Source organism: Achromobacter sp. Marseille-Q4954, from assembly GCF_943737025.1.
In the GTDB taxonomy this organism is placed as follows: Bacteria; Pseudomonadota; Gammaproteobacteria; order Burkholderiales; family Burkholderiaceae_B; genus Achromobacter; species Achromobacter bronchisepticus_A.
Map to the genome: position 1 here is coordinate 114,983 of NZ_CALSFQ010000001.1, position 229,252 is coordinate 344,234.

General features: G+C 65.5%; 199 protein-coding genes, 6 tRNA genes and 3 rRNA genes (2 of these 208 cut by a window edge). 77 read left to right on the plus strand and 131 right to left on the minus strand.

What is annotated here, in order from left to right; genetic code table 11:
* Nucleotides 1-1,024: the 5' portion of a DNA topoisomerase IV subunit B gene (locus NGK62_RS00530; RefSeq protein ID WP_054458719.1), read on the minus strand. 938 nt of this gene lie to the left of the window's left edge; the window shows 1,024 of its 1,962 coding nt (coding positions 1-1,024); the start codon lies at nucleotides 1,022-1,024; the stop codon falls past the left edge of the window.
* 326 nt (nucleotides 1,025-1,350) lie between these two features.
* Here NGK62_RS00530 and trxA point away from each other — a divergent pair, with 326 nt between their 5' ends.
* The gene (trxA, locus tag NGK62_RS00535; protein WP_006218534.1) at nucleotides 1,351-1,677 is read left to right on the plus strand and encodes a thioredoxin TrxA; all 327 of its coding nucleotides are present in this window, start codon (nucleotides 1,351-1,353) and stop codon (nucleotides 1,675-1,677) included.
* 117 nt (nucleotides 1,678-1,794) lie between these two features.
* On the plus strand, nucleotides 1,795-3,054 hold the full coding sequence (rho, locus tag NGK62_RS00540; RefSeq protein ID WP_054458721.1) for a transcription termination factor Rho: 1,260 nt from the start codon (nucleotides 1,795-1,797) through the stop codon (nucleotides 3,052-3,054).
* A 113-nt stretch (nucleotides 3,055-3,167) separates the two neighbouring features.
* Here the strand turns inward: rho and NGK62_RS00545 are convergent, their stop codons facing one another.
* Nucleotides 3,168-6,803, minus strand: coding sequence for a YhdP family protein (locus NGK62_RS00545; RefSeq protein WP_502802948.1), 3,636 nt, complete (start codon nucleotides 6,801-6,803; stop codon nucleotides 3,168-3,170).
* Between the two features lie 112 nt (nucleotides 6,804-6,915).
* Here NGK62_RS00545 and glnE point away from each other — a divergent pair, with 112 nt between their 5' ends.
* Nucleotides 6,916-9,696, plus strand: coding sequence for a bifunctional [glutamate--ammonia ligase]-adenylyl-L-tyrosine phosphorylase/[glutamate--ammonia-ligase] adenylyltransferase (gene glnE, locus NGK62_RS00550; protein ID WP_251879504.1), 2,781 nt, complete (start codon nucleotides 6,916-6,918; stop codon nucleotides 9,694-9,696).
* A gap of 84 nt (nucleotides 9,697-9,780) precedes the next feature.
* Complete coding sequence (locus NGK62_RS00555) at nucleotides 9,781-10,455, plus strand: epoxyqueuosine reductase QueH (RefSeq protein ID WP_054458727.1); 675 nt, start codon at nucleotides 9,781-9,783, stop codon at nucleotides 10,453-10,455.
* Here the strand turns inward: NGK62_RS00555 and NGK62_RS00560 are convergent, their stop codons facing one another.
* The 10 genes from NGK62_RS00560 to NGK62_RS00605 form a co-directional block, all read right to left on the minus strand.
* A complete protein-coding gene (locus NGK62_RS00560; protein WP_251877070.1) occupies nucleotides 10,456-11,415 on the minus strand; it encodes an AraC-like ligand-binding domain-containing protein in 960 nt (319 codons plus the stop codon). It abuts the gene before it with no gap.
* A 148-nt stretch (nucleotides 11,416-11,563) separates the two neighbouring features.
* The gene (locus tag NGK62_RS00565) at nucleotides 11,564-12,046 is read right to left on the minus strand and encodes a c-type cytochrome (RefSeq protein ID WP_223283447.1); all 483 of its coding nucleotides are present in this window, start codon (nucleotides 12,044-12,046) and stop codon (nucleotides 11,564-11,566) included.
* 38 nt (nucleotides 12,047-12,084) lie between these two features.
* Nucleotides 12,085-12,606: a methylamine dehydrogenase light chain gene (locus NGK62_RS00570; RefSeq protein WP_054458730.1), complete on the minus strand. Its 522-nt coding sequence runs from the start codon at nucleotides 12,604-12,606 to the stop codon at nucleotides 12,085-12,087.
* Nucleotides 12,590-13,228, minus strand: a complete 639-nt coding sequence (mauD, locus tag NGK62_RS00575) for a methylamine dehydrogenase accessory protein MauD (protein WP_251877072.1) — start codon at nucleotides 13,226-13,228, stop codon at nucleotides 12,590-12,592. The genes NGK62_RS00570 and mauD overlap by 17 nt, the downstream gene beginning before the upstream one ends.
* An 11-nt stretch (nucleotides 13,229-13,239) precedes the next feature.
* The gene (locus tag NGK62_RS00580) at nucleotides 13,240-13,797 is read right to left on the minus strand and encodes a MauE/DoxX family redox-associated membrane protein (RefSeq protein WP_251877074.1); all 558 of its coding nucleotides are present in this window, start codon (nucleotides 13,795-13,797) and stop codon (nucleotides 13,240-13,242) included.
* Nucleotides 13,794-14,984: an amine dehydrogenase large subunit gene (locus NGK62_RS00585; protein WP_251877076.1), complete on the minus strand. Its 1,191-nt coding sequence runs from the start codon at nucleotides 14,982-14,984 to the stop codon at nucleotides 13,794-13,796. The genes NGK62_RS00580 and NGK62_RS00585 overlap by 4 nt, the downstream gene beginning before the upstream one ends.
* 32 nt (nucleotides 14,985-15,016) lie before the next feature.
* A complete protein-coding gene (locus tag NGK62_RS00590) occupies nucleotides 15,017-15,895 on the minus strand; it encodes a transporter (protein WP_059378892.1) in 879 nt (292 codons plus the stop codon).
* A gap of 68 nt (nucleotides 15,896-15,963) precedes the next feature.
* Nucleotides 15,964-17,475 carry a phenylacetaldehyde dehydrogenase StyD gene (styD, locus tag NGK62_RS00595; RefSeq protein WP_251877078.1) on the minus strand — a complete coding sequence of 504 codons (1,512 nt, stop codon included), beginning with the start codon at nucleotides 17,473-17,475 and terminating at the stop codon, nucleotides 15,964-15,966.
* Between the two features lie 182 nt (nucleotides 17,476-17,657).
* On the minus strand, nucleotides 17,658-18,647 hold the full coding sequence (locus NGK62_RS00600) for a quinone oxidoreductase family protein (RefSeq protein ID WP_251877080.1): 990 nt from the start codon (nucleotides 18,645-18,647) through the stop codon (nucleotides 17,658-17,660).
* Between the two features lie 71 nt (nucleotides 18,648-18,718).
* Nucleotides 18,719-19,696: a DMT family transporter gene (locus NGK62_RS00605; RefSeq protein WP_251877082.1), complete on the minus strand. Its 978-nt coding sequence runs from the start codon at nucleotides 19,694-19,696 to the stop codon at nucleotides 18,719-18,721.
* Nucleotides 19,697-19,772: 76 nt separating this feature from the next.
* On the opposite strand from NGK62_RS00605, the gene NGK62_RS00610 reads away from it, so the two are divergent.
* The 5 genes from NGK62_RS00610 to NGK62_RS00630 all read left to right on the plus strand — a co-directional run bounded on the left by NGK62_RS00610 (nucleotide 19,773) and on the right by NGK62_RS00630 (nucleotide 25,535).
* A complete protein-coding gene (locus NGK62_RS00610; RefSeq protein WP_251877084.1) occupies nucleotides 19,773-20,666 on the plus strand; it encodes a DMT family transporter in 894 nt (297 codons plus the stop codon).
* Between the two features lie 33 nt (nucleotides 20,667-20,699).
* Nucleotides 20,700-21,206, plus strand: a complete 507-nt coding sequence (locus NGK62_RS00615; protein WP_054458746.1) for a MarR family winged helix-turn-helix transcriptional regulator — start codon at nucleotides 20,700-20,702, stop codon at nucleotides 21,204-21,206.
* 96 nt (nucleotides 21,207-21,302) lie between these two features.
* Complete coding sequence (locus NGK62_RS00620; RefSeq protein ID WP_251877086.1) at nucleotides 21,303-22,724, plus strand: efflux transporter outer membrane subunit; 1,422 nt, start codon at nucleotides 21,303-21,305, stop codon at nucleotides 22,722-22,724.
* A gap of 22 nt (nucleotides 22,725-22,746) precedes the next feature.
* Nucleotides 22,747-23,940: an HlyD family secretion protein gene (locus NGK62_RS00625; protein ID WP_251877088.1), complete on the plus strand. Its 1,194-nt coding sequence runs from the start codon at nucleotides 22,747-22,749 to the stop codon at nucleotides 23,938-23,940.
* Nucleotides 23,937-25,535 (plus strand): DHA2 family efflux MFS transporter permease subunit, encoded by a 1,599-nt coding sequence (locus NGK62_RS00630; protein WP_118933613.1) that lies wholly within the window; start codon nucleotides 23,937-23,939, stop codon nucleotides 25,533-25,535. Before NGK62_RS00625 ends, NGK62_RS00630 begins: the two co-directional genes overlap by 4 nt.
* 55 nt (nucleotides 25,536-25,590) lie before the next feature.
* On the opposite strand, the gene NGK62_RS00635 is transcribed toward NGK62_RS00630, so the two are convergent.
* The 3 genes from NGK62_RS00635 to NGK62_RS00645 form a co-directional block, all read right to left on the minus strand.
* Complete coding sequence (locus NGK62_RS00635) at nucleotides 25,591-26,550, minus strand: WaaZ-like lipopolysaccharide core biosynthesis protein (RefSeq protein ID WP_059378873.1); 960 nt, start codon at nucleotides 26,548-26,550, stop codon at nucleotides 25,591-25,593.
* A 33-nt stretch (nucleotides 26,551-26,583) separates the two neighbouring features.
* Nucleotides 26,584-27,651, minus strand: a complete 1,068-nt coding sequence (locus tag NGK62_RS00640) for a tartrate dehydrogenase (RefSeq protein ID WP_059379033.1) — start codon at nucleotides 27,649-27,651, stop codon at nucleotides 26,584-26,586.
* 152 nt (nucleotides 27,652-27,803) lie between these two features.
* Entirely contained in the window at nucleotides 27,804-29,330 is a 1,527-nt protein-coding gene (locus NGK62_RS00645) for a helicase HerA-like C-terminal domain-containing protein (RefSeq protein ID WP_251877090.1), read from the minus strand.
* A 161-nt stretch (nucleotides 29,331-29,491) separates the two neighbouring features.
* Here NGK62_RS00645 and NGK62_RS00650 point away from each other — a divergent pair, with 161 nt between their 5' ends.
* From NGK62_RS00650 to NGK62_RS00680, 7 genes are all read left to right on the plus strand, one after another.
* Nucleotides 29,492-30,223 carry a YebC/PmpR family DNA-binding transcriptional regulator gene (locus tag NGK62_RS00650; RefSeq protein ID WP_059378872.1) on the plus strand — a complete coding sequence of 244 codons (732 nt, stop codon included), beginning with the start codon at nucleotides 29,492-29,494 and terminating at the stop codon, nucleotides 30,221-30,223.
* Nucleotides 30,224-30,361: 138 nt separating this feature from the next.
* On the plus strand, nucleotides 30,362-31,669 hold the full coding sequence (gene purD / locus NGK62_RS00655) for a phosphoribosylamine--glycine ligase (RefSeq protein WP_054458757.1): 1,308 nt from the start codon (nucleotides 30,362-30,364) through the stop codon (nucleotides 31,667-31,669).
* A gap of 12 nt (nucleotides 31,670-31,681) precedes the next feature.
* Nucleotides 31,682-32,593 (plus strand): oxygen-dependent coproporphyrinogen oxidase, encoded by a 912-nt coding sequence (gene hemF / locus NGK62_RS00660; RefSeq protein WP_059378870.1) that lies wholly within the window; start codon nucleotides 31,682-31,684, stop codon nucleotides 32,591-32,593.
* Entirely contained in the window at nucleotides 32,590-33,177 is a 588-nt protein-coding gene (gene nadD, locus NGK62_RS00665) for a nicotinate (nicotinamide) nucleotide adenylyltransferase (protein ID WP_118933615.1), read from the plus strand. Before hemF ends, nadD begins: the two co-directional genes overlap by 4 nt.
* Nucleotides 33,178-33,252: 75 nt before the next feature.
* Nucleotides 33,253-33,654: a ribosome silencing factor gene (rsfS, locus tag NGK62_RS00670; RefSeq protein ID WP_013392761.1), complete on the plus strand. Its 402-nt coding sequence runs from the start codon at nucleotides 33,253-33,255 to the stop codon at nucleotides 33,652-33,654.
* Nucleotides 33,655-33,661: 7 nt separating this feature from the next.
* Entirely contained in the window at nucleotides 33,662-34,132 is a 471-nt protein-coding gene (gene rlmH, locus NGK62_RS00675; RefSeq protein WP_059378867.1) for a 23S rRNA (pseudouridine(1915)-N(3))-methyltransferase RlmH, read from the plus strand.
* A 35-nt stretch (nucleotides 34,133-34,167) separates the two neighbouring features.
* Nucleotides 34,168-34,782, plus strand: a complete 615-nt coding sequence (locus NGK62_RS00680; RefSeq protein ID WP_251877092.1) for a Maf family protein — start codon at nucleotides 34,168-34,170, stop codon at nucleotides 34,780-34,782.
* A 131-nt stretch (nucleotides 34,783-34,913) separates the two neighbouring features.
* Here the strand turns inward: NGK62_RS00680 and NGK62_RS00685 are convergent, their stop codons facing one another.
* A complete protein-coding gene (locus tag NGK62_RS00685; protein WP_251877094.1) occupies nucleotides 34,914-36,287 on the minus strand; it encodes a dicarboxylate/amino acid:cation symporter in 1,374 nt (457 codons plus the stop codon).
* Between the two features lie 292 nt (nucleotides 36,288-36,579).
* Between NGK62_RS00685 and NGK62_RS00690 the strand changes: the two genes are divergently transcribed.
* Both NGK62_RS00690 and NGK62_RS00695 read left to right on the plus strand, forming a co-directional pair.
* Nucleotides 36,580-38,559: a sensor histidine kinase gene (locus NGK62_RS00690; protein WP_251877096.1), complete on the plus strand. Its 1,980-nt coding sequence runs from the start codon at nucleotides 36,580-36,582 to the stop codon at nucleotides 38,557-38,559.
* Nucleotides 38,543-39,952: a sigma-54-dependent transcriptional regulator gene (locus NGK62_RS00695; protein ID WP_251877098.1), complete on the plus strand. Its 1,410-nt coding sequence runs from the start codon at nucleotides 38,543-38,545 to the stop codon at nucleotides 39,950-39,952. The genes NGK62_RS00690 and NGK62_RS00695 overlap by 17 nt, the downstream gene beginning before the upstream one ends.
* A gap of 147 nt (nucleotides 39,953-40,099) precedes the next feature.
* On the opposite strand, the gene rrf is transcribed toward NGK62_RS00695, so the two are convergent.
* From rrf to NGK62_RS00720, 5 genes are all read right to left on the minus strand, one after another.
* Nucleotides 40,100-40,212: ribosomal RNA gene (gene rrf / locus NGK62_RS00700) — 5S ribosomal RNA — on the minus strand.
* A 198-nt stretch (nucleotides 40,213-40,410) separates the two neighbouring features.
* Nucleotides 40,411-43,293, minus strand: a 23S ribosomal RNA gene (locus tag NGK62_RS00705).
* Between the two features lie 287 nt (nucleotides 43,294-43,580).
* Nucleotides 43,581-43,656 (minus strand) — tRNA-Ala (locus tag NGK62_RS00710).
* 23 nt (nucleotides 43,657-43,679) lie between these two features.
* Nucleotides 43,680-43,756, minus strand: a tRNA-Ile gene (locus NGK62_RS00715).
* Nucleotides 43,757-43,889: 133 nt separating this feature from the next.
* Nucleotides 43,890-45,420: ribosomal RNA gene (locus NGK62_RS00720) — 16S ribosomal RNA — on the minus strand.
* The 16S, 23S and 5S rRNA genes sit together here with 2 tRNA genes alongside, the layout of an rRNA operon.
* A gap of 832 nt (nucleotides 45,421-46,252) precedes the next feature.
* On the opposite strand from NGK62_RS00720, the gene rng reads away from it, so the two are divergent.
* Nucleotides 46,253-47,716, plus strand: coding sequence for a ribonuclease G (rng, locus tag NGK62_RS00725; RefSeq protein ID WP_118932264.1), 1,464 nt, complete (start codon nucleotides 46,253-46,255; stop codon nucleotides 47,714-47,716).
* Between the two features lie 2 nt (nucleotides 47,717-47,718).
* On the opposite strand, the gene NGK62_RS00730 is transcribed toward rng, so the two are convergent.
* Genes NGK62_RS00730 through NGK62_RS00745 form a run of 4 tightly spaced genes read right to left on the minus strand, consistent with a single transcriptional unit; the run spans nucleotide 47,719 to nucleotide 51,467 of the window.
* Nucleotides 47,719-48,552, minus strand: a complete 834-nt coding sequence (locus tag NGK62_RS00730; protein ID WP_059380406.1) for an NAD-dependent epimerase/dehydratase family protein — start codon at nucleotides 48,550-48,552, stop codon at nucleotides 47,719-47,721.
* A gap of 58 nt (nucleotides 48,553-48,610) precedes the next feature.
* Nucleotides 48,611-49,603, minus strand: coding sequence for a TRAP transporter substrate-binding protein (locus NGK62_RS00735; RefSeq protein WP_059380407.1), 993 nt, complete (start codon nucleotides 49,601-49,603; stop codon nucleotides 48,611-48,613).
* A 56-nt stretch (nucleotides 49,604-49,659) separates the two neighbouring features.
* Nucleotides 49,660-50,931, minus strand: a complete 1,272-nt coding sequence (locus NGK62_RS00740) for a TRAP transporter large permease (protein WP_118932257.1) — start codon at nucleotides 50,929-50,931, stop codon at nucleotides 49,660-49,662.
* Nucleotides 50,928-51,467: a TRAP transporter small permease gene (locus NGK62_RS00745; RefSeq protein ID WP_251877101.1), complete on the minus strand. Its 540-nt coding sequence runs from the start codon at nucleotides 51,465-51,467 to the stop codon at nucleotides 50,928-50,930. Before NGK62_RS00745 ends, NGK62_RS00740 begins: the two co-directional genes overlap by 4 nt.
* A 219-nt stretch (nucleotides 51,468-51,686) precedes the next feature.
* Between NGK62_RS00745 and NGK62_RS00750 the strand changes: the two genes are divergently transcribed.
* Both NGK62_RS00750 and NGK62_RS00755 read left to right on the plus strand, forming a co-directional pair.
* Entirely contained in the window at nucleotides 51,687-52,580 is an 894-nt protein-coding gene (locus NGK62_RS00750) for a LysR family transcriptional regulator (RefSeq protein ID WP_251877103.1), read from the plus strand.
* Nucleotides 52,581-52,773: 193 nt separating this feature from the next.
* A complete protein-coding gene (locus tag NGK62_RS00755) occupies nucleotides 52,774-53,475 on the plus strand; it encodes a DUF3053 domain-containing protein (protein WP_013392682.1) in 702 nt (233 codons plus the stop codon).
* A gap of 67 nt (nucleotides 53,476-53,542) precedes the next feature.
* Here NGK62_RS00755 and NGK62_RS00760 read toward each other — a convergent pair whose 3' ends face one another.
* The 4 genes from NGK62_RS00760 to msbA all read right to left on the minus strand — a co-directional run bounded on the left by NGK62_RS00760 (nucleotide 53,543) and on the right by msbA (nucleotide 59,251).
* Nucleotides 53,543-55,015, minus strand: coding sequence for a GGDEF domain-containing protein (locus NGK62_RS00760; RefSeq protein ID WP_165867816.1), 1,473 nt, complete (start codon nucleotides 55,013-55,015; stop codon nucleotides 53,543-53,545).
* A gap of 131 nt (nucleotides 55,016-55,146) precedes the next feature.
* Nucleotides 55,147-55,275, minus strand: a complete 129-nt coding sequence (locus tag NGK62_RS32335) for a hypothetical protein (protein WP_262422092.1) — start codon at nucleotides 55,273-55,275, stop codon at nucleotides 55,147-55,149.
* A gap of 223 nt (nucleotides 55,276-55,498) precedes the next feature.
* Nucleotides 55,499-57,304, minus strand: a complete 1,806-nt coding sequence (locus NGK62_RS00765; protein ID WP_118932252.1) for a monovalent cation:proton antiporter-2 (CPA2) family protein — start codon at nucleotides 57,302-57,304, stop codon at nucleotides 55,499-55,501.
* 171 nt (nucleotides 57,305-57,475) lie between these two features.
* Complete coding sequence (gene msbA / locus NGK62_RS00770) at nucleotides 57,476-59,251, minus strand: lipid A export permease/ATP-binding protein MsbA (RefSeq protein WP_059380411.1); 1,776 nt, start codon at nucleotides 59,249-59,251, stop codon at nucleotides 57,476-57,478.
* Between the two features lie 107 nt (nucleotides 59,252-59,358).
* Here msbA and NGK62_RS00775 point away from each other — a divergent pair, with 107 nt between their 5' ends.
* Genes NGK62_RS00775 through NGK62_RS00785 form a run of 3 tightly spaced genes read left to right on the plus strand, consistent with a single transcriptional unit; the run spans nucleotide 59,359 to nucleotide 61,393 of the window.
* Entirely contained in the window at nucleotides 59,359-60,327 is a 969-nt protein-coding gene (locus tag NGK62_RS00775) for a glycosyltransferase family 9 protein (protein WP_118932251.1), read from the plus strand.
* 20 nt (nucleotides 60,328-60,347) lie between these two features.
* Nucleotides 60,348-61,112 (plus strand): YdcF family protein, encoded by a 765-nt coding sequence (locus tag NGK62_RS00780; RefSeq protein ID WP_059380413.1) that lies wholly within the window; start codon nucleotides 60,348-60,350, stop codon nucleotides 61,110-61,112.
* Nucleotides 61,103-61,393 (plus strand): YkgJ family cysteine cluster protein, encoded by a 291-nt coding sequence (locus tag NGK62_RS00785; RefSeq protein WP_059380414.1) that lies wholly within the window; start codon nucleotides 61,103-61,105, stop codon nucleotides 61,391-61,393. The genes NGK62_RS00780 and NGK62_RS00785 overlap by 10 nt, the downstream gene beginning before the upstream one ends.
* 30 nt (nucleotides 61,394-61,423) lie before the next feature.
* Here NGK62_RS00785 and NGK62_RS00790 read toward each other — a convergent pair whose 3' ends face one another.
* The 7 genes from NGK62_RS00790 to dnaE are packed head-to-tail and all read right to left on the minus strand — an operon-like array spanning nucleotide 61,424 to nucleotide 70,591.
* Complete coding sequence (locus NGK62_RS00790) at nucleotides 61,424-62,572, minus strand: glycosyltransferase family 4 protein (RefSeq protein WP_251877105.1); 1,149 nt, start codon at nucleotides 62,570-62,572, stop codon at nucleotides 61,424-61,426.
* Entirely contained in the window at nucleotides 62,547-63,272 is a 726-nt protein-coding gene (locus NGK62_RS00795) for a polysaccharide deacetylase family protein (protein WP_251877107.1), read from the minus strand. Before NGK62_RS00795 ends, NGK62_RS00790 begins: the two co-directional genes overlap by 26 nt.
* Nucleotides 63,273-63,296: 24 nt before the next feature.
* Nucleotides 63,297-64,406 (minus strand): glycosyltransferase family 4 protein, encoded by a 1,110-nt coding sequence (locus NGK62_RS00800; RefSeq protein ID WP_059380416.1) that lies wholly within the window; start codon nucleotides 64,404-64,406, stop codon nucleotides 63,297-63,299.
* Nucleotides 64,403-65,155: a glycosyltransferase family 2 protein gene (locus NGK62_RS00805; protein ID WP_059380417.1), complete on the minus strand. Its 753-nt coding sequence runs from the start codon at nucleotides 65,153-65,155 to the stop codon at nucleotides 64,403-64,405. Before NGK62_RS00805 ends, NGK62_RS00800 begins: the two co-directional genes overlap by 4 nt.
* Nucleotides 65,152-66,000 (minus strand): polysaccharide deacetylase family protein, encoded by an 849-nt coding sequence (locus tag NGK62_RS00810; RefSeq protein WP_118932248.1) that lies wholly within the window; start codon nucleotides 65,998-66,000, stop codon nucleotides 65,152-65,154. Before NGK62_RS00810 ends, NGK62_RS00805 begins: the two co-directional genes overlap by 4 nt.
* Nucleotides 65,997-67,097 carry a glycosyltransferase family 4 protein gene (locus NGK62_RS00815; RefSeq protein ID WP_059380419.1) on the minus strand — a complete coding sequence of 367 codons (1,101 nt, stop codon included), beginning with the start codon at nucleotides 67,095-67,097 and terminating at the stop codon, nucleotides 65,997-65,999. The genes NGK62_RS00810 and NGK62_RS00815 overlap by 4 nt, the downstream gene beginning before the upstream one ends.
* Entirely contained in the window at nucleotides 67,097-70,591 is a 3,495-nt protein-coding gene (dnaE, locus tag NGK62_RS00820) for a DNA polymerase III subunit alpha (protein WP_059380420.1), read from the minus strand. The genes NGK62_RS00815 and dnaE overlap by 1 nt, the downstream gene beginning before the upstream one ends.
* Before the next feature lie 140 nt (nucleotides 70,592-70,731).
* On the opposite strand from dnaE, the gene lpxO reads away from it, so the two are divergent.
* Entirely contained in the window at nucleotides 70,732-71,631 is a 900-nt protein-coding gene (lpxO, locus tag NGK62_RS00825) for a lipid A hydroxylase LpxO (RefSeq protein ID WP_059380421.1), read from the plus strand.
* A gap of 51 nt (nucleotides 71,632-71,682) precedes the next feature.
* Here lpxO and NGK62_RS00830 read toward each other — a convergent pair whose 3' ends face one another.
* The 3 genes from NGK62_RS00830 to hrpA form a co-directional block, all read right to left on the minus strand.
* Entirely contained in the window at nucleotides 71,683-72,978 is a 1,296-nt protein-coding gene (locus NGK62_RS00830; protein WP_251877109.1) for an ABC transporter ATP-binding protein, read from the minus strand.
* A gap of 12 nt (nucleotides 72,979-72,990) precedes the next feature.
* On the minus strand, nucleotides 72,991-74,724 hold the full coding sequence (locus tag NGK62_RS00835) for an ABC transporter permease (RefSeq protein ID WP_059380423.1): 1,734 nt from the start codon (nucleotides 74,722-74,724) through the stop codon (nucleotides 72,991-72,993).
* Between the two features lie 130 nt (nucleotides 74,725-74,854).
* Complete coding sequence (hrpA, locus tag NGK62_RS00840; protein WP_118932246.1) at nucleotides 74,855-78,784, minus strand: ATP-dependent RNA helicase HrpA; 3,930 nt, start codon at nucleotides 78,782-78,784, stop codon at nucleotides 74,855-74,857.
* 216 nt (nucleotides 78,785-79,000) lie between these two features.
* On the opposite strand from hrpA, the gene argA reads away from it, so the two are divergent.
* From argA to NGK62_RS00855, 3 genes are all read left to right on the plus strand, one after another.
* Nucleotides 79,001-80,359, plus strand: coding sequence for an amino-acid N-acetyltransferase (gene argA / locus NGK62_RS00845; RefSeq protein WP_054451170.1), 1,359 nt, complete (start codon nucleotides 79,001-79,003; stop codon nucleotides 80,357-80,359).
* A gap of 96 nt (nucleotides 80,360-80,455) precedes the next feature.
* Complete coding sequence (locus tag NGK62_RS00850; protein ID WP_059380425.1) at nucleotides 80,456-80,728, plus strand: oxidative damage protection protein; 273 nt, start codon at nucleotides 80,456-80,458, stop codon at nucleotides 80,726-80,728.
* A gap of 146 nt (nucleotides 80,729-80,874) precedes the next feature.
* The gene (locus tag NGK62_RS00855; protein WP_251877111.1) at nucleotides 80,875-82,815 is read left to right on the plus strand and encodes a phosphocholine-specific phospholipase C; all 1,941 of its coding nucleotides are present in this window, start codon (nucleotides 80,875-80,877) and stop codon (nucleotides 82,813-82,815) included.
* Between the two features lie 37 nt (nucleotides 82,816-82,852).
* On the opposite strand, the gene phoU is transcribed toward NGK62_RS00855, so the two are convergent.
* From phoU to NGK62_RS00880, 5 genes are all read right to left on the minus strand, one after another.
* Nucleotides 82,853-83,572, minus strand: a complete 720-nt coding sequence (gene phoU, locus NGK62_RS00860) for a phosphate signaling complex protein PhoU (RefSeq protein WP_054451167.1) — start codon at nucleotides 83,570-83,572, stop codon at nucleotides 82,853-82,855.
* Nucleotides 83,573-83,745: 173 nt separating this feature from the next.
* Nucleotides 83,746-84,426, minus strand: coding sequence for a ribose-5-phosphate isomerase RpiA (gene rpiA, locus NGK62_RS00865; RefSeq protein ID WP_059380427.1), 681 nt, complete (start codon nucleotides 84,424-84,426; stop codon nucleotides 83,746-83,748).
* 37 nt (nucleotides 84,427-84,463) lie between these two features.
* Entirely contained in the window at nucleotides 84,464-86,125 is a 1,662-nt protein-coding gene (locus NGK62_RS00870) for an isovaleryl-CoA dehydrogenase (protein WP_251877113.1), read from the minus strand.
* Between the two features lie 64 nt (nucleotides 86,126-86,189).
* On the minus strand, nucleotides 86,190-87,719 hold the full coding sequence (locus NGK62_RS00875) for an amidase (protein WP_118932243.1): 1,530 nt from the start codon (nucleotides 87,717-87,719) through the stop codon (nucleotides 86,190-86,192).
* A gap of 106 nt (nucleotides 87,720-87,825) precedes the next feature.
* Nucleotides 87,826-89,205 carry a DNA recombination protein RmuC gene (locus NGK62_RS00880; protein WP_059380430.1) on the minus strand — a complete coding sequence of 460 codons (1,380 nt, stop codon included), beginning with the start codon at nucleotides 89,203-89,205 and terminating at the stop codon, nucleotides 87,826-87,828.
* Between the two features lie 131 nt (nucleotides 89,206-89,336).
* On the opposite strand from NGK62_RS00880, the gene NGK62_RS00885 reads away from it, so the two are divergent.
* Nucleotides 89,337-90,035, plus strand: a complete 699-nt coding sequence (locus tag NGK62_RS00885) for a PhoP regulatory network YrbL family protein (RefSeq protein WP_118932242.1) — start codon at nucleotides 89,337-89,339, stop codon at nucleotides 90,033-90,035.
* A 40-nt stretch (nucleotides 90,036-90,075) separates the two neighbouring features.
* Here the strand turns inward: NGK62_RS00885 and NGK62_RS00890 are convergent, their stop codons facing one another.
* The 9 genes from NGK62_RS00890 to NGK62_RS00930 all read right to left on the minus strand — a co-directional run bounded on the left by NGK62_RS00890 (nucleotide 90,076) and on the right by NGK62_RS00930 (nucleotide 98,941).
* A complete protein-coding gene (locus NGK62_RS00890; protein ID WP_118932262.1) occupies nucleotides 90,076-90,789 on the minus strand; it encodes a DNA-3-methyladenine glycosylase in 714 nt (237 codons plus the stop codon).
* 13 nt (nucleotides 90,790-90,802) lie between these two features.
* Nucleotides 90,803-91,159: an arsenate reductase gene (locus NGK62_RS00895; RefSeq protein WP_059380432.1), complete on the minus strand. Its 357-nt coding sequence runs from the start codon at nucleotides 91,157-91,159 to the stop codon at nucleotides 90,803-90,805.
* Nucleotides 91,156-91,965 (minus strand): ABC transporter permease subunit, encoded by an 810-nt coding sequence (locus tag NGK62_RS00900; RefSeq protein WP_042792726.1) that lies wholly within the window; start codon nucleotides 91,963-91,965, stop codon nucleotides 91,156-91,158. Before NGK62_RS00900 ends, NGK62_RS00895 begins: the two co-directional genes overlap by 4 nt.
* On the minus strand, nucleotides 91,962-92,882 hold the full coding sequence (locus NGK62_RS00905) for an ABC transporter permease subunit (RefSeq protein ID WP_059380433.1): 921 nt from the start codon (nucleotides 92,880-92,882) through the stop codon (nucleotides 91,962-91,964). Before NGK62_RS00905 ends, NGK62_RS00900 begins: the two co-directional genes overlap by 4 nt.
* On the minus strand, nucleotides 92,879-94,006 hold the full coding sequence (locus NGK62_RS00910) for an ABC transporter ATP-binding protein (RefSeq protein ID WP_059380434.1): 1,128 nt from the start codon (nucleotides 94,004-94,006) through the stop codon (nucleotides 92,879-92,881). The genes NGK62_RS00905 and NGK62_RS00910 overlap by 4 nt, the downstream gene beginning before the upstream one ends.
* A gap of 6 nt (nucleotides 94,007-94,012) precedes the next feature.
* Nucleotides 94,013-95,116 (minus strand): polyamine ABC transporter substrate-binding protein, encoded by a 1,104-nt coding sequence (locus NGK62_RS00915; RefSeq protein ID WP_059380435.1) that lies wholly within the window; start codon nucleotides 95,114-95,116, stop codon nucleotides 94,013-94,015.
* Between the two features lie 144 nt (nucleotides 95,117-95,260).
* Nucleotides 95,261-95,998 (minus strand): 3-deoxy-D-manno-octulosonic acid kinase, encoded by a 738-nt coding sequence (locus NGK62_RS00920; RefSeq protein ID WP_251877115.1) that lies wholly within the window; start codon nucleotides 95,996-95,998, stop codon nucleotides 95,261-95,263.
* Nucleotides 95,988-96,410, minus strand: a complete 423-nt coding sequence (locus NGK62_RS00925; protein ID WP_059380436.1) for a group II truncated hemoglobin — start codon at nucleotides 96,408-96,410, stop codon at nucleotides 95,988-95,990. Before NGK62_RS00925 ends, NGK62_RS00920 begins: the two co-directional genes overlap by 11 nt.
* Nucleotides 96,410-98,941, minus strand: a complete 2,532-nt coding sequence (locus NGK62_RS00930) for an ABC transporter permease (RefSeq protein WP_118932240.1) — start codon at nucleotides 98,939-98,941, stop codon at nucleotides 96,410-96,412. Before NGK62_RS00930 ends, NGK62_RS00925 begins: the two co-directional genes overlap by 1 nt.
* Nucleotides 98,942-99,044: 103 nt before the next feature.
* Here NGK62_RS00930 and NGK62_RS00935 point away from each other — a divergent pair, with 103 nt between their 5' ends.
* The 4 genes from NGK62_RS00935 (at nucleotide 99,045) to NGK62_RS00950 (ending at nucleotide 103,440) form a co-directional block, all read left to right on the plus strand.
* Nucleotides 99,045-100,019 carry a TRAP transporter substrate-binding protein gene (locus NGK62_RS00935; protein ID WP_059380438.1) on the plus strand — a complete coding sequence of 325 codons (975 nt, stop codon included), beginning with the start codon at nucleotides 99,045-99,047 and terminating at the stop codon, nucleotides 100,017-100,019.
* Between the two features lie 103 nt (nucleotides 100,020-100,122).
* Nucleotides 100,123-100,623, plus strand: a complete 501-nt coding sequence (locus tag NGK62_RS00940) for a TRAP transporter small permease (protein ID WP_059380439.1) — start codon at nucleotides 100,123-100,125, stop codon at nucleotides 100,621-100,623.
* 34 nt (nucleotides 100,624-100,657) lie between these two features.
* On the plus strand, nucleotides 100,658-101,935 hold the full coding sequence (locus NGK62_RS00945) for a TRAP transporter large permease (RefSeq protein WP_118932239.1): 1,278 nt from the start codon (nucleotides 100,658-100,660) through the stop codon (nucleotides 101,933-101,935).
* Between the two features lie 1,064 nt (nucleotides 101,936-102,999).
* Nucleotides 103,000-103,440, plus strand: a complete 441-nt coding sequence (locus tag NGK62_RS00950; protein ID WP_251877117.1) for a flagellar protein FlhE — start codon at nucleotides 103,000-103,002, stop codon at nucleotides 103,438-103,440.
* Between the two features lie 63 nt (nucleotides 103,441-103,503).
* Here NGK62_RS00950 and NGK62_RS00955 read toward each other — a convergent pair whose 3' ends face one another.
* A complete protein-coding gene (locus NGK62_RS00955; RefSeq protein WP_118932237.1) occupies nucleotides 103,504-104,094 on the minus strand; it encodes a hypothetical protein in 591 nt (196 codons plus the stop codon).
* Between the two features lie 124 nt (nucleotides 104,095-104,218).
* On the opposite strand from NGK62_RS00955, the gene NGK62_RS00960 reads away from it, so the two are divergent.
* From NGK62_RS00960 to NGK62_RS00975, 4 genes are read left to right on the plus strand one after another with little or no spacing between them, the layout of a single operon-like run.
* Nucleotides 104,219-105,793 carry a TolC family protein gene (locus tag NGK62_RS00960; RefSeq protein ID WP_124260357.1) on the plus strand — a complete coding sequence of 525 codons (1,575 nt, stop codon included), beginning with the start codon at nucleotides 104,219-104,221 and terminating at the stop codon, nucleotides 105,791-105,793.
* Nucleotides 105,794-105,833: 40 nt separating this feature from the next.
* Nucleotides 105,834-107,300: an efflux RND transporter periplasmic adaptor subunit gene (locus NGK62_RS00965; protein WP_188084793.1), complete on the plus strand. Its 1,467-nt coding sequence runs from the start codon at nucleotides 105,834-105,836 to the stop codon at nucleotides 107,298-107,300.
* Nucleotide 107,301: 1 nt separating this feature from the next.
* Complete coding sequence (locus NGK62_RS00970; protein WP_118932234.1) at nucleotides 107,302-107,991, plus strand: ABC transporter ATP-binding protein; 690 nt, start codon at nucleotides 107,302-107,304, stop codon at nucleotides 107,989-107,991.
* Nucleotides 107,979-109,193: an ABC transporter permease gene (locus tag NGK62_RS00975; protein ID WP_118932233.1), complete on the plus strand. Its 1,215-nt coding sequence runs from the start codon at nucleotides 107,979-107,981 to the stop codon at nucleotides 109,191-109,193. Before NGK62_RS00970 ends, NGK62_RS00975 begins: the two co-directional genes overlap by 13 nt.
* Before the next feature lie 53 nt (nucleotides 109,194-109,246).
* Here the strand turns inward: NGK62_RS00975 and NGK62_RS00980 are convergent, their stop codons facing one another.
* The 8 genes from NGK62_RS00980 to NGK62_RS01015 form a co-directional block, all read right to left on the minus strand.
* Entirely contained in the window at nucleotides 109,247-110,230 is a 984-nt protein-coding gene (locus tag NGK62_RS00980) for an ABC transporter ATP-binding protein (RefSeq protein WP_251877119.1), read from the minus strand.
* Complete coding sequence (locus NGK62_RS00985; RefSeq protein ID WP_251877121.1) at nucleotides 110,220-111,254, minus strand: ABC transporter ATP-binding protein; 1,035 nt, start codon at nucleotides 111,252-111,254, stop codon at nucleotides 110,220-110,222. The genes NGK62_RS00980 and NGK62_RS00985 overlap by 11 nt, the downstream gene beginning before the upstream one ends.
* The gene (locus NGK62_RS00990) at nucleotides 111,251-112,738 is read right to left on the minus strand and encodes an amidohydrolase family protein (protein ID WP_251877123.1); all 1,488 of its coding nucleotides are present in this window, start codon (nucleotides 112,736-112,738) and stop codon (nucleotides 111,251-111,253) included. The genes NGK62_RS00985 and NGK62_RS00990 overlap by 4 nt, the downstream gene beginning before the upstream one ends.
* Entirely contained in the window at nucleotides 112,738-113,931 is a 1,194-nt protein-coding gene (locus NGK62_RS00995; RefSeq protein ID WP_118932230.1) for an amidohydrolase family protein, read from the minus strand. The genes NGK62_RS00990 and NGK62_RS00995 overlap by 1 nt, the downstream gene beginning before the upstream one ends.
* A 24-nt stretch (nucleotides 113,932-113,955) precedes the next feature.
* Nucleotides 113,956-114,897 carry an ABC transporter permease gene (locus tag NGK62_RS01000; RefSeq protein ID WP_059380446.1) on the minus strand — a complete coding sequence of 314 codons (942 nt, stop codon included), beginning with the start codon at nucleotides 114,895-114,897 and terminating at the stop codon, nucleotides 113,956-113,958.
* Entirely contained in the window at nucleotides 114,887-115,879 is a 993-nt protein-coding gene (locus tag NGK62_RS01005; protein WP_054451141.1) for an ABC transporter permease, read from the minus strand. The genes NGK62_RS01000 and NGK62_RS01005 overlap by 11 nt, the downstream gene beginning before the upstream one ends.
* 62 nt (nucleotides 115,880-115,941) lie before the next feature.
* On the minus strand, nucleotides 115,942-117,519 hold the full coding sequence (locus NGK62_RS01010) for an ABC transporter substrate-binding protein (RefSeq protein ID WP_118932229.1): 1,578 nt from the start codon (nucleotides 117,517-117,519) through the stop codon (nucleotides 115,942-115,944).
* Nucleotides 117,520-117,593: 74 nt separating this feature from the next.
* Nucleotides 117,594-118,349 carry an aspartate/glutamate racemase family protein gene (locus NGK62_RS01015; RefSeq protein ID WP_251877125.1) on the minus strand — a complete coding sequence of 252 codons (756 nt, stop codon included), beginning with the start codon at nucleotides 118,347-118,349 and terminating at the stop codon, nucleotides 117,594-117,596.
* A 249-nt stretch (nucleotides 118,350-118,598) separates the two neighbouring features.
* Here NGK62_RS01015 and NGK62_RS01020 point away from each other — a divergent pair, with 249 nt between their 5' ends.
* On the plus strand, nucleotides 118,599-119,318 hold the full coding sequence (locus NGK62_RS01020; protein ID WP_059380449.1) for a GntR family transcriptional regulator: 720 nt from the start codon (nucleotides 118,599-118,601) through the stop codon (nucleotides 119,316-119,318).
* A gap of 61 nt (nucleotides 119,319-119,379) precedes the next feature.
* Here the strand turns inward: NGK62_RS01020 and NGK62_RS01025 are convergent, their stop codons facing one another.
* Entirely contained in the window at nucleotides 119,380-119,670 is a 291-nt protein-coding gene (locus tag NGK62_RS01025; RefSeq protein ID WP_013392635.1) for a DUF3579 domain-containing protein, read from the minus strand.
* Between the two features lie 219 nt (nucleotides 119,671-119,889).
* On the opposite strand from NGK62_RS01025, the gene NGK62_RS01030 reads away from it, so the two are divergent.
* Nucleotides 119,890-121,071: an aspartate aminotransferase family protein gene (locus NGK62_RS01030; protein ID WP_251877127.1), complete on the plus strand. Its 1,182-nt coding sequence runs from the start codon at nucleotides 119,890-119,892 to the stop codon at nucleotides 121,069-121,071.
* 58 nt (nucleotides 121,072-121,129) lie between these two features.
* On the plus strand, nucleotides 121,130-122,071 hold the full coding sequence (gene argF / locus NGK62_RS01035; RefSeq protein WP_059380465.1) for an ornithine carbamoyltransferase: 942 nt from the start codon (nucleotides 121,130-121,132) through the stop codon (nucleotides 122,069-122,071).
* Between the two features lie 103 nt (nucleotides 122,072-122,174).
* Here argF and NGK62_RS01040 read toward each other — a convergent pair whose 3' ends face one another.
* From NGK62_RS01040 to NGK62_RS01055, 4 genes are all read right to left on the minus strand, one after another.
* On the minus strand, nucleotides 122,175-122,738 hold the full coding sequence (locus NGK62_RS01040; protein ID WP_118932227.1) for a DUF4286 family protein: 564 nt from the start codon (nucleotides 122,736-122,738) through the stop codon (nucleotides 122,175-122,177).
* Nucleotides 122,739-122,749: 11 nt separating this feature from the next.
* The gene (locus NGK62_RS01045; protein WP_251877129.1) at nucleotides 122,750-123,280 is read right to left on the minus strand and encodes a carboxymuconolactone decarboxylase family protein; all 531 of its coding nucleotides are present in this window, start codon (nucleotides 123,278-123,280) and stop codon (nucleotides 122,750-122,752) included.
* A gap of 2 nt (nucleotides 123,281-123,282) precedes the next feature.
* Nucleotides 123,283-124,248, minus strand: coding sequence for a Bug family tripartite tricarboxylate transporter substrate binding protein (locus tag NGK62_RS01050; protein WP_251877131.1), 966 nt, complete (start codon nucleotides 124,246-124,248; stop codon nucleotides 123,283-123,285).
* Between the two features lie 70 nt (nucleotides 124,249-124,318).
* Nucleotides 124,319-125,185: an amidohydrolase family protein gene (locus NGK62_RS01055; RefSeq protein ID WP_251877133.1), complete on the minus strand. Its 867-nt coding sequence runs from the start codon at nucleotides 125,183-125,185 to the stop codon at nucleotides 124,319-124,321.
* Nucleotides 125,186-125,282: 97 nt separating this feature from the next.
* Between NGK62_RS01055 and NGK62_RS01060 the strand changes: the two genes are divergently transcribed.
* A complete protein-coding gene (locus NGK62_RS01060; protein ID WP_251877135.1) occupies nucleotides 125,283-126,209 on the plus strand; it encodes a LysR substrate-binding domain-containing protein in 927 nt (308 codons plus the stop codon).
* 82 nt (nucleotides 126,210-126,291) lie between these two features.
* Complete coding sequence (argG, locus tag NGK62_RS01065; protein ID WP_013392627.1) at nucleotides 126,292-127,632, plus strand: argininosuccinate synthase; 1,341 nt, start codon at nucleotides 126,292-126,294, stop codon at nucleotides 127,630-127,632.
* Between the two features lie 470 nt (nucleotides 127,633-128,102).
* Here argG and NGK62_RS01070 read toward each other — a convergent pair whose 3' ends face one another.
* The 12 genes from NGK62_RS01070 to rnr all read right to left on the minus strand — a co-directional run bounded on the left by NGK62_RS01070 (nucleotide 128,103) and on the right by rnr (nucleotide 140,680).
* Nucleotides 128,103-130,031 (minus strand): potassium transporter Kup, encoded by a 1,929-nt coding sequence (locus NGK62_RS01070; protein ID WP_118932223.1) that lies wholly within the window; start codon nucleotides 130,029-130,031, stop codon nucleotides 128,103-128,105.
* Nucleotides 130,028-131,143 carry a sensor histidine kinase gene (locus NGK62_RS01075; RefSeq protein WP_223283347.1) on the minus strand — a complete coding sequence of 372 codons (1,116 nt, stop codon included), beginning with the start codon at nucleotides 131,141-131,143 and terminating at the stop codon, nucleotides 130,028-130,030. Before NGK62_RS01075 ends, NGK62_RS01070 begins: the two co-directional genes overlap by 4 nt.
* A 66-nt stretch (nucleotides 131,144-131,209) precedes the next feature.
* A complete protein-coding gene (locus tag NGK62_RS01080) occupies nucleotides 131,210-131,881 on the minus strand; it encodes a response regulator transcription factor (protein WP_006218435.1) in 672 nt (223 codons plus the stop codon).
* A gap of 65 nt (nucleotides 131,882-131,946) precedes the next feature.
* Nucleotides 131,947-132,429 carry an ExbD/TolR family protein gene (locus NGK62_RS01085; RefSeq protein WP_059380456.1) on the minus strand — a complete coding sequence of 161 codons (483 nt, stop codon included), beginning with the start codon at nucleotides 132,427-132,429 and terminating at the stop codon, nucleotides 131,947-131,949.
* A complete protein-coding gene (locus tag NGK62_RS01090) occupies nucleotides 132,429-133,391 on the minus strand; it encodes a MotA/TolQ/ExbB proton channel family protein (RefSeq protein WP_251877137.1) in 963 nt (320 codons plus the stop codon). Before NGK62_RS01090 ends, NGK62_RS01085 begins: the two co-directional genes overlap by 1 nt.
* A gap of 1 nt (nucleotide 133,392) precedes the next feature.
* Nucleotides 133,393-134,199, minus strand: a complete 807-nt coding sequence (locus NGK62_RS01095) for an energy transducer TonB (protein ID WP_251877140.1) — start codon at nucleotides 134,197-134,199, stop codon at nucleotides 133,393-133,395.
* 248 nt (nucleotides 134,200-134,447) lie between these two features.
* Nucleotides 134,448-134,523: transfer RNA gene (locus NGK62_RS01100), tRNA-Val, on the minus strand.
* A 155-nt stretch (nucleotides 134,524-134,678) separates the two neighbouring features.
* Complete coding sequence (locus NGK62_RS01105) at nucleotides 134,679-134,951, minus strand: HU family DNA-binding protein (protein WP_003812968.1); 273 nt, start codon at nucleotides 134,949-134,951, stop codon at nucleotides 134,679-134,681.
* Between the two features lie 350 nt (nucleotides 134,952-135,301).
* Entirely contained in the window at nucleotides 135,302-135,982 is a 681-nt protein-coding gene (locus NGK62_RS01110) for a Fe2+-dependent dioxygenase (RefSeq protein ID WP_118932220.1), read from the minus strand.
* 58 nt (nucleotides 135,983-136,040) lie between these two features.
* Nucleotides 136,041-137,285, minus strand: coding sequence for a cystathionine gamma-synthase family protein (locus NGK62_RS01115; RefSeq protein WP_251877142.1), 1,245 nt, complete (start codon nucleotides 137,283-137,285; stop codon nucleotides 136,041-136,043).
* 52 nt (nucleotides 137,286-137,337) lie between these two features.
* Complete coding sequence (gene rlmB, locus NGK62_RS01120; RefSeq protein WP_251877144.1) at nucleotides 137,338-138,075, minus strand: 23S rRNA (guanosine(2251)-2'-O)-methyltransferase RlmB; 738 nt, start codon at nucleotides 138,073-138,075, stop codon at nucleotides 137,338-137,340.
* Nucleotides 138,076-138,205: 130 nt separating this feature from the next.
* Complete coding sequence (rnr, locus tag NGK62_RS01125) at nucleotides 138,206-140,680, minus strand: ribonuclease R (RefSeq protein WP_059378517.1); 2,475 nt, start codon at nucleotides 140,678-140,680, stop codon at nucleotides 138,206-138,208.
* Nucleotides 140,681-140,923: 243 nt separating this feature from the next.
* Between rnr and NGK62_RS01130 the strand changes: the two genes are divergently transcribed.
* Nucleotides 140,924-141,008: transfer RNA gene (locus NGK62_RS01130), tRNA-Leu, on the plus strand.
* A gap of 111 nt (nucleotides 141,009-141,119) precedes the next feature.
* Here the strand turns inward: NGK62_RS01130 and NGK62_RS01135 are convergent.
* Nucleotides 141,120-141,731 carry a tRNA-uridine aminocarboxypropyltransferase gene (locus tag NGK62_RS01135; RefSeq protein WP_251877146.1) on the minus strand — a complete coding sequence of 204 codons (612 nt, stop codon included), beginning with the start codon at nucleotides 141,729-141,731 and terminating at the stop codon, nucleotides 141,120-141,122.
* A gap of 161 nt (nucleotides 141,732-141,892) precedes the next feature.
* On the opposite strand from NGK62_RS01135, the gene NGK62_RS01140 reads away from it, so the two are divergent.
* Nucleotides 141,893-141,977 (plus strand) — tRNA-Leu (locus NGK62_RS01140).
* A 154-nt stretch (nucleotides 141,978-142,131) separates the two neighbouring features.
* On the opposite strand, the gene NGK62_RS01145 is transcribed toward NGK62_RS01140, so the two are convergent.
* The gene (locus NGK62_RS01145; RefSeq protein ID WP_373428999.1) at nucleotides 142,132-142,581 is read right to left on the minus strand and encodes a GNAT family N-acetyltransferase; all 450 of its coding nucleotides are present in this window, start codon (nucleotides 142,579-142,581) and stop codon (nucleotides 142,132-142,134) included.
* A 113-nt stretch (nucleotides 142,582-142,694) separates the two neighbouring features.
* Here NGK62_RS01145 and NGK62_RS01150 point away from each other — a divergent pair, with 113 nt between their 5' ends.
* The 5 genes from NGK62_RS01150 to NGK62_RS01170 all read left to right on the plus strand — a co-directional run bounded on the left by NGK62_RS01150 (nucleotide 142,695) and on the right by NGK62_RS01170 (nucleotide 148,978).
* Nucleotides 142,695-143,588, plus strand: a complete 894-nt coding sequence (locus NGK62_RS01150; RefSeq protein WP_251879506.1) for a DMT family transporter — start codon at nucleotides 142,695-142,697, stop codon at nucleotides 143,586-143,588.
* 27 nt (nucleotides 143,589-143,615) lie between these two features.
* The gene (locus NGK62_RS01155; protein ID WP_251877148.1) at nucleotides 143,616-144,560 is read left to right on the plus strand and encodes an AEC family transporter; all 945 of its coding nucleotides are present in this window, start codon (nucleotides 143,616-143,618) and stop codon (nucleotides 144,558-144,560) included.
* A gap of 12 nt (nucleotides 144,561-144,572) precedes the next feature.
* Nucleotides 144,573-145,853: an arsenic transporter gene (locus tag NGK62_RS01160; protein WP_251877150.1), complete on the plus strand. Its 1,281-nt coding sequence runs from the start codon at nucleotides 144,573-144,575 to the stop codon at nucleotides 145,851-145,853.
* A 143-nt stretch (nucleotides 145,854-145,996) separates the two neighbouring features.
* Entirely contained in the window at nucleotides 145,997-147,223 is a 1,227-nt protein-coding gene (locus NGK62_RS01165) for a YeeE/YedE family protein (RefSeq protein ID WP_059378521.1), read from the plus strand.
* An 84-nt stretch (nucleotides 147,224-147,307) separates the two neighbouring features.
* On the plus strand, nucleotides 147,308-148,978 hold the full coding sequence (locus NGK62_RS01170) for an FMN-binding glutamate synthase family protein (RefSeq protein ID WP_118932218.1): 1,671 nt from the start codon (nucleotides 147,308-147,310) through the stop codon (nucleotides 148,976-148,978).
* A gap of 18 nt (nucleotides 148,979-148,996) precedes the next feature.
* On the opposite strand, the gene NGK62_RS01175 is transcribed toward NGK62_RS01170, so the two are convergent.
* Both NGK62_RS01175 and NGK62_RS01180 read right to left on the minus strand, forming a co-directional pair.
* On the minus strand, nucleotides 148,997-150,400 hold the full coding sequence (locus NGK62_RS01175; protein ID WP_251877152.1) for a phospholipase D-like domain-containing protein: 1,404 nt from the start codon (nucleotides 150,398-150,400) through the stop codon (nucleotides 148,997-148,999).
* 68 nt (nucleotides 150,401-150,468) lie between these two features.
* On the minus strand, nucleotides 150,469-150,804 hold the full coding sequence (locus tag NGK62_RS01180; protein ID WP_059378525.1) for an ElaB/YgaM/YqjD family protein: 336 nt from the start codon (nucleotides 150,802-150,804) through the stop codon (nucleotides 150,469-150,471).
* Nucleotides 150,805-151,226: 422 nt separating this feature from the next.
* Between NGK62_RS01180 and egtD the strand changes: the two genes are divergently transcribed.
* From egtD to NGK62_RS01200, 4 genes are all read left to right on the plus strand, one after another.
* Nucleotides 151,227-152,204 (plus strand): L-histidine N(alpha)-methyltransferase, encoded by a 978-nt coding sequence (egtD, locus tag NGK62_RS01185; RefSeq protein ID WP_251877154.1) that lies wholly within the window; start codon nucleotides 151,227-151,229, stop codon nucleotides 152,202-152,204.
* Between the two features lie 35 nt (nucleotides 152,205-152,239).
* Nucleotides 152,240-153,556 carry an ergothioneine biosynthesis protein EgtB gene (gene egtB / locus NGK62_RS01190; protein ID WP_251877156.1) on the plus strand — a complete coding sequence of 439 codons (1,317 nt, stop codon included), beginning with the start codon at nucleotides 152,240-152,242 and terminating at the stop codon, nucleotides 153,554-153,556.
* A gap of 125 nt (nucleotides 153,557-153,681) precedes the next feature.
* A tRNA-Met gene (locus NGK62_RS01195) sits at nucleotides 153,682-153,758 on the plus strand.
* Nucleotides 153,759-154,097: 339 nt separating this feature from the next.
* Entirely contained in the window at nucleotides 154,098-154,568 is a 471-nt protein-coding gene (locus NGK62_RS01200) for a class I SAM-dependent methyltransferase (protein WP_251877158.1), read from the plus strand.
* A 28-nt stretch (nucleotides 154,569-154,596) separates the two neighbouring features.
* Here the strand turns inward: NGK62_RS01200 and NGK62_RS01205 are convergent, their stop codons facing one another.
* The 3 genes from NGK62_RS01205 to NGK62_RS01215 form a co-directional block, all read right to left on the minus strand.
* Complete coding sequence (locus NGK62_RS01205) at nucleotides 154,597-155,508, minus strand: hypothetical protein (RefSeq protein ID WP_251877160.1); 912 nt, start codon at nucleotides 155,506-155,508, stop codon at nucleotides 154,597-154,599.
* 187 nt (nucleotides 155,509-155,695) lie between these two features.
* Nucleotides 155,696-155,887 (minus strand): hypothetical protein, encoded by a 192-nt coding sequence (locus NGK62_RS01210; RefSeq protein ID WP_118932212.1) that lies wholly within the window; start codon nucleotides 155,885-155,887, stop codon nucleotides 155,696-155,698.
* Between the two features lie 127 nt (nucleotides 155,888-156,014).
* On the minus strand, nucleotides 156,015-156,263 hold the full coding sequence (locus NGK62_RS01215; RefSeq protein ID WP_059378534.1) for a hypothetical protein: 249 nt from the start codon (nucleotides 156,261-156,263) through the stop codon (nucleotides 156,015-156,017).
* 262 nt (nucleotides 156,264-156,525) lie between these two features.
* Here NGK62_RS01215 and NGK62_RS01220 point away from each other — a divergent pair, with 262 nt between their 5' ends.
* Nucleotides 156,526-156,717 carry a hypothetical protein gene (locus NGK62_RS01220; protein WP_251877162.1) on the plus strand — a complete coding sequence of 64 codons (192 nt, stop codon included), beginning with the start codon at nucleotides 156,526-156,528 and terminating at the stop codon, nucleotides 156,715-156,717.
* Nucleotides 156,718-156,746: 29 nt separating this feature from the next.
* On the opposite strand, the gene yddG is transcribed toward NGK62_RS01220, so the two are convergent.
* Complete coding sequence (yddG, locus tag NGK62_RS01225; RefSeq protein WP_280014723.1) at nucleotides 156,747-157,655, minus strand: aromatic amino acid DMT transporter YddG; 909 nt, start codon at nucleotides 157,653-157,655, stop codon at nucleotides 156,747-156,749.
* A gap of 151 nt (nucleotides 157,656-157,806) precedes the next feature.
* Between yddG and NGK62_RS01230 the strand changes: the two genes are divergently transcribed.
* Nucleotides 157,807-158,079, plus strand: a complete 273-nt coding sequence (locus NGK62_RS01230) for a 6-phosphofructokinase (protein WP_251877164.1) — start codon at nucleotides 157,807-157,809, stop codon at nucleotides 158,077-158,079.
* 11 nt (nucleotides 158,080-158,090) lie between these two features.
* On the opposite strand, the gene NGK62_RS01235 is transcribed toward NGK62_RS01230, so the two are convergent.
* The 5 genes from NGK62_RS01235 to NGK62_RS01255 form a co-directional block, all read right to left on the minus strand.
* A complete protein-coding gene (locus NGK62_RS01235) occupies nucleotides 158,091-159,665 on the minus strand; it encodes a GGDEF domain-containing protein (protein WP_059378540.1) in 1,575 nt (524 codons plus the stop codon).
* Nucleotides 159,666-159,908: 243 nt separating this feature from the next.
* Nucleotides 159,909-160,130, minus strand: coding sequence for a hypothetical protein (locus NGK62_RS01240; protein WP_118932210.1), 222 nt, complete (start codon nucleotides 160,128-160,130; stop codon nucleotides 159,909-159,911).
* Nucleotides 160,131-160,243: 113 nt separating this feature from the next.
* A complete protein-coding gene (locus tag NGK62_RS01245; RefSeq protein ID WP_059378542.1) occupies nucleotides 160,244-161,335 on the minus strand; it encodes an AI-2E family transporter in 1,092 nt (363 codons plus the stop codon).
* A 54-nt stretch (nucleotides 161,336-161,389) separates the two neighbouring features.
* Nucleotides 161,390-162,103: a DUF3053 family protein gene (locus NGK62_RS01250; protein WP_251877166.1), complete on the minus strand. Its 714-nt coding sequence runs from the start codon at nucleotides 162,101-162,103 to the stop codon at nucleotides 161,390-161,392.
* A gap of 155 nt (nucleotides 162,104-162,258) precedes the next feature.
* Nucleotides 162,259-162,774, minus strand: a complete 516-nt coding sequence (locus NGK62_RS01255) for a GNAT family N-acetyltransferase (protein WP_251877168.1) — start codon at nucleotides 162,772-162,774, stop codon at nucleotides 162,259-162,261.
* 91 nt (nucleotides 162,775-162,865) lie between these two features.
* Between NGK62_RS01255 and NGK62_RS01260 the strand changes: the two genes are divergently transcribed.
* The 3 genes from NGK62_RS01260 (at nucleotide 162,866) to NGK62_RS01270 (ending at nucleotide 164,951) form a co-directional block, all read left to right on the plus strand.
* Nucleotides 162,866-163,225, plus strand: coding sequence for a hypothetical protein (locus tag NGK62_RS01260; protein ID WP_251877170.1), 360 nt, complete (start codon nucleotides 162,866-162,868; stop codon nucleotides 163,223-163,225).
* A 667-nt stretch (nucleotides 163,226-163,892) separates the two neighbouring features.
* Nucleotides 163,893-164,174, plus strand: a complete 282-nt coding sequence (locus NGK62_RS01265; protein WP_054451105.1) for a hypothetical protein — start codon at nucleotides 163,893-163,895, stop codon at nucleotides 164,172-164,174.
* Nucleotides 164,175-164,258: 84 nt separating this feature from the next.
* Entirely contained in the window at nucleotides 164,259-164,951 is a 693-nt protein-coding gene (locus NGK62_RS01270; RefSeq protein WP_251877172.1) for a cytochrome b/b6 domain-containing protein, read from the plus strand.
* 36 nt (nucleotides 164,952-164,987) lie between these two features.
* On the opposite strand, the gene NGK62_RS01275 is transcribed toward NGK62_RS01270, so the two are convergent.
* The 3 genes from NGK62_RS01275 to purB form a co-directional block, all read right to left on the minus strand.
* Nucleotides 164,988-165,737 (minus strand): class I SAM-dependent methyltransferase, encoded by a 750-nt coding sequence (locus NGK62_RS01275; RefSeq protein WP_251877174.1) that lies wholly within the window; start codon nucleotides 165,735-165,737, stop codon nucleotides 164,988-164,990.
* Nucleotides 165,738-165,863: 126 nt separating this feature from the next.
* Entirely contained in the window at nucleotides 165,864-166,322 is a 459-nt protein-coding gene (locus NGK62_RS01280) for a c-type cytochrome (RefSeq protein WP_059378551.1), read from the minus strand.
* Nucleotides 166,323-166,378: 56 nt separating this feature from the next.
* A complete protein-coding gene (gene purB, locus NGK62_RS01285; RefSeq protein ID WP_059378553.1) occupies nucleotides 166,379-167,755 on the minus strand; it encodes an adenylosuccinate lyase in 1,377 nt (458 codons plus the stop codon).
* A gap of 161 nt (nucleotides 167,756-167,916) precedes the next feature.
* Here purB and NGK62_RS01290 point away from each other — a divergent pair, with 161 nt between their 5' ends.
* Nucleotides 167,917-168,525: a glutathione S-transferase gene (locus NGK62_RS01290; RefSeq protein ID WP_118932204.1), complete on the plus strand. Its 609-nt coding sequence runs from the start codon at nucleotides 167,917-167,919 to the stop codon at nucleotides 168,523-168,525.
* Between the two features lie 200 nt (nucleotides 168,526-168,725).
* Here NGK62_RS01290 and NGK62_RS01295 read toward each other — a convergent pair whose 3' ends face one another.
* From NGK62_RS01295 to gcvA, 3 genes are all read right to left on the minus strand, one after another.
* Nucleotides 168,726-169,544 (minus strand): sulfite exporter TauE/SafE family protein, encoded by an 819-nt coding sequence (locus NGK62_RS01295; RefSeq protein WP_054451099.1) that lies wholly within the window; start codon nucleotides 169,542-169,544, stop codon nucleotides 168,726-168,728.
* 127 nt (nucleotides 169,545-169,671) lie between these two features.
* Entirely contained in the window at nucleotides 169,672-170,790 is a 1,119-nt protein-coding gene (gene mnmA / locus NGK62_RS01300; RefSeq protein ID WP_251877176.1) for a tRNA 2-thiouridine(34) synthase MnmA, read from the minus strand.
* A 7-nt stretch (nucleotides 170,791-170,797) separates the two neighbouring features.
* Nucleotides 170,798-171,724, minus strand: a complete 927-nt coding sequence (gene gcvA, locus NGK62_RS01305; RefSeq protein ID WP_059379149.1) for a transcriptional regulator GcvA — start codon at nucleotides 171,722-171,724, stop codon at nucleotides 170,798-170,800.
* A gap of 192 nt (nucleotides 171,725-171,916) precedes the next feature.
* Here gcvA and NGK62_RS01310 point away from each other — a divergent pair, with 192 nt between their 5' ends.
* The 5 genes from NGK62_RS01310 (at nucleotide 171,917) to NGK62_RS01330 (ending at nucleotide 176,958) form a co-directional block, all read left to right on the plus strand.
* The gene (locus NGK62_RS01310) at nucleotides 171,917-172,906 is read left to right on the plus strand and encodes a Bug family tripartite tricarboxylate transporter substrate binding protein (protein ID WP_059379151.1); all 990 of its coding nucleotides are present in this window, start codon (nucleotides 171,917-171,919) and stop codon (nucleotides 172,904-172,906) included.
* A 68-nt stretch (nucleotides 172,907-172,974) separates the two neighbouring features.
* Nucleotides 172,975-173,850, plus strand: coding sequence for an N-formylglutamate amidohydrolase (locus NGK62_RS01315; protein WP_118932202.1), 876 nt, complete (start codon nucleotides 172,975-172,977; stop codon nucleotides 173,848-173,850).
* 231 nt (nucleotides 173,851-174,081) lie between these two features.
* On the plus strand, nucleotides 174,082-175,200 hold the full coding sequence (locus tag NGK62_RS01320) for a Re/Si-specific NAD(P)(+) transhydrogenase subunit alpha (protein WP_059379156.1): 1,119 nt from the start codon (nucleotides 174,082-174,084) through the stop codon (nucleotides 175,198-175,200).
* Between the two features lie 4 nt (nucleotides 175,201-175,204).
* Nucleotides 175,205-175,522: an NAD(P) transhydrogenase subunit alpha part 2 gene (locus tag NGK62_RS01325; protein ID WP_013392581.1), complete on the plus strand. Its 318-nt coding sequence runs from the start codon at nucleotides 175,205-175,207 to the stop codon at nucleotides 175,520-175,522.
* A complete protein-coding gene (locus NGK62_RS01330) occupies nucleotides 175,519-176,958 on the plus strand; it encodes an NAD(P)(+) transhydrogenase (Re/Si-specific) subunit beta (protein ID WP_059379158.1) in 1,440 nt (479 codons plus the stop codon). The genes NGK62_RS01325 and NGK62_RS01330 overlap by 4 nt, the downstream gene beginning before the upstream one ends.
* 36 nt (nucleotides 176,959-176,994) lie before the next feature.
* Here NGK62_RS01330 and glcF read toward each other — a convergent pair whose 3' ends face one another.
* The 6 genes from glcF to tldD all read right to left on the minus strand — a co-directional run bounded on the left by glcF (nucleotide 176,995) and on the right by tldD (nucleotide 185,370).
* Nucleotides 176,995-178,239, minus strand: coding sequence for a glycolate oxidase subunit GlcF (glcF, locus tag NGK62_RS01335; RefSeq protein ID WP_059379160.1), 1,245 nt, complete (start codon nucleotides 178,237-178,239; stop codon nucleotides 176,995-176,997).
* 6 nt (nucleotides 178,240-178,245) lie between these two features.
* On the minus strand, nucleotides 178,246-179,352 hold the full coding sequence (gene glcE / locus NGK62_RS01340) for a glycolate oxidase subunit GlcE (protein ID WP_118932200.1): 1,107 nt from the start codon (nucleotides 179,350-179,352) through the stop codon (nucleotides 178,246-178,248).
* A gap of 11 nt (nucleotides 179,353-179,363) precedes the next feature.
* On the minus strand, nucleotides 179,364-180,863 hold the full coding sequence (locus NGK62_RS01345) for an FAD-linked oxidase C-terminal domain-containing protein (protein ID WP_059379164.1): 1,500 nt from the start codon (nucleotides 180,861-180,863) through the stop codon (nucleotides 179,364-179,366).
* A 204-nt stretch (nucleotides 180,864-181,067) separates the two neighbouring features.
* Nucleotides 181,068-182,477 (minus strand): FAD-binding oxidoreductase, encoded by a 1,410-nt coding sequence (locus NGK62_RS01350; protein ID WP_059379166.1) that lies wholly within the window; start codon nucleotides 182,475-182,477, stop codon nucleotides 181,068-181,070.
* Between the two features lie 107 nt (nucleotides 182,478-182,584).
* Nucleotides 182,585-183,658, minus strand: coding sequence for a 3-deoxy-7-phosphoheptulonate synthase AroG (gene aroG / locus NGK62_RS01355; protein ID WP_059379168.1), 1,074 nt, complete (start codon nucleotides 183,656-183,658; stop codon nucleotides 182,585-182,587).
* 251 nt (nucleotides 183,659-183,909) lie between these two features.
* The gene (gene tldD / locus NGK62_RS01360; RefSeq protein WP_013392574.1) at nucleotides 183,910-185,370 is read right to left on the minus strand and encodes a metalloprotease TldD; all 1,461 of its coding nucleotides are present in this window, start codon (nucleotides 185,368-185,370) and stop codon (nucleotides 183,910-183,912) included.
* A 786-nt stretch (nucleotides 185,371-186,156) separates the two neighbouring features.
* On the opposite strand from tldD, the gene NGK62_RS01365 reads away from it, so the two are divergent.
* Nucleotides 186,157-186,540, plus strand: coding sequence for an H-NS histone family protein (locus NGK62_RS01365; protein WP_059379169.1), 384 nt, complete (start codon nucleotides 186,157-186,159; stop codon nucleotides 186,538-186,540).
* A gap of 88 nt (nucleotides 186,541-186,628) precedes the next feature.
* Here NGK62_RS01365 and NGK62_RS01370 read toward each other — a convergent pair whose 3' ends face one another.
* Nucleotides 186,629-187,267, minus strand: a complete 639-nt coding sequence (locus tag NGK62_RS01370) for a DUF4136 domain-containing protein (RefSeq protein WP_118932198.1) — start codon at nucleotides 187,265-187,267, stop codon at nucleotides 186,629-186,631.
* 148 nt (nucleotides 187,268-187,415) lie between these two features.
* On the opposite strand from NGK62_RS01370, the gene pepN reads away from it, so the two are divergent.
* Both pepN and NGK62_RS01380 read left to right on the plus strand, forming a co-directional pair.
* Nucleotides 187,416-190,121 (plus strand): aminopeptidase N, encoded by a 2,706-nt coding sequence (pepN, locus tag NGK62_RS01375; protein ID WP_059379171.1) that lies wholly within the window; start codon nucleotides 187,416-187,418, stop codon nucleotides 190,119-190,121.
* 9 nt (nucleotides 190,122-190,130) lie between these two features.
* The gene (locus tag NGK62_RS01380) at nucleotides 190,131-191,153 is read left to right on the plus strand and encodes a class 1 fructose-bisphosphatase (protein ID WP_059379173.1); all 1,023 of its coding nucleotides are present in this window, start codon (nucleotides 190,131-190,133) and stop codon (nucleotides 191,151-191,153) included.
* An 88-nt stretch (nucleotides 191,154-191,241) separates the two neighbouring features.
* Here the strand turns inward: NGK62_RS01380 and NGK62_RS01385 are convergent, their stop codons facing one another.
* From NGK62_RS01385 to alaC, 4 genes are all read right to left on the minus strand, one after another.
* The gene (locus tag NGK62_RS01385) at nucleotides 191,242-191,463 is read right to left on the minus strand and encodes a YgdI/YgdR family lipoprotein (RefSeq protein WP_059379174.1); all 222 of its coding nucleotides are present in this window, start codon (nucleotides 191,461-191,463) and stop codon (nucleotides 191,242-191,244) included.
* A gap of 179 nt (nucleotides 191,464-191,642) precedes the next feature.
* On the minus strand, nucleotides 191,643-193,052 hold the full coding sequence (thrC, locus tag NGK62_RS01390; protein WP_251877178.1) for a threonine synthase: 1,410 nt from the start codon (nucleotides 193,050-193,052) through the stop codon (nucleotides 191,643-191,645).
* The gene (locus tag NGK62_RS01395) at nucleotides 193,049-194,353 is read right to left on the minus strand and encodes a homoserine dehydrogenase (RefSeq protein WP_118932195.1); all 1,305 of its coding nucleotides are present in this window, start codon (nucleotides 194,351-194,353) and stop codon (nucleotides 193,049-193,051) included. The genes thrC and NGK62_RS01395 overlap by 4 nt, the downstream gene beginning before the upstream one ends.
* A 180-nt stretch (nucleotides 194,354-194,533) precedes the next feature.
* Nucleotides 194,534-195,721 (minus strand): alanine transaminase, encoded by a 1,188-nt coding sequence (gene alaC / locus NGK62_RS01400; RefSeq protein WP_008164319.1) that lies wholly within the window; start codon nucleotides 195,719-195,721, stop codon nucleotides 194,534-194,536.
* A gap of 361 nt (nucleotides 195,722-196,082) precedes the next feature.
* On the opposite strand from alaC, the gene NGK62_RS01405 reads away from it, so the two are divergent.
* The 3 genes from NGK62_RS01405 to NGK62_RS01415 all read left to right on the plus strand — a co-directional run bounded on the left by NGK62_RS01405 (nucleotide 196,083) and on the right by NGK62_RS01415 (nucleotide 198,773).
* Nucleotides 196,083-196,544 carry an Mth938-like domain-containing protein gene (locus NGK62_RS01405; protein WP_059379176.1) on the plus strand — a complete coding sequence of 154 codons (462 nt, stop codon included), beginning with the start codon at nucleotides 196,083-196,085 and terminating at the stop codon, nucleotides 196,542-196,544.
* Entirely contained in the window at nucleotides 196,541-197,005 is a 465-nt protein-coding gene (locus NGK62_RS01410; protein WP_054451079.1) for a peroxiredoxin, read from the plus strand. Before NGK62_RS01405 ends, NGK62_RS01410 begins: the two co-directional genes overlap by 4 nt.
* Nucleotides 197,006-197,066: 61 nt before the next feature.
* Nucleotides 197,067-198,773 carry a PhoH family protein gene (locus tag NGK62_RS01415; protein ID WP_059379178.1) on the plus strand — a complete coding sequence of 569 codons (1,707 nt, stop codon included), beginning with the start codon at nucleotides 197,067-197,069 and terminating at the stop codon, nucleotides 198,771-198,773.
* 134 nt (nucleotides 198,774-198,907) lie between these two features.
* Here the strand turns inward: NGK62_RS01415 and NGK62_RS01420 are convergent, their stop codons facing one another.
* Complete coding sequence (locus NGK62_RS01420; protein WP_251877180.1) at nucleotides 198,908-200,329, minus strand: carbohydrate porin; 1,422 nt, start codon at nucleotides 200,327-200,329, stop codon at nucleotides 198,908-198,910.
* Nucleotides 200,330-200,750: 421 nt separating this feature from the next.
* On the opposite strand from NGK62_RS01420, the gene NGK62_RS01425 reads away from it, so the two are divergent.
* On the plus strand, nucleotides 200,751-201,455 hold the full coding sequence (locus tag NGK62_RS01425; protein ID WP_251877183.1) for a TetR/AcrR family transcriptional regulator: 705 nt from the start codon (nucleotides 200,751-200,753) through the stop codon (nucleotides 201,453-201,455).
* A gap of 71 nt (nucleotides 201,456-201,526) precedes the next feature.
* On the opposite strand, the gene NGK62_RS01430 is transcribed toward NGK62_RS01425, so the two are convergent.
* The 7 genes from NGK62_RS01430 to NGK62_RS01460 form a co-directional block, all read right to left on the minus strand.
* Nucleotides 201,527-201,658, minus strand: a complete 132-nt coding sequence (locus tag NGK62_RS01430; protein WP_042792660.1) for an entericidin A/B family lipoprotein — start codon at nucleotides 201,656-201,658, stop codon at nucleotides 201,527-201,529.
* A gap of 42 nt (nucleotides 201,659-201,700) precedes the next feature.
* Entirely contained in the window at nucleotides 201,701-202,396 is a 696-nt protein-coding gene (locus NGK62_RS01435) for a fumarylacetoacetate hydrolase family protein (protein WP_042792659.1), read from the minus strand.
* Between the two features lie 166 nt (nucleotides 202,397-202,562).
* Nucleotides 202,563-202,865: a Dabb family protein gene (locus NGK62_RS01440; protein ID WP_059379184.1), complete on the minus strand. Its 303-nt coding sequence runs from the start codon at nucleotides 202,863-202,865 to the stop codon at nucleotides 202,563-202,565.
* A complete protein-coding gene (locus NGK62_RS01445; protein ID WP_251877185.1) occupies nucleotides 202,865-204,742 on the minus strand; it encodes an ABC transporter permease in 1,878 nt (625 codons plus the stop codon). Before NGK62_RS01445 ends, NGK62_RS01440 begins: the two co-directional genes overlap by 1 nt.
* Nucleotides 204,743-204,755: 13 nt before the next feature.
* Nucleotides 204,756-205,448 (minus strand): ABC transporter ATP-binding protein, encoded by a 693-nt coding sequence (locus NGK62_RS01450; RefSeq protein WP_054451072.1) that lies wholly within the window; start codon nucleotides 205,446-205,448, stop codon nucleotides 204,756-204,758.
* Between the two features lies 1 nt (nucleotide 205,449).
* Nucleotides 205,450-206,211 (minus strand): ABC transporter ATP-binding protein, encoded by a 762-nt coding sequence (locus tag NGK62_RS01455; RefSeq protein WP_054451071.1) that lies wholly within the window; start codon nucleotides 206,209-206,211, stop codon nucleotides 205,450-205,452.
* A 10-nt stretch (nucleotides 206,212-206,221) separates the two neighbouring features.
* Complete coding sequence (locus NGK62_RS01460; protein ID WP_059379187.1) at nucleotides 206,222-207,001, minus strand: SDR family NAD(P)-dependent oxidoreductase; 780 nt, start codon at nucleotides 206,999-207,001, stop codon at nucleotides 206,222-206,224.
* 173 nt (nucleotides 207,002-207,174) lie between these two features.
* On the opposite strand from NGK62_RS01460, the gene NGK62_RS01465 reads away from it, so the two are divergent.
* The 4 genes from NGK62_RS01465 (at nucleotide 207,175) to NGK62_RS01480 (ending at nucleotide 210,448) form a co-directional block, all read left to right on the plus strand.
* A complete protein-coding gene (locus tag NGK62_RS01465) occupies nucleotides 207,175-207,573 on the plus strand; it encodes a cupin domain-containing protein (protein ID WP_054451069.1) in 399 nt (132 codons plus the stop codon).
* Nucleotides 207,574-207,641: 68 nt separating this feature from the next.
* Nucleotides 207,642-208,853: an ABC transporter substrate-binding protein gene (locus NGK62_RS01470; protein WP_059379190.1), complete on the plus strand. Its 1,212-nt coding sequence runs from the start codon at nucleotides 207,642-207,644 to the stop codon at nucleotides 208,851-208,853.
* Entirely contained in the window at nucleotides 208,850-209,614 is a 765-nt protein-coding gene (locus tag NGK62_RS01475; RefSeq protein ID WP_223283513.1) for an SDR family NAD(P)-dependent oxidoreductase, read from the plus strand. Before NGK62_RS01470 ends, NGK62_RS01475 begins: the two co-directional genes overlap by 4 nt.
* Nucleotides 209,615-209,629: 15 nt before the next feature.
* Entirely contained in the window at nucleotides 209,630-210,448 is an 819-nt protein-coding gene (locus NGK62_RS01480) for an IclR family transcriptional regulator (protein ID WP_059379194.1), read from the plus strand.
* 98 nt (nucleotides 210,449-210,546) lie between these two features.
* On the opposite strand, the gene ppa is transcribed toward NGK62_RS01480, so the two are convergent.
* The 14 genes from ppa to metE form a co-directional block, all read right to left on the minus strand.
* Complete coding sequence (gene ppa, locus NGK62_RS01485; RefSeq protein WP_013392552.1) at nucleotides 210,547-211,077, minus strand: inorganic diphosphatase; 531 nt, start codon at nucleotides 211,075-211,077, stop codon at nucleotides 210,547-210,549.
* Between the two features lie 32 nt (nucleotides 211,078-211,109).
* Nucleotides 211,110-212,735 (minus strand): heme biosynthesis HemY N-terminal domain-containing protein, encoded by a 1,626-nt coding sequence (locus NGK62_RS01490; protein WP_118934941.1) that lies wholly within the window; start codon nucleotides 212,733-212,735, stop codon nucleotides 211,110-211,112.
* 5 nt (nucleotides 212,736-212,740) lie between these two features.
* On the minus strand, nucleotides 212,741-213,934 hold the full coding sequence (locus NGK62_RS01495; protein WP_059379198.1) for a uroporphyrinogen-III C-methyltransferase: 1,194 nt from the start codon (nucleotides 213,932-213,934) through the stop codon (nucleotides 212,741-212,743).
* Between the two features lie 37 nt (nucleotides 213,935-213,971).
* Nucleotides 213,972-214,790, minus strand: a complete 819-nt coding sequence (locus NGK62_RS01500) for a uroporphyrinogen-III synthase (RefSeq protein ID WP_059379199.1) — start codon at nucleotides 214,788-214,790, stop codon at nucleotides 213,972-213,974.
* Nucleotides 214,790-215,737, minus strand: a complete 948-nt coding sequence (hemC, locus tag NGK62_RS01505) for a hydroxymethylbilane synthase (RefSeq protein WP_059379200.1) — start codon at nucleotides 215,735-215,737, stop codon at nucleotides 214,790-214,792. The genes NGK62_RS01500 and hemC overlap by 1 nt, the downstream gene beginning before the upstream one ends.
* Before the next feature lie 9 nt (nucleotides 215,738-215,746).
* Nucleotides 215,747-215,869, minus strand: coding sequence for a hypothetical protein (locus NGK62_RS32340; protein ID WP_042792647.1), 123 nt, complete (start codon nucleotides 215,867-215,869; stop codon nucleotides 215,747-215,749).
* Complete coding sequence (locus tag NGK62_RS01510; RefSeq protein ID WP_059379201.1) at nucleotides 215,856-216,575, minus strand: TerC family protein; 720 nt, start codon at nucleotides 216,573-216,575, stop codon at nucleotides 215,856-215,858. Before NGK62_RS01510 ends, NGK62_RS32340 begins: the two co-directional genes overlap by 14 nt.
* Before the next feature lie 111 nt (nucleotides 216,576-216,686).
* The gene (locus tag NGK62_RS01515) at nucleotides 216,687-217,385 is read right to left on the minus strand and encodes a TerC family protein (RefSeq protein ID WP_118933340.1); all 699 of its coding nucleotides are present in this window, start codon (nucleotides 217,383-217,385) and stop codon (nucleotides 216,687-216,689) included.
* Nucleotides 217,386-217,738: 353 nt separating this feature from the next.
* A complete protein-coding gene (sucD, locus tag NGK62_RS01520; protein WP_013392545.1) occupies nucleotides 217,739-218,620 on the minus strand; it encodes a succinate--CoA ligase subunit alpha in 882 nt (293 codons plus the stop codon).
* A 22-nt stretch (nucleotides 218,621-218,642) separates the two neighbouring features.
* Nucleotides 218,643-219,803: an ADP-forming succinate--CoA ligase subunit beta gene (gene sucC / locus NGK62_RS01525; protein ID WP_059379204.1), complete on the minus strand. Its 1,161-nt coding sequence runs from the start codon at nucleotides 219,801-219,803 to the stop codon at nucleotides 218,643-218,645.
* Nucleotides 219,804-219,813: 10 nt separating this feature from the next.
* Nucleotides 219,814-220,416, minus strand: a complete 603-nt coding sequence (locus tag NGK62_RS01530) for a DUF2889 domain-containing protein (RefSeq protein WP_059379336.1) — start codon at nucleotides 220,414-220,416, stop codon at nucleotides 219,814-219,816.
* Nucleotides 220,417-220,496: 80 nt separating this feature from the next.
* Nucleotides 220,497-221,063 (minus strand): 4'-phosphopantetheinyl transferase superfamily protein, encoded by a 567-nt coding sequence (locus NGK62_RS01535; RefSeq protein WP_118933363.1) that lies wholly within the window; start codon nucleotides 221,061-221,063, stop codon nucleotides 220,497-220,499.
* A complete protein-coding gene (locus NGK62_RS01540) occupies nucleotides 221,060-225,043 on the minus strand; it encodes a Pls/PosA family non-ribosomal peptide synthetase (RefSeq protein ID WP_251877188.1) in 3,984 nt (1,327 codons plus the stop codon). The genes NGK62_RS01535 and NGK62_RS01540 overlap by 4 nt, the downstream gene beginning before the upstream one ends.
* Nucleotides 225,044-225,271: 228 nt before the next feature.
* Nucleotides 225,272-227,569: a 5-methyltetrahydropteroyltriglutamate--homocysteine S-methyltransferase gene (metE, locus tag NGK62_RS01545; RefSeq protein WP_251877190.1), complete on the minus strand. Its 2,298-nt coding sequence runs from the start codon at nucleotides 227,567-227,569 to the stop codon at nucleotides 225,272-225,274.
* A 141-nt stretch (nucleotides 227,570-227,710) separates the two neighbouring features.
* Between metE and NGK62_RS01550 the strand changes: the two genes are divergently transcribed.
* Nucleotides 227,711-228,628 carry a LysR family transcriptional regulator gene (locus NGK62_RS01550; RefSeq protein ID WP_059379209.1) on the plus strand — a complete coding sequence of 306 codons (918 nt, stop codon included), beginning with the start codon at nucleotides 227,711-227,713 and terminating at the stop codon, nucleotides 228,626-228,628.
* 112 nt (nucleotides 228,629-228,740) lie between these two features.
* Nucleotides 228,741-229,252: the 5' portion of a hypothetical protein gene (locus NGK62_RS01555; protein ID WP_223283423.1), read on the plus strand. Its footprint extends 163 nt past the window's final position; the window shows 512 of its 675 coding nt (coding positions 1-512); its start codon is at nucleotides 228,741-228,743; the stop codon falls past the right edge of the window.

A 229,252-nucleotide genomic window follows, 5' to 3' on the forward strand; every position in this document is an offset into this window, starting at 1 on the left:
GCCCCTGGAACTGCGGGTCCAGCACTTTGGCCGACAGCACGAAGCTGGCGCGGGCGAACACGTCTTCCGGCAGCAGCTTGACGCCCTTGGGCAGCAGGCTGTGCAGTTCGGCGAAACCCTTGACCGCGCCGAACAGGCCTTCGCGCAAGCCCGATTCATGGGTGCCGCCGGCCGGCGTCGGAATCAGGTTCACGTACGACTCGCGCACTGCGTTGCCGTCCTCGGTCCAGGCCACTACCCACTGGGCGCCCTCGCCTTCGGCGAAGTTCTCATGGTCGGCCCCGGCGTACTGTTCGCCCTCGAAGAACGGCACCATCAGCTCCGCCCCGGCCAGCGCCTCGGACAGATAGCCGCGCAGGCCGTCCTGGTACTGCCAGGTCTTGGTGTCGCCGGTCTTCTCGTTGACCAGGGATACCTTGACGCCCGGCAGCAGCACGGCCTTGCTGCGCAAGAGGTGCGTCAGCTCGCCCAGCGGAATGTTGGGGCTGTCGAAATACTTGGCATCCGGCCACACGCGCACGCGGGTGCCGGACTTCTTGCGGCCGCCCTGGTCGTAGGGCGCCAGGGGCTCGGCCACGTCGCCGCCCTTGAAAACCAGGCGGTTGACGGCGCCGTCGCGCCACACCACCACTTCCAGGCGCGTGGCCAGGGCATTGGTGACGGACACGCCCACGCCGTGCAGGCCGCCGGAAAAGGCGTAGGCGCCGCCGCCCGCCTTGTCGAACTTGCCGCCCGCGTGCAGGCGCGTGAACACCAGCTCCACCACGGGAGCGTTCTCTTCAGGGTGCAGGCCGACGGGAATGCCGCGCCCGTCGTCCTCGACGGAAACGCTGCCGTCGACGTGCAGCGTGACCTGGATCTGCTTGCCGTAGCCGGCCAATGCCTCGTCTGCGGCGTTATCAATGACCTCCTGCACGACGTGCAGGGGGTTTTCGGTTCGGGTGTACATGCCCGGGCGCTGCCGCACGGGCTCCAGTCCCTTCAGGACGCGAATGGACGCCTCGGTGTAACGTGGAGTGGCCAAGTTATCCCCAACATCTGTGGAAAAAAACCGACATTTTACGGATAAGTCTAGATTCTGCGCGGCTCCCAGTGGGATGAGCACGACCTGAGCAGCTCCGAATTCGGTAGGATGATGACAGTCACAGCCAGCGCATCGGGTCGATACGGCCCGGATCGCGATAACTGCGCCGCAACATCCTACACAAATCCAGCAACTCCTGTTGTTATTAACAGTGGTATGCCTGTTGATATTGACAGTGGTATGCTTGAGTCCATCCACAAACAAGAACAACGGCGGGGCGCGTCCCTTTTTACGCGCCTTTTGCTGCCGAACCGAGAATCACCATCATGAGCGACCAAATCAAGAACGTCAGTGACGCCAGCTTCGATGCCGATGTGTTGAAATCCGGCCAGCCGGTGCTGGTGGACTACTGGGCTGCCTGGTGCGGCCCTTGCAAGATGATTGCCCCGATCCTGGAAGAAGTCGCCACGGAGTACGCTGGCCGCCTGACGATCGCCAAGCTGAACGTCGACGAAAACCAGGGCACCGCCACCAAGTACGGCATCCGCGGCATTCCCACCCTTATGCTCTTTAAAGACGGCCAAGCCGCCGCCACCAAAGTTGGCGCGCTGTCGAAGTCGCAACTGACCGCATTCCTGGACGGCGCGCTGTAAGCCGCGTGCCGTGAACGAAGGCGCCGCCCTCGGGGCGGCGCTCATTCAATACCGCGTGTGCCCGTCCGTGGCGCGCCGCCAGAACTCTCCTTCACTTTCCCCCAAAAATCCACCGCGATGCACCTCAACGAACTGAAGGCGCTGCACGTCTCGCAGCTGCTGGAAATGGCCGCCGGCCTGGAAATCGAGAACGCCAACCGCCTGCGCAAGCAGGAACTGATGTTCGCCATCATGAAACGGCGCGCCAAGCAAGGCGAGCAGATCTTCGGCGACGGCGTCCTGGAAGTCCTGCCCGACGGCTTCGGCTTCCTGCGCTCGCCCGAGACCTCGTATCTGGCCAGCACGGACGACATCTACATCTCGCCCTCGCAGATCCGCCGCTTCAACCTGCACACCGGCGACTCGATCGAAGGCGAAGTGCGTACGCCCAAGGACGGCGAGCGCTATTTCGCCCTGGTGAAGGTGGACAAGGTCAACGGCGTGGCGCCGGAAGCGATCAAGCATCGCATCATGTTCGAAAACCTGACGCCGCTGCACCCGAACCGCAACATCCGCCTGGAACGCGACATCAAGAGCGAGGAAAACCTCACCGGCCGCATTCTCGACGTCTTCGCCCCCATCGGCATGGGCCAGCGCGGCCTGATCGTCGCCAGCCCCAAGTCCGGCAAGACGGTGATGATGCAGCACATCGCGCACGCCATCACCACCAACTATCCCGACGCGGTCATGATCGTCCTGCTGGTGGACGAACGCCCCGAGGAAGTGACCGAAATGCAGCGCACGGTGCGCGGCGAAGTGGTGGCCTCGACCTTCGACGAGCCCGCCACCCGCCACGTGCAGGTCGCGGAAATGGTCATCGAAAAGGCCAAGCGCCTGGTCGAAATGAAGAAGGACGTCGTGATCCTGCTGGACTCGATCACCCGTCTGGCCCGCGCCTACAACACCGTGGTGCCGGCCTCCGGCAAGGTGCTGACCGGCGGCGTGGACGCCAACGCCCTGCAACGCCCCAAGCGCTTCTTCGGCGCGGCCCGCAACCTGGAAGAAGGCGGTTCGCTGACCATCCTGGGTACGGCGCTGATCGAAACCGGCAGCCGCATGGATGAAGTCATCTATGAAGAATTCAAGGGCACCGGCAACTCCGAAGTCCACCTCGAACGCCGCCTGGCCGAAAAGCGCGTCTACCCGTCGATCAACCTGAACAAGTCCGGCACTCGCCGCGAAGAGCTGCTGATCGCTCCGGACCTGCTGCAGAAGGTCTGGGTGCTGCGCAAGTTCATCCACGACATGGACGAAGTCCAGTCCATGGAATTCATCCTGGACAAGATGCGCGCCACCAAGACCAACGCCGAATTCTTCGACATGATGAAGAAGAAGTAAGCCCAGTCGCGGTCCGCGGCGCCTGCGCCGCGGACCCGGCCATGAAAAACGCCCTGGAGCGCTTGCGCCCAGGGCGTTTTTCTTTCATGGATCGGACAGACTGCCTGCGCGGCTCACTGCCCGCCCATGAACTCCTCCAGCGTGCCGGGCTGCGGCGCCGGGCGCGGGGTCTGCTTGTTGCCTGCCGGCTTGCCGGACGCGTCTATCGGCTCGATCTTGGGGTCGTCCCAGCTGCCGGTGACGGCGTATTCCATGGTCATGGCCCGCGCCAGCGGCTGCTTCAGCAGCCACTGCGTCACGAACGCACCCAGGCCGATCAGCGGATTGACCGCCAGCGCCGTCACCATGGCCGCCCCGCTGGCGTCCAGGTTCGGAATCACCACGGCCTTCATGTCCCAGCGTTCGCGGATGATGTTGACGCCGCCCGCCAGCACGATGGCCGCCACCGGCCCGTTGATCTTATAGCCCTCGGTCGACGCCGTGCCGTCGGCCAGCTTGACCTTGCCGCGGATGGTGTCGAAGGGGAAGCCGTCGCGCAGCAGATTGGTGGGGTTCACATCCAGCCGCGCCAGCCGCTGCAGCGACTGCAGGGACAGCAGTTCCAACAGTCGCGCGGTGCGCGAGTTGACGTGCATGAAACGGCCCTTGTCCAGACTGACGTCGACCTCGCCCGTCAGGTCTTCGACCTTGTGGGTCCAGGGCAGATTGCGCCAGGTGGCCTTGCCCTGCATCGTACCCTTTCCGCCCGAGACCACTTTCTCGAGGCCGATGCGATCCAGGAACTTGCCTACGTCTTCGAACTTGACCGAGGCGTCCACGGTCAGGCCGCGGCCCTGGCCTTCCAGGTTCCAGTTGCCGGTGGCGTTGAGCGAGGCCGCGTCGTTGACGATGGACAGCTTGTCCAGGCGCCATTGGCGGCCGCGCTGCAGGTTCGTGCCCTGCACCTGGAGTTCGCCCACATTCTTGCCGTACAGCAGGAATTCCTTGGCCTGCAGGTCGATCGCCGGGATGTCGGACAGGTCGTTGCCGGAGGACAGCGCCTCGTCGGCCTTGTTGGTGTCGCCCTCGCCGCCCAGCGACAGGTGCTTCAGGCGCGCAGAGATCTGGCCGGCGATGGCGCCCGAAGCCTCGCGCCATTCAAGCGAACCCGTGGCCTGTTTGGATTGCAGATCCACGCGCCATTGCGCGGGTCCCGGCCGGGTCGCGTACAGCGTCAGGTCGTTCAGGGTAAAGCCGCCGGTCCGCAAGACGCCGGCCGCCAGGCTGATGCGTTCGGCCGCAGGCAGCATGGGCTTGGGCGCGGCACGGCCCTTGGCCGCAGGCGCACTGAAGCCATCGGACACTTTTTCCCAGGCGTCCATGTCCAGTTCGGGCAGGCTCGCGTTCAGGCTGAATCCGCGTTCCGGCAGGCTTGCCGGACGATTGATGCCCAGCGCGCCGCGCGCGAAATAGGATTGCACCCCTTCGGACGGCGCCCGTTCGAACAACGCGTTGACGCCATCGCCCAGACTGGCGGTGAGCCAGCGCCGGTTCTGCGCCCCACGGTCCTGCGCGGGCGACCATTGCACTTTGAGCAACTGCGAGGCCTGGGCGGCCTTGCCCACTGGAGCGGGCATGTCGATCGCCATGCCCATCAGATCGGATTCGACGGAGATGTCCACCGCGCCGCCGCGCTGATAGCCCACCTTGCCCTTGTAGGCCGCCTTGCCCGAAAAGCGCGACATGGACGGCGTGTTGCTCAATTGGGTCAGCGCCGGCCCGGCCAGCGTGCCCTCGAAGCGCAGGGCGTCCGTGCTCTGCGCCAGGCGTCCGTATATCCGCGCCGGGCCGCCCAGGAACTGGGCCCTCAGATCCTTGGCCTCGACACCCGTCTCCGAGAACGCCAGGTCGCCGTGCATCTGGCTGAGCAGCGGCATCTCCGGCATGAAGGTGAAGGAGTTGCCCGCGAACAGGATGTTCCCCTGGACCTGGGTGTCATCGGTGTTCAACAGCGGCACCTTGAGCTTGAGCCCCACCCGCCAGTCGCCGGTGCCGCGCGCCTCGTCCAGCGCGCCATCCAGCAGCTCGCCCAAGGGCGAGTTGGCGGCCAGCGCCAGATAGGCCGGCACGGCGCCGGACGTCTCGCCGGTCAGCAGCAGTTCGGAGTTCTCTTCCATGTTGGGAATGGTTGCGGAAACCGCCCCGAGCGTTACGGTATGCCCCGGCCCGGTATGCGCGACCGCGCCGCCCGCGCTGTCCAGCGCCAGGCTGACCTTGTCGATGCGGAAATTGCCGGACAGGTTCTCCAGCATCGGCCAGCCCTTGCGCCGTTCGCGCGCAGGCGCGTAATCGACCTTGGCGCCGCTGAATGCGCCGGCGATCACGAATTCGCCCTGAGCCCCAGGCGCGCCAAAAGGAAACTCGTCGAGATCGCCCTTGAGCGTGATGGAGGCGGATTGCATTTCGCCTGCGGGCAAGCCGATAGCCAGCCATTCGCGCGCATCGGCGTTGACCTCCAGGGGCAGATAGCGATGGATGGCGGACATGGAGCCGCGCGCCATCACGCCGTGCATGTCGACGCTGCCCGCCGCGGTCTTGCCCTCGGGGCGCCACTGTCCTTGCACGCGCACGTCGAGGTCGTCGTTGACCAGTTGCAGCTGGCCTATGTCCACGAACCAATGCTTGGCGTCCGGCCCCTTGACGGAGGCATCCAGCGCCACGTCGCGCACCGCCAGCATGGGTTGCTCGAAGACGCCGGGCAAGGACAGCGTCAAGTGCTCGGCCTTGCCGCTGACCGACACCGCCGGGGCGCCGGGGCTGCGCGCCAGCGGCACGCTCTCCAGTTGCATGAAGTCGCCCGGCAAGCCCTGGACGCGGGCCTGGACATAGCCGGCCTTGAAACCGGGCGCCGCGGCCCCTTGCGCCGTCTCGGTCCATTGCAGGCCGCGCACGGCAGCGTCCGCGGTCAGGTCCGTGAACTTGCCACGCTCCAGCTGCAGCCATGCCCGCCCGCTCAGGCGGCCCGCTACCGCCGGGACCTCGAACCACGGCTGCCACGCCAGCGGTTCGGCGTCGTCCAGCTGGACATACAGCTGGCCGCCCCAATTACCGGGATTCGCCGCGTTCACCGAAAACAGGCTGCGGTTGAATTCGCCGCGCAGCTCGACATTGCGCGCCAACGCGTCGCCCGCTGCGGCCTTGAGCACGAAGCGATGCGACAAGCTGCCGTTGCGCGCCAGGAAGTCGACGCCCGTCAGGGTCAGCTCCGGCGCGCGGCGCAACTCATCCTGCCAGCGTATGGTCGCGCCGCGGATGCGCAGCTCGCGCTGCGCGCCCAGCCAGCGCAAGGCCGGATGGTCCAGGTCGGAACGCTGATCGCCGCTATTGAGATCGATGTCCTGGCCCGCGACCCACAGGTGATTGGCGGGATCGCGCCGCAAAAGGAGTTCGGGCCGGTCGAGCTGCAGCCGCAGCAGCTTGGGCGACAGGACCAGGATGCTGCGCCAGGCCAGCACCGCCGAAACGGAAGGCAAGGACAGCACGGGGTCCACCTCGTCGTCGTAGACTTGGACGGAGGTGAGATCGAGTTTGGGGTTCAGGCCGTGCCAGTTCGCCTGGATGGAGCCGATGGTCACTCGGGAGCCCAACGCCTTGCTGGCGTAGGCTTCGATCTGGGGACGCCATTGGTCCACGCGGGGCAGGACCCAATAGCGCACGCCCAACAGTCCGAGAGCCACGACGCCATAGACGGTCAGTACGGCCCAGAACACCCAACAGAGCACTTTTTTTGAAACAGACACGGATCGGTGGGCAGGAGAAGAGGTCTTGCAGTATCGTCCCCACTTATACCTGAAACGCGCCCATTGCGCCGCCCCTTTCGCCATGTCCACGCCCTCTACGCTTGCCCCCGCCCTTGCCTGGTCCGGCCATCTGCGCCGCCGCCTGGATGCCCACCCGGATCTGGCCGCCTGGCTGAACGATGCCGTGCGCGAACCCGTCACGCCCGCGCAGATCGCGCGCTGGCAGGCAGAGCTGGCCGGCCCCCAGGCAGGCGACACGCTGCCGGTGGACGCCTGCCGCATGGTGCTGCGCAAGCTGCGCGAACGGGTCTTCAACACGCTCATCGTGCGCGACCTGACCGGCCAGGCCGATCTGGAAGAAGTCGTGGGCGCCATGACCACGCTGGCCGACACCGCGGTGGCCTCGGCCTATCGCAGCGTGGCGGCGGACCTCGCCGCCGTGCATGGCGTGCCGCGCGACCCGGCCACCGGCCTGCCCCAGGAAATGCTGATCGTGGGCATGGGCAAGCTGGGCGGCTGCGAACTGAATGTCTCGTCCGACATCGACCTGATCATGCTGTACGGCGAAGAAGGCGAAACCGACGGCCCGCGCCGCATCAGCCATCACGAGTTCTACGGCCGCCTGACGCGGCGCATGATGCCGGTATTGTCCGAAGTCGACGCCAACGGCCAGGTGTTCCGCACCGACCTGCGCCTGCGCCCCGACGGCGACGCCGGTCCCCTGGCCTGGAGCCTGGACGCGTTGGAGCACTACCTGATCGGCCAGGGCCGCGAGTGGGAACGCTACGCCTGGCTCAAGGCCCGGCTGATCCCGGCCCAGGCCTTCGAAGGCAGCGACAGCGCCGCCCAGGCTCGCCAGCTGGAAAGCCTGCGCGTGCCCTTCGTCTACCGCAAGTATTTCGACTTCGATGCGCTCTCGGCCCTGCGCGCGCTGCGTGAACGCATCCGCCAGGACTGGCAGCGGCGCGCCAGCGCGCGCAACGGCATCGACAGCGCCAACAATATCAAGCTGGGCGACGGCGGCATCCGCGAAATCGAATTCGTGGTGCAGCTTGCCCAGCTGATCCGCGGCGGCCGCATGCCCGCGCTGCAAAAGCGCGGCCTGCTGGAAGCGCTGCACGCGGAAAGCGCCGCCGGCCTGGTGCCCGAGGAAGACGCGCGCCGGCTCGAAGAGGCCTACCGCTACCTGCGCCGCACCGAGCACGCCCTGCAATACCGCGAGGACGCCCAGACCCATCTGCTGCCGGGCGACCCCGAACAGCGCGCCGCCCTGGCCGCGGCGCTGGGCATGAGTCCCGCGGACTTCGAAAGCACGCTCACCGCGCACCGCCAATTCGTCTCGCAGACCTTCCGCAACGTATTCCGGCTGGTCGGCATGGGCGACGCCGAAGTGCCGGCGCCCGCGCCCGGCGTTGCCGACCCCGGGTCCGGCCCGGACGAGCCAGACAGCAGTTGCGAACTGGCCGAACAGATCAGCCAGGCCTTCGGCGACGACGCGCAGGACCTGTTGCGACGTACCGAAACCCTGCTGGGCAGCCACCGCGTGCGCAGCCTGCCCGAGAGCAGCCGCAAGCGCATGGACGCGCTGCTGCCGGCCGCCCTGCGAGCGGCCCTGCAGACCCCTGCGCCGCTGCAAGCCACGGTGCGGCTGTTCGACCTGATCGAGAAAATCGCCCAGCGCAGCGCCTACCTGGCCCTGCTGGCCGAATACCCCGACACTCTGGCGCGCGTGGCGCGCATGGTCGCCGCCAGCCCCTGGGCCGCGCAATACCTGACCCAGCACCCCCTGCTGCTGGACAGCCTGATCGACTGGCGCACCCTGTTCGAACCGCTCGACTTCGGCCAGATCGCGCGCCAGCTGACCGCCGACCTGGACGCCTGCCGGCTGCCCGACGGCGACCCGGACATCGAGCGCCAGATGAACCTGATGCGCGACATGCAGCGCCAGGCCAGCTTCCAATTGCTGGCGCAGGACCTGGAAGGCGAACTCACCGTGGAAAAGCTGGCCGACCAGCTGTCCGCGCTGGCCGACCTGCTGCTGACCGAAACCATCCGCCGCACCTGGCCGCTGGTCAACAAGGCCGAGGGCGCCGAACCACGCTTCGCCGTCATCGCCTACGGCAAGCTGGGCGGCAAGGAACTGGGCTATGCCTCGGACCTGGACCTGGTGTTCCTGTTCGACGACCCGCGCGACGACGCCGCCGAGGTCTACGCCAAGCTGGGCCGGCGCATGACGTCGTGGCTCTCGACCATGACCTCGTCCGGCCGCCTGTACGAAGTCGACCTGCGCCTGCGGCCGGACGGCGACGCCGGCCTGCTGGCGGTGTCCGTGGAAGCTTTCGAGCAGTACCAGCACAAGCACGCCTGGGCCTGGGAGCACCAGGCGCTGACCCGTGCCCGCTACGCCTCGGGCGACGCCAGCGTCGGCGCGCGCTTCGAGCAGATCCGCGAGGACATCCTGGTGCTGCCGCGCGACGCCGCCAAGCTGCGCGAGGAAGTGCTGGCGATGCGCGAAAAAATCAACGCAGGCCACCCCAACAGCAGCCCGCTGTTCGACCTGAAGCACGATCGCGGCGGCATGGTCGACGTGGAGTTCGTCACGCAATACCTGGTGCTCTGCCACTCGGGCACGCATCCGGTGCTGGTGCGCAACCTGGGCAATATCGCCCTGCTGCGCCTGTCCGGCGAGGCCGGCCTGATTGCTCCCGAGCTGGCCGCGCGCGCCGGCGACGCCTACCGCACCCTGCGCCGCGTCCAGCACCAGATGCGCCTGCAAGGCGTGGAAAAGGCGCGCGTGCCGCAGGACCAGCTGCTGGAGGAGCGCGCTGCCGTGCGCGAACTCTGGGACGCGGTGCTGGGCTGAAGGCATGGGGGGACGGGGCGCCCCCTTCAGCGGCAACTCAGCGTAAAATAAGGGGTTTTCCGCCTTATTTGTTTCCTGCAAGCCATGTCCGAACTCGTGCGCCCCAAACTCGACCTGCCCGCCGGCCGCCGCAAGGTGCTGATGCACTCGTGCTGCGCGCCCTGTTCCGGCGAAGTCATGGAAGCGATGACCGCCTCAGGCATCGATTACGCCATCTACTTCTACAACCCGAACATCCACCCGGTCAAAGAGTACGAAATCCGCAAGCAGGAGAACATCCGCTTCGCCGAGCAGCACGGCATTGAATTCATCGACGCCGACTACGACATGGACAACTGGTTCGACCGCGTCAAGGGCATGGAAAACGCGCCCGAACGCGGCGAACGCTGCACGGCCTGCTTCGACATGCGCTTCGAACGCACGGCGCTCTACGCGCACGAGCATGGCTTTGACACCATCACCAGCTCGCTGGGCATTTCGCGCTGGAAGGACATGAACCAGATCAACGGTTGCGGCGAACGCGCCGCGGCGCGCTACGACGATCTGATCTACTGGACCTACAACTGGCGCAAGGGCGGCGGCTCGGCCCGCATGATCGAAATCAGCAAGCGCGAAAACTTCTACCAGCAGGAGTATTGCGGCTGCGTCTATTCGCTGCGCGACACCAACCGCCATCGCCGCTCGCAGGGCCGCGAACGCATCCACATCGGCGTGAAGTTCTACGGCAAGGAAGACCTGATCAACGAGGAACAGCTCTGATCAGGACGGGCGCCCATGGCGCCGGTACTCCGACGGCGACACGCCGAAACGCTTGCGGAACGCGTGGCTGAAACGCGCCGCATCTGAGAACCCGAATCTGTAGGCGATGTCGCCGATCGGCCGCGCGGCCTGAACGGGGTCGCACAGCGTATCGCAGCAACGCTCGAGCCGCGCGCTGAGGATGAAGTCGGCCGGGGTCGTGGAAGCCTGCGCGAACAGGTTGTAGAGATAGCGGCGCGACATCCGGAAGGCCGCGGCAGCTGTCGCCGGCGACAGCGCCGGATCATGCAGGTTTTCAAGCATGTGCTGCTGCACCCGGCGCAGTTGCGCCTGGCGCAGTTCGGCCTGGTCATGTTCGGCCTGCCCCCCTGCCCGCTCGCTGATATCCAGCCCCATCATCTGCAGCACCGCATTGGCGGCATCGCGCGAGGCGCTTTCAGACAGATGCGCGTGCTCGGTCAGCGCCACGCGCAACAAGTCCATCGCCATGCGCCCGCAACCCTGGCGCGCGCTGAAGCTGCGCGCCACGGCATTCTGCATGAAAGACTGCCAGGCCTCGAAATGCTTGCCGGGCACCTGCATGACCAGGAAGTGCGCGCCATCGTCGACGTCGACTTCGTACGGCCGGGTGGTGTCGTAGATGCTCCATTCGCCCGGCACCAGCAAGGCGCTGCGCCCCGACTGGCGGATCTCGCTGCGGCCCGCGAGCTGCAGCGTCACCTTGTAGCCGGACGACTCGGAACGGTTGGCCAGCAGCTTGCTGCGACGCACGCGCTGGGCGCTGCTGCGCAACTCGCAGACCTGCATCCAGCCCAGCGAATCCACCGCCACGCTGTTGCGGAAACGGGCCGGAAACACCGCGGACACTTCCAGGGGAACGAAGGTATCGCTGACATTTTCCTGCCAGCTTGCGCAGTCCAGGAAGTGCCTGGGCTCGCTGCGCAGAAGGGATGGGGACATGGCGACTCCGGCGTCTCGAAACGGCGTGCCTGTTTGCCTGGGACGGCCTGCCTGGCGACACAGCTACAGCGTTGTATGGAATGCTGCCTCTTTCTAGCATCGGTCGGCGCCAGGGAGTATCGGTGACAACCCCTAAGTGCCTGTTCCTCTAAGGTTTTCTGTCGCTGCCATAGGAATAGTCGGCCAATTGGAAACCGAGTTGCGACAGCGCCTGAGCCAGGCCATGACGCACCGGCACCACGTCCTCGTAGCGGCGCGGCCGGACCTGCGCGACTTCCTGTTCCGTGTACGGCCGGAAATCCGGCGGCAACTGCGCCGCGCTGAATTCCTGCACCACCCAGTTCAGCACGGCCGCGAGCTCGGCGTTGCTGAGCTGCGATTGCGCGGCGCCCGGCACGCGGACCAGGTAGTCGCGGCCCTGCGGCAGATGCACGAACGCGCCCACGGAATTGCGGAAATCAGGAATGCCATGGCGGCCGCTGCCGCGGCCGTCCACGCGATGGCAGCCCGCGCATTGCAGCACGTAGTCGGCGCGGACAGCCGCGCGCAGCCTGTCGGCCGCGGCGCCGTCAGCGGCCGCCTGCTCTGCGGCCGCCGCCCCGCCCACGCAAAGCAGGACGGCGGCGCACAACCCGCGCCACCCGTGCCGCGGCGGTCGCCTTTCCGGCCTCATGATTTTGGCTTCGGCTTGGCCAGGCCCACGATCACCGAAGTCGTGCAGTGGAAGATGGAGGACTCGTTGGACATGCACCAGTTCACATCGTTATGCAGGAACATCTGATAGCCCGGCCGCTCGCGCTCGGCGGACGCGCACATGCATTTGCCGCAAGCGGCCTTGCCGCAGCAATCGTTATAGCTGATCAGGTAGTCCTTGCCGTCCAAGGGATTGTGGCAGGTGCCGACCCACGACACGGCCGAAGGCGAGGTGCCTGGCGGGCAGGACGTCATGCTGCCCCCGCAGCATGAACACAGAAAGCCGTCCACCGCGCAATAGCGCCAGTAGTCGCACGCCGTGTCGTCCATCTGCGGCTTCTTGGGGTCCGCGGGCGCGGACCGCGCCACCGGCAGCACCGGCATGAGGAATGCCGTTCCGACCAGCGCCCGGCCGATGCGGTTGAGCACGCTGCGCCGGGAAGTGGTGTGCGCAACCGAGCGCGCGGCGCGCTCCGCGAGTTTATCCAGCCATTGCATTGCCGCTCTCCTTGCGGGAAATCCGGGTTTCTTCCAGCGTGCCGGCGGCCAGGAACTCCTGCACCGAGGCCACGCCCAGCTCCTTCGCGGTGAACAGGCTTTCGAGCTGTTCGCGCGAGTTGATCAGGCCCTTGGCGCGCAGGGTTCCGGTTTCATCGATCAACACGGCATAGGGCAGCTTGCTGATCTGGAACTTCATGCCCAGCTCGGTCGACAGCAAATACGGGAAACGCTCCAGGCCCGCCTGCTTGTAGAACGCCAGGTGCTCGGGCATTTCGCCGTCGCTGGCCAGCACGATGCGCAGCCAGGCGCTTTCCGTGCTGGCCACCGACTTGAGGATCGGCAGCAGCTTCTTGCAAACCGGGCAGGTCGGGGAAAGAAAGAACAGCAGCTGGCTGTGCTGGCCGCGTTCGCCCACGACGATACGGCGGCCCAGCAGATCCGGCAGCTCGAAGCGCGGCGCAGGCTCGCCCGCGCCAGGGCCCTTGTCCATCGTCAGCGCCCCCATCGGCGCCACGCGCTCGTACAGCACGCCGATCTGCCGCGACAGCGCCAGGATGACCAGCACCAGGCAGAGCACCACGCCCCACAGCAGGAAATTGGAAATGATCAAGGCATCCATGTGAGTTTCCTTCAGAGATTGCGCAACTTGAGATGGGAGGCCAACAGGTGATTGGCGGTGAAGTACAGGCCCACGGCAGCCATGGCCAGGCCGAAGACGGCGGCGGAGTCGGCCCATTGCAGGCCACGTGATTGGCCCGCCGCGGCGATCAGCGCGGGCGCAGCCCACAGCGCCAGCAACGCGTTGCGCAGCACCAGCCACCACGACAGCCCGCCACGTTGCGTGCCGCGTCCCGGCCCGCTGGCGGCGGGACCGCCGCAACCGCAGTCGATGTCGCGATGGCCGCGCAGCAGGTTGAAGGCCAGCGCCAGCGTCGCAGCCGCCAACACCAGCAGCGCCAGTTGCGCGCCCGCCGCCTGTCGCACCGGGGCCAGCAGCAAGGCGCCGGCCAGCGCTTCGCTCAGCACGAAGAGCCACGCGAACGCGCCGCTCCACCCCGCCGGCAGGATGCGGTAGGCCGACACGATGGCGGTGAAGCCTGCAATGTCCTTCAGCTTTTCCAGCGCCCCCAGGAGCAGCACGCAAGCCAGCGCCGCGCTCGCGGCATACAGCAGCACGGGATCGTTCATCGCGCACCTCGCGGTTGCGGTTCGACCTGCAGCGCCGTTTCGCCGGCGGCCTGGATCGTGCCCTTGAGGACCGGCGCGGCCGGCGCGGCGTCGTAGACGTTCACGTTGCCGCCGTCGATCGTGTACAGACGCGGCTGGTCGTCCTGCGAAACCGACATCGACAAGGCATTCTGGCCCGGCACCCGCGCCACCCGCTGGTGCGTGGCCAGGTCGTAGACCCAGATCTCGGCGGCCGGCGTCTTGTGCGAACCTTCGGCCCCGTTGGGATGCATGCCCACATACAGCCGCTTGGCGGCCTTGTTGATGGCCAGCAGGTTGTAGCCGCCAGGGCGCCAGCCCTGGTCCTTGCCCGCAGCGTCCAGCAGGGACCAGGGCTTGCCGAACGCCGCTTCCTTGCCGCTGAAGTCGGCGCTGTAGACATTGCCGTTGTAGGACACGAAGTAGTAGGTATCGCCCAGGTTCTCGGTGTGCGTGAAGATGGGATCCTTCTCGGGGTCGAACATGGGCTGGCTGCGCTGCTGCCCAGCTGGCTTGCCGGCCGGGTCCAGGTCCACGGTAAGCAGCGCGCCGTCGCCGCAGATGCTGGCGAAGCTGCGCGGGCGCGAAGGCAGCACGATGATGCTCCAGCAGCCTGCGGCCGCGGTGACCTCGTCCGCGAACTGGCGCGTCTGCAGGTTCACCACCGTGACCGAGGACGCGGGCGTGGCGTTCTGCACGAACAGCAGCGCCCCGTCCGTGCTCTGCTGCAGATAGTTGCGGTAGTTCAGCGCCTGCGCGCGCTTCTGCGGGATCGGCACCTCGTACTTGGGTGTGAGCGTTTCGGCGTCCCAAGCCTCCACCACGTCGGTGCGCTTGCCGCGGTTCAAGCGCTCGTAGTAGGTCGTCATGACGTAGATGTCCTTGCCGTCCGCGGACACGGTCATGTGGCCGTTGAACGACGCGGGTACCATGCCCAGGAACTTCATGGAGTCGCCGTCGTAGATGTTGACCCGGCTGTCGACCAGGTGGTTGAAGACGGCATCCATCACGTACAACCTGTGCGGCGTGGCCGGCGGCAGGCGGGTGCCGCCCTTGAGCTCTTCCACGGGCAGGTCCGCCCGGGCTAGGCCCGCCGACGCCGCCAGGGCGGCGCACAGCGCCCACCGTCCGGCCCGCGATGCGCATGATCTGGCGCTAGGCGCGTTCATCGATATTCTCCTGGTCTCATGGTCCGGTTCTCCTAGAACGCATAGACGTAGCGCAACTGCACGCCACGCATCCGCGGTCCGTTCTCGACCTTCAGGTCGTGGATGTACTGCATCTGAATCTGGTTGGCGTCGTTGATCTGATGCGTCAGTTCGACGGCCAGCTGATGATTGCGCGCCCGCGTGGCGACGGTCTCGCCGGACGAGGTTTCCTTGCCGCCTGTCTCGTAGCGGTAACGGATGCCGGTGTAGGTGTCCGGCGTCAGGTTGGTCGAGGCCAGCGCGAAGAAGCGGAACGAGGGGTCCTTCTTCAGCGTCTGCCCATACCAGTCCGTATTGCGGCCGTAGATCTCCACTTCGGCGATGGCTTCGAGATAGGTGGATTCGCCGAAGCCCTGCACGAAAGCGAAATCCTGGATGGTGGACCAGCGGTTCTTGCCTGGAGACACGTCGGGACGCGAACCGTCGTATCGGCCCACCGGCGCCACCACAAAGGGTTCCCAGGCGAACCAGGTCTTGGTCTGCTCATTGTTGTACAGCCAGATGGCCGACCCGAGCGTCAGGTCGCCGATACCCGTCTGGTGGTCGCCGGGCGCGCCCGGCAGGTCCAGCGAGGTCCGATACATTGGCACGATGAATTCGAGCTGCATCGTCTTGCCGTAGAAGTCGCGATAGTGCATCTGGCGATACACCAGCGCATTCACGTCGACGGACGCGCCGTCCACCCGCTGCCCCTCGGAGTACAAGCCCGAGGATCGCAGTCCCGCCAGATACCCGGCGATGATATTGGTGCCCACCGGCGCGGGTATCCAATCCCGCGCGCTGGGGTCTCCCGCCCATGCCGTCTGCGACGCTGCCGCGCACGCGAGCAACAGCACGGCCCGCCTGCGGGCCAGGCTACCTGTCCCTGCCATGTCTTCCCCTTGGTGTCATGAAGGCGCGGCCACCGGTATTTCCCGGCTTGGGCCGAGCGCTCATCGTTCTAGTAAGCGATGCAAACGGACTTCCGTTCCAGGTACATTTCCAGCACGGCGCGGCCGTGCTCGCGGCCGATGCCGGACTGCTTGAATCCGCCGAAAGGCATGTTGGGATCCAGCATGTTGTGCGTGTTCACCCAGACGGTGCCGGCGTCGATGCGCGGGATCAGGCTTTGCACGCGGGAGAGATCGTTGCTCCAGAGGCTGGCGCCCAGGCCGTAGGCGCTGTCGTTGGCCAGCCGCACCGCATCGTCCAACGTGTCGAAGGGCTGCGCCACCACCACGGGTCCGAAGATCTCCTCGCGGACGATGCGCGCCCCCGGCGGCACGTCCGCAAAAACGGTGGGCTGCACGAAGTAGCCCGAACCGCTGCCGCTACCCCCGCCCGCCAGCACCCGTCCGCCTTCGCTGCGTCCGAGGCCGATGTAATCCATGACGCGCTTCTGGTGGTGGGCCGACACCAGCGGGCCGACCTGCGTGGCCGGATCGAATCCGGAACCCAGCTTCATGCCGGCGGCCAGATCCGCCAGCCCCTGGACGACCTTGGGATACAGGCCCTTCTGCACATACAGGCGCGAGCCCGCCGTGCAGACCTGCCCCTGGTTGAAGAAAATGGCGGCGGCGGCACCCTGCACGGCGCGGTCGACGTCGCAGTCGTCCAGCACGATCACGGGGGACTTGCCGCCCAGCTCCAGCGAGACCCGCTTCATGTCGTCCATCGCGGCGCGCCCGATCAGCTTGCCGACTTCGGTCGAACCGGTGAACGCGATCTTGTCCACGCCAGGATGCGCGACCAGCGCGGCGCCGGCAGTCTCGCCCCGGCCGGTCACGACGTTGACGACGCCGGACGGGAAGCCCGCCTCCAGCACCAGCTCGGCCAGGCGCAGCGCCGTCAGCGGCGTTTCCTCGGCGGGCTTGAGCACGACGGTGCAGCCCGCGGCCAAGGCGGGCGCGATCTTCCAGATCGCCATCAACAGCGGAAAATTCCACGGAATGATCGCGGCCACCACGCCCACCGCCTGCGGCAAGGTATAGGCGCTGTACCGCACGCCCGGAGGAAACGGTATGGACAGCGACAAGGTGTCGCCCGTGATCTTGGTCGCCCACCCCGCCATGTAGCGCAGCCACTGCGCGCCCGAGCCGACTTCCAGGCCCTGCGCCACGCCCAGCAGCTTGCCGTTGTTCAGGGTTTCCAGGCGGGCCAGTTCGGTGCCGTGCTGCTCGATCAGGTCGGCCAGTTTCAGCAACAGGCGTTCGCGCCCGGCGGGCAGCATGTCGCGCCAGGGACCGGATTCGAAGGCGCGCCTGGCGGCCTGCACCGCCAGGTCCACCTGCCGCGGCCCGGCGTCGGGCTGATGGGCGATGACTGCGCCCGTGGCCGGATCATGCACGGCGATGGGCGCGCCTTGTCCTTCGCGCACCGGCTTGCCATCAATGAGCATGGCTTCCCGGATGGCGGCCAGTTCCGGGCGGTCAGATCCGGCGTGGCCGGCGGCGCTTGCGCTTGCTGAAGACATTCGTAGCTCCAACGAAATGGTTGAAGCCAGGATAGCAACGGCCTTCCCGGAAGGCTTGTCGGACCGTGCATGGCGATTTGTCATTCTGCGCACGGCGCAAAAAAAGGCCCGGCAATGCGCGCCGCGCGGTGCCGGGCCTGGCGCGGCGCCCCTTTTGGGGCCCGCGCACCGCGGACGTCGGATCAGTCCAGCATCAGCACCGTGGCGCCGGTGGTCTTGCGCGCGGCCAGCGCGGTCTGGGCTTCGCCGGCCTGCTCCAGCGAGTAGCGCTGGTCGATGCGGACCTTGATCTTCTTCTTCAGGACCAGGTCGAACAGCTCCTCGGAGGCGGCCTGCAGCTTGGCCAGCGTGTTCACGTGCAGGCCCAGCGACGGGCGCGTCACGTACAGGCAGCCCTTCTGGTTCAGCGTCGCCAGGTTGACGCCCGACACGGGGCCGGACGCGTTGCCGAAGCTCACCATCAGGCCGCGCGGCTCGATGCAGTCCAGCGAGGTTTCCCAGGTGTCCTTGCCGACGCCGTCGTACACCACCGGCACCTTCTTGCCGTCGGTCAGTTCGAGCACGCGTTCGGCCACGTTCTCGCGCGAGTAGTCGATGGTTTCCCAGGCGCCGTTGGCGCGGGCCAGCTCGGCCTTCTCGGGGCTGGAGACGGTGCCGATCAGCTTCACGCCCAGGGCCTTGGCCCATTGGCATGCGATCAGGCCCACGCCGCCCGCAGCCGCGTGGAACAGGATGGTCTCGCCGCCTTGCAGGCGGTAGGTCTGGCGGAACAGGTATTGCACCGTCAGGCCCTTGAGCATCAGGGCTGCGGCTTCGTCAAAGCCGATGCCCTTGGGCACCTTGACGACCTGCGCCGCCGGCACATTGCGCGCCTTGGCGTAGGCGCCGATGGGGCTCTGGCCGTAGGCGACGCGGTCGCCCTTTTTCAGATGCGTGACGTCGGCGCCGACGGCGGTCACGACGCCCGCGCCCTCGAAGCCCAGGCCATGCGGCAGCGCGTGGGGATACAAACCCGTGCGGTAATAGATATCGATGAAGTTCAGGCCGGCGGCGTGCTGCTCGATCGTGACTTCATTGGCGGCGGGCGGAGGCACTTCCACCTCGACCAGCTTCAGGACTTCAGGACCACCGTGCTGCTCGATACGAATTGCCTTGACGAGATTGCTGGCCATGCTGGCCTCCTTTCATTGGAAAAAATGCTAACGAGAGCCTGTCTGCGGCCCCTGAACGAGAAAAACCAGATTCAACGCGATGGCCGGGCCTCGTCCTGCCTGACGGACGCCAGCCTGCCGGCCCCGCCCCCCATCAGCACGAATACCCCTGCCAGCACCAACGCGGTCCCCGCCATCTGCCACACCGTGATGGGCTCTTGCAGGAACCACGACGCCAGAAACAGCACCGATACCGGCCCGATCATGCCCAGCAGCGACGCGGTGGGCGCGCCGATCAGCGCCACCGCCCACATCAGCATGAACACCGGCACCACGGTATTCAGCGTGGCGTGGATCACCGAATACCCGTAGACCCCGGCAGGCTGGATCAGCATGGACGGGGGATGCACGGCAAAGAACTGGATGATGCAGGCCACGCAGGACACCAGCATGGCATACGCCACCAGGCGCGTCGCGCCCAAGCGCTTGACCAGTTCCCCCGAACAGATCAGGTACACAGAATAGCTTGCGGCCGACCCGAAAACGAACAAAGACCCTAACAGCACCTCGCTACCGCCGAAGGACAGGTCGTGGGCGAACACCAGCACCACCCCGGCATAGGACAGCGCCATGGCCATCCACTGGCGGCGCTCGACCGGGCGTTTGAACCAGAACGCCGACAACAGCACCACCAGCGAGGGCGACAGGAACAGGATCAGGCGCTCCAGGCTGGCGGTGATGTAGCGCAGCCCCAGAAAGTCCAGGAAGCTGGACAGGTAATAGCCCAGCAGGCCCAGCACGCAGACCTGCGCGCGCTCCCTCCAGGTCATCACGGGGATTTCGCCGCGCGCCGCGCGGCGCGACTGATACCAGGCCACCGCCGCGAAGAACGGCATGGCGAACAGCATGCGGAAAGCAATGAGGGTGACCGCGTCGATGCCATAGCGGTAGGTGAACTTCACCACGATGGCCTTGGCCGAGAACAGGACTGCGCCCAGGGTTGCCAGGAAAAAGCCGGCAGCGCGGTTGGAAAGGCGGAAGGGCGGCGAAAGCTTGGCAAGGCGATTCATGCGATGATTTTAGATTCAGCGCCAAAACGCCGCACGCCTTTACCCACGCTTTCTTCGCCATACGCCTGCCTCACGCATGACCCGACACCGCGCCCTCACCTACATCCACGTTGCCGCCGTGCTTTTCGGCCTGACCGGCGTGTTCGGCGAATTGATCCAGGCCAGCGCCGCCGTGATCACGCTGGGCCGGGCCGTCTTCGCGGTGCTCGCGCTGGGGCTGTTCGCGCGCATGCGCCGCAAGCCGCTGCTGGGCGCCCTGACGCCCGCGCAGCTGTTCGTGCTGGTGGTATCCGGCGCCCTGCTGGCGGGTCACTGGGTCACCTTCTTCATCGCCGTGAAGGTCGGCGGCATCGCCATCGCCACGCTGGGTTTCGCCAGCTTCCCCGCTTTCATCACCTTGTTCGAGGGGTTGCTCTTCCGGGAACGCATCCGCCCGACCGAATGGTTGCTGCTGGGCCTGGTGACTGCAGGCCTGGTTCTGGTCACGCCCGCGTTCGACCTGGCCGACCAGGGCACCATCGGCCTGGCCTGGGGCCTGTTGTCGGGCCTGAGCTTCGCCCTGCTGGCGTTGAGCAACCGCCGTTCGGCCTCGGGCATGGACCCGATGCAGGTAGCCTGCTGGCAGAACCTGATCGTGGCGCTGGTAATGCTGCCCTTCGCCGTGTCCCAGTTGCCCGCGCTGCCTGCGCTGGACTGGTTCTGGCTGACGCTGCTGGGCGTCTTCTGCACGGGCTTATCCCACTATCTGTTCGTCTCCAGCCTGACGCGGCTGAACGCGCGCAGCGCCGGACTGGTCATCGCACTGGAGCCCGTCTACGCGATCGCGTTCGCCTGGGCGCTGTTCAGCCAGGAACCCACGCCGCGCATGATGGCGGGAGCCGCCCTGATCGTGGCCGCCATCGTCTGGTCGGGCCTGCGCAAGCAGGCGCCCGCCGCACAGCCGGACCTTGCGGTGAAAACACAGCCTTGACAATAACTGACTAGGCAGTAAAATTCGGCGCATATGACTGCTGCGCCCCCCCCTTCCCCATCCGACGGCCCCGTCCATTACCGCGCAGACGCCAGCTGCGTGATGGATGAAAACGCCGGCTTCCTGATCAAGCTGGTCTCCAATTCCCTGAACCGGATGCTGGACCAGGAAATGGCCCCGCTGGAGCTCACCGCGATGCAATGGCGTCCCGTGCTGCTGGTGTTCCAGGGCCGCGCCGATACGCCCGCGGAACTCGCCAGGCTCACCGGCATGGACACGGGCGCCATGACCCGCGCATTGGACCGGCTGGAAGCCAAGGGCCTGCTGCGCCGCAACCGATGCCAGACGGACCGCCGGGTCGTCAAGATCGAACTCACCGAGATCGGCGAGGCCAAGGCGCGCGCGATCCCGCCCAATATCGCGCGAGTCCTGAATTACCACCTGCGCGGGTTTTCCAGCGACGAAGTCGCGCAGCTCAAGCACCTGCTGCGCCGGATGATCGCCAACGGCTCTGCCTCGTCAGCACCTCCAAACCGCTAAGGGCCGCCAGCGAACCCCGGCTTTCGGGGTTTTATTTGGCATAATGATTGCCTAGGCAAATACAGATCAATCAATTACTTTCAGCAAACAGTCAGGATGAAACGCCTTCTTACTACCGTATTGGTGCTGGCCCTGAGCGGTTGCGCATTGATGGAATCCGGCTCCGAGCCCGTGGCCGCGCTGGACGGCGCCAAGCTGGGGCTCACCAGCCAGGACACCGTCTGGCCTGAAACCCAATGGTGGCAGCGCTACGGCGATCCGCAGCTCAATGCCTTGCTGGACGAGGGCTTGGCCAACAACCCCTCGATGAGCGCGGCGCAAGCCCGCCTGGCCAAGGCCAATGCCGCGGTCGGCATGGCACGCGCCCCGCTGCTGCCCCGGGTGGACGCCAACTACACGCTGACCCGCGAACACCTGTCCAAGGATTACATCTACCCCGCTCCCATGGGCGGCTCGGTCGTGAGCGACAACCGCCTGGCGCTGGACTTCAGCTATGAGCTGGACTTCTGGGGCAAGAACCGCTCGCGCCTGCAAGCGGCCGTATCGCAGCAAGCCGCCGCCGCGGCCGACGCGCAGGCGGCGCGCAATCTGCTGGCCGGCGCCCTGGTCCGCGCCTACCTGAACCTGCAGAACGCCTTCGCCCAGCGCGACGTGCTCAACCGCGTGCTGGCCCAGCGCGCCGAGGTGCTGTCGCTGACCCAGGGCCGCTACACGGCCGGGCTGGACACCCAGGTGGAAGTCAAACAGGCGGAATCGTCGCTGGCCGCCGGCAAGGTCGAACTGACCCAGACCGACACCACGCTGGCGCAGCTGCGCAATCAGGTCGCCGCGCTGGCCGGGGCCGGTCCGCAACGCGGACAACCCTTGCAGCCGGTGGCGCTGACGGCGCCCGCCGGCGGCGTGCCCGCCAACGTGCCGCTGGACCTGCTGGGCCACCGCCCCGACGTCACCGCCGCGAAATGGCGCGCGGAAGCCGCCCGCCACGCCATCGACAGCGCCCGCGCCGAGTTCTACCCCAATGTGAACCTGGCGGCGTTCGTCGGCTTCCAGGCCATGGGCACCGGCAACCTGCTGGGCGCGGATGCCCGCATGGCCGGTTTCGGCCCGGCGGTCACGCTGCCGATCTTCCACGGCGGCGAATTGAACGCCAACCTGGCGGGCCGGCGCGCCGACGCCGACCTCGCGGTGTCGGACTACAACCAGACCGTGCTGGACGCCGTGCACCAGGTGGCCGACGCGCTCGACGGCCTGCGCCTGCTGGACCAGGAAAAGGCCCAGCAGCGTCAGGCCCGCGAAGCCATCGACGCCGCCTATGACCTGGCCGTCAAGCGCTACAAGGCCGGCATGGGCAACTACATCTCCGTGCTCATCGCGCAGACCGGCGTGCTGACTCAGGCGCGGCTGGACACCGATCTGCGTATCCGCGCCTATCAGCTGGACGCCAGTCTCGCCAACGCGCTGGGCGGCGGCTACGCCCCCGCGGCCGAGCCGGCCCCCGCCACGAACTCCACCCATTGAACGTTCCCCGGACTCAGACGTCATGACCGCAGCCACACCCGCCGCCAACCCCGCCCGCAAACGCCTGCTGCTGCTGGCCACCGGGGCCTTCATACTCATCGCGATCGCCTACGGCATCTGGTGGGCGCTGTTCGGCGCCCACTTCGAGAGCACCGACGACGCCTACGTGCACGGCAACCTGGTGCAGATCACGCCGCAAGTGCCCGGCACGGTCGTGGCCATCGAGGCCGACGACACCGAAACCGTGGCCGCAGGCCAGCCGCTGGTGCGCCTGGATCCGGCCGACACCGACGTGGCCTTGCAGCAGGCCCAGGCCAAGCTGGCGCAAACGGTGCGCCAGGTGCGCACCATCTACGTCCAGAACGACGCCCTGGCCGCCGACGTCGACCTGCGCAACGCCGACATCCTGCGCGCCCAGGCCGAGCTGACCCGCGCGCAAAGCGACGTCAACCGCCGCCAGCAGTTGGCCAAGTCCGGCGGCGTCAGCGGCGAAGAGATCCTGCACGCCGAAGCCGCGCTGAAGTCCGCCCAGTCCGGCCTGGCGCAAGCGCGCGCGGCGCTGGCAGCTTCCCGCGCCAAGCTGGCCACCAACCAGGCCCTGACCCAGGGCACCACGGTCGCCGACCACCCCGACGTGCAGCAGGCCGCCGCCGGCCTGCGCAACGCCTGGCTGGCGCAGTCGCGCACCGTACTGCCCGCTCCGGTGGGCGGCGTGGTGGCCCGGCGCAGTGTGCAGGTCGGCCAGCGCGTCGCGCCCGGCTCGGCCCTGATGACGGTGGTGCCGCTGGACCAGGTGTGGGTCGAAGCCAACTTCAAGGAAGGCCAGCTGCGCAAGATGCGCATCGGCCAGCCGGCCAAGATGGTGGCCGACCTGTACGGCAGCGCGGTCACCTACCACGGCACCATCGCGGGCCTGGACGCCGGCACGGGCAGCGCCTTCGCGCTGCTGCCCGCCCAGAACGCCACCGGCAACTGGATCAAGGTGGTGCAGCGCGTGCCGGTGCGCATCGCGCTGGACCCCGAGGACCTGAAGAAGCACCCGCTGCGCGTGGGTCTGTCTATGGACGTGGAAGTCGACGTGGGCAAGCAGGAAGGCGAACCGCTGACGCAGGCCGAACGCAAGGAACCGGCCTGGTCGACGCGCGCCTTCGAGCCGGCCCATGATGAAGTCGACGCCATGATCAGCAAGATCATCGAGGCCAACCTCGCATCATGAGCGCCGCCAAGCAGCCTGCCGCCGCGCCGGCGCCCCCGCCAGGCTCCCACCCGCCGCTGGAAGGCGCGACCCGCATCATCGGGTCCATCGCGCTGTCCACGGCGGTGTTCATGAACGTGCTGGACACCTCGATCGCGAATGTGTCCATCCCCACCATCTCGGGCGACCTGGGCGTCAGCACCAGCCAGGGCACCTGGGTCATCACTTCGTTTGCCGTGGCCAACGCGATCACGGTGCCGCTGACGGGCTGGCTCACGCAACGCTTCGGACAGGTGCGGCTGTTTCTGGTTTCCACGCTGCTGTTCGTGCTGGCGTCGTGGCTGTGCGGCTTTGCGCCCTCGCTGGAAGCGCTGATCGCGTTCCGCGTGCTGCAAGGCGCGGTCGCCGGGCCCATGATTCCGCTGTCGCAAGCGTTGATGCTGGCGAGCTTCCCCAAGTCCAAGGCGGGCATGGCGCTGGCGGTCTGGTCCATGACCACGCTGGTCGCGCCCGTCGCCGGGCCGCTGCTGGGCGGCTGGATCTCCGACAACTACACCTGGCCGTGGATCTTCTACATCAACGTGCCGGTGGGCCTGCTGGCCGCCTGGATCAGCTGGCGCATCTATGGCGACCGCGAATCGGTCACGCGCAAGCTGCCGATCGACAAGGTCGGCCTGGCGCTGCTGGTGTTGTGGGTAGGCGCGCTGCAGATCATGCTGGACAAGGGCAAGGAGCTGGACTGGTTCGCCAGCGGCACCATCATCGCGCTGGCCGCGACCGCCTTCGTCGCCTTCGTCTTCTTCCTGATCTGGGAACTGACCGACGCCCACCCCGTGGTGGATCTGCGCCTGTTCAAGATCCGCAATTTCACGGTCGGCGCGCTGACGCTGGCGGTGGCCTACGGCGTCTTCTTCGGCAACGTGGTGCTGCTGCCGCTCTGGCTGCAAAGCAACATGGGCTACACCGCGACTTACGCGGGGTTGGTGACCGCGCCGGTGGGCCTGCTGGCGATCCTGCTGACGCCCATCGTCGGCAAGATGCTGGCCACGCGCGATCCGCGGCAAATCGCGACGGTGGCGTTCCTGATCTTCGCGCTGGTGTGCTTCATGCGTTCCGGATTCAACACCCAGACCGATGTCCGCACGCTGATGGTGCCGACCATCATCCAGGGCGCGGCCATGGCGACGTTCTTCGTGCCGCTTACCTCGATCACGCTGTCCAGCATCGAGCCGTGGCGCATTCCCGCGGCCTCGGGCCTGTCGAACTTCCTGCGCCTGACCGCGGGCGCGTTCGGCACATCCATCGCCACCACGCTGTGGGAAAACCGCGCAACCATGCATCACGCGCAGCTCACCGAGGTCGCCAAGCCCGGCCAGCAGGCGTTCGACCAGACCATGGCGACGCTGCAGAACGGGCTGGGCGTGACGCATCAGCAAGCGCTGACGATGGTGGACGGACTGATCAATGCGCAAGCCTTCACCATGTCGGCGGTGGACGTGTTCTATGCCTCCGCGATCATCTTCCTGGCCCTGACCGGCCTGGTGTGGTTCGCCCGTCCCCGGTCGGCCAAGGCGGGCGGCGGCGGCGCGGCCGAAGCGGCCGCAGGCGCCCACTAGGGCGCAGCGCCTGGTCCCGGATCGCGTTGCGTCCAGGACCAGGCGATACCTTCCCCTATTCCTTCAACAAGACCTGCCAGTCGGCGCGCTCGATGACGTCGGCCGGCAAGGCGCTGATGGGCGACAGGTTGAACACCGAGATGCCGCGCGCGCGCCATTGCGCTGCCGCGAAGCGGAACGATGGCTCGATAAGTTGCGCGAACTTGCGCGCCAGCCTGCTGGACTGCGGCGTCTGCCCTTCATTGTAGAAGCGCAAGCCGTTCTGCAGCGTCAGATCCAGCCCATGCGTGTAGACCTTGCGTGCGCCGCTGGATACCAGCACCTGCAAGGCGGCATAGGCCACGGTATCGGCGTCGAAGACGCCCAGTTCCACATTGAAGCTGAATCCCATGCCCCTTTTCGCGTCCAGCAGTTGCACGTCGGGCGAGGCTGCCGCCATGCGCTGCAGCACGGCCGGCGCGGAAATGCGTTGGTAGGCGCGTTCGGCGATCAGTTCGATGATGCAGATGCGGCAGCGGATCGACTCCTGCGGCAGCCCCTGCATGATGTAGCGCAGGACCTCGGGCAAGACGTACAGGGTCAGGTCGCGCGACACGATCTCGCGCACCAGATCGATACGCTGGCGCACGAAGTTCTGGTCGATGATGCAGTAATACTTGAACGGCAGATCGAACTTGCGCGCCAGCATGATGGCGCCGTTCACGCCCATCGCCGTACGGATATTCAGCCGGTCGTAGGGTATCTGAGTAACCGACGGTCCGCTCAGGATCAGATGAATTTCCTCGTCGGCAGCATCGTAGCCTTGGGCTAGCGGCGTGACTGGCTGCGACCGGCCAAAGGCGCGAAAGCCGCAAATAACGCCCGATCGATCCCTCCAGATGCGCACGAACGGCCACAGATGTTGATTGTGCCGCTGCGTGCGCGACCGGAGTACGCGGAACAGCTTGCGCGCAAACCGGTCGGCCCTTCCGCCGCCCACGGGGGCGGAGGAAGGGGAAAAAACGGAATCGTCCATGGACTAGTCTGTGAGCCTAGCCAGCGGCTTGCCTCAGCCCGCCGCGACCAGCGCGGCAATCGCGCTGCCGACGTCGGCGGTGGAGGCGGTGCCTTTCATGTCCCGGGTGCGCGGACCTTCCGCCAGGACGGTCTCGATGGCCTTGACGACCGCCGCCGACGCGTCTGGATAACCCAGGAAATCCAGCATCAGCGCGCCGCTCCAGATCTGGCCGATCGGGTTGGCGATGCCCTTGCCGTAGATGTCCGGCGCCGAACCGTGCACCGGTTCGAACAGGGACGGGAACTTGCGTTCAGGGTTCAGGTTGGCCGAAGGCGCGATGCCGATGGTGCCCGTGCAGGCCGGCCCCAGGTCGGACAGGATGTCGCCAAACAAGTTGGAAGCCACCACCACGTCAAACCAATCGGGATGCTGCACGAAATGCGCGCACAGGATGTCGATGTGGTACTTGTCCCAGCGCACGTCCGGATACTTTTCGCCCATCTCGGCCACGCGCTCGTCCCACCAGGGCATCGAAATGGAAATGCCGTTGGACTTGGTAGCCGCGGTCAGGTGCTTGCCGCGCTTCTGGGCCAGTTCAAAAGCGAACTTGAGCACGCGATCGGCGCCGATGCGCGTGAAGACGCTTTCCTGAATGACCACTTCTCGCTCGGTGCCCGCGAACAGGCGGCCGCCGCTGTTGGAGTATTCGCCTTCCGTGTTCTCGCGCACGATGAAGAAGTCGATCTCGCCGGGCTGGCGGTCCTTCAGCGGCGAAGGCACGCCGGGCATCAGGCGCACCGGGCGCAGGTTGATGTACTGGTCGAACTCGCGGCGGAACTTGAACAGCGAGCCCCACAGCGCTTCGTGGTCAGGCACCGTGGCGGGCCAGCCTATCGAGCCGAAGAAAATCGCTTCATGCTGGCCGATCTGCGCCTGCCAGTCGTCCGGCATCATCTTGCCGTGCTTGGCGTAGTAGTCGCAGCTCCAGTCGAAATGGTCCCACTGAAAATCGATGCCAAATCGCGTTGCGACCGCATCCAGCACTTTCAAGCCTTCGGGCACGACTTCCTTGCCGATGCCGTCTCCGGGAATCACCGCTATCTTGTGTTTCTTTGCCACCACGTCTTCCTTTGTTTTCTTTGGATGCATCGCGCGTGCCACGGGTCTGAGCGGCCACGCGCGACCTCCTTGTCATTGCACGGGAATGTTACTCGATACGGCCCCAAATCGGGCGTACCAACGACGTCCGGCAGGCTCGCCGGACGAGGGATTCAACGCCGGCCTTTCGAGCCCAGCAAGGAACCCAAAATGCCCCGGGTCAATTCACGCGCGATCGACCGGACCGTGCTCTTGGCCATGGTCTGCACCACACCGTCGCGCTTGCCGCCGCGCGGGCCCGTCGACCCGAACAGAACCTCGTTCAAACTGTCCATCAGACCGCCGCCCGATTCTTCCGCGGCGCCCTTGCCTTCGGGCTGCGCGGAACCGTTCCTGGCCGCGCCGGCCTGGTCCGCCGGCTTGGCCGCGCGCCCGGCCAGTACTTCATAGGCGGACTCGCGGTCTATCGATTTCTCGTACTTCGACGCCAGCGGGCTGCCCTGGCGCAGCGCTTGCCGCTCCGCGTCGGTCGCCGGGCCGATCCGGCTGGCCGGCGGCACGACGTAGGCGCGTTCGGTCGGCATCGGCCGCCCCTTGGGGTCCAGCAAGGAAATCAGCGCCTCGCCCACGCCCAGCTCGGTGATGGCGGCCTCGATGTCCAGGCCCGGATTGGGCCGCATCGTCTGGGCCGCCGTCTTCACCGCCTTCTGGTCGCGCGGCGTGAACGCCCGCAAGGCGTGCTGGACGCGGTTGCCCAATTGCCCCAGCACGGTGTCGGGGATGTCCAGCGGATTCTGCGTCACGAAATAGACGCCCACTCCCTTGGAGCGGACCAGGCGCACCACCTGCTCGATCTTGTTCAGCAGCGCGGCGGGCGCGTCGTTGAACAGCAGGTGGGCTTCGTCGAAGAAAAACACCAGCTTGGGCTGGTCCATGTCGCCGACTTCGGGCAGCTTCTCGTACAAGTCCGCCAGCAGCCACAACAGGAAGATGGCATACAGGCGCGGCGCCTGCATCAGCTTGTCCGCGGCCAGCACGTTGACCATGCCGCGCCCCTGCGCGTCCGTGCGCATCAGGTCGGCCACGTCCAGCATGGGTTCGCCGAAGAATTTCTCCGCGCCCTGCGATTCCAGGGCCAGCAAGCCGCGCTGGATCGCGCCGATGCTGGCGGAAGACACATTACCGTAACGCGTCTTCAGTTCCGAAGCGCGGTCGGCGACGTTCTGCAGCATGGCGCGCAGGTCCTTCAGGTCCAGCAGCAACTGGCCTTCGTCATCCGCAACCTTGAAGACCAGCGTCAGCACGCCTTCCTGCGTATCGTTCAATTCCAGGATGCGGGACAGCAGCAGCGGCCCCATGTCCGATACGGTGGCCCGCACCGGCAGCCCCTGCTCGCCGAACACGTCCCACAAGGTGACGGGGCTGGCCGCCCAGGCCGGTTCGCTCAGGCCCAGGTTCTTCAGGCGTTCCAGCAGCTTGGGAGTCGCCGCGCCGGCCTGGGAAATGCCGGTCAGGTCGCCCTTGACGTCGGCCATGAACACCGGCGTACCGATACGCGAGAAGGATTCCGCCAGCACCTGCAGGGTGACGGTCTTGCCGGTGCCCGTGGCCCCCGTGATGCAGCCGTGGCGGTTCGCCAGGGCGGGCAGCAGCGCCAATTCGGTCTGTGCATTCTTGGCGATGACGATGGGGTTGGGCATGTGCAGCTCTCCGGACCAGGGAATCAGATGGATGCCCAAGTGTAGAGCCTGCTGCGCCGCTTGTGCGCGTGGCAATATGGACACATGCGGTCCGCCCCCGGGCGCGCTGGGCGCTGGCACGGTAAAATGCCATTTTTGCAGACAAATTACCCTGGGAAGCCATGGCCGGACACAGCAAATGGGCCAATATTCAGCACCGCAAAGGGCGCCAAGACGCCAAGCGCGGAAAGCTCTGGACCAAGATCATTCGTGAAATCACCGTGGCGGCGCGTGCCGGCGGCCCTGACCCGGACAGCAACCCGCGTCTGCGCATGGCCTGGGACAAGGCCACCGACGCCAACATGCCCAAGGACAACATCCAGCGCGCCATCCAGCGCGGCGCGGGCGGCGCCGACGGCGAGGCCTACGAAGAAGTCCGCTACGAAGGCTACGGCATCGGCGGCGCAGCCGTGATCGTCGACTGCATGACCGACAACCGCACCCGCACCGTCGCCGAAGTGCGCCACGCCTTCGCCAAGAACGGCGGCAACCTGGGCCAGGAAGGCTCGGTCGCCTTCATGTTCAAGCATTGCGGCCAATTCGTGTTCGCCCCCGGAACCTCGGAAGACAAGGTCATGGAAGCCGCCCTCGAAGCCGGCGCCGAAGACGTGACGACCGACGAGGAAGGCGTGATCGAAGTGGTCTGCGCCCCGGCTGACTACGCCGCCGTACGCGGCGCCTTCGACGCCGCCGGCCTGAAGGCCGAAGTGGACGGCATCGTCATGAAGGCCCTGAACGAGACCGAACTCGCCGGCGAAGACGCCATCAAGATGCAAAAACTGCTCGACGCCCTGGAAGGCCTGGACGACGTGCAGGAAGTCTATACGAACGTCGTTTTCGACGAAGCGCAGTAAACCCATTACCCTGGCGCCGGGCGGGCCTTGCCTGTCCGGCGCCACGCTGTCACCGGATCCGGGTCCGCCTGGATCCTGGCCTACTCCACGGGCTGGCGCCTTGCGGCGCTCGACTGGCAACCTTAAGAACCACGCAACATGAAACTCCTGGTAATTGGCTCTGGCGGCCGAGAACACGCCCTCGCCTGGCGGCTGGCCCGCTCCCCGCGCGTCCACAAGGTATACGTCGCTCCCGGCAACGGCGGCACGCAACGCGCCGAACAGATCGAGAACGTCCCGTTCACCAATGCCGAGGAATTGGCTGATTTCGTGCAACGCGAAGGCGTCGCCCTGACCGTCGTCGGCCCTGAAGCCCCCCTGGCCGCCGGCGTCGTCGACGTGTTCCGCGCCCGCGGCCTGAAGATCTTCGGCCCCACCAAGGCCGCCGCTCAGCTGGAAAGCTCGAAGGACTACGCCAAGGCCTTCATGGTCCGGCACAACATCCCGACCGCCCGCTACGAAACCTTCACCGATCCGGCCAAGGCGCATGCCTACATCGACCAGGAAGGCGCTCCCATCGTCATCAAGGCCGACGGCCTGGCCGCGGGCAAGGGCGTCGTGGTCGCCGCCACGCTGGAAGAAGCGCATGCCGCCGTGGACGCCATGCTGGGCGACGGCTCCATGGGCGCCGCCGGCGCGCGCGTCGTCATCGAGGAATGCTTGGTGGGCGAAGAAGCCAGCTTCATCGTCATGTGCGACGGCCGCAACGTGCTGGCCCTGGCCACCAGCCAGGACCACAAGCGCCTGCAGGACGGCGACCAGGGCCCCAACACCGGCGGCATGGGCGCGTATTCGCCCGCGCCCATCGTCACCCCGGAACTGCACCACCGCATCATGCGCGAAATCATCCTGCCGACCGTGCAGGGCATGACGCGCGACGGCATCCCGTACACGGGCTTCCTGTACGCCGGCCTGATGATCGCCCCGGGCGACGACCCCGACCGCGAGATCAAGACCCTGGAATTCAACTGCCGCATGGGCGATCCTGAAACGCAGCCCATCATGATGCGCGTCAAGAGCGACCTGCTGGACGCCCTGGAGCATGCCGTCGACGGCACGCTCGACCAGGCCGACATCACCTGGGACCGCCGTACCGCCCTGGGCGCCGTGCTGGCCGCGCACAACTACCCCAACACGCCGCGCACCGGCGATGTCATCCGCGGCCTGCCCGCCGACGCCGAAGACTGCATGGTGTTCCACGCCGCCACCAAGCTCGACGGCGACGAAGTCAAGACCACCGGCGGCCGCGTGCTGTGCGTCACGGCGCTGGGCGACTCCGTCAAGATGGCCCGCGACCGCGTCTACGAAGCGATCGACGGCATCCACTTCGACGGCCGCCAGTACCGCAGCGACATCGGCTGGCGAGCGCTCAAGCCCTCGCAGCAGAAGTCCAAGCCCAACGCCTAGCCGGAACCGTCAATGAACGCCTTGCCCGTCTCTTCCGTCCGGGACTACCTCACCGGCTTGCAGGCCCGCATCGTCGGCGCCCTGGAAGCCGCCGAGGGCGCAGCCTTCCGTACCGACGAATGGGTCCGCCCCGAGGGCGGCGGCGGGCTGTCGCGCCTGCTGGAAGGCGGCTCGCTGTTCGAACGGGCCGGCGTGCTGTTCAGCCACGTCCAGGGCAGCAAGCTGCCGCCCTCGGCCAGCGCGCACCGCCCGGAACTGGCCGGCCGTTCCTGGGAAGCCATGGGCGTGTCCATGGTGCTGCATCCGCGCAATCCCTATGTGCCCACCACGCACATGAACGTGCGCATGTTCCTGGCCGCCGCGCGGCCTGGCCACGACGAGGCCGACGTCTTCTGGTTCGGCGGCGGCATCGACCTGACGCCCTACTATCCCTACGAGGAAGACGCCCGCCATTTCCACGCCACCTGCCGCGATGCGCTGGCTGGCCATGGCGCCGACTACTACCCGCGCTACAAGCGCTGGTGCGACGAGTATTTCTTCCTCAAGCACCGCAATGAAACGCGCGGCGTGGGCGGCATCTTCTACGACGACCTGAACGCTCCCGGCTTTGACGCCTCGTTCGCGCTGACCCGTTCGGTGGGCGACGCCTTCCTGCCGGCCTACATGCCGATCGTGGAACGCCGCCGCGACCAATCCTACGGCGAACGCGAGCGCGATTTCCAGGCCTACCGCCGTGGACGCTATGTGGAGTTCAACCTGGTCTTCGACCGCGGCACGCTGTTCGGCCTGCAGTCCGGCGGACGCACCGAGTCGATCCTGCTGTCCATGCCGCCGCTGGCGCAGTGGCGCTACGACTGGCAGCCCGAAGCGGGTACGCCCGAGGCCGAATTGGCCGCCTACCTCAAACCGCGGGACTGGGTTTGAAGCGCATCGGCCTGCTGGGTGGCAGTTTCGACCCCGTCCACGTCGCGCACATCGCCCTGGCGCAAAATGCCTTGCAGACGCTGGGCCTGGCCGAGGTGCAGCTCATCCCTGCGGCCAATCCCTGGCAGCGTGCGGCGTTGCACGCCACGGCCGAACAACGCCGCGACATGCTCCAACTGGCCATCGCCGGCCATGCGCACCTGATCGTCAATCCCATTGAAATCGAACGCGGCGGCGCGACCTACACCATAGACACGCTGCGCGCCCTCCCCCAGGACGCGCGCTATGTCTGGTTGCTGGGTACCGACCAGTTGGCGAATTTCTGCACTTGGCGCGACTGGCAGGACATCGCCAGCCTGGTGGACCTGGCCGTCGCCACCCGCCCGGGCACGGCACTCACCGCCCCGCCGGCGCTGGCCGAACACCTGCGCCGCCAGGGTCGCGAACTGCAGGAGCTGCCTTTTGCTCCCATGCCGGTTTCGGCCTCGCAGATCCGCCAGCGCCTGGCGCAAGGCGAATCGACCGAGGGCCTGCTTGCCGCACCGGTGGCCGCGTATATTGCGGCGCACCATCTTTACCGATAAACCTACACCCGCGGTGCGCTGAAAGCGCCACGGGGCCAGCATCCGCTGTCCGCCCGCGGGTTATATTTACTGACTATGGATATACAAAAACTCCAACGCGCCGTCATCGACGCCCTCGAAGACGTCAAGGCGCAAGACATCAAGGTCTACAACACCACGCATCTGACCAGCCTGTTCGATCGCGTCGTGATTGCAAGCGCCACCTCCAACCGCCAGACCCGCGCCCTCGCTTCCAGCGTCGCGGACCGCGGCCGCGCGCTCGACCTCTCCGGCATCACCATCGAAGGCGAAGACACCGGCGAATGGGTCGTGGTCGACCTGGGCGACGTAGTCGTGCACATCATGCAACCCGCCATCCGCCAGTACTACAACCTGGAAGAAATCTGGGGCGGCAAGCCGGTGCGCGTGAAGCTCCTGCCCGAGTCCACCCGCCCCGCGCCGGTCGCCAACGACGGCGCGCACGACGCCGAGTACTGAGCGCGCCGTGAAGCTGATCGTCGTGGCCGTGGGCACACGCATGCCGGACTGGGTGCAAACCGCCTGGGACGACTACGCCAAGCGCCTGCCGGCCGACTGCGCGCTGGAACTGCGCGAAATCAAACCCGAACCCCGCACCACCGGTAAAACCCCCGCCCAGATGATGGCGGCGGAAGCCAAGCGGATCGAAGCCGCCCTGCCCGCCAGTGCGTTGCGCCTGGCGCTGGACGAACGCGGACGCGACCTCACCACCATGGCGTTGTCGCAAAAGCTGGAACAATGGCGCGCAGGCGGCCAGGATGTCGCTTTTCTCGTCGGCGGCCCGGACGGGCTGGATGCCGACCTGAAGGCATCCTGTTCCGGCCAATTGCGCCTGTCCTCGCTGACGCTGCCGCACCCCATGGTGCGCGTGGTGCTGGCCGAACAGCTCTACCGGGCCTGGGCCATCATGACGAACCATCCCTACCACCGCGCCTGACCCTCTGGCCGGGCCGGCGCCCATCCCGCTGACGCATGACCGACACCGCAACCTCCGCGCGCCTCTACCTTGCCTCCGCCAGTCCCCGGCGGCGCGAGCTGCTGACCCAGGTCGGCCTGGCCCACGAAGTCCTGCTCGTACCCGCCCCGCCGGGCGAGGACGAACCCCAGCACCCTGGCGAAAGCGCCGCCAACTACGTCCAACGCACTGCGCGCGACAAGGCCTTGCGCGGACGCGATTGGATGCTCAGCCAGGACCTGCCGCAACTGCCGCTGCTGGCCGCCGACACCACCGTCATCCTGGCGGGCGCGGTACTGGGCAAACCGGCCGACCGCGACGACGCCATGCGCATTTTGCGGGCCCTGTCCGGCTCCACCCACGAAGTGCATACCGCTGTCGCCGTCTGGACTGGAAACCAGTTGCTGGAGGCCGTGTCCCTCACCGAAGTCCGCATGCGCGAGCTGACGGATGAGGAAATCGGCCGCTACTGCGACAGCGGCGAACCCTACGGCAAGGCCGGCGCCTATGGCATCCAGGGCCTGGCAGGCACGTTCATTTCACATATCGCCGGCAGCTACACCGGCGTGATGGGCCTGCCCTTGTTCGAAACCGCGAACCTGTTGCGCGCGGCAGGTATACAGGTGCCCTGAAAGCTGCGGCGTCCTGCCGGAAAAAATCCCCCGAGACCGTCAAGGTCCGGGGGATTTTCTTTTTACCGCCGGGCAGCACCGCCGCATCAACAGACGCGGCCGCGCGCAGGCGACTGCGGATCTACACCGCTTCAGCCGTGCTGCATCGGCTGCCCCATGGGTAGGCCGCCAGTCCTCGGCGCTTCCTGAACCGGAGCCGGGGCAGGCACGGGCACGGGCTGCAGCTCGCCCTCAAGCGCGGCATGCAGCTGTTCCTTATCCAGTTCCCCTTCCCAGCGCGCCACGACCACGGCGGCAGTCGCGTTGCCGACCAGGTTGGTCAGCGCGCGGCATTCCGACATGAAGCGGTCCACGCCCAGAATCAGCGCCATGCCGGCGACCGGCACGGAAGGCACCACCGAGAGGGTAGCGGCCAAGGTGATGAAGCCCGCCCCGGTCACGCCCGCCGCGCCCTTGGAGCTCAGCATCGCCACCAGCAGCAGCAGGATCTGGTCGCCCAACGACAGCGGAATGTCGCAAGCCTGCGCGATGAACAGCGCCGCCATCGTCATGTAGATGTTGGTGCCGTCCAGGTTGAACGAGTAGCCGGTGGGCACGACCAGCCCGACCACCGACTTCGAGCAGCCGGCCCGTTCCATCTTCTGCATCAGCGTGGGCAACGCGGCTTCGGACGAACTGGTGCCCAGCACCAGCAGCAGTTCTTCGCGGATGTAGCGCACCAGCTTCAGGATCGAAAAGCCGTTGTAGCGCGCCACCAGGCCCAGCACCACGACCACGAACAGCACCGAGGTTGCGTAAAACGTACCTACCAGCATCGCCAGATTGATGACGGACTTGATGCCGTACTTGCCGATGGTGAAGGCCATCGCGCCAAAGGCGCCGATGGGCGCGGCCTTCATCAGGATGGCGACCAGCCTGAAGACGGGCTGCGCCAGGGCGGTCATGAAGTTCAGTATCGGCTGTCCGCGTTCGCCCACCATGGCCAGCGAAATGCCGAACAACACCGCCACGAACAGCACCTGGAGGATGTCGCCGCCGACAAACGGACTGAAGATCGTGGTCGGAATCACGTTCATCAGGAAGCCCGTGATCGTCGAGTCATGCGCCTTGGCCACGTAGCCTGACACTGCCTTCTCGTCCAGCGTCTTGGGGTCGATGTGCATGCCGGCGCCCGGCTGGACGATGTGGCTGACGATCATGCCTACGATCAGCGCAAGCGTCGAGAACACCAGGAAGTACAGCATGGCCTTGCCCGCCACGCGACCGACCTTCTTCAGGTCGCTCATCGCGGCGATGCCGGTGGCTACGGTCAGAAAGATCACCGGCGCGATGATCATCTTCACCAGTTTGATGAAGGCGTCGCCCAGCGGTTGCATCTGCTGGCCAAGCTCGGGCTTGAACGCGCCCAGCAGCACGCCCACCACGATGGCGAAAATCACCTGCACATAAAGGATTTGATAGAACTTGAGCTTGCGCGCGGGCGCGACTTGATCCACGTCGATCATTGGGATTGTCCCCACCAAGGCCCCTTGCTCCGGGCGATTCAGCGCGGGCGACGGGGCGTTATCTGTTTTCTGGCCAGCGCGTCTCGCCGCAAGCCGATTTCACCCGGCAGACGACTCCACCAGGCTTGGCTTTACTAATGCAAGAGGCATGCCAACATCGACCAGCCCCGCGCCTGAGCTCCAAGCCCTTGATCAGAAAAGAACTTTTTTCTTCCCCAGCGCATTGGCCCGACGATTTTTGGCGGAATTTCACACAAAATAGATATAGAATGTGCGAAAAACCGCACATCCCATGTCGACCCGCTCCTCCCCCCGCGATGCCTGGCCCGGTCCGGACCAGGCCAGCCAGCCGCGCCGCCCACGGCATACGCCCGTCTGGCCTTGGCCCTGGAAGGCCATCGCCATCTTGTTGGTCGTCGCCATCGTCTACGGGGTGCTGCACGCCGCCACCCTCTGGGCGCGCGACGGCGCGCTGAAGAATGCCGGGGAACAGGCACGCGTGGCAGCCCAGCTCAACGCGGCATTGCTGCGAAACAACCTGGACAAGTTCAGGGCGCTGCCCTTTGTCCTGACGCGCGATGTCGACGTGCGCGCGGCGCTGCAGGAAGGTTCGTACGGACAGATCGAATCCCTGGATGAGAAGCTCGATACGCTAAGCCGCGGCGTAGGCGCATCCGCCATTTACGTGCTGGACAAGAAAGGCCTTGCGATCGCTGCGAGCAACTGGCGCGAACCCGCCACGTTTGTCGGCGTGGACTACCAGTTCCGCCCCTATTTCCAGGGATCGGTAGCCCATGGCTCGGCCGAACATTTCGCCCTGGGCACGATCAGCCACGAGGCCGGGCTGTACTTGTCGCGGCGCGTGGACGACGTCAACGGCGCCCTGCTGGGCGTAGTCGTGCTGAAAGTGGATTTCCGGGACCTGGAGGCCGACTGGCGCCAGTCGGTCTCGCCCATTTTCGTCACCGACGAGCATGGCGTGGTGCTGTTGGGCAGTATTTCCGACTGGCGTTTCGACGTGCTGGCTCCGCTCACCCCAGACTTGGCCCGGACCTTGCGCACCAGCCTGCAATTCGGCGACGCGCCCTTCCTGCCGCTGCCCTTGCGGCCGCAGCTGCAGCCCATCAGCCACGGCCAGCTCATACGCGCCGACGTAACCCTGCCGCAGATCCCGGCAGGAACGCCAATGGTGCACACGACGCTGCCCATCGTCGAGTCCCCAGGTTGGACGCTGCATCTGTTATCACCCGTGCAGGCGGCCATCAACCAGGCTACCGCCAACGCCCAGCTGGGCGCGCTGCTGGCGCAGTGCGCGTTGGCCGCCTTGGTAGGCATCATTCTCTTCCGCCGCCACCGCAACCGCGAGCGCGCCGAACAGCAGGCCGCCGTCCACGAACAGCTGGCCTCCCTGGTCGACGAACGCACGGCTCAATTGCTGCAAGTCAACGAACAACTAGTCGATGAGATGGACGAGCGCCAGCGCACCGCCGCCCGCCTGCACACCATGCAAGAGGAGTTGGTCCAGGCCAGCAAGCTCGCGCTGCTGGGACAGGTGGCTGCCGGCGTGGCGCACGAGATCAACCAGCCTGTCGCGGCCATACGCGCCTATGCGGACAACGCCGCCGAATTCCTGCGCCGGCAAGACGAAGGCTCGGCGCAGGAGAACCTGGGCACCATCGCCGCATTGACGGAACGGATCGGCCACATCACGGGGGAACTGCGCGCCTTTTCGCGCAAGGCTGACACGTCCATCGGACCCGCCAGCCTGAAGGATTGCCTGGAGGGCGCGCTACTGCTGGTTGCCCCGCGGGCGCGGCGCCAGGGCATCGTCCTGCAACGTCCGCCCGCGGATCAGAATTACCAGGTGCTGGCCAATCGCATACGGCTGGAACAAGTGCTGGTGAATCTGCTTCAAAACGCGATGGAAGCCCTGGAAGGCCGGCCAGACGGCCGCATCGTCGTCGCGCTGCAAGACCTGGGTGCGACCGTGCAAGTCTACGTCAGCGACAACGGTCCCGGCCTGTCGGCCGAGGCGCGGGCGCACCTGTTCACTCCCTTCTACACGACCAAGGCCGAAGGACTCGGGCTGGGGCTGGTCATCTGCCGCGACATCGTCACCGAATTCGGTGGCGACTTGATCGCCGCCGGCCCGGCCGATCCCGTCTTTCCGGCTCCGCATGCCCCGGGCCGCGGAGCCATGTTCATCCTGACGTTGCGCAAGGCGCCTGGCCGGCAAAACGCTACCGAGCTACACCATGAACCGCGCTCCTGAATTTCCTCCCGCCGCACCGGCATCCATCGACGACAGCCTGCGCCAGCCGTTCTCGCCGCGCGCCGTGTTCATCGACGACGACGACGAACTGCTGCGCGCCAATGCGCAGACGCTGAAACTGCATGGCATCGCCGTGGACGCGCATGCCAGCGCGCGCTCTGCGCTGCCCGCGCTGACGCGCGATTTCGACGGCGTGGTCGTCAGCGACATTCGTATGCCCGACATGGACGGCTTACAGCTCTTCCAGCGCTTGCGGGACATCGACCCCGACATTCCCGTCATCCTGATCACCGGCCATGGCGACATCGCCACCGCCGTGCAATGCATGCGAGACGGCGCCTACGACTTCCTGGCGAAACCCTATGCCGCCGACAGGCTGATCACCGCCATCATGCACGCTGCGGAAAAGCGCCACCTTGTGCTGGAAAACCGCCGGCTGCGCGAGGCCGCGTTCGCCGTCGAGGCCGACGAAGTGCCTTTCATCGGCGCCACGCCCGCCATGCAGCGCATCAAGCAAACGCTGCGGCATATCGCGGATGCGGACGTGGACGTCCTGGTCGAAGGCGAGACCGGAACCGGCAAGGAAGTCGTTGCCACCGCCTTGCATCGCCTGAGCCGCCGCAGGCACCGCGCTCTCGTCGCGATCAATTGCGGCGCCCTGCCCGAAAGCGTCATCGAAAGCGAACTGTTCGGCCACGAGCCCGGCGCTTTCACCGGCGCCCAAAAGAAGCGTATCGGCCGCATCGAGCACGCCAGCGGCGGCACGCTGTTCCTGGACGAGATCGAAAGCATGCCGCTGGCAGTGCAGGTCAAGCTGCTACGCGTGCTTGAATCCCGCCAGATCACTCCCCTGGGCAGCAACGAAGTGCGCAATCTGGACCTGCGCGTGGTCGCCGCCACCAAGGAGGACCTGGGCAGTCCGGCCATACGCGCCAAGTTTCGCGAGGACCTGTTCTACCGCCTCAATGTCGTCACCATCCGGATTCCGCCGCTGCGCGAGCGCCGCGAGGACATTCCGCTGCTGTTTGCCCACTACCTCGGCCACGCATCGCGCCGCTTCCAGCGCGACATCCCGGAAATGCCGGCGTCCATCAAGCAACATGTCATGACGCACGATTGGCCCGGCAATGTGCGTGAACTCGCGCATTTCGCCGAACGTGTCGTTCTTGGCGTGCTGAATACCCCTGCCCCGCCAACCTCCATGGCCCAGGACGCCGCGGCGAGCCTGCCGGACCGGATGGAGCGCTTCGAAGCGCAGCTCATCCGCGAGGCGCTCCAGGCGCACCAGGGCGACATCAAGGCCACCCTGGAGTCGCTGGGCATTCCGCGCAAGACCTTCTACGACAAGCTGCAGCGCCACGGCATCGACCGCCAGCAGTACACGCAACAGTAGGCTGCGCGGCGTCCGCATTGCCCCTCGCAGGAGCATCCTGCGAGGGGTTTTCATTGGGACTGCGGCTTGCGGGTATCGCCAGACAACGCCTGGCGCCACAAAGACAAAACCCCACAGGGGTTACCTGTGGGGTTCTGCGGAATAAAAGCTTGACGATGACCTACTTTCACAGACGTCCGTCCACTATCATCGGCGCAAAGTCGTTTCACTGTCCTGTTCGGGATGGGAAGGAGTGGGACCAACTCGCTATGGTCGTCAAGCGTAACTGGTTGAGCGGCTGCGGTTAGGCAACTGCTCCAATCTTGGAAGAAACACAACGCGTGGCGATCAGAGTCAGACTCGATGATCACGCACGATGGGGTGTAATTGGTGTTGGCTGGCTGCTGACGGCGCAGCCAGATTTTGTATTGAACGACACTTGGAACGCTACATCACCAGGTCATAACCATCAGTGTTATAGGATCAAGCCTCACGGGCAATTAGTATCGGTTAGCTTAACGCATTACTGCGCTTCCACACCCGACCTATCAACGTCCTGGTCTCGAACGACCCTTCAGGGGGATCAAGTCCCCGGGATACCTTATCTTCAGACGAGTTTCCCGCTTAGATGCCTTCAGCGGTTATCTCTTCCGTACTTAGCTACCCGGCAATGCCATTGGCATGACAACCGGTACACCAGAGGTACGTCCACTCCGGTCCTCTCGTACTAGGAGCAGGCTCCGTCAAGTATCCAACGCCCACGGCAGATAGGGACCAAACTGTCTCACGACGTTTTAAACCCAGCTCACGTACCTCTTTAAATGGCGAACAGCCATACCCTTGGGACCGGCTACAGCACCAGGATGAGATGAGCCGACATCGAGGTGCCAAACACCGCCGTCGATATGAACTCTTGGGCGGTATCAGCCTGTTATCCCCAGAGTACCTTTTATCCGTTGAGCGATGGCCCTTCCATTCAGAACCACCGGATCACTATGTCCTGCTTTCGCACCTGTTCGACTTGTCAGTCTCACAGTCAAGCACGCTTATGCCATTGCACTATCAGCACGATTTCCGACCGTACCTAGCGTACCTTCGAACTCCTCCGTTACACTTTGGGAGGAGACCGCCCCAGTCAAACTGCCCACCATGCACTGTCCCCGATCCGGATAACGGACCAAGGTTAGAACCGCAAACAAACCAGGGTGGTATTTCAAGGATGGCTCCACGTAATCTAGCGACTACGCTTCAAAGCCTCCCACCTATCCTACACAGGCCGGTTCACAGATCAATGCAAAGCTACAGTAAAGGTTCATGGGGTCTTTCCGTCTAGCCGCGGGTAGATTGCATCATCACAAACACTTCAACTTCGCTGAGTCTCAGGAGGAGACAGTGTGGCCATCGTTACGCCATTCGTGCAGGTCGGAACTTACCCGACAAGGAATTTCGCTACCTTAGGACCGTTATAGTTACGGCCGCCGTTTACCGGGGCTTCGATCAAGAGCTTGCACCCCATCACTTAACCTTCCGGCACCGGGCAGGCGTCACACCCTATACGTCGACTTTCGTCTTTGCAGAGTGCTGTGTTTTTAATAAACAGTCGCAGCCACCGATTCTCTGCGACCCCATCATGCTAAGCGCGCAGGCGCTTCACACTACCGGGGTATACCTTCTCCCGAAGTTACGGTATCAATTTGCCGAGTTCCTTCTCCTGAGTTCTCTCAAGCGCCTTGGAATATTCATCCCGTCCACCTGTGTCGGTTTGCGGTACGGTCTCGTACAGCTGAAGCTTAGAGGCTTTTCTTGGAACCACTTCCAATCACTTCGCAAGCAATGCTCGCTCGTGCCACACCCTTGATTTACGCGCCCGGATTTGCCTAAGCGCCATCTTCGATGCAGCAACAGGGACATCCAACACCCTGATGATCTTCCGCGATCCGTCCCCCCATCGCACTGTACGACGGTACTGGAATATTAACCAGTTTCCCATCAGCTACGCATCTCTGCCTCGCCTTAGGGGCCGACTCACCCTGCGCCGATGAACGTTGCGCAGGAAACCTTGGACTTACGGCGAGGGGGCTTTTCACCCCCTTTATCGCTACTCATGTCAGCATTCGCACTTCTGATACCTCCAGCAGCCTTTACAAGCCACCTTCGCAGGCTTACAGAACGCTCTCCTACCGCGTGCACAAAGTGCACACCCGCAGCTTCGGTTTATCGCTTAGCCCCGTTACATCTTCCGCGCAGGACGACTCGATCAGTGAGCTATTACGCTTTCTTTAAAGGATGGCTGCTTCTAAGCCAACCTCCTGACTGTCTATGCCTTCCCACTTCGTTTCCCACTTAGCGATAATTTGGGACCTTAGCTGGCGGTCTGGGTTGTTTCCCTCTTGAGTCCGGACGTTAGCACCCGGTGCTCTGTCTCCCAAGCTGTACTTGCGGGTATTCGGAGTTTGCCATAGTTTGGTAAGTCGCCATGACCCCCTAGCTATAACAGTGCTCTACCCCCCGCAGTAATACTTGAGGCACTACCTAAATAGTTTTCGGAGAGAACCAGCTATTTCCAGATTTGTTTAGCCTTTCACCCCTATCCACAGCTCATCCCCTAATTTTTCAACATTAGTGGGTTCGGTCCTCCAGCACGTGTTACCGTGCCTTCAACCTGGCCATGGATAGATCATCTGGTTTCGGGTCTACACCCAGCGACTGAATCGCCCTATTCGGACTCGCTTTCGCTACGGCTTCCCTATTCGGTTAACCTTGCCACTGAATGTAAGTCGCTGACCCATTATACAAAAGGTACGCAGTCACCCCACAAGGAGGCTCCTACTGTTTGTATGCATACGGTTTCAGGATCTATTTCACTCCCCTTCCGGGGTTCTTTTCGCCTTTCCCTCACGGTACTGGTTCACTATCGGTCGATCACGAGTATTTAGCCTTGGAGGATGGTCCCCCCATCTTCAAACAGGATTTCACGTGTCCCGCCCTACTTTTCTTACGCTTAGTTCCACACACAAGATTTCGCCTACAGGGCTATCACCTGCTACGGCCGGACTTTCCATTCCGTTCGACTATCTTGCGTGCTAAAACGTAAAGGCTCTTCCGATTTCGCTCGCCACTACTTTCGGAATCTCGGTTGATTTCTTTTCCTCGAGCTACTGAGATGTTTCAGTTCACCCGGTTCGCTTCCACTGGCCTATGTATTCAGCCAGGGATACCGCATTGCTGCGGTGGGTTTCCCCATTCGGACATCTACGGATCAAAGCTTGTTTGCCAGCTCCCCGTAGCTTTTCGCAGGCTACTACGTCCTTCATCGCCTGTGATCGCCAAGGCATCCACCATATGCACTTAGTCGCTTGATCCTATAACGCTGTAGGCTATAGGACCTGAGTATTAGCGTTTGTGCCGTTCATAAGTTTCAAAGCAGTCTGAGGTTATTCACCCCAGTCTTGAGAACTTGGAACAAAATTAATGCAATCACAACCCGTACTTATCTTCATCGGCTTGCGCCGAGTACTTGATAAGTACATTTTCGTTGTGCTTCTTCCAGATTGTTAAAGAACGAATATAGCTGTCAGGTAAAACCTAACTCATAAGGCCGTTTCAACGACGCTATGAGTTAGCCTCTACATCACCAGGCACAAGTACTTGGTGGAGGTGAACGGGATCGAACCGATGACATCCTGCTTGCAAAGCAGGCGCTCTCCCAGCTGAGCTACACCCCCATATCCCGCATGCGCAGAATACTTGGTGGGTCTGGTTGGATTCGAACCAACGACCCCCGCCTTATCAAGACGGTGCTCTAACCGACTGAGCTACAGACCCAAAAACCTTTTCGGATCAGCAGTCAGGAAAGCTGTAGACCCAGGGAAGATTCCCTCGACCCAAGCCTGCAACTGATCCCAGCTATATCAAACAACCGATAAGAGTGGACGCTTAACACGAGCACTAAGCTCTGAAAGGAGGTGATCCAGCCGCACCTTCCGATACGGCTACCTTGTTACGACTTCACCCCAGTCATGAATCCTACCGTGGTAATCGCCCCCCTTACGGTTAGGCTAACTACTTCTGGTAAAACCCACTCCCATGGTGTGACGGGCGGTGTGTACAAGACCCGGGAACGTATTCACCGCGACATGCTGATCCGCGATTACTAGCGATTCCGACTTCACGCAGTCGAGTTGCAGACTGCGATCCGGACTACGATCGGGTTTCTGGGATTGGCTCCCCCTCGCGGGTTGGCGACCCTCTGTCCCGACCATTGTATGACGTGTGAAGCCCTACCCATAAGGGCCATGAGGACTTGACGTCATCCCCACCTTCCTCCGGTTTGTCACCGGCAGTCTCATTAGAGTGCCCTTTCGTAGCAACTAATGACAAGGGTTGCGCTCGTTGCGGGACTTAACCCAGCATCTCACGACACGAGCTGACGACAGCCATGCAGCACCTGTGTTCCGGTTCTCTTGCGAGCACTTCCAAATCTCTTCGGAATTCCAGACATGTCAAGGGTAGGTAAGGTTTTTCGCGTTGCATCGAATTAATCCACATCATCCACCGCTTGTGCGGGTCCCCGTCAATTCCTTTGAGTTTTAATCTTGCGACCGTACTCCCCAGGCGGTCAACTTCACGCGTTAGCTGCGCTACCAAGGCCCGAAGGCCCCAACAGCTAGTTGACATCGTTTAGGGCGTGGACTACCAGGGTATCTAATCCTGTATGCTCCCCTCGCTTTCGTGCATGAGCGTCAGTGTTATCCCAGGAGGCTGCCTTCGCCATCGGTGTTCCTCCGCATATCTACGCATTTCACTGCTACACGCGGAATTCCACCTCCCTCTGACACACTCTAGCCCGGTAGTTAAAAATGCAGTTCCAAAGTTAAGCTCTGGGATTTCACATCTTTCTTTCCGAACCGCCTGCGCACGCTTTACGCCCAGTAATTCCGATTAACGCTTGCACCCTACGTATTACCGCGGCTGCTGGCACGTAGTTAGCCGGTGCTTATTCTGCAGGTACCGTCAGTTTCACGGGGTATTAACCCATGACGTTTCTTTCCTGCCAAAAGTGCTTTACAACCCGAAGGCCTTCATCGCACACGCGGGATGGCTGGATCAGGGTTTCCCCCATTGTCCAAAATTCCCCACTGCTGCCTCCCGTAGGAGTCTGGGCCGTGTCTCAGTCCCAGTGTGGCTGGTCGTCCTCTCAAACCAGCTACGGATCGTCGCCTTGGTGAGCCGTTACCCCACCAACTAGCTAATCCGATATCGGCCGCTCCAATAGTGCAAGGTCTTGCGATCCCCTGCTTTCCCCCGTAGGGCGTATGCGGTATTAGCTACGCTTTCGCGTAGTTATCCCCCGCTACTGGGCACGTTCCGATACATTACTCACCCGTTCGCCACTCGCCACCAGACCGAAGTCCGTGCTGCCGTTCGACTTGCATGTGTAAGGCATCCCGCTAGCGTTCAATCTGAGCCAGGATCAAACTCTTCAGTTTAATCTCTGTATTTGTTTCGTATTTCTTAACCCCCGAAAGGGTCGAGTCATACGTCGCTACTCAAAGGAAGTGAGGTATGTTCTTAAACTTGACGTCTAAGGTACTTCACTTCTAGTGAGCACTTGATTTCATTGTGCTTGTGACCGAAGTCACATTGCACCCGCATCAAGCGCCCACACTTATCGGTTGTTTAATTGTTAAAGAGCGGTATTGCTAAATTCTGTACTACTTACTGCCTGCTCGCTTTGCTACGCCGCTTTCGCTGGCGCCGCGTTGTTTGCAGCAGAGAAACGAGATTATGAAGAAGTTTTTTTCGCTTGTCAAGTCAGCGTCACATACTGCGTTTCGCTTTCTTGCTTGCGACCTCTTCAGGCCTGTCTCTCTTAGCAGCTATCGAAATATCAGGGTTAACCCTAAGTTTTCGGCAACTGCCAAGCCCAAGACTATAACACGATTTTTGCAGATTGTGCAACTGGCTTTTGCCTAACTTGCTGCAATCCTTGCAATAACCGCGCGGCGTTCATTTCTGACTGCTTTGCGGCAGGCCTGGCTCGAATCTTCTTGCCCGACCTGTTGTGCTTGCTTGGCTTCGCGCTTCAGAACTGTCCGAACTGCGAAGGAGCGAGACTATAGCACAGTTTTTTCGCGTGGCGCAAAACGGCGAACCCGTGGACCTGTACCGCTGCCACCGCCGCCTCTCCCCTATATATAGTGGTGATTCCCGCGGTTGCCCCATATAGATAGTTGTCTCGTCCACCTTGCCCTACGTTTACTATTCGCCTGTACGCCGCACCTTACTGGAGACGAACACGCTATGCCCCCAGCCATCGCCCTGAGCGAAGATATCCTGATCAATGTCACCCCCTTCGAAACCCGCGTTGCGCTGGTGGAACAAGGTTCGGTACAGGAGCTGCACGTGGAACGCAGCATCCAGCGGGGCCATGTCGGTAATATTTATCTGGGGCGGGTGGTCCGCGTACTGCCGGGCATGCAGAGCGCCTTCATCGATATCGGACTGGAGCGCGCTGCTTTCATTCACATTGCCGACCTGCGCGAGAACCGCGGTGAAAGAAGCCAGGGACTGACTCCCACTCCGATCGAAAAGCTGTTATTCGAGGGACAGACCATCATGGTTCAGGTGGTCAAGGATCCCCTGGGCACCAAGGGCGCACGGCTTTCCACCCAGATCAGCATGGCCGGCCGGATGCTGGTTTACCTGCCCCACGATCCGCATATCGGCATTTCGCAGAAGATCGACGACGAATCCGAGCGCATCCAGCTGCGCGAACGCCTGCAGGCCTTGATGCCGGCAGAGGAAAAAGGCGGCTTCATCGTCCGCACACAGGCCGAAGGCGCCAATGACGAGGAATTGACTGCCGACCTGGAGTATCTGCGCAAACTGTGGAGCAGCGTCCAGGCGGCGGCTCGCACCCAGCCCGCCCCCGCCCTGCTGCACCAGGATCTGACCCTGGCGCAGCGCGTGCTGCGCGACATGGTGGGCCCGAACACCGGCACCATTCTTGTGGATTCCCGCACGACCAGCGCCGCGATGCTGGAATGGGCGCGCATCTATACGCCCTCGGTCGTGGGCCGCATCCAGCACTACAGCGGGGAGCGCCCCCTGTTCGACACCGCCAACGTGGACGATGAGATTGCCCGGGCGCTATCTCGACGGGTGGACCTGAAGTCGGGCGGCTATCTGATCATCGACCAGACCGAGGCGCTGACCACGGTCGACGTCAATACCGGCGGTTTCGTGGGCGGCCGCAATTTCGACGACACCATCTTCAAGACCAACCTGGAAGCGGCCCAGGCCATCGCGCGCCAGCTGCGGCTGCGCAACCTGGGCGGCATCGTCATCCTGGACTTCATCGACATGGAGGAACAGGAACACCGCGAAACGGTGCTGGCCGAACTGAAGAAGGCGCTGTCGCGCGACCGCACCCGCATGACCGTCAACGGCTTTACGCAGCTGGGCCTGGTGGAAATGACGCGCAAGCGCACCCGCGACTCGCTGGCGCATCAGTTGTGCGAGCCCTGCCCCATGTGCGAGGCGCGGGGCAACGTGCGCACGCCGCGCACCGTCTGCTATGAAATCCTGCGCGAAATCCTGCGCGAGGCGCGGCAATTCAATCCCAAGGAATTCCGCATCCTCGCCTCGCAAGAGGTGGTCGACCTGTTCCTCGAAGAAGAAAGCCAGCATCTGGCGATGCTGGGCGACTTCGTGGGCAAGCGCATTTCGCTGGAAGTGGAAGGCGCGTACTCTCAAGAACAGTACGACATCATCCTGGTCTGATTTCAGGAAATCCTGTCCGTGGTTCCGACGAATTCCAAGGGGCAATAAAAGCCCCCATGGAACTGGGCGGCGATGGGATCCTCGGGGATGTTCTGAGCCAGGATTTCCGGGGCGAACACCTCGGAATCGTCCTGCGGCGCATAGCCCAGGAATTTCGCGTTGGAATTGTCCCAGCGGTTGCGCAGGTTGTTCGACACCCCGTAGACCACCGTGAAATGGTAGGACGCGTGTTCGACGCAGCGCGCCGCCAGTTGCGCCATGTCGCGGTGGCTGATCCAGGTCAACAGCTGGCGGGCCTCGCTCGGGCGGTCGGGCGTACGGAACGTCCCGATCCGCAGGCAGGCGACTGACATGCCGTACTTGTCGGCGTACATCCGGCCCAGGGCCTCGCCGAACACCTTCGAGACGCCATACAGCGAGTCGGGCCGGGGCTGCACGGTGTCATCGAGGAATTTTTCCCGGCGGTGATAGCCGATAGCGTGATTCGAGCTGGCAAAGACCACCCGGCGCACGTTCTGACGCCGGGCCGCCTCGAATACGTTGTAGCAACCCTCGATATTCATGGGCAGGATTTTTTCCCAAACATCGGCGCCGGGGATACCGGCCAGATGGATGACGCAGTCAATACCCTCCATGCAGCGCTCCAGGGACTCGATGTCCCGGACGTCCATCGCGCAGATTTCCTCGCCGGCCTGCGCCGGTTCCTGCGGCGCGATGTCCGCCAGGCGCAGCAAGGCGTAGCGGCCGCGCAGATGCGTGCGCAGGCAAAGGCCTATGTTTCCGGCCGCTCCGGTAATCAACACGCGCAGGTTTTCGGGTTGGTTGAAGGGTGTCATCAATCTGTCCAGTTTCTCTTGAATAGGAAAGCGCCGGGGCCGATGCCGTTTGCGCCGGTTACTGCTTCTGCTTGGCGGCGATCAGCGCGTCATAAAGCGCCTGGCCATTGGGCGCTTCGCCGACGAGCTTTTTCACGACCGGCCGCGTGGCCTGCACCATGGAATCGAGATTGCTGGGATAGACGATGGACACGCCCTTTTGCTCCATCGTTTTCATACCCTCGTCGTAGACCTTCTTGTAATAGTCGCGCGCATAGGCCATGGCCTCGTCCGCCGACTCCTTGATCATTTTCTGTTCCGCGGGCGAGAAGCGGTCCCAGCGGTCCTTGGACATGAGCAGCAGCGCTGGATGGATATTGACGTGCGTCATGTTGAAGTACTTGGAGACTTCGATGAATTTATCCGAGACGAACTGGTCCGGCGTCGTCTCGCCGCCATCGAGCACCTTCTGCTGCAGGGCCAGATACAGTTCCGAATAGGCCATGGGAGTGGCTTGCGCCCCCAGGGCCTTGTAGCTTTCGACATAGCCCGGCGACTGGATGACGCGGATCTTCATGCCTTTCAGGTCTTCGGCCGAATTGACGGGCCGGTTGCCGAAAACGTTGCGTTCGATCGCCGAAAACCAGCCCAGGCCAACCAGGCCGTACTTGGGCAGGACTTCCATGAATTTGTCGCCAGCCGGCCCGTTGAGGATCTGGTTGGCCTGGTCGACGCTGTCGAACAGGAACGGCGAGTCAAAGACCAGGAATTCCTTGACGATACCGTTCAGGGTCGGTTGACCCGTGATGACCAGGTCGGTGGCCCCGGCCACCGCGCCCTGGATCATGGTCAGTTCGCCGCCCAGCTGGGAGTGCGGAAACACGGAAATCGTGATTTTCCCGTTCGACTTCGCCTTCAGCACTTCGGCAAATTTCTGCGCGCCTACGTGAAACGGGCTGTCGGTCGTGAGCGTGTGCCCGACGTCCATGTTCAGCGCATGCGACGGCGTAGCAAACATGAGTGCGCTCAGGACGCCGGCGCCAAACATCTTCTTGAATAGCTTCACTTCCATCTCCTCGGTTTTCCAGCCGCCCAAAGGACGCTGTCCTCGGGCAGCCGATCTAGTTTTTATAAGAAAAAGGTACTAATGGCGGGCACGTAAGAAATAATCAGGACATCGAGCACCAGGACGGCGAGGAAAATGACCAGATACTTCGCCAACTGGTGCATTTTCAACTGGGCGACTTCGCACACCACGAACAGGTTCACGCCGACCGGAGGCGTCACCATGCCGACCGCCAGGTTGGTGATGACGATCATGCCGAAGTGGATGGGATCGATGCCGAAGGTGACGCTGATGGGCGCCAGGATGGGCACGATAATGAGGATCGCCGCCAGTGCCTCGATGAACATGCCGACCAGGAACAGCATGACGTTCACCAGCAGCAGGAACACGATCGGATTGGTCGTCACCGACCCGAGCATCGCAGCGACCTGCTGCGGCACCTGATTGATCGTCAGCAGGTAGGCGAACACGGCCGCGAACGCCACGATCAGCAGGATGATGGAGGACATCACCGCGGAGCGCGCGAAAATACCGAGCAGATCCTTGACCGTTATTTCCTTGTAGACGAACAGCCCAAGCGCGAGGCCGTACAACACGGCGATGCAGGAGGCTTCCGTCGCGGTAAACAACCCGCCGTAGATCCCGCCCAGGATGATGACCGGCATCATCAACGCCAGCGTCGCATCCTTCAGGGCGACCAGGACACCCTTGAGCCATCCGGTGAAGCTCACCGCGGTGACTGCGTCAAAGCCCTGGAAGCGGGCAACCAGGCAGACCGTAAGGATCAGCGACACGGTGATCAGCAGACCCGGCAGGATGCCCGCGAGAAATAGCGAGCCGACCGACACGTTCGCCGTCAGCGCATACACGATCATGGGGATCGAGGGCGGGATGATCGCCCCCAGCTCGCCGGAGGATGCGGCAATGGAAGCCGCGAACGACCTGGGGTAGCCCTTCTTTTCCATTTCCGGAATCAGCACGGAGCCGATCGCGGCGGTAGTTGCGGACGAGGAACCCGAAACCGTCGCAAACAGCAGCGAGGTCAGCACCGCGACCGCACCCAGCCCGCCGCGGATCCAGCCGACGAAGGCATTGGCCAGTTGCACCAGCCGGGCAGCGACACCGCCCGAGGACATCAGATGCCCGGCCAGGATGAAGAATGGCACGGCCATCAGGCTGAACGAATCGAGCGACTGAAACGCCATCTGCGCCACGATCAGCAGCGAGCGGTCGCCCGCCTGCAGGGCAAACGCGGCGGACATGCCCAAGGCGGTGACGATGGGCGCGCCGATTATCAGGATCGCCGTAAACGATAAGAACAGAACCGGGATCACAGCGCCCCTCCTTCACTATTTTGCATGGCGGCGGCGGCTCTTTCCGTCTCTCCGACCGGCTGCGATGCTTCGACACTCATCAATTCCTTGATGACATGCGCGAAGGTATTCAGGCTCATCAGCACACAACCGATGAACATGAACACATAGATGTACGCCATGGGCATTTCCATCGCGGGCGACGTCTGCCTCATGCCAAGCTCGATCAATCTGATCGACTTCCAGGCCAGCAGCACGGCCAGCATCAAGGTCAGGATATGGGCGACAACGCGCAGCCAGCGCGCGACCGACTCAGGCACCATGCCGATGAAGGCATCGACGCCGATCAGGCGCAGGCGGTAGGTGGCGACCGCGCCGCCAATGAAGACGCTGCCGACCATCATGAAACGGCCCAATTCTTCCGCCCAGGGCGTGGAAAATGGAATGCCGGTATAGGTGTAAAGCAGCCGTACAAATACAGAAATTGAAATCGCCAGGACCATTCCTATAAGAAACAGTCCGGCGCACTTTTCAGCCGCGGCATTTATCGAATCCATTATTCGCTGCAGCGTTTGAAGCCTCTGGTGTGAGGCACAATACCCGGCCATGCTGAGCCCTCCCTCTTTGTCTCATTTATTTATTCGCCGCCTTTTTGAGCCAGGCGTTCGATAGGAAATATACTCAGCGGCATGCGATTCGTAAAATTCAAATAACGGAACATTCTTTTCAAAAAAAACGATCGCAGCGCCCTCGCGTCTTGATTCGGAGTTTCGATAATGTTGAGTGATCTCAAGCAGTTACGCGCTTTCCTCACGATCGCGCGTTTAGGCAACTTCACCAGGACGGCTCACGAACTGAATATTTCGCAGTCGGCGCTGACCATACAGATCCAGCAGCTCGAGTCCCATCTGCGCACGCGGCTGTTCGACCGCAACCACCGTAGCGTCAGCCTGACGCCGCGGGGCCAGGAGCTCTATCCGCGGATCGAAAAACTGGTGGCTGAAATCGAAGACCTGGTGACCCAGGCCCGCGACACCAGCGACCGGGAACGCGGCACGGTGACCGTTGCCGTGCTGCCCTCCCTGGCCGCCGGCCTCTTGCCGCAGGCGATCCATAGGCTGAACCGCGACTACCCGCGGATCACCGTCTGCGTGCGGGACACCGTGGCCTCCCGCGTCAACGACATGACTCGCAGCGGCGAGGTCGATTTTGGTATCGGCAGTCCGATCAAGCGCGATCAGGAGCTGGTCTGGGAGCAACTGGTGACCGACCGCTTTTGCGCCTACATGGCGCATGACTATCCCTGGGCCGCGCCGGACACCGTGACGCTCAAGGATCTGGCCGAGCATCCGTTGATATTGCCGGTGCGGGAAAGCAGCATCCGCACGCATATCGAGGCGGCGGCCGACAAATTGAAAATCTCGCTGCCGGCGGCCTATGAGGTCGTCTACAACTCGACCGTGCTGGCGATGGCGGGGCAAGGATTGGGCGTCGCCATTCTTTCTGAATTGGCTGCCCGCGAAGGCGATACCAACCGCCTGCGTTGCGTTTCCATCAGCAGTCCGCCGTTATATCGGCACATCGGCATCCTGCGGCGCGCGGGCCGCTCGCTGTCGCGGTCGGCGGAACTGCTGACCGCGGCATTGCGGGAAATCGCCGTCCAGGAATAACTGGAACACGCGCGCACGCGTAACAGGTAGCGGGCGCGACTTCACTTCATTATGTGTGGATTTTGTGTCTTAAAGATTCGATTGCAAACAATTCTGAAAGCGATGGCGGCAAGGAAGGCGACCCGATAAGCTGCGGGCGCCTTCAGGGTATACCCTGAAAATTTCTTTCTTTCGCTTTTAGGAGTTCGATGCGATGAAGTCCCTATTCCGTCCGTTCCTCGTCTTGGCCGCAGCGCTGCCGTTGATGCTGGCCGCTTGCGGCAACAAGGAACCCGAACAGCGTGCCGCGTTCACGCAGTTCCTGCAGACCCGCATCGTCGACAAGCCCGGCGTGCGCGTCCCGCAGTTGACGGATGAAGAGAAGAAGTCCTTCGGCGACTACGCTGCGCAATATGCGGTGATCACCGACTTCAATGCGGGCATGGATGCTTCGGTGAAGCCCTTGTCGGGCATCATGCAGAAAGGCTCCATGCGTTCGCTGAACGATATCGTGACGCGTCGCGACGACCTCAAGACCGTGCAAGCCTCGCTCAATGAAATGGGCGCGGCACTGAAGGAACAGCAGGCCAAGGCCGACGCCGCGCGCGCTCAGCTCAAGCAGCCGGAAGACCTGAAGGCGGTGTACGACAAGGCCTACGAGAAGACCGTGAGCCTGCCGGCCGACACCTTCCGCGACGTGCTGCCGCAGCTGAACGCAACCTTCGACAGCAGCCTGAAGATCGCCGACTACGTTGCCGCGCATGCCGCGCAGATCGACATTTCCGGTCCCATCGTCAAGGTACAGGATCCGGCCGTGCAAGCCGAGCTGAACAAGCTGCTGCAGGACCTGAACGCGCAAGCCAAGAACGTGCAACAGGCGCAAACGCGCATGCAGGCCGTCATGGTCGGCCGCTAAGCCACGCAGGATCGAAAAAGCCCCGCCGCGCGATGAGCGCGGCGGGGCTTTTTCATTCAGCGCCGGATCAAGACCCGGCCATTGCCACGCGATTGCGGCCTGACTCCTTGGCCTGGTAGACGGCCTCGTCGGCCGCCTCCACCAGGCCGGCGACCGTATCGTCGCCCTGCGGCACAGCGGTCGCGACCCCGACGCTGATGGTGACGATGCCGGCGGCGGCGTCCGCGTGCGGCACCTTCAGGCCGGCAACCGCCCGCCGGATGCTCTCCGCGATCTCCGCGGCGCGCTGGCGGCTGGTATTGGGCAGCAGCACGACGAATTCCTCGCCGCCATAGCGCGCCGCCAGGTCGCGTGGACGCCGGGCCTTTTTCTTGAGGACGCGCGCCAGCGTCGCCAGCAGTTGGTCTCCCTGCTGGTGGCCGTAGCGATCGTTGTAGCGCTTGAAATGGTCGGCATCCAGGAACAGCAGCGATAGCGGCACGCGCTCGCGGCGCGCATTCTGCCATTCGCGCTCCAGCGTTTCGTCGAACGCGCGCCGGTTGGCCAGGCCGGTGAGCCCGTCCGTGCGCGCCTGTATCGCCAGCTGCGTCTCGACCGCCTTGCGCAGGATCATCTCGCGCCTGAACAGCACGATCAGCGCCACGACCGACAGCAGCAGCGCCGTAGTGACCAGGATGATGAAGAGCGCGCGGCGGTCCCAGGGCTCCATCAGCTCGTCCACGTCCATGGCCACGTCGATGATGAGCGGCGTGTCCTCGATGCTGGCGAAGGTGTAGTAGCGGTTCACGCCGTCTGGAGACAGCGCGCCGACGAACGAGCCTTCGCGGCGGATCAGGAATTGCTGGAAATCCAGCGCCATGCCGATGTCGCTGCCCAGGTCGTTCAGGGAATATGGGGCGCGCAACAACACCAGGCCATCGTTGCGGAAGACGCTTATTTCGTCGCGCTCGCCGATCGACAGCGCGGCAAAGCGGTCGCGGAAATAGGCCAGGCGCAGCGAACCGCCCACCACGCCGGCGAAGCTGCCGTCCGGATTGGACAGGCGCCGGCTGATGGCGATGCTCTCGTCGCCGCCGCGCAGGCGGCTGCGGTAGGGTTTGCTGACATACATGCCGACGTCGTCGGCATCGCGATGCACCTGGAAGAAATCCCGGTCGGCGAAGCTCACATCCGGCGCATCCAGATCCCCGGAGTGGTAACGGATATTGCCGTCCTTATCCAGCACCACGACGGCGCCCAGGTATTCGGCGGTGGATGGCCGGTCGAACAGGAAGCGGTGCTGGGTTTCAGGCGCCAGCTGAGCCAGGCCCGGTTCGCGCAGGCGTTCGGCCATGCCCTGCAGCGACAGGTCGTAGACATGCAGGGTGCGGCTGATGTCCGCGGACAGCACGCCGGTGATGTTGCGCGCCGAAGCGTGGGCGGCGTCCCAGGTGGCGCGGCGGTCGATCCAGAGCAGCGCGACCGCGGCCGCGCAGATGCCGATTGCGACGAGCACCGCCAACGCATACAGGGCGCGTTGCACAAACCCGCGAGACTTCAATACGGCGCTCCTACGCCGGGGACGTCCGGGGGACGCGGATCATTCCGGCAGAGATTTACGCCGCAGATGATGCCGCCGCCGGACAAGCCGCGCAAGATCCGCCCCTAAAAAACCCCAGCGCCGCAGCTTCCTCAGGTCGCCGCGACCGCCGCGATGCGGAAGGGAAAGGCCTTGGCGCCCTTGGCCCTGTCGGTTTCGCGGTGCGCGCCGATCGACCATGCCGGGCCGGTTCCGCCCGTGTGCGACACCAATTGGCGCATGGAGCCCGCCGAAAATCCGCATCGCAAGGCCCGGGCCTGCCGCCGGGCCAGTTCTACTCCAACAGCGTGCGGTGTCGTGGAAATCCGATCCGATTGCAGCATGGCAGCCCCCTGGCAAATGCTCGTCATGGATGACGAGTCAGTGCGGATAAATCTACCTCAGCCACCAGCGCCTGCGCGTGAAATGATGCGAAAAGTAATGCAACGATCAGGAAATAGTCTATTACACCGACGGGCTGGGCGCGGCGCTCTCGGCTTCCCGGTCGGGCTGGTCGTTGCGGCCGTCCGGGGCGCTGGTCATATTGCCGTAAAGCAGCGAGCGGCCGGCGAACAGCCCGCCGGCCACCTCCAGGTCGAAACGCTCGGTGTCGCGCCTGCGCACATCCTGCACCACCTCGGCGGCTTCATCGGGTGGCACGCCGATCACGCGCAGCGCGGCCTCGCCAAAGGCCAGCGCCGATTCCAGGGTTTCGCGCACCTGGTAGTCGACCCCTTCCTTGGCCAGCGCCAACGAATGGATACGGTCGTATGCGCGCACCACCACCCGTATCAGCGGGAATTCGGCCTTGATCAGCTTGACCATGTGGTTGACCGCCTTGGGGTCGTCGATGCAGATCAGGATGGCGCAGGCATTTTCCGCGCCGGCGGTGCGCAGCATGTCGATGCGCGTGCCGTCGCCGTAATAGACCTTGACGCCCCATTTGGCCGCTGCCCGGATCGCGTCGGTGTCGGTATCCAGGATGGAGACCGTCAGGTCGCGAGCCAGCATCGCCTGGGTCACGATCTGGCCAAAACGCCCGAAGCCCACGATGAGGGCGCAGCCCTCCAGATCCTTGGCCACATCCACGTCTTCCATCGAAGGCTGCGGTTTGGGCAGAAGCCAGCGCAACGCCAGCACGCACAGCGGCGTGAGCGCCATGGAAATGATAACGACCGCAGTCAGCACGGCGCCGGTGTGGGCATCGAAGATGCCGGCGGCGGCTGCCGCCCCGTACAGCACGAAAGCGAATTCACCGCCCTGCGCCAGCAGGGCCGCGCGGGTCATGGCCTCGGCGTGGGTCGCGCGCAGCACCCGCGCCACCACGTACACGCCCACCGATTTCACCAGCATGAACACCGCCACCGCGGCCAGGATCAGCGGCCATTCGCGGGCCACCGCCGACAGGTCCAGCGACATGCCCACGCCCAGGAAGAACAGGCCCAGCAATATGCCGCGGAACGGCTCGACTTCGGCCTCCAGCTGATGGCGGAAGGTGGATTCGGACAGCAGCACGCCTGCCAGGAAGGCGCCCATCGCCATCGACAGGCCGCCCAATTCCATCAGCAGCGCCGCGCCCAACACCACCAGCAAGGCGGCTGCCGTCATGACCTCGCGCGCATGCGCGGCGGCCAGCAGGCGAAACAGCGGGTTGAGCAGCCAGCGGCCGGCGGCCAGCAATGCCAGGATGCACGCCACCGCGATGGCCGACTGTATCCACGGATCGCCATGGCTGGAATTGCCAGCCGGCGCCAGCAGGGTCGCCAGGGCCAGCAGCGGCACGATGGCCAGGTCTTCCAGCAGCAGGATCGAGACGATGCGCTGGCCCTGCGCGCTGGCAGTGTCGCCGCGTTCGCCCAGTATCTGCATGACGATGGCGGTGGACGACAGCACGAAACCCATCGCGGCCATGAAAGCCGCCGGCCCCGACAGCCCCGCCAGCAGGCCGACCACCGTCAGCAGGCCGCCGCAGGCCAGCACCTGTGCGACGCCCAGGCCGAAGATCTCGCCGCGCAGCTTCCACAGCCGGGAGGGCTGCATTTCCAGGCCGATGATGAACAGGAACATCACCACGCCCAGTTCGGCCACGTGCAGGATGGATTTGGGATCGGAGAACAGGCCCAGGCCGAAGGGGCCGATCACCAGGCCGGCGGCCAGGTATCCCAGGACGGATCCCAACCCCAGGCGCTTGAACAGGGGAACCGCGACGACCGCAGCCCCCAGCAGGACGACGACATTGACTAGCTGATTGCCTTCGGCAGGCAGGGACATGGGGCGCTCCAGATGCACGGCGGACCAAAGCGCCTCGGGGCGCCGCCCCGCCCGCAGCGGACGGGGGCCGGGCCTGCCGGCAGGCCCGGCTCCATTTTCCGGCAATCCGGACGCTTGGCAATCCGGAAATGCGACAGGAACGAACAACCGCCAGGCCAGGCGGCTGGCCGATCAGTCGTCGCGGAATTGCATCTTGTAGAGCGAGGCGTACAGGCCGTTGGCGGCCAGCAGCTCGGCGTGCGGGCCTTGCTCGACGATCTTGCCGGCATCCAGCACGATGATGCGGTCGGCATTCTGCACGGTGGACAGGCGGTGGGCGATGACCAGCGTGGTCCGGCCCTTCATCAGGCGCTCCAGCGAGGCCTGGACCTGGCGCTCGGATTCGTTATCGAGCGCGGAAGTGGCTTCGTCCAGGATCAGGATGGGCGCGTTCTTGATCAGCGCGCGGGCGATCGCCAGGCGCTGGCGCTGGCCGCCGGACAGGCGGGCGGCGTTCTCGCCCACCGGCGTATTGAGTCCCTGCGGCAAACCTTCGACGAATTCCAGCAGATTGGCGGCCGCCAGCGCATCGCGCACCTTCTGCTCGCTCGACTTGCCCAACGCGCCGTAGCCGACGTTGGCTGCGATGGTGTCGTCGAACAGCACCACGTCCTGGCTCACCAGCGACAGATGCGAGCGCAGGCTGCGCAGCGTCAGCTCGTCGATCGGCGTGTCGTCCACCAGGATGGAACCGCTATCGGCCAGCACAAAGCGCGGCAGCATGTTGACCAGGGTGGTCTTGCCGCTGCCCGAACGTCCTACCAGGGCCACGGTCTGGCCGGGCTCCACAGTGAAGGAAATGCCGTTGACGGTATCGCGGTCGGCATCGGGGAAACGATGGGAGACGCTGCGGAATTCGACCTTGCCGCGCACGGGCTCGGCCAGTTCCTTGGTGCCGGTATCCTTTTCGGGTACCTGGTCGATCAGCGTGAACACGCTTTCGGCCGACACCAGCATCTTCTGCATGCGGGCGGCGACGTTGGTCAGGCGCTTGATGGGGTCGAAAATCTGAGCCAGCGCCGCCATGAAGGAGGCGAAGCTGCCCACGGTCAGGGCGCCGTGGTTGGCCTGGCTGAGCGCCACGGCGATGACCGCGCCAACCGAGATGGAAATGCAGACCTGGGTCAGCGGCGTCAGGGCGGCATCGGCCGTGGCCGTGCGCATGGCGAAGCGGCGCAGGCGGCGGCTGACGAAATCGAAGCGGCCGCGTTCGACTTCATAGCCGTCGAACAGCTTGATGACGCGCTGGCCGTCGATGCCTTCGCCGACCACGCGGGTCAGCTCGGCGTTCATGTTGACGGTTTCGCGGTTGATGCGGCGCAGGCGCTTGATAAAGAAGCGCGAGATCAGCACCGACACCGGCAGCATGATCAGGATGATCAGCGTCAGCACCCAGGACATGTACAGCAGCACGCAGATCAGCGCGACGACGACCAGGGTTTCGCGCACCAGCACCGTGATAACGTCGGTGGCGTAGCCCGTAACGTTGCCGGCATCGATGGTGAAGCGGTTGAGCAGGCGGCCGGTATCGCCCTGCTTGAAGTCGGCGTCGGGCAGGCCCAGGAGGCGCTCGAACATATCCTTGCGCATGCCCAGCAGCACGTTGTTGGCCACCCAGGCCAGCAGGTAATCGCTGAAGAAGTTGCAGATGCCGCGCAGCAGGATCAGGCCAACCACTGCCAGCGGCAGCGCCCAGACGTAATACGGCTTGGCGCCCGAAAAGCCGCCGTCCAGCAAGGGCTTCATGATGACTGCCAGGACGGGCTGCGTGGCGGCCGCGCCGGCCATCAGCAGGACGGCAAGCAACAATCCCTTCCAGTAGGAGCCCACGCGGCTGTAGATCCGACTCCAGAGTTCGGCTTTGACGGGTTGGGAACTCGCGGGCGCGTTGCGTGCGGCAGAATTCAAAGGAATCACTCGCTTTTATACAATTGTGGCCAGAATTGTACCGGCTGCGCGACAAGTCGCCGCCCGGGCCATGTCCCCTTCAGCCTTAACGCGCCCAGCGCCCTTCCATGTCCGATATCAGCTGCCTGTACGTCCGCTTGCCCAATTGGGTGGGCGATGTTTGCATGAGCCTGCCCAGCCTGCGCGCCCTGCACGCCAGCGGCCTGCCCCTGGTGATCTGCGCCCGCCCCTGGGCCCGCGACCTGCTGGACGGCGTGGCCAAGCAGGATTTCATCCCCATGCGCGGCAAGGTCGGACCGGACCGGGCAGCGGTCAGCGCCCACCGCCGCAGCCTGGGCGCCCAGGGGCGCCGCGCCCGCGGACTGCTGCTGCCGGACTCGCTGTCCAGCGCGCTGGTGTTCCGGCTGGCGGGACTGCCCTCGGCCGGCTATCGCGACGACGGCCGCAGCTTCCTATTGCGCTGGCCCGTTGCCAAACCCGGCGACTCGCTGCACGCGGTCCAGTCCTGGCATCACCTTACCCGCGAGGCCCTGACCCGCTGGGGCCTGCCCAGCGGCCCGGCCGAACCCGGTCCGACCCTGGACCTGCCGCTGACGTCCGCCCACCAGAGCGCCGCCGATCTGGCGCTGGAAGCCGCCGGGCTGGCAGGCCAGCGTTTCGTGCTGATCGCGCCCACGGCCACGGGTCTGCACAAGGGCAAGATCAAGGTCTGGCCGGGATTCGATACACTTACCAGGGCCTTGCAGGCCCGCGGTCATACCGTGGTAATGTGCCCTCCTCCGGCCGAAACCGAGGAAGCGCGGCGCAATGCCCCTACGGCGATGCTGCTGCCTCCCCTGTCCCTGGGCGCATTTGCAGCGTTGACGGCACGGGCGGCGCTGGTGATTTGTAACGATTCTGGTGTCTCGCACGTCGCCGCAGCCGCCAACGCCAGCGAACTGACGCTGTTCGGCGTCACGCGTCCGGGACGCACCGGTCCGTGGTCGCCGCGCGCCGTCTGCGTAGGCTCGGAGCATGCATGGCCGTCTGGCGAAGAGGTTGAACAGCAAGCCAACCTTCTGCTGGACGAGACGTAGTAATCAGGATTTTTTTCAAGATGCCCTTGTCCAGCTATCTCACAAATCTGATCATTCCTTACAACTTGAGCCTGACCCTGGTTGCCGTCGGACTGGTGCTGGGTCTGTTCCGGCTCCGCAAGACCGGCGGTTCGCTCATCGTCGCCGGCCTTTTGTGGTCGCTGGCCTGGTCTCTGCCCGCGACGTCGATCTGGGCCGGCGGCGCGCTGGAACACCGCTATCCGCATCTGCCGCCAGCGCAATCCCCGACCGCCGACGCCATCGTGGTGCTGGGCGGCAACACCGCCAACGGGCGCGCCAACTGGTTCCTGCCGTATGACAAGGAAACCGCCGTGGTCCGGATCGACACGGCAGCGCAACTTTATCTGGCCGGACGCGCGCCCAAGGTGCTGCTGTCGGGCGGCGCGCTGGAAGGCGACGTCAGCGAAGCCCGCGGCATGGCGCACGCCATCCGCCAGCAGGGCGTGCCAGACACGGCGCTCATCCTGGAAAACTCCAGCCGCACCACGTATGAAAACGCGGCCTTGACCGAGGATCAGCTCAAGGCGCGCGGCATCGGCAAGGTGCTGCTGGTGACTTCCGCGTTGCATATGCCGCGTGCGATGGCGGCCTTTTCCAAGCAGGGCGTGGAGGCGATCGCCGCCCCCGCGCCGCCGCAGATCGTGGAACCCGCCGATGGCTCCGTGCCCCTGTGGCTCCCGAATCAGCGCGCCTATGACGCCAGCCGCTCCATTCTCAAGGAATACGCGGGCCTGTTCATCTACTGGCTGCGCGGATGGGTCTGAACCTGCAGGCGCCCGCCGCGCTGGAATGCCGGCCCGGCTGCGGCGCCTGTTGCATCGCGCCGTCGATCACCCGGCCGATACCCGGCATGCCGCAAGGCAAACCCGCCGGCGTGCCCTGTATCCAGCTGCTGCCTGACATGCGCTGCGCGATTTTCGGCCAGCCGTCGCGCCCGGATTTCTGTGGCGGGCTGCAGCCTCAGGCCGAGATGTGCGGCGCCGACCGCGAACATGCGATCCGCTGGCTGGGCGAACTGGAACGGGCGACGGCGCCCGGCCATTGACGCCACGCCGCAACGCCGCCTGGACCTGCCTCAGCGGCGTTCTTGCAGCACCTGGTCGTACAGCGCCTCGTAGCGCGCCGCCACCGTTTCCCAGCTTTGCTCACGCGCGATCTCAAGACCCCGTTCGGCCAGGGCCGCCCGCAACGCGGGTTCGGAGCCCAACCGCTCCAGCGCCTGCGCCAGTTGGGCGCCGTCGCGCGGATCCTGCAGGATGAGCGCGTCCTTGCCCGCCGCCAGGTATTGCGCGAAGCCGCAGTAAGCGGGCGAACTCACCACGACCGGCAGTCCGTGCGACATGGCTTCCAGCGGCGCCATGCCGTAGCTGTCGTTCAGCGTCGGATGCGCGTAGATGTCGGCGGCGCTGAAGTAGCGGGCGACGTCGGGCGTGGGGTCGATCAGCGTGACGCGGCTGGCGATGGCGCCCGCCGCGCGCACGCGTTCACGAGTCGGCTCGTCCGCGCCCACGACCAACAGCCGGTATTGCGGCGGCAATTGCGCCAGCGCATCCAATAGCGCCGGCAATCCCTTGCGCAAGGGATTGCGAGCGACCAGCAGGCAGCCGATGGTGTCGGCGTCCCACCCCAGGCTGGCGCGCGTGGCCTCGCGGCCTTCCATTTGCGCCGCGGTCGGCAGCTTGACCCCGGGCGCGATGATGTCCACCGGCAGCTGCGGACCGTAGCTGCGGTGCAGCTGGTCCATGATGAGGCCGGACACCGCCACCACGCGTCGCGCGGGCGCCGGGCGCACGCGCAGCTTTTCCAGCAGCAGATACGTGGCCAGGCGCGGGCTGAGCCAGGCCGTCAGGCGTTGCAGCGGCTTGACGCGGGTCAGCCGGTTGTAGCGCACCGGCGTCACGTGCATGACCTGGATCTCGCCCGCCCAGCCGTTCATGTGCGAATGCACGATGTCGTAGCGGCCGCGGGTCAGGCGGTCGGCGCGCCAGGCGAAATACAGCACGCGCATCCAGCTGGGTAGCCAGCCGGGAAAGCGCACGGGCAAGAAGGGGAACGGCAGATCGCTGTCGAAATCGCGCGCCACCACGGAGACGTCGTGGCGCTGCCCCAGCACCCGCATCAACTCCACGCCATAAGCTTCAGCGCCGCCGAAACGATTGCCGAAGCGATCGACCAGCAGCGCGATGCGCAGGCGCCGCTCAAGCGCGCCGGCGGGAGTCTTCATACCGGGTCAGGCACTTCTGCAGGAAACGGATGATGTTGGTGGAACGCGACACCGTCACCCGCGGCAGTCCGAAGGGATCGTCGGAGGCCGCCGCCAAGCCGCGCTGGGTCAGCGTGGCGTTGTCGTAGCCAGCCTCGCGCGCCATGACCCGATGCTCCGGGCCGTGGTCGCCATAGGGATAGCAGAAGGCCGTGACCGGCGCGCCCAGCGCCTGCTCCAGTTCGTCCTTGGATTGGACGATCTGGCGGCGGGCTTCGTCGGGCGTCATTTCCGGCAGATGAACGTGGTCCAGCGTGTGCGAGCCGACCTCGTTGCCAGCCCGCGCCCATTCCCGCATCTCGTTCACGGTCATCAGGGCCGAGAAGGGTATGCCTTTTTCCAGGTCCCACACATTGCCGCCATCGAACTGGTGCGCCACGAAATAGTTGGTGGCGGTGAAGCCCAGTTCGCTCAGCACCGGCATGGCGTTATGGTGCACATTGCGGTAGCCGTCGTCGAACGTGAGACCGAACACCTTGCCCTGGCGCTCTCCGCGCACATAGGGCATGACGTCGCGCATGGACAAGCCGCGATAGCCCAGCCTGCGCATCCAGCGCATCTGCCGGGCAAAGCTGTCGGGGTGCACCGTCAGCCCGCGGAACGGCGTGCCCTTGGGATTGGGCTCGCCGATCTGGTGGTACATGAGTATGGGGATAGACATAGGGACAGATTATAAAGCCCGGCCCTATCCCAGCGTGCGTCGGTATACGTCCAGTGTGGCGGCGGCGAAACGTTCCAGATTGAAGTCCCGCAGGCTGGTTGCCCGTGCCTGGACGCCCATGGCGCGCACGGCGTCGGGATGGTCCAGCATGAAACGCAGCTTGGCCGTGATGGCGGGCACGTCGCGCGCGGGCACGATCCAGCCATCGACCCCATCGGTGACATTCTCCGGCAGCCCGCCCGCGTCGCTGACCAAGGCGGGCAGCCCCAACCCCATGATCTCGCGGCAGGCGAACGACAGGGCTTCGCGGTAGGACAGCACGAAACCCGCATGGCAGGATGCCAGCGCCGCCCGCACGTCATCGAGCAAGCCTGGGAAGCGGACCTGGTCGATCATGCCCAACTCGCGCACCCGGGCGAGCTTGGCCTCGTTGGGCGGGTCGCCCGCCACCATCAGCAGCACGCGCTTGCGGTCTTCCGGCGGCAACGCGGCGACCGCGGCCACCAGGTCCAGCCAGCCCTTGTCGTAGTCTGTGCCGCCGGCGCTGCCCAGCAGCAGCTTGCCGTGCCAGTCGGGTCCGAAGAAGATGGCGCGCAGCTTGTCCAGGCTTTCCGGCGGCGGCGGCGCGAAGAAATTGGTGTCGATGCCGTGACGGATGGTGGTGATGGGACGCTTGCCGTAGGGCGACTGCTGCATCAGGCCATGGACGTAGTCGCTGACCGCGATGGCATGGTCGGTGGCCAGCGCCACCCGCAACTTATGGCCGAAGCTCGCCAGCGGATGGTCGTTGTGCTTGGTGAAAACGATGCGCGGGCGGTGGCGCATGCCCAGCGTCGCCAGCATGACCTGCTTGTGGTCGGCCGAGCCGTTGGCGTGGATGATGTCGAAGCCGCCGGCCTTGATCAGGCGGCGCAGTTGCGCACGGTCCTTGAACCAGGACGAGGGCCGCGTCGTGTACTGCATGTCCTCCACCGCCACGCCCGGAATCGCCTTGGCGTAACGGTACAGGCGGCTGGTGGCCGGCGCCGCGATCGTGATCTGGTGGTCCTTGGACAGGGCCTTGGCCAGATTGATGATGTAGGTGACGTGCCCGCCGCCGTTGCCGGCGTGGAAGTTGGTGTAGAGGATCTTCACTTCTTCTTCTCGGCCAGGAACATCAGCTTCGAATAGCGGAAGAAGCTGCCGGCCGAGGCGACCACGGCCAGCACCAGACCGTGCTTGCCGTCCAGGAAGCCGCGCCGGATCAGGTAGATCCGCACAAAGGTCCAGAAGCCGTGGCCCAGCGCGCCGAAGATCGAGGTGCGCCGGCCCTTGGCGTACATCATGGCGGCCGCGTCGGACGAGTAGCGGTTGACCTTGGTGATCAGCGCGTCCAGGTTGTCGTAGGGATAGTGGTGGAAGTAGCCGCGCATCTGCAGCGGCTTGCCATTGGCCGGCACCACGCGCTCATGCACGGCCACGTCGTTGAACCGCGCCGTGCCGCGCTTGAACAGGCGCAGCACGTAATCGGGCCACCAGCCGCTGTGGCGAATGTCGCGGCCGCAGAAATTCGACAGGCGCGCGATTTCGTAGGCGTCGGCGCGCGGCGCGCGCAGCGCTTCCTGGATTTCCTGGGCCAGTTCCGGCGTGACGCGCTCGTCGGCATCGATCGACAGCACCCAGTCGCCCGTCGCCAGGTCCAGCGCGCGGTTCTTTTGCGGTCCGAAGCCGGGCCAGTCCGGGGTCACTTCCACCCGGGCGCCCAGGGCGCGCGCGACTTCGACGGTGCCGTCGGTGCTGCCCGAGTCCACCACGATGAATTCATCGGCGAAGGCCACGGACTTGATGCAGGCGGCGATGTTCTCCACCTCGTTCTTGGTAATGATGATGACAGATAGCTTCATCCGCGATTCCTGAGACGCTTTTTCCAGGCCTTCCAGGCATGAAAGCGCGGCCCCCAGAAGGGATCGCGCGACAGCCAGATGCGCCGGTTCAGCCAGGATCCGCCCTGGTTGCGCACCGCGAAACGATAGATGTGTTCGGGATCCGCGCCGGGGGTGTTCTGGCCGAAAGGGTCGGTAGTGTACAAGTGCCGGAATCCGGCGGCCCGCGCCGCGGCCACGTAGTCCGCGTCGAAATAGCCTTGCGGCCAGCAGAGGTGGTCGCTGACGGAGCCGAGGCGGCGCGTCAGCGTGTCGCGGGACTCCTGCAATTCCTGGGCAATATGGCCGCGCTTGGCGTCGACATCGGCGCCGCAGACCTTGTCCCAGCGGGTATGGGAGTGCGTGTGGGAATGGAACTCAAAGGTGCCCGCCGCCTGCATCGCCTCGATCTCGCTCCAGCGCAGCATGGCCTCGTCGGTCCGGCCCGCGGCCACCAGCTGCTTGCAGGCGTCGTGGTCGGGCGTGGCGGGCAAGGGACCGGCCTGGCCCGCATGCGGGCGCACCGGCCCGTCGCCGATCCAGCCGGTGATGGTGAACAGCACCGCGCGCATGCCGTGGCGCGCCAGCACCGGATGCGCATGCACCCAGTTGTTCAGGTAGCCATCGTCGAAGGTGATCAGCACCGAGCGCTCGGGCGCGGCGCCGCCGGCCAGGTAGGCCGCGAACTGATCGGCGGACAAGGACTGGTAGCCGGCGCGGGCCAGGCGCGAGATCTGCGCCTCGAACACGTCGGGCGTGGCGGCGATCATGCCGCCAGCCGGCGTGACGTGGTGATACATCAGCACCGGAACGTTGGGGGCGTTCATCCCGCGCGCTCCGCCAGCCATTTGGCATAGACGGCTTCGGTGGTTTCCGCCAGGCGGGCGGGCGAGAACACGCCCTCGTCCCAGACCATCTTGCGGCCGGCCTCGCCCATGCGCCGCCGCAGATCAGCGTCGTCGATCAAACGCACCAGCGCGGCGGTGAGCGCCTCGGGGTCCTTGGGCGGCACCAGGATGCCGGTTTCGCCGTCGCGGAACATTTCGGACACGCCGCCGACGTCCGTGCCGATCACGGGCAGGCCGCTGGCCTGCGCCTCGACGTAGACGGTGCCGGACGCTTCCTGCTGCGTGGCCAGGGCGAACAGATCGAAACCCGCCAGCAGATTGGGCACGTCGCGCCGCATGCCCATCAGGTGGATGCGATCCTGCAGCCCCAGTTCGGCCACATAGGCCTGGGTCTGCTCGAACACCGGCGAACCGCCACCGACGAACACCAGATGCAGCTTGGGCCGGCTGGCCATCAGCGGCGCGATCGCGTCGATCAGGTCCTTGTGGCCCTTGGTGGCGCGCATGACGGCCACGCAGCCGACCACGATGTCGTCATCGGCCAGGCCGAGTTCTGCCCGCAGCGTGGAGCGTTCCACGGGCGGCGGCAGCACGATGGGGGAATAGACGGTGGCTACCTTGCCAGCAGGCACGCCACGGTCGATGAGGTGTTGGCGCACATGATCACTGACCGTCGTGACCCTGTGCGGCAGACAGGTGTAGGACCATAGCGATCCCACCTTGTTCGACAGGTGCCGGGTCCGCACGATGAGCGGCGTCCCCGCCAGCCGGCCGGCGGCGGCCGCGATGACCGTATCGCGCCGGCTGTGGGTATTGAGCACGTCGAAGCGGCCTTCGCGCAGGATGCCGCGGATGGTGGCGATGCCCTTCAGGTAATTCACCGCGCCATCCATTTCCAGGGTGTGCACGGGAAAACCGGCGTCCGACAGACGTTCGGCCAATTGCGCCTTGGGTTGGCAGATGGCTTCCATGTGATGGCCGCGCGCGCGCATGGCGGTCATCTCTTTGAAGATCCGGCCTTCCTGGCCGCCGAAGCTGGTTGCGGCTTCCGAGTGAACGATACGCAGGCTAGGCATCAATAAGTGACCTCCACGCCATCGGGTTTGGTCCATTCATTCAAGTTGGCGAGCAGCGTGTCGGCCATGCGGACGCGCCACTCTTCGCCCAGGCGGACGGTGCACAGGAAATTGTTCTTGGTATAGACGATATCGACCGGCACTCCTGGAATGCCGTTCTCGGGCTCGGCCCGGAACGGATTCAGCATCTGCCGCAGGCGCGCCGCGTCGGCGCTGCCGTTGAGCTTGACGCGCAGGGACTTGGCGCGGGCTTCGCGCGCCAGCTGCAGGTCGTAGAGCTGCTCGGCCACGATGCGCATGCCGCCGGAGTAGTCGTCATTGCTGACCTTGCCCTGGACGATCACCAGCTGGTCTTCGCGCAGGCGGTTGCGGTGCTTTTCGTAGAGCTCGTTGAAGACCGAGATTTCGACCTGCGCGGTGCCGTCGTCCAGCACCGCGAAGACCATCTTGCCGCGGCGGGTCATCATGACGCGCACGCTGGCCAGCACGCCGCACATCCATTGCAGGTCGCGCTGCGGTTCGACCCGCACCAGCTGCATGGGCACGATACGGCGCACTTCGTCGCGCCAGGCGTCGAACAGGTGGCCGCTGTAGTAATAGCCCAGCGCGGACTTTTCTTCGGTCAGCTTCTTGTGCAGATCCCAGGGTGCGACCTTGGCCAGTTCGCCGGCCACCACGTCGCCGCTGTCGTCGCCGAACAGCGAGGCCTGGTTGGCGCTGCGGGCCGCCTGCTCGGCGGCTTCCATGGCGGTGGGCACCGAGGCCAGCATCGCGGCCCGGTTGGGCTCGATGGTGTCGAAGGCGCCGGCCTTGATCAGGGCTTCGATGGTGCGGCGGTTGACCGCCTGCTTGCTGACGCGGCGGCAGAAGTCGAACAGGTTCTGGAACGGGCCGCCTTCCTTGCGCGCGCGCAGGATGTCCTCGACCGCGCCCTGCCCCGTGCCCTTGACCGCCCCCAGGCCGTAGCGCATGGTGCGCGGCGGCTTGCCGTTCTTGGTGTGCTTGTCGGCGACCGGCTCGAAGCGGTAGCCCGAGAAATTGACGTCGGGCGGCAGCACCTCGACGCCGTTGTCCTGGGCGTCGCGGCAGAAGATCTGGACCTTGTCCGTGTCGTCCATGTCCGAGGACATGGTCGCGGCCAGGAACTCGGTCGGATGGTAGGCCTTGAGCCATGCCGTCTGGTAAGAGATCAGCGCGTACGCGGCCGAGTGCGACTTGTTGAAGCCGTAGCCCGCGAACTTCTCCATCAGGTCGAACAGCTTGACCGCCAGGTCCGGATCGTGGCCCTTTTCCTTGGCGCCCTGCTCGAACAGTTCCCGGTGTTTGGCCATTTCCTCGGGCTTTTTCTTGCCCATGGCGCGCCGCAGCAGGTCGGCGCCGCCCAGCGAATAGCCGCCGATGATCTGCGAGATCAGCATCACCTGTTCCTGGTAGACGATGACCCCGTAGGTGCTCTTGAGGGTGTTCTCCAGGTCGTCGTGGAAATAATCCACCGCGGCGCGGCCGTGCTTGCGGTTAACGAAGTCGTCCACCATGCCCGATTCCAGCGGCCCCGGACGGTACAGGGCCAGCATGGCGATGATGTCTTCGAAGGTGTTGGGCCGCAGCTTCTTCAGCAGTTCCTTCATGCCGCGCGATTCCAGCTGGAACACGGCGGTCGTGTTGGCGTCGCACAGGATCTTATAGGCGGCCGGATCGTCCAGCGCCAGGGCCATGACGTCGAAGTCGCGCTTGTCCTCGTTGAACTGGCGCACGTAGCGCACGGCCCAGTCCAGGATCGTCAGGTTGCGCAGGCCCAGGAAGTCGAACTTCACCAGGCCGGCGGCCTCGACGTCGTCCTTGTCGAACTGCGAAACCGCGCTGTTTTCCTGGCCGGGCTGGCAATACAGCGGGCAGAAGTCCGTCAGCTTGCCCGGCGCAATCAGCACGCCGCCGGCGTGCATGCCGATGTTGCGGGTCAGGCCTTCCAGCGGCTGCGCCAGGTCCACCAGCGCGCGCACTTCCTCTTCCTGTTCGTAGCGGTCCTTGAAGGCAGGCTCGTCCTTCAGGGTGCGTTCGAGCGACCAGGGATCCATCGGATTGAACGGGATCAGCTTGGACAGGCCGTCGCAGAACATATAGGGCATGTCCAGCACGCGGCCGGCGTCGCGCACCACGGCCTTGGCGCCCAGCGTGCCGAAGGTGGCGATCTGGCTCACGGCGGCGCGGCCGTACTTTTCCTTGACGTAGTCGATGACCCGTTCGCGGTTGTCCTGGCAGAAATCGATATCGAAGTCGGGCATGGAAACCCGCTCGGGATTCAGGAAGCGCTCGAACAGCAAGTCGTAGCGGATCGGATCCAGGTCGGTAATGCCCAGGGCATAGGCCACCAGAGAGCCCGCGCCGGAACCCCGGCCCGGCCCCACCGGCACGCCGTTGTTCTTGCCCCAGTTGATGAAGTCCTGCACGATCAGGAAGTAGCCGGGGAAGCCCATCTGGATGATGGTCTTGCATTCCCAGCGCAGGCGTTCGTAGTACTGCTCGCGCTTGGAGGCGCGTTCGGCCTCGTCCGGGAACAGGAACTCCATGCGCTTTTCCAGGCCCTCTTCCGACAGCTGGACCAGGTAGTCGTCCAGGCTCACGCCGTCCGGCGTGGGGAAGTTGGGCAGGCGCGGCTTGCCCAGCACCAGGCTGAGGTTGCAGCGCTTGGCGATTTCCACCGTGTTGGCCAGCGCCGAGGGCACGTCGGCGAAGCGCCGGGCCATTTCCTCGGAGCTGAGCAGGTATTGCTCCTTGCTGAACCGGCGCACGCGGCGCGGGTTGGCCAGGATTTCGCCTTCGGCGATGCAGACGCGGGCCTCGTGCGCCTGGAATTCGAACTCGTCCAGGAACTGCACCGGATGCGTCGCCACCACCGGCAAGCCGGCCTCGCTGGCCAGGCGCATGGCGGCCTGGGTGTAGGCTTCGTCGCCGTCCATGCCGGCGCGCTGCAACTCGATGTAGTAGCTGCCCGGGAACAGGTGCGCCCACTGGCGCGCCAGCGCCAGCGCCGACACGGCGTTGCCCGCGTCCAGCGCCTGGCCCACATCGCCGCCGCGCCCGCCCGACAGGGCGATCAGGCCCTCCTGCCCCTGCAGCCATTCGCGGCGGATCTCGGCGCGGCCCTTGCCCTGGTTCGTCAGGAAGGCTTTGGTCAGCAGTTCGCAGAGATTGAGGTAGCCCTGGTGGTTGCGCACCAGCAGCAGCAGGCGGAAAGGCTTGGCGGGGTCGTCGTCGTTGGACAGCCAGACATCGCAGCCGGCAATCGGCTTGATGCCGGCGCCGCGCGCGCCCTTGTAGAACTTGATCAGGCCGAACAGGTTCGACAGATCCGTCAAGGCGACGGCGGGCTGGCCCAGCTTGGCCACGCGCTTGATGAGGTCGGGGATGCGCACGATGCCGTCCACGACCGAAAATTCGGAGTGTACGCGCAGGTGAACAAATGGGGACGGGGTTGTTACGGCTTCTTCGGACATAAAGGGAATTGTACCTAGTCAACGCGGTCCAAGCCGAGGCCCATGCGGTTGCGCAAAGGACTACGCGGGCGCCTGTGTAACAATACACGTTGCACGTCATCCTCCATTGTTGACATGAGATTTACGCACGAGATTCACCTATGAAATGGCTAATTCCCGGGATCTGGCTGAGCGCCATCCTGTTTGCGCACTTCCGCGGCCGCGTCAAGCTGCCGCTGGGCCGCCAATTGCTGGACCATTCAGTGCTGCTCGCCCCCGTCAACGCCTTCATGGTGCTGACCTCGCGGGTTCCGACCACGCCCTACCTGACGACCAGCGAAATCGCCGAACTCAAGGTGCTGGACGACAACTGGGAGACGATCCGCGAAGAGGCGATGCAGATGGCCGAGCTGCGCCGCATCAAGGCCGCCGACACCCATAACGACATCGGCTTCAATTCCTTCTTCAAGTACGGCTGGAAGCGTTTCTACCTGAAGTGGTATGACGCGCGCCACCCGTCCGCCGAGGAACTCTGCCCCAAGACCGTCGCCATCCTGAAGACCCTGCCCAAGGTCAAGGCCGCGATGTTCGCCGAACTCCCGCCCGGCGGCCAGCTGAACCCCCACCGCGACCCGTTCGCCGGGTCGCTGCGCTACCACCTGGGCCTGGTCACCCCCAACGATGACGGCTGCCACATCATCGTCGACGGCGAACACTACAGCTGGCGCGACGGCGAAAGCGTGGTGTTCGACGAAACCTACGTGCACGAAGCCTACAACCACACCGACCAGAACCGCATCATCCTGTTCTGCGACGTGGAGCGCCCGCTGAAGTGGCGCTGGGCCGAAGCCTTCAACCGCTGGTTCGGCCGCGTCGTGATGTCCGCCGCCAGTTCGCCCAACGACGGCGGCGACCAGACCGGCGCGATCAACAAGCTGACCCACGCCCACTGGGTCATCGACCAGAAGCGCAAGGCCTTCAAGGCCTGGAACCGCAAGGTCTACAAGGCCACCAAGTACGGCCTGATCATTCTGGTCGTCGCGGGATTCCTGGCCCTGTAGCCAACGGCGCCCGGCAGGCCCGGGCGCCCTGCTTTCTTGCGCGGCGGCCCCTCAGACGGGGTCGGGCGCGGGCAGCGTCAGCAGCCCGGTATGGTAGTCATAGCCATAGATCTCGCCGTAGCGCCCCCACTCCACCGCGATCTTCAGCACCCGTTCCGCCTCGTCGGGCTTGAGGAATTCTTCCAGCGAGTCCAGGAAGTCTTTTTCGGGCAGCGCGCCGGTGGGCTCCTGTTCCAGGCTGTGGCGGATATGCGCGGCCAACGGCACGTGCGCCAGCAGCTGGCGCCCGAAAATCGCTTGCTTCTGGGCCTGCTCGGCCAGCACGTAGCGCTGGCCCAGCGGCGTCAGGAAGATGTCGCCGCGGTCGATCCGGGCTAAACCGAACAGGCCCAGCGCTTCGCAGGCCGGCAGCAGGTCGTCGTCCGAGATCTCGGCCTCCTCGGCCAGCTTGGGCAGGTCGGCCCGGCCGTTGAACGGCGCTTCCGCCAACACGTCCAGCACGCCTTCCATGCGCTCGACTTCGGTTTGCGGGAAACGGTAGCCCAGGCCTTGCTGCAAGGGCGTCGGCACGTCGTGCGCGGGCCGCATGGTCATCAGCGCATAGACCTCGTCGATCAGCGCGCGCACCGGCGCCGAATCCACGTCGCGCGGCCGCGGCAGGCCCACCATGACCTGGCTGCGGATACGTCCCGGGTCGCTGGAAAACACGATGATGCGGTCGGCCATCATCACGGCTTCCTCGATGTTGTGCGACACGATCAGGATGCCCTTGGTGGAAATGCGGCTTTCCTCCCACAACTCCAGCATGTCGTCGCGCAGCGTCTCGCCGGTCAGGACGTCCAGCGCCGAGAATGCCTCGTCCATCAGCAGCACATCGGGATTCATGACCAGGGCGCGGGCGATGCCGACCCGCTGCCGCATGCCGCCGGAAAGCTCGCGCGGCAGGGCGCCGCCGAAACCGCCCAGGCCCATCAGGTCCAGCACCGCGTCCGCGCGCCTGGCGCGCTCGGCCGGCGCCACGCCCTGCGCCTCCAGGCCCAGCTCGACGTTCTGCTGCGCGGTCAGCCAGGGAAACAGCGCGAACGACTGGAACACCATGGCGATGCCCGAGGCCGGGCCGTACACCGGCTGGCCGCGGTAGGTGACCGTGCCCTGGTCGGCGTTGACCAGGCCCGCCATGATGCGCAGCAGGGTGGACTTGCCCGAACCGGACTTGCCCAGCAGGGCGACGATTTCGCCCTCTTTCAGCGTGAAGTCCACGTGTTCCAGCACATGCCGCTGGGTGCCGTCGGCGGCCCGGAAGGACTTGCCGACGTCATGCAGATCGATCAGGGAAATGGGATCCATGACGAGAGACTCCTAGCGGCCGCGGTCTTCGGCCAGCAAATACAGTTTGCGCCAGAAAAAGCGGTTCAACAGCATCACGAAAATGCTCATGACGCCGATGCCCAGCGCGATGCGGTGGAAATCGCCCAGCTCCGTCATCTGTTTGATGTAGCTGCCCAGGCCATCCGCGACCAGCGAGGTATTGCCCCAGGTCACGTACTCGGCCACGATGCTGGCGTTCCAGGAGCCGCCGCTGGCGGTGATGGCTCCCGTGATGAAGCTGGGAAAGACCGCGGGCAGGTAGACCCGGCGCCACAGCAGCCAGCCCTTGAGCCCCAGGTTGCCCGCCGCCAACCGCAGTTCGTTGGGGATGGTCGAGGCCCCCGCCACCACGTTGAACAGGATGTACCACTGGGTGCCGAAGATGATCAGCGGACTCAGCCAGATGTTGGGGTTGAGCTTCAACGCCACCATCACGAACACCACCGCCGGAAACAGCAGGTTCACCGGAAAGGCGGCCAGGAACTGCGCCACCGCCTGGACCCGCTGCGAGTATTTGGGCCGCAGCCCGATCCAGACGGCGATCGGCACCCAGACCGCCGAGGCCAGCGTGATCAGCAGCATGACGCGCACCAGGGTGATGCCCCCCAGCCCGAGCACGTGCAGCACTTCGCCCCAACCCACGTCCTCGTGAACGAAGCGCACCAATTTGTAGGTGGCCAGCAGCGCGCCGGCCGCCAGCAGCGCATCCCAGGCCCGCGTCCAGCGCGGATCGGGCGTCTTGGCGCGGGCGCGGATCGAGGTGCCGTCGTACGGCACGCTGAACCAGCCCAGCGCGCGCCGCATGCGCGCCCAGAAGGCGTTGGACAGCGCCTTCATCCAGCGGCTACGGCGGGTCCAGTCCAGCAGCCAGGACTGCTGGGCGGCATCGCCCTGCGACTCCTCGAAGCGGAACTTGTCGGCCCAGGCCAGCAGCGGCCGGAAGAACAGCTGGTCGTACAGCAGGATGCCCGCCATCATGGCGCCGATGGCCCAGGCGATGGCGCGGCCGTTTTCCGCGTCGATCGCCACCGCGATATAGGAACCGATGCCGGGCAGCTTGATGTCCTGCCCCGCCACCGAAATGGCCTCGGCGGCAACCAGGAAGAACCAGCCGCCGGACATCGACATCATCATGTTCCAAAGCAGGCCGGGCGTGGCGTATGGCAGCTCGAGCCGCCAGAACCGCTGCCAGCCGGACAAGCGGAAAATGCGCGCCGCCTCGCTCAGCTCGGAGGGCACCGTGCGCATGGATTGGTACAGGCTGAACGCCATGTTCCAGGCCTGGGAGGTGAAGATGGCGAAGATGGCCGCGCATTCGACCCCAAGCAGATTGCCCGGGAACAGGGCGATGAACGGGGCGATCGCGATGGCCTGGAAGCCCAGGATGGGGACGGATTGCAGTATGTCCAGCATCGGAATCATCGCCTTCTCCGCCGCCCGGTACTTGGCGGCGATGGCGGCGAAGACAAAACTGAACAGCAGCGAGAAGGCCAGCGCCGTGAACATCCGCAGGATGGTGCGCAACAGGTAATACGGCAGGTAGACCGGGTCCAGCGAGATCGGGAGATCTTCCCCGACGGCGAAGGGGCGGCTCATCTGGGAGGCGCCATAGGCCATCAGCGCCAGCACGGCCAGCACCAGGGGCAGCAAAGCCCAGTCCCAGCGGTTCGGGGTCGACCGGGACGACGCGCCCGGGCGGGTACGCGTGCTGAAGAGCTCGAACATGGCGGCTATGCTCCTGGGAGCGGCGAGGGAAGGCCCGCGCATTGAAGCATAACCAGATGACGCGTCTCTGAACGGAAAACGACCTGAAATCCTGCAGTAATGCGGGACGGCTCGCGCCGTCCCGCCGCGGTCAACGCTTCAGGGATTCCCAGCTTTTCATCAGCCGCTTCACCGAGACCGGCATGGGCGTGCGCAGCTCCTGCGCGAACAGCGCCACGCGCAGTTCCTCCAGCAGCCAGCGGAACTCGTCCAGGCGGGGGTCGGGCGCCCCCTTCAGCGCGGATCTGGCCCGCTGATACTGCGTAAGCAGCGGCGCCATCTCTGCCACCAGCTTGGCGTCGCGCGCCGGATCGGCGCGCAGCTTGTCGATGCGCGCCAGCACCGCCTTCAGGTAGCGCGGGAAATGCGCCAGCTGGGCGTACGGGGTGTCGCGGATGAACCACTTCGGCATCAGCGCCCCCAACTGGGCCTGCAGGTCCGCATAGGCCGAAGCGTGCGGCTTGGCCTGCGGCAGCTTGCGCTGCACCGCTGCCCACTCCGTCAGCACCGCCCCCGCCAAGCGCGCCACTTCCTGCGCCAGGAGGCCCAGCCGGCCCTTGCCCTCGGCCCGCCGGGCTTCGAACTGCTGCTCGTTGACCGGCCAGGGGTCGGCCAGGCAGGCCTGCCCCAGCGCGCAATCGATGATCTGGTCGCGCAGCTCTTCCTGCGTCCCCAGCGTCATGTAGAGCATGCTGATCTTGGTCAGGTCCGCCAGGTTCTTTTCCAGGAATTTCACCTGTTCGCGCAGCCCCAGCCGGAACAGCCTGAGCAAGCCCGCGCGATGGTGCTTGCGCGCTTCGTCCGGATCGTCGAACACGTCCAGGTCGCAATGCGCGCCGCGGTCCACCAGCGCCGGATAGCCGATCACCGACTGCCCGCGCCGCTTGATCTCCATGATCTCCGGCAAGGGGCCGAAAGACCAGGCAGTCAGGTTCTCGTGCGCCAGCGCCTGGGCCACCTGGGTGTCGCTGGCCGCCAACTGCTGGAACGTGGCCTGCGCCTGCTTGCCGAATTCGGCGCGCAGCTGCGCCAGGTTGCGTCCCGCCGCCAGCATGCGGCCGTGCTCGTCCACCACCCGGAAATTCATGAACAGGTGGGCTGGCAGGGTCTCCAGCTTGAAGTCCGCCGCGGCGGGGCGGATCTGCACCTGGTCCCACATGTCGGCGATGATCGCCTCCACCAGCCCCTGCTGGGGATCGGCCTGGCGTTCGAACCAGCGGTCGTAGAAGCCCGCGGCGTAATCCGGCAGCGGCACGCAATGGCGGCGCAGCTTCTGCGGCAGCGACTTCAAGAGCAGGTGCACCTTTTCCTTGAGCATGCCAGGCACCAGCCATTCGCAGCGCGCCGGATCGATCTGATTGAGCGCGAACAGCGGCACCGACAGGGTCACGCCGTCGCGCGGCGAACCCGGTTCGAAGTGGTAATCCAGCGCCATCGACACCCCCTGCCATTCCACCTTCTTGGGGAAGACGTCGGTCGTGACGCCCGCGGCTTCGTGGCGCATCAGCTCGTCGCGCGTCAGCAGCAGCTTGGCGGCGGCCGCCTTGTCCAGCCCCGACACCCACTTTTCCAGCGTCGCCGTCTGCGAAATGTCGGCCGGCAGCTGGCGGTCGTAGAAGGCGTGGATCAGCTCGTCGTCGACCAGGATGTCCGGGCGGCGGGTCTGATGTTCCAGCTTTTCGATGCCCGCGATCAGCTTGCGGTTGTGCGCCACGAAAGCCAGCCGCGTGTCGATCTCGCCCGGCACCAAAGCCTGGCGGATGAACAGCTCGCGCGCCTGGGTCGGATTGACCCGGCCGTACTGAATGCGCCGGCCGGTGTAAATGGTCAGCCCGTACAGCGTGGCCCGTTCATTGGCCACCACTTGCCCGGCCTTCTTTTCCCATCGCGGATCGGACCAGTTCTTGCGGATCAGATGCGCGCCGACCTTTTCCAGCCACACCGGATCGATGCGCGCCACGCAGCGCGCGTACAGGCGGGTGGTCTCGACCAGTTCGGCCGCCACGATCCAGCGCCCCGCCTTTTTCACCAGCCGCGAACCCGGGTGGATATGGAAACGGATCTCGCGCGCGCCCTGGTAGTGGCCGCCTTCGTCGCTCTTGAAGCCGATATTGCCCAACAGGCCCGACAGCAGCGCCATGTGCAGCTGCTCGTAGGTGGCCTCGGTCTGGTTCAGGCGCCAGCCCTGCTCCCCGACCAGCGCGGCCAGCTGGGTGTGCACGTCGTGCCATTCGCGCAGCCGGATCGGCGACAGGAAATTCTGGCGCAGCAGGGCCACCAGCTTGCGCTGCGAGGCCTTGTGCTGCACCTGCTCGCCATACCAGCGCCACAGCTTCAGGAAGGAGATGAACTCGGACTTGTCGTCGGCGAACTTGGCGTGCGCCGCCTCGGCGGCCTCGCGCTCCTGCATGGGCCGGTCGCGCGCGTCCTGCACCGACAGGGCCGAGGCAATGATCAGCATCTCGGCCAGGCACTGGTGTTCACGCGCGGCCAGGATCATGCGGCCGATGCGCGGGTCCACCGGCAGCTTGGCCAGTTCGTGGCCCGTGCGCGTCAGCACGAAGGACGAGCCGGTGCGCGAAGCATCCGTGTCGTCGTCCGAGGCCGACGCCAGTTCGATCGCGCCCAGCTCCTGCAGCAGGTGGTAGCCGTCGGCCACCGCGCGGCCCGGCGGCGCCTCGACGAAGGGGAACTGCTCGATGTCGTCCAGCTTCAGCGACTTCATCCGCAGGATGACCGAGGCCAGCGACGAGCGCAGCACTTCCGGATCCGTGAACGGCGCCCGGTTGTTGAAGTCCAGCTCGTCGTAGAGCCGGATGCAGACGCCCGGCCCCACCCGGCCGCAACGGCCGGCGCGCTGGTTGGCCGAGGCGCGGCTGATCGGCTCGATGCGCAGCTGCTCGACCTTGTTGCGCCAGGAATAGCGCTTGATGCGCGCCAGCCCGCTGTCGACCACGAAGCGGATGCCCGGCACGGTCAGCGAGGTTTCCGCCACGTTGGTGGCCAGCACGATGCGCCGCGCATTGGTGCGCGGATGAAAGATCTGTTCCTGCTCGGCCTGCGACAGGCGCGCGTACAGCGGCAAGACCTCGGTGCCGGCCGGATGGCGCTTGCGCAGCGCCTCGGCGGATTCGCGGATCTCGCGCTCGCCGGGCAGGAACACCAGCACATCACCGGGGCCGTGCCGCGCGCATTCGTCCACGGCGTCCACGATGGCGTCGATCAGGTCGCGCTCTTCGTCGCCGGACATGCGCTCGCGGTCGCGGCCGGGCTTGGCCGGCGCGGCTTCGTCTTCCGCCAGTTCCTCGCGCACGGGGCGGTAGCGGACCTCGACGGGATACAGCCGGCCGGACACCTCGATGACGGGCGCCAGCTTGTCCTCGGACGCGGCAAAGTGCCGGGCGAAGCGCTCGGCGTCGATGGTGGCCGAGGTGATGATGATTTTCAGATCCGGGCGGCGCGGCAGCAGCTGCTTCAGGTAGCCCAGCAGGAAATCGATGTTCAGGCTGCGCTCGTGCGCCTCGTCGATGATGATGGTGTCGTAGCGGCGCAAGAGCGGATCGCGCTGCGACTCGGCCAGCAGGATGCCGTCCGTCATCAGCTTGATGGACGCGTTGGGGCCGGTGCGGTCGTTGAAGCGCACCTGGTAGCCCACCACCTCGCCCATGGGCGTGTTCAGCTCTTCCGCGATGCGCTTGGCCACCGAGGTCGCGGCCAGGCGGCGCGGCTGGGTGTGGCCGATCATCTTCTGGCGGCCGCGGCCCAGTTCCAGGCAGATCTTGGGCAGCTGGGTGGTCTTGCCCGAGCCGGTTTCGCCGCTGACGATCACCACCTGGTGGCTGGCGATGGCGCGCGCGATCTCCTGGCGCCGCGCACTGACGGGCAGGTCTTCGGGGTAGGTGACCACGGGTATGGGCCGCTCGGGACGCGGCGCGCGGCGCGCGTTCTGCGCGTCCGCCGCTGCCGCTGGAGCCGCCGCGTCCGCGGCCTTGGGCGCACGCGGGCTGGAGGATTCAGGCATGTACGATTAGTCCGGTTAGCCCGGCATTATAAATTTCCGCGGGTCTCCTGCTGGCGCCGCGGGCGCAAACCGGAAAATCCGGCACCAAATTGGCACTCTTTTCCGCCTGCGCCGGGGCGCGACGGTCATATAATTTCGCCACGCCGTCGCCCGACGGCGCTATGGCGCGGCACTGCGCCGCGTTTTTGCTTACTCTCAGGAATCCTTCCACCCATCATGCCCGACCTGGAACCAGACACCGTCTCCGCCCTCGAAGCCCCAGAATTCGCACCCGCCCAGTTCGTCCGATGGTTCCGAGAAGTGGCGCCTTATGTGCATGCGTTCCGAGGCAAGACGTTCGTGGTGGCGTTCGGCGGTGAACTGGTGCAGGCCGGCGCGCTGAACGCGCTGGTGCAAGACCTGTCGCTGCTGTCCTCGCTGGGCATCCGCCTGGTGCTGGTGCACGGCTCGCGCCCGCAGGTCAATGAGCAGCTGCGCCTGAAGGGCTTTACCCAGCAATTCGACCGCGGCCTGTCGCCCACCGACGCCGCCGCGCTGGAATGCGCCAAGGAAGCCGCCGGCGAGATCCGCCTGGACATCGAGGCCGCCTTCAGCCAGGGGCTGCCCAACACGCCCATGTCGCACGCCCATATCCGCGTGATCTCCGGCAACTTCGTCACCGCCCGCCCGACCGGCGTGCTGGACGGGGTGGACTACAAGCACACCGGCCAGGTGCGCAAGATCGACATCGACGCGCTCAAGTTCGCCATCGAGAAGGGCTCGTCCGTGGTGCTGCTGTCGCCGCTCGGCTTCTCGCCCACCGGCGACGCCTTCAACCTGGCCATGGAAGACCTGGCCACCAGCGTCGCCGTGGCGCTGCGCGCTGAAAAACTGATCTTCCTGTCCAGCTCGCAGGGCGTGCTGAACGACGACGGCACGCTGGACACCGAACTGGCCCGCGTGGATGCCGACGCGCTGCTGGCCGGCGGCGAACTCGACGAAGAGACCCACGCCTTCCTGCAGTACGCCTCGCTGGCGGTCAAACGCGGCGTGGCCCGCGCCCACCTGCTGCCGTTCGCCCTGGACGGCAGCGTGCTGCTGGAAATCTTCACCCACGACGGCGTGGGCACCATGGTGGTGGAAGACACGCTGGACGATCTGCGCGCCGCCACCATCGACGACGTGGGCGCCATCCTCAGCCTGATCGAACCGCTGGAAGCGGACGGCACCCTGGTGCCGCGCCCGCGCAGCGTGGTCGAGCGCGACGTGGAAAACTTCACCGTGCTGGAGCACGACGGCGTCATCTACGGCTGCGCGGCCCTGCACAGTTTCCCCGAAGAACAGATGGCCGAAATGGCCTGCCTGATCGTGCATCCGGAATGGCAAGGTTCGGGCGAAGGCGAGATCCTGCTGCGCCACATGGAATCGCGCGCGCGCGCCGTCGGCGCCAAGCGCCTGTTCGTACTGACGACGCGAACCTCGCACTGGTTCATGAAGCGCGGTTTCGTGCAGGGCGGCATCGCCGACCTGCCGCGCGAAAAGCAGCACAATTACAACCGTTCACGCAACAGCCTGGTCTTCATCAAGAAGCTGTAACAACCGGGCTACCCGCAGGGTCCGCAGGGCTTAGTCGCCGTCACGGCGCCAAGCCCGTTAAAATGCGGGATTACTCATTTCTTCCGGCAGCGAACCATGGCCCGTATCGTCAACTGTGTAAAACTGAAGCGTGAAGCCGAAGGGCTGGATTTCCCCCCCTACCCCGGCGAACTCGGCACCAAGATCTGGCAGAGCATTTCCAAGGAAGCTTGGGAAGAATGGAAGGGCATCCAAACGCGCCTGGTCAATGAAAACCGCCTGAACCTGGCGGACGCCCGTGCGCGCAAGTACCTGAAAGAACAGATGGAGCGCTTCCTGTTCGAAGACGGCGCCGTCGAAGCCCAGGGTTACGTTCCGCCCTCGGCCTGATCCGGTCGCGCCCTTTCCGGCCGCCACCAGATGGCGGCCGACCCGATACAGCCCCTCGCCCGCGAGGGGCTGTTCATTTCCGGCGCCAGCGTCCGCCTTGGCGCCGGCCTTAAGATTCAAGTATTGCTGGCCGTATCATCGCTGTCATGAAAGAAGAATCGCGCCTGTCCCCCTCCTCGCCCATCGAACGCGCGCTCGGCATCGCGCCCGACCGCCGCACGGGTACGCTGCAGGACGTGCAGCACGTGGTGATCCTGATGCAGGAAAACCGGTCCTTCGACCATTATTTCGGCACCTTGCCGGGCGTGCGCGGGTTCGCCGATCCGCATCCCGCGCCCACGCTGGCGGGCGACGTGCTGACGCAGGCCGACGGCGCGGCCCGGGTCCGTCCCTATGCGCTGCAAGCGGAATACGCCAGCGATGCGCGGGTGGGCTACATCACGCCGCATACCTGGGACGACGCGCAGCGCGCCTGGAACGACGGCCGCATGGATCAATGGCTGCCCGCCAAGAGCCGGCTCGGCATGGGCGCGTATCGCGGCGCGGAGATACCGTTCCAGACCGCGCTGGCAAACGCTTTCACCCTGTGCGACGCGTATCACTGCTCGATCCACGCAGGCACCAATCCCAACCGCCTGTTCCTGTGGACCGGCACCAATGATCCGCAAGGCCAGGCCGGCGGCCCGGCCCTGGTCAACACCTACGATCGCCTGGGACCGGCCGGCGAAGGCTACGCCTGGACCACCTACCCCGAACGCCTGCAGCATGCCGGCGTGGACTGGCGCATCTACCAGGACATGGCGGACAACTACCACGACAATCCGCTGGCCGGCTTCCAGCAATACCGCCGGCAGCATGCCGACGCCGCCGGCGACGCGCCCTTGCGCGACCGCGGCCTGTCGACCCGCACGCTGGACGAGCTGGCGCGCGACGTCGCCCGCGGCACGCTGCCGCAGGTGTCGTGGATCATCGCGCCCACGGCCGACTCCGAGCATCCCGAGGTTTCCTCCCCCGTGCGGGGCGGCGCCTACACGGAACGCGTGCTGGAGATCCTGACGCGCAATCCGGAGGTATGGAGCCGCTGCGTGTTCTTCGTCACGTACGACGAGAACGACTGCTTTTTCGACCACATGCCGCCGCCCGCGCCGCCCGCCCGCGCGCCCGACGGCCAGTCGGGCGGCCTGTCCACGGTCGAGCTGGACGGCGAATACCACGATACTCGCCACGGCCCCAGCGCCGCCACGCCTGACGACCCTGCCGGCCTGCACGGCCGCGGGTTCGGCTTGGGGCCGCGCGTGCCGATGTTGGTGGTATCGCCCTGGAGCCGCGGCGGCTGGGTCAATTCCCAGGTGTTCGACCACACTTCGGTGATCCGTTTCCTGGAAGCGCGCTTCGGCGTGCTTGAACCCAACATCAGCGCATGGCGGCGCGAGATCGCCGGCGACCTGATTTCGGCCTTCGACTTCACTGCCACCCGCGGTGCGCACGCCGAAGGCCGGCGCCAGGCTTGCGCCCTGCCCTATGCGCTGGACGTGCAGGGGCGCATGGCCGCCGACGGTGGGCATTACCGGCTGACCCTGCGCAACCCCGGCTCCGCGGGCGCGGTGCTGCATGTCTACGACCGCCATGCGCTGGAACACGCGCCGCGCCGCTACACCGTGAGCGCGGGCGCGCGGCTGGACGACGGCTGGCGCCTGCACGCAGGCGGCGCCTATGACTTGTGGCTGTTGGGCCCCGACGGTCTGCACCGGCAGTTCCGCGGCGATGCGCGCGATGCCGGAACGCTGGAAGCGCAAGTGGCGGCGACGGCGACGGGCCTGAGCCTGCGCCTCGTCAATCGCGCGGAAATACCGCAGCCAGTGAAAGTGGAGTCGCGCATGGGCGACGGCTGGTGCGCCATGGCGCACGTGCAGGCGGACGGCTCGCTGGAGCTTGCCTATGGCGGTTGCCAGGGATGGTACGACCTGGAGATCAGCGCGCCCGCCATGCCGGCCTTCGGCCGCAGGCTGGCGGGCCGCATCGATGCCGGCAAAGCCGGCCTGCCGGACCCGCGGCTGGAAGCAGGGGCGTCGCTGCCCCTGGAATGAGGCCTGGCGACCGGGGGGGCCGCCGGGCATCCGGTAGTTACTCTTCCGTGTCTTCTTCTTCGCCGCGCGCCAGGCGCTCGGTGTTCTTCACGCCGGTGTGGCGCACGTCGGCGCCCTTGACCATATAGATCACGCGCTCGGACATGTTCTTGGCATGGTCGCCGATGCGCTCCAGCGCGCGGGCGATGAAGATCATGTCGATGGCGCGCGAAATGGTGCGCGGATCTTCGATCATGTAAGTGATCAGGTGGCGCAGCGCGCCCTTCCATTCCTTGTCCACTTCCTTGTCGCTGCGCACCACGGCGGCGGCCTGGATGGGGTCAAGGCGGGCGAACGCGTCCAGCGCCTGATGCAGCATGGTGCGCACATTGGCGGCCATGTGGCGCAGTTCGATCACCGGGATATGGCGCAGTTCGGCTTCGTGGATGCGACGCGCGACGGTGGCGACCTTCTCGGCCTCATCGCCCGAACGCTCCATGTCGGTCAGCATCTTGGACACGGCCATCAGCATGCGCAGGTCGATGGCGGTAGGCTGGTGGCGCGCCAGGATGCGGCTGATGCTCTCGTCGATTTCGACTTCGTGGCGGTTGACTTCCTTCTCCCGCTCACGGACTTTCTCGACCAGCGAAATGTCGCCGCTGGCGAGCGCGTCGATGGCCTCCTGGATCATGGCTTCCACCAGGCCGCCCATTTGCAGGAACTGCGAACGGACACTTTCCAGGTCCGCATCGAACTGCTTGTTTGTATGCTCCGACATCCGGGCTCCCTGCGTGTTTGGTCTCATTGCACTGCCCTGAAAAAAGGATATTACGAGTTGGGCCTGCACAACCCGCAAGGTTATGACCCAAGTGTGACAGGATTATGAACACGGACCCCGGCCGCCACAAGGCGGGCCGGCCGGGGCGACGCCGGGAAGCGTCGGCAGCGGACTCAGGCGCGGCGGTCCAGGCGGCGGATGCCGTTTTGCGTGGCCAGCAGGGCCACGTCGGCGCCCGCGATCGCGAACAGGCCGCAGGTCACCACGCCCGCCAGATTGTTGACCCGGGCTTCCAGGCCCGGCGCGTCGGTGATGGACAGGCCGGACACGTCCAGGATGACGTTGCCGTTATCGGTGACGAATCCCTCGCGCAGCTTGGGCTGGCCGCCCAGCGCCGCCAGGGCGCGCGCCACGGATGCGCGCGCCATCGGGATGACTTCGACAGGCAGCGGGAACTTGCCCATGGTCTGCACCAGCTTGGACTCGTCGGCGATGCAGATGAAGCGCTCGGCCACCGAAGCCACGATCTTCTCGCGCGTCAGCGCGCCGCCGCCGCCCTTGATCATGTGCAAGTTGGCGTCGATCTCGTCGGCACCGTCCACGTAGATCGGCATGCTGGTGATGTCGTTCAGGTCCAGCACCTTCAGCCCGTGTCCGGCAAGCCGGGCGGCGCTGCGCTCGGAACTGGCCACCGTGCCGCCGATCCGGCCCTTGAAACGGGCCAGGCCGTCGATGAAAAGATCAGCCGTGGAGCCCGTGCCTACGCCGATGATGGCGTCGGGTCCTGCGACCTGTTCAACGAATTCCAGGGCCGCGTCTGCGGCTTGCTGCTTGAGTTCTTGCTGGGAAAGCATGGCGAAAAATGCGGGAAGGTTTGTCGAGCCAGGAAATTTAGCACGCGGCGGCGGGCCACGCCCGCGCCAGGATGGCCTGCGCATCCGCGCCCGCGGCCAGTTCGCCGAACACGCCGCCACCCGCGATCAGGCGGCTGGCGACGAAAGCCTGCGCCACCGGCGCGGGCGCATGCTGGATCAGCAAGGCAGCCTGCCACAGCCGCGCCAGGCCGGCGGCGATGCGGCGCGCCTGGAACTCGGCCTGGGCGCCGTCGGCCAGCAGGGTCCGCCAGCGCGCCAGCGCGTCGTCGAAATCCTGGTACTGGCCCGCCGCCTGCGCGAACTCGCGCTCCAGCGCGGGCAGCGCCCCGGCCTCGCGCTGCAAGGCGCGCAACACGTCCAGCGCCATGACGTTGCCGGATCCCTCCCAGATGGAGTTGACCGGCGTTTCGCGGTAAAGCCGGGGCATGGGGCCGTCGTCCACGTAGCCGTTGCCGCCCCAGACCTCCATGCATTCGGCCACCGCGGCGATGGCGCGCTTGCAGACCCAAAGCTTGGCGGCGGGCGTGCCCACGCGGACCAGGGCGCGCGCCTCGGCGTCGGCGCGCTCGTCCACGGCGCGCGCCAGCCGCAGCCCCAGCATCATGGCCGCCTCGCTTTCAAGCGCCAGGTCGGCCAGCACGTTGCGCATCAGCGGCTGCCCGATCAGGGGCTTGCCGAAGGCGTGGCGATGGCACGCATGATGCGCCGACTGCACCAGCGCCTGCCGCAGCAGCGCCGCGCTGCCCAGCACGCAATCCAGCCGGGTGGTGGCGGCCATCTCCAGCAACACGGCCAGGCCGCGGCCCGGTTCGCCCACCATGACGCCCCAGGCATCCTCGAATTCGACCTCGGCGCTGGCGTTGCTGCGATTGCCGAGCTTGTCCTTCAGCCGGCGCACGCGCACGGCATTGCGCGGCCCGTCCGGTATCCAGCGCGGCACGAAAAAGCAGCTGAGCCCTTCGTCGGTCTGCGCCAGCACCAGATGCGCGTCGGCCTGCGGCACCGAGAAAAACCATTTATGGCCGACCAGCAAATAGGCGCGGCCGCGTCCGGGCGCGCCCAGCGGCGTGGCGCGCGTGGTGACGGCGCGCAGGTCAGAACCGCCTTGTTTTTCGGTCAGGCCCATGCCTATCAGGGCCGAGCGCTTGGCGGCCAGCGGCGCGTCGGCGCCGTCGAACTCGCGGGAATACAAGGCGTTCAGCCACTGCCCGCCAAAGTCCACGACGCCCGCAGGCTCGCGCTGCAACAGCGGCACGGCGGCAAAAGTCATGGTGGTGGGACACAAGCTGCCCGCCTCGACCTGCCCCTGCATGACATAGGCCGCGGCCCGCGCCACCTGCGCGCCCGGCTCGGGTTGGGCCCAGGCGCGGCTGTGCAGGCCGCGCGCCATGATGCCGCCCATCAGCAGATTCCAGGACGGATGGAACTCGACGCGGTCGATGCGATGGCCGCCGCGGTCGTAGCTGACCAGGCGCGGCGTGCAGCGGTTGGCCTGCGCGCCGGCTTCCAGCGTCTGCGCGCGGCCCAGCCAGGCGCCGTGCGCCGCCAGTTCCGGCTCCCAGGCTTGCGCGCCTTCGCGCCGCACCGCCTCGCGCAAGGCCGGATCGGTCTCGTACAAGGAGTAGTCCTCCAGGGGCGGCACCTGGTTGGATACGGTATGCGTCGCGAACGATGACATGGCTGCTCCCTGGATCGGTCCACTGATGCGCCGCCCGCCCGCGGCGCGGTCTGCCCCTTCCGCCCTATCTGGCCATTGGCGCCACCAGGGCCCAGGGCCGCAGCGCTTCGACCTGCGCTGCCAGTTCCAGCAACAGCGCCTCGCTGCCCAGCGGCCCCATCAACTGGATGCCGATGGGCAGGCCATCGGACGACATGCCGAAGGGGATGGAGATGGCGGGCATGCCCGTCAGATTGGCCAAAGGCGCGAAAGGCGAATAGCCGATGACGCCCTTCTTGCCCAAACGGTAGGCCAGGTAGTCGGCGTTGTCCATGGCGTAGCGGCCAATGGCCGCCGGCGGCTGCGCCAGCACAGGGCTGAGGAACAGGTCGTAGCCTTGCGTGCCGTCGCGCTCCAGGAAGCGGCCGACCCGGCGCGTGATCTCGTGGCAGGTATCGACGCAGGCCACGTACTGCGCGCCGGAGATGGCGCGGGCGTACTCGCGCGCGCCCAGCGTGGTCGGCTGCAGTTCGTCGGCGGCCAGGCGGCGGCCGCGCGCGGCCACGAAGGCATCGATGGCGTTGGCCGCCGCGCTCGCGATCAGCGGCAGCATGGGCGACAGCACCTCCTCGGATCCCACCGGCGGCGCGGCAGGCGCCAATTCATGGCCCAGCGAGGCGAAGAGGCGCGCGGCCTCGTCCACGACGGCCGCCACTTCAGGATGGATGGCCTCGCCCTCGTAGGTGGTGTTGACGAAGGCGATGCGGCGCCGCGCAGCCGATTGCGGATCGGCGGCCACGCGCGCCACCACGGCGCGATAGGAATCCTTCGGCAGCGCCGGCGCGGCATATGGCGCGCCCACGTCGGCGCCGGCGCTGATGTCCAGCGACGCGGCGCAGTCGCGCACCGACAGGGTCATCATGTGTTCGGTGGCCAGGCCGCCCCAGCCTTCGCCCTTCAGCGGACCCAGCGGCATCAGGCCGCGCGAAGGTTTCAGGCCCAGCACGCCGCAGCAGGACGAGGGAATGCGGATGGACCCGCCGCCGTCGCTGCCATGGGCGATGCGCACCATGCCGCTGGCCAGCGCGGCGCCCGCGCCGCCGCTGGACCCGCCCGCGCTATGGCCCGCCTTCCAGGGATTCTGCGTGGCCGGTCCGTAGACCGGCGATTCGGTGGTGGGGCTCAGGCCCAGTTCCGCGCTGGTCGTGCGGCCGAACGGAATCAGGCCGGCACGACGGTAGCGCTTGACGATCTCGGCGTCGACGTTCCATTCCACCTGGCCATACAGCACCGACCCCATGGCGCTGGGCAGGCCCAACGCCGCGGTGCCCAGATCCTTGAGCAAGGTGGGCACGCCCAGGAACGGCCGCTTCTGCAATTGCGCCAAGCGCTGTTCCTGCGACAGGCCGCCCAGCTCCTCGTCCAGCGACTGCGCCAGGCGCAGGCCGATTTCCGCCTGCATGCCGCAGGCCGCGTTGATCGAGGGATTGCGGGCCGCCACCCGATCCACCGCCTGCTGCATCGCAGCAAGCGCAGTGGTGGCCCCTTGTGCGATATCGGCGCCCAGCGCCGTCGCGTCCAGGGTGGAGGAATCATGGCGTTCAGCGGTGCTCATGCTTGCAATGCTCCAGGTATCTGACGGCGGATTGCCGCTAGCGCCAGGATATCGGCAGTCGCAGCGGGCAACAAGCTCACGCCCCTGCGATGCCGCCGCGGCCGGATCAGTTCTGGCCCGCAGCCTGGTCTTCGTCGTCATCCCCGGGGCCGCCCTCGTCCGCCGCGCCCAGCAGCAGCCGGGCGTCGGCTTCGGGGAGCGCCTCGACGGCCTTCAGGTTCTTGAGCATGGCGCGGGTGCGCACTTCCGTCTGCCCGATCTTGTTGCTGGCAGTGTCCAGCGTCTTCTTGACGCTGGCCAGGGATTCGCCGAACTTGCCGAACTCCGTCTTGACCGCGCGCAGCACCTGCCAGACCTCGGACGAGCGCTGTTCGATCGCCAGCGTGCGGAACCCCATCTGCAGGCTGTTCAGCAGCGCCGCCAGGTTGCTGGGACCGGCCACGTTGACGCGCAGGTCATGCAGCTTGTCCAGCAGGCCCGGGCGGCGCAGTACCTCGGCGTACAGGCTTTCGGTGGGCAGGAACATGATGGCGAAGTCGGTGGTGTGCGGCGGCGCGACGTACTTGCCCGCGATCAGGCGCGCCTGCAGCTCGACGGCCCGGCCCAGCGCGGCGCCGGCGTTCTTCACGCCTTCGATGTCGGCGGCTTCCTGCGCGTCCATGAGGCGCTCGTACTCTTCCTTGGGGAACTTGGCGTCGATCGGCAGCCAGACGGGTTCGCCGCCATCGCCGCGCCCCGGCAGGCGGATGGCGAACTCCACCACCGCATCGCTGCCCGGCACGGGCTTGATGTTGCTGGCGTACTGGTCCGGCGTCATGTTGTCCTCGATCAGCCTGGCCAGCTGCACCTCGCCCCAGGTGCCGCGCGACTTCACGTTGGTCAGCACCCGCTTCAGGTCGCCCACGCCCGCCGCCAGCGCCTGCATTTCCCCCAGGCCCTTGTGCACGGCCTCCAGGCGGTCCGACACCAGCTTGAAGGACTCGCCCAGGCGCTGCTCCAGCGTGGCGTGGAGTTTTTCATCCACGGTGCGGCGCATTTCGTCGAGCTTGGCGCTGTTGTCGGTTTGCAACGATTGCAGCCGCTGATCCACCGTGGCGCGCACTTCCATCAGGCGCCGCTCGTTGATCTGGATGAGGCCTTGCAGTTGCTCGGAGAAGCCCGCTGCAAAGCGCGTCAGGGATTCCGCCGACTCGGCGCGCGCGGCCTGGGCATCGCGCGACAAGCCGGCGCGCAGGTCGCCATGCGACTGCGACAGCTCCACCCGCAGGGCGCGCGTGGAGTCCGCGAATTCGCTGCGCAGGCCGCGCTGGCCTTCAGCGATGTCGGAGCGCAGCGCGCGCTCGGTGCGTTCCAGGCTTTCCAGCAGCGCATCGAGCCGGGCGTCCTGCGCGGGCGGGCGCAGCCAGGCCAGCAACGCCGCCAGAAAGGCCAGAACGGCGCCGCCTGCGGCGATCCAAAGCAGATGTATGTCGTTCAAAAGATGCATCTCCAAAGCCGGGATTGTAGGATGCGGCCCCCGTCGTTCAGGGTGAATCCCGCTAGGATCGACCACTGCCGGGCAAGTAAAACGGAAACAAGGGATTAAACTTTGGGGCATTCAAACAGGTTTGCTCCCCCTTGACCCCCCCAGATCCCACCCCCTGTCTCGCCGCGGCTTCATTCCAGTCCGTCTTCGGCCCGCTGGACCTGAACGCCGCCACGCCGCTCGCCTCGGGACACGACAGGCACATATTCCAGCACCCCAACATGCCGTCCTTGCTCGTCAAGGTCATGGATATGCGCGCCCGCGCGGTGTACCTGGAATCGCGCCCGTTCAAGCGCTGGTACAAGCAGTACCAGCGTGAAAGCGCGTACCGCGTCTACCTGACCGAAATTTCCGAGTACGTCACCACCACCACCCGCCCCTCCGGCGTCTGGCAGGTGCCAATGGCGCGCATACTCGGCGTGGCCCAAACCACGCTGGGCTTGGGGCTGGTCGTCGAGAAAATCTGCGATACCAACGGCAATATTGCTCCCACCGTGACGGATCTGGCCAAGCAGGGCAAGCTGGACGACGCCCTCAGCGCGCAGCTGGACGAATTCTTCCAGGACTTGGCCGATGCCCACGTGGTCCTGCACGACATCTCCGCCAGCAACATCGCCTGTGGCCTGAATGCCGACGGCAAACAAGGCCTGTACCTGATCGACGGCTTCGGCGGGCTGCCCCTGATTCCGATCTATGCCTGGAGCAAGCGCCTGAACAGCCGGCGCATCCACCGCAAGTACACGCGCATGCGCGCGGCCCTGGCCGAACGCATCGCCACTGGCGGGTTCTGAGGCGCCTTACGCAAGCGCGGCCGGGGCGCGGGCTGGTCGGCTACGCCTGCGGCGCCTGCGGCAACACCACGCCCTGGCGGTCTACCCATACATAGTCGTGGCCGGCGCGCTGTCCGCGGCGCAAGGGATTGCGCGTGCAGAAGGCCGCATAAGCAGGATCCACAAAACGGTAGTGCAAGTGTTCGTCCCGCCCTAGCGGAATGCCCAGGCGCGTGGTGCAGATCAGGGCCTCGGGCGACTCGCCCACATCCTCCACGTACAGCGCCTGCGGGTCGAAACCGCGTGCATCCCAGTCCGGCACCTTCAGGCCCAACGCCCGGCACAGCAGCGTCTGGCCGGCGCACAGGCCCGAGACCGGCCGCGGCCGCCCCTGTGCATCCGGGTTCAACTGCAGCATGCGGGCCAGCGCCTGCGGACCGGACAGCGCGTCCGTCCAGGGATAGGCGGATTTGATCAGCACGGCGTTGCCCGGCCCGCCGGCGCTGAAGTTCAGCGAATCCCCGCCGCGGGCGTAATACATGTAGACCGTGCCGCCGTCCATGAACAGGGCGCGCCGCTTGTGGGTGTAGCCCAGCGACGCATGGCTGCCCTTCTCTTCCAGGTAATAGGCTTCGGTCTCGATGATGCGGGCCGACAGCCACAGGTCACCCACGCGGTGGCGGATCACCTTGCCCGGCAACTCGCGCGCCAGCTGCGCGGCGTCGCGGTCGAAGAAGGCGTCGGGCAAGGCCCGGCCGGGCGCGCCCGGCGCCAGGCCGGCCTGGACCTCAGGCGAAACGTTCGCCGTAGCGCTTTTCGCTGAAGCCAACGCTCACCTCGCCATCGGGCGTGACCGTAACCGGGCGGCGCACCAGCGCCGGATACTCGGCGATCAGCTGGCTCCACTGCGCATCGGTGTGCGCCGTCTTGCGCTCTTCGGGCAGGTTGCGCCAGGTCATGGACGTGCGGTTGACCAGCTTTTCCCAGCCGCCGACCTGGTCAGCCCAGGACTTCAGCGTGGCGGCCGGCACCGGATTGTCGCGGTAGTCCACGAACGCATGGGCAACGCCATGCGCGGTCAGCCAGTCGCGCGCCTTGACGCAGGTGCTGCACTTCGTCAGGCCGTACAGGGTGGTTTGCTTCATTTGGGTTCGGACTCCTTGCGCCATTGCATGCGGTTGGCCAGGATCACGCAAGTGCCGACCGCCAGGATGAAGAGCGTCGCCAGCGCGTTGATTTCGGGTTTCAAGCCCAGGCGCACGCGCGAGAAAACTTCCATGGGCAGCGTGCTGGAGCTGGGGCCGGACAGGAACGAAGCCAGCACCACGTCGTCCAGCGACAGGGTGAAGGACAGCAGCCAGGCCGAGGCCAGCGCCGGCGCGATCAGCGGCAGCGTGATCTTGAAGAACACGGTCATGGGCGTGGCGCCCAGGTCCAGCGCGGCCTCTTCCAGCGAGCGGTCCAGGTCGCGGATGCGGGTCTGGATGACGACCGCGACGAAGGCCATGCACAGGGTCACGTGGCCGACCCAGATCGTGAAGATGCCGTTTTCGGCGGGCCAGCCCAGGCTGCCGCGCAGTTCCACGAACATCAGCAGGAGCGAGATGCCCAGCACCACTTCGGGGATGACCAGCGGCGCGCTCAGCATGCCCACATACAGGGCGAAGCCGCGGAAGCGTCCCATGCGGCCCAGCACATAGCCGGCCCAGGTGCCGATGATGACGGCGGCGGTGGCTGTCATGGCGGCGATGCGGAACGACAGCCAGGCCGCGCGCAGCAGCGCGTCGTCGTTGAACAGCGAGTGATACCAGCGGAACGAGAAGCCGGTCCACGACGTGACGGTGGGCGACTCGTTGAACGAGAACACCATCAGGCTGATGATGGGCACGTACAGGAAGAAGTACCCCAGCCCCAGCACGACGGCGCGCAAAGTCTTGTTGGGCCCGTTCATTTGCGGCCTCCGCTCGCCTGTTCCTGCTGCTTGACCTGGTTGTATTGGAAATACACCAGGGGCACCAGCAGCAACAGCACCATCACGCAGGTCACGGCCGAGGCCATGGGCCAGTCGGCGTTGTTGAAGAATTCATTCCACATCACGCGGCCCATCATGAGCGTGTTGGCGCCGCCCAGCATTTCGGGGATCACGTACTCGCCCACCGCCGGGATGAACACCAGCATGGCGCCCGCGATCACGCCCTGGCGCGACAGCGGCACGGTGATCTGCCAGAACGCCTGCCAGGGCTTGGCGCCCAGGTCGTAGGCGGCTTCGAGCAGGCGCAGGTCCATCTTCACCAGCGTGGCATACAGCGGCAGGATGAAGAACGGCAGGTAGGCGTAAACCATGCCGATGTAGACGGCGACGTCGGTGCGGTAGATTTCCAGCGGACTGGAAATGATGCCCAGGCTCTGCAGCAGGTTGTTGAGCAGCCCGTCGTTGCGCAGGATGCCGACCCAGGCGTATACGCGCAGCAGCAGCGAAGTCCAGAACGGCAGGATCACGCCCAGGAGCAGCAGGTTGCGCACCGCCGGCGACGAACGCGCGATGTAATAGGCGATGGGATAGCCGATCAGTACGCAGAAGAGCGTGGTGATGGCGGCAATCTTCACCGAATTCAGATACGTGGCGAAGTACAGGCTGTCCGTGAACAGCAGGATGTAGCCGCGCAGATGCAGGCTGAACTGCACCGCCTCGTCCTTGAATTCCGCCAGCGACGTATACGGCGGAATGCCGAACTTCAGCTCGGCGAAACTGATCTTCAGGACCAGCAGGAACGGCACCAGCAGGAACAGCACCAGCCAGGCGAACGGCGGCACCACCGCCAGCGCCCGGCCCGATGGCAACCAGTCGCGGGGCGAAAAGCGGATCATGACGCCAGCACCGTGGCGCTGTCGGCGTCCCAGCTGACGAAGATCTCTTCGTCGATGCCGGGCGCGTCCATCGCGGCCAGCAGCTGGCTGGGCACGCTGGCCTCGACCGTCTTGCCGGAATCCAGGCGGATCTGATAGAGCGCGTAGCTGCCCATCCAGGCCATGTGGCTGACCATGCCGTGGGCCCAGTTGTACTCGGCTTCGGGCTGCTCGCGCGACACCACCAACCGTTCAGGGCGGATGGAGACGTGCACTTCCATGCCGAGCGGTTCGCTCACGCCGTGGTTGACGAAGAGCGGGCGGGTCAGCTCGCCGCACTCGATGGCGACATGGTCCGGTTCATCGACCACGATGGTGCCGGTGAACATGTTGGTCGAACCGATGAAGCTGGCGACGAAGCGGGAATTCGGGAAGGCGTAGACGTCCTGCGGCGTGCCGCATTGGACGATCTGGCCTTCGGTCATGACGGCCAGGCGATGGGCCATGGTCATGGCTTCTTCCTGGTCGTGCGTGACCATGATGCAGGTCACGCCGACCTGCTCCAGGATCTTCACGAGTTCGATCTGGGTCTTCTGGCGGATCTGCTTGTCCAACGCGGACATGGGCTCGTCCAGCAGCAGCAGCTTGGGCCGCTTGACCAGGCTGCGCGCCAGCGCCACGCGCTGCTGCTGGCCGCCCGACAGCTGGTTGGGCTTGCGGCGCGAATAACCGGCCATCTGGACCAGGTCCAGGGCTTCGAACACGCGGTCGTGGATCTCGGCCCGATCCACGCCTTCCTGCTTCAGGCCGAAGGCCACGTTGGCCTCGACCGTCATGTGCGGGAACAGCGCATAGGACTGGAACATCATGTTCACGGGCCGGCGGTACGGCGGCACGTGCGTGATGTCCTCGCCATCCAGGAAGATCTGGCCCGAGGTGGCTTCCTCGAAGCCCGCCAGCATGCGCAGCAAGGTGGACTTGCCGCTGCCCGAACTGCCGAGCAGGGCGAAGATCTCGTTGCGCTTGACCGAGAGATTGACGGAACGGACGGCGACCACATCGCCGAAGATCTTTACGACATCGGAGATCCGGACGAACTCGTCCGGATCGGCCGAATGCTGCGCCGAGTAACGGCTATCGCTCATGATGACTTATCTTCCAGACTTCAGCTCGGACCACATCCGGTTTTGCAGGCGTTGGATGTTCAAGGGCAGCGCCTTGATCACATACAGGGTCTTGGAGACGTCCGCCGGCGGGTAGATCATGGGGTTGTCGGCCACGTCCTTGACCACGTACTGCCGCGCCTCTTTGTTGGCGTTGGGGTAGAACATGGTGTTGGTGATGGCCGCGTGCACTTTGGGCGTTTCGATGTAGTTGATGAAGGCCAGCGCCTCTTCGGGATGCGGCGCATCCTTGGGGATGACCATCAGGTCGAACCACGCGGGCGCGCCGCCCTTCGGAATGAAGTAGTTCACTTCATAGGACTTCTTGGCGTCCTGGGCGCGCTTGCGGGCGATCATCACGTCGCCGGAAAAGCCGTAGACCATGCACAGGTCGCCCACGGCCAGCTCGTCGATATAGCCCGACGAGCTGAACTGGCGGATGTACGGGCGGATCTTCATCAGCACGTCCAGCGCGGCCTTGTAGTCGTCCGCGTTGGTGCTGTTGGGGTCCTTGCCCAGGTACTTGAGCACGGCGGGGAACACCTGCGCGGCTTCGTCCAGCATGGAGATGCCGCACTCTTTCAGCTTGGCGGCGTTCTCGGGCTTGAAGATCATGTCCCAGTTGGCCAGGTCCACGCCGTCGCCCATGATCTGCTTGACCTTGGTGACGTTGTAGCCCAGGCCGTTGGTGCCGTAGCCCCAGGGAATGGCGTATTCGTTGCCGGGATCGACGGTGGCGACCAGCGCCATGATTTCGGGATCCAGGTACTTCCAGTTCGGGATCTTGGACTTGTCCAGCTTCTGGAACAGGCCGGCTTCGATCTGGCGCGAGGCGTAATGCGTGGACGGGACAACGACGTCGTAACCCGACTTGCCGGCCAACAGCTTGGCCTGCAGGGTGTCGTTGCTGTCGTAGACGTCATAGCGGACCTTGATGCCGGTTTCCTTTTCAAAACCGGGAATCGTGTCCGGAGCCGTGTATTCAGCCCAGTTGTAGACGTTGACGACCTTGTTCTGCGCCACCGCCGCCGACGAGGCCGCCATGACCAGCATCGTTCCAAGCGCCAAGCGCATACCCGCCCGTAGTTTCATCACCAGCCCCCTTGCGTTATGCCGTATGTGACAGGAGTACCAAAAGGCGAAATGATAAAGCTTTTTAGCGATCACCTGCCCAACTTTGCCGGGTAATTGGCGCGATTTGGGCCCGATGGCGGCAATTGGCCGCCGCCGCCCGGATCAGGGCTGGATTCCCACGCCCCAGGCCGTCCAGTAGCTGTCGCGCAGGCGCAGCCAGAAGCGCTCGCCCTCTTCCCCAGCCACCTTGCGCAGCGAACGGCGCAGGCGTTCCAGGTTGGCCTCGCGCTGGCGGTCCGACAGGGAACCTTGCGTGCCGCGATCGAAATCGATCAGCCAGACGCGGCCGTCGCCCCCCACCAGGATGTTGAAGGCATTGAGGTCGGCATGCCAGACGCCGGCCCGGTGCATGCGCACGATGGCCTCGGCCGCCGCCTGCCAGACCGGCTCGGCCAGCATGTGGGCCAGCGGCCGCACGCCGGGGATGCGCTCGACCACGATGGCGGCGCGGTAGATCGGGCCTTGCCGCCAGTAGGCGGCGGCAAGCGGCGCGGGCACCGCCAGGCCTTGGGCGCGCATGGCGGCCAGCAGGCGGTATTCGCGGAAGCTGCGGGTGCGGGCCTCGCCATTCCAGAGATAGGCGTCGCGGCTGATACGCGCGATCATTCCGCCGCGGCGGTAGCGGCGCAGCACGCCCTGCCAGCCCGCCCCCTGCACGAACCACGCCGCCTGGCGTCCGCCGGCATCCACCGGCCGCGCCCGGTCGCCGTAGTGCGCCGGGTTGAACAGGTCCGGGCCGGCCTCGGCCAGCCGCGAGGGATCGCTCAGCATGGCGCCGCCCAGGGGGCCGGACCAGGCCAGGCGCCGTTCGCCGGATCGGGAATCGCCGTCAGCCTTCACGGTTGCGCATCCAGTCGGCCACGCCGTAGAAGGACTGCAGCAGGCGTTCGACCAGGGCCGGTTCGATCCCCTGGTCTTCCATGGCCCGGCCGATGCAGATGACCCACTGGTCGCGCTCGACCTCGCCGATCGAGAACGGCAGGTGCCTGGCGCGCAGCCGCGGATGGCCGAAACGTTCTATATAGTGGTCCGGACCGCCGAAGTAGCCGCAAAGAAACCAGAACAGCTTGTCGCGCGCCTGGTCCAGGCTGGGGCCATGGGCGGCCCGCAGCTCCTTCAGGTCGGGCTCCATGTCCATGAGGTCATAAAAGCGGTCCACCAGGGCGCGCACGCCCGGCTCGCCGCCAAGTAGGTCAAAAATGCTGCTGGAGTTTTCCACGGGTTCGGTAATCGTATGGACGCGCGTCGGCATCAGGTTTCTCGTAGGGTGACCAGGGGCGGGGTGCGCAACACGCCGCGCAGGGCCAGGGCGCCGCCGGCCCATGCGCCCAGCATGCCCGCGGCGATGCCCGCCAGCCAGGGCCAGAGGCTGAGAGTAATCGTGAAATCAAATACCTGCGTTGACAAAGCCCAAGCGATCGCGGTGGCGCCCGCCGCCGCCAGCAGGCCCGCCAGGCCGCCCACGGCCCACAGCTCGATGCGCTGGGAGCGCGCAAGCTGGCTGCGGGTTGCGCCCAGCGCACGCAGCACCGCGGCTTCGCGCATGCGCTCGTCGCGTGTGGCCGTCAGCGCCGCGGACAGCACCAGCACGCCGGCGGCCAGGGTGAACAGGAACAGCAGCTGCACGGCCTTGCCCACCTCGTTCAGCACGGACTGCAGCTGCTGCAGGATGGCGCCCACGTCGAACACCGTCAGGTTCGGGAACTCACGCACCAGCGCGGGCAGGACCGAGGCCTTTTCGGGCGGCAGATAGAACGAAGTGATCCAGCTCTGGGGCATGTCGGCCAACGCGGCGGGCGTCAGGATGGCGAAAAAATTGACGCGCATCGTATCCCAATCGACCCGGCGGGTGCTGGTGACGGCCACTTCGACCTGCTGGCCCGCCACGTCGAAGGTCATCTTGTCGCCCAGCGCCAGGCCCAGCGTCTTGGCCAGGCCCGACTCCAGCGACACCTCGGCCGCGCCGGGTTCCAGCCAGCGGCCCTGCTCGATGCGGTTGGAGGACGGCAATTCATCGCCATAGGACAGGTTGAACTCGCGGTCCACCAGTCGCTTGGCGCGGGGCTCCTCGTAGTCGTCCGGCCCCACGGGCTTGCCGTTGATGGCAATCAGCCGCCCGCGCACCATCGGCGCCAGCGTGACGCGGCCCAGGCCTTCTCGGGTAAGCGCGTCGGTCACGGCCTGGCGCTGGTCCGGCTGCACGTTGATGAGGAAACGGTTGGGCGCATCCGGCGGCAGGGTCCGCTGCCAGCCCTGGATCAGATCGGTGCGCGTCATGGTCAGCAACAGCAGCGCCATCAGGCCCACCGCCAGGGCGCACACCTGGGTGATGGTGGCGGCGCGCCGGCGCACCACGCCAGCCAGCGCGAAACGCAGCGCCGGCAGGCCGGCAGCCAGCCGGCGCACCCGCGCCAGGCCCAGGATGCAGAGCCAGGCCACCAGCGCGAATACGGCGAAGGCTCCTAAAAAGCCGCCCGCCACCACGCCGCCCAGCTTGGCGTCGCCGGCAAACCACCAGATCAGCAGCGCGAAGCCCGCGGCCCCCAGCACATAGCCCAGGGCGCTGCGCGCGCTGAGCGCGTCGGCGTCGCGGCGCAGCACCCGGGCCGGCGGCACATGGCGCAGCTGGGCCAGCGCCGGCAGGGCAAAACCCAGCAACAGCAAGAGGCCGGTCAGCAGCCCCTGCAAGGCCGGGATGGCCGAAGGCGCGGGCAGGCTGGTATCGATCAGCGAACCCAGCAGCATCACCAGCACCTGGTGCACCGCATAACCCAGCAGGCAGCCCGCGGCCGACGAGAACAGGCCGACCAGGGTGAACTCCAGCGTCAGCATGCGCGACACTTGCGACTGCACCGCCCCCAGGCAGCGCATGACGGCGATGCCGTCACGGTGGCGCGTCATGTAGCGGCCGGCGGCCAGGGCCACGGCCACGGCCGATATCAGCACCGCCAGCAGCGCGACCAGGGACAGGAAGCGCTGCGCCCGGTCCAGCGTGCGGCGCACTTCGGGCCGGCCGGACTCCAGGGTGGCAACCTTCTGGCCGCGCTTCAGGTTCTGCTTGAGCCACGTCGCGTAGCCGGCCACGGCGTCGGGCTGGCCCGCAACGAGCATGGCGTAGCCGATGCGGCTGCCCGGCGCGATCAGGCCGGTGGCGGGCAGATCGCTGGCGCGCAGCAGCACCCGCGGCGCCACGTTGACGAATTGCATGCCGCGGTCCGGCTCATAGGTGATGACGCGGTCCACCCGCAGGTGGGCGTCGCCCACGTTGAGCGTGCCGCCCACCTTCAGGTTCAGCAGGGACAGCAATTGGGCGTCCACCCAGACCGCCCCTTCAGGCGGAATGTCGCGCGTCGGGGCGTCGGGTTCGAACGGCGCGCCCGCCACGCGCAGGGCGCCGCGCAGCGGATAGCCCGGCTCCACCGCTTTCAGCGCGGCCAGCTGGGCGCCGTCGCCGGCCCCGACCATGGACGGGAACTGCCAGGTGCTGGACACGGCCAGCCCGCGTTCGCGGGCCTGGTCCATGAAGGCGGCAGGCACCGGCTCGTCGGCGTCCAGCACCAGGTCGGCGCCCAGCATCTGCCCGGCGTCGCGCTCCAGCGCCCGGCCGACCCGGTCCGCCAGGAAGCCGACGCTGGTCACCGCGGCCACCGCCACGACCAGCGCCAGCACCAGCAGCCGCAGTTCCCCGGCGCGGGCGTCGCGCATCATCATCCTGGCGCCCTGGCGCAAGGTGGACCAAAAACCTGGGCGCCTGGCCCGTGACGTATCAGGGAAATCCATCATTCCACAATGTTAACCAACGGCCTAGATCGGGGCCGAATCCCGATATCATCCCGGGGCGGGAGGCGAAGCCACCCATAAAGATACTCAAAACCTGGAGAAGACGATGCGTAAATCCTGGCTTGCCGCCACGATTCTGGCCGCCTGCACGGCCGCAACCGCCCTGCCCGCCGTGGCGCAGAACACTCTGAAGATGGCCTACGCGCTGTCCACGTCCTCGCACTACGGCGCTGGCGCCGACGCGCTGGCCAAGTCCATCGAAGCGTCCACCGGCGGGAAATACAAAGTACAGCAATTCGCCAACAGCGCGCTGGGCGGCGAACGCGAAGTGATCGAAGGCCTGCAGATCGGCACCATCGACCTGGCCATCGTGTCCACCGGCGCCACGCTGAACTTCGTGCCTGAAACGGGTGTCTTCGACATCCCCTTCCTGCTGCGCGACTTGCCGCACGCCCGCAACGTGCTCGACAGCAAGATCGGACAAGATATGCTGGCAAAGTTCCCCAGCCGCGGCATCATCGCCCTGGCCTGGGGCGAACAGGGCTTTCGCCACCTGACCAACAACGTCCGCCCGGTCAAGACTCCGGCCGACGCCAAGGGCCTGAAGATCCGCACCACGGAAAACCCGATCCACATCACCGCCTTCCGCCAGATCGGCATTCTGCCGACCCCCATGGCCTGGCCTGAAGTCGCCACCGCCCTGCAGCAAGGCACCATCGACGGCCAGGAAAACCCGCTGTCGGTGATCACCTCCGCCAAGCTGTCGCAGATGCAGAAGTACCTGTCCTTGACCGGCCACGTCTATGGCCCGGCCCTGGTGCTGATGTCGGCCAACGTGTACGAGGGCCTGTCGGCCGCGGACAAGGCCAACTTCGACAAGGCCGGCAAGGAATCCGCCCAGGCCATGCGCGCCTACGTGGACAACATCGAGAAGACGGGTGTCGAACAGCTGAAGAAGGAAGGCATGCAGGTGTCCGAAGTGGACCGCGCCGCCTTCGCCGCCGCCGTCGAGCCCGCCTACCCCGAGTACTACAAGAAGTTCGACAAGAAGCTGATCGACGCGATCCGCGACACCAAGTAAGCGGGCCCCCGCCCCGATCCGGGGCGAAGCGCCCATGGCGGCGGGATCCCGGTCCCGCCGCTTTCGTTCCCATCCTTTGCGTACAACGCCAACGGGATTCATCATGCGTTTGCTCTGCGCCTTCGACCGCGGCCTGTTCAAACTGGTCTCGGTCCTTGCCCAATTGCTGCTGGTGGCCGCCGCAGCCGCCGCCTTCTACCAAGTCATCGCGCGCTTCGTGCTGCACTCCCCCGCCGACTGGAGCGAGGTGCTGACCCGCGCCCTCCTGATCTGGACCGTGCTGCTGGGCGTGGCCCTGGCCTTCCGTCACGGCGCCATGATCAGCGTGGAACTGCTGCGCAACCTGCTGGGCGGCACGCGCCGCCGCGTGCTCGAAGCGGTGATCGGCCTGATCTGCGCCGGATTCCTCGGCTTTCTGGCCTGGATCGGCGGCAACATGACCTACCGCGTGCGCTTCCAGACCGTGCCGAGCCTGGACATTTCGATTTCCTGGATCTACCTGGCCATCCCCGTGGGCGCCACCCTCGCCGCCATCGCCGTGCTGGCCCGCTGGTGCGCCGGCGAGGAAGACGAGGTGCCGGTGCGCAACGACGCGCAAGGCTGAGCCCCCCCATCGAACATACGCAGCAGATATCGCCATGTCCCAATTAATGATTGTCTCGATGCTGATTTTCTTCGGGCTGTCCGTGCCGGTCGCCGTGTCGATCGGCCTGGCCAGCCTGGCGGGAGTCGGCGCTGCCGGCCTGCCCTGGGTGGTGGTGGCGCAGCAACTCTTCGCCGCGCTGGACAAGTACCCGCTGGTCGCCATTCCCTTCTTCATCCTGGCCGGCAACCTGATGGAAGCGGGCGGCATCTCCGAACGCATGGTGGAGTTCGCCAAGAGCGTGGTGGGCGGCATCCAGGGCGGCCTGGCCTGCACCTGCGTGTTGACCTGCATGATCTTCGCCGCCGTGGCCGGCTCCAGCGTGGCCACCACCTTCGCGGTGGGCGCGATCCTGATTCCCGCCATGATCCGGCACGGTTACCCGGCGCCCTTCGCCGCCTCATTGCAGGCCAGCGCGGCGGAACTGGGCGTGATCATCCCGCCGTCCATCCCGATGATCCTGTTCGCGGTGTCCACCGACACCTCGACCGGCGAACTGTTCATCGCCGGCGTCATGCCTGGCATCCTGATCGGCGTGGCGCTGATGTTCTACGTCTGGTTCTACGCCAAGCGCAACAACCTGGGCAAGCGCGACGGCGAAGGCCGCCTGCCGCTGTGGCCCGCGTTCAAGAACGCCTGGCTGGCGCTGATGATGCCGGTCATCATCCTGGGCGGCATTTACGGCGGCATCTTCACGCCGACCGAAGCGTCGGTGGTGGCCGTAATGTACGCCGTGGTGGTGGGCAAGTTCATCTACCGCCGCCTAAGCTTCAAGCAGCTGTCCGCCACGCTGCACAAGTCGGTGGTGTCGACGGCGGTGATCATGTTCGTGATCGCCAACGCCGGCATCTTCAGCTTCCTGCTCAACCGCGCGGGCATTCCGGACGCGCTGGGCGTGTGGCTGGCGCAGATCTTCGACACCAAGTTCACCTTCCTGATGGGCGTGAACGCGGCGCTGTTCATAATCGGCATGTTCATCGAAACCTCGGCCTCCATCGTGGTGCTGGCGCCCTTGCTGCTGCCGGTGGCGCTGAAGTTCGGCGTGGAGCCGGTGCACTTCGGGATCATCATGGTGGTGAACCTGGCGCTCGGGATGATTACGCCGCCATTCGGGGTGAATCTCTTCGCGGCTTGCGCGGTGGCGAAGTTGCCGTTGGAGAGGTTGATCAAGCCGTTGATTCCGTTTGTGGGGGTGGTGATTGTTTGCCTGATGATCATTACTTATTGGCCGGGGTTGTCGCTGGGATTGCGGGATCTGGTCTACGCGAAGTAAGTCTGTTTGCAGGTTCTGTTGTAGTGGCGGGCGTCAGGGCTTCTTCGTAGGCCGCTCGCCGGCGCGGACGCCTGAGGGGCGAGCGCCCACGATTGCGGTCCGGAGCGTTCGCTCCGGACTGCCCCTGCCTCATCCTCGTCCTCGCCTTCGGCGACTCCTTCGGATTCCGTCGGGCGCATCGAGGTTGCTTGCCCCTCAGGCGCCCGCACCGGCGAGCTACCGGATTCTTGGCCTGTTGCGCTGCTAGAGCTGTGGTTGGTGGCGAGTCTTGCGTCACCCGCTGCTTGCGGCCGCGCGGGCGGCCGCAAGCAGCATACGTGTTGGTGGGCGTCGTGGCTGTCTGCGCTTGCGCGAATGCGGAGAGCTGTTTGCTAATGTCACCAGCATCTGGTGGGTGGGCGGTGATGGGTGGCGCGCGGCAAGCAGCCGTTTACGCATCAAGATCCGTTCGCGCGCGCCACCCATCCGGCGGCGAAGTTGAAATGACGATTCTTGGCCAACTCCGTCTTGGCGCTTGAAGACCGAGATGCGCCGTCGCTGGTGGACAGGCTCACCAGTTCCAGCAGCTCGTCGACTCAGCGCCGCGCCTTGGCCGGAGTGGCCCTCAGACCCAGCCTCGTGATCGATTCGGCGACGATATTGGCCGCGTGGCACTGAGAGCGACGCCCCGTCCAACGCCTTCCAGGTCTGCTCGGACCAACGCGACAAAGTGCATTCCGGCCGGAGCTTGCGCTCTCAGTCGTCAGCTCGCGTAGCTGTCACCAAAGCTCTTTGCTAACTGGCGGGTCGTCGTGCCATTGGGCAGTAAGCAAAACTGTTCTGCAGAAAGCTCTGACGAAGCCCGTGTTAGCCGCTCTGAAACCCCGACTCACGGCGTCGCCGGTCATGCACCTAGTCTTTTTTGGAGATGTGCAGCTGATGTCTATCAGATAGCCTGCGTTCGCCATGTCATCTTTCGCACGAGAAAGAATTCACGAATTGACATGGCCGGGTTGCGGGAGAGATTCGTCCAGATCTGCTCACACCTGTTCCATCAACTCAGTATCAAGCACTGGAGTCGTCTTATGAGATTCAAGAAACGTGCTGCGCCAGCACTGCTGGCTGTCGCCTCCCTGACACTCGCGGCGTTCGCCCAGAACGCCATGGCCGCGGGCGCCTACTCGAGTTCCGCGGTCATGCCGACCATCTACAGCAAGAACCACTGGTACACCGTGGCACCGCCCGTGGTCGGGAGCCCTCCGAGCACTGCAACCATCACCACGGTGTACTACAGCTACGGCTATCGCTTTCCGCGCCCGACCGGCTTTCAAGTGCTGCTGTGCGACAACAACGGCACCAACTGCACTGACGTGACCTCCAGGGGCTCGGGCTCGGTCAGATTCAAAGGCAAAGGCGTCAAGGCCAACACGCCGGTCCGCTTCCATGCACGCGTCGGTGGCAATGGCACGATGTCACCCCTGATGGGTGATGGCACCGCCAACGTGTCGGTGATGTACGACGACTGATCCGGTAATCGGCGAGCGGGCAATGGGTCTCACCCCGGCTCGCCGTGAATGATGAATCTGCAACTACGCGGCCTTTCGGCCCGCCGGTGTGAGCCAGCCACTAGCCTCAAGGTAGTCTTCGGATTGCGAGTTCGTATGGTCAAAGAGCTTGGCAAGAATCTGAGCCGCAGGAGTACCCTTTGCCTTCTCGGAGTCGTATATCGCCTTGCGCTGCGCGTCGATCACGGCAGCCTCCTTGGAAAAATTCTCCTTGAAGGCTTCGTCGATGATGCGCCCGGAAGAGAGCTTATTCAGCGGCTCCCCCCCTCTTCCCGGTGCAAGCTGGTCGCGTATGTCGTACCAGATCGTGCTGGGTATGTTCACCATGTCATACGCGAACTGTTCAGCGTATTGCGGGTCGGAAGCTGCGGAATTCAACCACTTTTCCTGAATCGCCGTGCGGCCCTGCGTCGCGGCTCCCTCCTGGCTCGAGCGCTTTCGAGCCGCATCGGAAATGCCCACTTGTGTGGTCGAAGAATTGAATCCCTGAAAGAGTCCCTGAAACCCCGCCACGTCCACCGGCGTTGATTTCGTCGTAGTGGAACTCAGCTTCGAAAAGCCCACTCGATCTGCGCCTTGGAACGAAAGAACGCTAAAGCCAGACTGAATATTCATTCACATCTCCAATCAATACAGAAAGTGGCGAGCCTTGAAGTATTTTTTCCTAATCTTCTTGGCGCCTACGCCACGGAAAGCTACGTTGATAGAACAGCGTCTTAACTTATCGCCTGATGCTAGATTGAAGGATCGCGAGCCTTTAGTCCAAAAAGCGAGCGAAAAATGGGACTTTTCTGACTTTTTCCATCCTACGCACACGCGTTCTCAGAGCAAGCCACTGAACCCTCGGCGTTACCTCACGGCCGCGCTGACCGGATTGCTTCTTTTGACGTGCGACGCCGCGTTCGGTGCGGATGTTCTTTATTCCGAGTACCAAGCCAAACAGCGGCAAAGTGCGTTCGCGTTTCCGCTGGAAGAAGCCATCGCGCTGGCGGTGAGGGACAACAGGTTGGTGAAAAGCGCCTACGTCCAGCGCATCAGCCAGAAATTCGACCTCTACGTCAGCGAAGGGAAGTTCTACCCGAAACTGCTGCTCACCACGTCCGCATTGACGAGCAAAGTCAACGGTACCTCCAGCAACGCGAAAGACCTGAACACCAACGCATCGCTCACCTTGCCGACCGGGGCGACCGTATCTATCGCCAATGTCCAGGGCAGGAGCACCGCGGGCACACCTTCGTCTACATCGGTCACGCTGAGCCAGCCCCTGCTGAAAAACGCAGGAATCGATGCGAACACGGCATCAGTCCGCATCGCGCGCCTCGATGATGAAATCAGCCGACTAGCACTCAAGGCAACGCTCTCCCAAACCGTCGCGCAGGTGATCTACGCCTACCGCGAGCTCCTGCGCGCCCAGGAACAGAAGGTGATCGCCGAAGCAGCCCTGGCACGCAACAAAGACCTGTACGAGGTCAACCGCGCGCTGATTGCGGCAGGACGCATGGCCAAGGTGGAGATCCTGCAAACGCAGGCCGAAGTCGCGAATCGAGAAGTAGCGCTGGAAGAAGCGGAGAACCAGATCGACACGGCCCGGCTGGCCCTTGTAGCGTTGCTTGCTCTGGAGCCGCGCACACCTCTATACGCGACCGCTCCAACCAGCGTGGACTGGCGTCCTACCGACCCGACGCGCGCCCTGGAAACGGCGCTCACGCTTCAGCCCGACTACCTCTCCATGAAAATCCTGGTCGAACGGGCCAAGATCAGTCTGGACTATGCCAAGAACCAGCAGCTGTGGGATTTGTCGCTGGTGGCCACCAGAACCCAGGCCCGGAGCAGCGGCGCGTCGTTGGGAGCCATGGACATTCAGGCGTCCGGCGCCCGGACCGACGGCAGCTACGCGGGCCTGCAGCTCACCATCCCCTTAGGGGACCGCTCCATCAAGCAATCCGAGGTGCGCGCCTCCGTGGATCTGCACACCCAAGAACTCAAGTTGCTTGAAACGCGTCAAACGGTGGAGCACCGCATCCGCGATGCCACGCGCAATGTCCAAACCCGATGGCGCCAGCTGGAACTCTCGATCAAGGCCCGCAACTTGTCCCGGCAGAAGCTTGAGGCGGAGAAGGAAAAGCTACAGGTCGGCCAATCGTCGAACTTCCAGGTGCTGTCCTTCGAGAACGACCTGCGCAATGCCGAGAGCGCCCGCCTCAATGCGCAGATCACGTACCTGAACACGCTCACCGAACTGGACGAACGCATGGGCAAGACCCTCGACGTCTGGAGCATCCCCATCATCCAGACCAATGGTTATGAGAACTGAAGAGTCCATGCCGTCAGCCCGGCAGGTCGGCCTCGTAGTCGTGAGCGCCGTCGGCATCATCGAATCACTCAACACCGAGGCGGAGGTGCTTCTGCGGCTACCGAGTGTATCGCTCATCGGCCAGCCGGCCGTTACGGCATTGCTCGATATCGCTGACGAAACGTCCGCGAGCACGTTGATCTCACGGTTCGGCACACCGCCGCGCGGCGGCAGTGCTCGAGAAAGACACCATCACGCCACACGGCTGTACGTGCAATGCGAACGGCTTCCCGGCCCCGAAGCTGATGGCCGTTGGTTGATTCTGCTCGATACCCCGCTCCCCTCGGTCGCACCCGCAGCCGCAGCGCGGCGCGCGGGGCGCACCAAAATTCCCAGGCTGGCCGCCGGTAGCTCGGCGGCCCTCTTAGTCGCTGTGCTGCTTGGGAAAACGTTTGGCCCCGGCGCGGCTCCGCCGACGGCCTCATCTGGAGCGAGTGCAGCCGCGTCGGCTTCGATGACGCCAATCATGGCACCCACCACCCCGGCCTACATTTCCGTCATCGGCACCATCGAGGCCAACGAAACGCTCGGCGTTTCGGCCCCTTTCGATGGCGTCATCAAAGAAAGGCACTTCTCGTTCGACACGGAAGTCAAGCAAGATCAGTTGCTGCTGATACTGGACCCAAACGACTTGAACCAACGCGTCCAAGAAGCCAGGGTGACGATGCTCAAGGCCGCCAAGACCATGCAGGAACTTGAGCGCTGGGACAGAGGCGCCGAAGTCTCGCGGGCGAGACGCACGTTCGAGGTGGCCCGCCAGCAGGTCGAGCAAACTGAGCGCAAAGTGCGGGAAACCGACGGGCTGGTCAAGAAGGGCATTCTCGCCCGGAACGAGTACGACATCGTGGCGGAACAGCTCAACGGTTTCAAGGCCCAGTTGGCGGCGGCAGCGGATGACCTGAAAGCCACCCAGGACAAAGCCGACAAGAGCAACCTGGAGATCGCCAAAATCGAGTATGAGCAGGCCAGGGCGAAGCACGAGGACTTGGCCAGGAGCGCGCTGCTGGCACGCATCGCCGCGCCGCGTGCCGGCATTCTGTCGAAGGCGCCAGCATCCTCTGGACAAGCGCCGGCAACACTTGATGCGGGAAGCCGGATCACGAAGGGTCAGCTGCTGTTCAACGTCGCGCTTACCGGCAAGCTGCGCGTGTCGGCCCGGGTCGACGAAGCGGACGTCGTCGGCCTCGCCACAGGCATGCCTGTGGAAGTGTGGATCGATTCACAGGAGATCGCCCCCCTCCTAGGAAACCTTGCCAGTATCTCGGCACAGGCCATCCAAAGCGGCAACGGCGTCCGCAGCGCCCTGTTCGACGTGAGCGTCGATCTGCCGGCATTGAGCAAGGAGCAGCGCAGGAGGCTGCGCGTCGGAATGTCCTGCAACCTTCGCATAAAAACCCGGGGCGCCGCGAATCCCGAGCCAGGCGGCCCAGCGCGTATCGGCAGGTCGCCTGTGCAGACAAGAAACTGAAATGCTGAAACTGGACCGGATCAGCAAGGCCTACCACAATGGCAGCGGTGCAGTGCCTGTGCTGCAAGACGTATGCCTCGAGGTCGGCGCTGGCGAAATGTGCGCCATCGTCGGAGCATCGGGGTCGGGCAAGAGCACGTTGCTCAACATCATGGGGTTGCTCGACGCGCCGGATAGCGGCGCCGTGCTCTACCGGGGCAAGCCCGTGCACGATGCGGACTTGAAGACGCGAGCTGACCTGCGCAATCGCCACATCGGATTCGTATTCCAAGCCTTCAATCTGCTGCCGCGCATGAGCGCACTCGACAACGTCGGCCTTCCCCTGCTCTACCGCGGCATCGGCAAGTCCGAGCGCCGCCGACGGGCGCAGCGCTGGCTGGAGCGCGTCGGGTTGGCCGATCGCGCAGAGTACCTGCCGGACTCGCTATCCGGCGGACAGAAGCAGCGAGTCGCCATCGCGCGGGCCCTAGTCGGAGCGCCACAGCTCGTGCTCGCCGATGAACCCACCGGCAACCTTGATCCGAAGGCGGCGCAGGACATTCTCAGCCTACTCGGCGAACTGAGCCGGGAATCCGGCGTCGCCGTCGTCATCGTGACCCACGACCCAGCCATCAGCGTCAAGTGTCAGCGGGAAATCGCCGTCAGTCACGGGCGGGCCTTCGTTCGCGAGAGTGCGCCATGGCGTGGATGAATCTCCCGCGCGCGACCGGCTCCTTGCGCGCCATTGTCGAGGATGCCATCGACAATATGGTCGCGGTTCGGCAGCGCACCCTTCTGTCCCTGGTCGGCATAGCCATCGGCGCTGCGGCCGTCGTGGCGCTCTTGAACATCGGAGAGAACACCTCGGACGAGGCTGCGCGCCAATTTAAGTCGATGGGGACGGACCTCATCATCGTTCAGGACAGCCCCGCCCTCGGCGGACAGCGCAAAGCCCCCCCACTCAGGAGCGAAGACGCGCAAGAAATGGCAAACAGTATCGCTGGGGTTTCCCTGGCCGCTCCGCTATCGACGACGCCAGTCAAGACCGGCACAGGAGGAAAGTTGCTCGACGCGACGGCCATTGGCACCACGGAACACCTGATGACCGCAGCTCGGCTGGAACTCGCCCGCGGCCGATTCATTTCCCACCGGGATGGATTGAACACCGTGGTGGTGGTCGGAGGGAATCTGGCTACACAACTCGTCGGCGGCGGCACAGAGCTGGCGCTGGGCGATGAGATCCGCATGGACAACTACCGCTATACGGTCGTGGGAGTCCTGCTTAGTGCGCCACGCAACCCACTACTGCCGTTCGATCTCGACAACGCCCTGATTCTGCCGATCAAGGCGGATCGCCGCGCGAACTCCGCGACCGGAGCGCTATCCAACATCCTGCTTCGCGTTGCCGAGGGCCACGACCCTCTGCATGCGCTCACCGAGGTCTCCTCGTTTCTTCAGCGCAAGGGCAGCAACGCCCAGGCGCAGGGAGCGCTGCTGCTGCTCGACGGCATGCGGCAGCAAGGGCAGATGTTCAAATGGATGTTGGGTGGAGTGGCCTGCATCTCGCTGCTTGTTGGCGGCATTGGCATCATGAACGTCATGCTGGCCGGTATCGCCGAACGACGCCGCGAGATCGGGCTGCGCATGGCCATCGGCGCCGACCAGTGGGGCATCATGACAATGATCGTCACGGAGGCGGTCAGCCTCTCGTTCGTGGGAGGCGGAGCAGGCACCCTGCTCGGCATGCTCGCCTCCGTGCTCTACGCGTGGTTCACGGGCTGGGAGCCGACGCTATCGGCTCTGGCGGCACTACTCGGGTTCGGCATGTCGCTTTTGACCGGATTGTTCTTCGGTATCTATCCCGCCTTTGTAGCCTCGAAATTGAGTCCGATTGAAGCGCTCAGATCCGACTGAAACCGGCTCATCCACGGCGCGGTTGGCGCCCTAGGAGCCGATCCTCGACAAGATCACGCGGCGCGCACTGCATCCCAAGCCACCGCATGACACCGCAACTGCCGCCCGCCGACCCCGACAACCGCCGGCGCCTCCACCTTGCACTGCTCCCGCGCCATCGGACACCGTGGATGAAACGTACACCCTGACGGCGGCAATATAGGATTCGGCACCTCGCCCCCCATCGGCTCCCGATCCCGCCGCGGATCATCCAGATCCGGAATCGTATCCAGCAGCATCCGCGTGTACGGATGCTGTGGCGAATCAAACAGCTGATCCGCAGGCGCCTGCTCCACGATGCGGCCCAGGTACATCACCGCCACGCTGTCGGACACATGCCGCACCACCGACAGGTTGTGGCTGATGAACACGTACGTCAGCCCGAACTCCTTCTGCAGATCGCCCATCAGGTTCAGGATCTGCGCCTGCACCGACACGTCCAGCGCCGAGGTCGGCTCGTCGCACACCAGGAATTCCGCCTCCGTCGCCAGCGCCCGCGCGATCGAGATGCGCTGCCGTTGGCCGCCGGAGAACTCGTGCGGGAAACGGCCGGCGTCGCTGGCGGACAGGCCCACCAGCTCCAGCAGCTCGTCGACCCTGCGCCGCGTCTCGGCGGGCGTGGCCCGCAAGCCCAGCGTCGTGATTGGTTCGGCCACGATATTGCCCACCCGCCAGCGCGGATTCAGGCTGGCATACGGATCCTGGAAGATCATCTGCGGATGCAGCACGCCGCCCTTGCGGTTGCGCCCGTAGCGCAGCGTTCCGTGCGTCGGCGCCACCAGCCCCACCAGCAACTTCGCCAGCGTGGACTTGCCGCAGCCCGATTCGCCCACGATGCTCAACGTCGTGCCCCGCGGCACGGATAACGACACGCCGTCCACCGCCTTCAAGGTCTGTTCGGGCTGGCGCGACAACGTGCGTTCCAGCCAGGGCGGCGACACGTCGAACCAACAGGCCAGGTCTTCGGCCCGCAACAACACATCATCGTTATGCGGCATGGGCGACTCCTCCTTGATGCAGCCAGCAGGCGCTGACGGTGGCGCCGGCCGGGGACGCCGCCAGCGGCGGGCGCTGCTGACTGCAGCGCGGCCCCGCCATCGCACAGCGCGGGTGGAAAGCACAGCCGTCGGGCATGGCGTGCAGGCGCGGCATGGCGCCGTCAATCTGGTTCAGCCGGGCCGCGCGCTGGCGCAGGCCGGGAATCGCATTCATCAGGCCTTGCGTGTAGGGGTGGCCTGGCCGGCGCAGCACGTCCAGCACCGGTCCGATCTCGACGATGCGGCCCGCGTACATCACCGCCACGCGGTCGGCGGTCTCGGCGATCACGCCCATGTCGTGCGTCACCAGCAGCACCGAGGTGCCCTGCTCGCGGCACAGGCGGCGCAACAGCGCCGTGATCTGCGCCTGCACCGATACGTCCAGCGCCGTGGTGGGTTCATCGGCGATGATGAGCGCCGGCCGCGCCGCCAGGGCCAGCGCGATCACCACGCGCTGGCGCATGCCGCCGGAGAACTGGTGCGGATAGTGGTCAATGCGCTTGTCCGCCGCCGGAATGCCCACGGCCAGCAGCAGCTCCAGCGCCCGCTGGCGCGCCGCCTGAGCGCTCACCTTGTCATGATGGCGGATTGTCTCGACCAGCTGGTCGCCCACCGTGAACAGCGGATGCAGGCTGGTCAGCGGATCCTGGAAGATCGCGCCGATTTCCTTGCCGCGCAAGCGTTGGCGCGCCTTGGGCGGCAGGGTGTCGATGCGCCTGCCCGCCAGATGGATCTCGCCGCCGCCCAGCCGTCCGGGCGGCTCCAGCAAGCCGATCACCGCCATGCCGGTCAGCGACTTGCCGGCGCCGGATTCGCCGACCATGCCCAGGATCTCGCCGGGCTGGATATCGAAGCTGATGTCGCGCGTGGCGACCAGGACGCCGTGGCGCGTGGGGAATTCGACCGACAGGCCGCGCACGGACAGGGTCGGCGCGACGTTGGCCGCGGCCGGCGGCTGCGTGGTGTTGGGAACGATGGCCATCATGACGGACTCCTTGCGGGACGCGGATAGCTGGAGGAGAAAATCTGCTCGGCCGGCGGATGGCCCCAGGTGCGGTCGGGGTAGCGGGCCACCAGCCCGTCGAACTGCGTCTGCGCCTGCTCTTGCGCCAGGCGCGCATCGAAACCGGGGATGCGCCCGTCCACCATCACGAAGCGGCCGTCGATCACCACCTGCGACACGTCGCGCCCGCTGCCGCTCACCATCAGCGTCTGGATGGGATCGATCAGTTGGCCGTTGCGGTCGTGCGAAAAATCGAACACCACGATGTCGGCCTTGGCGCCCACGGCCAGCCGGCCCAGGTCCGGGCGGCCCAACGCGTCAGCCCCGCCCACCGTGGCCGCGTCGTAGTAGTCCTCGGAGCGGACCGCCTCGGCCGAGCCATCGGCCACGCGGCACAGCATCATGCCCACCTGCATGTTCAGCACCATGTCGGGCGGCCAGGTGTCCGTGCCCATGCCGATGTTCACGCCCAGCTTGCGGTAGCGCGCGAACGATTCCAGCGTGGCGCCGTGGCGTCCCGATACCAACGGGCAATGCACGATGCTGGCGCCGGCGTCGCGGATGATTTCCAGGTCGCGCCCGGGCCGCTCGATATGGCGCGAACCCGACACGTAGGTGCCGTGCGGCAGCAAGGCGCGCTCGGACAGGAAGTCCAGGCTTTGCAGCCATTCCGGCGGACTCATGCCGTGCTGCTCCAGCACCAGGTCGTACTCCAGGCGCGATTGGCAGCAATGCAGCCGGATCGGAATGTTCCGCTCGCGCGCCGCGGCGGCCGAAGCGCGCAACAGCGCAGGCGTGCAGGTTTCGATGCGGTCGGGCGACAGCATGGCGCGCACCCGGCCGTTGTGGCGGCCTTCGATCTCGTCGCAGAAAGCCAGGGCCTCGGCCAGCCCCGCCATGCCGCGCGCCTCGTCGTAGTGGCAGCGGATCTTGCCCGCAGCGTCCACATAGGTGTGGCCGCTTCGATAGGCCGGCCCCAGGTAGACGCGCAGACCCAGTTCGCCGGCCGCGTTGGCCGCCGACAGGAATTCGTCGCGGGTCTCGCCCCACACCCGGTAAAACAGCGACGCGATCGGCAGCGCCGTCGTGATGCCGTTGCGTATCAGCTGGGCGAAAGCGTAGCGCTTCTGGAACGCCAGCTCGGAGGCCGTGTACATCTCGTACGGCCCGCGCTTCATGTAGCTCTCGGGCCAGATGCGGCCCTTCTTCCAGGCGGGCGAATTGTCGAAGCCCAGGATGGTCGTGTCCAGGTCGGACAGCGCGTCCAGGTCCACGAAGCCCGGGCCGATCACCGCCCGGCCGTAATCGCGGCGCTGCGCGACCTGCCCCGGATAGCGGTGGCCGACGTAGACGATGCGGTCGCCCTCGAACACCACCTCGCCGTTCTCGTACAGGCAATGGCGGCCATTCTCGTGGCCCACCACCCAACGGGCGGTCAGCAGGATGGGACCTTGCGGCGCGCTCATCACGGCGCCTCCGCCAGCGCCCGGCCGTCGCGCGCGACCACGCGCCCGCCCTTGACGACCAGCTTGCGCGGCGGGCGCGAGACGATGGCTTCGGCCACCGTCTCGGCGTCCACCAGCACGAAGTCGGCGTGGCAGCCTGGCGCCAGGCCGTAGTCGGACAAGCCCATGACCTGCGCATTACCGTAGGTGGCCACGTGCAGCGCCAGATCCAGTTCGTCGTCGCGGCGGAAGTTGTTGCGCAGGCCCACCAGCATGGTCCGCTCCAGCATGTCGGGCTTGCCGTAGGGGCCCCAGGTGTCGCGCATGCCGTCGTTGCCGGTACAGACCGTGACGCCGGCCGCGTGCAGCTTCGCCACGTTGGGCACCGGCCGCGAGGCCGAGCCCGTGGTCATGATGTGCACGCCGGCCTTCAGCAAGCCTTCGGTCAATGCCTGCACTGCGTAAGTGTCGGGCATGCCCAGGCAGAATGAATGCGACAAGGTGACCTTGCCCTGCATGCCCAGCGCCAGCACCCGGTCTATGGTCATCTGCATCGAGAACGCGCCGAGTTCGCCCGCTTCGTGCAGATGGATGTCGATGGGCTTGCCGTGCCGTTGGGCCAGCCCGAAGATGGCGTCCAGATGGCCCTTGGGATCGCGGTCCATGCCGGCCGGATCCAGCCCGCCCACGACTTCCGCACCCATGCGCAGGGCCTCGTCCATCAGTTCCAGCGTGCCGGGACGGATCAGCAGCCCGCTCTGCGGGAAGGCGACGATCTCCACGTCGATCTGGTCGCGGTACTGCTCGCGCGCGCGCATCACGCCTTCGATCGCTGCCAGACCGATGTCCGTGTCCACATCCACATGGCTGCGGATATGGCTGGTGCCGTCGCCGATCGACATCACCAGCTGGCGCGCCGACTGGCGGTACGGATCGATGCCCAGGCGCTTCTTCTCGGCGCGCTCGTTCTCGATCTTGTCGATCAGGCGCGGGCCGACTTCATTGCGATACCAGGGCATGCCGTACATGGTCTTGTCCAGGTGCGCGTGGGCGTCGATCAGGCCCGGCAGCATCAGCGCGCCGCCCCCCTCCACCACCGGCACGCCGGCAGGGGCCGGTCCGCCCAGCGCCTGGATGCGGCCGTCGCGCACCAGCACAGAAGTCATCTCGCCGCCTGCCGGGCGGACTTGGGTATACAGCGTTGCGTTTTCCATCGTTCTACTCTTGTCGGTTTGCGTTCAGCGCAGGCGGGGGTTCAGGGCGTCGCGCAGCCAGTCGCCCAGCAGGTTCACCACCAGCACGATCAGGCTCAGGTACAGCGCGGGAAACACCACCACCCACCACTGCCCCGAAAACAGGAACTGGTTGCCCAGGCGGATCAGCGTGCCCAGCGACGGTTCGGTGGGCGGCATGCCCACGCCCAGGAAGCTGAGCGTGGCCTCGATCAGGATCGCCAGGCCCAGGTTCAGGGTGGCCGTCACCATGACCGGCGTCAGCGTGTTGGGCAGGATGTGGGTCAGCATGATGCGCAGCGAACTCACGCGGATCAGGCGCGCCGCCTGCACGTACTCCTTGCCGCGCTCCACCAGGGCCGAAGCCCGCACCGTGCGGGCGTACTGCACCCAGTTGGTCATGGAGATGGCCAGGATCAGGATCACGGCCGACAGGGTTTCGCGCATGCCGGGCGGCAACAGCTGGCGGAACACCGCCGTCACCAGGATCGCGACCAGGATCGTCGGGATGCTCAGCAACGTATCGCCCAGGCGCATCAGCGCGTTGTCGACCCAGCCGCCGAAATAGCCCGCCGCCAGCCCCACCAGCAGGCCAATGGCCAGCGACAGCACCACCGTGGCCAGCCCGATCACCAGCGACATGCGCGAGCCGTACAGGATGGCGGACCAGACGTCGCGGCCCTGCGTGTCCGTGCCCAACAGGAACTGCGGATCCGAGCCTGCCTCCCAGACGGGCGGCAGCTCCGCGTTCAACAGGTCCAGCTGCGCCAGGTCGTACGGGTTCTGCGGCGCGATCCAGGGCGCGAATACGGCCAGCAGCACCACCGCCAGCAGCACGATGCCCGCGCCCATGGCTACGTAGTCCTGCCTCAGGTTCCACCAGAGGTCGCTGCGCAGGAAGCGGGCAAGCCGGCCCTGCCCCGTTGCGGAAAATGGCTTAGTGAGCATTGGCGCCTCCCTTGACGTGCTGGCTGCGCAGGCGCGGGTCGACCACGCCGTACATCATGTCCACCAGCGTGTTCAGCGCCACGAAGATGAAGGACACGATCACCAGATAAGCGGCCATGACGGGGATGTCCACGAACATGACCGATTGGATGAACAGCAGCCCCATGCCGGGCCACTGGAAGACCGTTTCAGTAATCAGCGCGAAGGCAATCAGGTTGCCGATCTGCATACCGGTCACGGTAATGACCGGCATCAGGCAGTTGCGCAGGGCCAGCCGGAAATGCACGATGCGATCCGGCAGGCCGCGCGCGCGGGCGAACTTGATGAACTCGGTGCGCAGCGTCTCCAGCATTTCGGCCCGCACCAGGCGCATGATGAGCGTGATCTGGAACAGCGCCAGCGTGATGGACGGCAGCACCAGCGCGGCGCGGCCCGAGGGCGTGAGCAGGCCGGTGGTCCACCAGCCGATCTTCACCGTGTCGCCGCGCCCGAAGCCCGGCAGCCAGCCCAGCTGCACCGAAAAGATCAGGATCAGCATGATCCCGACCACGAAGCTGGGCAGCGATATGCCCAGGATGGACACGAACTGCAGCGCCTGCGCCAGGCGCGACTTGCGGTAGATGGCGGTCAGCACGCCCAGCGGCACGCCGATGACCAGCGACAGCAGCGTCGCCATCAGCACCAGTTCAAACGTGGCCGGAAAACGTTCGGCCACCAGCGCGAACACGTCCTGCTGGTTGCGGTAGGAAATGCCGAACTCGCCCTGCGCCGCGTTGGTCACGAAGTGCACGAACTGCATGCCCACCGACGCGTTCAGCCCCAGGCGTTCGCGCAGTTCATCGCGCTGCGTTTGCGAGGCCTGCTCGTTGAGCATCATGTCGACGGGGTCGCCGACGAACCGGAAAATCACGAAGGCCATCAGCGCCACCGCCAGCATGACGCCGACCGCGTTGAAGACCCGTCTCACTATGAATGCCAGCATGTGCGGCTCCCCTTCAGACCCTAGTCATACGCAGGACCGCCGGCAGGCGGCGGTCCGCGGCGTCACTGCATGCGTACGGTCCACAGGCGCGCCTTGTTGTCCGGCATCTGCAGCACCTCGCCCACGTTCTTGCCCACGGCCCAGGCCATCGGCTGCTGATGCAGCGGCAGGAAGCGCACGTCGTCATGCAGCGTCTGCAGCACGTCGGCCATCATCTGCACCCGCTTGGGACGGTCCATTTCAGCCGCGGCGGCGTCGATCCTGGCGTCCAGCGCCGGATCGCCCCATTGGCCCCAGTTGAAGACCCCAGCCGGGCCGCTGCGGCTGTGCATCACCTGCAGCAGGATGGACAGCGCGTCGATCTGCGGCTCGTTGGCCCAGCCGTGGATGGTGATGTCGAACTCGCCGCGCGAACGCTTGGGGTTCTGCAGCGAACGCGGACCGCTGGCCAGCGAGGCCTTCACGCCAATGCGCGCCCACATGGAGGCGGCGGCCTGGCAGATTTCCTCCTCGTTGACGAACATGTCGTTCGAGCAGAGCAGCGACACCGTGAAGCCATCCGGATAGCCTGCCTCGGCCAACAGCTTCTTGGCGCGCGCGGCGTCGAACGGCAGGCGCTCTTCCTGCTTGGTCTCGTAGCCCGGGATGGACGGCGCCACCAGCGCGCCCGTGGTGCGCGACAGGCCGCGCATCACGCGCTTCTGGATCAGCTCCGGCGACAGCGCCATGTACAGCGCCTGGCGCACCTTCAGATCCTTCAGCGGATTCTTGTCGGTGATATTGGAGCCGACCAGCTTGTCGCCCAGGTTGAAACCGAAATAGAGCGTGCGCAGCTCGGTCGAGGCCAGCACCTTGACGTTGGACGCCGCGCGCAGCCGGTCCAGGTCCTGCAGCGGCGCGTTCTCGGTGAAATTGATATCGCCCGACAGCAACGCCGCCACCCGCGTGGGCGCGGAAGCGATGGGCGTGAATTCGATGCGGTCCAGGTTGTGGCGCGGCTTGTCCCACCAGCCGGGGTTGACCACCAGCACGGTGCGCGTATCCGGACGGTACGACTCCACCTTGAAGGGGCCGGTGCCGTTGGCGTTATGCGTGGCATAGCCTTCGATCTTCTTGGCGGCGTCCGTCGGCTTCAGGCTGTTGTTGTCCACCAGCCACTGGCGGTTGAAGATGAAGATGTTGGTCAGGTCGTTGAGCATCAACGGATACGGATGCGTCATTTCGATGTCGACCGTGTAGTCATCGACCTTGCGCACCGCCTTGAAGGCCGGCAGATTGCCCTTCAGGGGAGAAGCTTCGTCCGAGACCCGCGTCATCGACGCCACCACGTCGTCCGCCGAGAACGGCGCGCCATTGTGGAACTTCACCCCTTTGCGCAAATGAAAGCGCAGCACCGTGGGCGACGGCGTCTCCCAGGACTCCGCCAGCGCGGGCGTGATGTTGAACTTGTCGTCATAGCGGATCAGCGCTTCGTACACATGGTTCAGGAACGCCAGGTTGAAGGTGCTGCCGTAGGAATACGGATCCAGCGAATCCAGGTCCCGGGCCGCGCCCCACTTCAGCGTGTTGGCGGCGTTGGCCCCCGTGATGGCCGACAGCGCGATCACGGCGCCCGCGGTCCACTTGAGCAAAGTCTTCATGGCTGCAACTCTCCCTTGTGTATCGGTCTGAACTCGCCGGGGTCGAGCCCGGCGCGGTGGGTAAGACGAAATGGCTAGGAATGCGCGCCCGGGCGGACGAGCGACAGCCGCTGCGCGCGCTCCAGGGACGCCAGCGCCAGCACCTGGGCCAGGGCGGCGCGGTAGGAATCGATGATGGGCACGGCCGGCAGGCGCGGCAGGCTGGGCAGGTAGCCGGCCAGCGCCGCGCCCGCCACGATCACCACGTCCGCGCCCTGCGCCACCGCGGCGTCCAGCGCCCGGCTGACCTGCAAGGCCGACTCGGCCGAACGCGACACGTAGTCCAGGGCATTGCCCGGCAGGGCCAGGATGCCGGCGCAGCGGGACTCCAGTCCCAGCTGCCGGATCTGCTCGCGCAGCATGCCGGGCCAGCGCTGTCCCACCGTCACGATGGCGTAGCGGTCGCCGCGCTGCAGGGCGCTCAGGATGGAGGCCTCTGCCATGCCCACCACGGGTACGTCCAGGCGTTCGCGCACGGCGCCGATGCCGGGTTCGCCAAAGCAGGCCAGCAGGCAGGCGTCGAATCCGCCGTCCGGCCCCTCGCCCGCCGCCCGCTCCACGATGTCCAGCACGGCGTGGGCGGCAACAGCCGCCTCCGCGCGGCTGGCGATGTAGGCGGGGCCGAACCCGGCGGTAACCGCATGGATGCGGACCCTGTCCCCGTAAAAGGCCTCGGCCTGGCTGGCCAGGCTGGCCGTCAGCTCGGAGGTGGTGTTGCCGTTGACCACCAGCAGGCGGTAAGGCGAGGAAAGGGACAGCTCGGGTGCGACGGCCTGGGGTACAGCGGACATGGATCAGCCTTTGTGAACTTGTATACAAACAAGATGATCATTAAAGAACGATCACTCTTGTTTTGTATAAACATTTGTATACGATTTATGTAGCCAATGTACTCCGCAGAATCTCGGCGGCAAGCTATCGCTAACCCTTAGGCCCGGGTGTAGTATGCTTCCCAGCACAGAGAAAAACGCGCGCCGGCAGCGCCTGCCGGACCATTCCAACACCCTGAAAAGCGCGCAGGCATAGGAGCCAACAAGAAGATGAAGTCCCTCGCGCCGCCGGCCGACGAGCCCGCCAAGAAAGACATCAGTCGCAACGAAATCGTATACAAAAATTTGCGCAGAGCCATCATCGAGCAGGCCCTGCTGCCCGGCGACAAGCTGCCCGAGGACATCATCGGCGAGCGTTTTGGCGTCAGCCGGACCATCGTCCGCAGCGTGCTGACACGCTTGTTCAGCGAAGGGCTGGTGGATTTGCGGCCGAACCGGGGCGCCGCGGTGGCCCGCCCCAGCCTGGAAGAGGCGCACGACATCTTCGAGGCGCGCCGCTGCCTGGAGCGCGACGTCACGCGCCGGCTGCTGCAGCACATCACCGAAGCCGGACTGACCAGGCTGGAACAGCACGTGGCGCAGGAAGAGGAAGCCCGCAAGCGCAACAGCACCAACGAATCCATCCGGCTGTCAGGCGAATTCCATATCCTGATGGCGGAGCTGTCGGGCAATGCGGTGTATGCGCGCTACGTGAACGAGATCGTGTCGCGCTGCTCGCTGATCCTGGCCCTCTATGGCCGGCCGCATTCGAGCGAATGCGCCGTCAGTGAACACATGGAGATCGTGGCGGGCCTGCGCGCGCGCGACGAGAAGCACGTGCTGCACCTGCTGGAGCATCATCTGGAATCGGTGACCGCGCGCGCGCTGCTGACCGCGGACGGCCAGGGCGTGCGCGATATCCGCAAGATCCTGGACCGCTACGGCACGTAGGGACGCACGAAGCCCCCCAACGAAAAAGCGCCCGGTGAGGGCGCTTTTTTGGTTGGAGAGCCTAGATTTCGCGCTCTTCCGTCTTGAGGTTGTTGTCGCGAGCGAAATCCACCACGAACTTGTACGCCAGCGGTTCCAGATCGCGCAAACGCAGATCGACCACGATCCCGCGCACGCCGTCGATCACGACGGGCAGCACATAGGGCGAATAGGTGAGGTGGTTACCGGCACAGCCGGCGGGCCGGAATTGTGCCATTACGCCGGCGAGCCGTTCCGCCCAATCGCTGGGGCGAAAGCGGCTACCGCTTTCGGTAACGCCATGAATTACGAATTGTCTGACGCGAGTTGCCATGAGTTCTTCACTACAGCGCGCCCTTCACGAAAGCCGGATCTTCGGCGTGATCAAACATGCGCCCTGCGCCGCGAATTGTATATGATTGATCCTTTGCCCTCTTTCAAAAAGCGATTCGCCTGGGAAAACGAGCTGTCCGGACTGCCAACCCCGGCGGCATCCCACGGGAACTCCGGCTGAGTCCCGGCGCAATCCGCTTCATCCACAGGAGGATCCTCGATGACTTCGCCTCTGGCCAATATCTACGCCCGGCTGCCGGTATCGTTCACGCACGGCCAGGGCGTCTGGCTGTGGGACGCCGAAGGCCGCAAGTACCTGGACGCGCTGGCCGGCATCGGGGTGTCCTGCCTGGGCCACGCCCATCCGAAACTGGTGGCCGCCATCAGCGAGCAGGCCGCCCGCGTCATCCATACCTCGAACATCTACGAAGTGCCGCAGCAGACCGCGCTGGCCGCTCGCCTGACGCAGCTGTCCGGCATGCGGGAAGTCGCGTTCAACAACAGCGGCTCCGAGGCCAACGAAGCCGCGATCAAGCTGGCGCGCTACTACGCCTACCAGCGCGGCAACAAGCACGCCCACATCATCACCATGGATTCGTCCTGGCATGGCCGCACGCTGGCCACGCTGGCGGCCACGGGCAGCGAAAAGGCGCGCAAGGGCTTCGAGCCCCTGCCCTCGGGCTTCATCCAGGTGCCTTACAACAGCGTGGACGCGGTGCGCGCCGCCGGCGACGCCGAGCCGCGCGTGGCTGCGGTGCTGCTGGAAGCGCTGCAGGGCGAAGGCGGCATCCGCCCCTCCGACATCGCCTATCTGCAGGAAGTGCGGCGGCTGTGCACCGAGCGCGGCTGGCTGCTCATGATCGACGAAGTCCAGTCCGGCATCGGCCGCACCGGCAAGTGGTTCGCCCACCAGTGGGCCGACATCGTGCCCGACGTCATGACCCTGGCCAAGGGCCTGGCGGGCGGCGTGCCCATCGGCGCCATGCTGGCCGCCGGCCCCGCCGCGGGCGTGTTAACCCCCGGCAGCCACGGCACCACGTTCGGCGGCGGCCCGCTGGTCTGTGCGGCCGGGCTGGCCGTGCTGGATGCGCTGGAATCCGAGAACCTGCTCGCCAATGCCCACGACGTGGGCAATCACCTGAAAACCGCCCTGGCCGATGCGCTGACCGGCGTCGCGGGCGTCACCGACATCCGCGGCCGCGGCCTGATGCTGGGCATCGAGCTGGCCCGCCCCTGCGGCGTGCTGGCCCTGCGCGCCATGCAGGCCGGCCTGCTTATCAACGTCACGCGCGACCGCGTGATCCGCATGTTGCCGCCGCTGATCCTCAACCGCGACGAAGCCGACCGCATCGTCGCCATCCTGGTTCCGCTCATCCAGGAATTCCTGGCCGAAACACCATAAAATCAACGTCCCGCCCGGGCCATGAGCCTGGCCGGGCCCCATGACCTGCGACATCACCATGACACCTCCCACGACTCAAAACGGCCCGCTGCGGCACTTCCTGCAGTTCAAGGACTTCTCGTCCGCCGAGATCGCCTACGTGCTGGACCGCGCGCGCCTGATCAAGGACAAGTTCAAACGCTACGAACCCCACATGCCGCTGCATGACCGCACGCTGGCGATGGTGTTCGAAAAGGCCAGCACGCGCACCCGAGTGTCGTTCGAGGCCGGCATGTACCAGATGGGCGGTTCGGTCATCAACCTGACCTCCAACGATTCGCAGCTGGGCCGCTCCGAGCCCATCGAAGACACCGCGCGCGTCATCTCGCGCATGGTCGACATCGTCATGATCCGCACGTTCGAGCAAACCCGCATCGAGCGCTTCGCCTCGCACTCGCGCGTGCCGGTGATCAACGGCCTGACCAACGAATTCCACCCCTGCCAGATCCTGGCGGACATCTTCACCTACATCGAGCACCGCGGCCCCATCGCCGGCAAGACGGTGGCCTGGGTGGGCGATGCCAACAACATGGCCTACACCTGGCTGCAAGCCGCGGAAATGCTGGGTTTCACGCTGCACGTGTCGACCCCGGCCGGCTACGAACTCGAAGCCTCGCGCATCGGCACGCCACCGGCCACGGTGCTGCGCCAATTCAAGGACCCCATGGAAGCCTGCAAGGGCGCGCACCTGGTCACCACCGACGTCTGGACCAGCATGGGCTATGAAGCCGAAAACGAAGAGCGCCGCGCCGCTTTCGCCGACTGGTGCGTGGACGCCGAAATGATGGCCGCCGCCGATTCCCAGGCCGTGTTCATGCACTGCCTGCCCGCCCACCGCGGCGAGGAAGTCACCGGCGAAGTCATCGACGGACCGCAAAGCGTGGTCTGGGACGAAGCCGAAAACCGCCTGCACGTGCAGAAGGCGCTGATGGAGTTCCTGCTGCTGGGCCAGATCAAGTAAGACCACCCCCATATGGAAAAGCCTGCGCATCTCGCGATGCGCAGGCTTTTTTCATGGGCACGACACACCCGAATTCAAATCCGATGCGGCGGACGCCGCGCAATTACAGAATCCGTTTGAACATGGTCCGGCGCGTATTGCGGAAGGATGGCCGCACGCGGCTGCTCCAGTCGCTGGCGCGCACGGCCAGCCAGGGCGGGCTGCCGAAGGTTTCGCGCGTGTGCAGGTCATAGCAGGCCAGATAGCGCGGCGACTCGTCGCGGCATTCATAGCGCATGGCGCGCACCGTGCCAGGCACCGAGGCCAGGCCCGGCAGATGCTCCTGGTCGTACCAGGCGTTCAGGTCGGCTTCCGCCTCGGGCAACACGTCGGTCTCGACGATGTAATGCCACGGCGCGTCCTGCCCCGCCGAGGCGCCCGCCAGGTCCAGCGTCTGATGCAGCACGCGGCTGCGCGCGCCCGGGAAGCTCTCGGCCAGGCGGGCCTGCGCTTCCGGCAAGACCGCCGCCGATCCGCGCAGATAGACGTAGGTTTCGTCCTCTTCCAGGGCGGCATAAGCGGCGGCGCGCAAGCCTGCCAATCCTTGGGTCAGGGTCTGTTCAAGTTCACGTGCGCGCGGCGTGTCGAAGCGCTCGCCCAGCGATACCAGCAATACGGTTTCCTGCACTCCAGTCTCCTTCAATGTCCGACGCGCAAGGCCACCAGGAAGCGCGACACCATGTTGTACGCGCCCACGGTCGCCGCCAGTTCCACCAGCTGCGTATCATCGTAGCGCGCGCGCAGCGGCGCGAACACGGCGTCCGGCACCTCGATGTCGCGCGTCATCGCGTCCGTCAGCGCCAGCACTTCGGCCTCGCCGGCTTCCAGGCCCTGCAGCGCCGACGGCGCCGGACCGCCGCGCAATGCGTCCACCAGCGCCTGCGGCATGCCAGCGGCCAGCGCGTGCGGCACATGCGCCTCGAACTCGTACGGCGCATTGTTCAAGGTCGCCACGCGCAGGATGATCAGTTCGCGCAGGCGCGGCGGCACCGCCGTGTTCAGGCGGATCGCGGTCAGCATGGCCTCCCAGCCCTGGACCACGGCCGGGCTGTTCAGCAACACCTGGTACAGCGGCGAGATGCGCCCCCGCGCAGCCGATATCCGCGCCTCGATCGCGGCCAGTTCCGGGCGGCTGCCCGGCGTCACCAGCCCTACTCTGCATGCGTTCATCTTCACTCCGGACGGATGTTCTTGCGCTGGATCAGCGAGGTCCACTTCTCGCGGTCCGATGCGATCAGGGCAGCCAGTTCCTGCGGGCTGCCGGGCGCGGCCTGCGCCCCGAACTTCTCCAGCCGGGCGCGCACGCTCTCCGTGTTCAGCGCGGCGCGCACGGCCTGGTTGAGCTTGTCGATCGTGGCAGGCGGCGTGGCAGGCGGCGTGGCGGCCGGCGCCACGATGCCGTACCAATTGTTGGACTCCACGCCGGCGATGCCCTGCTCGGCCAGGGTCTTGACCTCGGGCAGCAGCGGATGGCGGGTAGGCGCGGCGATGCCCAGGGGCTTCAGCTTGCCGCCCTGGATATGGCCGATCAGGCCCGGCACGTCGCCGAAGAAACCCGACACCTGGTTGCCCATCACGTCATTGATGACCGGCGCCGCGCCCTTGTAAGGCACGTGCATCACGTTCGCCTTGCTGGAATCGGCGAACATTTCCAGAGTCAGGTGGGGAATGCTGCCGATGCCCGACGAGCCGATCGCCACCGACTGCGAGGCAGCCTGGGACTTCTTGACGAAGTCAGCCGCGTCGGCCGCCGGATTGGACGGATTGACCACGAACACCGTGGCGTTGTTGACCACCTTGGACACCGGCGCGAAATCGCGCACGGGGTCATACGGCAAGTCCTTGTACAGCGCCGGGCTGATCGCGACCGCGCCCACGCTGGTCAGGAACAGCACCGAGCCGTCAGCGGGCGCCTTGGCAACGTAGGCTGCGGCGATGTTGCCGTTGGCGCCGGCCTTGTTCTCCACGATGACCTGCTGCTTGAGCTCCTTGCCCAATTGCTCGGCCAAGACCCGGCCGACCAGATCCACCGGCCCGCCAGGCGGAAAGGCGATGATGAGGCGCACCGGCCCATCGGCATGGGCGGATCCCAGGGCGGCCAGGCTCAGCAGGCCGGCGGACAGTATTTTCTTGAACATGGTGTCTCCTGATTGAATGGAATTTTCTTGTCGTTCGCACGCCGCCAGACGGCGGCGGCGTTTGCCGCGCCTACTCGAATCCGTACAGCCGCGCCGGGTTGTCCACCAGGATGCGCTGGCGCAGGGCCGCATCGGGGCAAGCTTCGAAAAACAGGTCGACCAGCTCGCCGTCATCCGGCATGTCGCCCGCCACGTTCGGATGCGGCCAGTCCGTGCCCCACAGGCAGCGGTCGGGCAGGGCCTCGGCCAGCGCGCGCACGAACGGCAGGCCCTCGGCGTACGGCCGCTTGCCCGACGCGATGCGGTCGATGCCCGACACCTTGACCCAGGCCTGCGGCACCTGCGCCAGGCCCAGCAGCGCCCGCATCGCCGGCGACGCCAAGCCATCGCTCGCCTTCAGCCGTCCCATGTGGTCGACCACGAAGGGCAGCGGCAGCGCGGCCAGGCGCGGCAGCAGCTCCGGCAGCATCGCGCCGTCCAGGTGCAGGCACAGATGCCAGCCCAGCGGCGCGATCAGCGCCACGACGCGGTCAAAGACCGCCGGATCGGGCGCGCCGCCCAGATGCGGCACGAAGTTGAAACGGGCGGCGCGCACGCCGCCCTCATGCAGTTGCTTCACGCCGGCCTCGGTCGCGTCCGCTCCCAGCAGAGCGACGCCGCGATAGCGGCCGCCGCTTTGGGCCAGCGCATCCAGCAGGGCGCGATGATCCGAGCCATGGCAATTGGCCTGCACCACCACCGCGCGCTCCACGCCCAGGCGGTTGTGCAGCGCCGCCATGGCCTGGTAAGGCGCATCCGGCGGCGTGTACGAGCGGCCCTCGGCGTACGGAAACACGTCGGCCGGCCCGAACACGTGGCAATGCGCATCGCAGGCGCCCGGCGGCAAGGCATGGCGGGGACGGGACGGCGCGGCTAGCGGAGGACGGCAATCGGGCACGGGCGGGTTCCTGCGTTGAAAACGCCATGGTCCCGGATTGCCCGCCGCCCAACAATGCTATATCTTTGATTTCAGATATAGATTTTCCAAATATCCGATGGACCTCAAGCAGATCGAATACTTCCTGCGCGTGGCGGAGCGGCGCAGCTTCTCGCGCGCGGCCGAAATGCTGGACGTGGCGCAGCCCACGCTCAGCCGCCAGGTCCGCCTGCTGGAACTGGAGCTTGGCCAGCATCTGCTCTACCGCAACGGGCGCGGCGCCGAACCCACCGAAGCCGGGTTGCGCTTCCTGGAGCACGCCCGCGCCCTGCTGACCCTGGCCGAACGCGCCAAGGAAGACCTGCAAAGCCTGCGCGAGACGCCCACCGGCAAGGTCGTGGTGGGCCTGCCGCCCCGCATCGCGCGTGTACTCACGCCGCCGCTGGTCCAGGCCTTCCGCCGCAGTTTCCCCGAGGCCTCCATCGCCGTGGCCGAGGGCCTCAGCGCCCAGGTGCGCGAATGGCTGCTGGCCGGCCGCGTCGACCTGGCCCTGCTCTACGATCCCGCGCCCTCGCCCCAGTTGGCCTACGAATCGCTGTTCCGCGAAGACCTGGTGCTGGTGGCCGCGGCCGGCCAGCTGCCCGCCCTGCCCCCGCGCATCGCCGTGGCGCAACTGGGCGACTACCCGCTGGTGGTGCCCAGCCTGCCCAACGCCATCCGCACCCTGGTCGAAAGCGTGTGCCGCGCCCAGGGCGTGCGCCTGACCATCGCCGTCGAGGTGGACGCGGTCCAGACCATCGTCGAACTGGCCGCCCAGGGCGACGCCTACGCCATCCTGCCGCGCTCGGCCGCGCGCGGCCCCGCCGCCGAGCATGAGCTGTCGCTGTGCGACATCGTCGACCCGACCATCACCAACAACCTGGTGCTGGCCAGCGCCCGCCACCGCCCGGCCACCCGCCTGGCCGCCGCCACCGCGCTCCTGATCCGCCGGCTGGAGCTGCCGGCCCTGTTCGCCCCGGCGGCCCGGCCGCGGCAAAAGAGTTAAAATAGCGTCCGTTTCTCTTGTTTGGCGGCTAGCAGCTGTCAAAGTCTGCTGTCCAAGTCCTGTTGGCGTCTCACTTCAAACAATGACCACTATCCTCCCGAACCTTCCCACCGGCCAGAAGGTCGGCATCGCCTTCTCCGGCGGCCTCGACACCAGCGCAGCGCTCCTCTGGATGCGCAACAACGGCGCCATCCCCTACGCCTACACCGCGAACCTGGGCCAGCCCGACGAGTCCGACTACGACGAGATCCCGCGCAAGGCCATGGCCTACGGCGCTGAAAAGGCCCGCCTGATCGACTGCCGCGCGCAGATGGTGGCCGAAGGCATCGCCGCCCTGCAATCGGGCGCGTTCCACATCTCGACCGCCGGCATCACCTACTTCAACACCACCCCCATCGGCCGCGCAGTGACCGGCACGATGCTGGTGGCCGCCATGAAGGAAGACGACGTCAACATCTGGGGCGACGGCAGCACCTTCAAGGGCAACGACATCGAGCGCTTCTACCGCTACGGCCTGCTGACCAACCCGGACCTGAAGATCTACAAGCCCTGGCTGGACCAGCGCTTCATCGACGAGCTCGGCGGCCGTTCGGAAATGTCCGAGTACATGCGCCAGGCCGGCTTCGACTACAAGATGTCGGCTGAAAAGGCCTACTCCACCGACTCCAACCTGCTGGGCGCCACCCACGAAGCCAAGGACCTGGAGCACCTGAACTCCGGCATCCGCATCGTCAAGCCCATCATGGGCGTCGCCTTCTGGCGCGACGACGTCGCCGTCAAGGCCGAGGAAGTCACCGTCCGCTTCGAGGAAGGCCATCCGGTCGCCCTGAACGGCGTGGAATACAGTGACCCGGTCGAGCTGATGCTCGAAGCCAACCGCATCGGCGGCCGCCACGGCCTGGGCATGAGCGACCAGATCGAAAACCGCATCATCGAAGCCAAGAGCCGCGGCATCTACGAAGCCCCGGGCCTGGCCCTGCTGTTCATCGCCTACGAGCGCCTGGTCACCGGCATCCACAACGAAGACACCATCGAGCAGTACCGCGAAAGCGGCCGCAAGCTCGGCCGCCTGCTGTACCAGGGCCGCTGGTTCGACCCGCAAGCCATCATGCTGCGCGAAGCCGCCCAACGCTGGGTCGCCCGCGCCGTCACCGGCGAAGTCACCATCGAACTGCGCCGCGGCAACGACTACTCGCTGCTGAACACCGAATCGCCCAACCTGACCTACGCCCCCGAGCGCCTGTCCATGGAAAAGGTCGAAAACGCCCCGTTCACGCCCGCAGACCGCATCGGCCAGCTCACCATGCGCAACCTCGACATCGTCGACACCCGCGGCAAGCTCTTCACCTACGTGAAGACCGGCCTGCTCGCCTCCTCCGGCAGCTCGCTGCCGCAGCTGAGCGACGAAGGCAAGAAGAAGTAATTCTTCAACGCCAAAAACCAAAAAGCCCTTCGGCATGCCGAAGGGCTTTTTGTTTGGAGCGCATGAATCGGGCGCCAACGTCAAAGAGGCGCGTCACCACCGCCGCGCAGCGCCATCATCAATCGCAAGACACCGCGTAAGCCCCCAAAGGCCGCCCGCGCGGCCGGCCGGGGGCGGGCTCCGCAAGATCCACCGCCACACTTCACTTTGGGCAAGAACCCCAAGCACGCCGCACTCCCCAGCAACGAGGCACATTCAAGCGATGCAGCCTGTGGCGACGGGGGCCTGGGGCGCGCGGGGCGTCGATAAGCCCGAGGGAATCGGAAGGAGTCGCCGGAGGCGAGGACGACGATGACGACGGGGAAGCCCGGAGCGAAGGCTCCGGGCCGCAATCGTTGCCCCGCGCGCTCCAGGCCCCCGTCGCCACAGGCGTCATAAGAACTCATCACCCGGCGCAAGAACCCCAGAGCCTAAAGCTCCACCTGCATCCCCATCTCCACCACCCGATTAGCCGGAATCTTGAAGAACTTCGTACTCCGCGTAGAGTTCCGCGCCATGAACGAAAACACCGCCCGCCGCCAGCGCCACAACGCCGGCTTCTTCGCCGCCACCACGGTCTGCCGCGACAGGAAGTAGGAAGTCCGCATCGGTTCCAGGTCGATCTCCGGATACGCCTCGGCCACCAGCCGCAGCGCCTCCGGCACGTCCGGATCTTCCTTGAAGCCGTAATTGATCGTCGCCTGCCAGCTCGACGCCGACAGCTTGGTCACGGAGAAGCGCTCCTCGGGCGAGACATAGGGCACGTCCGCCACCAGAATCGTCAGGAACAGCACATGGTCGTGCAGCACCTTGTTGTGCTTCAGGTTATGCAGCAGCGCCGGCGGCACATTGCCCGAGTTCATCGTCATGAAAATGGCGGTGCCCGGCACCCGCGACGGCGGATACTCTTCGAGCTGCGCCATGAATTCCTTGAGCGGCTGGCGGTCCCGCTGCTGCATCTCCGACAGCAGCCGGCGGCCGCGACGCCACGTCATCATCAGCGTGAACACCACGATCGCCACCAGCAGCGGCAACCAGCCGCCCTCGTGGATCTTGAACACGTTGGCCGAGAACAGCAGCACATCGAACAGCAGCAACAGGCCCAGCGCCACCAGCCACAGCACGCGCTTGATGCCGGTCGAACCGCGCGGCAGCACCGCGAACGCCAGCACCGACGTCGTCAACATCGTTCCCGTGACCGCGAACCCGTAAGCGGCAGCCAGGTTGTCCGAATTGCGGAACAGCAGCACCAGGACCAGCACCGCGCACAACAGCAGCGCATTGACCTGCGGCAGATAGATCTGGCCCTTCTCGATGGCCGAGGTGTGCAGGATCTGCATGCGCGGCCAGAAACCCAGCTGCACCGCCTGGCGCGTGACCGAGTAGGCGCCGGAAATCACCGCCTGCGACGCCACGATGGTCGCAATGGTGGCCAGCGCCACCAGCGGGGCCAGCCCCCATTCCGGCGCCATCATGAAGAACGGATTACGGATCGCGGTCGGATCGCGCAACAGCAGCGCGCCCTGGCCGAAATAGCACAGCGTCAGGGCCGGCAGCACCATGCTGAACCAGGCGCGGCGGATCGCCGGACGGCCGAAGTGGCCCATGTCGGCATACAACGCTTCGGCGCCAGTCAGGGCCAGCACCACCGCCCCCAGCAGCACGAAACTGATCCACGGAAACTCGACGATGAAACGCAGGCCCCACATCGGATTCAAGGCCCGCAGCACTTCCGGCGTCTGCCAGATCTGCCAGCCGCCCAGCGCGGCCAGCGTGCCGAACCACAACAGCATCACCGGACCGAACAGCTTGCCCATGGCCCCCGTGCCGTGCGACTGGATCGCAAACAGCGCGATCAGCACCACCAGCGACAGCGGCACGACCCAGGCGTCCAGCTGATGCGACACGATGCCTATCCCCTCCAGCGCCGACAGCACTGAAATGGCCGGCGTGATCATGCTATCGCCATAGAACAGCGCCGCGCCGAAAATGCCCAGCACGATCAGCACCCAGCGCAGCTTGCCTTCCCGCCCGCGCACCGCCAGCTCCAGCAAGGCCAGCGTGCCGCCCTCTCCACGGTTGTCGGCGCGCAGCACCAGCGTCACATACTTGAACGACACCACCACCATCAGCATCCAGAACAGGATGGACAGCACGCCCAGCAGGTGGGCAGGCTCCAGGTCGGTGTGCACGCTCAGGCCCGTCAGACAGGCGCGCAGGGTATACAGGGGGCTGGTGCCGATGTCGCCGTACACCACGCCCAGCGCCCCCATGATGAGGGCGGCCCGCGACGATGGCGCGTGCCCGCCGAGTGCCTGCCCGTTGGACGATGAAGGAACGCTGACCGAACCTTGGCTCATGATGTAGGTTCTTGACGAGTAAGTTGGGCCCCCTTGCGAGGGCCGGGAAACACGACGGACAGCCGTGTTCCTGAAAAGTCCGGACGGCTGGTGAGCTTCCACCAGGCGCCGTGCGCGTGCGCGATTTCACGCACGATGGCCAGCCCCAGGCCCGACCCGCCCGCGGTCGCGGTGGGAGAACGGTAGAAGGCCTCGAACACGCGTTCGCGCTCATCGGGGGAAATCCCCGGCCCATCGTCCTCCACGGTCAGCGAAGGCGGATTGGCGCCGACGATCAGCGTGATGCGGCCGGTCTTGTTGCCGTAGCGCAGCGCGTTGTCGATGAGGTTGCCCAGCAGTTCGGCCAGCAGCAAGGGGTCGGCGTCGATCCAGATGGGCGCGTCCGGCGCCACCAGATCCAGCTCGTAGTGCGCCTCGCGCACCCGCGGAAACCATTCGGCGCCGTTCGCCCGCACCCATTCGCAGAGGTCGATGCGCACGAAGCTGTCCTGCGGCCGGGCGTTGGGATCGGCCCGCGCCAGGACCAGCAGCTGCTGCCCCAGACGGATCATGCGGTCGCTCACTGCCTTGATGCGCTCGGCCCGCGCGCGCACGTCGTCGGGCAAGGGGCGCGCCAGCATCAGCTCCGACTCCAGGCGCAGGCCCGACAAGGGCGTGCGCAGCTGGTGCGCGGCATGGCCGATAAAGCGGCGCTGCGCCGCCAGCGAGGCATCCAGGCGCAGCAGCAAATCATTGGTGTGCGTGACCAAGGGCTCGATTTCGACCGGCACGCCTGCCACTTCCAGCGGCTGCATGTCGTCGATGGAGCGTTGCCGGATCTCTTCGGACAGATGATTGACCGAGCGCAGCCCCGAACGCACGCCCTGCACCACCACCCACGTGAACAGCGCGATCAGCGCGACCTGCCCCACCACCATCAGCCAGAAGAAATCTTCCAGCATCCAGAGCGACATGTCGATCTTGTGCGTGATGACCCAGGTGGCCGCCAAGTCCAAGAGGACCAGCAGCAGGATCGGCGGCATCAGGCGAATGACCAGATGCCGCGCCAGCGAACGGGAGGGAAGCAAGGGACGGGAAACCGGAGTAGCGGTAGGAGTGCGTTCCTGCATCATGACGCAATGCCCTCGCCTAGGCGTATGGATGCGCGCGGCCGGCGCGACGCGGCCGCAGCCGGCCCGTCAGGCCGTTTCCACATCCAGCATGTAGCCAAAGCCGCGCACCGTTTGAATGCTGGCGCCCGTGCCTTCCAGGCGCTTGCGCAGGCGGTACACATAGACTTCGACGGCGTTTTCGCTGAAATCGGCATCCCAGGCCGACAGCGAGTTCACGATCTGGCGCTTGGTCACGACGCGGCCGACGCGGGCCATCAGCATTTCCAGCACGGAGAGCTCGCGCACCGACAGCGACAGGCGTTGGCCATTGGCGCGGACTTCGCGGCCGACGGTGTCGAACACCAGCGGGCCGACTTCAATCAAGGGCTGCGCCTGGCCGGCGCGGCGCCGGCCGAAGGCGCGCACGCGCGCCGCCAGCTCGGGCAGTTCAAAAGGCTTGGTGACGTAATCGTCCGCCCCGGCGTCCAGGCCGGCGACGCGGTCCTCGATGCCATCGCGGGCGGTGAGGATCAACACAGGGACCTGGTTGCCGTCCTGCCGCAATTGCCGCAGCACGTCCAGCCCGCTCATGCCAGGAAGGTTGAGGTCGAGCAGCATGAGGTCGTAAGGCTGCCCCGCCAAGGCGCCCAGAACCCGGTCGCCCTCGGTCAGCCAGTCGACCGCATAGCCTTGGTCGGCCAGAAATTCCTGGAGCGCGTGGCCCAGGGTGGTGTCGTCTTCGATTACCAGAACTCGCATGCGGCGATTCTAGCGCGATCCCGGCCGGAACGGGGCGCGAAATGCGCCCCGGGGCAGGGAAGCGTTCAAGGTGCGGACGGAGCCGGGGCGGCCCCGGCTGCCGCGGGCGCGGCGGAGCCGGCCACGCCGCCCGAAGGAGGCGTGGTGACGAACCCGATGCGCGTCATGCCCGAACGGCGCGCCGAAGCCATGACCTTGGCCAGGGTCTCGTAGCGGGTATTCTGGTCCGCACGGATGCGGATCTCGGGTTGCGGCTTGGTGCCGGCAATCGACTTGAAGCGGTTGGGCAGGTCATCGATATTGACCGGCTTCTCGTCCCAGAACAGCGCCCCGCTGGCATCGATGGCCAGGTCGACGGTCTTGGGTTCTTCCTCGATCTGCTCGGCCGCCACCTGGGGCATGTTGATCTTGATCGAATGCGCCAGCAGCGGCGCGGTGATGATGAAGATCACCAGCAGCACCAGCATCACGTCGATCAGGGGCACCATGTTGATCTCGGAAACCGTACTGCTTCCGGATCCTTTACCCTCGAAGCTGCCAAAGGCCATTATTCGCTCCCGCGTTGAGCCGCAGCGCCGTTACCGTTCTGGCGGCGCAGGGCGCGCACCTTGCCATCGGACAGAGCGACCTGCTGGCCGGTGGTCAGGAACGCGAACAAATCATGCGCAAAGGCATCCAGGCGCGACAGGAACACGCGGTTGTTGCGCACGAAGGTGTTGTAGGCCAGCACCGCGGGAATGGCGACCGCCAGGCCCAGGCCCGTCATGATCAGCGCTTCGCCCACCGGACCGGCGATGCGGTTGATGGTCACGCCGTCGGACAGGCCGATGCCGACCAGGGCATGGTACACGCCCCAGACCGTGCCGAACAGGCCCACGAACGGCGCCGTCGAACCCACCGAGGCCAACACGGTCAGACCGTTTTCCAGCTTGGCGGTTTCTTCGTCAATGACCTTGCGCATGGTGCGCGTGACGAAATCGGAGTTGCTGCCCGACTCTTCAAGCTTGGTCGCGCCGAACTTGTTGTGATGCGCCTGCGCATGCATGGCGTGGCTGGCCAGGTGCGAGAACGGGTCGCGCGCGCCGTGCGTGACGATTTCGTTTTCGACCTGTTCGAGCGAGCTGGCGTTCCAGAACTTGTTCAGGAAGTCCGCCGAGCGCTTGCGCATGCTGACGTTGCTGGCGACCTTGACCAGGATCAGATACCAGGTCACCAGCGACATCAGGATCAGGATGATGAAGAGGCTCTTGCCGACGAAGTCGCTCTGCGCGACAAAGTGCAGGAAGCCCATGTCGGGAACCGCGGCGGGCGCCGGCGCGGCAGGCAGCGCGGCAGCAGCGCCTTGCAGCGCATCGGCCGATTGCTGAGCCACGGCGCCGACGGTCGAAGCGGCTTGTTGAGCTGCGGGCGCGGCCGCAGCCGCGGCAGGCGCAGCGGCGGCGGCAGCCGGTGCTGCCGGGCTGGTGGTCGCCTGCGCCACCAGGGTGGCGCTATGCAGTGCGTTGGACATCTCAGTTCCTCATTACGAAATCGAACGGAATTTTGGCTTTGGCGGGATAGGCCACGCCGTTACGGGTATACGGTTTGAATCGGCCCTTGCGGGCGGCTGCCAGCGCCGATTCGTCCAGGCGCGGAAAGCCCGAGGACGCATCGATGGTTGCCCGCTCTACCAGCCCCTGGGTGTTGATCTCGACCAGCACCACCACCCGGCCCTCTTCCCGCATGCGGCGCGACGCCATCGGATAGTTGGGCATCGGGCGCGCGCCTTGGAATTCAATGCTGGACACCAGCACCGGCTGATCCGGCGGCGGCCCCTGCTGCGGCCCTTGCGGCGCCTGCGTGCCTTCGGGCGCGCCGCTGGGCGGCGTCTTCGGCGCTTCCGGCTTGGGCTCGACCTTGACGTCCTGCTTGGGCTCGGGCTTGGGTTTAGGCTTGGGAGGCGGCTTGGGCTTGGGTTTGGGCGCCGGCATCGGCGGCTTTTCGACCACTGGCTCCGGTTCGGGTTCAGGCTCCGGCTCGGGCTTGAGCTCGGGTTCAGGCTCGGGTTCGACTTCGGGCTGCGGCGGCTCGGGTGGGGTTTCCGTCACCGGCTGCGACTCCTCGGGAGTGGGTTCGGCCTTGGCGATCTGGGGTATGGGCGCATCCACCACGCTCACCATGATGGCTTCGGGTTCCTCGAGTTCAGGACGATTCTCGGGTGCCATGAAGATGGCGCCGATCACTGCCGCATGCAGCGCCAGGACCGTCAGGCCAGCGCCTGCGCGTATACCGAATGAAGAGCGCGAAGAAGAATTCCAACCGCGTTGAAAACTAGGCATGAATCAGCCAGGGTGCATTGACTTATCCGGCCAGCCAGGAAAGACGCACACGCGATGGCGACGCCGGCTGACCGGTACAAGCCCACAATAATATCTTAAATGCGAATGATTCGCACGTCCTATTTCATCTGACCCCGTCTTACATTTCCGGGCGGGATCAACAGGCATGAGCGTTACGGCGCGCGCAAAACAAAAAACCCGCCACCATGACGTGTGCGGGTTTTGTGCGGAGCGCATATCGGAGCTTTTGGTGGGTGCTACAGGGGTCGAACCTGTGACCTACGCCTTGTAAGGGCGCCGCTCTACCAACTGAGCTAAGCACCCATTTTGATGCAGCCTCAAGACGAAATTCGCGAAAAATCCGTACAAGCAACTGCCAACCGGGGCACTCAAAAGCAATACGCGGGCCGGAGTATACCGGACCGCGCAATTGTGGGCAAATCGCCAGGGCTGAATGCCTGCGACCCGCCCGCCGTCCATTAGTTGACGGCGTCCTTCAGGGCCTTGCCCGGACGGAACTTCGGCACCTTGGCCTTCTTGATCTTGATGGTTTCGCCAGTGCGCGGATTACGGCCGGTGCGAGCGGCGCGAGCCGACACAGCGAACGTGCCAAAGCCAACCAACGTAACCGTACCGCCCTTCTTCAGGGTGGTCTTGACGGCACCGATCAGGGCGTCGAGCGAACGACCAGCGGCGGCCTTGGAGATGTCGGCCTTGCTGGCGATGTGATCGATGAGTTCGGTTTTGTTCATTCAGGTGTACCCCTCACAAGGTATTGAGTCTGCCGGAGTGCAGTTCATGGCCGTCATGATGGACGCCGCTGAAGACGCAAAACCGACAAACGACGAACAGACAGTGGATAAACTTTTTTCTTGCGCTGCGAAGCACAACTTTTAAACTGCTGCGCCGCCTGGATTCAATGGCAAATTGCCTTCAAATCACCAGCGACGCAGACGTGTATTAGGCCTTGGCGTGGCGCGGCTGTCAAGCGAAAACCTCACCACAACCCGCGTCAATACTAGCTTTTAGACCGTTTCGCAATAAACAGAAACACGCATTTCGGTGTTTGCGCGACACCCTCGAAAACGATCGTTAACTTGCGTCAGACATCGGCCCATCGACGCAGCAAATTGTGATAAATGCCGGTGAGTTGCACGATCGAAGGATGCCCCGCGGCATCCTGATTCAAGCGCTGTATGGCCACGTCCATGTCCAGCAGCAGCGCCCGCTGGCTGTCTTCGCGCACCAGGCTTTGCATCCAGAAAAACGACGACACGCGCGCGCCGCGCGTCACCGGATTGACCTTGTGCAGGCTGGTGCCCGGGTACAGCACCATGTGCCCTGCCGGCAGCTTCACCGCGCGCGGGCCATAGGTGTCATCGATGACCAGCTCGCCGCCGTCGTAGGAGTCGGGGTCGGAGAAGAACAGCGTTGCCGACAGGTCGGTGCGCACGCGCTCAGCCGTGCCGGCGATGCCGCGCACCGCGTTGTCCACGTGATAGCCGAACGCTTCCCCGCCCTCGTAGCGATTGAACAAGGGCGGAAAGATCTTGCGCGGCAGCGCGGCCGACATGAACAGGTTGTTGGCCGCCAGGCGCTGCAGGATCAGATTGCCCAGCTCCTGGGCCAGAGGATGCTGCTCCGGCAGTTGGCGGTTGCGCTTGACCTCGGCCGACTGATAGCCGGCCGTGACTTTGCCGTCGACCCAATCGGCGGCATCCAGGCGGCGCCGGATCTCGGCCGCCTCTTCTGGCGTGAAAACTTCTGCGATCTGTATGAGCATGGGCGCTATCCCGATTGCGTTGCAAGCGCGCCCGGCCACCGGCCGCGCGCGTGCCGCATTATCCCTGCAGGCAACCGTTGAGCGCCTGATCGAAATCAAACAGCAGATCGGCCTCGTCTTCGATGCCCACGGACACGCGGATGAGACTGTCCGCGATGCCCATTTGCTTACGGCGCTCGGCGCCCATTTCGTAATAGATGGTGTGGGCGGCAGGCAGCGCCAGGCTGCGCGTATCGCCCAGGTGGGTCGCCATCAGCACGATGCGCAGGCGGTTCAGGAAATCGAAGCAGTCCACCCCGTCCGCCAGCTCGACGCCCAGCAGGCCGCCGAAGCGCGAGCCGAACAGCGCCGCCGCGCGCGCATGCTGCGGGTGGCTGGCAAGCCCGGGGTAATGCACCTTGGCCACGCCCGGATGATCCTCCAGGAAGCGCGCCAGCGCCAGCGCGTTGGCGCAGTGCTTGGCCATGCGCAGGGCCAGGGTCTCGGCACCCACCGCGATGCGGTGCGCGGGTTCGGCCGCCAAGGTGCCTCCCATGTCGCGCAGACCCTTCTTCTTGACCTGCGTAAGCCCCCAACTGGTGGACGGCCCCTTGCGATAGGCCTCGTAGATGTTCGAGTAGTTCGACCAGTCATACAGCCCCGTGTCCGTGACGGCGCCACCCAATGCATTGCCATGACCGCCAATGTATTTGGACAGCGAGTTCATCACCAGGGACGCCCCGACCGAGACCGGCCGGAACATCCAGGGCGAGGTCAAGGTGTTGTCGACGACATAGACCAGACCCTTCTCGCGGCAGATTTCTCCGATCACGGCCAGGTCAGCAACTTGCGTGCCCGGGTTGGCGATGGTTTCGGTGAAAACCATGCGGGTGTTGGGCTGGATCGCCGCGCGCACCTGCGCCGAATCGGTTGCGTCCACGAAGGTGATCTCCACGCCCAGCTCCAGCAGCGTGCCCAGCAGGCTGTTGGTGTTGCCGAACACGAACTGGCTGGACACCAGGTGATCGCCGCGGCGCAGCAGCGTGGTGAAGATGGCAGCCAGCGCGGCCATGCCGGTCGCGAAGCTGACCGTGCCCTTGCCGCTTTCCATCTGGTTGATCTTGGCCTCCAGCGCGGTGGTGGTGGGCGTGCCTTGGCGGGCGTAGGTGAAGCCGGCCTTGCCCTGGAAGACCGCGGCCAGCTCGCGCGCGTCTTCGTAGGCGAACTCCGAGGACGGATGCATGGGCTTGTGCACCGCTCCGTGCTCGACGGATTGCTTGCGGTCGGAATGGAGGATCGTGGTGGTAAAGCCGTTCTGGTGCATGATGGGCTGACGCGAAGAGGGTGTGGTCTACAAGATAGGCAAGACGGATAAATCAGGAACGGCGCTGGCGCACGGTTTCATAGAGGCAGACGGCGCTGGCCACGCTGACGTTCAGGCTTTCCACCGAACCCAGCATGGGAATGTTCACCAGTTGATCGCAGGTTTCCCGCGTCAGACGGCGCATGCCCTCGCCTTCCGCCCCCATGACCCAGGCCATGGGCTGGCGCGCATCGATCTGGTGCATGCTGTCGGTGGCCTGGTCGTCCGTGCCCACCAGCCACACGCCGCGGCCCTTCAGGCTGCGCATGGTGCGCGCCAGGTTGGTCACCATCAGATAGGGCACCGTATCGGCCGCGCCGCACGCCACGCGCTGCACGGTCGCGTTCAGGCCGACGGCCCGGTCGCGCGGCGCGATGACGGCGTGCACGCCGGCGGCATCAGCGGTGCGCAGGCAGGCGCCCAGGTTGTGGGGATCGGTCACGCCATCCAGGATCAGCAGCAGCGGCGGACCTTCGATGACGTCGAGCACCTCATCCACGTCCACCGCCAGCTGGCGCTCTTCGGCCAGCGCCACCACGCCCTGATGGCGGGTGCCGCGGGATAGCCCGTCCAGGCGCTCCATGGGGACCGGATGCAGGCGGCAGCCCGCTTTTTCGGCTTGCTCGATGAACGTCTGCATCCGCTTGTCGCGGCGCGACGCCTCTACATAGATTTCCTTGATCGAGTCGGGCGCGTGGCGCAGCCGCGCAACAACCGCGTGAAACCCGGCCAGGACTTGGGTCGACGCCATAAATGCAATACCTTTAGATAAACGAATACCCGCCCCAGAGCGGGGCGGGCCACCGGACCAAGCCGGCCATAGATGCAATGTTACCCCTTATGGCGCGGCCGCCCTACGACGGCCGCGCCATAAGGAAGTGTCAGTGGCGCTTGTGCGCGGCCTTCTTGGCCGGCGCGGCGCGCTTGGATGCCTTGGGCGCCCGCGGCGGCTTGCTGGCCTTCTTGGCCTCGGCGCGCCGCTCCTTGGCGGTTTGGCCCTTCAGGGCGGCGGGCTTGGGCGACGCTGCCTTCTTGACGCGGCGGGAAGACTCGTCCGGACTGCGGGCCGAGGCCTTGCGCAAGGCGTCGAAGCTGGTGCCCTGCACCAGGCGGAACTCGATGCGGCGGGCTTCGAGGTCCACGCGCGACACCTGCACCTGCACCTTGTCGGTCAGGCGGTAACGCATGCCGGTACGCTCGCCGCGCAACTCGTGCAGGGCGTCGTTGAACTGGAAGTACTCGCCGCCCAGCTCGGAAACATGCACCAGCCCTTCGACGTGCAGGGTATCCAGCGTGACGAAGATGCCGAAGCTGGCGACGCCGGTAACGGTGCCGCTGAAGTCCTCGCCCACGCGTTCCTTGACGAACCAGCACTTGAGCCAGGCCTCGACGTCGCGCGACGCCTCGTCGGCGCGGCGCTCGCTGGCAGACAGCACCAGGCCCATCTTCTCCCAGATGGCATGTTCGTGCTCGCGCTGCGTGCGGCCGATCACCACGGGCTGGTCTTCCAGGCTGGGCACGTAGCGCTGACCAGCCAGCAACGCCTTGATGACACGATGCGTCAGCAGGTCGGGATAGCGGCGGATGGGCGAGGTGAAGTGGCTGTAGCCGGGATAGGACAGGCCGAAGTGGCCCATGTTGTCGGGGCTGTAGACCGCCTGCTGCATGGAGCGCAGGCACATCGTCTGCAATAGCTGGTAGTCGGGGCGTCCGCGCACCGAATCCAGGAAATCGCCGTAATCCTTGGCCGTGGGCGTCTCGCCGCCGCCCAGCGACAGGCCCATGGTGCGCAGGAACTCGCGCAGCGATTGCAGGCGCTCGGGCGTGGGGCCTTCGTGGATGCGGTACAGGCCGGGATGCTTGCTGCGGGCCATGAAGTCGGCCGCGCAGGTATTGGCGGCCAGCATGCACTCTTCAATCAGCTTGTGGGCATCGTTGCGCACCGACGGCACGATCTGTTCGATGCGGCCGAGCTCGTTGCAGACGATCTTGGTTTCGACTGTGTCGAAGTCGATGGCGCCGCGCTTCTTGCGCCCTTGCGCCAGCAGTTGAAAGAGTTCGTACAGGTGCTGGACCTGGGGCATGACGCTGCGCATGGCGTGCGCGGCCGGACCGCCGGGCTGCTGCAGGGCGGCCCAGATGTTCGTATAGGTGGTGCGCGCATGCGAGTGCATGACCGCGTTATAGAACTGGTAGGCGGTGACGGTGCCGGCCTTGGCGCCGCTGGCCGGAATGACCATGTCGCAAACCAGCACCAGGCGGTCGACGTCCGGGTTCAGCGAACACAAGCCGTTGGACAGGGACTCCGGCAGCATCGGGATGACCCGGCGCGGGAAGTACACGCTGGTGCCGCGTTCGATCGCGTCGTCGTCCAGGGCGTCACCCGGACGCACATAGTGGCTGACGTCGGCGATGGCCACCAGCAGGCGCCAGCCCGGACGCTTGCGCTGACCCGTACCCAGCTCCACGGGTTCACAGTACACCGCGTCGTCGAAGTCGCGCGCGTCCTCGCCGTCGATGGTGATGAGCGGCACGTCGCGCAGGTCGACGCGGTCCTTGAGATCGGTCTTCCTGACCACGTCCGGCAGGCGGGCGGCCTGCTTGAGCGCGGCCTCGGAGAAATCGACCGGCACGTCGAACTTGCGCACCGCGATCTCGATCTCCATGCCGGGATCGTCGATCTCACCCAGCACCTCGGCCACACGGCCCAGCGGCTGCGTATGGCGCGTGGGCTGCTCCATGATTTCAACCGCGACCACCTGCCCATGCTGGGCGCCGTTGGTGTCGCTGGGCGGAATCAGGATGTCATGCTTGATGCGCTGGTCCTCGGGCACGACGATGGACAGGCCATGCTCGTGCAGGAAGCGCCCCACCAGCTTGTTGGTACGGCGCTCAATGACTTCGACGATGGTGCCTTCCGGCTTGCCGCGGTATTCGCCAGTGGGCTTGACCAGTACGCGGTCGCCATGCAGCACCTTGAGCATTTCGCGCGGCGACAGGAACAGGTCCGGGCCGCCGTCATCACGCAGCAGGAAGCCGAAGCCGTCGCGATGCCCCAGCACCTTGCCGGCAACGAAGTCCAGTTTGGTGGCCAGCAGCAACACGCCCTTGCGGTTGGGCATCAATTGGCCGTCGCGCTCCATGGCGCCCAGGCGGCGCTCAAATCCCACCATCGTCGCGGCGCGCTCGACGCCCATGCGTTCGGCCAGTTCCACCGGAGACAGCGGCGAGCCTGCGGCGCGCAGCGCTTTCAGGATGGCTTCACGGGACGGGACATCAGGATCGAAGTCCGGCGGCGCTTCGGGCAAGGGTGTTGATCTGTTGTTATTCGATTCGTTATTCGATCGTTTTGCCAAAGCTAAAATTTCCGTATATAATGCGCAGCTTCTGTGGTTCGCCCAAGGCTGAACACTGAAGCAGAAAATGGTCAGAAGGGCCGGGAAGTTTAAAACCCAGCCGGGGTTTGAAAAGCAAGTTGCTTAAAAACCTTATTGTAGAACCAACTGCACTTTGGACGCATGTTTTAGTTAATGTGTTTTAACTGAAGCGATGCAACTAGAGCGGCAGCGTATCACATACTTCTGACAGTATCTCTCAGTGCCCAGGTGGCGGAATTGGTAGACGCGCATGGTTCAGGTCCATGTGCCGCAAGGTGTGGAGGTTCGAGTCCTCTCCTGGGCACCACGGAATTTCAATCAAGACCATGCAAGCCGGTCTTGATGGCAAAAGCTAAAAAGCCCCGGAAATCGCAAGATTTCCGGGGCTTTTGCTTTGCATCGCCCTACCCTCGTCGCTTCAACGCCACTGCACCTTGCGATTCAAATGATGCCGCGCATACAGGTCGGCGCCCATGCCGTCGATCTGACCGTCGATCAAGGCCTCGAAAGGCTTTAACAACGCATCGAAATTCATCGGCGCCTCAAGCGCATTCAAGGCATACGTCACAGCCTCTATCGTCGACAGCGCACCTGGCACGTCGGCGTGGCGAACCCGGTAGCGCGTGGAAAGTCCCGCAGGCAGCATCACGCGCGGCAAGGCGGCAAGCCCGGGATTGATATGCAGCAGCTTGCGCGCATGCCCCCAGGTGCCGTCGGGCACGATCAATCTGATCGGCGCGCCAAGCTCCTGCCCATAGCCCGGCGCCAGTACCTCAGCGCCTTCGCCCGGAAACAGCAGGCGCGGCAGATAGCCCGGCAACGCCCAATCGTCTTCCGAAAAATATTCGCCGACGACGCGGCGCGCGCCATCCAGGCCCAGCACAGCCAGCCTCGCGGTGTTCAAGGCGTGGCGCGCCTCGCTCGGATGCTGCAGCACCACCACTTGGGTGCGGCAGGAAAGCGAGGGAATCAGCGCGCACAGGCAGTGCGATAGAGGACGCAGGCAACGCGTGCAGAGGGTACGGGACATGGGGCGACACTATATCGAAAGTTCGAAAGCGGCCCGGCAGCAAAAAAATATGAAAAAAAAGCCACACGACTTGCACACTTCAAAAAAAGTGTGCATAATCTCATTCCTCTGCTGCTGAACAAGAAACAACGCGAAAGCGAAGCGACAAGTAAAGCATCAGCGCCCAGGTGGCGGAATTGGTAGACGCGCATGGTTCAGGTCCATGTGCCGCAAGGTGTGGAGGTTCGAGTCCTCTCCTGGGCACCAATTATTACATCACGAGGTACCTGCGTGATGCGCCAAAAAAACCCCGAACGCGTAAGCGTCCGGGGTTTTTCTTTGTCCGGCCCTTTTCTTTATCCAGCCTGTTTGATTGCCCGGCCCGGCTCACAGGCAGACGCTTTGAGCCGGGCGGCCCGCCTTACTTCAGTACGCGGGTCATGACCACGTGCGGAATACCGGCCTCGACGAATTCCTCGCCTTCCACATTGAAGCCATGGGCTTGGTAGAAGCCCGCCGCGTGCGTCTGCGCGTGCAGCACCAGCATGCGATGGCCGTCGCCATGCCCCTGTTCGATCAGCGCGTCCAGCAACTGACTGCCGACGCCCATGCCACGGGCCTTCTTGTGGACCGCCATGCGGCCGATATGGCCATCGGGCAGAAGCCGGCCCGTGCCCATCGGCGTGCCGTCCGGGCCGTATGCCACGGCGTGCACCGACACGGCGTCATCGTCGTCCAGCTCGACCTCGGGCGGCACTTTCTGTTCGACGACGAACACTTCGTGGCGCACCGAATACGCGTCGTCGCGCAAACGGTCCCAGGTTCCCAGGGCGATACGCACCGTTGCTTGTTTGTTGGTCGACATGTCCATCCCTCGCGTGCAGCAAATGAATAAAAGAATCCTAAACCCCATTTTGGCAGGGATGAACAATGGCCAAAAGGGGGTACGATCGCGGCTTGCCCACGTCGTCCATGTTCCCCCACATGCCGCCTGCCGCTCCCCCCGCCTGGTTGAAAGCCGCGCCCGCGCTCTTCCTGCTTCTCTGGTCCAGCGGTTTCGTCGTGCTCAAAGTGGGCCTGGCCTATGCCGACCCCATGACGTTCCTGGCGCTGCGCTACGCCTGCGTGGTGTTGATACTTGCGCCCTTCATGCTGTTCCTGCGCCCGCCGCTGCCGCGCGGCGCCAGTGCCTGGGGCCACCTGGCGATGGTCGGGCTGCTGTTGCAGGCAGGCTACTTCTGCTTTACCTACCTTTCGCTCAAACAGGGGATGTCGGCCGGCGCCCTGGCGCTGATCACGTCGCTGCAACCCATCCTGATCGGCCTGCTGGCGCCGGTGATTGCGCACGAGAAGGTCGATGCCCGCCGTTGGGCAGGCTTGGGGCTGGGGGTATCTGGCGCGGCGCTCGTGATCATCGCCAAGGCCTCGATCGACGTGCTCTCGCCGCTGGGCCTGGCGTTCGCCATCAGCGCCCTGCTCTGCATCACCGGCGGCACGCTGTATGAAAAGCGCTTTGGCGTGCAGACGCATCCCGTCACCTCGAACATGGTGCAGTACGCGGTCGGCCTGATCGCCACCGCGCCGCTGGCGTTCTGGCTGGAGCCGATGCACATCGAATGGACCGGGCCCCTGCTGGGTTCGCTGGCTTACCTGGTCGTGGGCAATTCGCTGGTGGCGATCACCTTGCTGCTGACCATGATCCGCTACGGCGAGGCCTCGCGCGTGTCGGCGCTGTTCTTCCTGGTGCCGCCTTGCACCGCCATCATTGCGCTGATCATCCTGGGCGAAGCCATTCCCGCGCTGGCCTGGCCGGGCATGGCGCTGGCGGCACTCGGCATCCTGCTGGTGACGCGCACGGCGCGCACCGCCGCCAAGTAGAATGAGCGCCCCACCAGATCCCTGCCCATGAACGCCGTCGTTACCTCCGCCCTGCCGGTCTTCGCGCTGATCCTGACCGGCTGGCTAGCCGCCCGTTGGCGCATCCTGGGCGCCGGCGCCACCGACGCGCTGAACCGCTATGTCGTCTATTTGTCGCTGCCCGCGCTGCTGTTCCGCGCCATGACGCAGGTGGACCTGACGCACATGGCGCACTGGGGTTTCGTGGGCGCCTTCGCGGGTGGCATCGCCGTCACGTTCCTGGCCTCGTTTCTCGGCGCGCGCCGCACGCAGCGCGCGCTGACCGACCGTGGCATCCAGGGCCTGGCCGCGTCCTATGCCAACGCGGGCTACATGGGCATTCCGCTGTGCCTGGCGCTGTTGGGCCCTGACAGCATGGCGCCCGCCACATTCACTACCCTGCTCACCGCCAGCGTGCTGTTCGGCTTCGCCATCGCCTTGATCGAGTTCGACCGCCAGCAGACGCCCAACCTGTCCTTGACCCTCCTCAAGGTCGGCCGCGCTCTGCTGCGCAATCCGCTGCTGGCGGCGCCGCTGCTGGGCCTGGCCTGGGCTTTCACCGGCCTCGCGCTGCCGGAGGGCGTGGACCGCTACGTAGCCTTGCTGGGCGCGTCCGCCAGTCCCTGCGCCCTGGTCACGATCGGCCTGTTCCTGGCGCAGACGGAGACGTCCAGCTCGGGACCCGGCGTCATGCGCCTGGTCGCCGGCAAGCTGCTGCTGCAGCCCGCCGTCACGGCAGTGCTGGCGTTCTACGTCTTCGCCATGCCGCCAGTGTGGGCCTGGACCGCCGTGCTGATGAGCGCGCTGCCCATCGGCACCGGCCCTTTCATGCTGGCCCAGATGTACGGCCGCGACGCCCGCGTGACCTCGCGCGCCATCCTGGTTTCCACCGTCGCATCGGTGCTGACCGTCAGCCTGCTGGTCGCCTGGATCAGCGCACACCCGATCTCCTGATTGCTCTTCATCATGTTGCTCGCCGTCGCCATCTTCGTACTCACCATCACGCTGGTCATCTGGCAGCCCAGGGGCCTGTCGATCGGCTGGAGCGCCGTGCTGGGCGCGGCGCTTGCCCTGGCCACGGGCGTGGTCCATCTGGCCGACATCGCGGATGTCTGGCGCATTGTCTGGAACGCGACCGCCACCTTCATCGCCATCATCGTCACCAGCCTGATCCTGGACGAGGCCGGCTTTTTCGAATGGTCCGCGCTGCACGTGGCGCGCTGGGGCGGCGGCCGCGGCCGGCTGCTGTTCGTATTGATCGTGCTGCTGGGCGCCGCCGTGTCCGCCCTGTTCGCCAACGACGGCGCGGCGCTGATCCTTACGCCCATCGTCATGGAAATGCTGGTGGCGCTGGGCTACGGTCCCGGCGCATCGCTGGCCTTCGTGATGGCCGCGGGCTTCATCGCGGACACGGGCAGCATCGCGCTGATCGTATCCAACCTGGTCAACATCGTGTCGGCCGACTTCTTCAATATCGGCTTCGGCGAGTACGCGTCGGTAATGCTGCCGGTGAACCTGATGGCCGTGGCGTCCACGCTGGGGGTGCTGCTGCTGTTTTTCCACCGCAGCATTCCGCCGCGCTACGACGTGAGCCAGTTGCCCGCGCCCGCGTCCGCCATCCGCGACCTGACCACCTTCCGCGCCGGCTGGGTCGTGCTGACCCTGCTGCTGGCGGGCTTTTTCATCCTGGAACCCATGGGCATCCCGGTCAGCGCCATCGCCGCCGTCGGCGCGCTGGGCCTGCTGCTGATCGCGGGACGGCAGCACATCGTCGGCACGCGCCGCATCATGCGCGAGGCGCCCTGGCACATCGTGGTGTTCTCGCTGGGCATGTACCTGGTGGTGTATGGCCTGCGCAACGCCGGCCTGACTGCGCACCTGGCGCAAGTGCTGGACCGCTGCGCGGAATACGGCGTCTGGGGCGCGGCGATGGGCACGGGCCTCATCACCGCCTTCCTGTCGTCCATCATGAACAACCTGCCTACCGTGCTGGTGGGCGCGCTGTCGATCGCGGACACCAGCGCCACGGGAGCCGTGAAGGACGCAATGATCTACGCCAACATCATCGGCAGCGATCTGGGTCCCAAGATCACGCCTATCGGCAGCCTGGCCACGCTGCTGTGGCTGCACGTGCTGGCGCGCAAGGGCCTGCGCATCACCTGGGGCTACTACTTCAAGGTCGGCATCGTGCTGACCTTGCCGGTGCTGCTGCTGACGCTGGCCGCGCTGGCTTGGCGCCTGCAGTAAACTTCTATATAGCTTTTGGTTATATAAAAGGCATTAATTGGTGTTTTGATCCAGCCGTCCACCGCTTTAGACTTCCAACCATCACACGGGTGCCTGCGCGCGCCCGTTTTGCTTTCTTACGTATCAAGTTCCGGGACTCGCCCATGAGCACCAACGCCTCGACTCTCCCCCTGCCTTCCTCGGCCCTGCCGCCCATCCAGATCAACCGCAAGCCGCTCTGGATCGCCCTGCTGCTGGTGCTGGCGGGCGCCCTGTACCTGCATGAGACCGTCAGCTGGCGCCAGGGCGCGCTGTGGATCGTCGGCGCCCTGCTGGGCGTGACCCTGTACCACGCCTCCTTCGGCTTCACGCAGGCCTGGCGCGTGTTCGTGTCCGACCGCCGCGGCGCGGGGCTGCGCGCGCAGATGCTGATGCTGGCCGCGGGCGTGCTGCTGTTCTTCCCCTTCCTGGCGGCCGGCACGCTGTTTGGCCAACCCGTCAGCGGCTTCGTGTCGCCCCCGGGAGTCTCTGTCCTGCTGGGCGCCTTCCTGTTCGGCATCGGCATGCAGCTGGGCGGCGGCTGCGCCTCGGGTACGCTGTTCGCGGTCGGCGGCGGCAACACCCGCATGGTGGTCACGCTGCTGTTCTTCATCATCGGCTCGGTCATTGCGACCGCCAACTTCGGCTGGTGGTCGAGCCTGCCGGCGCTGGCGCCGACCTCGCTGATCAAGACCTGGGGCCTGGCGCCCGCGCTGGCCATCAACCTGGCCGTGTTCGCGCTGATCGCGTGGGCGGCCACGGCGCTGGAGAAGCGCCGCCACGGCCATGTGATCTCGTTCGCCTCGCGCACCGCGCGCCCTGCCTCCCTGCTGCAAGGCCCCTGGCCGCTGATCTGGGGCGGCGTGGCGCTGGTCGTGCTGAACTTCGCCACGCTGGCGCTGGCTGGCCGCCCCTGGGGCATCACGTCCGCCTTCGCGCTGTGGGGCGCCAAGACCCTCGACGCCTTGGGCGGCGACGTGGCCACCTGGGCCTACTGGGCCAAGCAGCCCTCGCTGGCCGCGCCGCTGCGCCAGGACGTCACCACCGTCATGGACATCGGCCTGATGCTGGGCGCGCTGGCCGCGGCCAGCGCCGCCGGCAAGTTCGCGCCCATCTGGAAGGTGCCGGCCCGCTCGCTGGCCGGCGCCGTCATCGGCGGCCTGCTGCTGGGCTATGGTTCGCGCCTGGCCTTCGGCTGCAATATCGGCGCCTACTTCAGCGGCATCCTGTCGGGCAGCCTGCATGCCTGGCTGTGGCTGCCGGCCGCCTTCGCCGGCAGCGCCCTGGGCGTGCGCCTGCGCCCCGCCTTCGGCCTCGCCGTCGAAAAGACCCCGGCGGCGTCCAGCTGCTGAGAAACAGTATTCCAGGGCTGTCCGCTGGCACGGCGGGACAGCTCCTGGTGTATGGTTGCTCCATCCCGAAATACGGAGATGGACATGAGCTGGATTTTCGGCCGCTACACGGCTTTTTTACTGACCCTGATCGGCGCCGCGGTTACCGCCGCCCTGGCCGCGACCAGCTCGCCCGGGTGGCTTTGGCTGGCCGTGCCGCTGACACTGCTGGCCGCGCTGGGCGTCTATGACCTGGCGCAAACGCGCCACGCCATCCGCCGCAACTATCCGGTCCTGGGCAATCTGCGCTTCCTGTTCGAATTCATCCGGCCCGAGATCCGCCAATACTTCCTGGAAGACGACACGCAGGCCGCGCCGTTCTCGCGCGCGCAGCGCTCCATCGTCTACCAGCGCGCCAAGCGCGAGATCGACAAGCGTCCCTTCGGCACCCAGGAAGACGTCTACGGCGACCGCTACGAATGGATCAACCATTCCATGTCGCCCTCGCAAATCCCCGACACCGACTTCCGCGTCACGGTGGGTGGCCCCGAGTGCAAGCAGCCCTACTCCATGTCCGCGTTCAACGTGTCGGCCATGAGCTTTGGCGCCTTGTCGGCCAATGCCATCCTGGCCCTGAACGAAGGCGCGCGCCAGGGCGACTTCGCGCACGACACCGGTGAAGGCGGCATCAGCCGCTACCACCGCCAACCGGGCGGCAGCCTGGTCTGGAACATCGGCTCGGGCTACTTCGGTTGCCGCGACGAACACGGCGCGTTCTCCGAAGAGGCTTTCGTCAAGAATGCCTGTACGCCGCAGGTCAAGATGATCGAGATCAAGCTGTCGCAGGGCGCCAAACCCGGCCATGGCGGCATCCTGCCTGCCGGCAAGGTGACGCCGGAGATCGCCGAAGCGCGCGGCGTCGTGGCCTGGCAGGACTGCAATTCGCCGGCCACCCATTCCGCCTTCGATACGCCCATCGGCCTGATGAAATTCGTGGCGCGCCTGCGCGAACTGTCCGGCGGCAAGCCAGTGGGCTTCAAGTTCTGCGTGGGCCACCCGTGGGAGTGGTTCGCCATCGTCAAGGCCATGCTGGAAACCGGCATCACGCCGGATTTCATCGTGGTGGACGGGGCCGAAGGCGGCACCGGCGCCGCGCCCGTGGAGTTCGTCGACCACGTCGGCACGCCGCTGCGCGAAGCGCTGCGCCTGGTCCACAACACGCTGATCGGCGTGAACCTGCGCGACCGCATCAAGCTGGGCGCATCCGGCAAGATCATCACCGCTTTCGACATGGCCCGCGTCATGGCCATGGGCGCGGACTGGTGCAACGCCGCGCGCGGCTTCATGTTCGCCATCGGCTGCATCCAGGCGCAAGCCTGCCACACCGGCAAATGCCCCACCGGCGTCACCACGCAGGACCCGCTGCGCCAGCGCGCGCTGGTGGTGCCGGACAAGGCGCAGCGCGTCGCCAACTTCCACCGCAACACGCTGCATGCGCTGGCGGAACTGCTGGCCGCGGCCGGCCTGACCCACCCCGGCCAACTGCGCCCGCACCATATCGCACGCCGCATCTCCTCCAGTGAAATCCGGCTGCTGTCGGCGCTGTTCCCGGAACTCGCGCCGGGCGAACTGCTGCGCGGCGAATTCCGCCATCAGGTATTCCGCGCGGGCTGGGCCATGGCCCAGGCCAGTTCGTTCCAGCCGACCCACGACATCACCACCGCATTGGCGCAAGAGCATGCCGCCCATGCCGCGCCGGCCGCCGCGCAAGTCTGATCCGGCTGCCGCCGGGCGCTACAGCCAGCGCTCGAACATGCGCGAGAAGAACTCCATCGAACGGTCACCCACGCCCCTGGCTTGCCAGGCCTCGGGCGTGATCCGCACCGAATCGGCGACGTCGCGCTGGAACAGCGCCTCCATTTCGGCCGCGAATTCAGGCCCCAGCACCACGGCATTGATTTCGTAGTTCAGCGCAAAGCTGCGCCAATCCAGGTTGCTGGACCCCACCGTGGACCACACGCCGTCCACCACCGCGGTCTTGGCATGCAAGAGCGCATCGCGCCGCTCGTAGATTTTCACGCCGGCCTTGAGCAGGTCCGTATAGTGCGAACGTCCCGCGTGGAACACTAGCGACGAGTCGCTGAAGCCGGGCAGCACCAGCGCCACGTCGACGCCACGCCGGGCCGCGTCCGTCAGGACTTCGATGAAGGCGGGATCCGGCACGAAGTACGCCATGGTGATATGGATGTATTCCTGTGCGCTTTCAAACGCCGACATCAGCGTCAGGTAGACGGTGTAGCCATCGCTGCGGTCCGGCTGATTGGCCAGTATCCGCACCGTCGTTGCACCCAGGGGCGGCGCCACCTGCGAATCGCCCCCCTTGATCGGCTCCTCGGACTGGGATTCCCAACCCGCGCGGATGACCTGCTCCAGTTGGGCCACGGCAGGCCCTTCGATGCGCAGATGCGTGTCGCGCCAGGGCGCCACCCGGGCGTCGGCGGCCGCTGGCGCGTCCGCCTTGCCTGCACTGCCTCCGCTACCCGATCCCGAGCTCGGGGAAGACTCGTAGACGCTGCTGACGTTGATGCCGCCCAGGTAGCCGACCTTGCCGTCCACGACCAGCACCTTGCGATGGTTGCGCTGGTTCGGCGACCAGCCCGCGCGGCCGCTCGCCGGGTTGACCGGATTGAAGATCGCCACCTGTACGCCCGCATCGCGCAGGCGCTGGAACAAGGCATCGGGCGTCTTGATCGTGCCGACCGCGTCGACCATCAAGGACACTTCGGCGCCGCGATTGCGCGCCGCGATCAGAGCTTCGGCAAAGCGCGAACCTTCGGCATCGTCATCGAAGATATAGGTTTCCATGTGCACGTACCGGCGAGCCTGCGCGATGGAATGCAGCATGGCGCGGTAGGTGCTGGGGCCGTCCGCCAGCAGCCGGACACGGTTGCCGGCAACCAGGGGCACGCCGCTGACTGCTCGCTCGACGGCAAGGTGACGCGCGAGAAAGTCGCCCTTGGGAGTCCGCGGGTCCGCGGCGATGCCCTGCCCGCGGCGATAGCTGTCCGAGGCCGCGTCGGAAGACAGGCTGGCCTGCGATGCGCGCGCGCGGCGCTCCTGCGAATCAGGAACACTGGCGCAGGCCGCAAGCCAGACCGCACACGCCAGCGGCAGCAGCAACCGGTGTGCGCGGGCCATCCACGCCCGCCAATCCCGCCGCAGTCCCGACCGGCGCGCAGCCCCGGACGGCTTCATGGCGTCAGGGCTTAGCGGCGGCCGCCCGAGGCCAGGAGGCAGCCTAGCAAGGCGCCCACCAGCGCCGCCACGCCCACCGACTTCCAGGCATGTTCATGCACGTACTCGTCAGCATAGGCGGTTGCGCGGCGCGCGCGTTCCCGCGCCGCGCCCTCCCAATCGCCGGCGGACTCGCGCGCGTCGGCCAATTGGCGCCTCAGGCGCGCGCGCGCCGATTCGATCTCGGACCCCGTATACGACGCCGTCGAGCGCAACAGGTCTTCCGTGCCGGCGAGCAGCTCGTGGAAGCTGTCGCTGACGCGCTCACGGTGCAGGGCCATTTCGGCGCGTTGGTGCTTTCGGTTCATGGTCGCTCCTTTCTAGTTGTTGGGCCTCGCGGAGTCGGGCCGCCTGACGCAATGCAGCACGCTCGGTACCCGAAGCGCGCCGCGCATTGAAGAATCCCATTGTGACCATCAACGGCCGCCGCCGCCAGAGCTTTGGCAACCAGCCGTAAACCGATATTTCAACGCAAGCAAAGGTATCGGCAGCGCGCGCCCTCGGGCCGGCGCCGGAGCTTGCATGCCGTCTTTCAAATTCGTAAAAATCCATTGCATTCAGCGGCTTGGCGCTTGACACCGGCCCCGCCCTGACCGCCACAATAGACTTTTGCAATGCGCCAGAACCGCCTGGTCTGAGCCTCCCAACGCCGCGCCTCCCGACCGCCCGCCGCCCCATCCTGGGCGCACCTGCGGCGGGCCGTCCCGGCGACAGAAAAGGAACAGGACGCATGGTTTCGCCTTCCGCACTGTTTGCCCCCGCCGCGCCGAAATTCATCGCGCAAGCGCCGCAGCCTCCCAGCACCGAGCAGCTTGAACTGCACGAAGGCTTGCTGGCGCGCCACGCGCACATCGATCCCAAGTTCCTCTATGACGCGCTGGGCTCGGCGCTCTTTACCGCGATCACGCAGCTCCCGGAGTATTACCCGACGCGCTGCGAGTCGGAGATCTTCCAGCGCCACGGCGCCGACATTGCGCGCCACGTGGGACCGGTGCTCTCCATGATCGACCTGGGCGCGGGGGATTGCGTCAAGGCCGAACGCCTGTTCCCCAGCCTGCGCCCGCGCCATTACGTGCCTATCGACATTTCGGCCGACTACCTGCAAGCCGCGGTGCGCCGCCTGCAGCTGTCCTACCCCGACCTGCAGATCACCGCCATCGGCCAGGACTTCACGCACGCGTTGGCCCTGCCCGCCAGCATTCCGGCCGAACAGCGGCTGTTCTTCTATCCCGGTTCCAGCATCGGCAATCTCAGCCCCGCGGACGCGCACGCCATGCTGCGGCGCATCCGCGAGCAATGCGCGGGCGGCGGCTTGCTGGTCGGGGTGGACCGCGTCAAGCCCAAACAAGTACTGGAGCCCGCCTACGACGACGCGCTGCACCTGACCGCCGCCTTCAACCTGAACCTGCTGCGGCACGTGAACAGCGTGCTGGACGCCGATTTCGACGTGGACGACTGGCGCCACGTGGCGCTGTTCAACAGCGCCGACTCGCGCATCGAAATGCATCTGGAAGCGCTGCGCGCGGTGCGCGTGGCGTGGCCGGGCGGCGCGCGCGCGTTCAGCGCCGGCGAACGCATCCACACTGAAAACTCCTACAAGTTCACTCCCCAAGCCTTCGCCGACCTGCTGCAAAGCGCCGGCTACCGCGACGTCGCGCACTGGTCGGATTCCCGCGGCTGGTTCTCGATTTTCAGCGCCCGCGCGTAAAGCGGGCCTGCCCTCAACGCCACTGGAGGATCGCCATGGAACCTGCGTGCCTGCTGACTCACCCTGCCACCGGACCTTACGCTGCCGGCCAGGCGGGCCAGCACGACCGCTACGACGCGGTGCGCTCCACCAGCACGGCCCTGGCCGCCCCGCTGAGTCCCGAGGATTGCCAGGTGCAATCCATGCCGGACTGCAGCCCGGTCAAATGGCATCTGGCCCACACCACCTGGTTCTTCGAGACCTTTCTGCTGACGCGCTTTCACCCGTCCTATGCGGTGTTCCATCCGCAGTACCGCATGCTGTTCAACTCCTACTACAACGCCGTCGGCGCCAAGCATCCGCGTCCGCGCCGCGGCCTGCTGTCGCGTCCCGCGCTGGCGGAAGTGCAGCACTACCGCCGGCATGTGGACGGCGCGATGCACGAGCTGATCTCGCGCCTGGGCGGCAACGACCCCGCCTTCGACGCTTTGCTCGAGCTGGGCCTGAATCACGAACAACAACACCAGGAGCTGATCCTGACCGACCTGAAGCACATGCTGTCGGCCAATCCGCTCAAGCCCGCCTACGTCGCGCCTGGCCCACCCGCGCTGCCACCTTCCACACCGGCCGGCTGGACCCGCTATGGCGGCGGCATCACCCGCATCGGCCATGACGGCAATGGCTTCGGTTTCGACAACGAGGGGCCAGCCCATGACGTGCTGCTGGCCCCGTTCCACCTGGCCGACCGGTTGGTGACCCAGCACGAATACCTGGCCTTCATTCGGGACGGCGGCTACAAGCGGCCCGAACTCTGGCTGTCGCTGGGCTGGGACATAGCCTGCGCCGAAGGCTGGCGCGCGCCGCTCTACTGGGAAGGACAGCGCGACGATTGGCGCATCTTCACGCTGCGCGGCATGCAGGAACTCGAACTGCAGGCGCCGGTCACGCACGTCAGCTATTTCGAGGCCGACGCCTACGCCCGCTGGGCGCGCGTGCGGCTGCCGCGCGAAGCCGAATGGGAACATGCCGCCCGCCAACAGCCCGAAGGCGCGCTGGCCGGGCGCGCCAACATGCTGGAGAACGGCCACCTGGACACGCGACCGGCGCCCGCGCGCAGCGGCACGGGCGGCCCCGTGCAACTGTTCGGCGATGCCTGGGAATGGACCTCCAGCGCCTACGATGCCTACCCCGGCTTCAAGCCCGACAGCGGCGCGGTGGGCGAATACAACGGCAAATTCATGTGCAACCAGTACGTCTTGCGGGGCGGCTCCTGCGCCACGCCCAGGGACCACATCCGCCCCAGCTACCGCAATTTTTTCCCGCCCGAGGCCCGCTGGCAGTTCTCTGGCATCCGGCTGGCGCGGGACGCCTGAAGCCTTTCTTTGAAATTTGACCGAGGATCGCTTGCACGCGTCAAAAATTTCGTGCTAGAATTTCGTTCTTCGTTGATCACTGATTGCGACACAGATGTGACGCAAACCCAGAGGTTGATCGAAATGGCGCATTAGCTCAGCCGGTTAGAGCGACGGAATCATAATCCGCAGGTCCCCTGTTCGAATCAGGGATGCGCCACCAGGAATTCAAAGGGCGCCCACACAAGTGGGCGCCCTTTTTGTTTTCGCATCGGAACTCTAGTCGCAGGAAGCCTGTCTCACGACGCGGTATCGCCGCCGGCATGGGGACCATACAGCCTCACTTGCCATCGCGCGGCCGCCACCCCGAGCAGCCCTCAGGAGCGATCAAATTCCCTTGCGCCGACTTATCCGTAGAGCAAAAAAGAAGCTATTCCTTTGGTCGCCAGAACTGGCCGCACGTTGCGGTTTTGATTTCCGGCTGAAGGCGCCGAATCGCAGTTTCCTGGAACAGCAGATATTCGGCTACCTGAACCAATCGGCTGCCCAGGCCAGCAGCCCCATGCAGTGCCTGTTCGTCGGCATGCATGAATACACCTGGCACTACCCTCGCTTGCTGAAGATGGATTTCCATTCGCTGGACATGGATCCCGAACAAGCCGTCTACGGCCCAGCCGGCAGGCACACCATCGGAAGCGCAACCAACATGTCGGCGTTCTACCCCGAAGCCTCGTTCGACGTCGTGGTGGCCAATGGCTTGATCGGCTGGGGCCTCAACGAGCGAGCCGATTTCGAACGCCTGATGGAGCAATGCCATCGCGTGCTCAAGCCTGGCGGGCTTTTGATCCTGGGCTACAACGATACGCCCGAACACGCCCCCTTCGAGGTGGACATCGCATGGCGGGATCTGTTTGCCCCCATGACGCCGGCCATCCCGGGAGTCACGCAGGCGCGTCATGCCATGAACGACAGCTACGCGCACGTGTTCATCTTCGGCGAGAAGCGTCCGGATCCGGCGCGGGCCGCTGCCTGACGGGAGCAGCCCGGCGCCTGCCTTCCAGTCAAGGCAGCCGCACCGCGTCGCGCCGCCGGCCGCCCCAGGTCGCCGCCAGACTGGCCACGAAGGCGCCGATCAGCATCGAGGCGAAGCCCCACAGCGCGAACGCGGCCGCGGCCTTGCGCGCCTGGTCTGCGGCCTCCTTGGCCTTTTGCCGGGCGTCGTCGGCGGCCTGCTTCATGTTCTGCACGGCCTGCTCGACGCGGCGCTGCGCCGCCGCCGGCTCCATGCCGGTCTGCGCCGCCACGACCTTCACGACATAGTCGCGGTCCTCGCCCGTCATCGAGCCGCGCGCCGCGCTCATCGCCATGATGCGGCCCACCTCCACTCTCGCGCCGTTACGGTCGGCGCCGGCATCGGGCCGCTCCGAGCGCAGCAAGGCGTCCGAGAAGTAGCCCTGCATCTGCGCCATTCCGTCACTGCCGCCCGCGGCGGCTGCCGCGGCCGTCGCAGCCGTGCCGGCCCCTGCCGCGACAGAAGCGCCCGCCTTCGCCACGCCTGAAGCCAAGGCCGCGATGGAAGCGCCCAGCAACACCGCGCTTACGACCGCGCTCAACGCCCACACCAGAAAGCCGTGCGCCGTGTCGCGGAAGTAAACCTCGTCCGAGTGCACGTCGACCCATTTGGTGCGCAGCCGCCCCGCGACGTAGCCGCCGATGCCATAGGCGACGATCTGCGTGGCCAACATCCACACGATGAGGCCGATGCCTATCGCGGGCGCGGTCGCGCCCTCGCCGCTCCAGGGCGAAACCGAAAGAAAGCCCAGCCCGGTGCCGCCAGCGAACAACGCCAGCGAAAGGGCCGCGGCGATGACCGCCCCCGCGATCACCGCGGCCCAGGAGACGGCGGAGATGGCAGATTCCCTCGGCGGCACGCCGCCGGGATAGGGCTGGCTCAATGAAGTTGCGTTTTCCATGGATCTGTTCCTTGTTCACGGTTCATCGCGGCGGCGCGGATACGCGCTGCCGCGGCGGAAAGCCTCGCGGGTCAATGCCAGAAAAGCGCCAGCAGGATGATGATGGGAATGGGCACGCCCAATAGCCAAAGCAAGATGGAACGCATAAAGCCTCCTTGGATGATGTCCTGCGCGTTGCTCGCAACGCTCAGGCCAGGTCGATGGTGCCGGGCGCGCGCGGATTCGGCGGCGGCTGCACGGGATCGATGACGTCGGGATCGCTGCGTGGCCGCGTCGGATCGAGCGGCGGGTCGTCCGGCGGCGGATTATTGGGAAAGGCGGGATCGTCGGGCGCGGGCGGGTCGCCCCCACCGGGTTCGCGATGCATGGATTGGGACATGGCGTTCTCCTGAAGCGGCGCCTGGCGCGCCGCCCAGCCCCATCAGCAAACCGCATTCCCGGCTTGTGGCCCCTGAACGAAAAAAGCCCTCTTCGCGAGGGCTTTCATGCATGCGCAGCCAGCAGGGTCAGGATTTGCTCTTGCCGTCCCTGGCCGGTTCGGCGGCTTTCTGGCCGCCGCCGCCAAGAAATTCGACGACAGCAGCCTTGCCCGCGGCGGAGGCTTCGTCCTGGCTGGCATAACGCCTGGGCGAATAATTGGTGCTGCGCACATTGCCGGTTTCGGGATCGAACAAGGTGATGATCCAGGCGAATTCTCCCGGCATCAGTTGCCTGACTTGCAACGTGGCGCGCGTGCCTGGGCGCAGTTGCGGCATGGGACGGCCTTTAACGTGACTCGACGCCGCCATCGTAGCGCAAGACGCGCCGGCGCAACCCCGGTGCTGGCGACACAGCCATGAATGCTGCGACCGCACATGAATTCATGCTGCAGACCCCGCAGCAAAAACGCCACAAACCGCGCGTCGCGTCAGGAAAACCCTAGGGCCTGTTGCGCCAATACAGGCGCACAATCAATACAAACATCTAGACCGCTCAGCGGCAGCCGCATCCCTTTAATCAGGCGAGGACGGAGACAACATGACTTATGTAGCAGTGGTTATCAGCTGTTTGATGGTTGTGGGTATCGTCGCGTTGGTGATTCAAACGGTTCAAAGCGCAGGGTCCGCACCCTGGCTGAGAATCTCGGCGGCGATCACCAGTTCCTTGTTCGCTTCACTCTTGTTGATTCCGCTCGGATACGCGGTCGCGCAGACCGTGCTGATCGAATAATTCCATCATTGCAACGCATGCGCCTGGGGCTACGCGCCCCGGGCGGCTTTGCCGCGCGTTGCGGCCCAGCACAGCAGCGACCCGGCGGTCACCATGGCCACGCCCTGCCAGAATGATGCGTTCAGACGGGTCGACAGCCACACGGCAGCAAAGAACGTCGAAAACACCGGCGTGAAGTAGGACGCCGTGGCCAGCAAGGTCAGGTTGCCTTTGAGTATCCCTACGTTCCACAGCGCGTAGCCCGCCGCCATGGCGCCGCCGGTCACCAGCAGCTCCAGCGTGGCGGGCCAGGAGAAGGCCAGCGCAGGCTCGGCGCCCGACAGGTACTTGATCCACAGGGCAAGCGCGGTCAGCATGAAGAACAAGGCAACGCCATTCTTGCCATCGGCGAATCGCGTCGTGACGTTGCAATAGACGGCCCAGATCACGGCGCCGCTGAAGGCCAGCCCATAACTGAGGGGATTGCTGGACACGTTGGCGAGGGTGCGCTCCCAGGAAAGCCCGCCGGATCCGCCCAGGACCCAGACGATGCCGGCAAGCGACAGCAGTATGCCGGGCACCACCCACGCGTTGGCGCGCTGGCCATTGATGAGCATGGCCAGAATCACGGTAAAGCAAGGCCAGAGATAGTTGACGATGCCCAGCTCGATCGCCTGGCCACGGTTGGCAGCGAATCCCAGGGAAAGCGACAGGCAGATCTCGTAGGCAACGAACAGCAGGCTGCCGATGATGAGATAGGAACGCGGAAAGGTCCGCAGCTTCGGAAAGCCCAGCAGCAGCACCAGGAACGCCGAACCCGCCGTGTAAATGAGCGCGGCGCCGCCGACCGGCCCGAAGCTTTCGCTGACACTGCGGATCAGGCCAACCACGGTGCCCCACAGCAGCACCGCCAGCAAGCCCAGTGAAGTCGCCGTGTTCCGGCTCAGGGAGAGTTGCATTACCGATTCCGATTGCCCGTCTTGGGGCGTCAAGCCGGGCAGTTTAGCGAAAACCCAAACGCTCCGCGGGCGGCCCCCGCCTTACGGCGGAGCCGGCCTCCCCAGCCCGGAATGACCGCCAGAACAATGCAGAAGAAGGAGCAAGCGTCGCATGACCATATCCACACGCAGATTGAGCGACGTGCTGGCCAGCACGGAATCGGGCCGGCTCTACCGGATTGAGGTGTTCTTGCGGGCGGAAGAGCCGGGAGCGGCTGCGTTGCAGGCTGACGCGGCCCGGCCTAACGCGGCCCGGCCTGACGCGGCCCGCTACATACACCGCACCACCGAGGGGGAGCTGGTGTTGCCGCTGGACCGGAACCGGTACAGGCTGAAATCGGGCGAAGTCCTGACTGCCCTGGCGCCGCCGCTCTCCGACCTCTGAGGCTGGCGGAGCTACTGATCAGCCTCCACCCGCCGCTTGCCCTGGCCCTTGGCCTTGTAGAGCGCTCTGTCCGCGCGCTCCAGCAATTCGCGCACGGTGACGCCGGATTGCGGATACACGGCTATGCCCACGCTGGCGGATACGGCGACACTGACGTCGGGATACGGCAGGGACAGGTTTTCGACCAGCGCCTGCGCGACATGCCCGGCGTTTTCCTTGTCCGCGCCCAGCAGCAACACCGCGAATTCGTCGCCTCCAAGCCGCGCCGCCACGTCGGACACGCGGATCGCATCGGCCATGCGCTCCGCCGCTTCCTGCAGCACCGCATCGCCGGCCGCATGGCCATGCAGGTCGTTGACCGCCTTGAAGCCGTCCAGATCGATCGCCAGGATGGCGAAGGATTCGCCGCTGCGCTGCGCCACCGCCACCTCGCGCAGCACCAATTCGTTGAACAGCACGCGGTTGCACAGCCCGGTCAGCGGATCGTAGTGCGCCAGGTGCTGGGCATGCGTCAGCATGCGCGAGGCCTGCACCAGGGCGCCGCCCACTTCCGCAACCTCCTTGACGCGCGTGCCCGGCACCATCACCGCATGCCCTTTGCCCAGCGCCAGCGCCGGCGCGACCAGGCTCTGCACGGACGAGGTCAGGCGCTGGGCCAGCCGCAAGGCCAGCAGCAAGCCCAGCCCGAAGGCCAGCAAGGTGCCCAGGGCGATCCAGGCGATGGAGCGGTAGAGGTCCGTGGTCAGCAGGCTCATCGGCGCGCCGGCGGCGACCGTCCAGCCAGATAACGACGAGCGGCTGAAGGCGGTGTAGACCGGCGTGCCTTCCTTGGTAATGGTTTCCAGCGAGCCCTCGCTTTCCTGCTGCACCGCCCGCGCCAGTTCGGGAACGGCCTTCTGGCCCACGAATTTCGAGGTGTCGCGCGTGCGCGCCAGTATCGTGCCGCTGTCGTCCAGCACGGCGGCCACCCAGCCGTCCGGCAAGGCGCGCCTGCCCAGCAGATTGCCGATGCGCTCAGGCAAGATGCCGACGTTCAGGCTGTAGGCGACCTCGCCGTTGCGCAGCACCGGCACGCCCAGCGCAATCAGCGGAGCTTGATTGACCCTGCTGGTGAACAGCCCCGTCAACACCGCAGTCCGTGTCTGGAAAACGTGGGCCAGCTCGGCGGAGGCACCCGTCGGCGGCAAGGCGTTGCCGAACGGAACGGACGTGTTGATCAATTGACGGCCATCCTTGTCGGTCAGGACATAGCTGTCGATGATCTGGAAACGCACGGACTCGCGCGCCCGCCTATGAAAACCGGCCAGGTCGCCGGCGACGAGATCCGGCGACGACGCCAGCATCTGCAAGCCAGCCTCGACGCCGGTGAGTTCGCGGTCGAGAATCGCGGTGAGATTGCGCGCCAGGAATATCGTGTCGCGGAAGATCCGCTCTTTCTGGATGACGTAGCTTTCGTAGACCGCCACGGACGCCATGACCAGCGCGGGCGTAATACAGGCGAACACAAGCGTGAGCAGGCCCGTGCGCATGGAATAACGGCGCGGCCGACGCGCCCGCGCGACGGCCAGGCTCTCGCCGTCAGCCACGGGAACCTCGCCTTGCGACGTCCGCAATCGTCGCCCTGCCGACCGAAACCACACCTCTGGACCCATGCGCCTCCCGATACGCTCCGCCCGGCCCACGAGCAGAGGACGAACGAACGCCAGAAATTATTGCAGAAGTTCGCAATCGCACAATCCGCGCCATGGGAATCCCCTCGCCGCGTCGAGACGGATGTGGCTTAAAGGGCGCGTCCCCAATTTATTCCGGAGACGCGGCGCCTGGTTCGTCTACTGGTCTTCCAGGTCCGGGGTGCCGGTGAACTGGGTCTTGAGCAGCGTCAGCGCCCCTTTTTCGGCCAGCGCCTCATTGGGAAACACATGCTTGGTGTCTTCCAGCACCGGGAATCCGAAGACCCGCACCCGGGCGTGATAGCCGTCGGGCGTCTCGGCGAATTCGATGTCGAAGTTGCGTTCTTCGATCCAGCCCGATCGATGCAGTTTCCATTCCATATCCGACGCGCTCCCGAATAGTCGAGGTTGATACGACAGGCCGGCCCCGATGGAAGCCGGCCTGCTACACCATACACCCGTCTTGGGACGGACTGACGGCCGATCCGCCGCGCCTACTTTCGGGCACTCGGCTTGTCTGCGGCGGCGTCCGCGTATCCCTCCACCGGCGGCGCAAACAAGTCCCAGCTGGCCATGAACAGCGCGGCGATCAGCGGGCCGATCACGAAGCCGTTCAGGCCGAACAAAGCCATGCCCCCCAGCGTGGAGATCAGCACCACATAGTCCGGCATCTTGGTGTCCTTGCCGACCAGAATGGGGCGCAGCACGTTGTCCACCATGCCGATGACCAGCACGCCGAAAGCGATCAGCACGACGCCCTTGATCGTGGCGCCGGTCAACAGGAAGTAGATCGCGACCGGCGCCCAGATCAACCCCGCGCCGATCGCGGGCAGCAAGGACAGAAAACCCATGATCACGCCCCACAGCAGCGCGCCCTGGATAGACAGGATCGAGAAGATGATGCCGCCCAGCGCGCCCTGCGCCGCGGCCACCGCGACGTTGCCCTTGACGGTGGCGCGCACCACGGTGGTGAACTTGCGCAGCAGATGCTGCTTGTGCGTGTCGCTCAGCGGCATGGCGCGCTTGAGCCGCGCCGATAGCTGCGGGCCGTCGCGCAACAGGAAGAACAGCAGGTACAGCATGATGCCGAAGCTGATCACGAACTGGAACGTGTCCTGCCCGATGTTCAAGGCCTGCGTCGCCAGGAACTGGCTGGCCTGCATGGCGCCCGCGCTGAGCTTTTCCTGCAGGCTCGGTATGTCGGCCAGGTCGAAGCGCGCCAGCAGATCATGCACCGACGGCGGCAGCGCCGCCATGGCCTGCTGGAAATAGTCGCCGAAGTTGATCTGCCCGGACTTGACGCTCTGATAGAGGTTCGCGCCTTCGCGCACCAGCGATCCGCTGATGACGATGAGCGGCAGGATCACCAGCAACAGCACCAGCAGCAAAGTGATCAGCGCGGCCAGGTTGCGCCGTCCGCCGATGCGCGCCACCAGCCGGCGCTGCAGCGGCGCAAAGATGATGGCAAGGACGGCGCCCCAGAAAACAGCGCCGTAGAACGGCCACAACAACCAGCCGAATGCGATGGTGACCACCACCAGCAGGAGCAGAAAGGTTCTGTAGTGCACGCTGGAAGATTGGCTCATATTACGTCCCAGGCTCGGCTTGCGCCGCGAGACCCGCATTGTACAAAGCGCCGTTCAGCGGGCGTCCTGCGGCTGTCCGGCGGCCTGACGCAATGCGGCGCGCGCATGCTCCAGAACCTCCGACTGCGCGTTCAACCCCTGCAGGCGCAGGTTCAACTCCTGCTGCAGCGTGGGCGTGGCGACGCGCGCCTGCCCATCCGCCAGCAGGATGTCCTGCGCATGGGCGGCCACGAAATCCGCCACGCCCAGCGCATCGCGCGCCACCGCGTCCATGGCGGCCGCGGCATCCAGCACCTCGGCCGCGGGCGCCGTCACTGCCTCGTCATAGACACCGTCGTAGACGGGCGCCAGATCGGCCGGCAGCGTCAGCGCCGCACGCGCCTTGTCCGCCCTGGCCTGAGCCCGCTGGACCTCGGCAGCCTGCTCGGCCAGCGTCTTGCGCGCGGTTTCGAGGCGGTCCCGCCGCTCCACGATCTCGGCCACCGAACGCAGGGTCTCGACTTCCGACGCGTCACGCATGGACGCCGCCGCCTGCGTCAGGATTTCCTGAAAATCGGCGATGACCTCGTAGGCATCGGCATAGCCGCCGACGGCCTCCTTTTCCTGCTCGCTCAGGACGCCTATGGGCAGCAGCGACGCGCTGTTCATCCGGCTTTGCAGCAGCTGGATGAACGCGGCCCGCTCCTGGGGCTCTTTGTTGACGCAGGCCGACAGAAACAGCATCGACGCCATCGCCAGGCCCAGCAGGCAAGCTCGCAGCAATGCCATGCGCATCCTCCTTGCATGCGGGTTCGCAAAACCGGCGCCGCCCGCGAACTGGGCGGCCGCCCTCCGGCAGATTATCCCGAAGGCGCTTTCCGACGCTGCCGGCGAGCGGATTTTGTTGCTATCGAAGCGTGTTGACACAGGGTGCGCCGCCCGCATCATGGCTCCAGGGGATACGCCATGGCGCAACGGCGCGCGGGGTCAAAACCCATGGCCGCCTCATGGCTCAAGCGCTCGCGCAACCCGGGCGGGAGCTCCCCTGCCGCGATATCGACGAAACCTTGCCGCAGGTAAAACGGCCTGTTCCAAGGCAGTTCGCGGTCGGTGGTCAGCAGCACGAACCGGTAGCGACCGGCACTGCGGGCATGCGTGCATACGGCGGCCAGGAGCGCCCGCCCCAGGCCGCGCCCCTGCCACGGCAACGCTACCGCCATTTCGGCCAGGTAGAGATCGCCGTCCATGGGCCGCGTCAGCGCAAAGCCCGCGCACTGGCCCTCGCCTTCCGCGATCCACAGCAGGCCGGCCGCCTGCGCCTGCGCCAGCTCGGCCTGCGGCGCCGTATCGTCGCCGGCGGCCCACGCCATATGCGTGCCCAGGAAGCGCCGCGCGGCGGAGCGTTCGATATCGGCCAGGCTGGCCAGGTCTGTAGGTCGTGCGAGTCTGATCATAGGCATGGCAGTATGCCTGATGTGGGCCCGGCGTCCGATCCCATAAAATGGCGTTTTCGGCCATCACGGCCCCGCAATACAGGCCCAGCCCCAAGACATGACTCAAAACGCCACCTCCGATACCTGGGGCTTTGCCCATCCCGATTGCCGCGGCGCGGCCGCCCTGCTGTTCTTCATGAACGACCTGGCGCGGGTGGTCAACCAGTACCTGAGCCCGGGACAGCTATCCAACGAAGCGCTGGCCGATGCGCAAAAGGCGGTCGATGCCTTGCTGGCCCGCTACGTGGACATTCAGGCCGCCCCCGAAGCCTTCGACAACGAGCGTATCGAACTCGCCCTGGAAACCGAAAACCAGCCTGACGGCCAGACCAGCGCGCAAGTGGCGCTGCACATGTCGCCACGCCTGGAAGGCCTCATCATCGAGGCCCAGCGCCAGGCTCGCCCGGCGACCCATTAAAGGCCTGGAACGGGGGAGGAGTCTCCCCCCACCACAAAACGCTTGCCAAAAGCATCAACTGCCTGTACTATTGCTGGTTGAGTTCTGCCGTTTTCGCCAAATTCCATACGAAAAAACGCGGTGATAAACGACGGCGCTGGCACTGAGGCCTGTACATCAGCCCCTCCCCAGACACCGAAGCAGACCCTCGAAAATACCCAAGCCCAAGCATCCCGTCCCATTTGCGAAAACCGCAAATCCGGATTGCGGCCTGGAACAAAACGCCTTCACCCAACCGCCAGTCCGGCTTGGCAAGAAGCAACAAGACAATCAGCGGCGCCTACAACACGCGCAAGCGACGAATACCGATAACCGCGCCGCAACCAGCAGGGCCTGTCCGTCCTGCATGACTTCTCGGGCCGCGCATGTCCGCATGCATGCTTTGCGCTTGTTCGCGCATCGCGCAACCCGAAACGACGCTGTCCCGGACTGATGGACAGCGTCGCGCCGCCAGGCCGTGCGCGCAAAACATGAGAATGCGCAAAAGGACGGCGGCATATATGCGTTAGTGTCACGACACACGCCTGCCCGATTCAATACGGCTGGCAGCGGCACGCGGCAGGAACGCTGCGCGCCACGTGGCCAGACGCGGCTTTTCCCATAACTAGAAACCAAGAGAACAAACACCATGAATACTCGTTTCACGACCTCGGACCTGATCCGACGCCCGGCGCACACCACGCTGGACAACATGCCGATCCATATCGGCGACATCGTTTACCTGAAGCCCGCAAATGGCCCGGAAATCCGCGCCACGGTCATCTACAACGCGCCCATCGATGGCACGACCACCTACACGACCGAAGTCGTGCCCTGCGGCGCACCCGCGCAAAAGGCCCCCGGCCAGCGCATCCGCTTCCGCCATGAGCACGTGCATCGCATCGAACCGGTGCGCAGCGCCACTCACTGAAGCAGCAGCCCGCCCCGTTGCGCAAGCAACGGGGCAATTTGTGCGTGATAAAGTCCCCGGCAATACAGCCCTGGCGATCCCACCATGCAGAACAACCGTCTCGCAGTCCATATCTGGGACCTTCCCACCCGCCTCTTTCATTGGGCGCTCGTCGTCTGCATCGTCGGCGCGTTCGTCAGCGTGAAGCTGGGCGGCCTGTACATGGACTGGCACGTGCGCTTCGGCTGTACGGCGTTGGGTCTGATCCTGTTCCGCCTGCTCTGGGGATTCATCGGCCCGCGCTACGCCCGCTTCACGCACTTCGTGCGCGGCCCGGCGGCCGTGGCCCGCTATCTGAAGGGCGCCGCGGCGCCCGCAGGCCACAACCCGCTGGGTGCGCTGTCGGTGCTGGCGCTGCTGCTGGTCATCGGCTTCCAGGCGGTCAGCGGCCTGTTCACCACCGACGACATCATGACGCAGGGCCCCTTGTTCGGCCACGTCAGCGAAGCCGTTTCCGCCGCCATGACGTCCTGGCACAAGCTGAACGAATGGGTCATCCTGGCCCTGGTCGCCCTTCATATTGCAGCTGTGCTCTGGTACGCGCTGGTGCGCCGCAAGCGCCTGGTGCGCGCCATCATCACCGGCAAGGTCGATGCCAAGGACGTGCCCGCCGGCACGGCCCCCACGCAGGACGGTTTCGCCGTCTGGCTGCGTGCGCTGGTGCTGGGCGCCTGTGTCACGGTCCTGGTACTGTGGATCCGGTCGCTGGAAGTCGCGGCCGACATGTCTTTTTCCTGACGGTTCACGCAGCGCGAAGGCAGCGCTGCGGCCCGCTCAACGCCGCGCCTCGATCAAGTGCCGCGTCGAATGAGCCACGAACGGCTCTCCCCGACGCATCCGCTCATCCAGCGCCAGCAGGGCATCGCGATACCTCGCCACCGAAAAATCGGGCACCCACCACACGCACTTGCGCAGGATCCAGACCACGGCGCCCACGTCATGGAACACCATCTGGCAACGGGCCGCGCGCAAGTCCGTCACGGCAAGTCCAGCAGCCGCCGCGGCGGCCGCCTCATCCTGCGGATCCCGCAGGCGCCGCTGCGCTGGCAAAGGCCCCAGGAAATGCTCGATCAGCTCAAAGGCCGAAGCCGGCCCCACATGCTGGGCGAAGTAATGCCCGCCCGGCTTGAGGACGCGGTGGATTTCCGCCCAGTCCGCGTTCACAGGGTGCCTGGACGTCACGAGTTCAAACGACGCATCGGCAAACGGCAAGCCCGCGCCCGGCGCTGTCTGCACTAGCCGCAAGCCACGAGCGGCCAGGCGTTCATGCGCTTTCCTGGCATTGGGCGGCCAGGCTTCGGTCGCGCACATCACCGGCGGAAAGCGGGGCGCCTCGCCCAGCACTTCGCCGCCGCCCGTATCCAGGTCCAGCGCCGACTGCACACTGGCCAGGCGCTGCGCAAGCAGCCTGGCATAGCCCCACGGCGGACGCTGCTCGGAAGCGCGCCCCGCCAGCCAGCCGAAGCCCCACCCGCCGACATCGGCGGCTTCGGCCTCTGCCACCAGCTCATCAAAGGATTTCATCGCTTCTCTCCTGCGCAGGACCGACGCGCAGTCCCGCGAAGCCACACCCGGCAAAGCCATAAAAAAAGCGCCAACCGTTACGCTGGCGCCTCTTTGCCCACATGCCGCCCGCGGACGGCAGGCGCCTTATTTCTTCTTGCGGTACGAGTCGTGGCAGGCCTTGCAGCTTGCGCCGACGTCGCCAAACGCAGCGCGCAGCTTGTCCAGGTCGCCGGCATCGGCAGCGGCCGACAGCTTGACGATATTGTCCTGGAAAGCCTGTTGCTTCTGCTTGAAGCCCGCAGCGTCACTCCAGATTTCCGGACGCGCATCACCGCCTTCGGTGCCCGCGCCAAAAGCCGTCCACGGCAAGGCCGACAAGGTCTTCAGCACTTCCACGTTGGCCTTGATCTGCGCGGCGTCATAGGGCTGCTGGCCCTTGACCACTGGCGCCATGCGGCCAAAGTGGGAAGCCATCAGCGTCAGCGCCGATTGGCGGTACTTGACCGCGTCCTCCGGCTTGGCGAACTGCGCGGACGCGCTCGTCGCCAGCAGGGGCCCAACCGTCATACAGGCCAACGCGGCAAGCGTGGACAACTTCTTCATTGCAATCTCCCGTAAGGTCAACAGAGGCCGAGCGCCCCGGGCGCGCGGCAAGGCGACTATACCGCCCGGGCCAAGTCTGCGGCCAGCCCGATGTAGGAGCGCGGGGTCATCGCCAACAGGCGCGCCTTGGGCTCTTCGGGCAGGGCCAGGCCCTGGATGAATTCTCGCAGGCCTTCCTCGGTGATGCCCTTGCCGCGCGTCAAAGCCTTGAGTTGCTCGTACGGCTGCGGCAGGCCATAGCGGCGCATGACGGTCTGCACCGGCTCGGCCAGCACTTCCCAGCAAGCGTCGATGTCGGCGTCGATGGCGGCAGTGTTGACCTCAAGCTTGCCCAGGCCGCGCATGCAGGCATCCCAAGCCACCAGGCAGTAGCCCAGGCCCACGCCCAGATTGCGCAGCACGGTGGAGTCGGTCAGGTCGCGCTGCCAGCGGGAGATCGGCAGCTTGTCCGAGAGGTGGCGCAGCACAGCGTTGGCCAGGCCCAGGTTGCCTTCGGAGTTTTCGAAGTCGATCGGGTTGACCTTGTGCGGCATGGTGGAGGAACCGACCTCGCCTTCCTTCAGGCGTTGCTTGAAGTAGCCCAGCGCCACGTAGCCCCAGATGTCGCGGTCCAGGTCCAGCACGATGATGTTGGCGCGCGTGATGGCGTCGAACAAGGCCGACATCCAGTCATGCGGCTCGATCTGGATGGTGTGGCGGTTCTGGGTCAGGCCCAGCCCGGCCAGCACGCGCTGGCTGAAGGCGGGCCAGTCGATTTCAGGATAGGCCGACAGGTGGGCGTTGTAGTTGCCGGTGGCGCCGTTCAGCTTGGCCAGCGGTTCGACGGCCTCGACCGCGGCGATGGCGCGATTCAGGCGCGCGGCCACGTTGGCGAATTCCTTGCCCAGGGTCGTCGGGCTGGCGGGCTGGCCGTGGGTGCGCGACAGCATGGGTTGGTCGGCCTGGGCCACGGCCATGTCGTTCAGCTTGGCGGCCAGTTCGCGCAGGCGCGGCACCACGACCTCGTTGCGGGCGCGCGTCAGCATCAGCGCGTGCGAGGTGTTGTTGATGTCCTCGGAGGTGCAGGCGAAGTGGATGAACTCGGCGGCGCGGGCCAGCTCGGCGTCATCGGCCACTTTTTCCTTCAGCCAGTACTCGACGGCCTTGACGTCATGGTTGGTGACGCGTTCGATGTCCTTGATGCGGGCGGCATCCGCTTCCGAGAAGTCGCGCACCAATTGTTGCAGGCGGGCGCGGGCGGCTTCGGAGAAGGCGGGCAGCTCCGGCAGGCCGGCGTCGGACAGCGCGACCAGCCAGGCCACTTCGACCTCGACGCGGTGCGCCATGAAACCGGCTTCGGAGAGCAGGCCGCGCAGCGCGTCGCCCCGGGAAGCGTACCGGCCATCCAATGGCGAAAGGGCGTTGAGTTGGCTGAGCTGTTCGGCGATTTGCATGGTCTGGAAGAGAAAAAGCGGGGAATGAGCGAATCGGGCGATTTTATCATCCGGAAGCGTGCAACATTGTGGCAAACTGACGAAGATTCCGGCCTCTTGGCCGTCTTGCCGTCATGCGGCCTGCTATACTTCGGCCGCTTTCCGACTCCGCTTGTGACTCCATGAAACTGATCGGCTCGCTTACCAGTCCTTACGTGCGCAAAGTGCGTATCGTCATGGCCGAGAAAAAGCTGGACTACCGGCTTGAACTCGAAAACGTCTGGTCCGCCGACACGCAGATCCAAACGTACAACCCGCTGGGCAAGGTGCCTTGCCTGGTCATGGAAGATGGCGGCGCCCTCTTCGATTCGCGCGTCATCGTCGAATACGTCGACACCCTGTCCCCTGTTGCCCGCCTGATTCCTCAGCCGGGGCGTGATCGCGCGGCGGTCAAGTGCTGGGAAGCCATCGCCGATGGCCTCCTGGACGCCTGCGTGACCATCGTCAAGGAAAACCAGCGCCCCGAGGCTCAGCGCAGCCCCGAATGGATCGAGCGCCAGTATTCCAAGATCCACGCCAGCCTGGACGCGATGAACAAGAGCCTGGGCGACAACGCCCACTGCATGGGCATCAACTACAGCCTGGCCGACATCGCCGTCGGCTGCGCGCTGGGCTACCTGGACCTGCGCTTCGCCGCGCTCGACTGGCGCGCCGACCACCAGAACCTGGCCCGCCTGTACGACAAGCTGTCGCAGCGGCAGTCCTTCATCGATACCGTTCCGGTGGTGTAGCCCCCCCCGAGGCGCTGCGCGCCTCCCCCCAGGGGGCGCCGCTACGGACCGGCGGAGCCGGATCCGTGCGGCCCGGCTTCTGCTTGGCTGCGCTTCTGTTCCGCGTTTGCCTCCGCGCCGTTTTCTGCGCCGCCCATGCTTCTGCATCGGCGGCGCTTCTACGTGGGCTGCGCTTTTCCATCGGCGCAGCCCTGTCCGGCTCAGGCGTTGAACGTCTGCCAGGCCTTGAACAGCATGTACGCGGCCAGCGCGAACAGCAGGCAGGCGAACACGCGCTTAAGCGTCTGCACCGGCAGGCGGTGCGCCATGCGCGCGCCCAAGGGCGCCGTCAGCACGCTGGTGCACACCAGTGCGATCAGGGCCGGCCAGTAGATGTAGCCCAGCATGCCCGGACGCGTTTCGCCCGAGTTCAGGCCCGACACCACATAACCGACGCTATTGGCCAGCGCAATGGGAAAGCCCAGCGCGGCCGAGGTCGACACCGCGTTGTGCAGGGCGACGTTGCACCAGACCATGAAAGGCACCGACAGGAAGCCGCCGCCCGCGCCCACCAGGCCGGACAAAAAGCCGATGCCCGCCCCGGCCGCGCTGGTGCCCACCACGCCCGGCATCTGGCGGCTGGGCTTGGGCTTCTTGTTCTGCAGCATGCTCCAGCCGGAATAGCCGACGAACAGCGCAAAGAACAGCGACAGCCACAGCGTGCTCAGCGCGGCGAAGACCGCGCCGCCCGAAAGCAGGCCGCCGATGATGATGCCCGGGGCCATCGCCCAGACGATGTTCCATTTGATCGTGCCGCGCTGCTGGTGCGCCCGCACGCTGGAAATGGAGGTGAACAGGATCGAGGTCATCGACGTGGCGATGGCGGCGTGCACCACCAGGTCGGCAGGCATGCCCTTCCACGCGAACAGCATCGTCAGGAAAGGCACCAGCAACATGCCCCCGCCTATGCCCAGCAGGCCCGCGGCGAAACCCACCACGCCCCCCAGCACCAGCAGGCAAATCACCATCGTTACATCCACAACTCTCTCCTCTTTCTTCTTGGTAATGAACAAAGCCCCAGGGGCCGCGCCCCAGGGGCTTTGATTGAAATCCGCGCACGCCGCGCGGCGGATGCCGGCGCGGCGCATGCCGGCGCGGCGCCTACACCTACAGGATGATGCCGCCGCCCAGGCAAACCTCGCCATCGTAAAGCACGGCGGACTGTCCGGGCGTGACCGCCCACTGCGGTTCGGTAAAGCTCAGGCTGAAGGTGCCGCCGGCAGCGCCTTCCAGGCTGCACGCGGCATCGGCCTGACGGTAGCGCGTCTTGGCGCCATAGGCGCCCGGGGCCGGCGCGTGGCCGGCGACCCAGCTCGCGTCCTGCGCCCGCAGCTCGCCCGACAACAGCCAGGGGTGGTCATGCCCCTGCACCACGTAGAGCACATTGCGCTCCAGATCCTTGCGCGCCACGTACCAGGCTTCGGCCGTACCGTCCTCGCGCTGGCGCCCCTTCACCCCGCCCACGCCCAGGCCCTTGCGCTGGCCCAGCGTATAGAACGACAGCCCTTCGTGGCGGCCGACCTTCTGCCCTTCCGGCGTCATGATCGGGCCAGGTTCGGTCGGCAGATAGCGGTTCAGGAACTCTCGGAACGGCCGCTCTCCGATGAAGCAGATGCCAGTGGAATCCTTCTTGGCGGCGTTATGCAGGCCGATCTCGTGCGCAATGCGCCGCACCTCGGTCTTGTGGATCTCACCCAGCGGGAACATGGTGCGCGACAACTGCGCCTGGTTCAGCCGGTGCAGGAAGTAGCTCTGGTCCTTGGACGCGTCCAGCGCCTTGAGCAGTTGAAACTGCGTGCCGCCCCCCTCGGCCGGCACCTCGCGCACTCGGGCGTAGTGGCCGGTGGCGATGTGCTCGGCGCCCAGCGCCATGGCGTGGTCCAGAAAGGCCTTGAACTTGATCTCGGCATTGCACAGCACGTCCGGGTTCGGCGTGCGGCCCGCGGAGTACTCGCGCAGGAACTCCGCGAACACGCGGTCCTTGTATTCGGCGGCGAAATTGACGAACTCGAACTCGACCCCGATCAGATCCGCGACGCTGGCGGCGTCCAGCAGGTCTTGGCGGGTGGAGCAGTATTCGGAATCGTCGTCGTCTTCCCAGTTCTTCATGAACAGGCCGACGACCTCGTAGCCTTGCTGCTTGAGCAGCCAGGCGGTGACCGAAGAATCGACCCCGCCGGACATGCCGACGACAACGCGGCCTTTCTTGGTAAGTTTTTGACTCATGATGGGACTATTTTAGATCGGTCCGCGCATCTTCCCGCGGCTGCGGCTCGGCGGCCCGCGACACTTCCATCAGCCAGGTGCGGAAAGCCTGCAGGGTCGGAAGATTGGCCTTCTGCTCCGGGTAGCACAGGTAGTACCCCATGCGCGCCCGGATCGGCAGCTGGATGGCGACGGCCAGCTTGCCGTCGCGCAGCTCGTCTTCGATCAGGCAGCGCGGAATCAGCGCCACGCCGAAGCCAGCCGCGGCGGCCTGCGACAGCAGCGCATACTGGTCAAAGCGCGCGCCTTCCAGGCTGCGCCGGGTATCGCAGCCGGCCTGCTCGAACCAGTCGCGCCAGCCTTCCAGCGCCGAGGTGTGGTGCAGCAGCGGATAGGCCAGCAGGTCCGCGGGCGCCGCACAGCCGCCCGGGATCAGGCGCGGGCTGCAGACCGGCAGAATTTCGCGGCCGACGATGTAGTCCGCCCCGCTGCCCGGCCAGATGCCTTCGCCGAAGCGCACGGCGGCGTCCAGTTCAGGGGTGGAGAAGTCATAGCCCTGGCGGTGAGGCAGGAATTCGACGTGGATGTCCGGCCGCAGGCGCATGAAGGCGGTCAGGCGCGGGATCAGCCAGCGCGCGCCGAAGGTCGGCATACAGGTCAGGTTGAGCGTGCCGCCCTGCCCCTGGTGCGCGATCAGTTCCACGGTGGCGGCTTCGATCTGCCCCAGCCCGGCCTGGATCTTGGTCAGGTAGCTGCGTCCGGCCTCGGTCAGGACCAGGCCTTGCCTGATCCGCAGGAATAGTTCGATGCCGACGAACTCCTCCAGATGTTTCACCTGCTTACTGACCGCACCCTGCGTGACACACAATTCCTGGGCCGCGCGCGTGAAGCTGCTATGTCTCGCGGCGACTTCGAACGCCTGGAGATCCGTGAGTGAGGGACAGAATCGCCGCATGGATGAGGTACGCAAATTGTTTCAGGCCACGCAGCAAAAACAGCCCGGCTCCGGGCCGCCGCGAAAAGAGGCATGAAAAAAAGTCATAGCTTACGGAGAAACTTTCGTTTGCGCAAACCGGACCGCCAGGAAAGAATCGTTGCGTTTGCGTCTGCCTTTGCGCATCCGCTTTCCAATTCATTAGGGGAATCCATGCAACGCCGTAAAGTAGTACTGGGCCTGTGCGTCGCCGCCGCGACCCTCGCAGCGCCGCTGACCTCGGGTATCGCGCACGCTGAAGACGCGTATCCGACCAAGCCCATCCGCCTGATCGTTCCCTTCCCGCCCGGTGGCACCACCGACATCGTCGGCCGCTTGTTCGCCGACAAGCTCGGCAAGGAACTGGGCCAGACCGTCGTGGTGGAAAACCGCGGCGGCGCCGGCGGTTCGATCGGCAGCGCCTTCGTCGCCAGCAGCGCGCCGGACGGCTACACCCTGGGCATCGCCACCGTGAGCACCCACGGCATCAACCCGGCCATCTACCCGAACCTGCCGTTCGATGGCGAGAAGGACTTCACGCCCGTCTCGAACCTGGCGGCCGTGCCCAACATCATGACCATCAACCCGAAGGTCCAGGCCAAGAACATCGCCGACTTCATCAAGCTGGCCAAGAGCGAGCCGGGCAAGCTGACCTACGCGTCGGCCGGCAACGGTTCGGTTTCGCACATGATGGGCGAGCTGTTCAAGATGGCTTCGGGTACCAACCTGATGCACGTGCCGTACCGCGGCGTGGGCCCGGCGCTGAACGACGCGCTGGCCGGCCAGGTCGACGTCATGTATGACAACCTGCCCTCCTCGCTGCCGCACGTGCAGTCCGGCCGCCTGATCGCCATGGCCGTGGCCTCGCCCAAGCGCGTGGCCGCCCTGCCCGACGTGCCCACGTTCGCCGAAGCCGGCCTGCCGGCCGTGAACGACGCGTCCTGGTTCGGCCTGGTGGCTCCCGCCAAGCTGCCCCAGCCCGTGCTGGACAAGCTGAACGCCGCCGTGCAGAAGGTCAGCGCCGAAGCCGACGTCAAGAGCCGCCTGGAAGCCCTGGGCGCGGCGCCGGCCGCCAACACTCCGGCCGAATTCGCGGCGCAGATCTCGGCTGAAATCGCCAAGAACAAGCGCATCGCCAAAGAAGCCAACGTGAAGATCGACTAAGCGGTCTTCGGTCCTCGCGCGCCGCCCGGTGCGCGAGGACCTCCGATTAACGAACGCAACACCCCCTTATGCGAATTACCCAACCCCTGTCTTACCGGCTCGACCTCCCGCAGCAATATCCTGATTCGGACTCCTCGGCTCCCCTCGTGCTGGACTCCCCGCACAGCGGCACCGCCTACCCCCCCGATTTCGCGGCTGCGGTGGACTTTGGCGCATTGCGCACCGCCGAGGACACCTGGGTTGACGACCTGTGGGGCGACGCCATCGAAATGGGCGTACCGATGATTGCCGCCGCGTTCCCGCGCGCCTACATCGACGCCAACCGCTCGCCCGACGAAATCGACGAATTGCTGCTGGACGCCGCCTGGCCCGACGCCATCAACGCCTCGCCCAAGGTCAAGCTGGGCAAGGGCCTGATCTGGCGCATGCTGGACGACGGCACGCCGCTCTACAACCGCAAGCTGACGGTCGCGGAAGTGCGCCACCGCATCGACGCCTGCTGGAAGCCCTACCACGCCGCGCTGGGCCAGGTGCTGGACGCCGCCCACAAGAAGTTCGGCAAGGTCTGGCACATCAACTGCCACTCCATGCCCAGCATCGCCGGCGCCTACGCCACCGACCGCCCGGGCCTGGTGCACCCCGACTTCGTGCTGGGCGACCGCGACGGCAGCACCAGCGACCCGGCCTTCCGCGAATTCATCGCCGCCTGGCTGCGCGAACGCGGCTACAACGTCACCGTCAACGATCCCTACAAGGGCGTGGAACTGGTGCGCGCCTTCGGCCGCCCCGAAGAAGGCCGCCACAGCCTGCAGATCGAGATCAACCGCAAGCTCTACATGGACGAAGTCTCGCTGCGTCCTTCCGAAAACTACGGCCGCCTGAAGGCCGATCTGCGCGAACTCACCGCCGCGCTGATCACCTGGACTCGCGCGCAAACGGCTTGACGCCGGACGTTTGCGCGCAGGTGCCGGCCGGCATCAACGTCAGACCGGCCGGAGCAATTGGGTTGCAAGACCCCAGCCCCATGGTTCGCCATGGGGTTTTTTTTGGCTTGCCGCCGGGCATTGACGGTCCTGCGCCCCCCCGTACTCTTCCCCCTCGCTTCCCAGGGGCGAGACACCTTTCCTTGCACTTTCCCGTGTATAACTGATGCCAACTAATGAGGAGAGGCGTAGATGCACATCGGGATACCAAAAGAAACCCGAGACGGGGAAACTCGTGTCGCAGCAACACCGGAGACCGTCAAGAAGTACGTAGGCGGGAAACACACCGTCATCGTGGAGCGCGGGGCAGGCACTGCCGCCCGCTATCTCGACGAAGCCTATGAGGCAGCGGGCGCCACGCTCGGCACCGCCCAGGATGCGCTGGGGGCAGAACTCGTCATGAAGGTGCGCGCGCCTTCTGCCGCGGAACTGCCCCAGATGAAATCCGGGGCCGTCGTGGTCGGTATGCTGGATCCCTTCGACGCCGAAGGCATCCAGCAGATCGCCGCCGCCGGACTCACCGGATTCGCGCTGGAAGCCGCGCCCCGCATCACGCGGGCCCAGAGCCTGGACGTGCTGTCCTCCCAGGCCAACCTGGCCGGCTACAAGGCCGTGCTGCTGGCGGCGCACCACTACGGCCGCCTCATACCCATGATGATGACTGCCGCGGGCACGCTGAAGGCCGCCCGCGCCGTCGTGCTGGGCACTGGCGTGGCCGGGCTGCAGGCCATCGCCACCGCCAAGCGGCTGGGCGCGGTGGTCGAAGCCTCGGACGTGCGCCCCGCCGCGCGCGAACAGGTGGAATCGCTGGGCGCCAAGTTCATCGACGTGCCTTTCGAGACGGACGAAGAACGCGAGATCGCGCAAGGCACGGGCGGCTACGCCCGGCCTATGCCGCCCGCCTGGATGGCGCGGCAGGCCGCGCTCGTGTCCGAGCGCTGCAAGCAGGCCGACATCGTCATCACCACGGCGCTGATTCCCGGCCGCCCCGCCCCCACGCTAGTGTCCGCGGAAACCGTCGCGGCCATGAAGCCAGGTTCGGTGCTGGTGGACCTGGCAGTCGAACGCGGCGGCAATTGCCCGCTGTCCGAGAAAGGCCTGGTGGTGGAAAAGCACGGCGTGACGATCATCGGGCTGACCAACCTGCCCGGCCTGGTCGCGACCGACGCTTCGGCGCTGTATGCGCGCAACATCCAGGATTTCCTGAAGCTCATCATCAATGCGGACGGCGCGCTGGCGATCCAGCGCGACGATGAAATCGTCGCGGCCTGCCTGGTGTGCGAAGGCGGCAACGTGGCGCGGAGGAACTAACAGCATGGAAGCGATCAACCCCACCCTGATGAATCTCATCATCTTCGTGCTGGCCATCTATGTCGGCTACCACGTCGTGTGGAACGTCACCCCCGCCCTGCACACGCCCTTGATGGCCGTCACCAACGCCATTTCCGCCATCATCATCGTGGGCGCCATGCTGGCGGCCGCGCTGACCGAAGGCGGGCTGGCGCGCGGCATGGGCGTGTTCGCCGTGGCGCTGGCCGCGGTCAACGTGTTCGGCGGTTTTCTCGTGACCCGGCGCATGCTGGAAATGTTCAAGAAGAAGGACCGCAAGGCAGGCAAGGAGGAAGCGAAATGATCTCGCTGAACCTCGTCACCCTGCTGTACCTGATCGCCTCGGTCTGCTTCATCCAGGCGCTCAAGGGCCTGTCGCATCCGACCACGTCGCGGCTGGGCAATGCGTTCGGCATGGCCGGCATGGCGATCGCCGTGCTGACCACGGCCGCGCTCATCGTCGGGCTGGCGCGCGACGGCGCCGCCACCATCGGCCTGGGCTGGGTCGTGTTGGGCCTCTTGGTGGGCGGCTCCATCGGCACGCTGATGGCCAAGCGCGTCGAGATGACCAAGATGCCCGAGCTGGTCGCCTTCATGCACAGCATGATCGGCCTGGCGGCGGTCGCGATTGCGGTGGCCGTGGTGGCCGAACCGCATGCCTTCGGCATCGTGCCCGTCGGCGTGCCGATTCCCACCGGCAACCGCTTCGAGCTGTTCATCGGCACCTTCGTCGGCGCCATCACGTTCTCGGGTTCGGTCATCGCCTTCGGCAAACTGTCGGGCAAGTACAAGTTCCGCCTGTTCCAGGGCGCGCCGGTGGTGTTCTCGGGCCAGCACATGCTGAACCTGGCGCTGGCGCTGCTGATGCTGGCATGCGGCATCTGGTTCATGCTCACACAGGAATGGACGCCGTTCGTCATCATGACGCTCATCGCCTTCGTGCTGGGCGTCCTGATCATCATCCCGATCGGCGGCGCCGACATGCCGGTGGTGGTGTCCATGCTGAACAGCTACTCGGGCTGGGCGGCAGCCGGCATCGGCTTCTCGCTGAACAACCCCATGCTGATCATCGCCGGTTCGCTGGTGGGTTCTTCGGGCGCGATCCTGTCCTACATCATGTGCAAGGCGATGAACCGCTCGTTCTTCAACGTCATCCTGGGCGGCTTCGGCGGCCAGGCCGGCGCGGGTGCCGCGGCGGGCGATGCGCAGCAGCGCAGCGTCAAGTCGGGCAGCCCCGACGACGCCGCCTTCCTGATGACCAACGCGGAAAGCGTGACCATCGTTCCCGGCTACGGCCTGGCGGTGGCGCGCGCGCAGCACGCGCTGAAGGAACTGGCGGAAAAGCTCACCGAGCGCGGCGTGACCGTCAAGTACGCCATCCACCCGGTGGCGGGACGCATGCCCGGCCACATGAACGTGCTGCTGGCCGAGGCCGAAGTGCCTTACGACCAGGTCTTCGAAATGGAAGACATCAACAGCGAGTTCGGCCAGACCGACGTGGTGCTGGTGCTGGGCGCGAACGACGTGGTGAATCCGGCCGCCAAGAACGACCCGAAGTCGCCCATTGCCGGCATGCCCATCCTGGAAGCCTACAAGGCCCGCACCGTGATCGTGAACAAGCGGTCCATGGCTTCGGGCTACGCGGGCCTGGACAACGAGCTCTTCTACATGGACCGCACGATGATGGTTTTCGGCGACGCCAAGAAGGTGCTTGAAGACATGGTCAAGGCCGTGGAGTAAAACGCCCGGCGCCGGATGCCGCCTGGCGTCCGGCGCCTACGCGCCGCGCTGGCCCGCAGGCTGGCGCAACTGTTCGTCAACCACTTCGATCCAATGCCGCACCGGCGTGTCGGTGCCGCTTTGCAGGTGGCCGATGCAGCCGATGTTGGCGGACAGGATCACGTCCGGTCCGCCCGCGGCGATCGCGCCCAGCTTGCGGTCGCGCAGTTCCAGCGCGATCTCCGGATTCAACACCGAATAGGCGCCCGCCGAACCGCAGCACAAGTGCTTGTCGGCGAATGGCTGCAATGCAAAACCCAGATCCGCCAGCAATTGTTCCGACAGCGGCCGCAGGCCTTGCCAATGCTGCAGCGTGCATGGCGGATGGAAGGCCGCGCGCGTGCCCGCCGGCAGCCGCGAACGCAGTTGCGCCGCATGCGGCGCGACGATCTCGGCCACGTCCTTCACCAGCGCCACGATGTCCGCAGCCTTTTGCGCGTAGGCCGGATCGTGCCGCAGGTGATGCGCATACTCCTTGACCATGGCGCCGCAGCCGGACGCGTTCATCACAATGGCCTCGACCTTGCCATCCTGCAGCAGCGGCCACCAGGCATCAACGTTGGCGCGCATCTGCGCCAGCGCATCGTCCTGCGCGTCCAGGTGGAAACTGGCCGCGCCGCAGCAGCCGGCGCCGGGGGCGATGCGCGCGCCTATGCCCACCGCGTCCAGCACGCGGATGGTGGCCGCATCGATGGTCGGCATCATGGCGGGCTGCACGCAGCCCGCCAGCATCAGCACCTGGCGCGCATGGCCCGCCACCTGCGGCAGCGGCCCCGCCGCGCGGCGCTCCGGCACCTTGCGCTTGAGCGCCTCCGGCAGCATGCCGCGCACCGCCTGCCCCAGCCGCATCGCGGGCGCGAACAGCGGCGACAGCATGGTCTTGCGCAACAAGGTGCGTTTGGTCTTGTCGGCCCAGCTGCGCGGCACGCGCTCTTCGACGATCTTGCGGCCGATATCCACCAGATGGCCGTACTGGACGCCGGACGGGCAAGTGGTCTCGCAATTGCGGCAAGTCAGGCAGCGGTCCAGGTGCTGCTGCGTGGACTGCGTGGGCTCGGCGCCCTCCAGCACCTGCTTGATCAGATAGATGCGTCCGCGCGGGCTGTCCAGCTCGTCGCCCAGCACCTGATACGTCGGACAGGTCGCGGTACAGAAGCCGCAGTGCACGCAACGCCGCAGGATGGCGTCGGCCTCCTTGCCCAGATCGGTATCGCGTGCCCAGGATGCCAGATTGGTTTGCATGATGCCCTATAGATCCAGGACCAGGCGGCCGGGGTTGAACAGGCCGGCCGGATCGAGCTCTTGTTTGAGGCGGCGCGTGATCGAAGCGATCCCGGGCGCCAGCGGATGGAATACGCCGTCGGCAGGCGGCTTGCCCTGCCCGGCGCGGAACAGCGTGGCGTGGCCGCCCAGCCGCTCGGCGGTCTCGCGCAGCGTGGCGGCGTCTTGCTCACCCGACAGCCAGCGCTGGCCTCCCCCCCATTCCAATAAGGTCGGCCCCAGTCCCAACGCGGCGGCGGTGGGCGGCAACGCCAGGCGCCACAAGGGCCGGCCCGGCGTGAAGAAGGAATGCGTCTGCTCGCGCAGCGACCGCCACCAGGCCTGCGCAGCCTCGGGCGCCATTGGCGCGCCGCCTATTAGCTGGCGGGCGCTGGCGATCGCGGGCGGCGCGCCCGACAGGCGCACGGCCATCTGGCCTTCGGCGCCCTCATCGCCGCCGCTCCAGCTGGTGGCCGAGATCGGCAGGGGCTTGCCGCGCCACAGGGCGAAGCTGGCCAAGGCCTGAGCCTGCGTCGCCGGCAGCGCCAGGGTGATCTCTTCCATCGGCCGCGGCACGACCTTCAAGGACACTTCGAGTATGGCGCCGAAGATGCCGTGCGAACCAGCCAACAGGCGCGATACGTCATAGCCCGCCACGTTCTTCATGACCTCGCCGCCGAACGAGAGGATGCGGCCTTCCGAATCCAGCAGTTGCGCGCCCAGGACAAAATCCTTGAGCGCGCCGGCACTCATGCGGCGCGGGCCTGACAGCCCCGTCGCGACGCATCCTCCGACCGTGGCGGACGCCGAGAAATGCGGCGGCTCGAAGGCCAGCATCTGCCCGTTCTCGGCCAGCGCGGCTTCGAGTTCGGCCAGCGGCGTACCCGCGCGCACCGTCACCACCAGCTCCGACGGGTGGTAGCTGACGATGCCGCGATAGGGTGTCATGTCCAGCAGGCAGTGGCCGTCCTGCGGCGTCACCGGGCGGTAATTGCCATAGAACGCCTTGCTGCCCCCGCCCATCACGAACAGGGGTTTGTGGCCGGCACGGGCCGTCATGACCTGGTCGCACAATTCCGACAGGACGAAATCCATAAGGACAGGTCCTAGAAACGGGCGAGATCGGGGAAGCGCAACTCTCCCGCGTGGACGTGCATCTTGCCGTATTCGGCGCAGCGGGCCAGCGTAGGGATGACTTTTTCAGGATTGAGCAGGCAGGGCGGATCGAAGGCCCGCTTGACCGCCAGGAACGCGTCGAGTTCTTCGCGAGAGAATTGCACGCACATTTGATTTATTTTCTCCATACCCACACCGTGCTCTCCAGTCACGGTCCCTCCTACCTGCACGCACAGCTCGAGTATGGCGGCACCGAATTTCTCGGCGCGCTCCACCTCGTCCGGCTTGTTTGAATCGAACAGGATCAACGGATGCAGGTTGCCGTCGCCTGCGTGAAAGACGTTGGCGCAGCGCAGGCTGAATTCGTCTTCCATCTGCTCGATGGCGCCCAGCACGCGCGCCAGATGGCGGCGCGGTATCGTGCCGTCCATGCAATAGTAATCGGGCGATACGCGCCCCGCGGCCGGGAAGGCATTCTTGCGGCCGGCCCAGAACTTCAGGCGCTCGGCCTCTGACGACGAGACCTGGCAGCGCGTGGCTCCGGCCTCGCGGAACACGGCCTCCATGCGCGCAATCTCGTGCTCGACCTCTTCGGGCGTGCCGTCCGATTCGCACAGCAGGATGGCTTGCGCGTCCATGTCGTAGCCGGCGCGCACAAAGGGTTCGACCATGTGCGTCGCACGACGGTCCATCATCTCCAGACCCGCGGGTATCATGCCGGCCGCGATCACCTGCGTGACCGCATTGCCCGCCGCTTCCACGCTGGAAAAGCTGGCCATGACGACCTGCGCGCAGGCCGGCTTGGGAATGAGCTTGACCGTCACCTCCGTGACCACGCCCAGCATGCCTTCCGAACCGATGAAGACGGACAGCAGATCCAGGCCCGGCGCATCGGGCGCTTCGGAGCCCAGTTCAACCACATCGCCATCGATCGTCACGACCCGCACGCGCAGCACGTTGTGCACGGTCAGCCCATACTTCAGGCAATGCACGCCGCCGGAGTTCTCCGCCACGTTGCCGCCGATGGAACAGGCGATCTGGCTGGAAGGATCAGGCGCGTAATACAGCCCGTAGGGCGCGGCCGCCTCCGAGATCGCCAGGTTGCGCACGCCGGGCTGCACGATGGCCGTGGCGCTGGCCAGGTCGATGTGCTTGATGCGATTGAATTTGGACAAGCCGAGCAACACGCCGCGGCTGTGCGGCATGGCACCGCCGGACAAGCCGGTGCCGGCGCCGCGCGCGACGATCGGCGCATTCAGGCGTTTGCAGACGCGCATGACAGCCTGTACCTGCTCTTCCGTTTCGGGCAGGGCGACGACCGCAGGCAGCGCGCGATATAGGGATAGGCCATCGCACTCGTAGGGACGCGTATCTTCTTCGCGGAACAACACGCAGTGCGCGGGCAACACGGCCGACAACGCCTCGATGAGCTGCTGCAAAGAATAAGGCGCCTGCACTTGTGCCAGGCCGGTTTCGACCAATGAATTCATGAGCGCAACAATAGCGCGAGCGCCCGCCACTAGCAGACCGGGATTTACCCGCATCCGTGCACCTATGGCATGCCAGATAAGTAACCAGCCGTAATCGCTCGCCGCGCAGCGTGGCCGCCCCGCTCGTTCACGCCTGAGGATGGCAAGAAAAAAGCCGACGGCGCGCCGTCGGCTTCGGAAGTCGGCTGCGCTGCCGAAGCAGGCTTACCAGGACACGATCTTGCCAGGATTGAGGATGTTGTTCGGATCAAACGCGTGCTTCAGGCTGCGCATCAGATCCAGGGCGTCCTCGCCATGCTCTTCAGCCATGAACTGCATCTTGTGCAGGCCCACGCCGTGCTCGCCCGTGCAGGTGCCGTCGGCGGCGATCGCGCGGCGCACCAGATTGTGGTTGATGGTTTCGGATTCTTCCCATTCCTTGGCGCTGTCCGGATCGAGCAGCATCAGCACATGGAAGTTGCCGTCGCCCACGTGGCCCACGATCGTGTAGGGGAAGCTGGCGCGGTCCAGTTCCTCGACCGTCTCGCTCACGCAATCGGCCAGGCGCGAGATCGGCACGCAGACGTCGGTGGTGCTGGCGCGGCAGCCGGGGCGCAGTTGCAGGCCCGCGAAATAGGCATTGTGGCGGGCGGTCCACAGGCGGCTGCGGTCTTCGGGACGTTCGGCCCATTCGAAATCCATGCCGCCGTGATCGGCCGTGATCGCCTGTACGATCTCGGCCTGCTCCTGCACGCCGGCCGGGCTGCCGTGGAACTCGAACACCAGCAGCGGCGTTTCGCGCAGCGTCAGCTTGCTGTGCAGGTTCACCGCGCGCACGCTGGCGGCGTCCATGAATTCAACGCGGGCGATCTGCACGCCCATCTGGATGATTTCGATCACGCTCTGCACCGCCGAATCCAGCGTCGGGAAGTTGCAGACCGCGGCCGACACGGCTTCAGGCTGGGGATACAGGCGCACCGTCACTTCGGTGATGATGCCCAGGGTGCCTTCGCTGCCGACGAAGATGCGCGTCAGGTCGTAGCCGGCCGAGGACTTGCGGGCGCGGCCCGCGGTGCGGACGATGCGTCCATCCGCAGTCACCACGGTCAGCGACATGACGTTCTCGCGCATGGTGCCGTAGCGCACGGCATTGGTGCCGGAAGCGCGCGTGGCCGCCATGCCCCCCAGGCTGGCGTCGGCGCCCGGATCTATCGGAAAGAACAGGCCGGTATCGCGGATTTCGTCGTTGAGCTGCTTGCGCAGCACGCCAGCCTGCACGGTGGCGGTCAGGTCCTCGGCGTTGATCGCAAGAATCTTGTTCATCTGCGACAGGTCGAGACTGATGCCGCCCTGGATCGCGAGGATGTGGCCTTCGAGCGAAGAACCCGCGCCATAAGGGATCAAAGGAACGCGATGCTCGTTGCACAGCTTGGCGATCTCGGCCACTTCCTCGGTCGTGTGCGCGAAGACCACCGCGTCCGGCGGCATGGCCGGATAGGGAGATTCATCGCGGCCATGATGGTCGCGCATCGCGGCAGATTCGGACAGGCGGTCGCCAAAGCGCGCGCGCAAAGCATCCAGACAAGCGGCCGGCACCGGACGGCGCAGCGTTTCGGCATGCATGGGGGCATTCATGATCAGCGTGATCCTGGGTTAGATTGGTTGATCCGATTATTCTACGCCGCCGCGCGCGCCGCGCCGCAAACCGCCAGGCGCTAGTGGCCCTCAGTTTTACCAGGGACTTACTTGCCGGTCGTAAGGGCGACCCGGCGGCGTTCGCGCACCGCATGAGCCAAACGCTCGAGCACGGCGACCGAGGCGTCCCAGTCGATGCAGCCGTCGGTGATGCTCTGGCCGTAGACCAGCGGCGTGCCAGGCACCATGTCCTGGCGGCCGCCCAGCAGGTGGCTTTCAACCATGACGCCCACCAGGCGGCTGTCGCCCGCTTCCATCTGGCGCGCCACGTCTTCGATGACCAAGGGCTGGTTCTCGGGCTTCTTGCTGCTGTTGGCGTGGCTGGCGTCGATCATGATGCGCTGCGCCAGACCGGCCTTGGACATGTCCTGGCAGGCCGCTTCGATGCTGGCCGCGTCGTAGTTCGGCGTCTTGCCGCCGCGCAGGATGACGTGACAGTCCTCGTTGCCGGCCGTCGACACAATTGCGGAATGCCCGCCCTTGGTCACCGACAGGAAATGGTGCGGCTGGGAGGCCGCCTTGATCGCATCGACCGCGATCTTCACATTGCCGTCGGTGCCGTTCTTGAACCCCACCGGACACGACAGTCCCGATGCCAGCTCGCGATGCACCTGGCTTTCCGTCGTCCGAGCCCCGATCGCCCCCCAGGAGACCAGATCCGCGATGTACTGCGGCGTAATCATGTCCAGGAACTCGCAACCCGCCGGCAGTCCCATGCTGTTGATGTCCAGCAGCAGCTCGCGGGCGACGCGCACGCCCTTGTTGATGTCGAAGCTGCCGTCCAGATCCGGATCGTTGATCAAACCCTTCCAGCCCACGGTGGTGCGCGGCTTCTCGAAGTACACGCGCATCACGATTTCCAGGTCGGCGCTCAGCCGGTCGCGCACAGGCTTCAGACGCTTCGCATATTCGATGGCCGCGCGGGTGTCGTGGATGGAGCAAGGACCGATCACGACGATCATCCGGTCATCCATGCCGTGCAGGATGCGGTGCATCCCCTGGCGGGCGGCGAACACGGTGTCGGACGCCTCCTTGGTGCAGGCGAACTCGCGCATGACGTGCGCGGGCGGGTTCAGCTCTTTGATTTCTCGAATGCGAAGGTCGTCGGTATTGTGTGACACGGTACTGCTCCTGGGTTGCCCGCCGCGGGGATGTTCCCGAGATGGTTTCCTCAACTGGCGGCGCAAAAAAAGCCGCCAGTTCGCTGGCGGCTTTTTTGGGGGGATTCTTTCCAAACTTCAGATTGAGCGCGTCCCTTCCTCCGCCAGCGGCTTCAGAAAACCATAAAAATAAAAATAAAAGGCGGGGGACGCGAATTTCATGGGGATTGACTCTAGCACAATTTTTTCGAGCCGTCATCCGTGTTTTTGAGTCAGGCGGTGCCGCCGACGGTCAGGCCTTCCATGCGGACCGTGGGCATGCCCACGCCCACGGGCACGCTCTGGCCATCCTTGCCGCACGTACCCACGCCGGAATCCAGCTGCAGGTCGTTGCCTATCATGGTGACGCGGTTCATGGCGTCCGGACCGTTGCCGATCAGGGTGGCGCCCTTGACCGGATAGGTCACCTTGCCGTTTTCGATCATGTAGGCTTCGGACGCCGAAAACACGAACTTGCCGTTGGTGATGTCGACCTGACCACCGCCGAAATTGACCGCGTACAGCCCGCGCTTGACGGACGACACGATTTCCTCGGCCGGCTTGTCGCCCGCCAGCATGTAGGTGTTGGTCATGCGCGGCATCGGCAGGTGCGCGAACGACTCGCGGCGGCCGTTGCCGGTGGCGGCGGTCTTCATGAGGCGCGCGTTCAGCGTGTCCTGCATATAGCCGCGCAGGATGCCGTCCTCGATCAGCACGTTGCGCTGGGTGGCATTGCCTTCGTCGTCGATGTTGAGCGAGCCGCGGCGATCGGGGATGGTGCCGTCGTCGACCACCGTCACGCCCTTGGAGGCGACGCGCTCGCCGATGCGGCCCGAGAACACGCTGGACCCCTTGCGGTTGAAGTCGCCTTCCAGCCCGTGGCCGACAGCCTCGTGCAACAGGATGCCGGGCCAACCCGAACCCAGCACGACAGTCATTTCACCGGCCGGCGCGGGGCGCGCTTCCAGGTTCACCATGGCCTCGTGCACCGCGCGCTCGACGTAGCCCTGCAGCATTTCGTCCGTGAAATAGGCCAGGCCCAGGCGGCCGCCGCCGCCCGCGTGACCCATTTCGCGGCGGCCATTGCGCTCGGCGATGACGGTCAGCGACAAGCGCACCAGCGGGCGCACGTCGGCGGCCAGGCGGCCGTCGCTGCCGGCCACCAACACCACGTCATATTCGGCGCCCAGGCCCGCCATGACCTGAATCACGTGCGGATCGCGGGCGCGCGCCATGCGCTCCACGCGTTCCAGCAGCGCGACCTTCTCGGGAGCGCTCAAGGTGGCAACCGGATCGATATCGGCATACAAGCTGCGGCCGATCTCGGCTTCGACCTGCGCCGCCACCTTTACCTTGCCGGCGCCGCGGCGCGCGATGCCGCGCACCGCGTGCGCAGACGACAACAGCGCTTCGGGCGACAGCGAATCCGAATAGGCAAAGGCGGTTTTCTCGCCGCTCACGGCACGTACCCCGACGCCCTGGCTGATCGAGAAACTGCCGGTCTTGACGATGCCCTCTTCCAGGCTCCAGCCCTCGCTGCGCGTGTACTGGAAATACAGGTCGGCGTAGTCGACCTTGTGAGTGAAGATCTCACCCAGCGCGCGCGCCATGTCCGCCTCGGTCAGGCCCCAGGGGTCTAGCAGCAGGGATTTGGCGGTGGCGAGGGAAGCAATGGCGGGATCGATGATTTTCATGGGGCTCTGTACAGGAGGCGGCGGCGCGCTGGCGCGCGCTCGCGGTGATACTCGAGATCATATCGTAACGCTGGCGCGGCCTGGCCGTCGGGCCGCGCGCCCCGCCGGGAAACACGCTGGGGCGAAAAATACCACGGGCATTATTTACGCGTGCGGGCGGGGTCGGAATATTACATACCGGGCTGCACCGACAAGCTCAAACAATGTTCGATGCGCCCCTTTTTTCGGGTGCTCATAGGACTTTTTCGACCAGCAGGCATACAGGCAAAGGTATTCCCGAGGCGCGCACCAAACTCGTCATACAACTTGACATGAAAATGAAATACGCCAATGAGACCGCTCGGCGCATAGCACAGAATCCTGTCGGACCATGCCTGGCGAATATCAGACCGCAAGACTATTCATTTGTTCCCGCCGTTGCGTCATCAGACTTCCGCAAACGCCGCACCCGCGGCAGGTCCGATGCGGGACGTCAGGCCTGGAGCCCCGTATTTGCGCGCTTTGCGAGACAAACCGAACAGATGCAAGGGCATGCGCGGCTATTCGTCCGCCTCGTGAACCAATACCCCTATTGTTTCAAGTTGTCCCAAATTCGAGAATATCCTTCCCAATACTTGGCTCGTTGCAGGCACTCCCAGACCGAAAAACGGTATCGGACTCTTTTGATACAAAGTAATTGCATCAGAAACCAGGAAGTCAAGCCGTAACTTCTGTATTATGCGAAGCACAACAATTACACAATAACTTCGCCGGCGATTACAGCAGTTCCATAATCAGGAATAAACCATGGCCCGAGAATCCTACGCAGCACTGCAAGCAAAGATCGAAAAGGAAATCAACAAGCTACAAAAGAAGGCTGAAGTCCTGCAAACCAAGCGTCGCAAGCCCGTGATCACGCAGATCATCACGTCGATGCGCGAGTACGACATCACGCCTGAAGAGATCGTCGCAGCCTATGGCGCCGGCAAGCCCGCCCGCGCCGCCGCCGGTGGCCGCCGCAAGGCTGGCCCCGCTGCCCGTCCGGCCAACGCCGCCAAACGCGCCGTTGCGCCCAAGTACCGCCATCCTCAAACAGGGGAAACGTGGAGCGGCCGTGGCAAGGCTCCCCGCTGGCTCGCCGCGGAAGAAGCCGCAGGCGCAACCCGCGACAGTTTTCTTATCAAAGAATAAAAACCTATCCGCCAGTAAGAAAAAAATCGGCGCACCATATTGGTGCGCCGATTTTATTTAAAGACAGGCCCCAAAAGGCCGCCCGATTTCATTGCACCGGGAAGCGGATTTCGCGCTCCGCGCCATTATTCCCGGGAAAATTATCAAATATTGCGCGTACCAGGTACGGCATGGTGCGCAGGAAATCGTCGCGCTCGCTCAGTATGAAAGCGCTGGAACGGTATACCTCGGCGCCGCCGCGCTGCGTGTCATAGATATGCAGGGTGAGGGTATTGCGTTGCACGGCCATGGGTACGTCGACCCATTCCGGGCCCCAGTAGCCATACCCCGCTCCCCACGGCCGCGGGCCGTAGAAACCGCCATAGCCGTAGCCGCCATAGAAATATGGATCGTATGGACGCTGCACCATTATCTGGGTCTGCGTGGTGCCGTAGTTGAACGACACGTCGAAACGACCCTTTGCGCCGGGCTTGGCCTCGACCAGGCCGGTCGCGCCTATGCCGGCCCGCACCATGTCCTGATAGGACTGATATTCAAGATTGTTGTTTTGCGAAGCATCGGCAGCGATGAACTGGTAGGTCTGCCCCTCCACGCCCGCGGGCCATTGCTGAAAGGAAGTGACCCTCGCGGAAACCGTGGGAGCGGCACAACCCGTCAGGGCAAACGCCCCCGCCACGGCCAGCAGACCGGCCCAGCGGCGCATATTGAACATGGACAACCTCGACATTTGACACCTCTGCGGCGCGCGACGGCGCCATGATACTGACTTTGACTCAGACCGCTACAAAAAGTTTACGGTACGCCAAACGGCCCAGGGCGGTGCGTCATGCCCAGCCACTACAATAGAGCCTTCGTTCATACAGGACTGCAATCCCATGCGCACAGACACGCCCGTAACCGTATATCGCAAGGATTACCAGCCCTACCCCTACGACATTCCCGAAGTCGCCCTCGCCTTCGATCTCGCGCCGGACGCGACCGAAGTGCGCTGCACGATGCAAGTGCAGCGCAAGGCCGGGGCCAGCGCCGACGCCGCCCTGATCCTGGACGGCGAAGACCTGGAGCTCGTCTCGGTAGGCGTGAATGGCGCGCCCCTGCCCGCCGACCGCTATCGCCTGTCCGAACACAGCCTGGCCCTTTACGGCCTGCCGCCCAGCGCCACGGTGGAAATCGTCAGCCGCTGCAAACCGTCGGCCAATTCCACGCTGATGGGCCTGTACGTCTCGGGCGGCAACTTCTTCACCCAATGCGAGGCCGAGGGCTTTCGCCGCATCACGTGGTTCGCCGACCGGCCCGACGTGATGTCGCGCTACCGCGTGACCCTGCGCGCCCAGCCGGAGTATCCGGTGCTGCTTTCCAACGGCAACCTGCTGGCCACGCGCCAATTGCCCGACGGCCGCAACGAGGTCGAATGGGAAGATCCCTTCCCCAAGCCCTGCTACCTGTTCGCGCTGGTGGCCGGCAAGCTCACGCACCGCGAAACCACCGTCAAGACGTCCAGCGGCCGCGACGTGCTGCTGCAGGTCTACAGCGATCCAGGTTCGGAATCCAAGACCGAATGGGCGCTGGATTCGCTGGTGCGCGCGCTGCGCTGGGACGAAAGTCGCTTCGGCCTGGAGTTGGACCTGGACCGCTTCATGATCGTGGCAGTCCATGACTTCAACATGGGCGCGATGGAAAACAAGGGCTTGAACATCTTCAACGCCGCCTACGTGCTGGCGGATGCGGATACGGCCACGGACGCCAACTATGAAGGCATCGAATCCGTCATAGGACACGAGTACTTCCACAACTGGACCGGCAACCGCGTCACCTGCCGCGACTGGTTCCAGCTGAGCCTGAAGGAAGGCTTGACCGTCTTCCGCGACCAGGAATTCAGCGCCGACATGATGGCCCACGGCATGGATGCCGCCGAGGCCGCGAGCGCCCGCGCGGTCAAGCGCATCGACGACGTGGTGGCGCTGCGCGCCGCCCAGTTTCCGGAAGACGCCGGCCCCATGGCCCATCCGATCCGGCCTGAAAGCTACCAGGAGATCGGCAACTTCTACACGGCGACCGTGTACGAGAAAGGCGCCGAAGTCATCCGCATGCAGCACACCCTGCTGGGCGAGGCGGGCTTTCGCGCCGGCATGGACGAGTACTTCCGCCGCCATGACGGCCAGGCCGTGACCTGCGACGACTTCGTGGCCGCCATGGAATCCGTCTACGTGCGCCAGCATCCGGACCGCGACCTGTCCGTGTTCCGCCGCTGGTACCGCCAGGCCGGCACGCCGCGCGTGACCGTCAAGCTCGACCACGACGCCGCAACGCGCCGTTGCACCGTGACGCTCACCCAGGAATGCCCGCCGGTCGGCGTGGAAAAGAAGGCCGGCGCCGACTACGTAAAGGCCCCCTTCCACATCCCGTTCGCCATCGGCTTGCTGGACCGCGACGGCCGCGCACTGCCGCTGCGCCATGCCGGCGCGGTCCTGGACACCGCGCTGCTGGAACTGACGCAGCAAAGCCAGCAATGGATATTCGAGGATATCGCCGAGCGTCCTGTGCCGTCGCTATTGCGCGACTTCTCGGCCCCGGTCATCGTCGACTACGACTGGACCAACGAAGAACTGGCCCTGCTGTCGGCGCACGACGGCAATCCCTTCGCGCGTTGGGAGGCCGGCCAGGAATTCGCCACCCGCCAGATCCTGGCGCTGGCCGAGGCCCGCCAGGCCGGCAAGACCCTGCATGCCGACGCCGCCTTCATCGAGACCTGGCGCGCGCTGCTGACCGATCCGGCCCTGGACGCCGCCTACCGCGCCCGCGCCCTGGCCCTGCCGTCCGAAAAGACCCTGGCCGAACGCATGCAGCAGGTGGACCCGCCTGCCCTGGCGGTCGCGCGCGACTTCCTGCGTGCCGAACTGGGACGCCAGTTGGCCGCCGAGTTCCGCCTGGCATTCGACGACAACCAGACGCCGGGCGAATACAGCCCGGCGCCGGTTCCGGCCGGCAAGCGCGCCTTGAAGAACCTGGCGCTCAGCCACCTGATGGCGGCGGGCGAACTCGATGCCCAGCGCCTGGCCGAGCAGCAGTACGAGAAGGCCGGCAACATGACCGACAGCATGGCGGCGCTGTCCGCGCTGATCAATTTCGGCCAGGGCGACTTCCCGCATAAGGCGCTTGCCGCTTTCTACGACAAATGGCGCGACAACGCCCTGGTGGTGGACAAGTGGTTCGCCCTGCAGGCCGCGGCCCGCTCGACCACCGTGCAGACCGCGCGCGAGCTGATGCAGCACCCCGCATTCACCCTGCGCAACCCGAACCGCGCGCGCTCGTTGATCTTCCAGTTCTGCCTGAACAACGCCCGCGGCATGCATCACCCCGACGGCACCGGCTACGCCTTCTGGGCCGAGCAGGTGCTGGCGCTGGACGCCCTCAACCCCGAGATCGCCGCCCGCCTGGCGCGCGCGCTGGACAACTGGGCACGCTTCGTGCCCGCCCTGCGCACGCCCATGCAGGCCGCCCTGCAGCGGGTGCGCGCCCAGGAAGGCCTGTCGCGCAATGTGCAGGAAATCGTATCCAAGGCTTTAGAATTCGCAGCATAGGAGGTTCCTTTGAAACGTAAAACACTGACCCAATACCTGGTGGAGCAGCAGCGCTCCGCCCAAGCCCTCGCACCGGAAGTGCGGCTGCTCATCGAGGTGGTCGCGCGCGCCTGCAAGGCCATCAGCCATGCGGTAAGCAAGGGTGCGCTCGGCGGCGTTCTCGGCAGCCTGGAAAGCGAGAACGTCCAGGGCGAAGTGCAGAAGAAGCTGGACGTGCTGTCCAACGAAATCCTGCTCGAAGCCAATGAATGGGGCGGCCACCTGGCGGCCATGGCCTCGGAAGAAATGGAGACCATCCATCTGATCCCGAACCGCTACCCCAAGGGCGAATACCTGCTGCTGTTCGATCCGCTCGATGGCTCCTCGAACATCGACGTCAACGTCTCCATCGGCACCATCTTCTCCGTGCTGCACGCGCCGCATGACGTGTCGGGCGCGCCCGTGTGCGAGCAGGACTTCCTGCAGCCGGGCGACAAGCAGGTCGTGGCCGGCTATGCCGTCTACGGTCCGCAGACCATGCTGGTGCTGACCATCGGCAATGGCGTGGTGGGCTTCACGCTGGACCGCGAAATGGGCTCGTGGGTGCTGACGCACGAGAACATCCGCGTGCCGGAAGACACCAAGGAGTTCGCCATCAACATGTCGAACATGCGCCACTGGGCTGCCCCGGTCAAGCGCTACGTCGACGACTGCCTGGCCGGCACGACCGGCCCGCTGGGCAAGGACTACAACATGCGCTGGATCGCCTCCATGGTGGCCGATGTGCATCGCATCCTGACCCGCGGCGGCATCTTCATGTACCCCTGGGACGCCCGCGAACCCGGCAAGGCCGGCAAACTGCGCCTGATGTACGAAGCCAATCCCATGAGCTTCCTGGTCGAACAGGCCGGCGGCGCCGCGATCAACGGCACGCAGCGCATCATGGAGATCCAGCCCGACAAGCTGCATCAGCGCGTCAGCGTGATCCTGGGCTCGAAGAACGAAGTCGACCGCGTCGGCCGCTACCACGCCGAAGAAGCAGCCAAGCAGTAACGCTGCAGGCGCCCCGCGCCAACGAAAAAGCCCCGGCGCCTTGAGCGGCCGGGGCTTTTTTCATGGGCAAGCCATATCGGAACGGCGATCACTTCACCTGTTCGATGGACTTCACGTCGTCCTTGTTGATCTGGACCTTCTTGCCGTCCTTGTCGTATTCGTACATGCCCGAATCCTTGTCGTACTGGGGCTTATCCGGCGTCACGGTCGAGCTGCCGTCCCGCTGCTGAATGACCGACGGAGACGAGCATCCCGCCAGTACTCCGAATCCGGTCACGGCCAGGGCGAGCGTCATGGTCTTCAGTTTCATGGGCGTGTTCTCCGAAAGTGAATCGTGAATTCACTGTATCTGACACTGTCCCCGCATTCGTGACGGGTTGTGGTCAAAATGCATGCGAAGGTAAAGCTGCTGACCCGCCAAAATGAAAAAAACCCCTCGCAGGCCAAGCCTGCGAGGGGTTGCACACGCATACAAGACGCAAGCGGCCTTTACACCTTGGCGTTCGCCTCGATGACGCGACGCACGGCGGCCGCGTCGCAATCCATGATTTCGACGCGTTGCGGCAGGGATTCCAGATCCGCCAGATTGCCCGGGGGCGTGGCCGGACGGCCCAGGGCCTCTTCGATGGTTTCCGAGAACTTCGCCGGCAAGGCGGTTTCCAGGACCAGCATGGGCACGCCAGGCTCGACGAACTCGCGCGCGACCTTGACGCCATCGGCGGTGTGCGGATCGATCAGCACGCCGGTTTCATCGTAGACCGAACGGATCGTCGCCAGGCGGTCTTCGTGCGTGCTTGCGCCCGACACGAAGCCATAGCGCTCCTCGAACTGCGGCTTCAGGGCGGACAGGTCGAAAGAGCCGTCACGCGCCATGCCGGCCCACAGTTCCTTGACGCGGGCCGCGTCGCGGCCGACCAGGTCGAACACGAAGCGCTCGAAGTTCGAAGCGCGCGAAATGTCCATGGACGGGCTGGAGGTGGCGTAGGTCTGCTCGGCGGGACGCGGACGATAGACGCCCGTGCGGAAGAACTCTTCCAGCACGTTGTTCTCGTTCGTGGCCAGCACCAGGCGGCGAATGGGCAGGCCCATGCTGCGCGCGATGTGGCCGGACAGGATGTTGCCGAAATTGCCCGAAGGCACCGCGAACGACACCTGCTCGCCAGCCTTGCTGGTGGCGCGCAGCCAGCCATGGAAGTAGTACACCACCTGGGCGGCGATGCGCGCCCAGTTGATGGAGTTGACCGCGCCCAGACGGTACTTGCTCTTGAACTCCAGATCGCCGGCCAGGGCCTTGACGATGTCCTGGGCCTCGTCGAACACGCCGCGCACGGCGATGTTGTGGATGTTCTCGTCCTGCAGCGAATACATCTGCGCGCGCTGGAAGGCGCTCATGCGGCCATGGGGCGACAGCATGAACACCGCCACGCCCTTCTTGCCGCGCAAGGCGTACTCCGCCGCCGAACCCGTGTCGCCGGAGGTGGCGCCCACGATGTTCAGGGTGGTGCCGCGCTTGGCCAGCACGTATTCGAAGACCTGGCCCAGGAACTGCATGGCCATGTCCTTGAAGGCCAGCGTCGGCCCTTCGGACAGGCCCAGCAGCGACAGGCCGCCGTCCAGCGGACGCAGCGGGACGATGTCCTCGCTGTTGAAGGTCTGCTGGTTGTAGGCCGCGCGCGTCAGGCGGCGCAGGTCATCAGCCGGAATGTCGGTGGCGAACAGCGACAGCACTTCGAACGCCAGGTCGGCATACGGCAGGCCGCGCCAGGACTCCAGCGTTTCCGCAGAAACCTGGGGCAGTTGCTCCGGCACGGCCAGGCCGCCGTCCGGCGCCAGGCCTTCCAGCAGGATGTCCGAGAATTGCAGCGGCGTCATGCCGCCGCGGGTGGAGATGTATTTCATAGCAAATTTTCCACGCGCAGGCGCGTCACTTTCGAGCGCACGAACGGCAGGGCTTCGATGCGCTCGATCGCCTGATTGACGTTGCCTTCGACTGCCTCATGCGTCAGGAAGATGATGTCGGCGCCGCCGATGTGCGACGGCTGCTGGATCATCGAACCGATGGAGATGGAGCGGTCGGCCAGGATGCGGGCGATGTCGGCCAGCACGCCCGGCTGGTCGTCCACGCGCAGGCGCAGGTAGTACGAGGTGCTGACCTCTTCGATCGGCAGGATCGGCGTGTCGGACATGGCATCCGGCTGGAAGGCCAGGTGCGGCACGCGGTTGCCCGGATCCGCGGTGTGCAGGCGGGTCACGTCGACCAGGTCGGCCACCACGGCCGAGGCGGTGGGCTCTTCGCCCGCGCCCTGGCCGTAGTACAGCGTGGGACCGACGGCGTCGCCCTTGACCAGCACGGCGTTCATCGCGCCTTCGACGTTGGCCAGCAGGCGTTCGGCCGGCACCAGCGCCGGATGCACGCGCAGCTCGATGCCGTCCGGGCGGCGCTTGGTGACGCCCAGCAGCTTGATGCGATAGCCCAGGCGTTCGGCATGCTCGATGTCCTCGGCGGCTAGCTGCGAAATGCCTTCGATGTAGGCGCGGTCGAACTGGACCGGCACGCCGAAAGCCAGCGAAGCCAGCAGGGTCAGCTTGTGGGCCGCGTCCACGCCTTCCACGTCGAACGTGGGATCGGCTTCGGCGTAGCCCAGGCGCTGCGCCTCGGCCAGCACGTCGGCGAACGGCAGGCCGCGCGTACGCATTTCCGACAGGATGAAGTTGGTGGTGCCGTTGATGATGCCGGCCACCCACTGGATGCGGTTGGCGGTCAGGCCTTCGCGGATCGCCTTGATGATGGGGATGCCGCCGGCGACGGCCGCTTCGAAGGTCACCATCACGCCGCGCTCATGGGCCGCGGCGAAGATCTCGTTGCCGTGCTTGGCCAGCAGCGCCTTGTTGGCGGTCACGACGTGCTTGCCGTTGGCGATGGCTTCCAGCACCAGCTCGCGCGCCAGCGTGTCGCCGCCGATCAGTTCGACCACGATGTCGATTTCAGGATCGCGCACCAGCGCGCGCACATCGGTGTCGACCTGGATCGCGTCGCCCACGCGCGCACGCGCCTTGGCCACGTCGCGCACCGCGGCGCGGGTCACTTCGATGCGGCGGCCGGCACGGCGCGCAATTTCTTCCGCGTTGCGCGACAGCACCGACCAGGTGCCTCCGCCAACCACGCCCAGACCGAGCAGGCCGACTTTCATGGGTTTCATCGCGGCGCCTTCTGCGGGCGGGCGTTGAGGGGAATTCATTTCAGTTCTCCATAATGCTGTACGAGAGATGCCACACCCTATGCGGGGCTGCCCCCCTATCGGGATGCCGCGGATCCGGCTCCGCCGGTCCGCAGGCATGCCCCCTTGAGGGGGAAGCGCGCAGCGCTGCGGGGGTGGGCTCTACTTCAGCAATCCGTCCTTGCGGAACATGTCTTTAATGCCTCGCACCGCTTGCCGGGTGCGCTGCTCGTTTTCGATCAGGGCGAAGCGCACGTATTCGTCGCCATACTCGCCGAAGCCGATCCCGGGGGACACGGCCACCTTCGCATCCGACAGGACACGCTTGGCAAATTCCAAAGAGCCCATCGCCCTGTAGGGTTCGGGGATCTGCGCCCAGATGTACATGGACGCCTTGGGAATTTCCACATTCCAACCTGCTTCATGCAAGCCGCGCACGAGCACGTCGCGGCGGCTTTGGTACTGCGCCACGATTTCGTTCACGCAGTCTTGCGGACCGTCCAGGGCGGCGATGGACGCCACCTGGATCGGCGTGAACGTGCCGTAGTCGTGATAGCTCTTGATGCGCGCCAGCGCGTTGACCAGCTCGCGGTTGCCGACCATGTAGCCGATGCGCCAGCCGGCCATGTTGTAGCTCTTGCTCATCGTGAAGAACTCGACGGCGACATCGCGCGCGCCAGGCACCTGCATGATGGACGGCGCCACGTAGCCGTCGAAGGTGATGTCGGCGTAGGCCAGGTCGTGCACCACCAGGATGTCGTGTTCCTTGGCCAGCGCCACCACGCGTTCGAAGAACGACAGGTCCACGCATTGCGCGGTCGGGTTGCTGGGAAAGCCCAGCACCATCATCTTGGGTTTGGGAATGGACTCGCGCACGGCGCGTTCCAGTTCCTCGAAGAAGTCCACGCCCGGCGTCATGCGCACGGAACGGATGTTGGCGCCGGCGATGACCGCACCGTAGATATGGATCGGATAGCTGGGGTTCGGCACCAGCACGGTGTCGCCGCGGTCCAGCGTGGCCAGCATCAGGTGCGCCAGGCCTTCCTTGGAACCAATGGTGACGATGGCTTCGGAATCCGGATCGAACTCGACCGCGTAGCGGCGCTGGTACCAGTCACAGATCGCCTTGCGCAGGCGCGGGATGCCCTTGGACACGGAATAGCCGTGCGTGGTCGGACGCGTCGTCGCTTCCACCATCTTGTCGACGATATGCTTGGGAGTCGCGCCGTCCGGATTGCCCATCGACATGTCGATGATGTCTTCGCCACGCCTACGCGCCGCCATCTTGAGCTCGCCGGTAATGTTGAAAACGTACGGGGGCAGACGCTCGATGCGAGAGAACTTCCTCATGATGGGAATCCTTAGGGGCGATAAAAAGGGCGAAAAAACCAGGGCGCGAATGCGCGAAGGGGAAAAGGGTCCGAAACGCCGCACCGGCATGCGATTGCAGTGCAGCAAAACCCTGTAATCTAGCGCAAGGACGCCCGTGCGGCAAATGGCGAAAAAAAGGGGCCGATTTCACGTCCTCTCGAGGGAAATCGCGTGACAAGGAAGCCCCGTTTTGCCGCTGGGCCGCCCCAAGGCAAAACGCGCCCCCGCGGGGGCAGCAAGCGAGCGCAGCGAGTGCGGCGTGGGGGCTCCTCTCGTGGATACCCTGCAACATGGCGTCATCCCGATGCGCTATTATCGGGCCATATAGCCGGAGTTTTTATTGAAGCTGCATACCGATCCTGCGACGGCCGCTCTGAATACCGTCACCGCCTATGGTGATGGCTATATCGAGGTCAACCAGGTACGTTTTTCCTCCTCGGTCGCGTTCGGCCCCGAAGGCGAAGTGACCCACTGGCCCGTTGAGTCGCCGGCCGACATCACCCCCACCCTCTTGCGCCAGGCGGCCGGATTGTCCGAGCCCGTCCGCGACCCCATGGCCTTTCTGGACGAACCGGAAGCCAGCCCCAGCCGCCCCGCGAATGCGCCGGAAGTGCTGCTGGTGGGCACGGGCGCGCGCCAGCAGTTCCTGCGTCCCGACGTGCTGCGTCCGCTGCTGGCGATCGGCATCGGGGTCGAGATCATGGACACGCACGCCGCCTCGCGCACCTACAACATCCTGATGGCGGAGGGCCGGCGCGTGGTCGTGGCCCTCATCCCCCCCAACGGAGAATCCCAGAAATGACGCCGACCATAGGCAAACCCGCCCCGCTGTTCACCGCCGAAAGCACCATAGGTCCGATCAGCCTGGAGCAATGCCAGGGCCGCGCCGTGATCCTGTATTTCTATCCCAAGGACAACACGCCTGGCTGCACCACCGAAAGCCAGGATTTCCGCGACCTGCACGCCGAGTTCCTGGCGGCCAGCGCGGTGGTCATCGGCATCTCGCGCGATTCGTTGAAGTCGCACGAGAACTTCAAGGCCAAGTACGAGCTTCCCTTCCCCCTCATCTCCGACGCCGACGAAACCGTCTGCAATCTGTTCGGCGTCATCAAGCAGAAGAACATGTACGGCAAGCAGGTGCGCGGCATCGAGCGCAGCACCTTCCTGATCGATGCCTATGGCGTGCTGGTGCAGGAGTGGCGCGGGGTGAAGGTCCCGGGCCACGCCAAGGAAGTCCTGCAAGCAGCGAAGAGCATCGGTTAGCCGTCAGCACAGGTTTTACCCGTCAGGCGCTATAGCCGGCCCACACTGGAGAGTGACAAATATGCCGCTTCCGAAGTTGCCCACCCGTCCCGCAGCCATCCTGACCTTCCCCTCGGGCGAATCCGCCCGGGCGCAGGCCCGCAGCACCAAGACCGCCGCTGCGCGGTCCAGTACCCAGGCAGTCCTCGCAGGGGACGACGACAACGAGTTGCTCGTCCAGCCCGAACTCGAGGGCCTGGCAGCCCCGGCCCGCAAGGCGCAGATCCCGGCGCCCGCCCGCCAGGTGCCGCCGCCGGCGCCCGCGGCCCCCGCCCCGCGCGCCGAGACGCGCCGCGCCAAGACCGCTCCGGCTCCAACCAAACGCGCCAAGGCGCGCGCCCAGAACGAGCCGCGCAAGCTGTTCGTGCTGGACACCAACGTGCTGCTGCACGACCCCAGTTCGCTGTTCCGCTTCGAAGAGCACGACATCTTCTTGCCGATGATGACGCTCGAAGAGCTGGATCACCAGAAAAAGGGCATGTCCGAAGTGGCGCGCAACGCGCGCCAGGTCAGCCGTTCGCTGGACGCGCTGGTGCAGGACGCGACCCAGCTGGACGAAGGACTTGAGCTGACCAAGCTGGGCAACAAGGACGCCACCGGCCGGCTGATGTTCCAGACGACCGCGATCCACAGCACGCTGCCCTCCGACCTGCCCATGGGCAAGGCCGACAACCAGATCCTGGGCGTGGTCCGCGCCCTGCAGGAAAAGTACCCGCAACGCGAAGTCGTGCTGGTGTCCAAGGACATCAACATGCGCCTGAAGGCGCGCGCGCTGGGCATGGCCGCGGAAGACTACTACAACGACCAGGTCATGGAGGACTCGGACCTGATGTATTCGGGCGTGATGCAGTTGCCCGAGGACTTCTGGAACAAGCACGGCAAGGATGTCGAATCCTGGCAACAGGGCGGCACCACCTTCTACCGCATCCATGGCCCGCTGTGCTCGCAGTTCGTGGTCAACCAGTTTGTCTACTTCGAAGGCCAGATGCCGCTGTATGCGCAGGTGCGCGAGGTCAGCGGCAAGATGGCGGTGCTGGCCACGCTGCGCGACTACACCCACGGCAAGAACAACGTCTGGGGCATCACCGCGCGCAACCGCGAGCAGAACTTCGCCATGAACCTGCTGATGAATCCGGAATGCGACTTCGTGTCGCTGCTGGGCCAGGCGGGCACCGGCAAGACGCTGCTGGCGCTGGCCGCGGGCATCACCCAGGTACTGGAAACCAAGCGCTACACCGAAATCATCATGACCCGCGTCACGGTGCCGGTCGGCGAAGACATCGGTTTCCTGCCGGGTACGGAAGAAGAGAAGATGCTGCCCTGGATGGGCGCCCTGGAAGACAACCTGGACGTCCTTAACATGGGTGAAGGCGAAGGCAACGGGGACTGGGGCCGCGCCGCCACCATGGACCTGATCCGTTCGCGCATCAAGGTCAAGTCGCTGAACTTCATGCGCGGCCGCACCTTCCTGAACAAGTACCTGATCATCGACGAGGCGCAGAACCTGACGCCCAAGCAGATGAAGACGCTGGTCACGCGCGCGGGTCCCGGCACCAAGGTGATCTGCCTGGGCAACATCGCCCAGATCGATACGCCCTACCTGACCGAAGGCAGTTCCGGCCTGACCTTCGTGGTCGACCGCTTCAAGGGCTGGCCGCATTCCGGGCACGTCACGCTGCAGCGGGGCGAACGTTCGCGCCTGGCCGACTATGCCGGAGATGTGCTGTAGGCCCAGCCCCTACACTCCATGCCAGCATAGGCTTTGCCCATGAATGAACGCCCGATGAACCTTCATCGGGCGTTTTTTTTGCAGAGGCTCATGAGTTGTTCACGATTGCGTTCGCACAGGAAGCGCGAATGCCCCTACATGAACATGTTGAGCCCCACCAGAAAATTCAAGGCGTTCTTGTCCACGGGCACGAATGACGGGGATCGAATGAAGCTGAGCCCCGTGCTCAGATAGACGCCGGGATAGAGACGCGCCATGTAGGACACCATGGCCGCACTGCTCGAATTCGCCGTATCCACGCCCCTTTTCCCGTAGGCGTCCTTCGCGGTATCGCTGAAATCCGACCAGGTGACCGTGGCCGACAACATGTCATAGGGTCGCGATGGAAACGTGCCTATCGTGTATAGCCTGGCTTCCACGAATTTGGTGTACAGATTCTGATCCGGGGGAGCCAGGTGCAAGGAAAGGCCGGCGTACCATCCCTGCGCGGAAGATGAGTTGGGCGTCGGCCGCGAAATCTGCTGGTCTCCCGCGACATAAAGCGCGTAGTTGTTCGAACTACGCTCGCGGGAATCGAACCTGGCATAGTCGGACGTATTGAATATTCCCCCAATCCGGAACCATCTCGAGGGATTGTCGGGACTCGCTTGTTGCTTTACTCCGATTTCGTTGATGGCCAGCCATCCGCTACCTGGGGTTTTCCACTTCAGCCCATGCTGGTGTTCTGACTCTTCCGCCTCCGCGCCGTAGGGGCTGGTGCTGCGCTGAATTCCGGTCTTGTTGTAGAAGCCGCCAGATCCGTTGTAGGTCAGATTCACGCCCGGGGTGGCAAAAGGCAGGCGTGACAGGCCGACCTGAAAGGGAATGATGGAATTCATCCCTTGCGCCCCGACCGCCAATGAACCGCCAACGTACAAGCCCACGAACTCCAGGGCATTGCTGAGATAGCCTGCCTTCAACTCCCATTGACGGTTGTTGAAGGTGGTGAAGTACGCCAGCCGGCTCAGCGCGATGTCCGCCGAAGGCCCCTTCGGCGCCCAGCTCGCGTGACCCGTCACGGCGCTGAAAATCAATTGGCTTTGATCGTTTCCGTGCTGCCCCAGGTCATAAGTCAGGACTAGCTGCTGGGTCTCCGCGAACGTGGGAACCTGGCCGTTGTACGACTGCTTGCGATGCGTCCTCGGGTTTTCGCCCCTGAGGTCGTAAGCCGCGGAGTTCAAGCTGACGATCTGAAAGCCGATCCCGTGCCGCGCCAGATCGGAACGGAATCCGCCGGCGTCACGCAGCACCGTGTCCCGAATCGATGGAATCCGAACCAGCGCGCCCTGCTCCATCAGGCGCTCAAGAGACGCAAAATCAGACGCAGGCTGCGGCGCGGCGTCCACGGCAGAGGACTCGGATGATGGCCGTAGCTGAGCGACCGTTCCGCGCTCGAGCCCCGTTCGAGATTCAGAGGCATTGCAGTCCCATGCAATCGCCCCCATGGCGGCAAAGATCGACACAAGCGAGTGCGCCGGCACTTTGACCTGGCGCGAACTGATGATCTGGTTTGGCATGCGGCCTCCTTCAATCCCGGATTTCTCGCTCGTACTCCGCAAAATCCGGATTGTTTAGACATAACAATCGGGCATGTACGCATTGGTCATGGTCGATGCAAGAATTCGGGGAGAGGAGGCATCCCGATAGAGCGTCCGCAGCCGTCTCAATAGCCCGGGGCCAATTGAGATATTTCATGCCGACCGGTTTCGAAAGTTGATCACTGGGCGAACCACCTCCATTCCGTGCAGTCTCTGCTGGTCACGACGTTGTTGGCAGCGTTCGATGCACCCTGCTGATCGGTGTCTCGCCTCTTCAACGCCATATTCCCGGCCGGGAATATGGCGTTGAAGTTAGTGTTACGATGAACCCCAGTCAAGCAGGGTTTTCCTCAGGACGCGTCATGTTTTCCGCGCACAAGCGGGGCTTGAGGCGGCCTGCTTGTTGACCAAACATCACGCCGAAAAGACGATGAAAAAAGATGTTTTAGGGGAAGTTGAGCGCGGAAGAGGAGAACGTGCCGGCCTTGATCTGGCCCGGATCTTGCAGGCGGCAAGGCGCATCGGTCACGACAAATTGTCGATGCAGGCGCTTGCGGACGCGCTCAATGTGGACCGGAAGGCGCTCAACTACCATGTGAAAGATCGCCAGACTCTGCTGGCACTCGTCGCGAAGGACACACTGACTGCGAGCTTCAGCAGCGCCGACATCGCTCGCGCGCCCACATGGCAAGACGCATGCAGGACCTACGCGACCCACCTGGTCGACGCAGCCGTCGCCATGGGAAGCTTGGCGGAACACCTGCGCTTTGACGATTCCGAGTTGATGAGCTGGAACCTGCTGCCGACCGAGGAATTGCTCGAACAGCTGAATCGGGCGGGCTTCAGCGAAGCCGCCTCGGTGCGCTTGGCCGTACTGCTTGCCGCCCTCTGCGTTGGCCATGTGAAGGATATTTGGCAAGCCAGGTCGGCGGTTGAGCGCACCAGACCTCGCCAGTTGCAGAAATGGCTGGACTCGGTCGATGGAAAGTCTTATTCACGGCTACGCCAGGCCGTCGCGCTGGGAATCGACACCTACGGGCCTGAGCAACTCGATTTCTCACTCGGGGTTTTTATAGCGGGCGCCGAAGCACACCTTGCTTCTTAGCGCCTGAACGTACAAAGGCCTGAGCGGGGCGCGATCCCCGGCTCAGGCCTTCTCGAACCCGCCCCCGGCAATTACTTGTCGGCGGCGTTGGTAATGGCGTTGCCTGCCTTCGACATGTCCTTGCCCATGCCCGCGACGGTGTTGCAACCGGCGAGCACGAAGCCGAACACGACAAAGGCGGTCAGCACGATCTTGCTGCGCATGCTGGCGCTCCTGAAGTGGTGAAAACGGATCCGGGGCGTACTTTAAACGATCTGGACGCGCAGTTCACCCAGGCCTTCGACGCCGCCGGTGATCACGTCGCCTTGCAGCACGGCGCCCACGCCTTCAGGCGTGCCGGTGAAGATGATGTCGCCGGGTTGCAGCTCGAACAGGCCGGACAGGTAGGAAATGCTTTCCGGAATGTTCCAGAGCATCTGCGAGATGTCGCTGGACTGCTTGCGCTGGCCGTTCACGTCCAGCCAGATGGCGCCCTTTTCCAGGGTGCCGACGACGCTGCGCGGATGGATCGGGCCCAGCGGCGCGGACAGATCGAAGGCCTTGCCGATTTCCCAGGGACGGCCCTGCTTCTTCATTTCGCCCTGCAGGTCGCGGCGGGTCATGTCCAGGCCCAGCGCATAGCCCCACACGCAATCATTGGCCTGTTCGACCGGGATGTCGCGGCCGCCCTTGCCCAGCACCACGACCAGTTCCATTTCGTAGTGCAGGTTGGAGGTCTTGGGCGGATACGGCATCTTGCCGGTTTCGCCGTCGGCCACGCTCAGCACGGCGTCGGCCGGCTTGCAGAAGAAGAACGGATCCTCGCGGCCGGTGAAGCCCATTTCCTTGGCGTGTTCGGCGTAATTGCGGCCGACGCAATAGACGCGGCGCACCGGAAACAGCGCGGCGCTGCCGGCAACGGGAACCGCGACGGGCGGCTGAGGGGGCAATACGTAGTCCATGTTCACTCGACCTATGAAGAATACGTGGCCGGAATCCGGCAATAGAAAACAGCCAGCCCCGCGAGGCGCCCGCTACCGCGGGCGGCCTTCCCTGCGGGCGGCCAGACGATGAAAAGTCATCCGCGAGTTTATCCCTTTCCGGGGGGCTGGGCGCGGTTCGGGCTATTCAGCTGAACGTAGGAATTTCCCCGTCATACACCACCAGGCGCTCGATGAAGCCGGCCATGTAGGCCTTCATCTCCTGGTGCGCGGGCGAGACCTGGTAGCGGTCATGCGCGGGGCTGTCCGCGAAAGCCGCCACCACGGCATGGGTCAGGCCATCCGAGCGGCTGGCCTCGTTGGGCCGGAAAGAGTAGCCCGCCACGCCATCGCACTCGGCCAGGATGCGCTGGCAATAGCCCTGGACGCGGTCATGGAAACGGCCGTCGGCGGCCTCCGACAGCTGCAGCATTACGACATGCAAGTACATCAGGATTCCTTTTTCTTGCGGGTAAGCGCCAGCCAGCCCCGCGAAACCAGTCCCATGATGCCGTCGCGGAACAGGAGGACGCAGAGGACGAAGATCGCGCCCTGGACGATGAGCACCCAGGAGCCCAGCGGCGCCAGGTAGTTTTGCAGCGACACGAAGGTGAAGGCACCGGCCAGCGGCCCGAACACCGTGCCGATGCCGCCCAGGAGCGCCATCAGCACTACTTCGCCGTTGGCATGCCAGTGCACGTCCGTCAGCGAAGCGACACCGAACACCAGCACCTTCAGGCCGCCGGCCAGCCCCGCCACCGAGGCCGACAGCGTGAACGCCATCAGCTTGTAGCGCGAAGTGGAGTAGCCGAGCGAGCGGGCGCGCTGCTCGTTGTCGCGCACCGAGCGGATTACCTCACCGAAGGGTGAGTTCAACACGCGCAGCACGAAGGCGTAGCCCAGCGCGAACACGGCCAGCGTGAAGTAATACATGGGCATCACGCCTTCAAGATCGAAGATGCCGAACAGCTTGCCGCGCGGCACGCTTTGCAGGCCGTCCTCGCCGCCGGTGAAGCCCGCCTGGACCGCGATGAAGTAGACCAGTTGCGACAACGCCAGCGTGATCATCGCGAAGTAGATGCCCTGGCGCCGGATCGCGACTGCGCCAAAGGCCAGGCCCAGCAGGCCGCCCGTCAGCACCCCGGCCAGCAGGCCGAGCTCGGGCGTGGCGCTCAGCAGCTTCATCACGATGCCGGTCGCGTAGGCAGCCGCGCCGAAGAACGCGGCATGGCCGAACGACAGCAGGCCCACGTAGCCCACCAGCAGGTTGAAGGCCGCGGCAAACAGCGCGAAGCACAGCACCTTCATCAGAAAGGTCGGATAGATGAACCAGGGCGCGGCCAGGGCGGCCACGGCCAGCGCCGCCATCGCCACGCGCATGCCGCGGCGGCTCAGCTGCACCGGCTCGCGCGTCGCCTCGGCTGCCAGCACGTTCTGCACCTGCAGGGGCTTGCCGAACAGGCCCGCGGGCTTGCACAGCAGCACCAGCACCATGATGATGAAGATCGCCAGGTTGGCGGCCTCGGGATAGAACACCTTGGTCAGGCCTTCGATGATGCCCAGGCCGAAGCCGCTGATGATGGCGCCCATGATGGAACCCATGCCGCCGATCACCACCACCGCGAACACCACCACCACCAGGTTGGAGCCCATCATCGGACTGACCTGGTAGATCGGCGCGGCGATCACGCCCGCCACCGACGCCAACGCCACACCCAGCGCGTAGGTCAGCGTGATGAGCAGCGGCACGTTGATGCCGAAGGAACGCACCACCGTCGGATTCTCGGTGGCCGCGCGCAGCATGGCGCCCACGCGGGTCTTCTCGATCAGCACCCAGACGGCCAGGCACAGCACCAGCGATACCGCCACCGCCCAGCCGCGGTACCAGGGCAGGAACATGAAGCCCAGGTTGACGCCGCCGGACAGCGCCTTGGGTATCGTGTAAGGCAGCCCCGATACGCCATAGGCCTGGCGCAGGCCGCCTTCGATCAGCAGCGCAATGCCGAAGGTCAGCAGCAGGCCGTACAGATGGTCCATGCGGTAGGTGCGCGAGATCAGCAGGCGCTCGACCACGATGGCGAACACGGCCATGATGAGCGGCACCAGCACCAGGGCGGCCCAGTAGTTCACGCCCAGGTAGTTCAGCAGCATCCAGGCCAGGAACGCGCCCGCCGTGTATTGCGCGCCGTGGGCGAAGTTGATGATGTTCAACAGGCCGAAGATCACCGCCAGCCCGATCGACAGCAGCGCGTAGAACGAACCGTTGATCAGGCCGAGCAGGAGCTGGCCGAATAGTGCCGTGGACGGCACGCCGAATATTTCGAACACGTGGATTCTCCCCTCAGACGCCCAGGCGGCGCTTGATCCGCTCGGGATCGTTGCGCGCTTCTTCTGCCGACAGCTGGTCGACGACGCAGCCGTGCTCCATGACGTAGTGGCGGTCGGCCACCTTGGTCGCGAAACGGAAGTTCTGCTCGACCAGCACGATGGTGAAGCCCCGCTCCTTCAAGGTGCGGATGGCATGCCCGATCTGCTGCACGATGACGGGCGCCAGGCCTTCGGTGGGCTCGTCCAGCAGGATGAGCTGGGCGCCGGTGCGCAGGATGCGCGCGATCGCCAGCATCTGCTGTTCGCCGCCGGACAGGTTGCCGCCGGAACTGGCGCTGCGTTCACGCAAGTTGGGAAACAGCGTGTAGATCTCGTCCAGCGACATGCCGCCATCGGCCAGGCGCGGCGGCAGCATCAGGTTTTCGGTCACGTCCAGGCTGCGGAACACGGCCCGTTCTTCGGGGCAATACACCACGCCCAACCGCGGAATGCGGTGTGCCGCCATGCCCACGGTCTCCTGGCCGTTCAGGCGGATGGAGCCGCGGCGCTTGTCCATGATGCCCATGATGGCGCGCAGCGTGGTCGTCTTGCCCGCGCCGTTGCGGCCCAGGATGGTGACAAGCTCGCCGCGCCTGACTTCCATGTCCACGCCGTGCAGCACGTGGGATTCGCCGTACCAGGCGTTGAGGTCCTTGATAACCAGCATCTCAGTGCGCCTCCTCGTCGGAGCCCATGTAGGCCGTGATGACGCGCTCGTCGCTGGACACGGTGGCGTAGTCGCCCTCGGCCAGCACCGCGCCGCGCGCCAGCACCGTGATGGTGTCGGACAGATCCGCCACCACCGACAGGTTGTGTTCGACCATCAGGATGCTGCGGTTGGCGGACGCGCGCCGGATCAGCGCGGCGATGCGGGTCACGTCCTCCTGGCCCAGGCCCGCCATGGGCTCGTCCAGCAGCATGATTTCCGGTTCCAGCGCCAGGGTCATCGCGATTTCCAGCGCGCGCTTGCGGCCGTAAGGCAGCAGCGCCGCCGTGGTGTGCGCCAGGCCGGAGAGGCCAACCGCGTCCAGCAGTTCCATGGCGCGGCCGTTCAGGCGGTCGATGCTGCTGCGGCTGCGCCAGAAGCGCCAGCCGTCGCCGTGCTGGCGCATCAGCGCCACGCGCATGTTCTGCAGCGCCGTCAGGCCCAGGAACACGGCGGATATCTGGAACGAGCGGACGATGCCCAGGCGCGCGATCTGCTCGGGCGCCAGCGCCGTGATGTCGCGGCCGCGGTAATGGATGACGCCCGCGTCGGGCGTGAGGAACTTGGTCAGCAGGTTGAAGCAGGTGGTTTTGCCTGCGCCATTGGGGCCGATCAAGGCATGGATGGAGCCTTCGCGCAGGGACAAGGACACGCCGTCGACGGCATTGAAGCCGCCGAACCGCTTGACCAATCCCTGCGCGGACAGGACCGCTGGGGTGTTCATGGGCGCGCTCCTACATGCGGGCCAGCAGGCCGCCGTCGATCGCCAGGACGTGTCCGTTGACGAACGAAGCGCCCGGCGAGGCCAGGTAGACCACGGCAGGCGCGATATCTTCCGGCGCGGCCCAGCGGCCAGTCGGCACCGCCGTGGCCAGGAAGGACTGGAACTGCGGATTGTCCTGCAGTCCCTGCGTGAAATCGGTACGCACGAAGCCGGGCGCCAGCGCATTGCAGGTGATGCCGCTGGCGCCGTATTCGACCGCCAGCGCGCGGGTGAAGGCAGCGATGGCGCCCTTGGCGGTGGCGTAGGCGGCGATATTGGGCATGGTGGCCTGCCCCGCCACGGACGACATCAGCACGATGCGGCCGAAGCCGCGCTTGCCCATGCCGGGCAGCACGGCCCGCGCGCAATGGAAGGCGCCGTTGACGTGCACGTTCTGCAAGGCCTGCCATTCGGCGGAGCTCATCTCCACCACGGGCTTGCGGTTCTGGTTGCCGGCATTGCTGACCAGCACATCAATTTCCAGCCCGGCGCTCTCCAGTTGCGCGACGGCATCGGCCACGGCTTGTTCGTCGGCGACATCGAAAGGCGCCCCATGGGCCTTGATGCCTTCGGCCGCCAGGCGCTCGCAGGCGGCGGCGCAGGCTTCGCCGGACAGATCGTTGATTACCACCTGGGCGCCTGCCTGCCCCAATGCCCTCGCGATGGCGTAGCCCAGTCCCCTTGCCGCGCCCGTCACCAGCGCGACGCGCCCCGCCAGACCGAACGTGCGGTCCAGATAGTCGTGTTTCAAGCTTGTCTCCTTGGTTTTATATATGCCGGATTTCTTGGCCCGGCTGTGTCGCTGCATGCTTCCGTCCGGCGAAAACATGATTGACATAAATCTCAATATACGCGACTATTTTTAAACACTCAATAACAAGATTTTTTCTTTATCTCTCATAAAGAGTTCTGGTAGGAGACATCATGGCCCTGGAAACTCCCGGCTGCCCCGCAGCCAACGCCTTGCCGCCCCTGGCTTCACGCTTCCTCAAGGTTGCCGATCTGCCATGGAAACCGACGCAAGTGGAAGGCATAGACATGAAGGTGCTGATGCAGGACAAGGAGACCGGCTTGCTGACGGCCCTGTTCCGCTGGCAGCCCGGCACCGAGCTGCCGCTGCATGAGCACGTGGAAGTCGAACAGACCTTCGTGCTGGAAGGCTCGATCGTCGACGCCGAAGGCGAGGTCTGCGCCGGCGACTACGTGTGGCGCCCTCGCGGCAACCGGCACGTGGCGCGCGCGCCCAACGGCGCCCTGGTGCTGAGCTTCTTCCTGAAACCCAATATGTTCATCGACGCCTACGCCGGCCAGACGCTGGAGTAAGCGGCCCAGGCGCGACCGTCCGGCACAGGATGGCGCGCACAGAAACTAGCCCCCGAGGAGACATACCCATGAAGACCCGTTTGAAGAACAGCCTGGCCGCCTGCGTGCTGGGCGCCCTGTCCGTATCCGCCCAGGCCCAGGTGTCCGATGACGTCGTGAAGATCGGCGTGCTGGGCGACCAGTCCGGCATGATGGCCGACCTGTCCGGCAAGTTCGGCGTGGAAGCCGTGAAGATGGCCGTCGAGGATTTCGGCGGCACCGTGCTGGGCAAGCCCATCGAAGTGATCTCGGCCGACCACCAGAACAAGGTCGACATCGGCGTGGCGACCGCGCGCCGCTGGTACGAGAACGACAAGGTGGACCTGATCCTGGACGTGCCCAACTCCGCCATCGCGCTGGCGGTGCAGGACCTGACCCGCCAGATGAAGCGCGTGGTCATCTTCACCAGCGCAGGCTCCGCCGACCTGACCGGCAAGGCCTGCTCGCCCAACGGCATGCACTGGACCTACGACACCTACGCCTACGCCACCGGCGTGGCCAACGGCGTCATGGAAGACGGCGGCAAGAGCTGGTACTTCATCACGTCCGACTACGCCTTCGGACATTCGCTGGAACGCGATGCCATGGCAGTGGTCAAGGCCAAGGGCGGCCAAGTCGTGGGCAGCGTGCGCCACCCCATCGCCAGCGCGGACTTCTCCTCGTTCCTGTTGCAGGCGCAGGCGTCGAAGGCCCAGGTGATCGGCCTGGCCAACGGCAGCGGCGACACTATCAACAGCATCAAGCAGGCGTTCGAATTCGGCATCATGGGCAGCAAGCAGCGCGTGGCCGCCCTCTTCATGAGCATCGTGGACGTGCGCAGCGTGGGACTGGAATACGCGCAGGGCCTGAACCTGGTGGAACCCTTCTACTGGGACCTGGACGACAAGTCGCGGCAATGGTCCGAGCGCTACTTCAAGCGCACCGGCCGCATGCCGTCCATGGTCCAGGCCAGCAACTACAGCGCCACCATGCACTATCTGAATGCCGTCAAGGCCGCAGGCACGGACGCTTCCGAACCGGTGCTGAAGAAGATGCATGAGACGCCCATCAACGACTTCATGACCGAGAACGGCCGCATCCGCGAGGACGGCCGCATCATGCGCGACCTCTACCTGTTCCAGGTCAAGAAGCCCTCAGAATCTAAGCGCGACTGGGACTACTACAACCTGGTGCGCAAGATTCCGGCCGAACAGGCCTTCCGTCCGCTCAAGGACGGCGCCTGCCCGCTGGTGAAATCATGATGGACGGCGCGCTTGGACTGCTGACCGGCAAGCGCGCCATTGTCACGGGGGGCGCCAACCCCCGTGGCATAGGCGCCGCCATCGTCGAGCTCTTCATCGCCCAGGGCGCCACGGTCGCGGTGCTGGACCAGGCTTATCCGGAGGGGGCCAACGCGGCACTGGCCGCGGGCCGCATCGACCTGCACTGCGACGTGTCCCGCTCGGCCTCCTGCGAGGCGGCGGTCGCGCGCGCCCGGGAAGCGCTCGGCGGCATCGACGTGCTGGTCAACAACGCCGGCATCGTCGCGGCCACGCGCATCTGGGATTTGCCCGAGGACGAGTTCCGCCGCATGGTGGAAGTGAACCTGACCGGCACCTACAACGTCACGCATGCGGCGCTGCCCGAATTGCTGCAAAGCCCGCGGCGCCCGGCCATCGTCAACCTGGGTTCCACCGCCGCCCTGCGCGGCGGCGGTCTCCTGGGCGGTTCGCACTATGCGGCGTCCAAAGGCGGCGTCATCAGTTTCACCAAGGCGCTGGCCCGCGAGCTGGGGCCGCGCGGGGTGCGTGCCAATTGCGTGGCGCCCGGCATCATCGAAACGGACATGACGCTGGGAAAATTCGGCGAAAATTGGGAACAAGAACTCAAACAGGGCATTCCGCTGCAGCGCTTCGGCTCGCCCGCCGAAGTCGCCCAGGCCATACTTTTCCTGGCTTCGGACCTGTCCTCCTACTCAACCGGCATCGTGGTCGACGTCAATGGCGGCTTCCACATTCACTAGGCGCGCCCTCCCGCAATGAGCACTCCAGACCGCATGTTGTCCATCCTCGACCTCTTTCGCGACGACACCACCGCCGCGTTCCAGGAAGACGTCATGGCGCATCTGGACTGCTCGCGCGCCACGGCTTACCGCTACCTCAAGTCGCTGACCGAAAGCGGGCTGCTGGCGCCGACCTCGGGCGGCGCCTATGTGCTGGGTTCGCGCATCATCGAGCTGGACCGCCACCTGCGCCAGCACGATCCGCTGATGCGCGCGGCGCGTGACGTCATGCGCGCCACCGGCGACGAGCTGCACGCCAACCTGATGCTGTGCAACTACTACGGCGACAAGGTCATGTGCGTGGACCGCTACTGGACCGACGATTCCATCGAATCGAGCTATGCGCGCGGCCGTCCCTACACCATGTTCCATGGCGCCACCGCCAAGCCCATCCTGGCCAACCTGCCGCCTTACCAGTTGCGCAACCTGATGCTGTGGCACGCCGCGGAAATCCGCGAGGCCGGGCTGGGAGAGGACTGGGACGAGTTCCGCGCCAACCTCAAGCGCCTGCGCGCGGCCGGGGTGTACGTGTCGCATGGCGAGGTCGACCCGGGGTTGATAGGCATAGGCTCGGCCATCTTCAGCGCCGAACAGAAGGTCGTGGGCAGCCTGGTATTCATCGCCGCGGAAGCGCGCACCTCGGCCGAGCGGCTGGAGGTACTGCAGGCGCGCATCCAGATCGCGGCCGCGCAGGTGTCGCGCAATCTGCAGGCCCCGCAAAGCAACGGCGCGGCGGCGATCGGCATCATGCCGTCGCGGCCGCGCCGCATCAAGACCCCAGCCAGGTCAAAATAGCCCCACGCCGCGCCTTCGGCTTGCCGCCCCCCGAGGGGGCGTTTTTGCCTTGGGACGGCCCGGCGGCAAAAAAAAACCGGCCAGGTCCAGACCTGAGATCAGGCCTTGTTGTAGCGCTCGGCGCTGCGAACGATTTCCTCGTGCGCGGCGTCCAGGCCCTTCCAGCCCTTGACCTTGACCCACTTGCCCTTTTCCAGGTCCTTGTAGTGCTCGAAGAAATGCTGGATGCGGGAGATGTCTTCCGCCGGCAGATCTTCGTAGGACTTGATGTTGCGGTACGGGGGGTACAGCTTTTCGATCGGCACGGCCAACAGCTTGGCGTCGCCGCCCGACTCGTCGTCCATTTCCAGCACGCCGATGGCGCGGCAGCGCACCACCGCGCCGATCTGGATCGGGAACGGGGTCAGCACCAGCACGTCGGCGGGGTCGCCGTCTTCGGACAGGGTTTGCGGGATGTAGCCGTAGTTGCACGGGTAGTGCATGGCGGTCAGCATGAAGCGGTCAACGAAAATCGCGCCCGTGTCCTTGTCGACCTCGTACTTCACCGGGTCGGCGTTCATGGGGATTTCGATGATGACGTTGAAGTCTTCCGGCAGCTTCTTGCCAGGGGAGACGCGATCAAGACTCATGATTCAACCTTGTTGTGTGTCTGAAGGATTGTTCAAATCGAGCCGTCGTCCTTGAACGGCGGCTTGGTAGCCGGCACGGGCGCGGCGGCCGGCGCGGGCTTGGACCCTGCGGGCGTAGCCGGCGCGTACGTGGGCACGGGATCATCGAAAGCCGCCGCCGGGATGGGGGCGCTGTCGAAGTACTCGTCGATGTCGGAGGTGCTGCCGCCGGCCAGCGGAGCGTCCTCGGGAGCCAGCGCGCGCTCGCGCTGTTCTTTGTTCACGCGGGCGTCCGGATCCAGCACGTAGTCGGAGGCCGAGGCCGCCACGGCCGGCGGCAACGCGGGGTAATCGCCGCCGAGTTCGGTGTCGTCGCTGTCGACGTCGGACAGGCCCACCGCATAGCCGCCTTCGGCGTCCACGCGATAAGGATCGGAACCGGTGTCCGCGGCCGGCAAGGCGGCATCCGCCGCCAGCACCGGCAGCGCCATGCTGGCCGCCGTTGCCAGACGCCAGTGGCGCACCGCGTCGGCGGGACGATCCAAGCGGTCATACAGGCTGCCCAGCAGCGCATGCGTCTGCGCATCGCTGCGGCGGCTGAGACTGCGCAGCAGATAGCGTTCTGCCTGGCCCCAGAGCTGGCCGTTCAGGCACAGCATGCCCAGCGCGGTGAGCAGGTCCGGATCGGTGGGACGCTGTTGCAGCCAGGTCTCGGCGCGGGCCAGCCGGCGCGAGACTTGTTCGGCTTCGCAGCGCGCGTAGGCGGCCACCAGGGCCGGATTGAACTTCACGGCGACCGCGGCTTCCAGCACGCGCGCGGCCTCGCTGGCTTCGCCGGCGGCCTCGAACGCCGCCGCGCCCGACAGCGCGATTTCCGGCAGGAGGCGCTCCTCGGCCTTCAGATCCTTCCAGATGGCGCGCCAGGCATCGCTGCCGCCCGCGGCGGCGGCGCGCAAACGCGCCGCGCCCGAGGCGTCGATCAACTGATCGGCTTCGGAACGGGCCAGCGCATTGCGACGTACCAGGCCGCGCGCCAGCGTGAAGACCTGTTCGTCGTGATGCAAGGCGGTGTGCGCACGCAGCAGCAGGCGCATGGTGTGCAGATGGCGCGCGCCGCCGTCGGCCAGCGGCTCCAGCACGGCCAGCGCGCGCTCGGCGCGGCCCTGGTCCAGCAGCATGTCGGCCGACACGGTGGCAGTGGCTTCGATCAGGCCGGCGTCCGTGCCGGCTTGTTCCTGCGCGATCGCCAGCAGGCGGTCGCGGCGGTCGAACTCGCCCAGGCCATGCGTGGCGCGGGCGGCGGACAAGGCCGCCAGCACACGGCGCGTCTGGACCTTGGTCTGGTCCAGCAGCTTGGTCAGATCTTTTTCGGCGGTGGTGTAGCGCCCTTCCAGCAGGCCGATCCAGCCGCGTTCCAGCAGTTCGTGGTCGCGCGCCTGGGCGCGCTTGCCGCGCCAGGCCCGCACGCGGTCGGGAATGGCCAGCAGCCATGCCAGCAGGCGCAGGCCCACGTACAGCACGATGAAGGCCGCGACGATCAGCAGGACCGCCAGCGTCAGCGACATGCTGATGCGCCACGGCCAGACCAGCAACAGCACGTTGCCGGAGTGCGAACGCAGCACCACCGCCAAGGCGACGGCGATGACGGCGAGCAGCAGAGTCCAGAACCAGGTACGCATAAGCCTCAGTCCTGTCCGCTGGTCTTGAAGCCTGCGGCGCGCAGCGCGGCCACGGCGTTGAGGCTGTCGGCCACTTCCGGCATGCGCACGGCAATGTCGGTCTGCGCCAGTTCGCGCGCCAGGGTCTGGGCCGCGACGGTGTCGGGGGATCGGCCGTCGAAATACTTGGCGAGCGTGACGCCGACGTTGTCGAGTTCGCTCTTCCAGACGGCGGGCTGGCGCATCAGCATGGCCAGTTGCGCGGTCAGCAGGCGCTGGCGCAGCGTGCCGCGCACCTGGTCGGCCTGTTCGGGCGACAGCAGCAAGGCAGCGGGCTCGTCCACGCGCTGGATCGTGATCAGGCCGCCCAGTTCATGCGCCAGCGCGGAGCCGGCGCGGCCGGGCCAGGAGGCCATTTCGGCGCGCCAGCGCTGCCACCAGGGCGCGTCGGCCGGCAGGCCGGCCAGCGGATCGACCGCGGGGGCCGGCGCGGCAGCCGGAGCGCTTTCGCCGGCGGGCGCCACGCCCGGGGCCGCGGCGTCCGGCACCAGCAGGGGCGCCTTGCCAATCAGCGCCACCAGGCGGTCGATGCGGGCCGACAGGGCGGGGATATCCACGGTGGACACGGCGCGCAGGCGGTCCAGGTCGCCGTTGATGGATTGCTGCAGGCTGGAGAAACGCGGGCGGTCGGCGCGCGCCAGGCGCGATTGCGCCGTTTCCAGCGCCACGATCGCATTGGAGACATTGCCCGCCAGGCGCAGTTGCTGGTTGGCAATGGTCAGCAGGCGTTCGACGTCGTTGGCGAGCAGTTCGTCGCTGGCGCTGTCGTTGAAGTTCTGCCAGGCCAGTTGCAGGGCGCTGTACTGGCTTTGCGTTTCGCGCACAGTGTCTTCGAGTTCACCGACACGGCCGGCCTGGGCTTGCGCCAGGGCCAGGGCCTCGCGGGTGTCCTTGCGGGCCTGCGCCAGGTCGGCGGTCAGCGTTTCGAGGCGCGTGGCGACTTCGCGGCCGGCGGACACGAACTGGGTGCGCTGCATCCAGAGGGCGTAACCCAGGCCGGCTGCCAGCAGGATGAGGATGATGAGGGCGGGGACCAACGGGCCACTGCCGCGCTTGGCCGGACGGGCCTTGACGGAATCGGCCGGGGCCGATGCGGGCGCGCTTGCACCCGGGGCGGCCGTCGGAACGACCGGATCGGTAGCGGGAGTCTTGTCTGTCATGACGCGATTGTATTCGGTGTCAGTCCGATGCAACGAATCAAGCAGCAACAAAAGCCTGGAATATCGACTCGTCGTTAGGCAAGCAGATTTTTACCATCGGCCGCGCCCCGCCTTCATGACAGGCCTGTGGCAGACGGCGTTCCAAGGAGGGATGCGTCAGTACGAAGCGGCACCGCGCCCACCAGTCCGCCAGCCCGGCCGCGTCCAGGCCGGCCCGCAGCGCCTCAGCGCCCTCGCCGCTGGTGATCAGCCAGGTGGCTGGAACGCCCGCGTCAGCCCAGCGCCGCAGGCTGGCGACCTGGTCCGCGCCCCAGCTCGCGGGGCGCCGCAGATAGGCGGCATGGCGCGTCACGGCGGCGCCGTGCGCCTCGAGCTTGTCGCCCAGCCAGTCCCTGCCCTGCGTGCCGCGCACCAGCAGCACGCGGGCGGGCATTTGCGGCAACCCCTGCAAAACCTCCCAGAGCGCCTCGGAGTCGTGACTGGGCGCGCTTTCGGGGGGATGCAAAACTGTTGTATTCACGCCAAAACAGGGGGATAGGCGCAAGGCCTGGGCACTGGCCGGCCCGACCGTTGCGGCGATGACGCCAGCCGGCCAGGGAGCCGCCCCGTCGGCCTGTGCCCACTGTTCCAAGTACAACTTGGCCGCGTTGCCGCTGACGAACACGACCATGTCGAAGTCGGCAGGGCGCGGCGGCCCGCCCGCGGCGGCGGGCAAGGCCTGGATTTCCAGGGCGGGAAGAATGCAGGACGTCCAGCCGGCGCCGGCCAGGCGGTCGGCCAGCGCCTCGTTGCGACCTTCGGGCCGCGTCAGGATGGCGACCCGCGGCGGTTCGGCGGCAGCGGACGCCATGGCCATCAGTCGGCTCTGGGCGGGTCTTGCAGCAGTTCGCGCAGGATGTCCTGCGCGCCCGCGTCCAGCAGCGCCTGCGCCGCGGCCTCGCCGATCGCCTGGGCCTCGGCCACCGGGCCGCTGCGGGCCGCATGGACCATGCGCACGCCGTCGGGCGACGCCACCAGCGCGCGCAGCGACAAAGTGCCGCCGGCGATCTCGGCATACGCCGCCAGGGGCACCTGGCAAGATCCGCCCAACTTGCGGGACACCGCGCGCTCAGCCACCACACAGGAGGTGGTGCCGGCGCTGATCAAGGGGGCCAGCCAGGCGCGCATGTCGTCGCGGTCGTCGCGGATCTCGATGCCCAGGGCGCCCTGCCCGGCGGCAGGCAGGCTGTCTTCCGGTTCGAGCAGGCTGCGGATGCGCGATCCCAGACCCAGACGCTCCAGGCCAGCCGCAGCCAGCACGATGGCGTCGTATTCGCCTTTGTCGAGCTTGCCCAGGCGGGTGTCGAGATTGCCGCGCAAAGGCTTGACCACCAGCTCGGGATAGCGCGCGCGGATCTGCGATTCGCGGCGCAGGCTGGACGTGCCTACGACGGCGCCCGCCGGCAAGTCGGCCAGCGAGTCATGGGTATTGGAGACGAAGGCATCGCGCGGATCCGCGCGATCGAGGACGGCGCAAAGCTCGAACGGGGCTTGCAGATCGACCGGCACGTCCTTCAAGGAGTGCACGGCCAGATCGGCGCGCCCGTCGAGCAGCGCGTTTTCGAGTTCCTTGACGAAGAGACCCTTGCCGCCCACCTTGGAGAGCGTGCGGTCGAGGATCTGATCGCCTCGGGTCGTCAGGGTGAGCAGCTCAACCGCGCACGCCGGGTACAGCGTGCGCAGCCGGTCGCGCACATGCTCGGCTTGCCACAGGGCAAGCCGGCTGGCGCGGGTCGCGATGACCAGGCGTTGCGGTAGAGACACGAGACGGCATCAAACAAAATTGGAGACGATGACCGTCGCGACCACCCCGAGGATGGCCAGCACGAAAAGGCCCTGAAGGAGGCTCAGGCCCGATTCGGATTGCTGGGGATCGGTGGATCTACGCAGACTCATGTGCTGATTCCTTGGAAGCGGTTTTGCGGCTTGCCAGCCACCGTCCAAGGACAACAACGAGCAAGGCGCCAATGATTTCTGCGCCGATTTTAACCGCAGTGGGCTGTACGCCGAATTGACGTTCGACAACCACGTCGGTGATCAGCATGCCGCCGGCGATCCAGCCCAGCAGTGCCGCGCCCAGCGTAACCACCAGCGGATAGCGGTCGATGAGCTTGAGCACCAGGGTGCTGCCCCAGATGATGATGGGCACGCTGACGATCAGGCCGAAGGCGACCAGGCCGATCTGATGGTCGGCGTGGGCGTTCTGGGCGGCGCCGGCGATGGCGATCACGTTGTCCAGGCTCATCACGAAGTCGGCGATGATGATGGTCTTGATCGCGGCGGCGATGGATGTGCCGCCCTTGATGTTGCCATGGGCATCATCCTCGGGAATCAGCAGCTTGACGCCGATCCAGACCAGCAGCAGGCCGCCCACGACCTTCAGGAAGGGAATCGACAACAGCGTCAGGGCGAAGGCGATCAGGACCACGCGCAGGATGATGGCGCCCGCGGTACCCCACAGAATGCCTTGCATGCGCTGCTTGGGCGCCAGATTGCGGCAAGCCAGCGCGATCACGACGGCGTTGTCGCCGCCGAGCAGGATGTCGATGAGGATGATCTGGAATACCGCTGTCCAACTCAGCGTCTGGAAAAACTCAAGCACTATGAACCCCCGAAGGCATTATGAAAAGAGTGGCCGGTCCCGGTCCGGCAAGGCTCGCCGCGCATGGCGCGGCGAGCTTATTCAGTACAACTTATTAGTATAATTCAGCTTTCAGTCAGCTTTCTGGCGCATCAGCAAAACTTTACCGATAGCCAGCACCAGCACCGCGCCCAGCACGCCCGTCATCAGCGCAAAGCTATGCTGCGTGATTCCCAGGGCCGCATCGATGCGCGCCACGGGTTCTTCCAGGGCCGGATCGCCCACCAGCAGTTCGCCAGCAATGAAACCCAGGAGCGCCGCGCCCACCCAGACGATGACCGGGAAGCGCTCGATGACCTTCAGGAGCAGCGTGCTGCCGAAGATGACCAGCGGAATACTGATGGCCAGGCCCAACACCAGCAAGGTCGTGTCGCCCATGGCGGCGGCGGCAACGGCCACCACGTTGTCCAGGCTCATGACCAGGTCGGCAATCATGATAGTGCGGATTGCGGTCAGCAGATTGCCTTGCGTCTTGCCGCCGCCATCTTCCTCGCCTTCGGGCAACAGCAGCGTCACGCCGATGTAGACCAGGAGCAGCGCGCCGATCAGCTTGAGCCACGGCAGCAGGAGCAGCTTGGCCGCTACCAGCGTCAGCACGATACGCATGATGATCGCCGCGGCGGAGCCGACCACGATCGCTTTTTTCTGTTGGGCCGGAGGCAGCGAACGCGCCGCCAGCGCAATAACCACGGCGTTGTCGCCCGATAGCAGAATGTTGACCCAAATGATCTGGAGCAACGCTATCCAGAATGCCGCTGAACTAAGTTCCATGCCTCTCTTTCCTAGGTGTGATCCCCCTAGGACGAACCAAATGAATGGGTGAAAAAAGATAAAAAAATCGTACTGACCGCCTTGGTGCGAGCCCGGCGGCATTCTTGCTTGGTACGCGTGGAATTTCTTTCATTATAGTTTCGTTCAGCTTTCCGTATGTTTGCCAGGCCGCGCCATGGACGCGGGATTTCCCTAGGATTGCGGAAAAAAAACGAAAAAAAGCCCGCCATAGCGGGCTTGGGTTGGCGGATGCCAGCCGCCGGGAGCCAGGGGTTTGACGCCGGGAGCGGGACTTCCGCCAGCAGGCCGCACGCCGGACGCAAGCAGCGTCCAGACGAGCGGCCAGGCGCTTTTTACAGCACCGACTTGAGCAGCTTGCCCATTTCGGACGGGTTGCGCGTGGTGCGGATGCCGCAGGCTTCCATGACTTCCAGCTTGGCGTCGGCAGTGTCGGCGCCGCCGGAGATCAGCGCGCCGGCGTGACCCATGCGCTTTCCGGGAGGAGCGGTGACACCAGCGATGAAGCCGACGACCGGCTTCTTCATGTTGTCCTTGGCCCACTCGGCAGCGTTGACTTCGTCCGGGCCGCCGATTTCGCCGATCATGATGACGGCGTCGGTGTCGGGATCGTCATTGAACATCTTCAGCACGTCGACGTGCTTCAGGCCGTTGATGGGATCGCCACCGATGCCGACGGCGCTGGATTGACCCAGGCCCAGCTCGGTGACTTGCGCCACGGCTTCGTACGTCAGGGTGCCCGAACGGCTGACGATGCCGATGCGGCCCTTGCGGTGGATGTGACCGGGCATGATGCCGATCTTGATTTCGTCGGGGGTGATCAGACCCGGGCAGTTCGGACCCAGCAGCAGGGTCTTGCTGCCCTTGGCCTTCATGCGGTTCTTGACTTCCAGCATGTCGCGGACCGGGATGCCTTCGGTGATGCAGATCACCAGATCCAGTTCGGCCTCGACGGCTTCCCAGATGGCGGCAGCGGCGCCCGCGGGCGGCACGTAGATGACGGACACGGTGGCGCCGGTGTCAGCCTTGGCGTCCTTCACCGAAGCGAAGATCGGCACGCCTTCGAAGTCTTCACCCGCCTTCTTGGGGTTCACGCCGGCCACGAAAGCGGCCTTGCCATTGGCGTACTCACGGCACATGCGGGTGTGGAACTGGCCCGTCTTGCCCGTGATGCCCTGGGTGATGACCTTGGTGTCCTTGTTGATCAGAATCGACATTTGTGAATCCTTGGGTTTTTCTTTACTTGACGGCGGCTACGACGCGGGTGGCGGCTTCAGCCATCGTGTCGGCGCTGATGATCGGCAGACCGGAGTCGGCCAGCATCTTCTTGCCGAGTTCTTCGTTGGTGCCCTTCATGCGGACGACCAGCGGCACGTTCAGGTTGACGGCCTTGCAAGCAGCGATCACGCCTTCGGCGATGACGTCGCAGCGCATGATGCCGCCGAAGATGTTGACCAGGATGGCCTTCACGCTCTTGTTCTTGAGCATGATCTTGAAGGCTTCCGTGACCTTCTCGGCGGTGGCGCCGCCGCCGACGTCCAGGAAGTTGGCCGGCTCGCCGCCGAACAGCTTGATGGTGTCCATGGTGGCCATGGCCAGGCCGGCGCCGTTCACCAGGCAGCCGATGTTGCCGTCGAGCTGGATGTAGGCCAGGTCGAACTTGCTGGCTTCGATTTCAGCCGGATCTTCTTCGTCCAGGTCGCGGTAGGCGACGATTTCCGGGTGGCGGAACAAGGCGTTGGGATCGAAGTTGAACTTGGCGTCCAGGGCGATGATGTTGCCCTTGCTGTCGCGGTTCAGCGGGTTGATTTCGACCAGGGAGGCGTCGGTGTCCATGTAGCACTTGTAGAGCTTCTGGAACACGTCCACGGCCTGGGCGGTGGAGTCAGCGGGCAGGCCGATCGCGTTGGCGATCTTGGTGGCTTGCTCGGCCGACAGGCCGGTCAGCGGGTCGATGTATTCGGTGATGATCTTCTCGGGAGTGGAGTGGGCCACTTCCTCGATGTCCATGCCGCCTTCGCTGGAAGCGATGAAGGCAACCTTCTGGGTGGCGCGGTCGGTGACCAGCGACACGTAGTATTCCTTCTGGATGTCGGCGCCGTCTTCGATGTACAGGCGGCGGACCTTCTGGCCTTCCGGGCCGGTCTGGTGCGTGACCAGCTGCATGCCCAGGATTTCCGAGGCCAGCTTGCGGACGTCGTCCAGCGAGCGCGCCAGCTTCACGCCGCCGCCCTTGCCGCGGCCGCCCGCGTGAATTTGTGCCTTGACGACCCACACCGGTCCACCCAGCTTTTCAGCGGCAGCCACGGCCTCGTCGACGGAAAGAGCGGGAATCCCGCGCGGCACGGGGACGCCAAATTGCTTCAGCAGTTCCTTGCCTTGATACTCGTGGATTTTCATGTGTTACCTGTCAGGACGTATGAGAAAAAGAAGGTGAATCGGAGGACGAATCGGCCGATGCCTCAGCGCTACCCCCGGTGTACCACTTGGGATAGTGCTCAGCCACCACCGGGCCGCGGGTGCTTAGCGCGTGGCAGCCGTCCAGTTGGAATGGACGCCGGTTCGGGTTGTTTTCCTGCCGCCGGCGGTTGGCCATGGTCTGGACTGCCGCGGTGGGTAGCACCTGCGACAGCTCGGTCATGTGCGTACAGCCCTCCACGTGCCCGAACCGCTCCTTGACCTGCCGGCGGAACCCTTTGAGCAGGTTCATGCCGATCAGATCAGTGTAAGCCGGTTCGATGGCCATGCAATGCTCGCCGTAGGGAGCGGCGTCATAGACGGCCTGCGCCGCCACGATCGCGAAATTCTCGTCGATGGTGATGCGCAGATGCATGTGGTGGATGGGTTGTCCGGCCTTGAACATCTCGCCGTCGCGCTTGGGGAAATCGTACGCCTTGACGTCGATCAGCTCGGCTTCCAGGTCCCAGAGCCCGTCTTCGCGCGCATACGACTGCACGCGTATGGAACGCGTGTGCAATGGTTGGCGAGGATAGTCCGGCGGTGGCAAGGGCATGCTGGGGGCCTGCGGGGCGAGATGCCTGCGCATGGTGCGCGGCAACAAAACCTTCAAAGTATAGCGCAGGCGGCCTGCGATCAAGCCTCCTGACTGGCGCCTGACGCACCGCCGCAGAGCGCGGCGGCCACCCACAGGCCCTGGTGCTGCAGCTGGCAGGTGATGCGGGCGGCGGCCAGATGGCGCTCTCGCTCCGGGGAGTATTCCTCCAGTCCCCGCCGGCAGGCTTTCAGGCGCGCCTCCAGCGCGCTCCAGGCGCGCGCGAAGGCGTCCGCCCGCGCCGCCGGCCGACTGGCGGCCAGCTCGGCGGCAGCCCGCGGACCGCAATAGAGGCTGATAACGTCCGCATCGCCCGTCCACGACTGCGCGCCGGTCAGATCCACGCCCGGCAGGCCCAGCCGGGACAGGCCGCAGAGGATATAGGGGCCATAGTAAGAGAAGGAACTGTTCCAGCGCGCGCCCGCGGGCATCCTCGGCCCCTTGGGCGTTTCGGTCCAACCGGGCGCGGCTAGCGGGTCGCGCCGCGCCAGTTCCGCGGCCAGCCAATCCCGGGCGGCCTGGCGCTGCCTTGGCCGGGACGCTGGCAGATGCAGCAGCCACAATTCCACCGGGGCGCCCTCCCCGGTCAGCCTCAGCGGTCCGGTCACCGCTGCGTCCAAGGCGTGGCGGGACTGCCGATCCAGGCCTGGCCCGCCGGAATGGCCTCGCCCTTGAGCACCAGCGTCAGCGGCCCCAGGCGCGCCCCCGCTTCGACCCGGGTGTCGTACAGGATGGTGCTGCGGGGCCCGACGTTGACGGCATCGCCGATGCGGACCATGCCGATCTTCATCACGCGGTCTTCGAACAGATGGGTCTGCGGCCCGGACCAGGCGTGCAGCACCGCGTCGTCGCCGATCGACACGCAGTCGTATTCGGTGATGTCGGTGGTATCCATGAAGACGCGCTTGCCGATGCGGGCGCCCATGCAGCGCAAGGCCAGCGGCAGCCAGGGCGTGGCCCGCAGGAAGTTGAAGAAGTTCGGGACGGCGATGGACTCATACAGGCTGGTGACCGCTTCGCTCTTCCAGACGAACGGCGTCCACATGGGCTCGGCGCGCGGTTTGTAGCGGCCGATCAGCGCCCATTTCAGCGCCACCAGGAACAGGAAGGCGCCCACGCCATACAGCACGCCGGCCAGCATCAGCTCGTCGAACGCGGCGACGAAGCCTTCGCGCGCGGCCATGGGGATGACCTTCATCACGGTCAGATAGCCCACCGCGATCACCACGGCCAGCGGCAGGATCATCCGCATGCCCTCGACACCGCCCCGCAGCACTTTGCGGCCCAGGCTGGGCCGGAACGTCAGGTGCGCGGGAAAGCCCGCCGTCTGCTCGCGCGCCGGCAGCGCCAGCGGCGGATTGCCCAGCCAGGTCTGGCCGCTGGCCATGCGGGCGTTGGCCGGCGCGCGGCTCTGCACGCCGATCAGCACGTCATCGGGCAGCACCGAGCCGTCCGGCACGTAGGCGCCGTTGCCAACGAAACTGCGGTTGCCGATGACGGTGGGCCGCATGGTCATCCAGCCGCCGTCGATTTCCTCGTCGCCCAGCATCACGCCGTCGGCGATGAAGCTGTCGCGGCCCAGGGTCAGCATGTCGGGCACCACGCCCATGGCGGTGGAAATCTCCGTGCCGCGCCCGACCTTCGCGCCCAGCAGGCGGTACCAGTTGCCCGCGTAGATCGAAGCGTACAGACCGTGCAGCACGCTGAGGCTCGATTCCTGGATCTGGTTGGTCAACCAGCGCCGCAGGTAGATCTGGCCATACACCGGCCAGCGGCCGCTGGCCAGACGGGGCAACAGCGTCCAACGCAGCAGCGCCGATACCAGCACCGTCAGCATCAGCAGCAAGGCGCTGGCAGGCAAAGCCAGCAGCAGATAGCTCAGGAAGGCTTGCGGCCAGGGTACGCGCGCGCCCATCAGGTCCAGCCAGCGCGCGTCGATCCAGTCGATCAGCACGAAGCTCGGGAACACCGGCATGAAGAACAGCGCGGCGATCAGCGTGCCGCCGGCCGCATAGGCCATGCAGTCGAGCCGGCTCCAGATGCCCTGGCGCTGCGGCCGCGGCGGCAATTCGGGAGCGCGGGCCTGCGGATCGTGGCGCGCAGGCGCCCCGCTCCAGATCTGGCCCGCAGGCACGCGGTCCCCCTGCGCCAGCGAAGACAGTCCGTCCAGCCGCGCGCCCTCGCCCATCGCCACGTCGCCTTGCAGCACCGAATAGGAACCGATGTAGGCGTTATCCGCCAGCGTGATCGGCGCAACCGTCCACTCGCCGCCGCGCACCGAGAAATTCTCCAGGTTGACCGCCGCGCCGATGCTCACGCCGTTGCCCACCGACAGCAGGTCGGGCGCGCGCACGGAGACTCGGCTGATGGCCGCATCGCGGCCGACGCGCGCTCCCAGCGCCCGCAGATACCAGACCTGCAGCGGAGATCCGGCAAGCAGATGCGCGGGCGGAATGTCCATCACCCGGTCCACCAGCCACCAGCGGTAGAACAGCCAGCCGTACATCGGATAACTGCCGGGCTTGAGCCGCCCTAGAATTCCCCACTTGCAGGCCACGGCCACGCCGAAGCTCAACAGATTGCAGGCCAGGTAGCTGGCAATGGACAGGGCCACCGCGCGCAAGACGGAGTCGCCCTCGTCACCCGTAAAGTAGTGGTAAGTGAAGAACGGCGTCAGCCAGATCAGCATGCGTACGCCGATCAGCAGCGGTAAGGCCGCCAACTGCGCCAGGCCGCAAGTCCAGCGGCGCCACTCAGGCGCGGGCGCCGGATCGGCGCCAGTCCCAGCGACGCCCGCCGGTTGGGCCGCGGCATTTTCGGCCAAGGCCAGCGCGTCCAGCCGGGCCGCAAGCGTCCCCAGCACAGGGTGCTGGTAAAGCTCGTGCATGGTCAGCGCGGAAAAATGCGGATGCTTGCGCAGCGACGACACCAGACGCGCGGCCAGCAGCGAGTGGCCGCCCAGATCGCGGAAGAAGTCGCTGGCCAGCCGCAGCGGCTGCCCTGGGAACAGCGGACGCAAGGCGTCGAACAAGGCCTGCTCGCCCGCCGTGACGGGCACGTCGTCTTCGCCGCTGGGCTCGGACACGGCCTCCAGTTCGCGCGCCTTCAGCGCCTTGCGGTCGATCTTGCCCGAGGTCAGGCGGGGAACGTCGGCCACCAGCTCGAAGCGCGCCGGAATCATGTAGGCGGGCAGGTCCGCGCCCAGCGCGGCGCGCATCGCGTGCGGGTCCAGCCGCTCCTCGCCCTCGGGCTTGAGGAAGGCCACCAGTTGCTCGATGCCCGCGAGATCGCGCAGCACCACGGCGGCGGCGCCCACGCCCGGCAGGCGGTAAAGCGCGGCTTCGATTTCCCCGAGTTCGACCCGGAAACCCCGCACCTTGACCTGATCGTCGCTGCGGCCCAGGCAATGGATCTGCCCGTGTTCATCGATGCGCGCCAGGTCGCCGCTGCGGTACATGCGGGTGTCGTAATCGCCAGCCGGGCGCGGATTGGCCAGGAACTTCTCGGCCGTCAGCTCGGGCCGGCCCAGATAGCCGCCGGCCACGCCGGGACCGGTGATGCACAGCTCGCCCACCTGCCCTTGCGGCAGCACCGCGCCGTCCTCGCCGCGCACCAGCATGCCGTAGTTGGGCAGCGGCGTGCCTATGGTCACGGGCTCCCCGGGCAGGAGTTCGGCCAGGCTGGCGGACACCGTGGTCTCGGTGGGGCCGTAGGTATTGAACAGGCGCCGCCCGGGCGTGGCCCAGCGCGGCACCAGGAAGTCCGGGCAGACCTCGCCACCCAGGTTGACGATGCGCAAACCGGGTACGTCGCGCGCGAACAGCGCCAGCAAGGTCGGCACCGCGTGCAGCACGGTAATGCCTTCCCGCACCAGCGCGTCCGGCAGGCCTTCCGGGTCCGTGGTCAGCATCTTGGGGGCCACCCACAGCGACGCGCCGACCAGATAGCTGATCCAGATCTCTTCGAACGACATGTCGAAGGCGACCGAGAAACCCTGGTAGACCTTGTCTTCGTGGCGCACGCCCAGCACCGCGTTTTCGCTGCGCAGGAAGTGGCAGATACTGGCGTGATTGATGGGCACGCCCTTGGGCTTGCCGGTGGAGCCCGAGGTGTAGATGACGTAGGCGGGATGCTCGGGCAGCAGCCCTTCCCGCCTGCGCAAAGCGCCCTCGACCGGCTCCGACAGCGCCCAGGTGGTCCAGGTGACCATGCCGTCCAGCCGGACCTCGGCGCCCGCGACCAGTCCGCGAGCGCCCGCGTCCTGCAGGCAGACCAGCATGCGGTCCGCCGGCGTGTCGGATTCAAACGGCAGCCAGGCCGCGCCCGCCTTGGCGATGGCCGCCTGCATCACCAGCAGGTCGGCGCCGCGCGGCAGGCACAGGCCCACGATATCGCCGGGCCGCACGCCGGCCTCGATCAGATGATGCGCGGCCAGATCGGCGCGTTGGCCGAGTATGTCGTAGGTGAGAGTGTGATCCAGCCAATGAATGGCGACGGCGGCGGGATGCCGGCGGATCGTGGCTTCCAGAATGTCGGGCAGCGTCTCTGCGAGCAGCAGGTCGGGCCGACAGGGGCCTTGGAGAATCATAGGAACGGCAAGGATCCAGCAATGGGATTTTTGCGTATTGACCCACGCCGCGGAAATTCGTTCAAGCAAGATTGAAAAAAAAATCGGCGCCACGCCCCAGCTGTGGCTTGCAGCCATCACCGGGATCTTGCGGCCGCAAAGAAAAAGCCCTGATCCGCGCGCGGCATGCGCGGATCAGGGCTGGCGCCGGCCCCAAGGGATCCGGCGGCGTTGCGGCAAGCTGTCTGCTCAGGCCGCCTGGCGCAAGGCTCGGGCCGCCTGCACCATGCCGATCAGCGCGGCTTCGGTTTCAGGCCAGGCGCGCGTCTTCAGTCCGCAGTCAGGATTGACCCACAGACGCTCCTTGGGCAGACGGGCCGAGGCCTTCTGCATCAGGCCGACCATCCAATCCACTTCAGGCACGTTCGGCGTATGGATGTCGTACACGCCGGGACCGATATCGTTCGGATACCGGAAGTCCTCGAACGCCTTGAGCAGCTCCATGTTGGAGCGCGAGGTTTCGATCGTGATCACGTCGGCGTCCATGGCGGCGATGGACTCGATGATGTCGTTGAACTCCGAATAGCACATATGGGTGTGGATCTGCGTTTCGTCGCGCACGCCGGCGGTCGACAGGCGGAAGCAATCCACGGCCCAATCCAGGTAGGCCTGCCAATCGGCGCGGCGCAGCGGCAGGCCTTCGCGGATGGCGGGCTCGTCGATCTGGATGACGCTGATGCCGGCGGCTTCCAGGTCCACCACTTCGTCGCGCAGCGCCAGCGCCAGTTGGCGGCAAGTCTGCTCGCGCGGCTGGTCGTCGCGCACGAACGACCATTGCAGGATGGTGACCGGGCCGGTCAGCATGCCCTTGACCGGCTTGTCGGTCAGCGACTGCGCGTACGACGACCAGCCCACCGTCATCGGCGCCGGACGCGCGACGTCGCCAAAAATGACAGGCGGCTTGACGCAGCGCGAGCCATAGCTCTGAACCCAGCCGTTCTTGGTGAAGGCGAAGCCAGCCAGCAGCTCGCCGAAGTACTCCACCATGTCGTTGCGCTCGGGTTCGCCGTGCACCAGCACGTCCAGGCCCACCTTTTCCTGGAAGCGGATGACTTCCTCGATCTCCTTGCGGATGGCGGCTTCGTAGCCAGAGTCCGTCAATGCGCCCGACTTCCAGTCGCGGCGCAAGGCGCGGATTTCCGCGGTCTGCGGGAAGGAACCAATGGTCGTGGTCGGGTAGGCGGGCAGGCCCAGCTGTTCCTGCTGGCGGGCGATGCGGCCGGCGAACGGCGCGCGGTCGCGCGACACCGCGGCAGCGCCAGCCATGCGCTGGGCGACGGCCGGATTGTGGATGCGCGTCGAAGCGCGGCGGGCGGCGAGCGCGGCGCGCTGCTTGGCCAGGCCGTCCTGCGCGGCGGCTTGCGTGGCGCGGTCCAGGGCGCGGCCCAGCAGGCTCAGTTCTTCCAGCTTCTGCGCGGCAAAGGAGAGCCAGCTCTTGAGTTCCGTGTCCAGCTCGGTTTCATGCGCCAGGTCCACCGGCACGTGCAGCAGCGAGCACGACGGCGCCAGCCACAGGCGGTCGCCCAATTGCTGCTTGATGGGGGTCAACGTGGCGATGGCCGCGTCCAGGTCGGTGCGCCAGATGTTGCGCCCGTTGATGACGCCAGCGGACAGCACCTGCTCGGCGCCCAGGCCGGCGGCCACTTCCGCCAGTTGCTCGGGCGCACGGACCAGGTCCACATGCAAGCCGGCCACGGGCAGGCCCAGAGCGGTCGGCAGATTGTCCTTCAGGCCGTCGAAGTACGTGGCCACCAGCAGCTTGACCGGACTGGCAGAGAGCTGCTCATAGGTCTGCTTGAACGCGCCGCGCCAGGCTTGCGGCAGGTCCAGCGCCAGAATGGGCTCGTCGATCTGCACCCACTGCACGCCCAGCTTGGCGAAGCGCGCCAGCACTTCCTGGTAGACCGGCAGCAGCGCGGCCAGCAGTTGCAGCTTGCCCTCATCGGCGGCGCCCGCGGCAAAGGCGTCGCCCTTGCCCAGATACAGCCAGGTCAACGGCCCGGGGATCACGGGCTTCACCGCGCAACCCTGGGCCTGCGCTTCCCGGACCTGTTCGAACAGCGATTCGCGGGCGATGCGGAAGGTCTGGCCCGGCGCCAGTTCCGGCACGATGTAGTGGTAGTTGGTGTCGAACCACTTGGTCATTTCGCAGGCGGCGGCGGGCTTGCCCGACGGCGCGCGGCCGCGGCCCATGCGGAACAGCGTGTCCAGCGTGACGGGTTCGCTGTCGTTCTGGGCGAAGCGGGCAGGCACGGCGCCCAGCAGCGTGGTCCATTCCAGGATCTGGTCGTACCAGGCGAAGTCGCCCACCGGCACGAACTTCAGGCCGGCGGCGGCCTGCAGCTTCCAGTGCCTGGCGCGCAGCTCGCGGCCCGTCTGCTCAAGATCCCCGGCGGTCTGCCGGCCGGCCCAATAGGCTTCGACCGCGCGCTTCAGTTCACGCTGCGCGCCGATGCGGGGGAACCCCAAATTATGAATCGTAGTCATGGATCACCACCGTTAGACAAAATTTGTTCAAGTGACAGCCATTTTGAGGCCAAATCAAAATGAATCAAAATCAATGTCTACATTTATAGAATGAGAAAATCTCATAAAATATGAGCTTATTTCCCATCCCTGCAGGCACCCATGCTTGAAGTCCGCCATCTTGAAACGCTTACCGCCATCCGCGACGGCGGCAGCCTGCAGGAAGCCGCCGAGCGCCTGCATCTGACCCAATCGGCCCTGTCGCACCAGTTGCGCGACCTGGAAACCCGGCTGGGCACGCCGTTGTTGAACCGCCGCACGCGACCGGCACGGCTGACGACGGCGGGACTGCGGGTGCTGGCGCTGGCGGATGAAGTGCTGCCGCGCATCCGCGCCACGGAACGGGACCTGCAGCGGCTGGCCGCGGGCCGCACCGGCCGGCTGCACCTGGCCATCGACTGCCATTCCTGCTTCCAGTGGCTGATGCCGGCCCTGGATGCCTTCCGCGTGCAATGGCCGGACGTGGCGCTGGATCTGTCGGCGGCGTTTTCCTTCGCTCCCCTGCCCGCCCTGGTGCGCGGCGACCTGGACCTGGTTATCACCTCCGATCCCCAGCCGCTGGACGCAGTGGAATACCTGCCGCTGTTCAAGTACGAGCTGGTGCTGGCCGTGTCGGAATCCAATCCGCTGGCCGGCAGCAAGTTCGTCATGCCGGACCAATTGGCCGACCAGACGCTCATCACCTATCCCGTGGACAAGCAGCGCCTGGACATTTTCACGGCCTTCCTCGACCCCGCCGACGTGGAGCCGGCCGCCATCCGCCGCGCGGAACTCACCCCCATCATTGCGCAACTGGTGGCCAGCAACCGCGGCGTGGCCGCGCTGCCCAACTGGGCGCTGACGGAATACATGAATCAGGGTTGGCTGCGGTTGTGCCGGCTGGGTCCGCAAGGCGTGTGGCGCACGCTGTATGCGACGGTGCGCAGCGAGGACACGGAGGCCTCATACATCGATGAGTTCCTGACCATTACCCGGGATGTGTGCTTCAAGACCTTGTCGGGGATCAAGTCGGCAAAATAGCGCCCCTGCCGTATGTCGCCGACTCGCGATACATTAAAAAATAATAAGATTCAATTTAGTACATAAGGCTTAGAATGCTGCTCCCTCAAACCTTCGAGCCAGCAGCAAAAACATGCTCTTGCCATCGTTGTTCTCAGCGCGCGTTATCGGCCGTTCGGCCATTCTTGCTTCCATCGCCTTGCTGGCGGGTTGCGGCAACGTTCCGAACACGCTCCCGGTGCAGTACTCGCCTTCCTCGGTGATCAGCGCTGAAGGGGCTGTCGAAGTCGGCGATTTCACCTACGAACCCAACAAGAAAGAGGCGGCAGAACAGCCCAAACCCCAGCGCTACGCCAACGCCGGCCTGTCGACCTCGCAGCAGGCCAGCTCACCGAACTCCACTGGCAGCTACCGCGCCCCGCAAATCGCTCCGAATCAGATCCGCAACACCGCAATCGGCAGCATATTGCTCGAAAAGGACGTCAAGGACTTTGTCCGGGATGCCACCTTTGCCGAACTGCGCTTCATCGGCGTCAAGGTCAATGGCAACCAACAGCGCCGTCTATTGACCGCCGAAGTCGAGGAATTCCTGGCGGACGACCTGGGGTACTCGGTGGATTGGACATTGCGTATCGCCTATGTCGT

Bases quoted from the DNA above. Each gene is read 5' to 3' on its own strand.
- NGK62_RS00910 (WP_059380434.1), bottom strand. From the start codon at position 94,006: ATGAGCGATAGCCGTTACTCGGCGCAGCATTCGGCCGATCCGGACGAG.
- NGK62_RS01210 (WP_118932212.1), bottom strand. From the start codon at position 155,887: ATGTCCCAATCCATGCATCGCGAACCCGGTGGGGGCGACCCGCCCGCG.
- NGK62_RS01465 (WP_054451069.1), top strand. From the start codon at position 207,175: ATGGCCCTGGAAACTCCCGGCTGCCCCGCAGCCAACGCCTTGCCGCCC.
- NGK62_RS00970 (WP_118932234.1), top strand. From the start codon at position 107,302: ATGCTGAAACTGGACCGGATCAGCAAGGCCTACCACAATGGCAGCGGT.
- NGK62_RS01240 (WP_118932210.1), bottom strand. From the start codon at position 160,130: ATGGAATGGAAACTGCATCGATCGGGCTGGATCGAAGAACGCAACTTC.
- NGK62_RS01330 (WP_059379158.1), top strand. From the start codon at position 175,519: ATGATCTCGCTGAACCTCGTCACCCTGCTGTACCTGATCGCCTCGGTC.
- NGK62_RS01020 (WP_059380449.1), top strand. From the start codon at position 118,599: ATGAAGTCCCTCGCGCCGCCGGCCGACGAGCCCGCCAAGAAAGACATC.
- NGK62_RS01420 (WP_251877180.1), bottom strand. From the start codon at position 200,329: ATGCCAAACCAGATCATCAGTTCGCGCCAGGTCAAAGTGCCGGCGCAC.
- NGK62_RS00555 (WP_054458727.1), top strand. From the start codon at position 9,781: ATGTCCGAACTCGTGCGCCCCAAACTCGACCTGCCCGCCGGCCGCCGC.
- NGK62_RS00875 (WP_118932243.1), bottom strand. From the start codon at position 87,719: ATGAGCACCGCTGAACGCCATGATTCCTCCACCCTGGACGCGACGGCG.
- NGK62_RS00635 (WP_059378873.1), bottom strand. From the start codon at position 26,550: ATGGACGATTCCGTTTTTTCCCCTTCCTCCGCCCCCGTGGGCGGCGGA.
- rsfS (WP_013392761.1), top strand. From the start codon at position 33,253: ATGGATATACAAAAACTCCAACGCGCCGTCATCGACGCCCTCGAAGAC.
- NGK62_RS00690 (WP_251877096.1), top strand. From the start codon at position 36,580: ATGTCGACCCGCTCCTCCCCCCGCGATGCCTGGCCCGGTCCGGACCAG.
- NGK62_RS00940 (WP_059380439.1), top strand. From the start codon at position 100,123: ATGCGTTTGCTCTGCGCCTTCGACCGCGGCCTGTTCAAACTGGTCTCG.
- NGK62_RS01170 (WP_118932218.1), top strand. From the start codon at position 147,308: ATGAGCTGGATTTTCGGCCGCTACACGGCTTTTTTACTGACCCTGATC.
- NGK62_RS01310 (WP_059379151.1), top strand. From the start codon at position 171,917: ATGCAACGCCGTAAAGTAGTACTGGGCCTGTGCGTCGCCGCCGCGACC.
- alaC (WP_008164319.1), bottom strand. From the start codon at position 195,721: ATGAGGAAGTTCTCTCGCATCGAGCGTCTGCCCCCGTACGTTTTCAAC.
- NGK62_RS01135 (WP_251877146.1), bottom strand. From the start codon at position 141,731: ATGTCCCGTACCCTCTGCACGCGTTGCCTGCGTCCTCTATCGCACTGC.
- NGK62_RS01070 (WP_118932223.1), bottom strand. From the start codon at position 130,031: ATGAGCCAAGGTTCGGTCAGCGTTCCTTCATCGTCCAACGGGCAGGCA.
- NGK62_RS01250 (WP_251877166.1), bottom strand. From the start codon at position 162,103: ATGGCATTGCTGCGAGCTTGCCTGCTGGGCCTGGCGATGGCGTCGATG.
- NGK62_RS00620 (WP_251877086.1), top strand. From the start codon at position 21,303: ATGAAACGCCTTCTTACTACCGTATTGGTGCTGGCCCTGAGCGGTTGC.
- tldD (WP_013392574.1), bottom strand. From the start codon at position 185,370: ATGAAAATCATCGATCCCGCCATTGCTTCCCTCGCCACCGCCAAATCC.
- NGK62_RS01050 (WP_251877131.1), bottom strand. From the start codon at position 124,248: ATGTTCAAGAAAATACTGTCCGCCGGCCTGCTGAGCCTGGCCGCCCTG.
- NGK62_RS00585 (WP_251877076.1), bottom strand. From the start codon at position 14,984: ATGAACGCGCCTAGCGCCAGATCATGCGCATCGCGGGCCGGACGGTGG.
- NGK62_RS00805 (WP_059380417.1), bottom strand. From the start codon at position 65,155: ATGAAGCTATCTGTCATCATCATTACCAAGAACGAGGTGGAGAACATC.
- NGK62_RS01085 (WP_059380456.1), bottom strand. From the start codon at position 132,429: ATGGCCTTTGGCAGCTTCGAGGGTAAAGGATCCGGAAGCAGTACGGTT.
- NGK62_RS00995 (WP_118932230.1), bottom strand. From the start codon at position 113,931: ATGGAAAACGCAACGCTGTATACCCAAGTCCGCCCGGCAGGCGGCGAG.
- NGK62_RS01320 (WP_059379156.1), top strand. From the start codon at position 174,082: ATGCACATCGGGATACCAAAAGAAACCCGAGACGGGGAAACTCGTGTC.
- NGK62_RS01410 (WP_054451079.1), top strand. From the start codon at position 196,541: ATGACGCCGACCATAGGCAAACCCGCCCCGCTGTTCACCGCCGAAAGC.
- NGK62_RS01095 (WP_251877140.1), bottom strand. From the start codon at position 134,199: ATGCCTAGTTTTCAACGCGGTTGGAATTCTTCTTCGCGCTCTTCATTC.
- NGK62_RS01160 (WP_251877150.1), top strand. From the start codon at position 144,573: ATGTTGCTCGCCGTCGCCATCTTCGTACTCACCATCACGCTGGTCATC.
- NGK62_RS00590 (WP_059378892.1), bottom strand. From the start codon at position 15,895: ATGGCAGGGACAGGTAGCCTGGCCCGCAGGCGGGCCGTGCTGTTGCTC.
- argA (WP_054451170.1), top strand. From the start codon at position 79,001: ATGCCCGACCTGGAACCAGACACCGTCTCCGCCCTCGAAGCCCCAGAA.
- NGK62_RS00990 (WP_251877123.1), bottom strand. From the start codon at position 112,738: ATGAGCGCGCCGCAAGGTCCCATCCTGCTGACCGCCCGTTGGGTGGTG.
- NGK62_RS01430 (WP_042792660.1), bottom strand. From the start codon at position 201,658: ATGCGCAGCAAGATCGTGCTGACCGCCTTTGTCGTGTTCGGCTTCGTG.
- NGK62_RS01080 (WP_006218435.1), bottom strand. From the start codon at position 131,881: ATGCGAGTTCTGGTAATCGAAGACGACACCACCCTGGGCCACGCGCTC.
- NGK62_RS32340 (WP_042792647.1), bottom strand. From the start codon at position 215,869: ATGAGTCTGCGTAGATCCACCGATCCCCAGCAATCCGAATCGGGCCTG.
- NGK62_RS01180 (WP_059378525.1), bottom strand. From the start codon at position 150,804: ATGAACCGAAAGCACCAACGCGCCGAAATGGCCCTGCACCGTGAGCGC.
- rho (WP_054458721.1), top strand. From the start codon at position 1,795: ATGCACCTCAACGAACTGAAGGCGCTGCACGTCTCGCAGCTGCTGGAA.
- NGK62_RS01515 (WP_118933340.1), bottom strand. From the start codon at position 217,385: ATGGAACTTAGTTCAGCGGCATTCTGGATAGCGTTGCTCCAGATCATT.
- NGK62_RS01490 (WP_118934941.1), bottom strand. From the start codon at position 212,735: ATGCGTACCTGGTTCTGGACTCTGCTGCTCGCCGTCATCGCCGTCGCC.
- argG (WP_013392627.1), top strand. From the start codon at position 126,292: ATGACCACTATCCTCCCGAACCTTCCCACCGGCCAGAAGGTCGGCATC.
- styD (WP_251877078.1), bottom strand. From the start codon at position 17,475: ATGTCTTCAGCAAGCGCAAGCGCCGCCGGCCACGCCGGATCTGACCGC.
- purD (WP_054458757.1), top strand. From the start codon at position 30,362: ATGAAACTCCTGGTAATTGGCTCTGGCGGCCGAGAACACGCCCTCGCC.
- NGK62_RS00900 (WP_042792726.1), bottom strand. From the start codon at position 91,965: ATGAACGGGCCCAACAAGACTTTGCGCGCCGTCGTGCTGGGGCTGGGG.
- NGK62_RS01145 (WP_373428999.1), bottom strand. From the start codon at position 142,581: ATGGACATGTCGACCAACAAACAAGCAACGGTGCGTATCGCCCTGGGA.
- NGK62_RS01025 (WP_013392635.1), bottom strand. From the start codon at position 119,670: ATGGCAACTCGCGTCAGACAATTCGTAATTCATGGCGTTACCGAAAGC.
- NGK62_RS00685 (WP_251877094.1), bottom strand. From the start codon at position 36,287: ATGATCGACGTGGATCAAGTCGCGCCCGCGCGCAAGCTCAAGTTCTAT.
- NGK62_RS01550 (WP_059379209.1), top strand. From the start codon at position 227,711: ATGCTTGAAGTCCGCCATCTTGAAACGCTTACCGCCATCCGCGACGGC.
- NGK62_RS00630 (WP_118933613.1), top strand. From the start codon at position 23,937: ATGAGCGCCGCCAAGCAGCCTGCCGCCGCGCCGGCGCCCCCGCCAGGC.
- NGK62_RS00830 (WP_251877109.1), bottom strand. From the start codon at position 72,978: ATGGATCCCATTTCCCTGATCGATCTGCATGACGTCGGCAAGTCCTTC.
- lpxO (WP_059380421.1), top strand. From the start codon at position 70,732: ATGAAATGGCTAATTCCCGGGATCTGGCTGAGCGCCATCCTGTTTGCG.
- NGK62_RS00775 (WP_118932251.1), top strand. From the start codon at position 59,359: ATGTCCGATATCAGCTGCCTGTACGTCCGCTTGCCCAATTGGGTGGGC.
- NGK62_RS01000 (WP_059380446.1), bottom strand. From the start codon at position 114,897: ATGCTCACTAAGCCATTTTCCGCAACGGGGCAGGGCCGGCTTGCCCGC.
- NGK62_RS00870 (WP_251877113.1), bottom strand. From the start codon at position 86,125: ATGTCATCGTTCGCGACGCATACCGTATCCAACCAGGTGCCGCCCCTG.
- NGK62_RS00855 (WP_251877111.1), top strand. From the start codon at position 80,875: ATGAAAGAAGAATCGCGCCTGTCCCCCTCCTCGCCCATCGAACGCGCG.
- egtB (WP_251877156.1), top strand. From the start codon at position 152,240: ATGGAACCTGCGTGCCTGCTGACTCACCCTGCCACCGGACCTTACGCT.
- NGK62_RS01090 (WP_251877137.1), bottom strand. From the start codon at position 133,391: ATGTCCAACGCACTGCATAGCGCCACCCTGGTGGCGCAGGCGACCACC.
- pepN (WP_059379171.1), top strand. From the start codon at position 187,416: ATGCGCACAGACACGCCCGTAACCGTATATCGCAAGGATTACCAGCCC.
- NGK62_RS00755 (WP_013392682.1), top strand. From the start codon at position 52,774: ATGAAGTCCCTATTCCGTCCGTTCCTCGTCTTGGCCGCAGCGCTGCCG.
- mauD (WP_251877072.1), bottom strand. From the start codon at position 13,228: ATGGATGCCTTGATCATTTCCAATTTCCTGCTGTGGGGCGTGGTGCTC.
- NGK62_RS00695 (WP_251877098.1), top strand. From the start codon at position 38,543: ATGAACCGCGCTCCTGAATTTCCTCCCGCCGCACCGGCATCCATCGAC.
- NGK62_RS01245 (WP_059378542.1), bottom strand. From the start codon at position 161,335: ATGAGCCAATCTTCCAGCGTGCACTACAGAACCTTTCTGCTCCTGCTG.
- NGK62_RS00835 (WP_059380423.1), bottom strand. From the start codon at position 74,724: ATGTTCGAGCTCTTCAGCACGCGTACCCGCCCGGGCGCGTCGTCCCGG.
- NGK62_RS01105 (WP_003812968.1), bottom strand. From the start codon at position 134,951: ATGAACAAAACCGAACTCATCGATCACATCGCCAGCAAGGCCGACATC.
- NGK62_RS01365 (WP_059379169.1), top strand. From the start codon at position 186,157: ATGGCCCGAGAATCCTACGCAGCACTGCAAGCAAAGATCGAAAAGGAA.
- NGK62_RS00745 (WP_251877101.1), bottom strand. From the start codon at position 51,467: ATGGATTCGATAAATGCCGCGGCTGAAAAGTGCGCCGGACTGTTTCTT.
- dnaE (WP_059380420.1), bottom strand. From the start codon at position 70,591: ATGTCCGAAGAAGCCGTAACAACCCCGTCCCCATTTGTTCACCTGCGC.
- NGK62_RS01260 (WP_251877170.1), top strand. From the start codon at position 162,866: ATGACTCAAAACGCCACCTCCGATACCTGGGGCTTTGCCCATCCCGAT.
- NGK62_RS01495 (WP_059379198.1), bottom strand. From the start codon at position 213,934: ATGACAGACAAGACTCCCGCTACCGATCCGGTCGTTCCGACGGCCGCC.
- NGK62_RS01010 (WP_118932229.1), bottom strand. From the start codon at position 117,519: ATGAAGACTTTGCTCAAGTGGACCGCGGGCGCCGTGATCGCGCTGTCG.
- hemF (WP_059378870.1), top strand. From the start codon at position 31,682: ATGAACGCCTTGCCCGTCTCTTCCGTCCGGGACTACCTCACCGGCTTG.
- NGK62_RS01215 (WP_059378534.1), bottom strand. From the start codon at position 156,263: ATGCCGCAACTGCGCCCAGGCACGCGCGCCACGTTGCAAGTCAGGCAA.
- hrpA (WP_118932246.1), bottom strand. From the start codon at position 78,784: ATGCCTGAATCCTCCAGCCCGCGTGCGCCCAAGGCCGCGGACGCGGCG.
- NGK62_RS01450 (WP_054451072.1), bottom strand. From the start codon at position 205,448: ATGCTGGTTATCAAGGACCTCAACGCCTGGTACGGCGAATCCCACGTG.
- NGK62_RS00795 (WP_251877107.1), bottom strand. From the start codon at position 63,272: ATGTCTATCCCCATACTCATGTACCACCAGATCGGCGAGCCCAATCCC.
- NGK62_RS01475 (WP_223283513.1), top strand. From the start codon at position 208,850: ATGATGGACGGCGCGCTTGGACTGCTGACCGGCAAGCGCGCCATTGTC.
- NGK62_RS00680 (WP_251877092.1), top strand. From the start codon at position 34,168: ATGACCGACACCGCAACCTCCGCGCGCCTCTACCTTGCCTCCGCCAGT.
- NGK62_RS00750 (WP_251877103.1), top strand. From the start codon at position 51,687: ATGTTGAGTGATCTCAAGCAGTTACGCGCTTTCCTCACGATCGCGCGT.
- NGK62_RS00915 (WP_059380435.1), bottom strand. From the start codon at position 95,116: ATGAAACTACGGGCGGGTATGCGCTTGGCGCTTGGAACGATGCTGGTC.
- mnmA (WP_251877176.1), bottom strand. From the start codon at position 170,790: ATGAGTCAAAAACTTACCAAGAAAGGCCGCGTTGTCGTCGGCATGTCC.
- NGK62_RS00765 (WP_118932252.1), bottom strand. From the start codon at position 57,304: ATGTCCCTGCCTGCCGAAGGCAATCAGCTAGTCAATGTCGTCGTCCTG.
- argF (WP_059380465.1), top strand. From the start codon at position 121,130: ATGACACCTCCCACGACTCAAAACGGCCCGCTGCGGCACTTCCTGCAG.
- NGK62_RS00645 (WP_251877090.1), bottom strand. From the start codon at position 29,330: ATGCCCAACCCCATCGTCATCGCCAAGAATGCACAGACCGAATTGGCG.
- NGK62_RS00810 (WP_118932248.1), bottom strand. From the start codon at position 66,000: ATGAACGCCCCCAACGTTCCGGTGCTGATGTATCACCACGTCACGCCG.
- NGK62_RS00560 (WP_251877070.1), bottom strand. From the start codon at position 11,415: ATGTCCCCATCCCTTCTGCGCAGCGAGCCCAGGCACTTCCTGGACTGC.
- NGK62_RS01015 (WP_251877125.1), bottom strand. From the start codon at position 118,349: ATGTCCGCTGTACCCCAGGCCGTCGCACCCGAGCTGTCCCTTTCCTCG.
- NGK62_RS01275 (WP_251877174.1), bottom strand. From the start codon at position 165,737: ATGAAATCCTTTGATGAGCTGGTGGCAGAGGCCGAAGCCGCCGATGTC.
- NGK62_RS01470 (WP_059379190.1), top strand. From the start codon at position 207,642: ATGAAGACCCGTTTGAAGAACAGCCTGGCCGCCTGCGTGCTGGGCGCC.
- NGK62_RS01175 (WP_251877152.1), bottom strand. From the start codon at position 150,400: ATGGCCCGCGCACACCGGTTGCTGCTGCCGCTGGCGTGTGCGGTCTGG.
- NGK62_RS01540 (WP_251877188.1), bottom strand. From the start codon at position 225,043: ATGATTCTCCAAGGCCCCTGTCGGCCCGACCTGCTGCTCGCAGAGACG.
- NGK62_RS00730 (WP_059380406.1), bottom strand. From the start codon at position 48,552: ATGACACCCTTCAACCAACCCGAAAACCTGCGCGTGTTGATTACCGGA.
- NGK62_RS01315 (WP_118932202.1), top strand. From the start codon at position 172,975: ATGCGAATTACCCAACCCCTGTCTTACCGGCTCGACCTCCCGCAGCAA.
- NGK62_RS01370 (WP_118932198.1), bottom strand. From the start codon at position 187,267: ATGTCGAGGTTGTCCATGTTCAATATGCGCCGCTGGGCCGGTCTGCTG.
- NGK62_RS01255 (WP_251877168.1), bottom strand. From the start codon at position 162,774: ATGCCTATGATCAGACTCGCACGACCTACAGACCTGGCCAGCCTGGCC.
- NGK62_RS01325 (WP_013392581.1), top strand. From the start codon at position 175,205: ATGGAAGCGATCAACCCCACCCTGATGAATCTCATCATCTTCGTGCTG.
- NGK62_RS01500 (WP_059379199.1), bottom strand. From the start codon at position 214,790: ATGGCCATGGCGTCCGCTGCCGCCGAACCGCCGCGGGTCGCCATCCTG.
- NGK62_RS00905 (WP_059380433.1), bottom strand. From the start codon at position 92,882: ATGATCCGCTTTTCGCCCCGCGACTGGTTGCCATCGGGCCGGGCGCTG.
- NGK62_RS00980 (WP_251877119.1), bottom strand. From the start codon at position 110,230: ATGCCGCATAACGATGATGTGTTGTTGCGGGCCGAAGACCTGGCCTGT.
- NGK62_RS00790 (WP_251877105.1), bottom strand. From the start codon at position 62,572: ATGAAGACTCCCGCCGGCGCGCTTGAGCGGCGCCTGCGCATCGCGCTG.
- NGK62_RS01150 (WP_251879506.1), top strand. From the start codon at position 142,695: ATGCCGCCTGCCGCTCCCCCCGCCTGGTTGAAAGCCGCGCCCGCGCTC.
- NGK62_RS01075 (WP_223283347.1), bottom strand. From the start codon at position 131,143: ATGATGCAGGAACGCACTCCTACCGCTACTCCGGTTTCCCGTCCCTTG.
- NGK62_RS01350 (WP_059379166.1), bottom strand. From the start codon at position 182,477: ATGAATGCCCCCATGCATGCCGAAACGCTGCGCCGTCCGGTGCCGGCC.
- NGK62_RS01480 (WP_059379194.1), top strand. From the start codon at position 209,630: ATGAGCACTCCAGACCGCATGTTGTCCATCCTCGACCTCTTTCGCGAC.
- NGK62_RS01395 (WP_118932195.1), bottom strand. From the start codon at position 194,353: ATGAAACCCATGAAAGTCGGCCTGCTCGGTCTGGGCGTGGTTGGCGGA.
- rlmB (WP_251877144.1), bottom strand. From the start codon at position 138,075: ATGGCGTCGACCCAAGTCCTGGCCGGGTTTCACGCGGTTGTTGCGCGG.
- egtD (WP_251877154.1), top strand. From the start codon at position 151,227: ATGGTTTCGCCTTCCGCACTGTTTGCCCCCGCCGCGCCGAAATTCATC.
- NGK62_RS01530 (WP_059379336.1), bottom strand. From the start codon at position 220,416: ATGCCCTTGCCACCGCCGGACTATCCTCGCCAACCATTGCACACGCGT.
- NGK62_RS00785 (WP_059380414.1), top strand. From the start codon at position 61,103: ATGGGTCTGAACCTGCAGGCGCCCGCCGCGCTGGAATGCCGGCCCGGC.
- NGK62_RS00780 (WP_059380413.1), top strand. From the start codon at position 60,348: ATGCCCTTGTCCAGCTATCTCACAAATCTGATCATTCCTTACAACTTG.
- NGK62_RS01440 (WP_059379184.1), bottom strand. From the start codon at position 202,865: ATGTACTTGCATGTCGTAATGCTGCAGCTGTCGGAGGCCGCCGACGGC.
- NGK62_RS01220 (WP_251877162.1), top strand. From the start codon at position 156,526: ATGACTTATGTAGCAGTGGTTATCAGCTGTTTGATGGTTGTGGGTATC.
- rpiA (WP_059380427.1), bottom strand. From the start codon at position 84,426: ATGCTTTCCCAGCAAGAACTCAAGCAGCAAGCCGCAGACGCGGCCCTG.
- metE (WP_251877190.1), bottom strand. From the start codon at position 227,569: ATGACTACGATTCATAATTTGGGGTTCCCCCGCATCGGCGCGCAGCGT.
- NGK62_RS01290 (WP_118932204.1), top strand. From the start codon at position 167,917: ATGAAACTGATCGGCTCGCTTACCAGTCCTTACGTGCGCAAAGTGCGT.
- ppa (WP_013392552.1), bottom strand. From the start codon at position 211,077: ATGAGTCTTGATCGCGTCTCCCCTGGCAAGAAGCTGCCGGAAGACTTC.
- NGK62_RS01200 (WP_251877158.1), top strand. From the start codon at position 154,098: ATGCAGTGCCTGTTCGTCGGCATGCATGAATACACCTGGCACTACCCT.
- NGK62_RS01205 (WP_251877160.1), bottom strand. From the start codon at position 155,508: ATGGAAAACGCAACTTCATTGAGCCAGCCCTATCCCGGCGGCGTGCCG.
- NGK62_RS32335 (WP_262422092.1), bottom strand. From the start codon at position 55,275: ATGCGCCAATTGGTGTCGCACACGGGCGGAACCGGCCCGGCATGGTCG.
- NGK62_RS01115 (WP_251877142.1), bottom strand. From the start codon at position 137,285: ATGCACCAGAACGGCTTTACCACCACGATCCTCCATTCCGACCGCAAG.
- NGK62_RS00930 (WP_118932240.1), bottom strand. From the start codon at position 98,941: ATGATGGATTTCCCTGATACGTCACGGGCCAGGCGCCCAGGTTTTTGG.
- trxA (WP_006218534.1), top strand. From the start codon at position 1,351: ATGAGCGACCAAATCAAGAACGTCAGTGACGCCAGCTTCGATGCCGAT.
- yddG (WP_280014723.1), bottom strand. From the start codon at position 157,655: ATGCAACTCTCCCTGAGCCGGAACACGGCGACTTCACTGGGCTTGCTG.
- NGK62_RS00955 (WP_118932237.1), bottom strand. From the start codon at position 104,094: ATGAATATTCAGTCTGGCTTTAGCGTTCTTTCGTTCCAAGGCGCAGAT.
- sucD (WP_013392545.1), bottom strand. From the start codon at position 218,620: ATGTCGATTCTGATCAACAAGGACACCAAGGTCATCACCCAGGGCATC.
- NGK62_RS00950 (WP_251877117.1), top strand. From the start codon at position 103,000: ATGAGATTCAAGAAACGTGCTGCGCCAGCACTGCTGGCTGTCGCCTCC.
- NGK62_RS00925 (WP_059380436.1), bottom strand. From the start codon at position 96,410: ATGCCGACGCGCGTCCATACGATTACCGAACCCGTGGAAAACTCCAGC.
- NGK62_RS00735 (WP_059380407.1), bottom strand. From the start codon at position 49,603: ATGGAAGTGAAGCTATTCAAGAAGATGTTTGGCGCCGGCGTCCTGAGC.
- NGK62_RS01030 (WP_251877127.1), top strand. From the start codon at position 119,890: ATGACTTCGCCTCTGGCCAATATCTACGCCCGGCTGCCGGTATCGTTC.
- NGK62_RS00850 (WP_059380425.1), top strand. From the start codon at position 80,456: ATGGCCCGTATCGTCAACTGTGTAAAACTGAAGCGTGAAGCCGAAGGG.
- NGK62_RS01155 (WP_251877148.1), top strand. From the start codon at position 143,616: ATGAACGCCGTCGTTACCTCCGCCCTGCCGGTCTTCGCGCTGATCCTG.
- NGK62_RS00985 (WP_251877121.1), bottom strand. From the start codon at position 111,254: ATGATGGCCATCGTTCCCAACACCACGCAGCCGCCGGCCGCGGCCAAC.
- NGK62_RS01110 (WP_118932220.1), bottom strand. From the start codon at position 135,982: ATGCTCATACAGATCGCAGAAGTTTTCACGCCAGAAGAGGCGGCCGAG.
- NGK62_RS00625 (WP_251877088.1), top strand. From the start codon at position 22,747: ATGACCGCAGCCACACCCGCCGCCAACCCCGCCCGCAAACGCCTGCTG.
- glcF (WP_059379160.1), bottom strand. From the start codon at position 178,239: ATGCAAACCAATCTGGCATCCTGGGCACGCGATACCGATCTGGGCAAG.
- NGK62_RS01230 (WP_251877164.1), top strand. From the start codon at position 157,807: ATGACCATATCCACACGCAGATTGAGCGACGTGCTGGCCAGCACGGAA.
- thrC (WP_251877178.1), bottom strand. From the start codon at position 193,052: ATGAAATACATCTCCACCCGCGGCGGCATGACGCCGCTGCAATTCTCG.
- NGK62_RS01435 (WP_042792659.1), bottom strand. From the start codon at position 202,396: ATGGACTACGTATTGCCCCCTCAGCCGCCCGTCGCGGTTCCCGTTGCC.
- NGK62_RS00615 (WP_054458746.1), top strand. From the start codon at position 20,700: ATGACTGCTGCGCCCCCCCCTTCCCCATCCGACGGCCCCGTCCATTAC.
- phoU (WP_054451167.1), bottom strand. From the start codon at position 83,572: ATGTCGGAGCATACAAACAAGCAGTTCGATGCGGACCTGGAAAGTGTC.
- gcvA (WP_059379149.1), bottom strand. From the start codon at position 171,724: ATGCGGCGATTCTGTCCCTCACTCACGGATCTCCAGGCGTTCGAAGTC.
- NGK62_RS00650 (WP_059378872.1), top strand. From the start codon at position 29,492: ATGGCCGGACACAGCAAATGGGCCAATATTCAGCACCGCAAAGGGCGC.
- NGK62_RS01045 (WP_251877129.1), bottom strand. From the start codon at position 123,280: ATGAACGCATGCAGAGTAGGGCTGGTGACGCCGGGCAGCCGCCCGGAA.
- sucC (WP_059379204.1), bottom strand. From the start codon at position 219,803: ATGAAAATCCACGAGTATCAAGGCAAGGAACTGCTGAAGCAATTTGGC.
- NGK62_RS01265 (WP_054451105.1), top strand. From the start codon at position 163,893: ATGAATACTCGTTTCACGACCTCGGACCTGATCCGACGCCCGGCGCAC.
- NGK62_RS00580 (WP_251877074.1), bottom strand. From the start codon at position 13,797: ATGAACGATCCCGTGCTGCTGTATGCCGCGAGCGCGGCGCTGGCTTGC.
- NGK62_RS00610 (WP_251877084.1), top strand. From the start codon at position 19,773: ATGACCCGACACCGCGCCCTCACCTACATCCACGTTGCCGCCGTGCTT.
- NGK62_RS01385 (WP_059379174.1), bottom strand. From the start codon at position 191,463: ATGAAACTGAAGACCATGACGCTCGCCCTGGCCGTGACCGGATTCGGA.
- NGK62_RS00605 (WP_251877082.1), bottom strand. From the start codon at position 19,696: ATGAATCGCCTTGCCAAGCTTTCGCCGCCCTTCCGCCTTTCCAACCGC.
- NGK62_RS01455 (WP_054451071.1), bottom strand. From the start codon at position 206,211: ATGAACACCCCAGCGGTCCTGTCCGCGCAGGGATTGGTCAAGCGGTTC.
- NGK62_RS00945 (WP_118932239.1), top strand. From the start codon at position 100,658: ATGTCCCAATTAATGATTGTCTCGATGCTGATTTTCTTCGGGCTGTCC.
- NGK62_RS00935 (WP_059380438.1), top strand. From the start codon at position 99,045: ATGCGTAAATCCTGGCTTGCCGCCACGATTCTGGCCGCCTGCACGGCC.
- NGK62_RS00815 (WP_059380419.1), bottom strand. From the start codon at position 67,097: ATGCCTAGCCTGCGTATCGTTCACTCGGAAGCCGCAACCAGCTTCGGC.
- NGK62_RS00975 (WP_118932233.1), top strand. From the start codon at position 107,979: ATGGCGTGGATGAATCTCCCGCGCGCGACCGGCTCCTTGCGCGCCATT.
- NGK62_RS00600 (WP_251877080.1), bottom strand. From the start codon at position 18,647: ATGGCCAGCAATCTCGTCAAGGCAATTCGTATCGAGCAGCACGGTGGT.
- NGK62_RS00895 (WP_059380432.1), bottom strand. From the start codon at position 91,159: ATGAAGCAAACCACCCTGTACGGCCTGACGAAGTGCAGCACCTGCGTC.
- NGK62_RS01165 (WP_059378521.1), top strand. From the start codon at position 145,997: ATGAGCACCAACGCCTCGACTCTCCCCCTGCCTTCCTCGGCCCTGCCG.
- NGK62_RS01345 (WP_059379164.1), bottom strand. From the start codon at position 180,863: ATGAATTCATTGGTCGAAACCGGCCTGGCACAAGTGCAGGCGCCTTAT.
- NGK62_RS01270 (WP_251877172.1), top strand. From the start codon at position 164,259: ATGCAGAACAACCGTCTCGCAGTCCATATCTGGGACCTTCCCACCCGC.
- glnE (WP_251879504.1), top strand. From the start codon at position 6,916: ATGTCCACGCCCTCTACGCTTGCCCCCGCCCTTGCCTGGTCCGGCCAT.
- NGK62_RS01415 (WP_059379178.1), top strand. From the start codon at position 197,067: ATGCCGCTTCCGAAGTTGCCCACCCGTCCCGCAGCCATCCTGACCTTC.
- NGK62_RS00570 (WP_054458730.1), bottom strand. From the start codon at position 12,606: ATGCAATGGCTGGATAAACTCGCGGAGCGCGCCGCGCGCTCGGTTGCG.
- purB (WP_059378553.1), bottom strand. From the start codon at position 167,755: ATGCAAATCGCCGAACAGCTCAGCCAACTCAACGCCCTTTCGCCATTG.
- NGK62_RS01005 (WP_054451141.1), bottom strand. From the start codon at position 115,879: ATGCTGGCATTCATAGTGAGACGGGTCTTCAACGCGGTCGGCGTCATG.
- NGK62_RS01280 (WP_059378551.1), bottom strand. From the start codon at position 166,322: ATGAAGAAGTTGTCCACGCTTGCCGCGTTGGCCTGTATGACGGTTGGG.
- glcE (WP_118932200.1), bottom strand. From the start codon at position 179,352: ATGGATTTCGTCCTGTCGGAATTGTGCGACCAGGTCATGACGGCCCGT.
- NGK62_RS01060 (WP_251877135.1), top strand. From the start codon at position 125,283: ATGGACCTCAAGCAGATCGAATACTTCCTGCGCGTGGCGGAGCGGCGC.
- NGK62_RS00880 (WP_059380430.1), bottom strand. From the start codon at position 89,205: ATGCATCTTTTGAACGACATACATCTGCTTTGGATCGCCGCAGGCGGC.